Genomic DNA, 228,067 nt, shown 5'->3' on the forward strand with positions numbered 1-228,067 from the left:
CCGGTCAGCCTCGACAGGTCGATGCCCTGGCTGGCGGCGAGGCGCTTGGCGAGCGGGCTCGCCTTGATGCGGTCGCCGGATACGGCCGGTGCGGCTGGCGCCGGAGCTGCCGCAGGTGCAGGAGCGGCGGCGGGTGCCGGCGTGGGCGCTGGCGCCGGAGCGGCTGGAGCTTCCTCGGCCTTCGCAGCCGGCGCCGGAGCAGCCTTGGCGCTGCCCGCATCCTCACCCTCGCCTGCGATCACCGCGATTACGGTGCCAACCTTCACATTGTCGGTGCCCTCGGGAATCAAGATCTGCGCGATCACGCCGTCGTCGATCGCTTCATATTCCATCGTCGCCTTGTCGGTTTCGATTTCGGCGAGCAGGTCGCCCGACTGGACGGCGTCGCCCTCCTTGACCAGCCATTTGGCAAGAGTTCCTTCCTCCATGGTCGGCGAAAGGGCGGGCATTTTGAGTTCGATCGGCATGGTAAGGTTCTGTCCCTCGGAGTCTTGCAGGCGATGCCTGCCGCTACGGATTGTTCCTCGTCATAAGCATTGCTTTGGTCAAGGTCTATCCGGGCAAACTTGCCTTTCATACGAATGTGAAGCACTCTAACGCCAGCAAAGCACATGAGGGGTCGGGGCAATGCGGACATATCTGGTGGTGATCGACGACAGTCCGGAAGCGACGCTGGCGCTGCGCTTTGCCGCGCGGCGCGCGGCGCGGACCGGCGGCGGGGTGATGGTGCTGGCCATCGTCCCTCCGCAGGATTTCGTCGCGTTCGGCGGCGTCCAGGCAACGATCGAAGCCGAAGCGCGCGAACATGCCGAGGAGCTGGTGGCAGCGGCCGCCGACGCGGTGGCGCAGGAAGCCAATGTCACGCCTCAGATCATGGTCAAATCGGGCAAGCCCGCCGAGGTGGTGCGCGAAGTGATCGACGCCAATGAAGAAATTGCGGCGCTGGTGCTTGCCACTGCCGCAAGCGGCGCGCCCGGGCCGCTGGTCGCGCATTTTACCGGGCAGGACGCCGGAAGGCTGAACTGCCCGGTGATGCTGGTGCCCGGCGGAATCGATGTCGCCCGGCTCGACGAACTTAGCTGACGGCAATTACGCGGCCGACCGTTGCGGCGCCCCTGGCTTCGAGGAACGCGAAGACGAGGACCGCGAGCGCCTGTGCAATCACAAGCGCGATGCCGAGGCCGGTCATCTGGCCTGCAAAGGCGGCAAGAACCGCAAAGCTTGCGACGACCCAGCCGAGATTGCCCACTACAATCAGCTTGGTCAGCGCCGCACTCGGCGATTTTTGCGCCGCGACGAAGGCCATCAACGCTGCACTCGCGAGGCAGATCCAGCCAGCGAGCGTGACGACGATGACGGGAAGGCCGAGCGCCCCCGCGACAGGGACAGCAAGAAGCAGGCCGATCAGGAAAATCCCGGCGCAGGTTACGGCGTCGAGGGTGAGAATGGTCTTCAGGCTCTGGACAGACATGATGTTCTCCTTTCGAATGCCCGCCCCGTTTCCCTCGAAAAATGACGCCAGTCGATTACGCCTGAGGTAATGGGAATGCAGCAACGGCTCCGCTAGCCCGATCGTCGAAGGAGAGATACGATGCAGGTCACCCCGCTCGGTGAGCAACTCCGCGACTGGCGGTCGCGGCGGCGGATGAGCCAGATGGACCTCGCGCTTGAGACCGAGATTTCTACGCGGCATCTGAGCTTCATCGAAACGGGCCGCTCGAAGCCGAGCCCGCAGATGCTTGGGCGCATCGCCGACCGGCTCGACGTCCCGCACCGCGCGCGCAACGCGCTGTTGCTCGCGGCGGGCTATGCCCCCGATTATCAAGAGCGTCCGCTCGACAGCCCCGACATGGCGGCGATGCGTATGATCGTTGAGCATGTGCTGAAGGGGCATGAACCCTATCCGGCGCTCGCGGTCGATCGGCACTGGAACATGATCGCGGCAAATGCCGCAATCGCAATCTTGATCGAGCAGGTCGCCCCTGCCCTGCTGGTGCCGCCGGTGAATGTGCTGCGCATCGCCCTGCATCCCGACGGGCTGGCGCCGCAGATCGTCAATTGCAGCGAATGGCGCGATCATATTTTGCACCGGCTGGATTTGCAGATCGAGGCGAGCGCCGACGCCGGGCTGGTTGCGTTGCGCGAGGAGCTCGGGAGCTACGCGGTGGAAGCGAACGACAATCGCGGGGGCCACGCGAGCAGCATCGCGGTGCCCTTGGTTCTCGATACGGTTGCGGGGCGAATATCGTTCGTGTCGACGGTGACGATTTTCGGGACGCCGGTTGATATCACGCTGTCTGAGCTGGCGATCGAGGCCTTTTTTCCGGCGGACACCGAGAGTGCTGCGTTGTTGCAGCGGTTGGCCAGCAAGCACTGATCTTCATCACCCCCGCCTTCGCGGGGGTGATGATAACGGGGTTAGCGCCGCTTGCCCTTATGCTTGATATTCGCAGGCCGCCCGCGTTTGCCGACGAGATGCTTGCCAGCCTTGTCCTTCGTCCCGTCGCGACGCGGCGGCCGATTGCGGAAGCCGCCTTCGGGGGCATCGGGAAGTTCGAAGCGCAACGCGCCGCTAATCGGGTTGGCGTCCATCAGCCGCAGGTCGAGCCGCTGGCCGACCGTATAGCTGACTCGGCCACGCTCGCTGTCGAGGCTGCGCGCCGCCTCGTCATAGAAGAAGCGTTCGTTGCCAAGCGTCGACACCGGCACCAGCCCGTCGCCGCCGAGCCCGTCGACGGTCGCGAAGAAGCCGAAGGGTTGGACCCCGGTGATCCGCGCGGGGACGATCTCGCCCTTTTTGGTCGACAGCCAGGCGGCGACATAGCGGTCGACCGTTTCGCGTTCGGCCTCCATCGCGCGGCGTTCGAGCGCGCTGATCGCTTCGCCGATGCGCGATAGTCCCTTGGCGTCGGCTTCGCCCAGCCCGGTGCGTTCGGGCAATCCTTTGGGCTTGCCGGGCACTTCGAGCTTGTAGCTGTCGACGAGTGCGCGGTGGACGATCAGATCGGCGTAGCGGCGGATCGGCGAGGTAAAATGCGCGTAACTGCCGAGCGCGAGGCCGAAATGGCCCGCATTGGCGGGGCCATAATAGGCCTGCGTCTGACTGCGCAAAATCGCCTGCATGATTTCAGGCAACCGGTCGTCTTCGGAAAAACCATCGATCAGGCGGTTGAACACCGCAGGGGTGATCACCTGTCCGAGCGCGAAGCTTTGTTCGAAGGTTTCGAGGTAATCCTTGAGGCTGACGAGCTTTTCGCGGCTCGGCGGTTCGTGAATGCGGTACATCACCGGCGACTTCTTCGCCTCGAGCGCCTTGGCCGCCGCGACGTTGGCGGCGATCATATAATCCTCGATCAGCCGCATCGCATCAAGCCGCTCGCGAACGCGGATTTCGGCGATGCCGCCCTGTTCGTCGAGGATGACTTGTCGTTCAGGGAGGTCGAGGTCGAGCGGCGCACGCGCGGCCCGCGCCTTGGCGAGAAGCTTCCAGCAACCCCAGAGATTCTTGAGCGCGGGAAGGACGTCGGCGTCCCAACCTTCGTCGGGCGCGTCGGCGTCGTAAGCGGCCTGCGCGCGTTCATAGGCGATGTTCGCGTGCAGCCTGACGAGCGCGCGGGTGAAGCGCCATGACGTCACCTTGCCATGCTTGTCGATGACGAGGTGGCACGCCATTGCGGCGCGGTCCTGCCCCGCTTTTAGCGAGCAGACCCCCGCCGACAGCGTTTCGGGGAGCATCGGCACGACCTGGTCGGGGAAATAGACGCTGTTGCCACGACGCCGGGCATCGCGGTCGAGCGCGCCGTCGGGACGGACATAATAGCTGACGTCGGCGATCGCGACGATCGCGCGCCAGCCGCCCTTGTTGGCCGCATCCTCGTCGGGGATCGCCCAGACGGCGTCATCATGGTCGCGCGCGTCGACGGGATCGATCGCGAGGATCGGCAGGTCGCGCAAATCTTCGCGCCCCGCGGGAGTGAGCGGCAGCTTCGCTGCGATTTCGGCCTCGGCGATCGTTTCGGCGCCGAAGACATGCGGAATTTCATGCTTGGCAATCGCGATCATGCTGAGCGAACGCGGTGCGAAGGGATCGCCGATGCGGTCGATTACCTTCGCCTTGATCGCCGGGCCGCGCCCGGTCAGTTCGGCGCGGACGAGATCGCCGACATTGGCATCGCCCTTGTCGGCGACGGCAAAATCATAGCGCGCGCGCTTGTCGGCGGGGCGCAGCCACAGGATCGGTTTGCCGCCCGGCCCCATATCCTCGACGAGCACGCCAATGATCGTCTCGCCGCCTGCCTGCAATTTCTTCATCGGGTGCGCGATATGGCCGGCACCACGCTCTTCGGTACGCGCAAGGATACGGTCGCCAACGCCAAGCGCCCCTTTGCGGCCCTTCTCCATGACGCGGACCTGCGGCGGCGGGGTCGTCGCCTCCCAGCGGTCGGGAACCGCCCAGACGGTGCTGCCGTCGATCGACGCGACACGCAGCACGGTAACGCGCGGCAGACCACCATGTTTGTGAAAAGCCCTGCCCGCGGCCAGATCGACGAGCCCCTCGTCGGTCATGTCCTTGAGCAGCGCCTTCAGAGCGATTTTCTCGGCGCCGTGGAGCCCGAAATATTTCGCTATTTCGCGCTTGCCGACGGCGTCCTGGCTCGTTTCGATGAAACGAAGAATTTGGTCCGGCGTCGGCAAGCCGGCGGGTTTTTGTGCTTTCGCCAATTAATAGGTCCGACCGATGAGCACGCGTTCGGTCGCGGGCTCGCCGGTGAAGAAGCAGGCGCCATCGGTGGGCGCGGCGTCGAGCGGGGTGTTGCGCATCGTGAGCTTCAACGCTTTGAGCTGCTCGACGATCCCTTCGAGGACGGCGCCGGTCGGACGCGACCATTGCACTTCAACCCAGCCGACGAATTTATCGTCGCCAGCGAAATGCGTTTTCAGATCGGTGACATCGCGGCGGATATTGCTGTCGAGGCGCGCCTTGGCTTCGGTGAAGAGATTGTCCTGAATCTCGCCGAGCGTCGCGACCGCAGCGGCAACGAAATCAGCCTTCGACACGAATGCTGTGTTGAGCTTACCGTCGTCCTTGTAGAGCCGGTCGCGGCGGATTACCGCAACATTGCCGCCGGCGACGTCGCGCGGACCGATTTCGAGGATGATCGGCGCGCCCTTTTTGACCCAGCCCCAGCGCTTGGTCTGGGCCTTGTTCGCACCGGCGTCGAGATGGACGCGGACAGGTTCGCGAAACGCGTCGAGCGCCTTCAGATCGGCCTGGAGCGCCGCGCAATAATCGAGGATTGCCTGATCCTCTTCATTGTCGCGCAGCATCGGCACGATCACGATCTGGTGCGGCGCGATGCGCGGCGGGCAGCGCAGCCCGTCGTCGTCGCCATGGGTCATGATGACGCCGCCGATCATGCGGGTCGAGGTACCCCAGCTGGTGGTGTGGCACAGGCTGTGGCCGCCATCCTTGTCCTGGTAGCGAATATTCGCGGCCTCGGCGAAGCCGGTGCCCAGATAATGCGAAGTGCCGGCCTGCAGCGCCTTGCCGTCCTGCATCATCGCTTCGATCGAATAGGTCGCGACGGCACCCGGGAAGCGTTCATGCTCGGGCTTTTCGCCCGCGACAACGGGCATCGCCAGCGCGGTCTCGGCAAAGTTGCGGTACATTTCGAGCGCGCGCAACGTCTCGACCATCGCGTCGGCACGGTCGGCGTGCGCGGTATGGCCTTCCTGCCAAAGGAATTCACTGGTGCGCAGGAACATGCGCGTGCGCATTTCCCAGCGCACGACATTGGCCCATTGGTTGACCTTCAGCGGCAGGTCGCGCCAGCTTTGCACCCAGCGGCTCATCGCCGAGCCGATCACGGTTTCGGACGTCGGGCGGACGATCAGCGGTTCCTCGAGCTTTGCCTCGGGATCGGGAATGAGCTTTCCCTTGCCGTCCTGGATCAGACGATGGTGGGTGACGACCGCCATTTCCTTGGCGAAACCATCGACATGGTCGGCTTCCTTCTCAAAGAAGCTCAAGGGAATGAACAGCGGGAAATAGCAATTCTGGACTCCCGCATCCTTGATCGCGGCGTCCATCACCTTCTGGATGCGTTCCCAGATGCCATAACCCCATGGCTTGATGACCATGCAGCCGCGCACACCCGATTCCTCGGCGAGGTCGGCTTCGGCAATGACATCCTGATACCAGGCCGCGAAATCGGCCTGCCGGGTTACGCTGAGCGCATGTTTTACCATGAAATTTCCGTTTGCTTTCGTTGAGGGCGATTGGCCCGCTATTATTTCTTCTTGGCGAGTTCGGCCTTGAGTTCGGCGACTTCCGCCTTGAGCGCTGCGATTTCGGCATCCTTGCCTTTGCCGCCGCCGACGGCCGGAATGAAGGCGCCCGCCGCCTGCTGGAACATTTCCATATTCCGCCGCGCCAGTTCGGCGAGCGGGTTCGCACCGAGCGCGCCTTCAAGCGCCGAACGCACATCCTGCTGGTTCTTGCGAAACGCCGTCATCGAGGCTTCCAGATATTGCGGCACCATCGACTGCATCTTGTCGCCATACATGCCGATCAGGTGGCGCAGAAACGGAACGGGCAGCAAGGTTTCGCCGCGCGTTTCGGTGTCCATGATGATCTGGGTCAGGACATTGTGCGTGATATCTTCGCCGCTCTTGGCATCAACGACGCGAAATTCGCGGCCGTCACGGACCATCGCACCCAAGTCGTCCAGCGTGATGTAGCAACTGCGTTCGGTATCATAGAGGCGCCGGTTGGCGTACTTCTTGATCGTGACGACACCATCGTCCCCGACCGCCTTGGACTTCGCCATTGTGACCTGCGCTCCCTTAGTAACTCATGCCAAAGGCGATTCCGCCACGCCGGGCCGATGAGTGTGCAGTCTTTGCATTAGCACCAAAATATGATGCGCCGCAACATGGGTGCGTTGCCGCAACACCCGCGGCGACCATCAAAGCCCCCATGCCCGCTCCGCTTCATCATTTGTTGGTAAATTTCTTCTACACCCAAGGCGCCCCGCACATTTTATGTGAACGACAGTCCTTGGAGTATCGAATGAACAAGCCGCGCCTCTTGCTGAGTGCTGCAACCCTCGTCGTGGCGATCGCCGCCAGCCCTGTCGCGTCAGCGCAGGACAGCACAGCTGCGTGTAGCGATGAATCGGCGTGCGATGGCGATACCATCATTGTCACCGGATCGCGCATCGCGCGTCCGCGTTTCGAAACCGTCGAGCCCGCAATCGTCATCGGCGCCGCGGAAATCGACGCCCGTGGCCTTGAAACGCTGGGTCAGGTGCTGAATGACCAGCCAGCGTTCGGCGTGCCCGGTGCGTCTCCGGTCGGCGCGCAATCGCCGCTGGCGCAGGGGCAGGCCTTTGCCAATTTCCTTGGCCTCGGCTCGCAGCGCACATTGACTTTGGTCGGTGGTCGCCGTTTCGTATCGTCGAACACCGCATCGATCTTTGGCCCGACCGGCGCGGGCAGTCAGGTCGACCTGAACATCATCCCGACCAAGCTGGTCGACCGGGTCGAAACGATCGCGGTCGGCGGCGCGCCCATCTATGGCGCCGACGCCATCGCGGGCACCGTCAATATTATCCTGAAGCGCGATTTTCAGGGCTTCGAGATCGATGGCCAATATGGGCTGTCGAGCCGCGGCGACGCCGCCAACTACCGCTTCCGCGCGCTTGCGGGGCATAATTTCGCCGACGGGCGCGGCAACATCACGATCGCCGCCGAATATAACAAGGCCGAAGGCCTCGTCGGGTCCGACCGGTCACTGTTTGCGCGCGATCTGTTCTTTGGCAACGCCAGCGACCCGGCCTCGCCCTTTCTGCAACAGCTTTACGCCGATCGGCGCCTGCCCGCCCTGTCGGAAGCGGGCATTCCGATCGTCGGCGACGGCATTCCGCTCAGCCCCGAACAACAGCTGGCCTTCTTCGGTTTCGCAGGCCCCAATTTCGGCGTGACCGATGGCAGCGGCAACCAGCTGCGCTTCGATGCCAACGGCAATCTGACGCCGATCAAGTTCGGCCAATATGCAGGCGCGCCCGGATCGTTCGGGGTCGATTTTGCGGGCGGTAACGGCTTCAGCGCGGTGCCGACAACCAATCTTCTCGCCTCGACGCGCCGCTACAGCGGTGTCGCCACCGCCGATTATGAGCTGTCGGACAGCATCCGCTTCTTCGGCGAAGCCTGGTATTCGAACAGCAAGGGCCGCAATTTGCGCACCCAGCCGGTGTTCAACACCGGCCTTGCCGGCCCCGCCGGATCACCCGACGGCAATATCCTGGTCAGCATCGACAATCCCTTTCTGTCGGATGCGGCGCGCGCCGCGATCCTTACCGCGATCGCCAACAACCCGATGTCCGATCAGAATATGGGCGGATTCCCGCAGGATTATTTCTACCTCGCGCGCGCGAACAGCGATCTGACGACCGGCAATTCGACGGGTGAGGTCGAGGTGATGCGGTTCGTCGCCGGCTTTGACGGCCAGTTTGACCTGTTCGCGGGCCAGTGGAATTGGGAAGTCGCGGGCAATTACGGCCGCTCGAAGACCAAAAGCATCTCGCGCGAACTGGTGCAGCAGAATTTCCTCAACGCAGTCGACGCCATCAAGGATGGCAGCGGCAACATCGTCTGCCGTCCGGGTGTGATCAATTCGCCGATCACGACGCCGAACAGCCAGTGCACGCCGATCAATCTGTTCGGCACGGGCCGCAATTCGCAGGCAGCGCTCGACTATGTCACCGCGATCGCCACGCCGGTCTCGCTCAACAAGCAGAAGCAGTTTACCGCTTCGCTCACCGGCCCGCTGTTCAAGCTGCCCGGCGGCGATTTCTCGGTCGCTCTGGGTTATGAGCATCGCATTGAATCGCAGGACTTCGACCCGGGCGCCTTCTTCCATGGCGCCGCCGATCCCGATCCGCTGACCGACAGCAATGGCGACGGCGATCCGGCGAACGACCGCATGAGCTATGGTCGCGGCACTCCGGTGCTGCCCGTCTATGGCAAATATAACACGAACGAATTTTCGGCCGAATTCCTTGCGCCGATCATCTCCTCGTCGAGTGGCGCGCCGATCGACCTGCTCGAGGTGAAGGGCGCGGTCCGCTACGTCGATCATTCGATCGCCGGCGGCGACTGGACCTGGACGCTCGGTGGCCGTCTGGGAGTCATCCCCGATGTCGTGGTTCGCGGCAATTTCACCCGCGCGATCCGTGCCCCGGCAATCACCGAGCTGTTCAACCCGTCGAGCAGCTATTTCGGCTTTGCCAGCGATCCGTGCGACGCGGTCAATCGCGGTAACGGCCCCGATCCGGCAACCCGCCAGGCCAATTGCGCCGCCGCCGGGCTGCCTGCCAACTTCGCCTCGCTGTCGAGCAGTCGCACGTTCCTGCAAGCGATCGAGGGCAATCCGGTGCTCCGCAACGAAAAGGCCGACAGCTGGACCGTTGGCATCGTCGTCGAACCGCGCTTCGCGCCGCGGCTGCGCGCGAGCGTCGATTATGTCGACATTCACCTGAAGGACGCGATCACCAATGGCGGCGCGAGCAGCATTGTCGCCAATTGCTACGACTCGTCCGATTTCGCGAACGCGCCCGATTGCGCACGCTTCACGCGCGGCCCCGACAATCAGATCAATTTCATCGAAGTTCAGTACCTCAACCTCGCCGACCAGCGTTACAAGGGCTATCTGGCCGCACTCGACTATCGCGTCCCGGCATTCGGTGCCTCGGGTTCGATCGGCCTCAACCTGTCTTATCAGTATCTCGACGAACTCAGCACCCGCGCGGATGCGGCTTCGGCACGGACGAAGCAGAATGGCGCAATCGGCTATTCGAAGCATCAGGGGGTGCTGACGCTCGATTATCGCGATGCCGATTTTGGCCTGTTCACGCAGCTCAACTATACCGGCAAGGCGAAGATCGACCCGCAGGCGGCGCCGAACTTCTACCCCGACGGCCTCGGCGACCTGCCCAGCGTGCTGTTCGTCAACATGGGCGCCAGCGTCCGCGTCGGCGAACGTTTCGGCCTTCGCCTGACGGTCGACAACATCTTCGACAAGCAGCCGCCCTACCCCTATCCGGCGACGGGCGGGACGATCACCTATTTCAGCGGGGTGATGGGACGCTATTTCCGGCTGGGCGCCAGCGCCAGCTTCTGATCCGGGATCGGCGGCGCGCTAGACCCAAGTGCGATCGAAGCGTGCCCCGAGGCCCGTGAGCAGCTCATATTGCGACAAGCCGCTCGATCGCGAAACGGCAGGCAGGTCATAGTCGATGGCCAGCCAATCGCCTTCGTTCAGCCCCGTCGCGGCAGTGGCGTCAAACGCAATCAGGTCCATCGACACACGGCCGATCAGCGGCAACGGCTTGCCGTTCCAAGTCGCGCCACCCGACCCGGCGTGGCAGCGTAGATAGCCGTCGGCATAACCCATGTTGACGACCGCAATGCGGCTGTCGGCGGGCGCGGTCCACGTCGCGCCATAGCCGACAGTTTCGCCCGCGAGCACACTGCGCATCTGCAACACCCGCGCTTCGGGGAAAACGACCTGGCGAAGTTGGCCTTCGGATTCCGGGCGCGGAATTCCGCCGTAAAGGGCGATGCCGGGACGCGTCAGATCGAAAGCATAGTCGGTGCCAAGGCAGATACCGGCGCTGTTAGCGAGGCTGTAGCGGCGCGCGGAAACTTTCTCGCGGATCACACGGAAAGCCGCAAGTTGCCGCACATTTTGCGGGCTGTCCTCGTCGGCGGACGCGAGGTGGCTGAGCAGGGTATGGATAGCGAGCCCGCCGAGCGCACCGCCCAGCACCTCCTCGACGCGCAGGCCCAGCCGGTTCATCCCGGTGTCGACCATGACATCGCACGGTCGCCCTTCCCCCGCTTCGCGCCAACGCCGGGCCTGCTCGGCGCTGTTGAGGACGGGACGGACGGGCAAGCTGCGCGCGGCGACCATGTCAGTGGAGCCGACGCCGTGGAGAACCGAAAGCGATACGCCTGCAGGAAGCGGCATCAGCGCCGCCGCCTCGCCCCAAGTCGCGACGAAAAAATCGCGGCAGCCCGCCTTCGCCAGACGCCGCATCACGTCGCGCGCGCCGAGGCCATAGCCGTTGGCCTTGATCGCCGCGCCACACACCGCCGCGCCGCTCTGCGCGGCGAGCCAGCGCCAGTTGGCAACGAGGGCGGCGGAATCGAGGCGGAGCCGGAGCGGCGACGGAATGGCAATCATGCCTCCGCCACTAAACATGTTTGGCGATAGCGCCAATGGGCCGTTCAGCCCTTTTGCGCCTTGTCCCATTGCCCCTCAACCGGATCCTTGAGCATGAAGATGGTGACGAGGAAAGCGACGAGAACGACACCCCAAGTGTACCAGAGCCCGGCATAGGCATCGCCGGTCTTGGCGATGATGAAGCTCGCAATCAGAGGCAGGAAGCCGCCGAAATAGCCGGTCCCCAGATGATAGGGGATCGACAGCGACGAATAGCGGACGTGAGGCGGGAACATTTCGGACAAAAGCGCCGCGACCGGGCCATAGGTAAAGCCCGACAAGGCACAGAGGCCTAGCAGCGCGGCGAGGATGACCGCGATGCCCAAGGCCCCGGGGACCTGCTTTTCGAAATTATAGCCCATCGCCTCAAGTGCGGGCGTGAGTATCGCGGGGTCTTCGCCCGCAACTTCGCGGTTGCCGATCATGACCTTGACGCTGTCGAAATTGCTGGCCGTCGTGACGATGGTGTACGGAACGCCAAGTTTGGTCAGCTCGCCAAGCGTCTTGCCACACGCTGTCGTCTGTTTCTGGGCAAAGGGATCGAAGCTGCACTGCGAGCCTGTGACCGTGACCGGTGCCTTTTCCGCCGCGGCGGTCAACGCCGGATTGCCGACGCTGCCCATCAGCCAGAAGAGCGGAAAGAGCAACACAAGCGTCGCGGCATAGCCCCAGACGATCGGTTTTTTGCGCCCGATACGGTCGGACAGATGCCCTGCCCAGAGGAAGAAACCTATCCCGATCGCCGCCGCGATACCGACGATGATTTCCGCCGCTGTGTCATCGAGCTTCATCGGCCCCTTGAGGAAGGAAAGGCCCGAGAACATCGCGGTGTACCAGATCACCGTCAGACCGGCAGCGATGCCGAACAGCGCGATGAAGATGCGGCGCGGATTGCCGGGATAGGTGAAGCTTTCTTTCAGCGGGTTCTTCGCGAGCTCGCCCTGCGCCTTCATCGCCTGAAACACGGGGCTTTCGGATAGTTTGAGACGCATCCACAGCGAGATGGCGAGTAGGATGAGCGAAAGCAGGAAGGGCACGCGCCAGCCCCAGCTTTCCCATACGGCGTCGGACATCAGCGCCTTGCACCCCAGAACCACGATCAGGCTGAGCACAAAGCCACCGACGACGCTTGCCTGGATGAAGCTGGTGTAGAAGCCGCGTTTTCCGGGCGGGGAATGTTCGGCGACATAAATCGCCGCACCGCCATATTCACCGCCGAGCGCCAGTCCCTGCAAAATGCGCAGGCCTATGACGATGATCGGCGCGACGATGCCGATCGACGCCGCCGACGGGATCATGCCCACCCCCGCGGTCGCGATGCCCATCAGGGTGACGGTGACGAGGAAGGTATATTTGCGCCCCAGCCGGTCACCCAGATAGCCGAACAGCACCGCACCCAAGGGCCGGAACCCGAAACCGACGGCGAAGCCCGCCCAGACGAGCAGCACTTCCAGCGTCGCATTGTCGCTGGGGAAGAAAGCCTTGCCGATGATCGCCGCCAGCGTTCCGTAGATGAAGAAATCATACCATTCGAATACGGTCCCCGCCGATGATGCGGCGATGACCATGCGAATTTCCTTCGCGGTCGGCTGATAATCGGCGCCAGAACTGGCGACGGCGGCGCTGTCGGTCATATGCTCTCCCCTGCCCCTCTGTACGGGGCTTTGCCGCATCTCTACCGGGCAAGCGGCGCCGCGCAAGTCTTCTTGGCGACCGCCGCCAATGATGGCAGACTGCGCCCCATGCAGTTCATCGACCTTTCGATCCCGATCACCAACGATGTCATATCCGACCCGCCGGTGATGCGCCCGCAGATCACCTATATGACCCACGAAAATACGTGGGAACAAATTGCAATGTTCTTCCCGGGGCTGACGAAGGAAGACCTGCCCGACGGCGAAGGCTGGGCGGTCGAGAGCCTGACGCTCTCCACACACAATGGCACCCATATGGACGCGCCGTGGCATTTCCACTCGACGACCGACAGCGGTGCCAGCGCGGCGCCGAGCATCGATGAAGCGCCGCTCGACCTTTTCTTCCGTCCCGGGGTGAAGCTCGATTTTTCGGATCGTCCGGCGGGGCATGTCGTGAGCGGCGCCGAAGTCGAAGCCGAACTGACGCGGATCCGCCATACCCTCCAGCCGCTCGATATCGTGCTCGTCCAGTCGGGCGCGGTGTATGGCACCGACAATTTTACCGATCAGGGTTGCGGCATGGGCGCCGAGGCGACGCTCTATCTCACCCAACGCGGCGTGAAGGTCGTCGGCACCGATGCGTGGAGCTGGGACGCGCCATTCAGCCACACCGCGCGGCGCTGGGCCGAAACGCACGACCCGTCGATCATTTGGGAAGGGCATAAGGCCGGACGGATCAGGCCTTATTACCAGATCGAGAAGTTGACGAATTTGGCCGCGCTACCACCAACGGGTTGGACGCTGAGCTGCTTTCCGGTGAAGATCGAGCGCGCGAGCGCGGGATGGATCCGGGCGGTGGCGCTCATCGGCTGAGCCTCATCCTCTTCGTCATGCCGGACTTGATCCGGCATCCATGACCGCGTGGCCCCCGGATCAAGTCCGGGGTGACGAAAACGGGTTGAGCGGCCCGCTACAAATTCACCGTCGCCAGCATCCACAACGTCCATCCGCTCAGCAGCAACAAACTCGCCCACGTCGCCATCACGCCGATCTGGCGCGGCACCGGTGGTTTGCCGCTGATCGGCGCATAAAGGCCTATGATGTGCGCGACGCGGCCGATCAGGAAGATCGCGCCGATCGCCATCAGCGCCATATGGTTTGCCTCGACGGTTTCGAGCAGGCCGATCAGGATGATGACAATCGGCGCGTGTTCGGCGAGGTTGGCGTGGCTGCGGATCGCGCTGACCAGCCGGTCGTCGCCGCCGTCGCCGAACGCGACGCGAAGCCGCAATCGTTGGCGCACGGTATCGACCGCGGTGAACAGCAGCAGCAGCGCGCAAATCGCCGCAACGAAGGCAGTTACCGGCAGGCTCATCTTGTATCTCCCCCTATTTCCCCGGTCCGCAGCCTAACCCGTTGTCCGGCGATTGCTACTGGTCAATTGCCCGGCGTCGGTTCGATCTTTTTGTTGCCGATATGCGCCTCGAGAAACGTCAATATCCGCGTCTCGACCGGCATGCGACTGACGTCATCGCCCAGACTGACGGCGCCCATCGGATAGAAATGCCCGAAGCCCGGCACCCATGCCGTTTCGACCGCGATCCTTTTGGCTCCCAAAGCCTTGGCCGCGAAGCGCGTCCCCGACTGGATACCGTCGAGGTCATTCTGCGCGACGAAGAGCAGCGCAGGCGGCATGCCCGGCCGGGCGGTCTCGAACAGATTATAGCCGCTGAGCGCACCCGAGAGCGCGAAGACCGCCTTGACCGGGACACCGATGCCATAGGCGGTGTTGAGCGCTGTGATCGCCCCCGACGAAAAGCCGCCCAAGGCGATGCGGTCGGCATCGACGCCATATTTTCCGGCATGGCCCCGGACATAGTCGGTCGCCATCGCCATATCCTCGGCGGCGGCGAGAATCGCGTGCCAATATTGCTCGCGCGTCCGGTCGTCGAGCGGCGGCAGTCCCATGCGTTCACGGACAATCTCGATCCGCGCGAGCGCCGCGGGCGCGAGGTTCGCGGACTTGGGCACGAGTCGCTTTTCATCGACGGGTTTCACCACGCCGGGATCCTCGGGGGTCAGGCGATAATCGATCGCGAAACAGACATAGCCATCGCGCGCGAAGCGGCGGCAATAGTCGGCCATCGAACTGTCCTGCGCGCCATCCTCGGTATAGCGCTCCTCGCCCTTGTTGCCGCGATGAAAGGCGCCGCCAAAGGCCATGATGACCGCAGGGCGGTTCGCGAGCGGCTTGCCATCGGCGACGGGGCGATAGACGTCGACGAGCAGGTCGCGGGTGGGGGGGCGTTCTTGCGAGACGTTGATCGGCGCGCGGCCGTAAACGAGATTACGGGTGAGCTGGACGTCATAATCGCGGTTGGGATCGGCTTCGGCGGCGGCCGATAGTGGCAGCAGCAATGCGCAGATTGCCGCTGCAAAGGCGGTCGCTCGCCGGATCATGTCACTCTCCCCGTTGCTTCTTGCCTTCAGGCTAGCCGCAATCGGGAGCGAGAAACAGATCAGAAGAGCCGTGATCCGTTCGGTACCGGCTGGTCGGGCGCAAAGAGGATCACGGCGCCCGCCTCGTCGGCGAAACCCAGCGCCAGCACTTCGGACATATATTTGCCGATCTGGCGCGGCGGGAAGTTGACGACTGCCGCGACCTGACGCCCCGGAAGCGCGTCGATGGCGTAACGATCGACGATCTGGGCACTGCTCTTCTTCGTCCCGATCGTGGGGCCGAAGTCGATGACGAGCTTAAATGCCGGCTTGCGCGCTTCGGGGAAAGGCTCGGCACTCAGGATCGTGCCGATGCGGATGTCGACGCGGAGGAAATCGTCGAAAGCAATTTCCTCCGCCGCCGGCGCATCGGGCGTATGCGACATATGCACTTGAGGTCACTCCATCTCCAGGATGATGGCGTCGACCGCGAGGCTGTCGCCCTGCGCAGCGTTGACGGTCTTCACGACGCCCGTCTTTTCGGCGCGAAGGATATTCTCCATCTTCATCGCCTCGACCGTCGCGAGCGGCTGGCCGGCCTCGACCTTGTCACCCTCACCGACATGCAGCGCGACGAGCAGGCCGGGCATAGGGCAGATCAGGAAACGCGAGAGATCGGGCGGGATTTTTTCGATCATATGCGCCGACAGCGGCGCGATATGCCAGGGCAGGACCTGCACATTGTGGATGCGACCGCGTGTCGTCATGCGCCAGCCGGCGCGCGTCTTCGCAACCTTGACCGCGAGTTCATCGCCATCAATCTCGGCGACCACCAGCCGGTCGCCGGGGGTATATTCGAGCGCGATGTCGACCTTGTCGCCATCGACCTTGATATGCTTGTGGCCGATCTTGACCTTATGCGCCGCGCCGCCGACGCTGACCTGCCATTTCGCGGGCGGTTCGAGCCGGTCGCCGAGCTGGCCGTCGGTGCGGCGTGCACGGTCGGCCTCGGCGCTTGCCATGAAGCCCGCGATCGCCGCGAGCGCGCGGACGACATCATCTTCAGCGTCGGCACCCGAAAAGCCCTCTGGATATTCTTCGGCGATGAAGCCGGTGGTCAGCTCACCCGCGCGGAAACGCGGATGCTGCATGATCGCCGAAAGGAAATCGATATTGTGGCCAAGCCCTTCGAGCTCGAAGCGGTCGAGCGCCGCAACCTGCAAATCGGCGGCTTCGTCGCGGGTCTTGCCCCAGGTGATCAGCTTGGCGATCATCGGATCGTAGAAGATCGACACTTCGCCGCCTTCCTCGACACCCGCGTCGACGCGCACGCCATCCTCGCCGCGCTCGTCGCCCGCCCATGCGGGAACGGGGGTGCGATAGCGCACGAGACGGCCCGTCGAGGGCAGGAAGCCGCGATAGGGGTCTTCGGCATAGACGCGGTTCTCGATCGCCCAGCCATCGATCTTGATATCGTCCTGCGTCAGTTCGAGCTTTTCGCCCGCGGCGACACGGATCATCTGTTCGACCAGATCGATGCCGGTGATCGCCTCTGTCACCGGATGCTCGACCTGAAGCCGCGTGTTCATTTCGAGGAAGTAGAAGCTCTCGCCCGTCGGGTCGGCGCCGCTGACGATCAGTTCGACCGTACCCGCGCTATAATAGCCGACCGCGCGCGCGAGTGCGACGCACTGTTCGCCCATCGCCTTGCGCATCTTTTCAGTCACGAACGGCGACGGCGCTTCCTCGACCACCTTCTGGTGGCGGCGCTGGATGCTGCATTCGCGCTCGTTCAGATAGAGGATGTTGCCGTGCTGGTCGCCGAGGATCTGGATCTCGATGTGGCGCGGGTTGAGGATGAATTTCTCGATAAACACGCGGTCGTCGCCGAAGCTGTTGAGGCCTTCGCGCTTGGTCGCCTCGAAGCCCTCGCGGACGTCCTTTTCGTCATAGGCAAGGCGCATGCCCTTGCCGCCGCCGCCGGCGGACGCCTTCATCATCACCGGATAGCCGATCTCGTTGGCGATGCGGACGGCATGTTCGGTGTCGTCGATTTCGCCGACGAAACCGGGGACGACATTGACGCCGGCTTCGAGCGCGAGCTTCTTCGATTCAATCTTGTCGCCCATCGCGGCGATCGCGTTCACCGGCGGGCCGACGAAGGCGATACCTTCCTTGGCCAGCGCTTCGGCAAAGCTGGTGCGTTCGGACAGGAAACCATAGCCCGGATGCACCGCATCGGCGCCGGTTTCCTTGCACGCCGCGATGATCTTGTCGGCGATCAGATAGGATTCGGACGCGGGCGACGCGCCGATATGCACGGCCTCGTCAGCCATCTGGACGAAGGGTGCGCGTGCGTCGGCATCGGAATAGACAGCAACGGTCGCGATGCCCATGCGGCGCGCGGTCTTGATGACGCGACAGGCAATTTCGCCGCGGTTGGCGATCAATATCTTCTTAAACATCGTCTCAATATTCCTCGATGAGGGCTTTTAAGTCTTTGGTGCGTTGTTCGGTGAGCGTCCTCATGCAGCCGCTGATCATCATCGGTTCCGCCGAGCCGCCACGCATCGTGTATCCCTCGCTGGCGCAATGCTTGTCGCGATAGGTCAACCACGCGCGCTGCGCGGCCAGAAGCGTGTCGTAATAGCCGGGGCGGTTGTCCTGGGTCCGGTCGAACTCGCGGTCCCGCACCTTCATCGCTGCGGCCGTCAGCTTCCATTGGGCGTTGAGCGCCGCGTCGGCGCGCTCATATTCCTGATAGGCGCAGGCGTTCAGTTCAAACTGCGCCATGGCATTGTCGCAATCGACCGCAGGCTCGGCGGCCATCGCGGACAAGAGCAGCATGGATGCGATGATCATTCGGTCGTCTCCGTCGGTGCCGGCTCCGCGGCAGGTTTGCGATACAGGCGGCTGATCTGCCGCGCCCAATAGAGGATCAGCGCGAGCGCACCGATCCACAGCAGATTTTCAACCCACAGCGGGCCGCCCTCGCCGGGCGCCCTGCCCAGCCGCACGCCCTGCATATCGCCCGCCACCACGCCGAGCGCGCAGGACGCGGGCAGCAGGAGCAGCGAGATCAGCAGGGCGAGGAGCGGCTTGCGGGTCACTCGGCCGCAACCTCCATCTCGGCATTCTGGCGCATCGGCTCTTCGCTCTCCATCGGCTTGAGGCCGAGTTTCGCGAACAAGGCCGCATCCTTGCTGTCACCGGCGTTCGCGGTCGTCAGCAGCTTGTCGCCGGTGAAGATGCTGTTAGCGCCCGCCATGAAGCAAAGCGCCTGCGTCGCATCCGACATACTTTCGCGGCCCGCCGACAGGCGGATCATGCTCATCGGCATGGTAACGCGCGCGACGGCGACGGTGCGGACGAATTCGATATCGTCGATCGCGGCAAGCGGGGTGTCCGCCAGCATGTCGCCGAGCACGGTGCCCTTGACCGGGACCAGCGCGTTGATCGGCACGCTGCCCGGATGTTCGGGAAGCGTCGCGAGCGCGTGGATGAAGCCGACGCGGTCGGCGCGGTTTTCACCCATCCCGAGGATGCCGCCGCTGCACACGTTGATGCCCGCGCTGCGTACTTCTTCCAGCGTGTCGAGGCGTTCCTGGAAGGTCCGCGTCGTGATGACATTGGCGTAATTTTCGGGGCTGGTGTCGATATTATGGTTATAATAGTCGAGGCCCGCGACCGCGAGCGTCTGCGCCTGCTCCTTGCTGAGCATCCCCAGCGTCATGCAGGTTTCCATGCCCATCTGGCGCACGCCCTCGATCATCTCGACGATCGCGGGCATGTCGCGCTCCTTGGGGTTGCGCCATGCGGCACCCATACAGAAGCGCTGCGAACCCGAATCCTTCGCCTGCGCCGCCGCCTGCAGCACCGCGCGCACGTCCATCAGCTTGGTCGCCTTGAGCCCGCTGTCGGCGCTCTTCGACTGCGAGCAATAGCCGCAATCCTCGACGCAGCCGCCGGTCTTGATGCTGAGCAGCGTGCAAAGCTGCACCTCGCCGCGCGCATGATGGCGGCGGTGAACGCCCTGCGCCTCCCACATCAGCTCGTCGAACGGAAGGTCGAACAACGCAGCGATTTCCTCGCGCGTCCAGTCGGTGCGGGTGATGTCTTGGGTCATGCGATTTTCTCCAGCGCCTGTGCGAGGTCGGCGATGATGTCTTCGATATTTTCAATGCCCACCGACACGCGCACGACGTCGGGGCCGGCGCCTGCCTGCACCAGTTCGTCTTCGGACAACTGGCTGTGGGTGGTCGATGCGGGGTGGATGATCAGCGAGCGGGTGTCGCCCAGATTGGCAAGGTGGCTGAACAGTTCGACCGACGAGACGAGCTTGACCCCGGCATCATATCCGCCCTTGAGGCCGAAGGTGAACACCGACCCGCCGCGTCCGCCCAGATATTTCTGGGCGAGTTCATTGTACGGGCTGTCGGGAAGGCCAGCATAGGACACCCAGCTGATCTTCGGATGCGCCTTCAGCCATTTGGCGAGTTCGACCGCATTGCTGCAATGCCGGTCCATCCGCAGCGCCAGCGTTTCCATGCCGGTAAGCGCGAGAAAGGCATTCATCGGCGCGAGCGCCGGGCCGAGATCGCGCAGGCCGAGCGTCCGCGTCGCGAGGATGAAGGCGAGATTGCCGAACGCCTCGGTGAATTTCAGCCCGTGATAGGAGGCATTGGGTTCGCTCAGCGTCGGATATTTGCCGCCCTTCGCCCAGTCGAAGCTGCCCGCATCGATGATGACGCCGCCGATCGCATTGCCATGACCGTTGAGGAATTTGGTGGTCGAATGGACAACGATATCGGCGCCATGTTCGATCGGGCGGCACAGCATCGGGGTCGCCATCGTATTGTCGACGATCAGCGGCACGCCGGCATCATGCGCAACCTTGGCAATCGCTTCGATATCCTGAACGACGCCGCCGGGGTTGGCGAGGCTTTCGATGAACACCGCACGGGTCTTGTCATTGATCGCGGCGGCGACATTGTCCGCATTGTCAGCGTCGACGAAATGTGTGTTCCACGCCATTTTGCGGAAGCTGTGGCCGAGCTGATTGAGTGAGCCGCCATAGAGTTTCTTCGCCGCAACGATTTCGCAGCCCGGTTCCATGAGCGTGTGAAAGGCCAGGAACTGTGCAGCATGGCCCGATGCCACGGCGAGCGCCCCGACACCGCCCTCGAGCGCGGCAATCTTGCCTTCGAGCGCGCCGTTGGTCGGGTTCATGATCCGGGTATAGATATTCCCGAATTCCTGAAGATTGAACAGGCGCGAGGCATGTTCGACATCATCGAAGACATAGGATGCGGTCTGATAGATGGGCGTGATCCGCGCCTTGGTCGTCGGGTCGGGCGCGGTTCCGGCATGGACCGCCATCGTTTCGGGTTTATGGGTCACGGCTTCAACATCTCCATCACAGGATTAGGTTCAGGCGGCCTGATCCGCATCGAGCGGCGGCATATTATGCCCAAGCAACCTCAGCACGTCGGCGGCACATTCGACGACATTGCTGCCGGGTCCATAGATGCCCTGCACCCCGGCGTCGCGCAGATATTGATAGTCCTGTGGCGGAATGACCCCACCGGCGATGACCTTGATATCGTTCCGCCCCGCCTCTTTCAGCTTGTTGATCAGTTCCGGGATCAGCGTCTTGTGGCCCGCCGCGAGGCTCGACGCGCCGACGACATCGACGCCGCTGTCGAGCGCAAGCACGACGGTTTCATCGGGGGTCTGGAACAAGGGCCCCGACACGACGTCGAAACCCATGTCGCCGAATGCCGATGCGATGACATTAGCACCGCGATCGTGGCCGTCCTGCCCCATCTTTGCGACGAGCAATTTGGGTTTACGCCCCATACGGCGTTCGACCGCCTTCACGCCGTCGAGCACCTGTTGCCAGCGCGCATCGCCTTCATAAGGCGCGCCATAGACGCCCTTCACCGGGGTCGGCTGGGTGCCATAGCGGTCGAAACTTTCTTCCATCGCCGACGAAATTTCACCGAGCGTCGCGCGGGCACGCGCAGCCTCAACCGCGAGCGCGAGCAGGTTATTCTCGATGCTCGACTCCCCCGCCGCGCCGTCGCGCAGCGCCTTCAGCGCGGCCTGGCACGCCGCTTCGTCGCGGTTCGCCTTGGTCTTGTTGATGCGCGCAATCTGGCCTTCGCGCACCTTGGCGTTATCGACCTCGAGCGTTTCGAGCAGGTCTTCATCCTTCAGGCGATATTTGTTCACGCCAACGATAACATCATCGCCGCGATCGACCCGCGCCTGACGGGCGGCGGCGGCGGTTTCGATCATCGCCTTGGGCCAGCCCGCCGCGACGGCCTTTGCCATCCCGCCTTCGGACTGGACGCGATCGATGATCTCCTGCGCCGCATCGACGAGTTGCTGGGTCAGCGCCTCGACATAATAGCTGCCACCCAAGGGATCGACGACCTTGGTCATCCCCGTCTCTTCCTGAATGACGATCTGCGTGTTGCGCGCGATGCGGGCCGAGAAATCGGTGGGCAGCGCAATCGCTTCGTCGAGCGCGTTGGTGTGCAGACTCTGCGTACCGCCCAGCATCGCCGCCATCGCCTCGATCGTCGTGCGCATGACGTTGTTGTAGGGATCCTGCTCGGTGAGCGAAACGCCCGAGGTCTGGCAGTGGGTGCGCAGCATCTTCGAGCGCTCGTCCTGTGCCCCGAGTGTGGTCATCGCACGGTGCCACAGCACACGCGCCGCGCGCAGTTTGGCAATTTCCATGAAGAAGTTCATGCCGATCGCGAAGAAGAAGCTCAGCCGCCCGGCGAATTTGTCGATGTCGAGACCCGACGCGACGCCATATTTCACATATTCCATGCCGTCGGCGATGGTGAAGGCCAGCTCCTGCACCTGCGTCGCGCCGGCTTCCTGCATATGATAGCCCGAAATCGAGATGCTGTTGAACTTGGGCATCTCGCGCGACGTGTAGCCGAAGATGTCGCTGATGATCCGCATGCTCGGTTCGGGCGGGTAGATATAGGTGTTGCGGACCATGAACTCCTTGAGGATGTCATTCTGGATCGTCCCGTCGAGCAATTTGCGGTCGACGCCCTGCTCTTCGCCCGCGACGATGAAGAAGGCGAGGATCGGGATCACCGCACCGTTCATCGTCATCGACACCGACATCTGGTCGAGCGGGATACCGTCGAACAGGATTTTCATATCCTCGACGCTGTCGATTGCGACCCCCGCCTTGCCAACGTCGCCGGTGACACGCGGATGGTCGCTGTCATAGCCGCGGTGGGTCGCGAGATCGAAGGCGACCGACAGACCCTTCTGCCCCGCCGCGAGGTTGCGCCGATAGAAGGCGTTTGATTCCTCGGCGGTCGAGAAACCCGCATATTGCCGGATCGTCCACGGGCGACCGGCATACATCGACGCACGGACACCGCGCGTGAAGGGCGCGAAACCGGGCAAGCCGGGATCGGTTGTGACATCCTCCGCCGTATAGAGCGGCTTGACGTCGATCCCTTCCGCCGTGTGCCAGGTGAGGTCCTTGCCCTTCACTTCTTTCGTAGCGGCGGCGGCCCATTGGTCGATGGTCGGCTTGTCGGTCATATTCAGTCTCTACTCTCTTTTCGTCATGCCGGACTTGATCCGGCATCCCGCTCTGCGTCGTCGAATAGCGGGACCCCGGATCAAGTCCGGGGTGACGATGAAATGAAGGTCAATGATCGCCCTTTGGCGTTTCCATAATCTCGGTCAGCACCCCACCCATGTCGCGCGGGTGGACGAAGAAAATCAGCGTTCCATGCGCCCCGATCCGCGGCTCGCCGAGGACGCGCTTGCCCAGCGCTTCGAACTCGGCCTTGGCGGCGTGAATGTCCGGGACTTCGTAGCACATATGATGCTGCCCGCCCGCCGGGTTCTTCTCAAGAAACCCCGCGATCGAGGTGTTACCGGGCAGCGGCTCGACCAGCTCGATCTGGGTGCCGTTCAGCGCGCCATCGGCGCCGGGGGTGTCGACGAAACACACCTTCACCCCCTGTTCGGGCAGGTCGAACGGCTCGTGAATCCGGGTCGCCCCCAGCACATCGCGATAAAAGACGATGCTGTCGGCGATCGACGGCGTCGCGACGCCGATATGATTGAGGCGACCCAGTTTCATTTCATTCTCCTCAGCAACCCGGAATCTGGTCCTTGCCGACCAGTTCATATTTGCCGTTCTTCAACAGATATTGCTGCTTGAAAGCCCGCGTGCCGGTGTAGGCGACGGTGAAGCTCTTGTCGGGAACTGCGGCGACGATCTTCCCGTCATATTGCTCTTCCTTCTGGCCGATCCCGGCGCCCGAGCTCATCCCGTCAGTGAAGCCCGCACGATCGACCGGGCCGTCCGGCGCCAGTTCGGTCAGCGTCGCGGTGCTGATCGCGCAGCCTTGCCACACCCCGCCGCCCGCGGTGACCAGATAGGGGTTCTTCCCGATCGCATCGCTGAACGCCCAGCTTGTCGCAGCATTGCCGACGGTGCCGACCGCACCGAGGTTCAGCCACTCGCCCTTGCGCTGCCAACCCGACGGGCCGCCCTGCAGATAATGGATCGCGTTGATCCCGCCCTCGCTATGCCCCGCATCGTCGAGGCTGCCGAGGCTCAGCAGCACGCCGACATTGTTGGGCAGCAGATGAATCGCCGCGGGACGGAACTGATAGGTTTGCCCGTCAATCTCGCGCACCGCCGTCGCTTCGGCGCCCTTGGCGAGGCCGAAAGCCGCGCGGAACGCGAGGCCGATCGTTTCACTTTCCTCGCTGCCGAGCGTGATCGGAAAGGCGGGTGCAGGCTCGCCGACCGGCGTGTCGGGATCGAACGCCGACGCCGCCTGCGAAGCCAGCAGGGCGGGAGCAAGCAAAGTCGCGAGAAGGAAATTACGCATCTTCAAACCTCTTTCGGAATCAAGGACATGGCGGCTCAACCTAGCCGTTTCCTGCCCTTGCCTCCAGCCCGGCGTCCGCGATGTGCCGGTCGTCACACATGGCGATCAAATCCGGATCAGATGATTACAGCGGGATATTGTCGTGCTTCTTCCACGGATTCTCGATGCTCTTGTTGCGCAGCTTGCGCAGCCCCAGCGCGATCCGCTTGCGCGTGTTGTGCGGGTGGATGACCTCGTCGATATAGCCGCGCGATGCCGCGACGAACGGGTTGGCGAAACGGTCTTCATATTCCTTGGTGCGCTCGGCAATCTTCGCGGGATCGCCGATGTCGCTGCGGAAGATGATTTCCACCGCGCCCTTCGCGCCCATCACCGCGATCTCGGCGGTCGGCCACGCATAGTTCAGATCGCCGCGCAGATGCTTTGACGCCATCACGTCATAGGCGCCGCCATAGGCCTTGCGCGTGATCACCGTGATCTTGGGCACCGTCGCCTCGGCATAGGCGAAGAGCAATTTCGCGCCATGCTTGATGATGCCATTATATTCCTGCGCGGTGCCAGGCAGGAAGCCCGGAACATCGACGAAGGTGATGATCGGGATTTCGAACGCGTCGCAGAAGCGCACGAAGCGCGCGGCCTTCTTCGACGAATTGATATCGAGCACGCCCGCCAGAACGAGCGGCTGGTTCGCGACGATGCCGATCGTGCGACCTTCGATGCGACCGAAACCGCAGATGATGTTCGCGGCGTGCGCCGGCTGCACCTCGAAGAAATCGCCTTCGTCGACGGTCTTCCGGATCAACTCATGCATGTCATAGGGCTGGTTCGCCGACGGCGGGATCAGTGTGTCGAGACTGGGGTCGGCGCGATCCCACGGATCATTCGTCGGGCGCACGGGAACGCCGCTGCGGTTATTCTCGGGCAGATAGTCAAAGAAGTCGCGCGCCGCGAGCAGGGCCTCGATGTCATTTTCGAACGCGAGATCGGCGACAGAGCTTTTGGTCGTGTGGGTAATCGCGCCGCCCAGCTCTTCCTGCGTAACGACTTCGTTGGTTACCGTCTTCACCACGTCGGGGCCGGTGACGAACATGTAGGACGAGTCCTTCACCATGAAGATGAAGTCGGTCATCGCGGGCGAATAGACCGCGCCGCCCGCGCATGGGCCCATGATGAGGCTGATTTGCGGCACGACGCCCGATGCGAGCACGTTGCGCTGGAACACTTCGGCATAGCCGCCGAGGCTTGCAACGCCCTCCTGGATGCGCGCGCCGCCGCTGTCGTTCAGGCCGATGACCGGCGCGCCGACCTTCAGCGCATTGTCCATCACCTTCATGATCTTCTCGGCATGACGCTCCGAAAGCGAGCCGCCGAAGACCGTGAAGTCCTGGCTGAAGACGTAAACGAGGCGGCCGTTGATCGTGCCCGACCCGGTAACGACGCCGTCGCCGGGGACGATCTGATCCTGCATGCCGAAATCGGTGCAATTATGCTCGACATAGGTGTCGAGCTCTTCGAACGAGCCCTCGTCGAGCAGCACGTCGAGCCGCTCGCGCGCGGTCAGCTTGCCCTTGCTGTGCTGCGCGTCGATGCGCTTTTGCCCGCCGCCCAGCGCGGCGGCGGCACGGCGGCGTTCCATTTCGGCGATATTGGCGGACACATGGCTCTCCATCAAATTCGGATCATTTCCCCTGCTCTCTTTGCGGACCCGGTGCAAATGTGAATTTGCAAAGTTGCAAAGTGATAGTTTGCAAACTATTCCTCCCCATGAAGGAGGATCTGCTTGTCCCGCCAACGCATCTTTGCCGGAAGCCGCCTCAAGGCGCTCCGCACCGAACGCGCGATCAAGCAGGCCGAGTTTGCCGACACGCTCGGCATCTCGACCTCCTATCTCAGCCAGATCGAACATGACGACCGCCCGCTGACCCCGGCGCTGCTCGACCGGCTGCAACGGCTGTTCCCGCTCGAATGGGAGGAAGTGACCACCGACGCCGACGATCGCCGGCAGGGCGCGCTGCGCGAGGCCGCCGCCGATCCGCTGTTCGCCGCAGCACCGCTCGCTCCTGACCAGCTCGAACGCGCGGCATTGCAACAGCCTCAACTCGCCGACCAGTTTGTCGCGCTCCACGCCGCCTATCGCCGCGCGGGGCAGCGATTGCAGATCATCGACGAGGCGCTGACCGGCGGCACCGCCGAAGGCAGCCGCCTGCCGTGGGAAGAGGTGCGCGACTGGTTTCACGATGCGGGCAACTATGTCGACAGCATCGACCGCGCTGCCGAAGCGCTGGCAGGCCAATTGCGCGGAAAAGAGTCCTCGCCCGCGATCGAGACAATCGAACGGCGGCTCCGCGACGCGCTCGGCATTTCGATTGTCTATCAACAGACCCAGACGCTACGCGATTTCGACGCAACGATGCGTCATCTGGTGATCGATCCGTCGCAGCCAGCCGAAACCCGCCGCTTCCAGCTTGCACATCAGCTTGCCGCGCTGGCACTGGCGGGCGAGATTGCGGCGGTGGTCGAGGCTTCGCCGCTGCGCACCGCGGCGGCGCGGCAATTGCTCCATGTCGGGCTCGCCAATTATGCCGCGGGCGCGGTGCTGATGCCCTACTCGCCGTTCCGCGCCAGCGCGCGCGCCGTGCGGCACGATATCGACCGGCTGCGGCTCGAATATGGGGTGAGTTTCGAGCAGGCGTGCCACCGCCTCTCGACCCTCCAGCGCCCCGGCGCGCGCGGCATCCCGATGTTCTTCTGCCGCGTCGACATGGCGGGCAATATCACCAAGCGCCACAGCGCGACGCGGCTGCAGTTCGCACGCTTCGGCGGCGCCTGTCCCTTGTGGGTGGTGCACGAGGCCGCGGCGATCCCCGACCGCATATTGTTCCAGCTCGCCGAGACCCCCGATGGTCTGCGCTATGTATCGATGGCGAAGGGGCTGGTGAAACCATCGGGCAGCTATGCGCGATCCCCCCGCCGTTACGCCGTCGCGCTGGGGTGCGAAGCGCAATATGCGGGCGAGTTTGTCTATGCCGACGGGGTCGATGTCGCCGCGCCACAGGCGTCAACGCGGATCGGCCCGTCGTGCCGCATCTGCCCGCGCGACGATTGCGACCAGCGCGCCTTTCCGCCGAGCGACCGGCCGATTCTGGTCGATCCCGACCGGCGCGACGTCGTGCCGTACCGGATCGGCTAACCCTCGATCACCAGTTCCTTATCGAGGAAATCGAGAAAGGCGCGGATGCGCGCCGCCGCGCGGTCTTCGGGCGCGTAGAGCGCATGGATATCCTCGCTATCGCCGGAATTATGGTCGGGCAGCACCTCAATGAGACGCCCTGCCCTCAGATCCTGCGCGACGTGGAAGCGCCCGTGCCGTGCAATCCCGCCGCCCGCGACTGCCATTTGGCGGACGACCTCGCCCGAATTGCCGAAGAAGCTGCCGTGCACCGGCCGATGGACGATCTTTCCATCGATACGGAACGGCCAGCTATCGACCGAGCGGCGAAAGCTGAAACGCAGGCAGTCGTGCCCCTCCAGATCGTCAGGCGTTTCTGGCGTTCCGCGGCGCGCAAGATAGCCGGGGCTGGCGACAAGCATCACCCCGCTATGCCCCAGCTTCTTGGCGCGGAGCCGCGTATCGCGTAGCGGACCGATGCGGATCGCAATGTCGGCGCGCTCCTCGACCAGATCGATGATCGTATCGGACAGCGCGAGATCGATCGTGACATCGGGATAGCGCGCGGTGAAACGCGGCAGGATCGGCAGCAGGCCCATCGTTCCGATCGATGGCGAGGCGTTGATGCGCAGCAGCCCGCGTGGCCCCTGCTGTTCGTGGCCGAGTCCGTTCTCGACACTCTCCAGCTCGGCAAGCAGCACGCTCATCCGGTCGCGATAAGCGAGCCCCTCGGTGGTCAGCGCGAGCGACCGCGTCGTTCGGCGCATCAGCGCAACGCCGAGCCGCGCCTCGAGCCGGGCAATACTGCGGCTCACAGCGGATGGCGTAAGACGAAGCGCCTTCGCCGCGGCCGCGAAGCTGCCGCCGTTCGCTACCGCCAGAAACGTTTCGATATCGCCGAACCTGTTGTCCATCACATTCCTGATTTCAGATCATCATTGAAATGATGAAGATCATTCTAATCAACAATGGCGCGCGGCGCTATCTTTGCATCATCAAATCGCACCAAGAATGGAGCCCCTCATGGACCTGAAACTCAACGGCAAGACAGCCCTCGTCACCGGATCGACCGCCGGCATCGGTTTTGCGATTGCCAAACGCCTCGCCGGGGAAGGCGTCGATGTCGTCATCACCGGGCGCAATCAGGAAAAGCTCGACGCCGCGGCGGCCGAGCTGGCCGCGGTCGGCACGATCCGCGCCGTCCTCGCCGACCCCGCAACCGCTGAAGGCGCCGAAACGCTGACCGCCGCGATTCCTGCGGTCGATATCCTCGTCAACAATCTCGGCATCTATGAAGCCAAACCCTTTGCCGAGATCAGCGACGCCGACTGGCATCATATTTTCGAGGTCAATGTCGTGAGCGGCGCGCGTCTGGCCCGGCATTATTTCCCGAAGATGCTGGAAAACAACTGGGGCCGCGTGATCTTCATTGCGAGCGAAAGCGGGCTGCTGCCGCCCGCCGAGATGATCCATTACGGCATGACCAAGACTGCCCAGCTGACCATCGCGCGCGGGCTTGCCGAGCAGACCAGGGGCAGCGGTGTGACCGTTAACACCGTGCTGCCGGGGCCCACCCGATCGGAGGGCATCGCCGATTTCATCCGCTCGGTCGTGTCGAACCCTGACGCCCCTGAGGCCGAGCGCGAAAAAGCGTTCTTCGACGAACTGCGCCCGCTGTCACTGATCCGCCGCCTGATCGAGGCCGACGAAATCGGGTCAATGGTGACGTATCTCGCGAGCCCGCTTGCGGCGGTGACCAATGGCGCGGCGATCCGGGCAGAAGGCGGGATCATTCCGACGATTGCCTGAAACCTCTCCCCTCTCGCGGTCGGGAGGGGATCATCGTTCAGACCTTCACAATCCCCCGCTCGATCAGGCTATGCGCCGTCGCGAGGATCGCCTCCTCCGGCGGGCGCATCGTCCAGCCGAGCGTCTTCACCGCATGACGGCTGTCACCACCGCGAATATTGCCGACTTCGGTGACAAGCTGCTGCAGCTCGGGCCGGACCAGCGCGAACAGCTTGAGCAGCCAGTCGGGCATCTTCTTCGCGGGCACCTTGCGCGCCTGCGGCCCCAAATTCGCGCGCAAGATATCGGCGACGTCGATCATCTTCAGGAACGGGCCCGAACAGACATAGCGCTCATCGCGGATGCCCGGCGCGGTCAAGGCGCGATAGTGGAGATCGGCGACGTCGCGAACGTCGATGATCCCGAAACCGACGTCCGGGCACATCGGCACCTTGCCCTCGAGCAATTGCTTCACAAATTCGATCGAGGTCGACAGATCGTCCGACAGCAAAGGCCCGAACACCGCCGCCGGATTGACCGAGGCGAACTCCATGTCGCCGCCCTCGACCGCCACCCAGTCGCGCGCGGCGCGCTCGGCGACAGTCTTTGACCGGACATAGGGCATGACCCCCGGGTCATCGAGATTGGTCCAGTCGGCCTCTGTGTTCATCCGCGCACCTTTGCCATGCCCATAGGCGATCGCCGCCATCGACGAGGTGAGGACGAAACGCCGGATCCCCGCAGCGCGCGCAAAGCGCAGCGCCCGCAACGCGCCTTCGCGTGCCGGGACGACCAACTCATCGGCGTCTTTGGGGACGCTTATCGGAAAGGGTGAGGCGACATGCGCGACGCGGGAGCAGTCCGCGATCGCTTCGGCCCAGCCCGCGTCATGCTCGAGGTCGGCGGCGAAGAATTTCAGTCGGTCGTTGTCGACGTCCAGCCAGCCCCGCACCTCGGGCTCGCGCTTCAGATTGCGCACCGTTGCGTGGACGGTCCAGCCGTTCTCGATCAGCTGCCGGATCAGGAAGCCCGCGATATATCCGCTGCCTCCGGTGACCAATGCCGTGCCCGTCATGCGACGTCTCCTGCCGGTTTCCGGGGAGAGACTAGCAGGTGCCGCACCCCGGCGAAAGTCGGGCTGTCAGGCGCCCGTCACTCCGGCCTTCGCGCCGGCGATGGCCCCCGCGATTGCGCCACGCGACTGCGGGCTGTTGCGCCAGCAGCTTGCGCCGAGAAGCAGGCTCACGCGCGTGCAAATATCATCGGCGTCCCGGGTCGCGAGATCGGCCAGCGAGGCGATACCGATTTCTTCGAGCCGCGCCACGACGGTCGGGCCGACGCCCTTCACCGCCAGCAATAGCGCGCGCTCTTCTGGAGAAAAACCGGCCTGCGCGGTCATTTCAGCAGTACCAGCTCCTCTGCCATGCTTGGGTGGAGCGCAACGGTGGCGTCGAAATCGGCCTTGGTCAGCCCGGCCTTCACCGCAACTGCGGCCGCTTGCAGGATTTCCGGCGCGTCGGGACCGATCATGTGGAGCCCGACGACCTGATCAGTCGCTGCGTTGACGATCATCTTGTACAATGCGCGTTCGTTGCGGCCGGCGAGGACATTCTTCATCGCGCGGAAATCGCTGGTATAGGTACGGATGCTGCCCAGCTTGTTGCGCGCTTCGGCCTCGGTCATGCCCACAGCGCCGATCGGCGGGTGGCTGAACACCGCGCTCGGGACATTGGCATAATCGACCACGGTTGGCTTGCCGCCGAAGACGCTGTCAGCAAAGGCCTGCCCTTCGCGGATCGCCACCGGGGTCAACTGGATGCGATTGGTGACGTCGCCGACGGCATAGATGCTCGGCACCGACGACTGGTTGGTCTCATCGACCTTGATCGCGCCCTGCGCGTCGAGTTCGACCCCTGCCTCTTCGAGCCCCAGCCCCTTGACGTTGGGGACGCGGCCCGCGGCGACGAGTATCGTGTCGGCGTCGATCGGGTCGCAGCCGCCCAGATGGACGGTGAAGGTTCCGTCCTCCTTCTTCTCGATCTTCTCGAAGGGCGCGTTGAAGCGGAATTCGATGCCCTTGGTCATCGAAATCTGGAGCAGCCGGTCGCGGATCTGTTCGTCATAGCCGCGCAGGATGGTGTCGCCGCGGTTGACGATCGTCACCTTGCTGCCGAATTCGTTGAAGATGCCGGCAAATTCATTGGCGATATAGCCGCCGCCCGCGATCACGATGCGCTTCGGCAGCTTCTCCAGATGAAACACCTCGTTCGAAGTAATCGCATGCTCGCTGCCCGGAAATTCGGGGACAAAGGGCCAGCCGCCGGTCGCGATCAGGATGCGTTCGGCTGTGAGCTCCTGTCCATCGGCGAGCCGCACCTTCTGCGGGCCCACGACGGTCGCGCGGGTCTTGAACAGCGTAACCTTGTGATTGTCGAGCGTCTGGCCATACAGCCCCTCGAGCCGCGTGACCTCGGCCAGGACATTGTCGCGCAGCCGGTCCCAGTCGAATTTGCAGTCGGGAACGTCCCAGCCGAAATGGCGAGCGTCCTTCAGATCCTCGGCAAAATGGGCGCCATAGACGAGCAGTTTCTTGGGCACGCAGCCGCGGATGACACAAGTGCCGCCGACGCGATGCTCTTCGGCCACCGCAACGCGCGCGCCATGCGAAGCGGCGACGCGCGAGGCGCGCACCCCGCCCGACCCGGCGCCGATGACAAACAGGTCGAAGTCGAATTTGCTCATTAGGGGACCCCTGATTTTCCGATGGGACAGGTTTCGGATCAGCGGCCTATGTGGTTATGCGCGCCCGACTTGCCAATCGAAATTTGCGGTCAGTGTAACGAGCGCAGCCTCACTCGCCCAATGCCGCCGCCATCAGCGCCTGCGTTGCGGGGTCAAATTCGACCGTGCCTTCAGCGAGCCCTTTGGCCATTTCCTTGCCCAGTTCGACCCCGAACTGATCGAACGGATTGATCCCCAGCAACACCGCGCCCGCAAACACGCGATGCTCGTAAAAGGCGATCAGCGCACCCAGGCTGCGCGGGGTCACCTGATCGAGCAGGATCGTCGTCGACGGGCGGTTGCCCGGATAGTTGCGCGCACCATCCTCGCTCGCGCGGCCGGTCATCAGCGCCGCACCCTGCGCGATGCAATTGGCGACGAGCGTTTCGTGATGCGCCTCGTCGAGCAGATGGTCGGGCTCACGCGCGACGACGAACTCGACGGGGATGAGATGCGTTCCCTGATGGAGCAGCTGGAACACCGCATGCTGGGCATCGGTACCGACCCCGCCCCAGGTAACCGGCGCGCTGTGACGGCCCAGCGGCTGGCCGTCGAGCGTCACCGCTTTGCCGTTCGATTCCATTTCGAGCTGTTGCAGATAGTCGGGAAGCAGGCGCAATCGCTCGTCATAGGCGAACACCGCGCGCGTCTGACAGCCGAGGCGATTGGCATAGATTTGATCGACGAAGGCGGCGAGCAGGCAGACATTGTCGGCGCCGTTGGCGAGGCGGAAATGGCGGTCCATTTCGGCCGCCCCTTCGAGCATGTCTGCAAAAGCATCCCATCCAAGCGCAAGCGCGGCCGGAAAGCCGATCGACGACCAGAGCGAATAGCGCCCGCCGACGGTCTCGGCGAACGGCAGGATGCGCGTTTCGTCGACGCCCCACTCGATCGCGCGTTCGGGCATCGCGGTCAGCGCGATGACGCGGCCGATCGGATCGTCAACCCCGCCTTCCTCCAGCCATTGCAGCGCCGAAGCGGCGTTGAGCAGGGTTTCGGTGGTGGTGAAGGTTTTCGACGCGACCGCGACCAGGGTGTGCGCGGGATCGAATTTGGCGAACGCCTCGTCGAGCGCCGCGCCATCGACATTGGAGACGACCGCGACGTCGATGCGCGATCCCTGACGGCCCAGAGCATCGATCAGCAAATCGGGGCCCAGCGCGGATCCGCCAATGCCGATGTGGAGCAGGTGGCGGATTTCGCCGAACGCCCCCGCCTCGATCGCATCGACCAGCATCCGCATCCGCTGGTGCAGCATCTGCGCGCGATGCACGGACTCCGGCGCGCCATCGCCGCGTTCGGCGCTATGCTCGGCGGCACGGCCCTCGGTCGGATTCGCGATGCCGCCCGAAAACAACGTTTTACGGCGTCCGTCGAAGTCCTGCACCTCGGCAAGGCCCGACAGGATCGCGACCACCGCGCCGTCGAGATGCGTCTTGGCGAAATCGAAGCGGATGTCGGCGACGTTGCGCACCAGCACCTGGAGCCGCGCTTCGGGATCGGCGGCAACAAGCCCGGTCAGCGGCTGCGGCTGCCAGTCGGAAAGGGCCTGCCATGCGTGATCGGCTGTCGTCATCAAATCGCTTCCCAAATTGCCCCGCCTGTGTCGTACGGGATCCAAAGACAGGCAGATTCATAGGCCCGGGGCCGCCCGCGCGCCAGTGTCGTCCACCGATATTTGCTTGACGCGCAGACCTATTCATAGCCAATGCCGCGCCATGAACGACGCCAGTCTTGCCGCCACGACGCCGCCCGCATCCGACCCTACCCCGTCCGCCCCGAACCCGACACCGGTTTCGGCGAAGGAAGAGGCCGTCGACACCGCCCGTTTCCTCGTCCTGCTGGCGATCGCGGTGCTGGTTTTCCGCAGTTTTTTCCTGTCGCCCTTCAACATCCCGTCTGAATCGATGCAGCCGCGGCTGTTGATTGGCGACTATCTGCTCGTCAACAAAATGGCCTATGGCTATTCGAAGCACAGCCTGCCGTTCAGCGTTCCGCTGATCCCGGGCCGGATTTTCGCACGGACGCCCGACCGCGGCGACGTCGTCGTGTTCAAGGCACCGCCCGTTGCCGACAATGATTATATCAAGCGCGTCATCGGCGTTGGCGGCGACAGCGTACAGGTGAAGGACGGCATCGTCTGGCTGAACGGCAAGCCGCTCAAGCGCGAGGCGATGGAAGATTTCGTCATCCCGGTGACTCCGAACATGATCGAAGCATCGCAGATGACGGGCACCCTGCCCTGCTACTCGATGGAGTTTGAAGAGGTCAGCGAGAGCGGCCAGCGCCAGTGCCGTTACAAGCAGTTTCGCGAGACGATGCCGAGCGGCAAAAGCTATGCGATCCTCGACATCACGACGATCGCCGAGGACAATACTCCGCTCGTCGTCGTTCCCGAGGGCCATTTGTTCCTGATGGGCGACAACCGCGACCGCAGCGCCGACAGCCGTTTCCCGGCAGTCGAAGGCGGCGGCATCGGCATTGTTCCCGAAGAAAACCTCGTCGGCCACGCGCTGGTCGGAATGTTCTCGACCGACGGATCGGCAAGCTGGTTCAACCCGATCAGCTGGTTCACCGCCGCGCGCTGGAGCCGCATCGGGGAAGGCTTTTGAGCGATCCGCTCGACGCCGGGGCTCTCGCCGGGATTATCGGCTGCACCCCGGACGACCTGGCACTTTACGATCAGGCGCTGACCCATGGCAGCACCGGGCGCCCCGACTATCAGCGGCTGGAATTTCTGGGTGACCGTGTACTCGGCCTCGTCATTGCATCCGAACTCTACACGCGCTTTCCGCGCGCCAGCGAGGGCGAGATGTCGTCGCGACTGCACGTCCTCGCGTCGGGGGCGACCTGTGCAACAATCGCCCAGCGCATGAACCTGACCGCGCTCGTCCGCTTCGGCGCGCAGGCGCGGAGCGACGGCGGACGCTACAGCGACAATATCGCCGCCGATGCGATCGAGGCGCTGATTGGCGCTATTTACCTCGATCAGGGTGCCGACACCGCACGCGCCTTCATTCTTGCCCATTGGGGTGATATGATCGACGGGCAACAAGCGGCGCCCAAACATCCAAAGGCGGCGTTGCAGGAATGGGCGCTGGCGCGCGGTCGTCGTCCACCTGAATATGAAATTATCGCGCGCGAGGGTCCCGACCACGCCCCGCGCTTTCGCGTCGCGGTCAGCATTGGCAAGCTCGCCCGTGCGGAAGCCGAAGGCGCAAGCAAACAGGCGGCCGAAAAAGCCGCCGCGACGGCACTGATCGCCGAACTCGAAGGACTAGGTAAATGACCCACCGCTGCGGATTTGTCGCCGTCGTCGGCGCGCCCAATGCGGGCAAATCGACCATCGTCAACGCCCTCGTCGGCCAGAAGGTCGCGATCGTCAGCCCAAAGGCGCAGACGACGCGCACCCGGTTGATGGGCGTCGCGATGGACGGCGAGACCCAGATCATCCTCATCGACACCCCGGGCATCTTTGCCCCGACGCGCCGGCTCGACCGCGCGATGGTCGCCACCGCGTGGAACAGCCTCGATCAGGCCGAGGCCATCCTGGTGATGATCGACGCCGCGGCAAAGCTCGGCGAGCGCGCCGAACGCGTGCTGCAGGGGGTCGAGGGGCGGCCCGAGAAGAAATTCCTGATCCTCAACAAGGTCGACCTGACCCGCAAGGACAAGCTGCTGACGACCGCGACCACGCTCAACGAGCGGGTGAAGTTCGACGAAACCTTCTTCGTCTCGGCCAGCACCGGCGACGGCATTCCCGAACTCAAGGCGACGCTGGCGGCGCTGATGCCCGAAGGCCATTGGCACTTCCCAGAGGATGAGGTAAGCGACGCCCCCGAACGGATACTCGCCGCCGAAATAACCCGCGAGCAGCTTTACCGCCAGCTCCACGAGGAACTGCCGTACCAGTCGACCGTCGAGACCGAGAAGTTCACGACACGCCCCGATGGCAGCGCCGAAATCCACCAGCAGATCCTGGTCGCGCGCGATAACCAGCGCGCGATCATCCTTGGCCACAAGGGCGAGCGGATCAAGGAAATCGGCAGCAAATCGCGCGCCGAGCTCGCCGAATTGCTGGGCCGCAAGGTGCATCTGTTCCTGCACGTAAAGGTCAAGGCGAACTGGGACGAAGACCGCGGCGTGTACCGCGACATGGGGCTTGATTGGGTTGATTGAGAACGGCGCCCTAAGGCGCCGCAATCACCATCAGCTCGTCGTTTCGCGCTCCAGCACAATTCGCACCGTCCCGTCGGGTGACTTCATGCGCAACCGATTGCCATCGATCGAATAGCGCACGCGCAGATTTCCTTCGGGAATATAGATTTCGCGCTCGTTGATTTGGAACTCCTGGCTGAGCTCATCGTCGCCACGCAGCGGTCGTTGGAAATAGGTGATGAACTCATCGTCGTCGGTGAACTCGACGACGTCGCCCCGCGACAGGTCGTCGACCCCGCCCAGCGCCACCACCCGCCATTTGCCGAGCACGCGCATCGGCTGCATATCCTTGGGAAGCTCGCCGCCATAACCGGCATAGAACGCCGCTTTGCCGCGCATCGTGTCGACCAGTTCGCGTTCATCCTTGATGTCGGCATAATCGACCCCCGCCATGCGCGTATTGAGACCGTCGAGCAATGCAAAGGCCCGCTTCGGATCGCCATCGCTGTGAAAAGCGCGGGTTGCGGCGTCCATCACCAGATACTGATCAACCAGTGTCTGCGCGAGACGAAGATTCCCCGCGGGTTGTGCCGTCGGTGCAGCAATGCTCAATCGGTCGCCATGCTTGCTGCCGTCTTGCGCGCTCACATAGCTCAGGGAAACGTCCATCAAAGACGCACCGTCGGCAAGTGACGCTGCGGGCAGATGCGCACGACCTTCATTCTTGCCGAGCGATGCATAGATGCCGCCGCCATTTGACGACAGGAACGCGGTTGGGACGGTAATCGCGATCGCGCCATCCTTCCCTTCGGTCATCAGCCCGTCAGGGACACCGAACACGCCGCTGATCCGGTACCCGGCATGCGGCGTCAGCGTCATCACCAGATCATGCGCGACCTCGCTCACCATATTACGGAACTCCTTCCGCATCAGGGCGCCACCCTTGTCCGAATCCGCAACGAAGAAGACGTTCCCGCCGCGCACGCTCGCGATCTTGGTAGCGAGCGCCCCGTCATATTGCACACCGACGCCGATGGTGGTGAGGCCAACACCGCGCTTCGAGGCTTCTTCGGCCATCGCCATGAAGCTGCCTGCGTCGGTGCTGTCGGTGTTCGGCTGCTCGTCGGTGAACAACATCATGCGTGTCTTGCCACCGAACCTCTCGGCCTCGGCAAAGGCGGTGTCGTAGCCAAGCCTCAGTCCCGCTTCCATGGAGGTCGACCCGTCGATAGCGATCGCGTCGATCGCGGCATGCATTGCATCCTTATTGCCCCGCACTGCCGCCGGCTGAAGATGCACGTTCGAAGTGGTCCCATAGATAACGATACCCAGCCGGTCCTTCGGCCCGAGTTCGTTGACCATCTGATGCAGCGCCGCCTTCACATTGGCGATCGGCGGCCCGTCCATCGACCCCGAACGATCGACGACCGCCATGATGCTGAGCGGTTCGCGTTTCCAGCTTTCAGCATCGATATTGCTGTCGAACGCCATCCCGACGAACAACAAATCGTCGGGCCGCGTCGGCAGGTTCGCCGTCATCGCCTGAACGTTGAGGCAGAAGAGTTGTGCGCACGCCTTTCCGGCAGGTAATGTCAGATCATGCTCGCCAAGCAAACCCTCGACGGTCAGCGATTCAGGGCGCGGCAGCGTTGATGCGCTGAGCGCCGTCGCACGGAAATGCTGGATGTCCTGCGCCCCGCCCTGACGAATGCGCGCGCCGGTGACGATAATGTTGCCGAGATCGTCGTCGTCATCCTGTTGCTGCGCAAGGCTGGGCATGGGTGCGATCGCGGCCAACAGCGCCAACGACATCAACGGTGCGTGAAACATTCCCCGGCTCGACATAACGCTCTCCCCAAAACGCATCTCTCCGAAACCGAAGCTATCATAGACGCTTCGGCTAATGAAATGGCAAATTCAACGCGGTCGCAGGCCCGGTATCAGAGCCCCCGGCAGTCATCCGGCACCGCCTGTCCATCGAACCGCGCACCGATCCACGCCAACGTCTCCGTCGCACTATCGCGCGCGGTGTGGGCGTGGTCGCCGCCTGGTAGCTCGATCCAGCGGACCGCCGTGCGTCGCTTGCACATCTTCTTCGCAAAATTCCGCGTCACTGCCGACGCGACGAGCGGGTCCTTGATGCTCTGCGCGATCAACAGCGGCCCCGGGACGCTCGCAGGATCGACACTGTTGGCGTGCATCGTCGCCGCCCACGGCTCGATCCGCCCCATATCTTTGTTCCGCAGCGCCCCGCGAACCGACACAATGCCCAGGATCGTGCCGAGTTTCGGCGTGCTGCCGATGGTGATGCAATTATTCTGCGCCAGCCGCTTGACCACGCCCTGGTTCGCCCGGTTCACCACCCCGTCCAGCGAATAGCCGAAACGTTCGGACCAGCTGTACAGCGTGAAGGCCATCATCATCGCACGGATATTAGGTTCGCTCGCCTTGCGCATGTTTTCGGCGAGGTCGGTCGCCGGGGCAGCAGCAGCCGTCGCGACAAGCGTCAGGTCAGGCGCGTAAGATCGCGCCGCGATCGCGGTCCACAACGCGGCATGACCGCCCTGCGATTCCCCCCACACGGCAAACTGGCCGCCCGCCGCCGCGCCCGGGATCGACCGTGCCGCACGCACCGCGTCGAGCACCGAGTGCGCGGTATCGCCGCCGACCAGATAGGGATGCGGCATCGGCGTGCCGAGCCCCGGATAGTCGGGCGCGACGACGACATAGCCCTCGCGGATCGCCTGCTCGAGACCGGGCGTCGCCTGAAAGAAAAGCGGATGGGTCGACAGCGCGCATTTTTGGGCAACGCCCGACGTACCGTGCGCCCAGGCGATCACGCGCCGCGGACGCGTCGGCACGGCTTCACGCGGCGCGACGACGGCGCCGGTGACCTCTTGTCGCACCCCGTCCTGACTGGTGGTCCAGTAACGCACCTGCCACGCCTGCATCCCCGCCGGGGTGTCGCGCATCGGTTCGGCCGATATCAGCGTGCCCGCCTGCTGCGCCGCCGCGGGCGATGCGAGGACCGACAGGCTGAGGGACAGGGTTGCAAGCAGGTGGCGCATGGACTTTCTCCCGATGCGCCACCCTATCATGGCTCTGCCGCCGCGAAAGCGCTGATTGCGAGCGTGGTTATTCGGCGGCGTCTTCCGTAGCTGCCGCCTTCTTCTTTGCGGGGGCCTTTTTCGCGGGCGCTTTTTTTGCCGGCGCTTTCTTGGCCGCGGCCTTTTTCGGCGCCGCCTTTTTCGCGGGCGCCTTCTTCTTGCCCTTCGCTGGCCCCTTGGCAGCGCGCGCGTCGATCAGCGCGATCGCTTCCTCTTCGGTCAGCGCGTCGGGCTCCATCGATTTGGGCAAGGTCGCATTGGTCGTTCCGTCGGTGACATAGGGCCCGAAGCGCCCGGCCATCAGCTTCATGTCGCCGCCGCTGGTCGGATGCGCACCAAAGGTCTTCAAAGGCTCGACCTTGGCGCGCCCGCGACCGCCACCCGCCGCCGCTTCGGCGATGCGGACCACAGCAGCGTTCATGCCGATTTCGAAGATTTCGGCGGTGCCGGTCAGCTTGGCATATTTGCCGTCATGGAGCAGATAAGGACCATAACGCCCCAGCCCAGCCATGATGACCTTGCCGCTTTCGGGATGCGTCCCGACCTCGCGCGGCAGGCTGAGCAGCCGCAGCGCATAGTCGAGGTCGAAATCCTCGACCGGGATATCCTTGGGGATCGACGAACGCTTCGCCTCCTTGCCGTCGCCGAGCTGGATATAGGGACCGAAGCGCCCGCTGCGCTTGGTGACCTCCAGCCCGCTCTCGGGGTCGGTGCCCATCGTTTCGGGACCGGTGTCGGCACCATCGCTGCCGCCCGGCTGCGCGAACTTGCGCGTGAACTTGCAGTCGGGATAATTGCTGCACGCGATGAACGGGCCGAACTTGCCGCCGCGCAGCGCCAGCTTGCCGGTACCGCAATTGGGACAGATGCGCGGATCGCTGCCGTCGCCCTTGTCGGGGAAGAGATAGGGGCCGAGGAATTCGTCGAGCGCCGCGGTGATCTCCGACGGCTTCTGCTCCATCACCTCACCGGTGCGCGGCTTGAAATCGCGCCAGAAACGGTCGAGCACCGCCTGCCACTGCGCGCGGCCGCCCGACACGTCGTCGAGCTCTTCCTCAAGCCCGGCGGTGAAATCATACTGGACATAGCGTTCGAAGAAACGCTCGAGGAACGCGGTCAGCAAACGCCCGCTTTCCTCAGGCATGAAGCGGTTCTTCTCGACCGTCACATAGGCACGGTCCTTGAGCACCTGGAGGATCGCGGCATAGGTCGACGGACGTCCGATGCCGAGCTCTTCCATCTTCTTGACGAGGCTCGCTTCCGAATAGCGCGGCGGCGGCTGGGTCTCGTGCTTTTCAACTTCGACGCCGGTCTTCGCAGGCGCGTCGCCCTTCGCCATCGCGGGGAGCAGGCGCGCGTCATCGTCGTCATTATTGTCGTCGCGACTTTCATCATAAAGCGCGAGGAAGCCCGGGAATTTGATGACCTGCCCGGTCGCGCGCATCATCGTCTTGCCGGTGCCGTCGGTCAGGTCGATGCTCGTGCGTTCGAGCCGCGCCGACGCCATCTGGCTCGCCATCGCGCGCTTCCAGATCAGCTCGTAAAGCCGGCCATGGTCGCCGCTGCCGGCCTTGTCCTTCGAAAAATCGGTCGGGCGGATCGCTTCGTGGGCTTCCTGCGCATTCTTCGCCTTGGTCTGATACTGACGCGGCTGGTCGGGGACATAGCCGCCGTCATAGCGGTTCGCGATGGCTTTCCGCGCCGCGCTGATCGCGCTGCCGTCCATCTGGACGCCGTCGGTACGCATGTAAGTGATCGCGCCGTCCTCATAGAGGCCTTGCGCGATCCGCATCGTGTGACTGGCCGAGAAGCCAAGCTTGCGCGCGGCTTCCTGTTGCAGCGTCGAGGTCGTGAACGGCGGCGGCGGGTTGCGCGTCAGCGGCTTGGTCTCGACCAGATCGACGGTGAAATGGCCCGCCTTCACATCGGCTTCGGCGGCGCGCGCGTCGGCTTCGCTGGTGATCGTCAGCCGCTCGATCTTGTCGCCGCGCCAGCGCGCGAGGCGCGCCTTGAACGGCGTGCCCGACATTTCGAACAGGCCGGTGATCGACCAATATTGCTGCGCAACAAAGGCTTCGATCTCGCGCTCGCGTTCGACGATCATGCGCAGCGTAACCGACTGGACGCGGCCTGCCGATTTGGCGCCGGGCAGCTTGCGCCACAGGATCGGCGACAGGGTGAAACCGACCAGATAGTCGAGCGCGCGGCGGGCGCGATAGGCATCGATCAGATCGTCGTCGAGCGCGCGCGGGTTCGCCATCGCGGTCAGCACCGCATCCTTGGTGATCGCGTTGAAGGTCACGCGGTCGACCTCGCCCGGCAGCGCCTTTTTGCTGCGCAGCAATTCCTGCACATGCCAGCTGATCGCCTCACCTTCGCGGTCAGGGTCAGTCGCGAGAATCAATCGGTCGGCGGATTTCGCGGCGTCCTGGATTTCCTTCATCCGCTTCGCCTTGTCGGGATAAAGCTGCCACTCCATTGCAAAGCCGTCGTCGGGGTCGACCGAGCCGTCCTTCGGCGGCAGGTCGCGAACATGGCCATAGGACGCCAATACCTTGAAATCGCGGCCCAGATATTTCTCGATTGTCTTCGCCTTGGCCGGCGATTCAACGATTACCAATTGCATTCAAAACTATCCCCGTTACCGGCTCTCACATGTACGCGCGAGGGTGGCGGGGATAGCTTGATTCCGTCAAGCCGGATTTTTCGCGATCAACTCTGCCATTTGAAGTCGGCGGGCAGGACGCATTTGCCAGCGTCGTAATTGCCGACGCTGCGAATGACCTCCTGATCCTCGGGCTCGATGCGGCGACCGCTGATCTGGCTGTCGACCACGCGACGGACGAGCGCGTCGAGGCGGGTGACGAGATAGCAGTCGATGGCTGGCGCTGCGTGCGCGTTGCCGACCCCGCTGTCGTCGGTCAGGAACAAATAGCGCGACTGGGTCGCCGCCGCCATCGCGCGCATCGCATATTCGGCCTCGTCGGCGACGCCCGACGCGGCCACCGGGGTTATATGGATGCGCTTGGCCCGCGCGGCTTCGGCCGCCGCCCAGGTCTGCCCGAACTTGTCATTGTGGGGCGGCGCGTCGGCGACGAGCAGCAGCGACTTGACCGCATCGGGGCGCCATTCCTGCCCCACCGCACGGATCAGCGCCTGATCCATCGCCTCGGGATAATCGCCGCCGCCGTTCGCCGATTGCCGCGCCAGCATGCCCTGCGCCTTGCCGATATCGCGGTCGAAGGCAAAGCTGCGGGTGACATATTCGTCGCCGATATCGCGGTAAAAGACGAAGCCGATGCGGATATCAAGGTCGCGGTGCTTCGCGGTGATCGCGCCGATGATCGAGCGGAGTTCCGCCTGCAAGAAGCTGATCTCGTCGCCCATGCTGCCCGTGGTGTCGATCACCAGCATCAAGTCGAGCTTGGTCGCCTTGGTCGCCATCTGGTTTGCGGTCAGCCCGACCGACTGCCCGCCCGGTGCATTGGCGACCAGCACGGGTCGCGCATCGGCGATCGCGCGCCCGGCCTTTTTCGCCGAAACGGTGATCCGCTCACTCAGGCGGTCGAGGCCCGGAAAGAAGACCGCGCTGCCATCGGCCTGCGTCGCCATGGTGATGCTGTTACCGTCCGAACAGGTGACGACGACGTCGGCGAAGGGGATCGGCTGGCCGTTGCGGTCGTTCACCTTCACCGTGACGACGCGCATCGTATCGACGCGCGGCAGCGCGCGAATATCCTGCCCCAGATCGCTGCGATTGACATAAGCGGCATAGAGTTCGGGGTTGAGCAGGTCGTCATGCTCGCCCGCAGTCAAAATCCCCGCCTGGGGTTGCGGCTGCGGCCAGGGGCGTGGCGGCACGATCGGCGGGCTGGTCCGATAGTCGCCCGGGGAACCTGCAACGGGCGCCGCCGGTTCAGCGCTGCTCGCTTCGTCGGCGCGGGCCGACGCGCGGGATTCGCTGACTACCGGAGAGGCACTGTCGACATAGGCCGACGGCGGCGGAGGTGGCGGCGGAGCAGGTGGCGGCGGGGGCGATGTCATCGCGACCTTCTCGCGATGCTTTCCGCCAACACCATAGCCCGTCTGCAGCTGGTTTTGCTCAACTTCGGCGGCGAGGCGCGGCAGCGGATCGGCGGTGCGGCAAAAACCCTGCTTCGCCGGCACTGTCCGGGCCTGCGCGAGCGGGATCGGCGCGGATGCCGACGCCAGTATCGCCATCATCGTCACGCTCGTCAGCAATCGGCTGCGCATCGTCAAACTCCCGCCGTGTAACACAATATCATCAGGTTGTCGGTCAGCCGCTGAACCGTGACTGAACCGCGATGAACGGCTAGATGCGTCGGAGCTTCGCCGCAGTGCGCCCGGTCACATCAGCGAAATTCGTGCCCCGGCATGGCGCTCGATACGCCCCGCCAGCTCGAGTTCGAGCAGCACGAGCTGGACCGCCGCGGCGGGCTGCCCCGACTGGCGCACCAGCTCGTCGATCGCGACCGGCGTAGGCCCGAGCAGTTCGGCGATCGCGCGCCGGTCGCCCTCGCCCGCCTCGCCCGGCGCAGGCGTCGCCGCCGCCGCATAGGGCCGTGCCGGTTCGCGCAGCATCCGCGCGTCGATCGGCCCGACGGCTTCCAGCACATCGTCGACATTCTGGATCAGCGTCGCACCTTCGCGGATCAGCAGGTTGCAGCCTTGCGCGCGCGGGTCGAGCGGCGATCCCGGCACCGCCATCACCTCGCGCCCATAGTCGCCAGCGCGGCGTGCGGTAATCAACGATCCCGATTTGGGTGCCGCCTCGATCACCACTGCCCCCTGCGCCAGCCCCGCGATGATGCGGTTGCGCGACGGAAAATGGCGCGCGAGTGGTTCGGTACCCGGCGGCTGTTCGGCGATCAACAACTGGTCGGCCGCAATCTTTTCCTGAAGCTGCGCATTTTCGGGGGGAAAGGCGACATCGATCCCGCTCGCGATCACCGCGGCGGTTGCGCCGCCGAGTGCGCCAACATGCGCGGCGGTATCGACCCCGCGCGCGAGCCCGCTGACCACGGTGACATTGCGCGCGGCAAGATCGACCGCGAGTTGGCGCGCAAAGCGGCATGCGGCGGCCGAGGCATTGCGCGCGCCAACGATCGCGACGCATGGCCGCTGCAACATCGCGGTGTCGCCGCGAACGATGATGACCGGCGGAGCGCCCTCGACCTCGCGGAGCAGCGGAGAATATTCCGCCTCGTCGCTGAAGATGTGCCGTGCACCAAGTTCGGCGACGCGATCAAGCTCGCGCAGCGCAACCTCGGCGGGAGCGATTCGCGCCTTCCCTGCTCCGCCGCGCAACACAAGATGGGGCAGAGCCTCAAGCGCCGCCTCGCCCGAACCGAAGCGCATCATCAGCTGATGCCAGCTCACCGGGCCGACGTGCGGCGTGCGGATCAACCGCAGCCGCGCCAGCCGCTCGGCGCGGGTCATTCGGCGACCTTCTTGCCGCCGCCGACGCGCGGCTCGGTCCCGGCGCGCAGCCGGGCGATATTCTCGCGGTGGCGCCACAGCACGATCACCGCGAGACCGGCGAGACCGACCGCATAGGTCGAATGGCCGAGCGCGAGCGCGGCGACCGGCGCGGCGACCGCACCCAACATCCCGCCCAGCGACGAAATGCGCAGCAGCAGCACGGCGGCAAGCCACACGGCGGCAAAAACCAGCCCGATCGGCCAAGCGAGCGCGAGCGACAGGCCGAGCAAAGTTGCAACCCCCTTGCCGCCCTTGAAGCGCAGCCAGACGGGGTAGCAATGACCGATCATCGCCGCCGCGCCCGCGATCATCGCGCCATCGTCGCCGAGCTCGGGAACGAAATGGCGCGCGAGCAGCACCGCGACGGCGCCCTTCGCGCCATCGAGGATCAGAGTCGCCGCCGCCAGCCCCTTGCGCCCGGTGCGCAGCACATTGGTCGCACCGATATTGCCCGAGCCGATCTGGCGCAGATCGCCCGCACCAAAGGCGCGCGTGATCAGGACGCCAAAGGGTATCGAGCCGAGGAAATAAGCCGCAGCGATCAGCAAATATATCGTCATGTCATTCCCCACTCGTTCGCCGCCAGTGTGCCGATTTTGAACGGTGCAATCAACGGATTCGATGACGTTGGCCGCCAGAATGGACAAGACGGCCGTCTTCGCGGGGAGACGAGATTGGATTGAGCGCAATGGAGCCGCCTGCTACGCGGCACCCATGCCCTCCCCTGCACCCGACGCCCCCATCCTTTTTTTCGACAGCGGCCTTGGCGGGTTGAGCGTCCTCGCGCCGACCCGCGCGCTGCTGCCGACCGCGCCGATCGTCTATGCCGCCGACTATGCGGGACTGCCCTATGGCAAGAAAAGCGAAGCCGAACTGGCGGCGCGCGTTCCGGCACTGCTCGGGCGGCTCGTCGAACGCTATCAGCCGCGGCTCGTCGTCGTCGCGTGCAACACCGCCTCGACCATCGCGCTCACCCATATCCGCGCCGCGCTCGACCTGCCGATCGTCGGCACGGTTCCCGCGATCAAGCCCGCAGCGGAAATCACCAGAAGCGGCGTCATCGGGGTGCTCGGCACCGAAGCAACGGTGCGCCAGCCCTATGTCGATGATCTCAGCGCGAAATTCGCTAGCGGCAAAACCGTGCTGCGCCACGGCAGCCCCGGGCTCGTCACCGGCGCCGAGGCCAAGCTCAACGGCGGAAGCATCGACCCCGCCGTCGTTGCGCGGGCCATCGCGGGGCTTCGCGATCAGCCGGGGGGCGAAGCGATGGACGTCATCGTCCTCGCCTGCACCCATTTCCCGCTGCTGCTCGACGAATTGCAGGCCGCCGCCGGCCCCCATGTCCGCCTGATCGACGGCGCCGAGGGCATTGCGCGCCGGACCGCAGCGCTGACCGAGGGCCAAGCCTGGCCCGCCGCGGCGACGCCCGGCATCGCAGTCTTCACGCGCAGCGACGACCGTCCGCCGCCGCCGCTCGCCACGCTGGCGCCCTATGGCATCGACCGGATCGAGCTGATCTGAAGCGGATCTATTCGGCGCCGTTGACGCACGACGCCAGCCACGCACGTTCGGCCGCCTCGGGTGCCTGATCGCCCAGACTGCGGACCTTGGGCAGTCCGGCCTGACGGTTCACCTTCGCGCAACTCGGCGCCTCGCCATCCGACGTGCCGTGAAGGCGTCCGCCGCACACCAGCAAGGTTTCGTCGGACGTGCCCCAGCCGACTTTCTCGGCGCCAGACGGCGCCTGGCCCGCACAATAGGTGTCGGTCTCCGACCCCGGGTCGCCGCAAATCTTGTCGATGCGCGCCACATTGGCCTTCGCGGTTGCAACGAATCTCTGCCGATACTCACTATTGGTCGCAAAATAGCTCTGAATGCCGCAGACCCGGTCACCGCGCTGGGCGAGCAGATTATAGTCGCAGATGCGCGCCCCCTGATAGTCCTCGCAGATCATCCACGCGCCGTTGAACGGTGCCGGCGTCGGCGCCGGTTTCGTGCCCGAAACACCCGTCCCGAGCGCCGCAACAGACAGGATCGCGACCGTGAACAAACGCATATTAGGCAACTCCTTCATAAACCTCGATTTCCGTTTCACGATACGTCGCACAGGTCAACAATGCCGTGCGATCGATCACAGTCATCGAACCAATGACTTGCGAATCGTTCGCACTGGATTTCGGCCAGTTTCGGCGTTATTGGCTCCCCGCATCGGCAGTCACCAGACGGGCGACGCCGGCAACAGACCAGGCGGGGCTGACCTTGAACTATAACGATATCTTCGCTCGCGCGATCGACCGGCTGCACGAAGAAGGACGCTATCGCGTCTTCATCGACATTTTGCGCAACCGGGGTTCGTTCCCCAACGCACGCTGCTTTGCCGGCCACAATGGCCCGAAGCCGATCACGGTCTGGTGCTCGAACGACTATCTTGCGATGGGCCAGCACCCCAAGGTTGTCGAAGCGATGGAAGAGGCGCTGCACGACGTCGGCGCCGGCTCGGGCGGCACCCGCAACATCGGTGGCAACACCCATTATCACATCGACCTCGAGCATGAACTTGCCGACCTGCACGGCAAGGACGGCGCGCTGCTCTTCACCTCGGGCTATATCTCGAACGAAGCGACGCTCGGCACGCTCGGCAAGCTGCTGCCGAATTGCATCATCTATTCGGACGAACTCAACCACGCCTCGATGATCGCGGGCATCCGCAACTCGGGCTGCGAAAAGCGCGTGTGGCGCCACAATGACCTCGCGCATCTCGAGGAACTGCTCGCTGCCGACGATCCCGACGCGGCGAAGCTGATCGCGTTCGAGAGCGTCTATTCGATGGACGGCGACGTGGGCCCGATCCACGCGATCTGCGATCTCGCCGAGAAATATAATGCGCTGACCTATTGCGACGAAGTCCATGCCGTTGGCATGTACGGCCCGCGCGGCGGCGGCATCAGCGACCGCGACGAAGCGGCGCACCGCATCACGATCATCGAGGGCACCCTCGGCAAGGCATTCGGCGTGATGGGCGGCTATATCGCCGCCGACAAAAACATCATCGATGTGATCCGCAGCTATGCGCCGGGTTTCATCTTCACCACCAGCCTGTCGCCGGTTCTCGTCGCTGGCGTCCTCGCCAGCGTCCGTCATCTCAAGGCGTCGAGCGTCGAGCGCGACGCGCAGCAGGCAGCGGCCGCTTATCTCAAGCAGAGTTTCCGCGACGCCGGCCTGCCGGTGATGGATTCGACAACCCACATCGTCCCGCTGATGGTTGGCGATCCGGTGCGCGCAAAGAAGATCAGCGACATTTTGCTTGCCGAATATGGCGTCTATGTTCAGCCGATCAATTTCCCGACCGTGCCGCGCGGCACCGAGCGCCTGCGCTTCACCCCGGGTCCGGCGCATGACGAAGCGATGATGCGCGAACTGACGGTGGCACTGACCGAAATCTGGGGCCGGCTGGATCTGGAACTCAAGAAAGCCGCGTGAGCGATTCCGGCATTTTCCCAACGGACGATTGGGCTATAGCGAGAGGAACGGGTCCGCATGGCCCCATCTTGTCCCGCTATCGAAACGGGATGCCATCGAGCGCAGACCGGGCACTATTTTCGAACCTTGTCATCATCCGTTGGCAATATGCCGATGCAAATGCCGGTAGTTTTCCCGACGACGACACGCTCGACCGGATGACCGAGTTCGAGGACGCGGTTCTGGAAGCGGCCGACCACGAAAAATACTGGGGCTCCGGGGTGGCCGTCCTGACCGAAAACGGCGTTCGGGAATGGCGCTTCTACACGCCCGACACCTCCGAATTCATGGACAATTTCAATCGCGTCCTCGCCGATATGGACGCTTTCCCGCTCGAGTTCCAAGTGTTTGACGACCCGGAATGGATCGCCCTCGCCGAGCTTCAGTCGGCCCCCAGTGACGATGACAATGACGATGAAGACATTTGACGAAATCGTCGTCGGACGCCGCTCGATCCGCGGCTTCCTCGACAAGCCTGTGCCCAAGGCGCTCGTCGCCGAAGTGATCGAGGTCGCGATGCGCGCGCCCTCTTCCTTCAACAACCAGTGCTGGAATTTCTCGGTCGTCACCGGAGCGCCGCTCGAGGCGATCCGTCGGGGCAACACCGAAGGCATCCTCGGCGGGAAGCCCGACAGCCGCGAATTTCGCCGTTTCGATGGCATCGCCGACGACCACCGCGCCCGGCAGATCGAAATCGCCAAGCAATTGTTCGGCGCCATGGGCATCGAACGCGAAGACAAGGACGCGCGGCAGGACTGGGTCCTTCGCGGTTTCCGCCAGTTCGATGCGCCGGTCAGCATTGTCGTGACCTATGACCGCATCTTGCTGGGCAGCGACATCGCGCCCTTCGACTGCGGCGCGGTCACCAATGCGCTGGTCAACGCCGCCTGGTCGCGCGGGCTCGGCTGCGTCATCAACAGCCAGGGCATCATGCAAAGCCCCGTCGTGCGCGAACATGCGCGCATCCCCGACGATCAGGTGATCATGATCTGCGTCGCGATGGGCTGGCCCGACGAAGAGTTTCCGGCCAATGCGGTGGTGTCGAACCGCAAGAGCGTTGACGACGCGGTGCGGTTCGTCGGGTTCGACGACTAACGCTCAGCCTGCCGGCCGCGTCATCCCCCAGAAATGCGGGCCGCCGCCCGGAACATCCCATTCGACCTGCGTGACAAAGCCCAGCCGCTCGTAAAGCGGCACATTTTCCGGCGTCGCTGTTTCGAGCCAGCACGGCAGGCCTTCGGCGTCGGCGACCGCTGTCTGCGCGCGGATGATCCGGCCGCCATGGCCCTTGCCCTGATGCTCGGGGCGCACACCGACATAATGGAGATACCAGAAGCGCCCCTTGGGCCGGTGCGCGTCGATGCCGGCCTGCGTCTTCAACCCGCGTGGCAATGCGGTACCGAAGGTCGCGACGAGCGGGATCATGGTGCGGAGAAACTCCAGCGTCCCGCCATGCGCCTGCCCCGGCGCACGCCACAACGCGCCTGCCTCGTCACCGCGTGCGCGGAGCGCCACGCCGGCGCGGGCGTCAGTGGGGACGAGGGTACGGAACAGGCTGCGCAGCGCGCGGGCGCGATGCCCGGCATCGGGCAATATCCATGACAAGGCAGGATCGGTCTGAAACGCCTGCGCCAGCGTTTCGACCAGCGCCGCGTGATCGGCTTTACCCGCCGGCATGATTTCGTTCATCTCGCCCCCTCGTCATTCCCGCCTTCGCGGGAATGACGAGGAGTGGCTGTTAAATTCAATCGCGGCAATAGCCTTCGCCGTCCTTGACCTTCAGGCATTCCTTCTTTCCGGCCAGATATTTCAGCCCGGTTTCATCGCCACTCGCACGCGTGAGCGACAGTTTCTCGGCGCCGCGCGCGAACTGGATGCCATGCTCGCTGTCGCTACCGTCATACGTCCCCTTGGTGTCGAGGTCCGACTGCATTTCCAGCTTGTATTTGCCGGGCTCGGCAGTGGTGACGGTGACATACATGCCCTCCGGCCCCGTCCATTTGCCCGCCCAGTCCGCAAAACGGTGCGGCGCGCTTGCGGCGTCTTCCTGAGGCGTTGTTTCGGACGGCATCGTTTCGACCGGAACCTCGGTCATCGTCGTATCGGCAGGCGCTGGCGCTTCGGCCTTCTCGCACCCGGTCAGCAGCGCCATCGCGGCTGCCCCCGTCAGGATCATGCTCGCTTTCATCATGCTTCTCCTTCCCCGTCCAAACGCGCCGCGGCGCATAAGTATCCGCAGCCTATCCCGCCAAAATCTCTGCATAGAGCGCCGGGTCGACATTGCCGCCCGACAGCGTGACCAAGGTCGCGTCGCTAACCTCGACCTTCCCCGCCAGCACCGCCGCGAGCGCCGCCGCGCCGCCTGGCTCGACCACCAGATGCAACTTCTCGAACGCGACGCGCATCGCATGGCGCACCTCTTCGCGCGTCACCACGACGCCGCGCACGCCGCGCGCCTGCAACACCGCGAAGTTGATCGGCCAGGTTTGCGGTGTCTGAAGTGCATCGCATTCGGTCGGCCAGGCCAAATCCTCTACCGGCAGGATTTCGCCCGCGACCAGACTGCGCGTCACATCGTCCCAACCCTCGGGCTCGACCGCGAAAACCTCGGCATCGGGGCATGCGAGCGCGAGTCCCGCCGACAGCCCGCCGCCACCGCAACAGGCGACAATGCGATCGGGGCCAGCGACGCCGCGTGCTTTCATCTGCACGCGCGCCTCGATCCCCATGCTCCCCTGCCCCTCAATGATCCACGGATCGCCATAGGCATGTACCAGCGTTCCGCCGCTTTCCTCGAGCAACGCCGCCGCGACCGCATCGCGCGATTCGGTCAGGCGGTCGTACAGCACGACCTCCGCACCCAGCGCGCGCGTCGCCGCAAGCTTCATCTGCGGCGCATTGCTTGGCATCACGATCGTCGCCGCGATCCCCAGCCGCTTCGCCGCCCAGGCGACGCCCTGCGCATGATTGCCGCTCGACACGCCGACGACCCCCGCCGCCACCTGTTCCGGGGTCAGGTCGGTCAGCCGGTGCCAGGCGCCGCGAATCTTGAACGCACCGACGGGTTGCAGGCATTCGGCCTTGCACCAGATCGTCCGTCCATCGACCTCCAGCGGCAGCAACGGCGTCTGCGGCAGCAATGCAGCGACTTTCGCCGCCGCGCGTTCGACACCCGCCAGCGTGGGCGCACGATTGGGGTTGAGGAGGGGATCGGGGCTTTGCTGTGTCATGGCTTCGTCCTATAGGGCCGTTCATACAAGACAAGGCGGCAAAGGTCCGCACAGGAGATTTTTCATGAGCAAGGTTCTGGTGATCGGCGCAGGCGGCGTCGGTTCGGTCGCGGTGCACAAGATGGCGATGAACGCCGACATCTTCCCCGACATCACGCTAGCCAGCCGTCGCAAGTTCAAGTGCGATGCGATTGCGGAGTCGGTCAAGACCCGCACCGGCGTCACGATCAAGACCGCCGAGGTCGATGCCGACAATATCGAAGCCACTGCGGCGCTGATCCGTGAAATCGGTGCGACGCATGTCGTCAACCTTGCGCTCCCCTATCAGGATCTTACGATCATGGAGGCGTGCCTGTCGACCGGCGCGCATTATATGGACACCGCCAACTACGAGCCGCGCGACGAGGCGAAGTTCGAATATCACTGGCAGTGGGCGTATCAGGACCGCTTCAAGGACGCCGGCCTGATGGCGCTGCTCGGCTCGGGCTTTGACCCCGGTGTGACCAGCGTCTTCACGACCTGGCTCCGCAAGCATCATTTCGACCGCATCGACACGCTCGACATTCTCGACTGCAACGGCGGCGACCATGGCCAGCATTTCGCGACCAACTTCAATCCCGAAATCAACATCCGCGAAGTCACCGCGATCGCGCGCCACTGGGAAAATGGCGACTGGGTCGAGACCCCGCCGATGTCGGTAAAGCAGCAGTTCGATTTCGAAGCCGTCGGCCCGAAAACGATGTACCTCATGTATCATGAGGAAATCGAAAGCCTGAAAACCCACCTGCCCGAAATTCAGCGCATCCGTTTCTGGATGACCTTCGGCGAAGCTTACATCACCCACCTCAACGTGCTTCAGAATGTCGGCATGACGCGGATCGACCCGGTCATGTATGAAGGCCGCGAGATCGTGCCGTTGCAGTTCCTCAAAGCCGTTCTCCCCGAACCCTCGAGCCTCGGTGAGACGACCAAGGGCAAGACCAACATCGGGGTGATCGCGACCGGCCTCGGCAAGGATGGCAAGGAAAAGACGCTCTACCTCTATAACATCTGCGATCATGAGGACGCCTATGCCGAAACCGGCAATCAGGCGGTCAGCTACACCACCGGCGTCCCCGCGATGATCGGCGCCGCGATGATGGTCACCGGCACGTGGAACGGCGATGGCGTGTTCAACATGGAACAGATGGACCCCGATCCTTTCATGGACATGCTCAACAAGCATGGCCTGCCCTGGCAGGTGAAGGAACTCGACGGTCCGCTCACCTTCTGACAACTTACCCCGCGCCGGGCGCCCTCCGGGCGTTCCGGCGCCGGTAGGCATAACCGCCTGCCCAGAACAGCGCATAAAGCCCCACGACGGCATAGATGGCCGGCAATGGATCATCGAGCGAACTGATCGACCCGGCCCAGGCCGCGATCGCCGCATAGGGCAGCGTCGCCAACAGATAGAAGAAGGCAAATTTCGCGAACGGCATACCGTTTGCACCCGCCATGCACGACGTGACTTCGGGCAGGATCGGCGCCGCGCGGGCGAACAGGATCATCGCTGCGCCGTGCCGACCAAAGGCCTCTTCCATCCGTATCCGCTCTGCGGGGTCCTTTGCGATACGCTCGATGATCCGGACGCCGAACCGTGCGCCAAGGCCATAGCCCACGACGGCGGCGAGGCAGGAACCCGCGAGCGCGGCGGCAAGCCCCGGCAGAAAGCCGAGGAAATATCCACCAAGGATCATCACGGTTAAAGTCGGCACCGCCACGAACAGGTCGAGGAAGAGCAGCGCGACCACGACCGCCGCCACCGCTGGTCCCGACAGATCGCTCGCGGCATCGAGCCAGCTTCGCACATTGTCGACGGTGAGAATGCCGAGCATTCGGGCGATGACAAAAGTCGAGGCGAAGATGGCGGCAAGCCCGGCCATCATCTTGATCAGGCTTTTCACTGGCCGTGCCCCTGCATCACGCGCGCCGCGAGCGCGGGCGAAAGACGCCGTAACGCCCGGAGCAGCGAAACCTTGCCGATATCATTGTCGGCAATTCCGCGCTCGATCCCCCGCAATATGGCCCGCGCCGCCGAAGCTGCCGACATCTTGTCGCTGCCACGCCCCTCGGTCATCGGTGTGTCGACGACTGGCAGGAACGCCTGCATCACCCGGATATGCGTATCAGCCAGTTGCCCGCGCAAGCTTTGCGAGAAATTGTCGAGCGCCGCCTTGCTCGCACAATAGACCGCCGATCGCGCCTTGGGCACAAGACCCAGTCCCGAATTGATGTTGAGGATGAAGGGCGCTTCGGCTCGCCGCATCGTCTCCAGCAGCCCCGCGATCAGCAGAACCGGGCCAACGAAGTTCACCGTAACTTCGCGCGCGACTCCAGCCGGGTCGAAGTCGGGATCGACAAGCCGCGGCGTGAACTGCACCGCAGCGCAGTTGATCAGCCCATCGACCGGCGAGCCCTCCGCCGCAAGCACGACCGCCGCGATCCGTACCGCCTCTGGATCGGCGAGGTCGGCTTCGACAAAGCGATGGGCCCCCGCGGCGGAAGCTTCCAGCGCCGGCGGGGGGCGCCGTCCGATCATCGTCAACCGGTTCACCGGCGCAAGCATGGTTGCAATTTCGCGGCCGATGCCGGAAGTGGCTCCGGTCAGCACAATATGGCGGTCGGTCAGTTTCATGGCGGCCTTCATCATGGATCGAATCGGAAACAGAGGATGTGGGCGCAGCGGCGCGCCTCGTAATTACCCGAGGGCAATTTGACCGGATTACAGTCCTTTATCGATCAGCATGGCGAGCGGACGAGCGTCGCCGAGGGGCGGCATTTATTCCGTCAGGGCGACCGCGACCCGCGACTTTTTCTGATCAGCTCAGGCCTGCTCAAGGCCTATTATGTGCGGCCCGACGGCCGCGAGCATATCAAATCCTTCGTGCCAAAGGGCGCGGTCATCGGCAGCATGGTCGCGATGGACGGCGATGCGTCCTGCACCTTCAGCCTCGTTGCGCTCCTCCCCTCGGCCACGATCAGCCTGCCCTTCGCCCTGCTCGAAAGCGCCGCGCGAGCCGACCCCGCGCTGGCGAACGCCGTCATCGGCTTTCTGTCGGCCTATGCCCGCCGCAAGGAGCAGCGCGAATATGAACTGCTCTGCCTGTCAGCCGAAGCCCGCTACCGCACCGCACTCGATGCGCTGGGCGATATCGCTGACACGGTCAGCCAGGCCGATCTCGCCGCCTATATCGGCATCACCCCGCCCGCGCTCAGCCGGTTGAAGCGCAGGACCATGCCGCGGTCACTTGCGCGTCGCCAGGCACCGCCGGTAAAAGCCGCTAGCCGAGAAATGCCGACCGCCGGGAAAGACAATCGATGACCGCTTATCTCGCCCCGATCGGGCTGCTCATCATTTCGAACATCTTCATGACCTTCGCCTGGTATGGGCATCTGGGCGATATGTCGCGGCCGATGTGGCTGGCGATCCTGATCGCGTGGGGCATCGCTTTCTTCGAATATTGCCTTGCCGTTCCCGCGAACCGCATCGGCTATGGCGTTTACAGCGCCGCCGAACTCAAGACCTTGCAAGAGGTCATCACCCTTCTCATCTTTGCCGGCTTCGCAGTCTTCTGGCTCGGCGAGAAACTGACCGTGAACCACCTCGTCGGCTTCGGCCTGATCGCTACGGGCGCTTTCTTCATCTTCAAGGGGCCGATTGCGGCCTGACAATGAAAGTGCCCAGCCGATGCCAAAGCCGCCTCGGCGCAGGTCGCGACAGGCAAGCGCGCTGCCATGCCCCGCCTTCCCCCTTCCCCCTTCTCCCTTCTCCCTTCTCCCTTCTCCCTTCTCCCTTCTCCCTTCTCCCTTCTCCCAATCTATCGCTCAACCAACCCCGATGCACGCTAGCATCGGCTCGCCGATTATTTTATCACGCGAGAAACTAACGAAGAAATGTGCAGCAGGAGGCGCCAAATGATCAAAAGACGCAAGGTCGGGGCGATTGCCAAGCGGACGTGCTTGATGGCCGGAGTTGCGATGTCCGCAATCTTGTCCGGTTGCGGCGGCGGATCCGACTCCTCGACAACTCCGCCAGTAGTCGTCGTGCCAACGCCCACCCCGACACCAACACCGACTCCTACCCCGACACCCACGCCGACGCCGACGCCGACGCCCACGCCGACACCAGTCAGCGCTGTCACGCAGACGGTTGTGACGACCCTCCGCTACCCCTCGGCGCTGTTCTTCCTCGAAAGCGGCCGGATGCTGGTTGCCGAACGGGAAGGAACGATGCGGATCGTGGCCCCCTCCGGAACATCCACCCTTCTTGCGAATGTTCCGACAGTCGACTTTACGGGGCAAGGCGGATTGCTGGATATCATTCCGGATCCGTTTATTATCGGGTCGGGCCGTATGTATTTCAGCTATGTCGAGGCCGGAACGGGAGGCAGCAGCCTTGTCGTCGCGCGCGCGCGGCTAAACGATTCGAGCACGCCCCGCCTCGAGGACGTCACGGTCCTGTGGCGACAAAGCCAGCGACTGACCTCATCCGAAAATTTTGGCGGCGCCCTTGCCATCTTCAACGACAAGCTGTTCGTCGGGGTCGGCGACCGGGGGCAGACGGCTTCGGCGCAGGATCTGGGCAGCACGCTCGGCAAGATCATCCGCATCAACACCGACGGCACGATCCCGACCGACGGTCCCTTTGTTGGCGCAGCAGGTGCAAGGCCGGAAATCTGGACGCTGGGGCATCGAAACCCTCTTGGACTGGCATTCGGAAACTCGATCAGCGACTTATACGCCAGCGAGACAGGACCGAATGGCGGAGACGAACTCAACCTGATCGAACGCGGACGGAACTATGGCTGGCCGGTCTCCGGTGGAAGCGATATCGCTACGCCGGTCCTCAGCTGGATGCCGGCCATCGCTGCGACCGGCCTGATCCGGTGTAGAAGTGTCACGTTCCGATGCGGGACCGATCAGTACATCATCGCCGGGCTCAATGCCCAGAGCCTGATCTTCGTCAGCGCCTCCAGTACCGGGGCAGCCGAACTGTCGCGCATCCCGCTCGGTTTCCGGGTGCGATCATTGAAGGTGGGTGGCCACGGCGCTGTACCGACGGACTCGATCTGGGCGCTCGAAGACGGACCAACGGGGCGCCTGATCCGGCTCGATCCAAACTGACCAGGGGAGCGCCGTACGGAGCCTGTCACCGCGCCGCACCTGTCCGGCTCTTTTGGCCGAAGGCGGATCGCGAGCCTTTCATTCGGGGCCGATAGCCACTAAATGCCCCTCCATGGAAACCAGAGCCGGCGATCCCGGAGCCTTCGCGCGCTTCGACCTCACTCACGTCCCCTCCCCCGCCTTTGTCGTCGATGCGGCCAAGGTGCGCGCGAACCTGTCGGTGCTGCGTCACATCGGTGACGCATCCGGCGCACGCGTGCTCGCGGCGCTCAAGGCCTTCTCCATGTGGTCGCTTGGATCGACCGTGACCGAATATCTCGACGGTGTCTGCGCCTCGGGCCTGTATGAAGCCAGGCTCGGCCGCGAGGAATATGGCGGCGAGGTTGCGACCTATTGCGCGGGCTACAAGGAAGCCGACCTTCCCGAGATCGCGCGCCTGTCCGACCATCTGATCTTCAACTCGCCCGGACAGATCGCGCGCTTCCGCCCGCTGCTCGACGAACTGCGCGCTGCGGGGGAAACCTTCGACATCGGCCTGCGCATCAACCCGCAGCACAGCGAGGGCGAGGTCGCCAAATATGACCCCGCCGCACCGTGCAGCCGCTTGGGCTTCCCGGTCAGTCAGTTGCTCCCCGAACATATGGAGGGCATCGACGGCATCCATATGCACAGCCTGTGCGAACAGGATTTCCCCCCACTCGCGCGGACCTGGGCCGCGATCCACCCGATGCTGCGCCCCTTCTTCGGGCAGCTCAAATGGATCAATTTCGGCGGCGGCCATCATGTCACCCGCGCCGATTATCAGGTCGATGATCTGATCGCCTTCCTCAAGCAAGTCCGCGCCGAGACCAATTGCGACGTGATGATCGAACCCGGCGAAGCGATCGCGCTCGACGCCGGCATCCTCATCGGCGAAGTCCTCGACCTGTTCGATAATGGCATGCCGATCGGTATCACCGACATTTCGGCGACCTGCCACATGCCCGACGTGATCGAGGCGCCCTATCGCCCCGCGATGCTCGGCGAAGCCGCCGACGGCGCGCCGACCCGGCTCGGCGGCCCCTCGTGCCTCGCGGGCGACGTGATCGGCGATTACCGCCTCCCGGGCGGCGCGCGGATCGGCCAGCGCTTCGCTTTCCTCGACCAGGCGCATTATTCGATGGTGAAGACCAACACCTTCAACGGCGTGCCGCTGCCCTCGATCTGGCTGTGGGACAGCGCAAGCGACGAATTGAAGCTCATCCGCGAATTCGGCTATGAGGATTTCAAGACACGTCTCGGCTAGGCGGGCAGGCGCGCGCGGCAAGGGAGATGGCCGTTGGACCGACGAGATTTTCTGGGCGCCAGTGCCGGCGCAGCGCTATCCTCCTCGCTTTGGGGCTGCTCTGATGTGGGGAACAGCATGGCCAACACCGCCGCACATTATGAAATGCCGCTGGAATCCGGCCCGCATGAACGGACGATCATGCAATGGCCCGTCAATCTGGACATTTATGACAGGGCGTCGCTTCGGCGTGTCCAGCGTGCGATTGCGCGAATTGCCAATTGCATCGTCGGCTATGAGCCCGTTGCGATGCTGGTCGCAGACAGCGATGCGGCCAGCGCACGCGCCTTGCTGTCGGATGCGGTCGAGCTTTGGGATATTCCGACCGACGATCTTTGGTGCCGCGATTCCGGGCCGACGTTCGTCCACGACACCGCGGGCAAGCTCGCCATCGCCCATATTCGCTTCAATGGCTGGGGCAACAAGCAGCCGCATGCGCAGGACGCGCGCGTTGCGGAACGCGTCGCCGCACGGCTCGGGATACCGTTGATCGAAACGAGGCTTGTCGGCGAACAGGGCGGGGTCGAGCATGACGGGGCGGGAACGCTGCTGGCGCATGCAAGCTGCTGGGTGAACCCCAATCGCAACCGGATGAGCGAGCAGGAGGTCGGCGAGAAGCTGCTGCGGGCGCTCAGCGGCAGGAAAATGATCTGGGCGCCCGGGATCGCGGGCAAGGACATCACCGATTATCATATCGACGCGCTGGCCCGCTTCGTCGGCCCCGGCAAGCTGCTGATCCAGCTCGGCGACACCATCGATCCCGAAGACCCCTGGTCGGTGTCGGGGCATGAGACGCTGAAAATTCTGCAGCAATCGACCGATGCGCGGGGGCAAAAACTCGAGATTCTTCGCCTGCCCGATCCGGTCGACATCCGGTCCTTCGAACCCGATTTCGTCGCCAGCTATGTCAATTATTATGTCTGCAACGGCGCCGTCATCGCCGCCCAGTTCGGTGACAAGGCAGCGGATGGCCACGCCCGCGAAATGCTCCGGTCACTCTATCCGGAGCGGACGATCGAAATGCTCGACATCGATGCGATCGGCGAGTCGGGCGGCGGCATCCACTGCGCGACGCAGCAGCAGCCGAAAATCCTGTAATCAGGCCTTCACGGTCCCGCTGCACCAATCTCCGCCAGCGCCTGATGAATGTCGCTAACCACCACCGATCCCTCGCCGACCGATGACGCGACGCGTTTCACCGATCCCTTGCGCACGTCGCCAATGGCGTAAATGCGCGGCCAGCTGGTTTCGTACCGGCTGGGCATGCGGTCGAGCGACCAGCCCGCCTTGACCAGCTCCACCGGCGCGATGTCGACGCCGGTCTTCACGAAGCCGCGCTCGTCGCACACCATTTCCTTCGGCAGCCAGCCGGTGTTGGGGCTTGCGCCAAGGAAGAGGAACAGGAAGCTGCAACCGCAGCCACTCTCTGCACCGCTCTCGCGGCAGCGATAGGTCAGGCCATCGAGCCGCTCCTCGCCGTGCAGCCCCACGACGTCGGTCGAAGCATGCAGCTCGATATTCGGATGCTCCTCCAGTCGCTTGACCAGATATTCGGACATGGTTTCGCGCAGGCTGCCACGGCGAAAAACGACATGAACCTTGCGCGCGCTATTGGCGAGATAGATGGCGCCCTGCCCCGCCGAATTGCCCGCGCCGACGACGGTGACCTCGGCATTGCCGCACAGCTGCGCCTCCATCGGCGTTGCGCCATAAAAGATGCCACGCCCTTCATAATGTTCGATGCCGTCGATCGGCAGGCGCTGATATTGCGCACCGCTCGCGATCACCACCGCGCGCGACCGCAGCCTCCGGCCGTCGGCTAGGCTCAGGCAATAAGCGTCGCCGTCGCGGTCGATCGCCGACCCGCGGACCGGCGCAACGATCCGCGCGCCGAACTTCTGCGCCTGCACCGTCGCGCGCCGCGCCAGTTCATTGCCCGAAATGCCGGTCGGAAAGCCCAGATAATTCTCGATCTTCGACGACGTCCCTGCCTGACCGCCCGGCGCCAGCGAATCGATCGCGATCACCGTCAGCCCCTCCGACGCGGCATAGACCGCCGCCGCGAGCCCGCCGGGGCCGCTGCCAACGACGATGACGTCGGCTGTCGCCCCATCGGGGAGCAGGTCGAGCCCGAGTCCCGCGGCCAGCTGTTCGGGAGTAGGCTGAGCCAGCACATCTGCCGCGCCCAATATAACGACCGGCAGCTGGTCTTCGGTCAGTCCGCGCTCGGCCATCAGATGCGCCGCGACCGGCCCTTCGGCGGGGTCGAACCAGCGGTGCGCGACGCCATGCTTGGCCAGCAGGTCGCGCAGCGCATAGACGCTGCGGTCCATCGCCGCGCCGATCACGATCACCACCGCAAAGCCGCGGTGGTTGCTGAACTCGCGCCGCGCCGACAGGACGCGGACGAAGATGTCCGAATAATGCGAATTGGCCGCGATCAGCCGCTGGAAATCGGCGTGGGCGATGCGCAGTATCTCGCCATCGACGCCCATCTCGACCCGCGACAAATGCCGCTGGCCGGTGAGTACCGACAGATCGCCGGCAAATTGCCCCCGCTCCATCCAGCCGACGCGCTTTCGCCCTTCGTCGGTCGACGCGAAGATGTCAGTCTGCCCCGACAGGGTGACGATGCAGTCGGGCGCCATCGTGCCTTCGGCGACGAGCAGATCGCCCGCCTTGTGCGACTCGACCATGCCATAAACCGCCAGTTCGGCGAGCTCCGCGTCGGTGAAATCATGATTGACGTCGGCGCGCGATACCATCGATTTTCCTTTGGCTGTGCCACTCGCATAGCGCGAAAGGCCCGGAATAGCTTATTATCGCTTCGCATCGGCGACATAAAGTGTCTCGTCCGCGACCGGATGCAAGCATAGGGTCTTTACAGGGGGGACCCCCCACCATATATGCGCCTCCGCTGCCCCAGGGGGACTTCCAATAACCGCAAGGCAGCCTCGGATGTTTAAACTTATTTTTGGGGGTCCCTTGAGTTGCACCAGCATCATAGCGCCCACGGGCTGATTCAGGCACTTTCGCCGGTCGAACCTGTTACGCTTGTCCGCCCGCACGCCGCGCGGCGCGCAGCGCGTTTCTTCATCGACCGCTTTCCCGGCACGACCCTTTATGCGGTCAAGGCGAATCCCTCGCCTGACTTGCTGCGCGTGCTGTGGGATTCGGGTGTCACCCATTACGACGTCGCCTCGATCGCCGAGGTGCGGCTCGTCGCGCGCACCCTGCCGCAGGCGACGCTCTGCTTTATGCATCCGGTAAAGGCCGAGGAAGCGATTTCCGAAGCCTATTGGAAGCATGGCGTGCGGACCTTCTCGCTCGACACGCTCGACGAGCTCGAAAAGATCGTCCGTGCGACGGAAGGCGCGGCTGACCTGAACCTGCTCGTGCGGCTGCGCGTCTCGTCCGACCATTCGAAGCTCAGCCTCGCCGCCAAGTTCGGCGCCGAAGCCGACGAGGTTGCCGAACTGCTGATGGCGACCCGCCAGGCCGCCGATGCCCTCGGCATCTGCTTCCATGTCGGCAGCCAGGCGATGACCCCGCATGCCTATGCGCAGGCGATGGAACGCGTCCGCGCCGCGATCGTCGCGGCGTCGGTCACCGTCGACATTATCGATGTCGGTGGCGGCTTTCCGTCGTCCTACCCCGGCATGGAGCCCCCGCCGCTGGGCGCCTATTTCGACACAATCCATCGCAGCTTCGAAAGCCTGCCGATCAGCTATTCGGCGGAACTGTGGTGCGAACCCGGCCGCGCGCTGTCGGCGGAGTATAGCTCGCTGGTCGTGCGCGTCGAAAAGCGCCGCGGCGACGAGCTCTATATCAACGACGGCGCTTATGGCGCGCTGTTCGACGCCGCGCATGTGAACTGGCGCTTTCCGGTCAATTTGCAGCGCGACGTCCGCAGCGAGGCCGACTTGGTCGCATTCAGCTTCTATGGCCCGACGTGCGACGACCTCGACCATATGGCAGGGCCCTTCTTCCTGCCGGCGGACATCAAGGCGGGCGATTTCATCGAAATCGGCATGCTCGGCGCCTATGGCTGCGCGATGCGGACCAAGTTCAACGGCTTTGGCGCCGAGGAAATCCACGTCGTCAGCGACGAGCCGATGGCAAGCCTCTACACCGGCGAAGTCGAACAGGAACGCCGCAGCGCGACGGTGACCAAGCTGTTCTGAGCGGCATCATATAATCGAGACACAAGGGGCTGGCGCAGCGATGCGACCAGCCCCTTCTTTATCCACTATGCCCGCCGGCCTCAGCCGCAGTCGATCTCACCGCGCATCACCGGAACACACATACCGCGCAGCGTCGCGCGAATGCCGTCGGGCGTCCGCCGCGCGGTGACGTCGAGCAGGCTCGGTCGCCCCATTTCAACACCCTGATGAATTTCGAACCGCGCTTCCTGGGTATCGGGCTCGAGCGACAGGAGCAGTCCCGCAAGCGGCGCATTCGCGCTACCCGTCGCCGGATCCTCCCATGTTCCCGCCAGCGGCGCGAACATGCGCGCGCGCAGTGTGCGGCCCTGCTTGCAATAGACATGGACCGACAGCCGCGTGCCGAACCGCGGGCGCGCCGCCAACGCCTCGCGGAACGCCGTCAGGTCGGGGACGCAGCGCGCCAGCGCCGTCGCGCTCACTTCGGCGATGACATAAGGATTGCCGACCGTCGCGACGATCGGCGGATGTGAAGCCATGATGATGTCACCGGGCGCAAGCCCCAACATGCCGGCGACGACCTCTGGCGCCACCGTCTCGCCGATGCCAAGCGGCTGCGGCGCCTCGACCGTTGCGCCAACGGGCGCGCCCTCGGCATTCCGCGCGATCTCGATTTCGACGATCCCGGCAGTAATTTCGAACGTCGCAGCGGCTAAGGCGGGGTCGGCCGCCGCCAACACATAGGCCGTCCCCACCATCGGATGCCCGGCGAACGCCATTTCCTCGCTACGGTTGAAGATGCGGACCCGCGCCGTGTGCGCAGGGTCCGCCGGCGGCAGGATAAAGGTCGTCTCGCTCAAGTTGAACTCGGCCGCGACCGCCTGCATCCTCGCATCCGAAAGCCCCTCCCCGCCGGTCACCACCGCGAGCGGATTGCCGCCAAAGCGGGTCCGGGTGAACACATCGACGGTCGAAAAGGGCAGCAAGGGCATGGATATACTCCGTTTGATTCGCCGCGAAAGTTGACACATAGTTCGTTGATTGGCAAATTATCGACATGACCGATGCCGACCTGTTTCGCGCGCTGGGAAACGCGCGCCGCCTGCAAATCCTCGCGTGGTTGAAAGATCCGCGCGCGCATTTCCGGCCGCAGGTCGACGGCGATCTGGTCGACGATGGCGTGTGCGGGCAGTTGATCGCCGAAAAGCTCGGTATCAATGCGTCGACCCTTAGCGAACATATGCGTGTCCTGCAGGGCAGCGACCTCGTGACGGCGAAACGCATCAAGCAATGGACCTTCTACCGCCGCAACGACGAAAGGCTGCGCACGCTCGCGGCGTTGATCGGGGCGATCTAGGCGGGAGTAGCCCAAAAGGAAGCCCGCCGGTCAAAAACCGACGGGCCTAAAAGAAACAGGATGGTCTTTTGGACCATCCTGCCCTCGGGTCGCATCCGATCAATGACCCATTTGAAGCGCAGTTTCGCTACCCACTCGGGTAGCGGAATGAACTTTTTATACGCCTTCCGCGTTGTGCCTTGGTATATTGTGTCGATTGGACCAAATTTCGTCGCGGCCAATCATCTCAACGGGGGGATGCGCGTGTCGATTGATCATGCTCCGGTCCTTGCGCGGGGTCATAATGAACCCGCCGAATGGGAAACTCTGAACGCGCTGATCGGGCGCATTTACGATTCGGTGCTCCATCCCGAATGCTGGAATGAAACCCTCGCCCGGATAACCGGGGCCTTATGCCCCTTGAGCTGGGAAGCGGCCTTCATTCTCTGGGAAAGCACCACCCCACCCCAGGCGCATTTTGTCGCGGCCTCCGGGCTCGCTGCCGGCGTCCAGGAGATTTATTCGGCGGTTTATGCCGGAAACCACCCATGGTCGCGAAAATTGATGCGCTACGGTAACGGCAGCGTCATCGACAGCAACGACATCATGACCCGCGAGGAGTTTTCGGAATCGGCCTTTTTCCGCAATTTCCTGGCACCGTGGGGAATCGATCGGCTGATATGCGTCATGCTCGACCGACGCGGAAACGAGCGTTTGGGATTGATGCTGCCTGGCCCGGGAGACCGCGATGTCGAGACCCTCAAGCGCGGCCTCCGCGTTCTTGCCCCGCATATCCAGCGCGCCATGCGGATCAGTGATCGCATCGCGACACTGGAACTCGCCGCAGGCGCCGCGCGCGCGGCAGCCAATTTTGCGCCATTCGCCATTTTCAGCCTCGACGATCAGCTGAACATCCTCGCCGCCAACAGCCGCGCCGCTCAATATGCCGAGGCCGGTTTCATCCGCCTCGCGCAGGATCGCTTTGCCTTCGCCCACCCCGCGAATCAGAAAAAGCTGATCGATCTCGTCAAAAGCCCCAACCCGGCGGGGCTCGCCTTTCAGACGGTCACCGCGTCGGGCGCCGAATGTCCCGTACTCGTCGCCCGCATAACACAGCAATCGGCGCGGCAGATCGGCGGGTTCAGCGCGGGCGCGTCGCTGATCGTCACCCTGGGGAGCGCGCCCGGCGAAACGCCCGTCGTCGAGATCGACCGGGTCGCGCAATGGTTCGCATTGACCCCGGCCGAGGCGCGACTGGCCGTCGCACTCGCCGCCGGCCATAGTTTACAGGACTATGCGGCTCAGCGCGCGGTCAGCCTGAATGCCGTCCGCTTTCTCCTGAAGGGGATCTTCAGAAAGACCGGTGCGGCGAGTCAGGCAAAACTGGTGGCGATGCTTGCGCGATTGCCCGCGTCCGGAGGGCAGTGAAGCCGGTCGGTGAATCCGGGGGCTCCGTTCGCCTCTCGAGCGGAGCGCTCGATTTGATTTTCCTCCCGGTTATGAACGGCTTGCGTTTCGGAATTCCAGACCCGATCATCGCGCCCCGCTACCATGACCGGAGGCTCTGACATGCAACCTCGCAATCGCTGGCTTGTGCTCGCCATCGCCTCCAGCGCGCTACTGTTGATCACCATCGACATGACCGTGCTCTACACGGCATTGCCGACCCTGACCCACGCGTTGGACGCTTCGGCTACCGAGAAACTCTGGATCGTCAACGCCTATGCGCTGGTCGTGGCGGGCCTGCTACCGGGCTTCGGCGCGCTGGGTGACCGCTTCGGTCCCAAGGCGATGCTGCTCTTTGGCCTGCTGGTCTTCGGCATCGCGTCGCTAGTCGCCGCCTTTGCGCTATCGCCGATAATCCTCATCGGTGCGCGCGTCCTGCTCGCGGTGGGCGCGGCATCGATGATGCCCGCGACGCTGTCGATCATCCGCCATGTCTTCGAGGATGAACAGGAGCGTTCGGTCGCGATCGGGATTTGGGCTTCGGTATCGGCGGGTGGCGCCGCGTTCGGTCCGGTCCTTGGCGGCTTGCTGCTGGAATATTTCTGGTGGGGGTCGGTATTTCTGATCAACGCGCCGATCGTCATCGTCGCGTTTTTTGCCGGCCTGATCCTGATCCCGAAACCCGGCACGACCCCCAGCCACCCGGTAGACATATTGGGCTCGCTTCAGATTATGATCGGACTGGTCGGCGTCGTCTTCGCGGTCAAGGAACTGGCGAAGCGCGACCCCTCGTGGCCGCTCGCGATCGCCACGCTGGCGATCGGCGCCGTCTTCATCCTGATCTTCGTTCGCCGGCAAATCCGCATGACAGCGCCGATGATCGATTTTTCACTGTTCCGCAGCGCCAGCTTCACCTCGGCGGTCGTGGTCGCCATGATATCGCTCGCGGCGCTGGTCGGGCTGGAACTGGTGCTCAGCCAGCGATTGCAACTTGTCGTCGGGCTCTCTCCGCTCGAGGCCGGCATTTTCATCCTCCCGATCCCCGTCGCGGCCTTCTTCGCCGGCCCGATGGTCGGCGCGAGCATGCCGCGTTTCGGCGCACAGCGGATTCTCTGGTCCGGACTGCTGCTCGCGGGCCTCGGCATGGCGCTACACCTTGCGACCTATTCCGCCGGTACGGCGGTACAGATCATCAGCTTCGTCATGCTCGGCTTTGGCATCGGGTCAGCGATGACCGGGGCATCGAGCGCGATCATGCTCAACGCACCCGTCGAGCAATCGGGCATGGCGGCCTCGATCGAGGAAGTCTCGTTCGAACTCGGCGGAGCGCTTGGTGTCGCCATTCTCGGCAGCGTGATGAACGCCGCCTATACGCATTACATCATGCTTCCCGCTGACCTCGACGCCCCCGCGAATATCCACGACAGCCTCGACCAGGCCCTGATCGCCGCTCAGACGATGGATGCCGGATCGGCGGCGAGCCTCGTCGAACTCGCCCGCCATGCGTTCGATCGGTCGTTCGAGGCGGTGCTGTCGGTCGCAGTCGCCATGCTGATCGTCACCGCAATTGGCGTTCTGCTCTTTGGCCGGAACGACGCGGAACAGCCCGCTCCATAGTGCGGCTTTTCGCGGATCGAGCCGCACATCTTTTCGATACCCGCCGGCCATGCTAGCATTTCGGCAGGGCGACATCGAATTGCGCCATAAAGATTGCGTGTAATGAAGCCCTTCCATCACCTTCTCGTCAATAATCTGGTCGCTAATGTCGCCAATTTCACGGTGTGGTTTGCGCTGACCTTCTGGATTTTTCTTGAAACGCGGTCGGTCTTCGCGACGGGGATGATCGCGGGTATTTATCTGGTGATCACCGCGACGCTCGGCATCTGGTTCGGCAGCCTTGTCGACCATCATCGCAAGCGCAACATGATGATCGCCTCCAGCATCATGTCGACGATCTTCTATGCCGCAGCGCTCGGCGCCTATGCGTTCGATGCCGATATTCGTGCTGCGAATACATCCAGCATCACGCTGTGGCTATTCATCCTGCTCACCATGGCCGGGGTCATCGTCGGCAATATTCGCATGATCGCGCTGCCCACATTGGTCACGATCCTCGTCCCCGAGGACCGGCGCGACAAGGCGAACGGGCTCGTCGGCATGGTATCGGGCATCGGTTTTCTCACCACCTCGGCGATCAGCGGTTTTCTGGTCGCATGGGGCGGGATGGTCGCGACGCTGGGCTTTGCGATGATCTTCGCGCTCTGCGTCGCGCTTCACCTGCTGTTCGTTACTGTCGACGAGCCCCGCAGCTCAAGCGAGCATGACGCGCCGAACCGGATCGATCTCGCCGGGACATTTCGCCTCGTCACCGGCATTTCGGGGCTGTTCGCGCTGATCCTCTTTTCATCGTTCAACAATTTGCTTGGCGGCGTCTTCATGGCGTTGATGGACGCTTATGGCCTGTCACTGATGGCGGTCGAGCAATGGGGGCTGCTCTGGGCCTTCGTCTCCTGCGCCTTCATCCTAAGCGGCGCGATGATCGCCCGCACCGGCCTCGGCGCCAATCCGATCCGCACCTTGCTCTTCGTCTGTATGATCGAATGGGTGGTCGCCGCCGTCTTCACCCTCCAGTCATCGATCCCGCTGCTCGCGATCGGCTGTTTCATCTGGCTCTTCGTCGGCCCCTACGCCGAAGCCGCCGAACAAACCGCGTTGCAAAAGGTCGTGCCGTTCGAGCGACAGGGCCGCGTCTTCGGCTTCGCCCAGTCGATCGAACAGGCCGCCTCGCCGCTCACCGCCTTTCTCATCGCCCCGCTCGCCCAGTTCGTCTTCGTGCCGCTGATGACCGATGGCGCAGGCGCCGAAGCAATCGGCGACTGGTATGGGCGCGGGCCCGAACGCGGTATCGCGCTCGTCTTCACGATCACCGGCCTGCTCGGCATCATTGTCACCATCGCGGCGCTCCGGTCGAAATCCTATCGCCAGATTTCCGCCACCTATGCGAACGCCGGCACCGACAGCGCCGAACCCGTTCCGGCGCAATGATCCGCGTCAGGGGATGATGATGCTCGTGTCGGCCTTGACCCGGTCGAGCGCGATCAGCGAGCGATAGCTTTCGATATAGTCATTTTCTGCGAACAGACGGCGGGTCAGCGCCTCATAAGCGCGCACGTCCGACGTCACGATGACGAGCACAAAGCTGATCCCGCCGGTGACATAATAGCATTGCTGAACTTCAGGAGTTTCCCGGAACAGCGCTTTCGCAGCGTCGACGGTCGCGGTTCGCTCGTCATGCAGCCGCACCTCGACGATCGAGGTGATCGTCAGGGGAATGGCATAGGGATCGACGAGCGCGACATTGCGCAAAATCACCCCCGCGCTCTCCATCGCGGCGACGCGCCGCTGCACCGCGGCGGCCGACAGATTCACCGCCTCGGCAATCTGGCGCTGCGGCGTCTTGTTGTCCTTTTGCAGGATGCGAAGGATCGCGCGATCGAACGAATCGATCTTGCGCGCGGAGCTGTCGACGGGCCGGGACATGATTGCCCGAGTATTTGTTGCATTTCGGACTTCAATCAAGAGCGCATTAATCGCCGTGCCGATGATATGCCCCGCTTCGTTCGGAATGGAGCACAAGTGAGAAGATGATGAGAGACCGCGAATCGACGCTGATCGGCATTGCCTGCGGGACTGGCGCGGGCGCGCTCTGGGGCCTCGTCTTCCTTGCGCCCGAACTCGCCCGCGCGTTCAGCCCGCTCGAGCTGACGATCGGCCGCTACCTTGCTTATGGCGCGATCTCGGCGCTGCTCATCGCGCCGCGGTGGCGGGCACTGACCGCGCGGCTGGGGCGGCGCGAATGGCTCGCGCTCGGCTGGCTCGCGCTCGCGGGCAACACCATCTACTTCATCCTCCTGGCGAGCGCGGTTCAGATGGGCGGCATCGCGATGACCTCGCTCGTCATCGCCTTTCTGCCGGTCGCGGTGACGATCATCGGCAGCCGCGATCATAAAGCCGTTCCACTGGCGAAGCTTATCCCCTCGCTGCTGCTCTGCGCCGCCGGCGCGGTGTGCATCGGCTGGCAGGCGATCGTCACCCTCGCCGCCAGCACCAGTTTCGCCCCGATCGTCGGGCTGCTGTGCGCGATCGGCGCGCTGGTGTTATGGACGATCTTTGCCGTGGGCAACGCCCGTTGGCTCGCGCGGCTCGACGGCATTTCGGGGCATGACTGGAACCTGCTCACAGGGATCGTCACCGGCATGCAGAGCGTGCTGCTTATCCCGGTCGCGCTAATCATCGGCACCCGCGCGCATGACGGGCCCGACTGGGCGCAGTTCGCCGCGGTGTCGATCGGCGTCGCGCTGCTCGCCTCGATCGCCGGCAACGCGCTGTGGAACCGGATGAGCCGCTTGCTGCCGCTTACCCTCGTCGGTCAGATGATCCTGTTCGAAACGCTCTTTGCGCTCATCTATGGCTTTGCCTGGGAACAGCGCGGGCCGACGATCCTCGAAGCCTCGGCCTTCCTCCTGATCAGCGGCAGCGTGATCTCGTGCGTCGCGGCACACCGCAGGACAGCGACCGCTCCGCATTAAAAGCCCTTGGCCGATTGCCTCTTCGGTTTTCTTCTGCAACCATATTGCGAAACAGAGACAGGAGAGACGCTATATGGGCCGTGTGGACTTTGCAACGATCTGCCCCTCCCCCACTTCCCCGCGAGCCATCCGCGCATGACGATGCTCTCCGGTATCCGCATCATCGACCTGACGACGGTGATCTTCGGCCCCTATGCGACCCAGATGCTCGCCGACCTCGGCGCCGAAATCATCAAGGTCGAGGCCCCCGGCCTCGGCGATGTCTCGCGCTATCTCGGCAACGGCATTCCCGATCCCACCATGGGGTCGATCCATCTGACCGTGAACCGCGGCAAACGCTCGATCGCGCTCGACCTCAAAAAACCCGAGGATGCGGCGGTGCTGCGCGACCTGATCGCCACTGCCGATGTCTTTTTCCACAATGTCCGTGGGCGCGCGATCGCGCGGCTCGGCTTCGACTATGCCGGCTGTCAGGCGATCAAACCCGACATCATCTATGTCCATGGCACCGGCTTCGGACAGGACGGTCCTTACGCGGACCTCCAAGCCTATGACGATGTCATCCAGGCCGCGACGGGGACCACCAGCCTGTTGCCGCGCGTCGACGGCGACCCGCGCCCGCGCTACCTGCCCTCGCTGATCGCCGACAAGGTCGCGGGACATTATGGCGCGCAGGCGATCCTCGCCGCGCTCGTCCACAAATTGCGCACCGGCGAGGGACAGGCGGTCGAGGTGCCGATGTTCGAATGCTTCGCCTCGTTCATGCTCACCGAACATCTGTGCGACGCGACGCTCGATCCGCCAATCGGACCCGCAGGCTATCCGCGCCAGCTCGACGCGACGCGCCAGCCCTTCCCCACCGCTGACGGCTATCTCGCGATCGTCCCCTACACCCCTGACTCGACCGCGCGGCTGATGACGCTGCTCGGCAGCGCCGACCTGCTCGAGACCGCAGAGTTTGAGGCCGCAAAGGCCGCGAGACAGCATATGCCGATCATCTATAGCGAGATCGCACGCAAGACCCCGGCGCGGACGACCGCCGAATGGCTGGAGCTGTTCGCCGCGAATGACATTCCCGCGATGGCGGTGCGCGATTTGCAGGATATCAAGGGCGACCCGCACCTCGCTGCCACAGGTTTTTTCCGCCGCCGCGCGCATCCCGATGTTGGCGCCTATGACGAGATGCAACCGCCGGTGAAATATGGCGCGGCGCCAGCCCGCGACCTTGGTTTCGCGCCGCGCGTCGATGGCGACGGCGCGTCGATCCGCGCCGAAATAGCGGGCGGCAAGGCCTGAATATCGGCCGTTGCATATCGGGCCGCGCGCCCTAGCATCGCGCACAATCAAAAGAGGGGGAAATCACTATGCCTGCCAGTCTATTAGCACCCGGTGCGGTGCTCGTTCTGTGGACGCTCGTCATGCTCGGCTGGGTCCTTGTGTCGCGCTTTTCGGCGCTGGCGAAGACCGGAATCGACCTGAAAGCCGCACCGCCGGGTGGTCGCGGCGCCAACCTCGAGGGGATCTTGCCGCCACTCGCCAACTGGAAATCGCATAATTACTCCCATTTGCTCGAACAGCCGACGCTCTTCTACGCGGTGATCATCTTCCTGCATCTCTCGGGCGGCAGCACCGACCTGACCCGCGGCCTCGCCTGGGCCTATGTTGTACTGCGCATCGCCCACAGCCTGTGGCAGGCGACGGTCAACCGCATCCCGGTGCGCCTCGCCCTTTTCGCCCTGTCGAGCCTGTGTCTGATCGCGCTGGCCCTGCTCGCCGTCATCGCCACTTTGGGCTGAGAGGAAACTATCATGGAAACCAACGCAATTCTTGGTCCCGTTGCGACCCTCGCGCTGTGGTCGATGGTCATGTGGCTGTGGATGTACGCGACGCGCATCCCGGCGATGCAGCGCGCCAAGATCGACGCCAAAACCATGGTCGGCGGCACCGGCAAGGGGCTCGACGACCTGCTTCCCGCCGAAGTCCAGTGGAAGGCGCACAATTACAATCATCTGATGGAACAGCCGACGGTCTTCTACGCCGTCGCGCTGGCGCTCGCGATCGGCGGCATGGGCGGCGGATTGAACGCGCAGATCGCCTGGGCCTATGTGGGCCTTCGCATCCTCCACAGCCTGATCCAGGTGACGGTCAACCGCGTGATGTGGCGCTTTGGCGTCTTCGCCCTCGCCAGCCTCGCACTGCTCGCGCTGTGCGTGCATGCATTCATCGGGTTCGTGGTGCACTAAAATAGTCGTCGCCCCCGCCTTCGCGGGGGCGACGCTTCATTTCGAAAAGCGCGCCGCCAGTTCGACATGGGTCGACCAACGGAACTGCCCCACCGGCTGCACCCAATCGAGCGTATAGCCACCCTCGATCAACGTCTTGGCATCACGAGCGAAACTCGCCGGATTGCAGCTAACATAAGCGATCACCGGCGTTGCCGATGCCGCCAGCTGCGCCACCTGCTCCTCGGCCCCCGCGCGCGGGGGATCGATGACGACCGCGCCAAAACGATCGAGCTCGGTGGGGATCAGCGGGCGACGAAACAGGTCGCGATGTTCGGTGGCGACCAGCGCCCGGGCGCGGTTGGCGGCGGCAGTCAGCGCCGCGACGGCATCACGCGCGCCCTCGGCAGCATAGACTTTGCGCCCCGCCTGCACCGATAGCGCGAAGGTGCCTACCCCGGCGAACAGGTCGGCAACTGCAGGAGCATCGCCAATCGCGCGGCGCACAGCATCGACAAGCGCCGTCTGCCCAGCCGCGGTGGGCTGCAGGAAAGAAAAAGCCGGCACTTCGACCAATATGTCCCCGAAACGCATCGTCGGCGGCTCCGGCTGCCAGACGGTTTCCAGCCCGTCGCCCTGATCGATCGCGAGGCGCGCCAGCTTGTGCGCGCCGGCAAAATCCTGCAGCCCCATAGCGGCATCAAGCCCCTCGGCCTTCACGCCCTCCAAAATCACTTCGACACCCTGATCAAGCATCTGCAACTTGACCTTCACCGGGCGTTTCTGCGGCGCGATCACCGCCAGCAGCGTACGCAGCGGCGCGATCAGCGCGAAGAGTTCGGGGAGCAGCAGCGGACATTCGCGCATGTCGACAATCTGGTTGGTCTGCGCGGCGTTGAAACCGATCGAAACCTGCTTGCCCATTTTCAGCGCAGTGAGAACCGCACGGCGGCGGCTCTGCGGCGGCGACAGCAGCGCGGGCAGCACCATATCGCTGGGCATGTCTTGTCCTGCAAGCCCGCCCGCGACGCGATCATGGACGAAATCGGCCAGTGCCTGTTCGGCAACATGCTGAAGCTGGCAGCCACCGCATTTGCCGAAATGGCGGCAGGCCGGCGCAGCACGGTTCGGTCCGGGAATCAGCGCGCCATCATCGCCGACGCGATCGCCGGGGACGCCGCCCGCAACATGGCGGCCATCGGCCGTCACGCCATCGCCGCGCGCGGCAATGCGCTCGATCAGCGCTGCTTCAGTCATTTCATTCCCTAACCAGATCGTCGGCGACAAGGCGGGGGCCTATACGCGTCGCCCGTGCGATATGCCAGCCCACCGCCGCGACCGCCGCATCAAAGGCATCGCCACCGCGCGCCAGCATGGCGCCGCAAGCTCCCGCGAGCACATCGCCGGTTCCCGCCGTCGCCAGCCACGGGCTTCCCGGCCATGCCGCGACGACACGGCCGTCAGGCGCGGCAACGATGGTGTCGGCCCCCTTGTAGACCACCACCGCTCCCGCCATCGCTGCTGCAGCCAGCGCGCGGTCAATCTTGCTGCCCGAAAGATCGGAAAAGGCTCGCGCAAACTCGCCCTCATGCGGGGTCAATATCGCGGGAACAGCACCACCCAGCTGACGGAGGCGCGCCAATGCGGCTCCGATCGCGGCCGCATCGAGCACGACGGGCCTGCCCGCGTCGAGCGCCGTCATGACGTCATGGTCGAGCGCATGGCCCGCCGGATATCCCGCTCCCACAACCACCGCGCCGATGCGCCTGTCGCCCAGACGGTTCGCATAGTCCGCGCCATTCTCGGCGATGATCGCGGAAAAAGGTGCATGGCCCGCCCCGCTCAGTACGACATATCCCGCCCCGGCTCGCAACGCCGCGGCCGAGGCCAGCCCCGCGGCGCCGGCCATCGGGCCAGCGCGCACAAGGACCATGCCACGGCTAAACTTGTGCGCGACGGCATCGGGCTTGGTTGATCGGGCAGGCGGCAGCGTTCGCATCGCTCCTTCCGCCTGTATGCCGATGGGTGCCAGCAGCACCTTGCCGCAATGTTGCGCGGCGGGCACCAGGACATGCGCCGGCTTGAGCGCGCCAATCGCCACCGTGACATCGGCACACAGCGGTGGCGACCAGTGCTGCACACCGTCGCTATCGACCCCGCTCGGCACATCGACAGCCAGCACACGCCGCCCGCCAAGGCTTTGCAAAATATCAACAAGACCATCGGTCAACGGCCGCGACAGACCGACACCAAACAGTGCATCAACGATCAGCGGCGCCGGCTCCAGACCGGAAACCAATGGCTCGACCGGCCCGCTCCACCGCGCGCGCGCCGCACGGGCAAGCTCGGTCGCAGGGTCGACCAGCGCCGCAACGCGCACCTCCGCGCCGCGCTCGGCCAGCAATCGCGCCGCGACATAGCCGTCGCCGCCATTGTTGCCTGGCCCGCACAGGATCAGGGTCGGTGATCCCGCCGCCATACGCCATGCGATATCGGTCACCGCCGCGCCTGCGCGGTCCATCAGTTCGGAAAGCGACACGCCCGAAGCCGCGCACGCCATCTCGGCAGCGCGCATCGCTTTGCTGGTCAGGATCGGGGCGTCGGCGGGAACGGACATGCCTTCAATCTAGCACGACCGCCGCAAAAATCGCGCTACTTCGCGCGGCCGGTATTCGCGGGCAAGCGATAGCGATCGCCTGCTACGGCAACCTCGATCAGCCCGTCGCCGACAATCGTTACCTTCGCAGGCTCCGCGCCGTCGGCAGACATCAGCCCGCGTCCGTCGGTGGCAATCAGCAAGCGGCGATAGCCGACATCGCCACGCCCGACGACCAGCACGCTGCCGTCGGCACTCGCCATTTCCTCGATCGTGCAGCTGCGATCATAGGTTTTCGCACCCTCAAGCGCACAGGCAACGCGGCCATCACTGGCCGCCGCACTCGCAGCCTTCGCATCGGCAGCGACCGGCGTGTCGGACTTTGGCGCTTCACGGCATCCGGCGATCAACAGCAAGGACAGCATAACAACGCCCCCGACTCTGGCCTTTTCCGCTCGCTCCATTCCTTGCCCCCGGCCCTATTTCAACTGCGACAGGTCGCGCACCGCGCCTCGCGCAGCACTCGTCGTCATCGCGGCATAGGCCTGAAGTGCTACCGAAACCTTGCGCGGGCGGGCCTTTTCGGGCTGCCAGGCAGTCGCACCGCGGGCGTCCATCGCCGCCCGGCGCTTCGCCAACTCGCCTTCGGGCAGCGCCAGCTCGATCGTGCGGTTCGGAATATCAATCTCGATCCGGTCGCCATTTTCGACGAGGCCGATCGTTCCGCCCTCAGCCGCCTCGGGCGAGACATGGCCGATCGACAGCCCCGACGTACCGCCCGAAAAACGCCCGTCGGTGATCAGCGCGCAGGCGGCGCCCAGCCCCTTCGATTTCAGATAGCTGGTCGGATACAGCATTTCCTGCATCCCCGGCCCGCCCTTCGGCCCTTCGTAGCGGATGACGATGACATCGCCCTCGACGACCTGCCCGGTCAAAATCCCCGCGACCGCAGCATCCTGGCTCTCATAGACTTTGGCAGGGCCGGCGAATTTCAGGATCGATTCATCAACCCCGGCGGTCTTCACGATGCAGCCGTCGAGCGCGATATTGCCCGACAGCACCGCCAGCCCGCCATCCTTGCTGAACGCATGTTCGGCCGAGCGGATCACGCCATTTTCGCGATCGAGGTCGAGCGCATCCCAGCGCCGCTCCTGACTGAATGCCACCTGCGTCGGCACCCCGCCCGGCGCCGCCATGAAAAATTTCTGCACAGCGGGGTCGTTGGTCCGCGAGATATCCCATTTGTTCAGCGCATCGCCTAGCGTTGCGCTGTGCACCGTCGGCAGATGCGCATGGAGCAGACCCGCACGTTCCAACTGGCCGAGGATCGCCATGATCCCGCCGGCACGGTGGACGTCCTCCATATGGACGTCGCTTTTCGCCGGGGCGACCTTCGACAGGCAGGGCACGCGGCGCGACAGCCGGTCGATATCGGCCATGGTGAAATCGACACCGCCTTCGAACGCTGCGGCGAGCAGATGAAGCACGGTGTTGGTCGACCCGCCCATGGCAATGTCGAGGCTCATGGCATTTTCAAACGCCTCGAAGGTCGCGATACTGCGCGGCAGGACGCTCTCGTCGTCCTGCTCATAATAGCGCTTGCACATTTCAACCGCGATGCGGCCTGCGCGCAGGAACAATTCCTTGCGGTCGGCGTGCGTTGCGAGCGTCGAGCCATTGCCCGGCAGCGACAGGCCGAGCGCTTCGGTCAGACAGTTCATCGAATTGGCGGTGAACATGCCCGAGCAGGACCCGCACGTCGGGCACGCCGCGCGCTCGATCTCGTCCACTTCCTCGTCGGTATATTTCTCGTCGGCGGCGGCAACCATCGCATCGACCAGATCGAGCGCGACCTCCTTGCCCTTCAGGATCACCTTGCCGGCTTCCATCGGTCCGCCCGACACGAACACGACCGGAATATTGATCCGCAGCGCCGCCATCAGCATGCCCGGAGTGATCTTGTCGCAGTTGGAAATGCACACCATCGCGTCGGCGCAATGCGCGTTGACCATATATTCCACCGAATCCGCGATCAGGTCGCGCGACGGCAGGCTATAGAGCATCCCGTCATGACCCATCGCGATGCCATCATCGACCGCGATGGTGTTGAATTCCTTGGCAACCCCGCCCGACGCCTCGATCTCGCGCGCGACCATCTGTCCAAGGTCCTTGAGGTGGACGTGACCCGGAACAAATTGCGTGAAGCTGTTGACGACCGCGATGATCGGCTTGCCGAAATCGCTGTCCTTCATCCCCGTCGCCCGCCACAGGCCGCGCGCGCCGGCCATATTGCGGCCGTGGGTGGTGGTACGCGAACGATAAGAAGGCATTTTACAGGCTCCGAGAAATATTATTTCATGAAATTGCGATTAGGAGCGCGTCTACACGCCTATTCGCCGATGTTCAACGCCACTTTCGTACACATGCGCGCGAGGCGGTCGGCGAACAGCCGCTGGCCTGCGGCATCGCCGACCAAATCCTGCCGCATCTCGATCCCGACATAGGGGATATGGTTAGCCTCGGCGTGGCGGTTCATCGTCGCATTGAGCAATTTGCCCGAATAGGGCTGCTGGTCCCCGACATTCAGCCCCTCGGCCTCCAGCGCGGCGATGGTGGCGGGCGCCAGCCGGTCATCCTCATTGTAGAGCACCCCGACATGCCATGGCCGCGCCTGATAGGGATGCGCCGCGAGCGCCGGCGTGAAACTGTGCAGCGACAGGATCATCGCCGGGCGATGGGCGGCAATCGTCGCGGCGATATGCGCATGATAGGGCCGGAAAAAGCGCGCGAGCCTTGCTTCGCGCGCCGCATCGTCGAGCGCGTTGCCCGGAACGGCATGACCATCGCTGGCGATCGGCAGCACCCCCGGCGCGTCCTCATCACGGTTGCAGTCAGCGACGAGGCGCGACACGCCGCCGAGGATCGCGGCATCGACCGCGCCGTCTTCGATCAGCAGCGCCGCGACTTCGGCGACGCCGATATCGATGGCGATATGGTTGGCGAACAGCGCCGGGTCGATCCCCAGATCAATGTCATCGGGCACATAGGCCGAAGCATGATCGGCGATCAGCAAGATACCACCCGAGCACGGCTCACCCAACTGGCGCCACGCCTCACTCATCGCAATACTCCCGTCATCTGCCACCAGTGCGGGTGGCTCGCGGCCAGCCGCTCCGCCGCCACATCGCGCTCGCCCGCCGCATCGAACAGTGCGAAACAGGTCGCGCCCGACCCCGACATGCGCGCCAGCCATGGCCGCAGTTCGCCCAGCGCGGTCAGCACATCGGTGATCGCCGGACAGCCCGCAATTGCCGGTCGCTGCAAATCATTGCGCGACGCGAACAGTTGAGCGCGAAGGTCGGCGCCGGTGAACAAAGGCCCGCGATCAACACCATCCCACGCCGCGAAGATCGGCCCCGTCGCCACCGCTTCGCGCGGATTGACGAGCAACACCGGCGTCCCCGCCAGCGCCAGTTCGGGCACCCGGCTCAACTCTGCCCCCACGCCGACGCCAAGACAGGTCGCGCTGGCAACACAGGCGGCGATATCGGCGCCAAGCGGCCCAACGAGCCGCGCCAGTGCCGCATCGCCAATTTCGGGCAGGAAATGCCGCCGCACCAGCCGCGCCATCGCCGCGGCATCGGCCGACCCGCCGCCGATCCCCGCCGCAACCGGCAGCCGCTTGGTCAGCGTCACAGCGAGCGGCGGTACCCGGTCGGCGCCATAGCGCCCGCGCAGCAACGCCAGCACCTGCGACACCAGATTGTCCGCGCCGGTGCTCAATGCCCCAGCAAATTCGCCGTCGATCGTCAGGCTGTCGACTTCGGCAACCTTGGCCTGCAAATCATCACCACTGTCGACAAAGGCGAACAACGTCTCGATCTCATGATAGCCATCGGGCCGCCGCGCGCGGACGTGAAGCGCGAGGTTGATCTTCGCCCAACCGGTTTCCTGCATCGCCGCGGTCATTCCGGACTCACGGCGCCGTCGTCGCAGGCGTCAGCCCGTCGCGCAATTTCGCTTCCAGCCGCGTCGCCATATCCTCCTCGGCGAGAAGCGTCGCGGCGCGCCAGGTATAGCGCGCCTGAAACTTCCGCCCGACGTGCCAATAGGCATCGCCCAGGTGCTCGACGATCACAGCATTGCCGGGTTCACCGCTCTGCGCCTTTTCGAGCAAGGGCACCGCCTCGTCGGCGCGGCCGGTGAGGAAATAGGCCCATCCGAGCGAATCCGTGATGCCCGGGCTTTGCGGCTCTGCGTTCCACGCCGTCTCGATCCGCGCGAGCGATTGTTTGACGTCTTTGCGTCGCTCGATCGCCGAATAGCCCGCGAAGTTGAGCACCGACGCATCATTCGGTCGCAAGGCAACGGCTTTTTCGATCAGCGGTTGGGCGGCGTCCCAATCGCCAGACTGGAGCAACAGTTCGGCGCGCGCGATCAACAGGGTCCCGCGCAGCGCCTCTTCCCCATCACCCAACGTCGCCTCCATCCGGGCATAGGCGCGTGCCGCTGCGGCCTTGTCGTCCGATTTTCGCGCAATGTCGGCGAAACGGACCAGCAGGCTGCGCGCCGGCGCATCTCCGGCCACTGCCGCCTCGGCAAGTTTCCCGGCGCCCGCCAGATCGCCAGCGTCGGCCATCAGTTCGGCCCGCCGCATCTGAAGCACCGCCGGCAACGGCGCGCCTTTGCTTGCAAGCAAAGCCCCCGCTGCGGAGGCTTGGCCGTCGCGGTCAAGCGTTTCGACCAGCGCGCTCCGTGCCATCCAGTCCCCGTCGTTGAGCCAATAAGCCGCGCGCGCGAACAGCATCGGTATCTTGGGGCTGCTGTTCGGTATCCGGGCGAAACCATCGGCGAGCATGCCAAGCCAATGCGCGGCGCCCTCGCGCGGCGTCGCGACAGCTTGATCGGGCAGCAATAGCGACGGATCTTCGCGCTCTCCCGACGCCAGGACGATCCGCCCGCGCAGCCGCTTTGCGGCATCCGCTTGCCCCGCTTTGTCGAGCGTCGCCGCGAGCCGCAGCGCAGTGAGCTGGCTCGTGCGGTCGGTCAGGATAATGTCATCTGTCAGCGCAACGGCGTCGGCCGGGCGCTTGGTCACCAGTTGAACGATTGCCGCTTCCAGCGCCAGCGCCGGTTCGGGCCGCCCTCGGGCATTCGCGATCAGCAAATACCGCTCAGGCGTTTTCTCGCGCAATCCAACGTCGATCCAGGCATGGATTGACGGCTGGATCAACCGCGACATGGGGTCGCCGCCGGTCTTGTCCGCGCGACCGCCAATATATTCGCGCGCGGCTTTCCAGTCCGACCGGCGCATCGCATCGACCAGCAGCACCAGCTGCGCATCGAACCGTCGTTCACCAGCCTGCCATAATTGCGTCGCAGCGCCACGCGCAGCTACCAGATCGCCCGCTTCGATCGCCTGTTCCAGCATCCGCCCGCGCACCCCCGGAAGCCCCGGCGCAGTGCTGGCCAGCGTCGTCAACGCCGACAACGCCGTCGCAGGCTGCCCGGCCTCCTCGGCGAGCCGTGCCTTGACCATCGCGTTCAGCGCCGCGCCGCTTTGGTCAGCGGCCTGCGCCAGCGACGAAAGCGCAAAAGCGCTTCCCGCCAGCAGCAGGGCGGATACGGACTTACATATTGGGGTAATTGGGGCCTCCGCCGCCTTCGGGAGTGACCCAGTTGATATTCTGGGTCGGATCCTTGATGTCACACGTCTTGCAATGGACGCAGTTCTGCGCGTTGATCACGAACTTCGGATCGCCCTCGGCCTGACCGACAATCTCGTAGACGCCGGCCGGGCAATAACGCTGCGCAGGCTCGTCATAGAGCGGCAGATTATATTCGACCGGGATCGTCGGATCTTTCAACTGAAGATGGACCGGCTGGTCTTCCTCATGGTTGGTGTTCGAAAGGAACACCGACGACAGACGGTCGAAGGTCAGGACGCCATCGGGCTTCGGATAGTCGGGCTTGGGCATCATGTCGGCGCGGTACAGCGTTGTATTGTCGGGATGATGCTTCATCGTGAAGGGGACTTTGATCTTCAGCGTCTCAAGCCACATGGTGATCCCCGACAGGAGCGTCCCCGCCAGATCGCCATATTTCTCGACGAGCGGCAGGACGTTGCGGACGACGCTCAGTTCCTTCTTCACCCAGCTGTCGTCATAGGCATCCTGATAGGCGCTCAGCGTATCGCTACCACGCCCGGCGCCCACCGCAGCAAACGCCGCTTCGGCCGCCATCATGCCCGTCTTCATCGCGGTGTGGGTGCCCTTGATGCGCGGCACGTTCAGGAAACCGGCGCTATCACCGATCAACGCGCCGCCCGGGAAGGCCAGTTTCGGCACCGACTGATAGCCGCCATCGCTGATCGCGCGCGCGCCATAGGAAACGCGCTTGCCGCCCTTGAGAATTTTCGCGATCTCGGGGTGCGTCTTCCACTTCTGCATTTCCTGGAAGGGCGAGGTGTGCGGATTGCGATAATTGAGCCAGGTCACAAAACCGAGCGCGACCTGTCCGTTTGCCTGATGGTACAGGAAACCGCCGCCGTTCGAATTGCCGTCGAGCGGCCAGCCCTGCGTGTGGATCACGCGGCCTTCGGCGTGATTTTCCGGCTTGATGTCCCAGAGTTCCTTGACGCCAAGGCCGTAGACCTGCGGCTCGCAATCAGCGTCGAGGCCGAATTGCGGCTTGATCATCTTGGTCAGATGGCCGCGTACGCCTTCGCCGAAGAAGGTATATTTCGCGTGGAGTTCAAGCCCCGGTGCATAGTCGCCCTTGTGGCTGCCGTCGCGCGCAATGCCCATGTCGCCGGTCGCGACGCCTTTGACCGAGCCATCCTCATTGTAGAGGATTTCGGCGGCCGGAAAGCCGGGGAAGATTTCGACACCCAGGCCTTCGGCCTGCTCGGCGAGCCAGCGGCACAAATTGCCAAGGCTGCCCGTATAAGTGCCCTTATTGTGCATGAAGCCCGGCGAGATAAATTCGGGAAGCCCGAATTTCCTGTTCCTGGTCAGCACCCAATGCTGGTTGTCGTTGACCGGAACTTCGGCAAGCGGACAGCCCTGGTCGCGCCATTCGGGAAGCAGTTCGTCGAGCGACTTGGGGTCGATGACCGCGCCCGACAGGATATGCGCGCCGACTTCGGACCCTTTTTCAAGGATACAAACCGACAACTCGCTGCCCGCTTCATTGGCCAATTGCTTGAGCCGAATTGCCGCCGAAAGCCCCGCCGGACCTGCCCCGACGATAACCACGTCATAAGGCATCGATTCCCGTTCGCTCACCAGACTCACCCTTTCTGCCATCCCGGCGCCGACATTCATCGTAAGCGGCGCTCATTCTGTCACGAATTGCGATGCCCGCCAATTGACGTATCCGTCAACAGCCTGTTTGAACAAAAACATGGGTGGGCAAAAATCGGCCTTACTGGCGGAAAGCTATTGCGACTGGTGGTCGTTGGCAGGCGTCGACATGCTGGTTGGCGAGACGCCGACGGGCTGGCTGGACCTGCCCGCGGCAAATGACGTTGCGGCCGACAGGCCAAAACCGACCTCGAAACGGACAATCGAAGCCGAACCGCCCCCGCCGCTACCCGCCGCGCTGCAGCGCCAGGAAGTGGTCGAAGCACCCGTCGCCAGAGGTCCGGTCGAAATTCCGGCCGAATGGAATGAGTTCCAGCTCTGGCTCGCCGAGCACCCCGATGTGCCTGGCAGCCAGTGGGACGCCCGCCGCGTCCTGCCGGTCGGCCAGCCCGAAGCGCCGCTGATGCTTCTTACCGCCTGGCCCGAAATCGACGACCAGCGCGAAGCGACGCTGTTCACCGGTGCCGCCGGCACCTTGCTCGATGCGATGCTCCGCGCAGTCGGCACGACCCGCGCCGACTGCTATTGCGCCAGCCTCGCGGTCACACGCCCCCCCGGCGGGCGCTGCGACGAAGAAGAGGCCGCCGACCTCGACCGGCTGCTCTGGCACCATCTGCGCCTCGCGCGGCCCGGCCGCTTGCTGCTGATCGGCAGCGACATCGTCCGCATGGCGGCGGCGCTGCCGCTCGCCGATGCGCGCGGAAGGTTACTCAATATTAACCAAGATGGCGGCAATATGGAGGCGGTGGCGGTCGCGCACCCCGCGATGCTGCTGGCCCGGCCGGCCCAGAAAGCCGCCGCCTGGGATAGCCTTAAACTGCTCAACCGGGGACGGTGACAGACGATGAAAACGACCAGAATCCTTCTTTCCTGCGCCATGGCCGCTGCGGCGGTTGGTGCAACGCCCGCAATGGCCGCCGATGCCGGCGACTTTACATCCGCGCCGCAGACGGTACCCGAGGTACTCTCATCAAAGCAGAAACTGCTCTATTCGCAGGTTCTGACCGCGATCCGCGGCCAGCGCTGGGCCGATGCAAGGGCGTTGCTCGACGGCGCTGACAGCGGTCCGCTAGGCGACTTCCTGCGCGCCGAACTATTGACCGCGGCGAACAGCCCGCGCGCCGAAGTCGCCGACATCATGCCCATCCTGTCGCGCTCGCCGCAGCTTCCGCAGGCCGAGCAGCTCGGCCGGCTCGCGGCCAAACGCGGCGCAACCGACCTTCCCGGCTTTCCCGCGCAAATGCAGCTGAGCTGGGCCGGCAGCGCACCGCGACGGCTGGGTGCGGATTCGGTCAGCGGCGATCCGGCGGCCGCCAGCCTCGCCGCCACGATTCCCGAACGTATCAAAAATGACGACCCCGCCGGCGCCGAAGCGTTGCTCAATGCCGTCATCGACCGCCTCACCCCCGATTCGCGCGACGAATGGCGTCAGAAGATCGCCTGGTCCTATTATATCGAGAATGACGACAATAATGCGCTGCGTCTCGCGCTCGCCTGCACCGAGGGCCGCAGTGCCTGGGCCACGCAGGGCGCATGGGTGCAAGGCCTCGCCGCATGGCGCCTGCACGATTATCCCACCGCACTCGTGGCCTTCGACCGCGTCTCGAGGGAAGGACCCGACAGCGAGCTGCGCGCCGCCGCTTATTATTGGGCCGCGCGCGCCGCGATCGCCGCTGGCCAGCCCGCGTCTGTGCAGCCGCGTCTCCGCGCCGCCGCCGCCAATGAGGAAACCTTCTACGGCCTGCTCGCCGCCGAAACGCTCGGGCAGGAAGTAAACAGCCAGCGCGAGAATGTCCGGGCCGACCGGCGCGCGTGGCGCGCGCTCGAGGATCTTCCGAATGTCCGCGTCGCGATGGCACTCGCCGAAATCGGTGAAGACAAATATGCCGACGCGGTCCTGCGCCACCAGGCCCGCATCGGTCGTCCCGACCAGCATGCCCAGCTGATCGGCATGGCCGGCGCGCTCAACCTGCCCGAAACCCAACTCTATCTCGCGCACAACACACCGCAGGGCCGCAAGCTCGGCGCGCAGACCCGCTATCCGCAACCCAAATGGGAACCCAATGGCGGGTGGAAGGTCGATCCGGCACTCGTCTTCGCCCATACGCTCCAGGAATCGCGTTTCCAGCGCACCGTGGTCAGCCCGGCGGGCGCCTTTGGCCTGATGCAGGTACGCCCCGGAACCGCACGCGACGTCGCGCGCTGGCGCGGCGACAGCGGCACGGGCGATCTGCGCATCCCTGCGGTCAATATGGATTTCGGCCAAAGCTATCTGCAATATCTCAGCCGCGACCCGTCGACCGGCGGCCAGCTGCCCAAGGTTATCGCCGCCTATAACGCCGGCCCCGCCCCGGTCGCACGCTGGCAGACCGAGATCCGCGATGGCGGCGACCCGCTTCTCTACATGGAATCGATCCCCTATTGGGAAACGCGCGGCTATGTCGGCATCGTCCTGCGCAATTACTGGATGTACGAAGCACAGCAGGGCAAACCCTCGGTCAGCCGCGCCGCGCTGGCGCAGGGCAAATGGCCACGCTTCCCCGACGGCAAGGACCGGACGCGCCTGAGCTATGCCGGCGGCCTCACCAATGCCGATTGACGAAGGTCTTGCGTTCAAGCCCGTCCGCATCGCGATACTGACGATTTCGGACAGCCGCAGCGCGGCAGAGGACAAGTCGGGTGACAAGCTCGAGCAATTGCTGACCGATGCTGGCCATATCCTCGCCGCGCGCGCGATTATCCGCGACGAGGCCGACCTGATCGTCTCGCGCCTCCACAACTGGATCGACGACCCGCAAGTCGACGCCGTGATCACCACCGGCGGCACCGGCCTGACCGGCCGCGACGTGACTCCCGAGGCGCTGCGCCGCCTCGACGGCAAGGATATCCCCGGTTTCGGCGAGTTGTTCCGCTGGCTCAGCTATCAGACGATCGGCACCTCGACGATCCAGTCGCGCGCCTGCGCGGTGGTCGCGCGCGGCACCTATATCTTCGCGCTCCCCGGGTCGACCGGCGCGGTCAAGGACGCATGGGAAGGCATTTTGTCGACCCAGCTCGACAGCCGGCACCGACCCTGCAATTTCGTCGAACTGATGCCGCGCTTGATGGAGACATAAAGGTCACCTCCGTACAGTTGTACGCCGAATATGTTCTTTATTTGTTCTCATTGGTGCGATATCCTGCACCGATGGAATCGCCCAAGCCCCTGCCCCCGATTTCCGGCCGCGGCGCACCGACAAATCTGCGCCCGACCCGCACCGGTTCGGCCGAACGCGTCGCCGACGGCGACTGGCTCGATGCAGCCGGGGAGATCGACGGCACCGCAAACCCGCTGCGCACCACGGTTACGGTCGAGCACCCCAAGACGATCATATCGCGCAACAAATCCCCCGATCTCAGCTTCGACCGCTCGATCAATCCCTATCGCGGCTGCGAACATGGCTGCATTTATTGCTTCGCGCGCCCGACCCACGCCTTTCACGACCTGTCGCCGGGGCTGGATTTCGAAAGCAAATTATTCGCCAAGCCCGACGCGGCCAAGCTGCTGCGCGCCGAACTGGCGAAACGCGGCTATACCGCCGCCCCCCTCGCAATCGGCACCAATACCGACGGATACCAGCCGATCGAGCGCGAATGGGGCATCACCCGGTCGGTGATCGAAGTCCTCGCCGAAACGCGCCATCCGCTGATTGTCACCACCAAATCCGACCGGGTCTTGCGCGATATCGATCTGCTCGCCGACATGGCGCGTGACAATCTGGTCGGCGTCGCCGTCTCGGTCACCACCCTCGATCCCGCGGTCGCGCGAACCCTTGAACCCCGCGCCCCGCACCCGCGCCGCCGCCTTGCCGCGATCCGCAAGCTGATCGACGCCGGGGTACCCACACAGGTCAATATCTCGCCGATCATCCCCGCGATCACCGATCACGAGATTGAAGCGATCATGGCCGCCGCGGCCGGAGCCGGCGCGATCCGCGCCTCCTACATCTTGATGCGGCTGCCGCACGAAGTCGCCCCGCTTTTCCGTGCGTGGCTTGCCGCCCACTATCCCGACCGCGCCGACAAGGTGATGCACATGGTCCAGGACATCAGAGGCGGCCGCGACAATGATCCCGATTTCTTCTCGCGCATGAAGGGCCACGGCGTCTGGGCGCAACTGATCCGCACCCGCGTCAAACGCGCGGCGCGCGAGCATGGCATGGATCGAAGCTTTCCACCGATCCGCAGCGACCTGTTCAAGCCGCCGGAGCGCGACGGCCAGATGGAGTTGTTCTGAAACACGCCACCCCCGCCTTCGCGGGGGCGACGTGCAAGCCTCAAGCCTCCGCCAGCGACCGCAGCTGATAATCCTTATACTCGTCGCGCAGCTGACGTTTCAAAATCTTGCCCGTCGCGGTGTGCGGCAAACCGTCGACGAATATGACCTCATCGGGCAGCCACCATTTGGCGACCTTGTCTTTCAGATAGTCGATGATCGCGGCCTCGCTGGCATCGGCGTCGGGCTTGCGGACGATCAGCAGCACCGGCCGTTCGTCCCATTTGGGGTGATAAACCCCCACCGCCGCCGCTTCCTGTACTCCCGGTGCGCCGACCGCGGCGTTTTCGAGCTCGATCGAGCTGATCCATTCACCGCCCGACTTGATCACATCCTTCGCGCGGTCGGTGATCTGCATGACCCCGTTGGGATGGATCACCGCGACGTCGCCCGTGTCGAACCAGTTGTCGGCATCGGTCGCGTCGGCATCGGCCTTGAAATAGCGCTGGATGATCCACGGCCCGCGGCATTGCAGCCGCCCGCTCGTCACGCCATCGCGGGGCAGGACATTATCCTCATCATCGACGATCCGCAGCTCGACGCCAAAGGGCGGGCAGCCCTGGCGGCAAACGACATCGACCTGTTCGTCGAAGCTCAGCGCATCCCAGTTCCACGGGCGCTTGCCCATCGTTCCGATCGGGCTGGTCTCGGTCATCCCCCACGCATGACCGACCGCGATCCCCGCTTTCATGAAACGCTCGATCATCGCACGCGGCGCTGCCGATCCGCCGATGATCACGCGCTCCAGCTTGCCATAACCGATACCCGTCGCGTCCATGTGCGCGAACATCGCGATCCACACTGTGGGGACGCCCGCGCTGTGGGTCACATCTTCCTGTTGCATCAGGTCGCACAATACCTGCGCTTCGTTGGTCGCCGAAAAGACCAGTTTGGCGCCGACCGTCGCCGCCGCAAAGGGTACGCCCCAGCTGTTCGCATGAAACATCGGCACGATCGGCAGGATGACGCTGCGGTTCGACATGCCGAACACGTCGGGCTGAATTTCGGTGATCGCATGAATGACGTTCGAGCGATGCTCGTACAACACGCCCTTGGGATTACCCGTCGTCCCGCTGGTATAGCAAAGCCCGACAGGATCGCGCTCATCGAGTTCGACCCACTGAAAACTGCCATCCTCGGCATCGATCAGGTCGCGATAGGACAAATAATCCGCGCGCGCCGGGGCGTCGAACAGGACAAAATGCTCGACCGTCGGCAATTGGTCGCGCAGCCGCTCGATGATCGTTACAAAGGCGGCGTCAAGGAACAGCACGCGATCCTCGGCATGATTGACGATATAGACGAGCTGCTCGTCGAACAGCCGCGGGTTCACCGTATGGAGGACTCCGCCCATCCCGGCGCTGCCATACCAGCTGACCAGATGATGGCTGTGGTTCATCGCCAGCGTCGCAATCCGGTCGCCCTTCACCATCCCCAGCCGGGTCAGTGCAGCGGCGAAGCGGCGTGCGTCATGACCGATCCCGCCCCAGGTCGTGCGCGTCTGACTGCCATCAGCCCAGCGCGACACAATTTCGCGGTCATTATGCTCGCGCGCCGCATGATCAATCAGGCTCGTCACGAGCAGCGGCTGGCCTTGCATTCCCGACATTTGGCATCCCTCTTCTTTGTTTCCCTTGGGAATAGGATCGGGAACGTATCAAGCGCAAGACCAAACAGGGGCAGGCTCATGGAACAAGCCTGGTGTCAGCCTGGAAGACCGTCTATTCGCGGAACATTGTCCAGATCGGCGTCCCACTCCGCGCGGGCTTCACAGCAGATATGCGCCGTCGGCCGGATGTCGATCGCGGTATCGAGGCTCCCTGCCGGCACGACCAGCAGCGTACCGTCCATTTGCAGGCCCGGAAGTGCCGACCCGCATTCCCTGCAAAAACTTCTTTCGTGACGCGTATCCGGAAGCCGATAAGACTGAACCCGGTCCTGCCCGGCCAGCCATGTGATGCTTGCCGTCGTCGAGAACAGGTTCGACGCGTGTGCCGACCCGCTGTCCTTCCTGCAGCGCGAACAATGACAGAGGAAAAATGCCTCGAACGCGCCCGAAATCCCGAACTGGACGGCACCGCACAAACAGGAACCACTAATCTTCGCGGACATCGATTCAGCGGACCCGGAATTCGCGCGGCTGCGACAGCGACAGAGTGACTTCGGTAATGCCAGCAATCATTTCGAGCCGGGAGACCGCGTCGGGGCCAAGCGCAAAGCCGCGCCCGAGGTTCAGGACGATATCCTCTTCGGTCATCGGATCGCCGGTGATGATGAATACCCGCCCGCGTGCATCGTCGCGCCGTTCGAGCAGGCGCTGCATATCTTCGATCGCACCCGGCAGTTCGACGCGGCAACGAAGTTCGAGCAGCGCGGTTGCGGCAATTTCCGCTAATGGCTGCGCGCCGCGCACTGTGACGCGCGGGGTTTCCTCGCCCTCCAGCAAGTCGAGTTCGACGGCGAGGATCGCGCAGCCACCATCGACCGCCAGCATTTCAAGCGTCTTGCCCGCCGTCTCGTCGAAACAGCTCGACTGGAACTGCCCGCTGCGGTCGGACAGCGTCAGGTTGAGGAAGCGGTTGCCACGCTGCGACACGCGCGGCCGCGCGCTTTCGACCATCGCCGCCATCGTCATCGGGATCCGCGTTCCCGGCGTCATTTCGACGCTGGTGCAAATCTCGCCATAGCTTCGCGCCCCGCGCGCCGCGACGATCGCCTCATATTGCTCGACCGGATGCGACGAAAAGTAGAAGCCGAACGCATCCTTCTCGCGCGTCATCCGCTCGGCGAGCGTCCATGGCTCGGCAGCGGGCAATTGCAGCACCGGCGCGACATCGACATCGCCGCCAAACAGTCCGCCCTGCCCCGTCGAACGTTCGCGCGCCGAAGAGTTGGCGCAGGCTAGCAGGCTTTCGGCCCCCGAAAAGGCGCGCGGCCGGTCGGGCTCGATCCCGTCGAACGCGCCTGCTCCTGCCAGCGCCTCGATCTGCCGCCGGTTGAGCTGTTTGGGATCGATGCGATTGGCAAAATCGTCGAGGCTTTTGAAATCGCCCTTCGCATTGCGTTCGGCAACCAGCGCTTCCATCGCCTTTTCACCGACGCCTTTCAGCGCACCGAGCGCGAAACGCACCGCAAGCTCTTCCCCCGTCTGCCCGACCGAGAAATCGGCTTCACTCTCGTTGATCGATGGCGGCGCAACCTCAATCCCCAGACGGCGCATATCGTCGATGAAGATCGACAATTTATCGGTCTGATGGCTGTCGAACGACATCGATGCCGCGAAAAATTCGTGCGGATAATGCGCCTTCAGCCACGCGGTCTGGTACGACAGCAACGCATAAGCAGCGGCATGGCTCTTGTTGAAGCCATAGCCCGCGAATTTGTCGATCAAGTCGAACAGCTCGTTCGCCGCCTTGGGGCTGATCTGATTATGCTCGCCGCAGCCCTTCACAAAGGTCTCGCGCTGCGCATCCATCTCGGCCTGGACCTTCTTGCCCATCGCACGGCGCAGCAAGTCGGCGCCGCCAAGGCTGTAGCCAGCGAGAATCTGCGCCGCCTGCATCACCTGTTCCTGATAGACGAAAATGCCATAGGTTTCGGCGAGAATGCCCTCGAGCAGCGGATGCGGATAGGCGATCGCCTCGCGGCCGTTCTTGCGCGCGCCGAACAGCGGAATATTGTCCATCGGCCCCGGACGATAGAGCGCGACGAGCGCGATGATATCGCCGAAATTGGTCGGTTTCACCGCCGACAGCGTCCGCCGCATCCCCTCGGATTCCAGCTGGAACACCCCGACCGTCTCGCCGCGCTGGAGCAGTTCGTAAACCCCTGTATCGTCCCACGCCAGCGTATCGAGATCGACGTCGATCCCGCGCAGCGCGAGCAGGCGGCGCGTTTCGCGCAGCACCGACAGCGTCTTGAGCCCCAGAAAGTCGAACTTCACCAGCCCCGCGCTCTCGACATATTTCATGTCGAATTGCGTCACCGGCATATCCGAACGCGGATCGCGGTACAGCGGGACGAGTTGATCAAGCGGGCGGTCGCCGATCACCACGCCCGCGGCGTGGGTCGAGCTGTGGCGCGGCAGGCCTTCGAGTTGCTTCGCCATATCGAACAGGCGCCGCACCCCGTCGTCCTGCTTGTACTCGGCCATCAGCTCGGCGACGCCGTTCAGCGCGCGGTCGAGCGTCCACGGATCGGTCGGGTGGTTCGGCACCAGCTTCGCCAGCCGGTCAACCTGGCCATAACTCATCTGGAGTACGCGCCCGGTGTCCTTCAGCACAGCCCGCGCCTTCAATTTTCCGAAGGTGATAATCTGCGCGACGGTATCGCGGCCGTATTTTTCCTGAACGTAGCGGATCACTTCGCCGCGCCGCGTTTCGCAGAAGTCGATGTCAAAGTCGGGCATCGACACGCGTTCGGGGTTGAGGAAGCGTTCGAACAGCAGGCCGAGCTTGAGCGGATCGAGGTCGGTGATCGTCAGCGCCCAGGCGACGACGCTGCCCGCGCCCGAACCACGTCCCGGACCCACCGGAATATCGTGATTCTTCGCCCATTTGATGAAGTCGGCAACGATCAGGAAGTAACCGGGAAAGCCCATCTGGACGATCACGCCGACCTCGAAATCGAGCCGTTCGATATAGGCTAGCCGCTGTTCGTCGCTCAGATCGACATAGTGCGCAAGCCGCGCGTCCAGCCCCGCGCGCGCATCCTGCGCCAGCTGCATCGCCTCGCCCTCGCGGTCGCCGGCAAGGCTGGGCAGGATCGGCGCGCGTTTCGGCGCCATGAAGGCGCAGCGCTGCGCGACGACCAGCGTGTTGCGCATCGCCTCGGGCAGGTCCGAAAACGCATCCTCCATCGCCTCGGCGGGCTTCAGCCAGGCTTCGGGGCTGCTGACGCGCCGGTCCTCGCTTTCGACATAGGCCGATTGCGCGATGCACAGCATCGCATCATGCGCCGCGTGGAATTGCGGCTCGACAAAGCTCGCCGGGTTGGTCGCGACGATCGGCAGCGCGCGCGCATAGGCGAGGTCGATCAGCGCCTTTTCGGCCGCGACCTCGGCCGCATCGCCGCGCCGCGACAATTCGATATAGAGCCGCCCGCCGAACAGCGCCTCCAACTGCTCGACATAATCATTCGCCGCGGTCGCCTGTTCGCCCGCGAGCAACCGCGCGAGCGCGCCTTCGCCGCCGCCGGTCAGGCAGATCAGGCCATCGGTCTTCCCAGCGAGATCAGACAGCGTGACATGCGGATCCTGCTCGATCGGGCGGTCGAGATGCGCCGCCGAGACGAGCGCGCAGAGGTTGTTGTAGCCGTCCTCATCCTGCGCATAGAGCGCCAGCCAGTCGATGAGCGGTGCGCCGCTCGCCAGCCGCTGTCCGGGCCGCGCGACGCTGAGCAATGTGCCGACGATCGGCTGGATCCCCGCCACCTTGCACGCGTCGCCAAAGGCCATCGCGCCGTAAAGCCCGTTGCGATCGCAGACCGCGATCGCCGGAAAACCCCGGTCGCGCGCTGCTTTCGCAACGGCTTTCGGTTCGATCGCCCCCTCCAGCATGGTGAAACTGGAAAAGACGCGAAGGGGGACAAAGGGGCTGTAGGCCATCGGGTGACGCTAGGCATATGTGACGATTCGGGGAAGGGCTCATCCGGGCCCAGCCCATCATTTAATCGCGTCCCGTTCCGCCCATTTCTTCACGATCAATGGCCCGAAGTAACCAGCCGCGAAAGCGACCGGAATAAGCGCAAACACCCCTATCCACCCGAAGCGATCCCGTACCAGCCCGGTAAGGAAGAGACCGACGCAGATGATCGCCACCTGCTTAATGAAGTTTCGCGTCGTTCGCTTCATCCCGGCCATGGCTCCGGCCTAACCCAGCAATTCCTCAATCTCTTTGCGCAGCTGCTCGGGCTTGGTCGTCGGCGCATGGCGCGACACGACCTTGCCGTCGCGATCGACCAGAAACTTCGTAAAATTCCACTTGATCCCGCTGCCGAGCAGCCCGGTCTTCTCGCCCTTCAGATGCTTGAAGATCGGGTCGGCATCGCTGCCGTTCACATCAATCTTCGCCATCACCGGAAAGCTGACATCATAGGTCAGCGAACAGAAATTCGCTATTTCGGCGGCATCGCCGGGCTCCTGCGCCCCGAACTGGTTGCACGGGAAGGCGAGAATCTCCAGCCCGCGATCCTTATAGTCGCGGTACAATTCCTCCAGCCCCTCATATTGCGGGGTGAAGCCACATTTCGACGCGGTGTTGACGATCAGCAGCACCTTGCCGCGATAATCGGCCATCGACTGCTGGCCGCCGCCGGGTAGCGGTGCCGAAAGATCGTAAAGCGCCATAAACTGTCCCCTCCACTGTTCGGGCGCAGCCTACGCCTCGATATGCCCGTCGTGCAAGCGCAGCACACGGTCCATCCGCGCCGCAAGCCGCTCGTTATGCGTCGCGACCAGCGCCGCCGAGCCGTGATCGCGCACAAGGCTCACGAACTGGTCGAACACGCGGTCGGCAGTCGCCTCGTCGAGATTGCCTGTCGGCTCGTCTGCGAGCACCAGCATGGGCCGATTCGCCAGCGCGCGCGCCACCGCGACGCGCTGCTGCTCGCCACCCGACAATTTGCTCGGCTTGTGATGCAGCCGCTCGCCCAGCCCCAGCCGCCCGAGCAGGTCGGCGGCGCGTTCCTCGGCCTCCGCTTGCCCCGCGCCGCGGATCAGCTGCGGCAACACGACATTCTCGATCGCGTTGAAATCGGGAAGCAGATGATGAAACTGATAGACGAAGCCGATCTTCTCGCGCCGCGTCCTGGTTCGCTCGCCCTGGTCATATCGGGTGACGTCGTGGCCATCGATCAGGATTTGGCCCTGAAAGCCGCCTTCGAGCAGGCCCACGGCCTGCAACATTGTCGACTTGCCCGACCCCGAAGGCCCGAGCAGCGCGACAATCTCGCCACGCTTCAGATGCGCATCGACCCCGCGCAGAACCTCGATCGTCACATCGGCCTGCTTGAAGCTGCGCTTCAGCGCGCGAAGCTCGAGAATATGGTCACTCATAACGCAGCACCTGCACCGGATCGGTATTCGCCGCCTTCAGCGCCGGATAGAGCGTCGCGAGAAAACTGAAAACGACCGCCATTACAGCGATCCCGGTAATTTCGAACGGATCGGGCTTCGACGGCAATTCGGTCAGAAAGCGGATGGACGGATCCCACAAGGGCTGACCGGTCAGAAACTCGACCCCGCGCAGGACCCCCTGCCGGAAATAGAGCAGGCCAAAACCGAACACCATGCCCATGATCGTGCCCGCAATCCCGATCGACAGGCCGATCGCCATGAAGATGCGCATCACCGAATCGCGCGGCGCGCCCATTGTACGCAGGATCGCCATGTCGCGCGTTTTGGCGCGCACCAGCATGATCAGCGACGACACGATGTTGAACGCCGCGACAAGGACGATCAGCGACAATATGACGAACATCGCGACGCGCTCGATCGACAGCGCCTCGAACAGGCTGGCGTTCATCGACCGCCAGTCGGAAATAACCGCCTGCGCCGCTACTTTTTCGGCCAGCGGCTTCAATATCTCGCCCACCTTGTCAGGATCGGTCACCTTGACCTCGATCATCCCGATCTGGTCGCCGGTGAGCAGGAGCAATTGCGCATCCTCCATCGGCATGACGACATAGGCCTTGTCGAAATCATAGACGCCGATCTCGAAAACCGCCGACACGCGATAGCTGATCTCGCGCGGAACCGTTCCGAACGGGGTCGATCGCCCCGCCGGATTGATGATCGTGATGTTCGACCCGACGCTTGCGCCGATATTGCGCGCCAGTTCGCTGCCGATCGCGACATTGCCCGAAAGAGAGGTCAGCGTGTCGAGACTGCCCTGCAACACCTTGCCGCCGAGCGTTTCATTCTTGCGAATGTCGGCCACGGTCATCCCGCGCACCAAAATCCCTTCGACGCGGCCATTGAATGTCGTGAGCAATGGCTGTTCGATCAGCGGCGTCGCCGACACCACATCCGGGGTCGCCTTCGCCTGCTTGAGCACATCCTGCCAGTCGTCGAGCCGGCCGCCAAAGCCTTGCACCACCGCATGCCCGTTCAACCCGACGATCTTGTCGAACAGATCGGCGCGCACCCCGTTCATCACGCTCATCACGATCACCAGCGCCGCGACGCCCAGCGTCACCGCGATAAAGCTGAACGCCGCCGCGACGAAGATGAAGCCTTCGCCGCGCTGGGGGAGCATATAGCGTTTGAAGATGGTGCGCTCATAGGGACGCAGGATCATGGAGCGGGCGGCCTTTGGGGCGCGATGCGCATTGCGGTCATGTCGCCGCTTTAGGGAGCCTGGGCAGTGCTGGCAATGGGGCGGACCCGCGACACCACTGCGAACGATTCGCAAAATCTGTTGCCTATCGGCCACAGCACCGCGCAAAAGGACAGGTGGACGCTTGCGGAAGGGTGACAAACTCCCATGGGCGTCCTAGCCCCCTGTCTTCTGGATCACGCGGCGAAAGGCCCGGTTTCAGGGAGTGCACGGCCATTCGCCTGGCCTGCGCAAAAGGGGGATGGCGAAGTTCGTCACAGGCGCCCGGGTCTCGAAAGAGGCCCGGGCGTTGTGATTCAGGTTAAGCGTCGCCAATCGGTCATTCCCGAATATCGTCACCCCGGACCTGATCCAGGGTCCAGGCAACAGGCTGGCGATGAATGCCGGATCAAGTCCGGCATGACGACGGTGGGGAGCAGCAACGCCTGCAATCGGCAGCTAACGGCCGCCCTATCCCTCGGATTCGCTGATATCCTCAAGCATATCGGTATCGAGCACGCGTACGCGTCCTTGCTCGAGCGAAATAACCCCCGATTCCTCCCAGCTCCTCAGCTGGCGGTTGATATGCTCGCGGCTCATCCCGGCAAAATTGCCGAGTTCGGTCTGCGAAAGCTCGACGCGATACGACGCCTCCACATCCTGACGGATCAGCCGCTTCAAATAGCGCGCAAGCCGCGGACCCGACGCATAGGCGCGGTCGCTTTCGATGGTCTGGTCAGCGGTGCGCAGCCGCCGCGCGAGTTGCTGCATCAGCGACCAGGCAAAATCGGGATGGCTCGCGGCAAAATCGCGGAGCGCATTGCGGCCGAGCTGGAGCGCTGCGCCCGCACTCGTTGCGACGACCGATGCGGTGCGCTCGCCGCCGTCGAGCAGCGCAATCTCGCCCAGCACCGCTCCGGGCTCGGCATAGGCCAGCACGATCTCGCGCCCATGGGGTGACAGCATCGACACGCGCGCGCTGCCCTCGGTCAGGATGAGCATCCCGTCGCCAGCCTCGCCCTGACTGAGCAACTCCTTGCCCTTGACGAAATTGACCTGCACCGCACGGCCCGCAAGGTCAGCCCAATCCTGAAGGCTAAGGCCGGAAAAGATGCTGTCGGGGCCCTGCAATGCAGCGAGTTTCGCGTGATCCATGCCCCTGTCCTTCCCTGTTGGCCGTCTCAGACGAGCCGGCTCTGCTTCACCGCCGCTTCGATGAACCCCGCAAACAAGGGGTGCGGATCGAACGGCTTGGACTTGAGTTCCGGATGGAACTGCACCCCGATAAACCACGGATGGTCCGGCCGCTCAACGATTTCCGGTAGCATGCCGTCGGGCGACATCCCCGAAAACACCAACCCGCCCTTTTCGAGGCTCTCGCGATAGGCGCCATTGACCTCGTAACGGTGGCGGTGGCGCTCGCTGATTTCGTTCGCGCCATAGACGGCGGCGACATGGCTGTTCGGCGACAGCTTGGCTTCATAAGCGCCCAGCCGCATCGTACCGCCCATGTCGGTGTTGGCACCACGCTTTTGCAGGCCTTCGGCGCTCATCCATTCGGTGATCAGACCGACGATCGGCTCGTCGGTCGGGCCGAATTCGGTGCTCGATGCCTTTTCGATCCCGCTGGTGTTCCGCGCTCCCTCGATGCACGCCATTTGCATGCCGAGGCAAATGCCAAAGAAAGGTACGCCGCGTTCGCGCGCGAAGCGCACGCTGGCGATCTTGCCTTCCGACCCGCGCTCGCCGAACCCGCCGGGCACAAGAATGCCGTGCATCGGTTCCAGATTCGCGGCGAGTTCATCTGCCTGCTCGAAGATTTCGGCGTCGAGCCAGCGAATATTGACCTTCACCCGGTGCGCCAGCCCGCCGTGGACCAGCGCCTCGTTCAGCGACTTATACGCATCGGGCAGCGACACATATTTGCCGACGACGCCGATCGTGACCTCACCCTCGGGGTGCTGCTTGCGATCCATGATGTCGTACCAGCGCGTCAGGTCGGGATCGGGCGCGTCGTGGATGCCAAAGGCGTGCAGCACTTCGGTATCGAGGCCTTCGCCATGATATTGGACCGGCACCGAATAAATGCTGTCGGCGTCGAGCGCCGGGATCACCGCTTCCTTGCGGACATTGCAGAATTGCGCGATTTTCGCGCGCTCGCTGTCGGGCAGCGGCTTTTCGCAGCGGCACAGCAAAATATCGGGCTGGACGCCCAGCGACGCGAGTTCGCGTACGCTATGCTGCGTCGGCTTGGTCTTCAACTCGCCCGCGGCCGCAATATAGGGCACCAGCGTGACATGAACCGACAGCGTCTTGTCGCGCCCTTCTTCGTTCCGCAGCTGGCGGATCGCTTCGATGAAGGGGAGTGATTCGATATCACCGACGGTTCCGCCGATTTCGCACAGCACGAAATCGAGATCCTCGATATCAGTGCGCGCAAAGGCCTTGATCGCGTCGGTGACGTGCGGAACGACCTGAACCGTCGCGCCCAGATAATCGCCGCGACGCTCCTTGGTGATGATCTGCTGATAGATGCGGCCCGAGGTGACATTGTCGCTCTGCCGCGCCGCAACGCCGGTAAAGCGTTCATAATGGCCCAGATCCAGATCGGTTTCGGCCCCGTCGTCGGTCACATAGACTTCGCCATGCTGATAGGGCGACATCGTGCCCGGATCGACGTTCAGATAGGGATCGAACTTCCGGATGCGGACGCGATAACCTCGCGCCTGCAACAGAGCCGCGAGGCTAGCCGCCATCAAACCTTTGCCAAGGGAGGAGACCACGCCGCCGGTGATAAAAATGAACCGCGCCATGGGAGGAAAGACTTACTCAACAGGAGGGGGACGGCGCAAGCCGTCGAATCGCAAACGGCGGAAAATAATTCCGCCGCCGCGCGGGTGAAGTCGGGTGGCCGAAGCCGCCGGTTTATTTCTTGGCCGGTGCGCCCTGCGCCGGAGCCTCGGGTGCCGCAGCTGCCGCGGCGGCTGCCGCCAGCGGATCATCGGTGGCCGGAGCGGCGGGTACCGCGCCCGGTGCGCCCTGCGGCGGACCGGTCAGCGACGACGGACCAGTCGCCGCGCCGCTCTGCTGCGCGGTTTTCGACAGCGTGGTGTCGATGCTCGATCCGCTACGACCGACCGAGGCCATCGCCGCAAGAAGGATCGACAGTCCGACGAACAGCGTCGCCAGGATCGTCGTTGCCCGGGTCATGAAATCCGCCGCGCCGCGCGCCGAAAGCAGGCCCGCAGGACTGCCGCCGACCCCCAAACCGCCACCTTCCGACTTTTGCATCAGAATGACGCCGATCATCACGGCCGCAACGAGGGCCTGAACGACGAGCACAAAGGTGAACAGATTGGACATCGAAATTTCCCGAACTTGCACGGCCTCACACGGACCATGCCCGCCGCGCACATAGAGACGAAGCCGCTTCGCTTCAACCCACAGCGTGTCGCGGGAGCTTCATCAAAACCGCTTCTACCTCCGTTCGTGTCGGGCGAAGTCGAGACACCCATCGGTTCAGCGCTTCACTGAGGGGCATCTCTGCTTCGCACGATGCGAACGAAAACAGGGTTGATCGCCTTAGTTCAGAGCCGCAGCCGCAGCCACGATCGGCACGAATTTGCCGGCCGTCAGGCTCGCCCCGCCAACCAGCGCGCCATCGACGTCGCCCGCGCCCAGCAGTTCGGCGGCATTCTCGCCATTGACCGAACCACCATAAAGGATGCGCATATCCTGCGCCGCCGCCGCGCCGGCCTGCTCCGTCAGCCTGGCGCGGATCGCGCCATGCATCGCCGCGACATCCCCGACGGTCGGAACCAGCCCGGTGCCAATCGCCCAGATCGGCTCATAAGCGATCGCCAGCCGCGCCGCATCGAAATCGCCGGGCAACGAGCCCGCAATCTGTGCCAGCACATAGGCGATGGCATCACCCGATTCGCGAACTTCGCGCGGTTCGCCGACGCACAGGATCACCGAAAGACCCGCGGCGAGTGCCGAGACCGCCTTCGCCTGCACATCCGCGTCGCTTTCACCGCAACCTTCACGCCGTTCGCTATGTCCCACGATGACCAGCGTCGCGCCGGCATCGACGAGCATGGCCGCCGCAACTGATCCGGTGAAGGCGCCAGAGGTAGCGCTATGGCAATCCTGCCCGCCGACCGCCGCGCCCGGCGCCGCCGAAACCATCGCGCCAATCAGCGTGAAGGGCGGGCATAGCGCAACATCGACCGCCGCATGCCCCTTTGCCGCGGCGAAAATCGCCTGCGCTTCGCCGATCGCATCCGACAGGCCGTTCATCTTCCAGTTGCCGACCACATATTTGCGCCGTGCCATTGTCCTGTTTCTCCTGTTCGCGATGTCGATGCCCGCCGCCCTAGCGGCGCGCGGGGCGAATAGGCAAGCCGGGTACGCGTTCCCGCGATCACGATACTTCCATTTCGCCGGGACAGACTCTAAAGCATCGCGCAACCGCGCTTTGACAAGCGCCTTCGCCGAAAGAATGCTCGCTCCATGATCACCGCCCTTCGCCGCCTCTTCGGATCCACGATCGGCAAGGTCGTTGCCCTCGGCTTCGTCGTCCTCGTCGGCCTGGCCTTCGCGCTTGGCGACGTCACCGGCAACGCCAATTTTGGCGGCGTCGGAGGCGCCAATGCGGCCAAGGTAGGCAACACCGACATCGGGATCGGCGAGCTACGCGACCGGGTGAAACAGTCCTATGATCAGGCACGGCAACAACAGCCCACACTGACCATGGCGGCGTTCGTCGAATCGGGCGGACTCGACCGGGTACTCGATCAGCTTGTCGAGGGCGCCGCCTTCGATCAATTCGCCACGGACCTCGGCTTTGGTGTCAGCAAACGGCTGATCGACGGCCGCATTGCCGACTTGCCCGTCTTTGCCGGCGTGTCCGGGAAATTCGACCAGACGCGCTTCGAAACCTTCCTGCGCCAGAACGGCATCAGCGAGGCGCAGCTGCGCCGCGACATCCGCCAGCAGTTGCTGGCCGAACAGCTCGCCAATCCGGTGGGCATGATGCCCGCGATCGCACGGGCAATGGCACAGCCCTATGCCGCGCTGCTGATGGAACAGCGTCGCGGTCAGGCAACCTTCATCCCCGCCAGTCCCTTTGCTCCCTCCGCCGATCCCGGCGACGCGGCGCTGAAGAAATTTCTGTCGCAGCATGTGGCCCAGTTTACCGTCCCCGAGCGCCGCGTGATCCAATACGCCCTGTTCGATCGCGCTGCGGTTCCGGTCCCTGCCGTCACCGACGCCGAAATCGCCAAGGTGTACAAGGACAATGCCGCCCAGTTCGCGGCCAGCGAGACGCGCCGTTTTGCGCAGGTCATCGCCCCCGATCAGGCGACCGCCAATGCGATCGCGACCAAGGTTCGCGCCGGAACTCCGCTCGCCGCCGCTGCACAGTCCGCGGGCCTTTCCGCCGCAACCACCGGTGACCTGACCCAGTCGGCCTATGCCGCAACGACCAGCGCCGCCGTCGCCAAGACCGCCTTTGCCGCCAGGAACGGCGACGTGCTCGGGCCGACGCAGACCGGCCTCGGCTGGGCAATCGCGCGGGTCGAAAATGTCACGCCCAAGCCGGCGCGCAGCCTCGCCGATACCAGCGACGAAATCCGCACCGAAATCGCCAAGAACAAGGCGAATGAGGCGATCGTCGATTATTACAACACACTTCAGGATGCCGTGAACGGCGGCGCCTCGATCCAGGAAGTCACGGCCGATCGCAAGCTCGTGCTCGCCGAAACGCCCGCGCTGCTGGCCAATGGTCAGGCGCCGGGTCAGCCGGGCTTTGCCCTGCCCCCCGAACTCGCTCCGATGGTCGCGCAGGCGTTCCAGTCCGATGGCGAAGGCGACGGCCATCTCGCAACGCTGGTCGAGAATGAAAAATTCGCCATCTACTCGGTCAAGACGATCGTCGCAGCGGCTCCGCCGCCCTTCGCCCAGATCCGCTCCAATCTGCTCGCCGAATGGCGCTTTGCCGAGGGGCAGAAGGTCGCCCGCGACAACGCGCGCGCCATCGTGAAAACGGTCGAAAGCGGCAAGAGCCTTGCCGACGCCGTGCGCGCCGCAGGCCCGAACATCGGCGGCGTCCAGCCAATCGGCGGCACCCGCGCCGAACTGGGCCAGAATGGCCAGCCCGTCCCGCCCGAACTCGCCCTTCTCTTCTCGATGGCGCAAGGCAGCGTGAAGACGCTGGAAATCCCGGGCAACCGCGGCTGGATGGTCATTGCCCTCGACGAAGTGCGACGCCCCGATCCCAAGAGCATCGAGGCCGGACGTGTTGCCGCGATCGCCCGCCCGCTCGCATCGGCCTTTGGCAACGAGCTGGTCGAACAGCTCGCGGGCGAGGCAAAGCGCCGCGCGAATGTGAAGATCAACAAGGATCTGGTCGAACAGCTGCGCCGCGAACTCACCGGCACCACACAAGCGGCCGAATAGACCCGGTCGTGACACTGGAAGGTAGAGCTGCCGCGCTCGAGGCGTTGGCACAGGGCCGCGGCGCGGTTGTCTGGCAGCGGCTGATCGCCGACATCGAAACCCCGGTTTCGGCGGCGCTCAAACTGATTCAGCCGGGGCGCGGCGACTGGGTGCTCGAATCGGTCGAAAGCGGCGAAACCCGCGGGCGCTACAGCCTGATCGGGCTCGACCCCGACCTGATGTTCGAAGTCACCGGCGACGCCGCGCGGATCAACCGCGACTGGCGCCGTGACCGCGAAGCCTTTGAGCCCGTCGCCGCTCCCGCACTTCAGGCGCTGCGCGACCTCGTCGCCGAATGCCGCTTCGACGTTCCCGAGGGTCTGCCCAAGGCGCTCGCGACGCTCGTCGGCTTCTTCGCCTATGAAACCATCGGCCTCGTCGAGCGCATCCCGCGCGCGCCGGGCACGGGGCTTGGCCTGCCCGACATGGTCTTCGTCCGCCCGACGACGATCCTCGTCTTCGATCGCCTCGCCGACGAACTCTTCCTGATCGCGCCGATCTGGCCCGACGCCAACGCACCGATCGACCGGATGATCGACGCGGCGCAGGACCGGCTCGAGGACATCGCCGCGCGCCTGTCGCGCGTCAGCGCCCATCCCGAGCGCGCCACGACCGATGCGCTGCCCGCCGACATCACGGCAAATCCCGCGACAACTCCCGAACGCTTCGCCGACATGGTCGCCACGGCGAAGGAATATATCGCCGCGGGCGATATTTTTCAGGTCGTCCTGTCGCAGCGTTTCTCGACCCCCTTCGACCTGCCGCCATTCGATCTGTATCGCGCGCTGCGGCGGATCAACCCTTCACCCTTCCTCTATTTCCTCGATCTGCCCGGCTTTGCGCTGATCGGCTCGTCACCCGAAATCCTCGTCCGCGTCCGCGACGGCGAAATCACCATCCGCCCGATCGCCGGCACCCGTCCGCGTGGGCGAACCAGCGCCGAGGATGTCCAGAACCGCGAATCCCTGCTCGCCGACCCCAAGGAACGCGCCGAGCATCTTATGCTGCTCGACCTCGGCCGCAACGACGTCGGCCGCGCGGCAATGGGCGGCACCGTGACCGTCACCGACAGCTATACCGTCGAATTTTACAGCCATGTCATGCACATCGTGTCGAACGTGATCGGCCGCATCGCCCCCGACAAGGATGCGATCGACGCCTTGTTCGCAGGCTTCCCGGCGGGAACGGTCAGCGGCGCCCCCAAGGTCCGCGCCTGCCAGATCATCGCCGAGCTGGAGGCCGACGCGCGCGGCGCCTATGCCGGCGGGGTCGGCTATTTCGCCCCCGACGGCAATATGGACAGCTGCATCGTGCTGCGCACCGCGATCGTCAAGGACGGCGAAATGCACGTCCAGGCGGGCGCCGGCATCGTCGCCGACAGCGAAGCCGCCTATGAACAGCGCGAGTGCGAGGCGAAAGCCGGCGCCCTCTTCGCCGCAGCGCGCGAAGCCGTGCGGCTTGCCGTCACCCCCGGTTATGGGCAGTGATGCAACAGCTCCCCATATCCGCCGAACAGATCCGCCGCGTCACTTTCTTCAAGCGCGACGAGGTGATCACCGACCTCATTTGCTGCGAAATTGCTTCCGATGACCGCCATTGGTTGTTCCATGAAGAGATGGACGGCTGGAAGCTGCTGCTGAACGAACTCGAAGTGCTTTCGAACTTTCGCATGGATTGGTATGCGGCGGCCAGCCAGCCTCCCTTCGCGCCTTCGCCCGTGATCGCTTACGACAGAATGACACCATGATCCTCGTCATCGACAATTACGACAGCTTCACCTTCAACCTCGTTCATTATCTGATCGAGCTGGGCGCCGAGGTGCGCGTCGAGCGCAACGACGCGCTGACCGCTGCCGAAGCGCTCGCGACCGGCGCCGACGCGATGCTGATCTCGCCCGGCCCCTGCACCCCGAACGAGGCAGGAATCAGCCTCGATCTCGTCGCCGCCTGCGCCGAAGCCGGGCGTCCGCTGCTCGGCGTTTGCCTCGGCCATCAGGCGATCGGCCAGCATTTCGGCGGCACCGTCCAGCGCGGCCATTTGATGCACGGCAAGACCTCGCCCGTCTGTCATGACGGCACCGGCCTCTTCACCGACCTCCCCTCGCCGCTCACCGCGACGCGCTATCACAGCCTCGAGGTCGTCGACATTCCCGCCTGCCTCGCGATCAACGCGACCAGCGATGACGGCGCGGTGATGGGCTTCCGCCACGTCGACCTCCCGATCCACAGTGTGCAATTCCACCCCGAAAGCATCGCCACCGAACATGGCCATGCGATGCTCGCCAACTTCCTCCGTATCGCAGGACTGCCGGTCAGCGCCCGGAAAGCGGCGTGAACGGACAGCTCGACCTTCAGGTCAGCGAAGCGGATCTGCTGACCGCCTATCGCGCCCATTACCCGCTTTTTCCCAAGAGCAAGGTCGCGCTTGGCGCGCTGATTGTCCTGCTTATGGCTGCCGGCCTCGCGCTTTGGGACAGCCCTCCCGACGCCCGCCATATCGCCATATTGGCGGGTGGCCTGCTATTCTCGCTGGTGTTCATGCTTGTTGCGATCCAGCTTGTCATGCGCCGCTGGTGGCTGCCGCGCTATACCAGACGCATCCATTCCCAGCAGGCGGACCTTCGCACATCCTGGGCGCTAAGCTGGGACGAAGACAGGCTGAGCATTGCCAATCCGGACAACAGCGGCAATGTCGCATGGGGCGATTTCCATCAATGGCTGCGCACCCGCGGCATGCTGCTGATCTATCGTTCGGAAGCGCTGTTCAACATCATTCCCTTGCACGACGCAGCGGCCGAACGCGCGGCCGATGCCATCACCGCCCTGCTTCAGCAAGCGGGTGTGCCCCAGAAGAGGTCTTCATGAGCCGTTTCGGCCCCTTTCCCGATCCGTCGAACCTGCTCGCCGATGACGAAGCCGCGGCGGCCTTCGCGACGATGCTCGACGGCGGAGCGAGCGACGAGCATATCGCCTTATTCCTCAGCGCGCTCTCCGATCGCGGCGAAACGATGGTCGAAATCGCCGCTGCAGCGCAGGCGATGCGCGACCGGCTGATCCCGATCAACGCCCCCGCGGGCGCGATCGACGTATGCGGCACCGGGGGCGACGGACATCATACGCTCAACGTTTCGACCGCCGTCGCCATCGTCGTCGCGGCATGCGAAGTTCCAGTCGCAAAGCACGGCAATCGTGCGGCTTCTTCCAAATCCGGCGCCGCCGACACCCTCGAAGTGCTTGGCCTCGACATGGAGCGCGCATCGCAGCTCGCCGAAGCCCAGCTCGCCGACCTCGGCATCTGCTTCCTCTTCGCCGCGCACCATCATCCGGCGATGAAGCGCATCATGCCGATCCGCAAGGCGCTCGGCCGCCGCACCATCTTCAACCTGATGGGCCCGCTTGCCAATCCGGCGCGTGTCACGCGTCAGCTGATCGGCATCGCGCGCCCCGCCTATGTCCCCGTCTATGCCGAAGCGCTGCACCGGCTCGGGACCGAACATTCGCGCGTGATTTCGGGCGACGAGGGCATCGACGAACTCTCGCTCGCGGGCGGCAACGAGGTTGCGGTCATCACCCCCGACGGTGTGCGGATGCAGCGCAGCCACGCCGCCGACGCCGGGCTTCCTACCCGCGCCATCGCCGAAATTCGCGGCGGCGACGCGGCCTATAACGCCAAAGCGCTCCGCGACCTTCTGCAGGGCGAAACCGGGGCCTATCGCGACGCCGTGCTCTATAACGCCGCCGAGGCGCTCGTTGTCGCGGGCACGGTCGACAATCTGGTCGCCGGAGTCGAAGAGGCCGCCGAGGCCATCGACAAGGGTCTCGCCAACGCGCTGCTCAATTGCTGGATCGCCTATAAATGAACAAGCTCACCCAAATCCTCGTCACCAAGGCCGAAGAAGTCGCCGAACGCCGCGCCTTGCGCTCGCTCGCACAGCTCGACGCCATCGACGCCGGCCCGGTGCGCGGCTTCGCCGCCGCCCTGCAGACCAGGATCGACGCGGGCGGCTTTGCCTTGATTGCTGAAATCAAGAAAGCTTCGCCATCCAAGGGATTGATAAGAGAAGATTTCAGCCCTGCAGACCACGCTCGTGCCTATGCTGCGGGCGGCGCTGCCTGCCTGTCGGTGCTCACCGATGCGCCATGGTTTCAGGGCCATGAGGATTTTCTGATCGCCGCGCGCGCCGCATGCGACCTGCCCGTCCTCCGCAAGGATTTCATGGTCGACCCGTGGCAGGTCGCCGAAGCCCGCGCGATCGGCGCCGACGCGATCCTGATCATCGTCGCCGCGCTCGAAGACGCCATGATGGCCGATATCGAGGCCGCCGCGATCGAACGCGGCATGGACGTCCTCGTCGAAGTCCATGACGAAGCCGAACTCGACCGCGCGCTGTCGCAGCTCAACTCGCGCCTGATCGGCGTCAACAACCGCGACCTGCGTAGCTTCGAAACCGACCTCGGCGTCACCGAACGGCTCGCCAAGCTCGTCCCGCCGGGCACGTTGCTCGTCGGCGAAAGCGGCATCGCGAACCACGCCGACTGCCAACGCCTCGCCCAAAGCGGCGTAAAAACCTTCCTCGTCGGCGAAAGCCTGATGCGTCAGGATGACGTCACGGCGGCAACCAGGGCGCTGCTAGAGGGCTGAAGCAGCAGCCGCGTCTGATTTTCCGCGTGGAATCGCACCGCCTGTGTCAGGCAAGATTCCGCTCCTCGTAAATCCGGCCGTTAACCTGCCTTGGCCCTGTCGAAGCCCCAGCGACGACGGGGAATGAAATGCCTTCTTCGGGGTTTTGCAGTGCACACGCCCTTCCCCCTTGCCTTTGCCCCCGCACATTGCTTCGCTCCACTGGCATGACAAACAGACCGACTCACCTCGACGAAAGCGGCGCCGCATCGATGGTCGATGTCGGCGCAAAAGCACCCACCCGGCGGCGCGCCGTCGCGGGCGGACGCATCACCATGTCGGCGGAGGCGCTGGAGGCGATCCGCAGCGGCAATGCACCGAAGGGCGATGTCCTCTCGACCGCGCGCATCGCGGGCATCATGGCGGCGAAGCGCACCGCCGACCTCATCCCGCTCTGTCACCCGATCGCGCTCTCCAATGTCGGCGTCGAGTTCGACTGGGAAGCGACCGGCATAGCGGTCCGCGCGACCGCCGCGACCACCGGCCCCACCGGGGTCGAGATGGAGGCGCTGACCGCGGCCTCCGTCGCGCTTCTCACCCTCTACGACATGGCCAAGGCGCTCGACCGCGCGATGATCCTCGGCGACATTCGCCTGCTCGAAAAGAGCGGCGGACGGTCGGGCGACTGGCGCGCCGAGTGAGTGACCTGCTGCCCGTCGCGGACGCGCAGGCGCGGCTCCTGGCGCTCTGTGATCCGCTGGCGTCAGAAAATATTGCCTTATCCGAAGTGCTTGACCGATATACTTCAGAAGATGTGAGAGCAAAACGTGACCAGCCAGCCGCGCCCTTGTCGGCGATGGATGGCTATGTGATCCGCTTCGCCGACCTGCCCGGCCCGTGGACCATCGTCGGCGACATCGCCGCCGGAACCACACCCCGGCGCACAATCGGTACACGCGAGGCCATGCGCATTTTCACCGGCGCCATGCTCCCCGCCGGTGCCGACACAATATTGATTCAGGAAGACGCCGTAACTGACGGAAACAAATTGATATTATCTGGAGAGAGCCCGGGCGAACCCGGCCGCCACGTCCGCGCACGCGCTACCGATTTCGCCAGCGGAACGCCACTGCTCGAGGCAGGAACACGCCTCACCCCCGGCGCCATCGCCGCCGCCGCAATGGGCGGTACAGGTGCGCTTTCGGTCGGCGGGCGACCGCGCGTCGCGATCCTGACCACCGGCGACGAACTTGTCCCGCCGGGCCGTCCGCTATCTCCCGGCCAGATTCCCGACAGCAATGGCGTCATGCTCGCTGCAATGCTCGCCGCCGAACCCGCACAGGTCAGCCTGCCGCTCCACGCCCGCGACGACCGGGGCCTTCTTTCCAACATTCTCAATGATCTGGCGCGCCATCATGACGTCATCGTCACTGTTGGCGGCGCCTCGGTCGGTGATCATGATCATGTCCGCGGTGCGCTCGAAGACACGGGCGGGAGCATCGATTTCTGGAAGATCGCGATGCGCCCCGGCAAGCCGCTGGTCGCGGGCACCATCGGCGATGCGATCCTGCTCGGTCTGCCCGGCAACCCCTCCTCGGCCTTCGTCACCGCGACGCTGTTCCTGCTCCCGCTCGTCCGCCACCTCGCTGGCGCGCGCGATCCGCTGCCGCCGGTCCATCAAGCCCCCCTCGCCGCGCCATTGGCTGCCGGGGATGGCCGCCGCGATTATCTACGCGCCCGACTCGACGCCGGGCGGCTCACTCCCTTCGCCGCGCAAGACAGCGGCCAGACTTTCCCGCTGATCGCCGCCAACGCGCTGATCCTCCGCGAAATCGGCGCGCCGCCGCGCAGCGCCGGGGATATGGCCGATTATATCGCCATCGCTTGACAAGTTCCGCTCTGTTCCACTATCGTTCTCCTTATGTCCGGTATTTGGCATCATGGAGAATGAACGATGTTGACGGCGAAGCAGCATGAACTGCTCCACTTCATCCAGGAACGGCTCGACACGAGTGGCATTTCGCCGTCGTTCGAGGAGATGAAGGAAGCGCTTGGTCTCAAGTCGAAATCCGGAATCCACAGACTTATCAGTGCATTGGAAGAACGCGGCTTCCTCCGCCGCCTCCCCAACCGCGCCCGCGCGCTCGAAGTGCTCAAGGTGCCGGAGGCCGCCAGGACGGCGAATACGCCTGTGCACAATGATCGCGACAATATCGTCCCGCTGCGCAAGCCGGCCCCCGCCCTGCGTCCGCTCGCCGCGAACGACATCATCGAAGTGCCGCTGCACGGCAAAATCGCCGCGGGCGTTCCGATCGAGGCGTTCGAGGATCACAACAATCTTGCGGTCCCCGCCGCGCTGCTCGGCGCGGGCGAGCATTATGCGCTCGAAGTCTCGGGGGACTCGATGGTCGAGGCCGGCATCTTCGATGGCGACTATGCGCTGATCCAGAAAGCCAGCACCGCGCGCGAGGGCGATATCGTCGTCGCGCTGGTCGATGGTCAGGACGCAACGCTCAAATATTTCCGCCGCGAAGGCCAGATGATCCGGCTCGACCCAGCGAACAGCGCCTATGAGCCCCAGCGCTACGCCGCCGATCGTGTCATCGTGCAGGGTCGGTTGTCGGGACTGCTTCGTCGTTACCACTGACCTGCGGCGGGCGGCGCCACGGATGTTCGTCGCCCGCGCGTAGCGTAGTGACGATGCGCGGGCCGTCACCAGTATAGATGGCAAGCCCGCCACTTTCGGCGAGGCTGTCGCGATCGACCGTCAACCAGCGCGCGACGCATTCGCGCGGCAACCAGCGGTCGCTGATCACGACATCGGCGGCGGCGCACGCCGCCGCCATATCGGCCCCCTCGATCCGGTCTCGGCCGCGCGAGACAAGGAAATGGCGCTGGTCGTCTCCTTCGCCCTGCCGCCAGCGGCAGAAGTCCGCGTTGCACTCGACGTGATTTAGGTCGGCCAGCGCAACGAGCGGAGCGTCGTGACCCGCAGCCTCCGCCATCGTATCGCGAACATAGTCGCCCGCACGGTCGCGAAGCAGCGCATAACCGCCCCCCGGCGCCGCGACTGCAATATGACGCCCGTCACTCGTCACCAGCACATCCGGCCGTGGCTGCACGAGCAAAGCCGCGATCCCCATCGCGAGCGGCGCGAAGCCCGCGCGGCGCCAGCGCGTCTGCCACAGCAACAGCCAAAGCCCGCCAAAAATCGCCAGGCCGAAGCCCCAGGCGGGAAAGCTCGGCAGCATCGCGACCGCCCCCGGAGCGGCGGCTACGCCGTGCGCAAGCGCGAGCAACAGATCCAGCGCCTGCCCTGTGACCCACCAGAAAGGCGCACCGAGCCCTACGCTGTCGAGCAGCAAGGCCAGCGCCTCGGCCGGCATGATGACGAAAGTGGTCAGCGGGATCGCGACAACATTGGCGAGCGCGCCGTAAAGTCCCGCTTTGTGGAAATGAAACAGCGCGATCGGCGCCAGCGCGACCTCAACCACCAGACCGGTGATCAGCAATCCGACAATGCCACGCCCCAGTCGAATGGCCCAAACTTCGGTGCGACGCGCAAGAAATGCCCGCATCGAACGGCTTTCGTGGAGCGCGATGATCGCGGTGACCGCCGCGAAGCTCAGCTGGAAACTCGGCCCCGCGAGCGACTCGGGGCGCCAGATCAGCACGATCAGCGCCCCTGCAGCGACGAGCCGCAAGGTCAGCGCCTCGCGCCCGAGCAGGAAGGCGAAAAGGACGAGCAGCGCGGCGATGAACGAGCGCAGCGTGGGCACCTCCGCACCCGCGAGCAATGTATAAGCCCCGCCCGCAATTGCCCCGGCAGCGGCGGCAAGCGGCAACACATAGCCCGCGAGCGCCAGCCGCCGATTCAGCGCCAGCAGCCGCATCGTCAACAACATCGCAAAGCCCACCGCGGCGGTCACATGCAGCCCGCTGATTGACAGAAGATGCGCAAGCCCGCTGCGCCGCATCGCCTCTTCATCGACCTCGGCGATCGCGCCGCGATCTCCGGTGACGAGCGCGGCGGCGATGCCGCCCGCCGATCCGTCGAGCTGGCCGTGGATATGCGCGCTGAGCCGCGCACGCAGCGGCGGCGCGCGTGCCCTTTGTCCCTCGACACGCGCAATCTCGCCAAGAATCGTCCCGACGGCGCCGATGCGATCGAACCACGCGCGCTGCGCAAAATCATAGCCGCCGGGCAAACTCGCGGCGGGTGGCGGCATCAGGCGCGCGCGAACGCCGATATCCTCACCGGGCATGATATCGCCCGCTCGCTCGCTATCCGCGGTAAGCCGCATGCGCGGCGGCAGGTCCGGCCGATCATGCGGCTGGACAATGAAACGCACCTGCCCACGCGCGGGCAAAGGCTCGACGCGCTCGACCGCCGCAGTAAATTCGGTTGTGATCGGCCGCGCGAGCACCGGCGCCGCAACCCACAGCGACCGCGCCCAGATCAACAATACTCCCGCTACCATCACGCCGCAGCCGATCGCAACCGCTCGCCCCATCCGGCTGTGCCAGCCGATCAGCAGGCCGCCGAGTGCGCCCGCAGCGAGCAACAACAGAAGCCCGATCCAATGCGCCTCAGCCGGAAGAATGAACCAGGCGGCAACCCCGGCACCGAGCGCAACGGGCAGCCAAAGCCCGATCCGCTCGCGTTCCGCCTCCAGCAGCGCTTCTATTGCGTCGGCCAGCCTGCGCCATCCCGCAACCCAGCGCGTACCAATGGGCGTTTGAAGCTGCCTTGTCGCCATGCTAGGGGCTCCCCCGACCCCCGTCCCCGCACCTGTATCCGGGGGCGACAGAGTGAGTGAAAGAGAACCTGGTGGCAACCGAAAATCAAGCAATTGCAGTCGAAGCGAACGGCGCCGATGTGGTGACGCGCTTTGCGCCCTCGCCGACCGGCTTCCTGCATATCGGCGGCGCCCGCACCGCGCTGTTCAACTGGCTGTTCGCGCGCCATCACGGCGGAAAATTCCTGCTCCGCATCGAGGACACCGATCGCGCGCGATCGACCGACGCGGCAATCGACGCAATTCTCGACGGGATGCGTTGGCTCGACCTCGACTGGGACGGCGAAACGGTGTTCCAGTTTGCACGCGCCGACCGCCATGCCGCCGTCGCCGATGAATTGCTGGCGAAGGGCGAAGCCTATCGCTGTTACCTGACGCAGGACGAACTCGCAGCGATGCGCGCCGAAGCACAGGAAAAACGCCTGCCTTTCCGCGTCCGCAGCCCGTGGCGCGACCGCAATGACGGTGACCCCGCCATCCCTCACGTCCTCCGCCTGCGCGCGCCGCAGGAAGGCGCGGTGACGATCAGCGACCGCGTTCAGGGCGATGTCACCGTCCAGAATGCCGAACTCGACGATTTCGTGCTGCTGCGCAGCGACCGCACCCCGACCTATATGCTCAGCGTCGTCGTTGACGATAACGACATGGGTGTGACGCATGTGATCCGCGGCGACGACCATCTGAACAACGCCTTCCGTCAGGTTGCGCTGCTGCGTTCGATGAACTGGCGCGAGCCCGTCTATGCGCATGTCCCGCTGATCCACGGCGCCGATGGCGCGAAGCTGTCGAAGCGCCATGGCGCGCTGGGCGTCGACGCCTATCGCGACGAAATGGGTTATTTGCCCGAAGCGGTGAACAATTATCTCCTCCGCCTCGGCTGGGGCCACGGCGACGACGAAATCATCAGCCGCGCGCAGGCGGTCGAATGGTTTGACCTTGGTCATGTCGGCCGCTCGCCGTCGCGCTTCGATTTCAAGAAGCTCGAAAATCTGAACGGCCATTATCTCCGCGAAGCCGATGACGCGCGCCTCGCCGCGCTGGTCGCTCCGATGACGGGCAAGCTGGTCGGCCGCGATCTGACCGCCGACGAGCAGACGTTGCTCACGAAAGCGATGGCGGCGCTGAAGCCGCGCGCCAAGACGCTCCACGAAATCGCCGATGGCGCGACCTTCCTGTTCGTGCCTGAACCGCTGACGTTCGACGAAAAGGCCGCGGCGGTGCTCAAAGACACCCCGGCTGGCATGCTGGCGTCGATCGCCGACCGCTTGCGCGCGCTGCCCGACTGGTCACAGGAATCGGTCGAGGCCGCCATTCGCGAAGAAAGCGAAGCCGCGGGTGTCGGACTCGGGAAACTGGCCCAGCCGCTGCGCGCCGCGCTGACCGGGCGGACAATATCGCCGGGAATTTTTGACGTACTCCTGCTGCTTGGCCGCGATACCAGCCTGGCGCGACTTGACGCAGCGCACAATTTTCCGGCAGGGGCGTAGCCGATCACCGTCTCAGCCCAATGAATAGGGGAAAGCCATGACCGACCAGACCGCGAAAATCACCCTGGGCGACAAGAATATCGAAAGCCCCGTGCTGTCCGGCACGGTCGGTCCGGATGTCGTGGATATCCGCAAATTCTACGCCCAGACCGGTGCCTTCACCTATGACCCGGGCTTCACGTCGACCGCGAGCTGCGAATCGCAGCTCACCTATATCGACGGCGACGAAGGCGTATTGCTTCACCGCGGCTATGCGATCGGCGACCTAGCCGAAAATTCCAGCTTCATGGAAACCTGCTACCTGCTGCTGAACGGCGAACTGCCGAACGCCGGTGAACTGACTTCGTTTGAAAACACAATCACGCGCCACACGATGCTGCACGAACAGCTCGCGACCTTCTATCGCGGCTTCCGCCGCGACGCGCACCCGATGGCGGTGATGTGCGGCGTCGTCGGCGCACTCAGCGCCTTCTACCCCGACTCGACCGAAATCCACGACCCGCGCCAGCGCATGATCGCCAGCCACCGGCTGATCGCGAAAATGCCGACGATCGCGGCGATGGCGTATAAATATTCGGTCGGCCAGCCCTTCGTCTATCCCGACAATTCGCTGAGCTACACCGGCAATTTCCTGCGCATGACCTTCGGCGTTCCCGCCGAGGAATATGTGGTCAATCCGGTCGTCGAGCGCGCGCTCGACCGTATTTTCATCCTCCACGCCGACCATGAGCAGAATGCGTCGACCTCGACCGTCCGCCTCGCGGGTTCGTCGGGCGCAAATCCCTTCGCATGCATAGCGGCGGGCATCGCCTGCCTGTGGGGCCCTGCGCATGGCGGCGCCAACGAAGCCGCGCTCAACATGCTGCGCGAAATCGGCACACCTGACCGCATCCCCGAATATATCGCCCGCGCGAAGGACAAGAATGATCCGTTCCGCCTGATGGGCTTTGGCCACCGCGTGTACAAAAACTACGATCCGCGCGCGACGGTGATGCAGAAGACCGTGCGCGAAGTCTTCGACGCACTGAAGGTCAGCGATCCCGTCTTCGAAGTCGCGCTGCAGCTCGAGGAAATGGCGCTCAACGATCCCTATTTCGTCGAGAAGAAGCTGTTCCCGAACGTCGATTTCTATTCAGGTGTCATCCTGTCGGCGATCGGTTTCCCGACGACGATGTTCACCGCGCTCTTCGCCCTCGCCCGCACCGTCGGCTGGGTCGCGCAGTGGAACGAAATGATTTCGGACCCCGCACAGAAGATCGGCCGTCCGCGCCAGCTCTACACCGGTCCGACGCATCGCCCGTACGTGCCGGTCGACAAGCGCTAAGCTTTCGATTTCAGACAGATTTCAAACGGCGGCGCAGGCAACTGCGCCGCCGTTTCGATTCAGACGTCGCGCGCCGGCAGGCTCAAGGTGAAGCGCGCGCCCTGTCCCGGCGCGCTGTTGACAGTCAGGTCACCATCCATCGCCCGCGCGAGGCGACGAGCGATATAGAGGCCAAGTCCCGATCCGCCGCTGTCCGTGCGGCCCAGCCGCTCGAATTTCTCGAACACGACCGCCTGTTGCCCGGAGTCGATCCCCTGACCCTGGTCGGCGACCGTCACCATCGCCCGGTTCCCCTCGCGATCGACACGTATCCAGATCAGCGAATTTTCTGGAGAATAGCGGATAGCATTCCCGAGCAGGTTGAGCAGAACCTGAAGTACGCGGCGGAATTCGCCGGTCGCGGGCATCTGGTCGTCGGTGCTCGGAGCATCGATGCGAATGCCCTTTTCCTCTGCCTTCATACCGAGCAGACCGACCGCTCGGCGCGCGAGGTCGCCAAGGTCGATTTCATCCTGCGCCGCCTTGAACCCCGGGCGTTCGATATTCTGGAGGTCAGCCAGGTCGTCGACCAGGCCGAGCAAATGGCGCCCGGCATGCGCGATATCACCCGCATAGCGCGCATAGTCGGCGCGGATCGGACCGTCGAACTGGCCGGAAATCGTCTCGGCCGTCGCGATGATGCGGCTGAGCGGCCCGCGCAGCGCGCCGTCGATCCTTCGTCCGAAAATCGGATCGGAAAGCGGCAGCGATCCGAAGGCCGGGTCGAGCGCCGCCTGCACTTGGGGCGGATGATCCGCCGCCGGCTCATCGGCGGGCGCGGCAATGCCACGAAAGCCGGTAAAGCGCCCCGTCGCATCGAATACAGCTTCGCCCGACAACGTCATCGACACCCGCGCGGTCTGTCCATCGGCGCGCACGCGTTGACTTTCGAACCGCATCTGCCGCGCCAGAGCACGCAGCACCGGAAAGCGGCCGTCCTCGTCGGGCTGCAGTTCGAACAATTCGGACAGCGAATGCCCTTCCCAGTCTTCAGGAATCGGTGGCGCGTCGGCTCCGGCACGTAATGCGACCATGCGCAATTGCTGATCGCATTCCCACGTCCAGCTTTGCGGCGTCATACTAGCCGCTACCATCGCCGGCATGAGCGGCTGAGCGACCGGACGCGTGCGCCAGTCGCTGATTTCGACGCTTGCGCCATCGGAATCGGGAATGATGCGGACGAGCGCATGAACGTCACTATGATCATCGGCCGCATAGAGCGGGCGATTGATGTCGGTTTGCAACCGCTGCGCCAGCGCGGCAAGCCGCGCCAGATGCGGCAGCGCCAGCGGCTTTCCGAGATCTGCGCCCGCGCGTTGTTGCAGGCGCAGCAAGGGTGCGTCGGCACCGATAAGCAAGCCCGCCCGGTCGATACGACCGTGGATGATGTGCTCGCTTCTCATTTTCCGTCACCTTGGCCCGCAACGGCCCGCGCCGACAGCATCGCAAGCGACGCCTCGAGCGGCGCCAGTGCGACCCGGTCGAGCCGCAACGGCCCGAGCAGCGACGGCAATGTAACGGCGCCCGCCGTCAGCAAGGCGAGCGCCATATCGCCATAGCTGCGGTGCCATGCGACGGCAGCCAGCGCGATCACCACTGGCCAGTCATGCCGGGTGATTGCGGTTGCAGCCGTGTCGGACAGCGCGCCGCGCGCCGCCAGCATATCATGATAGGCCTTGGCAGCGGCGTCGATGCCGCGCTCGTCCGCCTGCCGGTCCATTGCTGCCCGCACCGCATCGCCTAGCGCGGCGGCACGGCGATGGTCCTGACTGATCTGGCCGAGGCGCCACGCCGCAATGTCGTGAAGCAGCCCACGAAATATCAGGGGGTCGAGGTCGGCAACGCCCAGCGCCGGATGACCGAGCGCGTCGAAGCGGCGGCGGTCGGCAATTTGCAGCGCCAGATGGGCGCGATCGGTTGCTGACAAAGTTTCGCCGCAGGCCGGCTCTTCGTCGCTCACCCCGGCGGATTCGCGGGGAAGCATCTCGGGCGGGCCGCTCTGCTGCGCAGATTGTTCGCGCCAGCGATGTTCCTCGGCGCGCGCAAAGCAAGCTGCGGCAAAGCGTTCGGGACCAGGTAAGCCGCCGACCAGCCAATCGCGCCAGAGCACCTCCGCATCGATCGCCGAATCGAGCCGCGCCGCTACATCGGCGACGAGCCGGCGTGTGATGCCCAGCGAAAGCGCGCGCTGTTCTTCGGTCAGGCGCCCGGCTGCGGGCGCCGCCAGATAATCGGCAAGCTCGCGCAGGCGCGCCGAGAGCGTCGGCGACGGCAGGTCGATGCCGGGCAAGGAGGAGAATTCAGCCATGCGCATCCGCCAATAACAGCATGACGTTAATAGGCGCTAAACCTTGAAGTGCTTTGTTTTACCGTGGTTCCGGCCGCCGCGCGAGGCGCAGCCACAGCAGGATTTGCAACAGCGCGAGCAATGGCAGGATCGCAAACATCAAAGGCGCAAAGCCGAACAACAGCGCGGGCGCGAGCAATATCCATGCCTGATCGGCGTCGGGAAGCAGCCAGTGGAAGCGCCTCTTCTCTCCCGAATCCTCATAAAGCCAGCGCGCGAGCAGGATCGCCGCGGCCAGACAGGGCGCGAGCGCGGCCTCGGAAAAGGGCGGCATCTTGTGCGCAGGCCCAGCGAGCGACAACAGCCAGGGGAAAATAGCAAGCAGCACCCAGGCAAAGGTGCGGATCACCTCGCGTGCACGGTCCTGCGCTGCACTTTCGGCACGAAATGCAGAGAGGAAACGCATCGCGGTAAGACAGAGACCGCCGAAGATCGCGACCAGTGCCCCGGCAGCGGCAAGCCCGCTCGCCGCGAGCAGCGCGACGATGATCCACAAGAGCGCCGTAATATAAGGTAGATAGCGTGCGGTGTTCGGCGACTTTACGAGCAGCGGCCCGGCCAGCCGGATCAACGGCATCATGATCGCCGAGCGACCAAGCCCCATCCCGCCATATTCGACCTGCTGCAGGCTCGATTGCTCGATCAACGCCGCAGTCGGGCGGTCGGTGACGATCGCAATCTCGCCCTGTTCGAACAAGGCCGGCTCGCAATATAGCCGCCGCGCGCCCGCCTGCACCGCGAGGCGCAGCAGCGTCAACATCATGTCCCATTCGCCCGGCATCGCGGCGAGGTCGGCGACCATCTTGTCCGAAATGCAGGCGAGCCCGCCCCAGCGCCGCGTCGCATCGATCCGCTCGAACCCCTGCGTCAGCATCGTGTCGCCAGTGACGAGGATCGCGGGTGACCCGGGCCGTGCGATTGCCGCATAATGCGTACCGCTGGCGCGCAGCCCGTCGGCGACCAGAATGATCCGGTCGTCGTTTTCGACCATGTTCATAAGGTCAGCCGCGGCCCGAACCGACGTCACCCGCATGCCGCGCCGACGGATACGGTCGCACGTCGCCAGCAGCTCGGCCGGAACCGCACCGACAGCGACCGCAATATGGGTCACGCCAACGTCCGCCAATCGCGCCGCCTGACGCTCGATCAGCGTCTCCCCTGCCACGGTGACGAGCGCGCGCAAGCTGCCATCGGGCAGCGTTTCGCTGGCGCCGATCAGCGCGATCAGGGCCATCGACGGGCGCCGGACGAAAAAACGGTCATCACCGCCGACCTTTAGGGGCGAAGAGGCGATTGGCAAGCCGCGAAATTGCGACAGGGCGGCCCAAAAGCGCCACGATTTGCGGGCCCCGAAGCGCCCGGTTTCCAGCACGTTTCGGACAGGAAAAATCTGGCAGAAAATCGCGCGAATCGCTGGCCTTCGCTGCCCCCATCGGCTAGGAAAAAAACATCTCCCGAAAGAAGAAAAAAAGGCCGGGTCTTGACCGAAGAAAATGTGAATTTGCCGCCGTCGGAAGACGGCATTTCGTCGATCAACATCGTCGACGAAATGAAGACATCTTACCTCGATTACGCAATGAGCGTGATCGTCAGCCGTGCGCTGCCCGACGTGCGCGACGGCTTGAAGCCCGTCCACCGCCGCATCCTCTATTCGGCGCAGGAAGGCGGCTTCGTTCCCGGTCGGCCGTACAAGAAATCGGCGAAGATCGTCGGTGACGTCATGGGTAACTATCACCCGCACGGCGACAGCTCGATTTACGACGCGCTCGCGCGCATGACGCAAGACTGGTCGATGCGCGCGCCGTTGATCGACGGCCAGGGCAATTTCGGTTCGATGGATCCCGATCCGCCGGCCTCGATGCGTTACACGGAAGCGCGCCTCGCCAAGGTTGCGATGACCCTGCTCGGCGATCTCGACAAGGACACCGTCGACTTCCAGCCCAACTATGACGCCAGCCGCCAGGAGCCGCAGGTTTTGCCGGCGCGTTACCCGAACCTGCTCGTCAACGGCGCCGGCGGCATCGCGGTCGGCATGGCGACCAATATTCCACCGCACAATCTGGGCGAAGTGATCAACGCGACGCTCGCGACGATCGACAATCCCGAAATCACCCTCGACGAGCTGATGGCGATCGTCCCTGGCCCCGATTTCCCGACCGGCGCAATGATGCTGGGTCAGGGCGGCGCCCGCAACGCCTATGCCACCGGGCGCGGTTCGGTGATGGTGCGCGCGACGCATGTCATCGAAGAAGGGCGCAACGACCGTCAGTCGATCGTGCTGACGTCGATTCCCTTTCAGGTCGGCAAGTCGGGTCTGGTCGAGAAGATCGCCGAAGCCGCGCGCGACAAGCGGATCGAAGGCGTCGCGGACATCCGCGACGAAAGCAACCGCGAGGGTGTCCGCGTCGTCGTCGAACTGAAGCGCGACGCGACCGCGGAGGTCGTGCTCAACCAATTGTGGCGTCACACCCCGGCGCAGTCGTCCTTCCCCGCCAATATGCTGGCGATCCGCGGCGGACGCCCCGAAATGATGGGGCTGAAGACGATCCTCGAGGCGTTCATCACCTTCCGCGAGGAAGTGATTACCCGCCGCTGCAAGTTCGAACTCGCCAAGGCGCGCGACCGGGCGCACATCTTGCTCGGCCTCGTCGTCGCGGTGTCGAACCTCGACGAAGTCGTCCGCATCATCCGTGGCTCGTCGAGCCCGGCGGCGGCGCGTGACGCACTGCTCACCCGCGAATGGCCGGTCGGCGACATCGCCCCCTATATCCGCCTCGTCGAAGCGATCGAGGGCGAGATGGAGGACAGCGCCACCTATCGCCTGTCCGAAGCGCAGGTGAAGGCGATCCTCGATCTGCGCCTGCATCGTCTCACCGCCTTGGGCCGTGACGATATTGGCAAAGAACTCAAAGAGCTGGCGGACGAAATTGAGGAGCTGTTGAGCATCCTCGCCGACCGCAACAAGCTGGTCGCCGTGATGCGCGAAGAGCTGATCGCGGTGCGCGACGAATTCGCCACGCCGCGCCGTACTCTCCTCGCTCCCGCCGCCGACGGCATCGACGACGAGGATCTGATCGAGCGCGAGGAGATGGTCGTCACCGTCACCCTCGACGGCTATATCAAGCGCACCCCGCTCGACACTTTCCGCGCCCAGCGTCGCGGCGGCAAAGGCCGCGCCGGCATGGCGACGAAGGACGAGGATGTCGTCACCGAATTGTTCGTCACGTCGACGCACACCCCGGTGCTCTTCTTCTCGACCCTCGGCAAAGTCTATCGGATGAAGGTATGGCGCCTGCCCGAGGGCGGCCCCGCGACGCGCGGACGCCCGATGGTCAACCTGCTGCCGCTCGGCAAGGATGAGACGATCTCGACCGTCCTTCCCCTGCCCGAGGATGAGGCCGAATGGGGCAAGCTCCACGTCATGTTCGCCACCGCCAAGGGCAATGTGCGTCGTAACAGCATGGATTCGTTCACCAACGTCCCGACGAACGGCAAGATCGCCATGAAGTTCGAGGGCGAGGATGAGGATGATCGGCTGATCGGCGTCGCCTTGCTCGACGAAAGCGACGATGTGCTGCTCGCGACGCGTCAGGGCAAGGCAATCCGCTTCGCCGGCGACGATGTCCGCGAATTCCAGAGCCGCAATTCGACCGGCGTGCGCGGCATGCGGCTGAGCGATGGCGACGAGGTGATCTCGCTGTCGATCCTCCACCGCGTCGGCACAACCGGCGACGAGCGCGAAGCCTATCTGCGCGCCGCACCGTGGAAGGATAATGAGAATGAGCCGACGCTCGATGGCGAACGCATGGCCGAACTCGCCGCGCGCGAGCAGTTCATCCTGACCATCTGTTCCAACGGCTATGGCAAGCTATCGTCGGCCTATGAATATCGCCGCACCGGTCGCGGTGGCCAGGGGATCACCAATATCGACAATATCGGCCGCAACGGGCCGGTTGTGGCGAGCTTCCCCGCCACCAAGACGCATCAACTGATGCTGGTGACCGATCAGGCGAAACTGATCCGCATGGGGCTCGATTCGATGCGCGTCATCGGTCGCGGCTCGGCGGGCGTGCGCCTGTTCGACGTCTCCAAGGACGAACATGTCGTGTCGGCCGCGCTGATCGAGGAAAGCGATGAGGAAGAGGCGGAAACCGTCGAAACAGAAGTTGCGGACACTGAAACCGCAACGGACGGAACCGCCGAATGACCGCCTCGACGGCCTATAAGGTGCTGACCGCCCAGCAATGGGCCGATTTCGAGCGCGAGCGCGTCTTTCGCGGGGCGCCGGTGGATATCACCGATGGTTATATCCACCTGTCGACCGGTGAACAGCTCGACGCGACGCTGGCCAAGCATTTTGCGGGCCAGACCGGCCTGATGATCGCCGAGGTGGATCTGATCCTCCTCGGCGACGCGATCCGCTGGGAAGAGGCGCGCGGCGGAGCCCTCTTCCCGCACCTCTACGCCGAACTGCCAATCCACGCGGTGATCGGGTTGCAGAAGCGCGATTGACGGCCGAGGCGGAGGGCCTGCCGCTTCTATTTTCGTCACCCCGGACTTGATCCGGGGTCCAAACGACGAAAGCAGTCACCACAACGCGGAAAGAGGAAAATGATATGAGAGCCTTGTGCGTGGCCCCCCCCCTCCTCCTGTTTGCAGGCCCTGCGGCACCGCTGGCTGCCGAGGGCTATGCCCATTTCCCGACATATGAAGCCGACGGCTGGGCCATCACCGACAAGGGCGATGAGCGCTGCCATGCCGATTTCAGCCTCAATGGCGATACAGTGCTGGGCTTTATGGGCCCCTATTATTACCGCCCCGGCGAGCCCGCTTCGGGCAGCATCATTCACCTGACTGATGAGACCCGCTACACATTGCCCAAAGGCGACAAGCAAGGCGAATTCCCGGCCGAACTCATCGCGGACGCGGCGCGCTTCGCGGTCACGGGTTTCGCGACCGATCTTGGCGGCTCGCTCGTTGTCGATTCGGGAAATCTCCCGACCGTCGTCGACTTGCTCGCGGCGCTGCCCGACAGCGTCACCCTGACCGCGACGGTCAAGGGCAAGCAAGTTTACGCCATAGCGCTCACCGGCAATCACGGGGCCACCCGGGCGCTTAGGGACTGTACGGCGTTCATCACCGCACAAAAGCGACCGGGAACGAAAGACGGCCCCAAACTGGGGCCACCAAAAATGCCGATGCCCGAACCGCTTCCCGAGCGTACCCCCCTCCCCGAACCTCTGGTCGACACGCCGCCGATGGCGCTGCCTGAAGCGGGTCCGCCCAAAGCCTTGCTGCCGCCCGGATAAGCTGCGTCCGGCAACGCGAGGCAAGCGGTTAAAACATTCTGATGAATCGGCGGGACGGCTTTGCTATTGAGGCAGAATGTCTGACGCGCCAGCCGACCCCGCCCTGATTTCCGGCTGGCTTTCCGCACGGTCCATTGGCCGCGGCCTCCCCTTGCCCGTCGCCGACCGCGGCGGCTTCAGGGTGGACACCGATTTGCCCAACGAGACATGTCGCTGGGTCTTTTCCCGGCGCTGCGCCGGGTTGGATGAAATCGGGCGCAAGGTGGTGCTGCCACGGCATTTCATCAAATTATGCGGGACGGCTGCCGCCTTGAAGGCCGCACTACCAGCGACCTGGCATCTCGAACCCCAAAGCTATTTTATGACGGCGACCGCCGGCCCGGTGGCAGCAAGGCCGCTCCCCGAAGGCTATGCGCTGCAATGCGATCGCGACGGATTGACGACGATAGCCCGCATCATCGCGCCCGACGGAGGCCTCGCTGCCAGCGGATATGCCACCGAAGCGATGGACGTCTTCATTTACGACCGGATCGTGACCGCACCCGAACATCAGCGGAAAGGGTTGGGGAACGTCATCATGAACACGCTAAAAGCGCACCGCCGATCGCAGAACGCCCCCGAACTTCTCGTCGCGACCGAGGAGGGCCGGGGCCTTTACGCGACGATGGGGTGGAGCATTATTTCGCTATTCTCGACGGCATTCATACCCGGCTGAATGCTCCGCTTGCGGCTGGTTGACCTCGCCGTCCAAACCGCGCAGCATCGCGCCATGACGATCCACATCACCCCCAGCGGTCAGGCGTGCGGCGCGCGCGTGACCGGCGTCGACCTGACCCAGCCGCTCGATCCCGCCACTGTCGCCGCGATCCGCGCCGCCTGGCTCGACCATCATGTCCTCGCCTTTCCCGATCAGGCGATGAGCGACGACGATCTCGAACGCTTCACCGGCTATTTCGGCGGCTTCGGCGACGATCCGTTCATCGCGCCGATCGCGGGACGAAGCCATGTGATTGCAGTGAAACGCCGCGCCGACGAGACATCGCCGCTGTTCGCCGAAAACTGGCACAGCGACTGGAGTTTTCAGGCACGCCCACCCGCCGGCACCTGCCTGTTCGGCATCACCATCCCACCCGTCGGCGGCAACACCGATTTTGCGAACCAGCACGCCGCGCTCGATGCCATGCCGCCCGAATTGCGCGAGAAAATCGAGGGCCGAAACGCGATCCACAGCGCGCGCGGCGGCTATGCGCCAACGGGCATGTATGGCGCGAACGACAAAGACCGCAGCATGGACATTAAATCGGGCGAAACCGCGATGGCCACGCAAACCCACCCCTTCATCCGCAAGCACCCCGAAACCGGGCGCGAAGGGCTGTTCGGTTGCGCCGGCTATATCATCGGCATCGAGGGCATGGCCGACGAAGAAGCGCGGCCTTTGCTCTATGAGCTGATCCAATGGCAGGGGCGCGAGAAATTTCGCTACAGCCACGTATGGGAGCCAAATATGCTCATCATGTGGGACAATCGCTCGGTCCTCCACCGCGCGACCGGCGGCTATGACGGCCACGATCGCCTGCTCCACCGCACGACGATCGCCGCGTGGGACGGCTGAACTTCAGGTCAGCGACAGGCCGCCGTCGATATCGACCACCGTCCCGGTCATGAAGGGGTTCACCAGGCACGCCAATATCTGAATCGCAATTTCCATGGGGTCTGCAACCCGCGCGACGGGTTGCGGTGGCAGCGGGCTCGCTGGATCGCGCGCGGCACGCAGCATCGGCGTATCGACCAGCCCCGGCGCCACGCAATTGACGCGGGTCGGGGCGAATTCGGCCGCGAGAACCTTGGTCAACGCTTCCACCGCAGCACTCGCCGCAACGACGGGGCCTCGGCCCGCGCGCGGACGCCGCGCCGCCGCACCCGATGTCAGAACGATCGAACCATCGTCCGCGATGCGCGCATAGCGGGCGATCAGATACGAACCCCAGAATTTGGAATCAAAGGTCGCGCGCGCCGTCTCGACAGGCAGATCCCGCACCTTTCCCGATCGAAGCTGGGCCGCAGTGACGACGACGTGATCGAAAGGTTCGGCGCCTGCAAAAAAAGCAGAAACCGCACTCTCATCGGTCATCTCGAACGCCACTCCGGTCGCGCTTGCCCCGCACGAGGCGGCCGCCGCAACCGCTTTGTCGGCATCCCGTCCAGCAAGCGTCATCAGCGCGCCATGACGGGCGGCGCTCTGCGCCACCGCGAGGCCGATCCCCGAGCTTCCGCCGACGACCAATATCCGCTTGCCCACAAGCCCTTCGAAACCCGGAAAATTCATCATGACAGACTGCCCTGCAAGCCTCTGCCATAATGATTAGCATGCTATGCTTATCCTGTCATCGGCGGAGCAGGGTCGTCCCGCCCTCCGCCTCGCGCGATAGCGTACCAACCACACCCCATGCGATCAGCGCCTGCCCGCCGAAATAGAGCGGCCAGACCAGCCAGCGCGTGATGTCCTTCGACAAGGCCCCGCCCTCGCCCGCGAAAATGAACAGATCGCTGGCAAGGAACAGCATCGCGCCAATACCGGTGCGATAGCGCGGAAAGCGGCTGGTCCACGCCGCCGCCGCCATTGCCGCAACGATGGCGGTATAGCTGATCGCCGCGCTCACCAGCGACGGCTCCGCGCCGCGCGCCATCCCCCAGACGATGACCAGCGCCAGCGGTACGACCGCCACGGCGAGCATTTTCTGTGACACCGACAAACGCGGCCGACGGTTACGCCAGTACAGGAAGATCGCGATCAAATGCCCCATCGCAAAAGCCGCCGCGCCTTCGATCATCCCGATCGCGTCGAGCGCCCAGTCGCCGAGCGCACCGAACGCCATCACCAAGGCGATCAACCGGCCGCCGGCACCGCGCGCATTCGCCGCCGCCCATACCGCGAGCAAGCCGACGCCCGTCGCCTTCCAAAGGTGGATCGCCGGTCCATCCCAGCCTTGCCGCACCGCGAAGAAATAGCTGATCCCGCCGATCAATGCCGCGAACCACAGCCAGCGCGCGCGATCCCAATTCAGCCCACCGTTCATCAGCCACCCCTTTGCTTATCCCGCGCGACATGCCAGAGGCTGCCATCCCCTGTGCTCCGCGAGCCCAAGCCTTTGCTCGTCGCGGATCGCGCGTATGTCAACGGAAACGACAAATGACCGACTATCAAGTGCATATCATCGGCGGCGGCCTCGCCGGATCGGAAGCGGCATGGCAGCTTGCCGAGGCGGGCTACCGCGTCCGCCTGTCCGAAATGCGCGGCGGCGGCGATATGACCCCGGCGCATCAGGGCGACACGCTCGCCGAAATGGTGTGTTCGAACAGTTTTCGCAGCGACGACGGCGACAGCAACGCGGTCGGCCTGCTCCACCGCGAGATGCGGTCGCTCGGCTCGATCATCATGCGCGAGGCCGATGTCCACAAGGTGCCCGCCGGATCGGCGCTCGCGGTCGACCGCGACCTCTTCTCGGGCGGCGTCACGCGCGCGCTTTCGGAACACCCCAACATCAGCATCGTCCGCGAGCGCATCGACATACTGCCCACCGACGGGCTGACGGTCGTTGCCACCGGCCCGCTCACCGCCGCAGGCCTTGCGTCGAGCATCGGCGCCGCGACCGGTAAGGACGCGCTCGCTTTCTTCGACGCCATCGCCCCCATCGTCTATCGCGACAGCGTCGACATGGACATTGCGTGGATGGCCAGCCGCTGGGACAAGGTCGGCCCGATCGGTGACGGCAAGGATTATATCAACTGCCCGATGGACAAGGATCAATATCACGCCTTCGTTCAGGGACTGGTCGACGGCGAGAAGACCGAATTCAAGGAATGGGAGACGAACACCCCCTATTTCGAAGGCTGCATGCCGATCGAGGTCATGGCCGAACGCGGTCCCGAAACGCTACGCTTCGGCCCGATGAAGGGCGTCGGCCTCGACAATCCGCGCACCGGGCGCTGGCCCTATGCGGTCGTCCAGCTGCGACAGGATAATGCGCTCGGCACGCTGTGGAACATGGTCGGTTTCCAAACCAAGCTGAAGCATGCCGCGCAGGTCGAACTGTTCCGTACCATCCCGGGTCTCGAAAAGGCCGAATTCGCGCGGCTCGGCGGCCTCCACCGCAACAGCTTCATCCGCTCGCCTGAATTGCTCGACGCGCAGCTCCGCCTCAAATCGGCGCCGCACATCCGCTTCGCCGGGCAGATCACCGGCTGCGAGGGCTATGTCGAAAGCGCCGCCATCGGCCTGATCGCCGCGCGCTTTGCCGCCGCCGAACTTGGCGGACGCAACCTGCCGCCACCGCCGCCCGAAACTGCGCTGGGCGCACTGCTTGGCCATATCACCGGCGGCGCAGACGCAGCGAGCTACCAGCCGATGAACGTCAATTTCGGCCTCTTCCCGCCGCTGGCCGAGGATGTCCGCAAGAAGGATCGCAAACTGGGGTATACAGCACGCGCGGGTGCCTCGCTGGCGGAGTGGATGAAGACCACCACCGCGTAACAGCATGATCCTCCCTGTCGCGAAGCGATGGGGAGGGGGGCCGCCGCCGCAGGCGGTGGTGGAGGGGTGATAGGACCAACCCCTCCGTCAGCACTTCGTGCTGCCACCTCCCCATCGCTTCGCGACAGGGAGGATTCATCAGCAATTACACTTGGGCTTCGCCGCCGGTTTCGGCGCAGTCGTCGCAAATTCCGTACGCGTCAGATCGCCCGATTTGTCGCCGTCAGCCCCGGCAAAACGCTGCCCGGTCGCTGCCGCCCATTCCTCGAAGGTCAGCAAATTATTGCCGTCAGTGTCGAGCTTGCGGAAGGCCGCGGTGCGCGACGACATCAACTCGACGCGGCTGATCCGGTCATTGCGGTCGCGGTCGAAACGGTTGAACCGGCGCTCCTCGCGCGACGCCTCTTTCGCGGCGGGCAGCGCAGGCGGCGCCGGTCCGCGCCTCGGCGCGCCAGCTCCGGCAACCGGAATTGCGGCCATCGCGGGCGGCGGATCGGGCAGCACCTCTTCCTCGGCGATCTGGCTATGCCCCTTCCACAGAAAAAGCCCGCCGGTGAGCAGCAACGCGCTCGCTATGCCGCCGATCAGAAAACGGGAAACCGCCATAACATCCCCCTCGCCCCACTCTTCGCATGACTATCATGCCATTGCGGACGCCAACAAGAAGCCTCACCATTTCGGTCTCAAATTATAATCGACAAGAACATTCAAAATTGCCGCCGTCATTGCTATATTCGATCAATGCAAAACTATCTGCCTTCGCTCAAACAGATGCAATATCTGGTCGCGCTGCACGAACATGGCCATTTCGGGCGTGCTGCCGACGCATGCAACGTCACCCAATCGACGCTGTCGGCAGGGATTCGCGAGCTTGAAACCCTCCTCGGCCAGACATTGGTCGAACGGACGCGCCGCGTCGTGCGCTTCACCGCGCTTGGCAATGCCATCGTCGCGAAAGCCCACCGCGTGTTGCGCGAGGCCGAGGAACTGGCCGAAATGGCTGCTGCAGCTGCGGCGCCGCTGGTCGGCGAACTCCGGATGAGCGTCATCCCGACCATCGCCCCCTTCCTGCTCCCCAGCCTGCTCCCTCGGCTGCGCAAGGAACGCCCGGCGCTCAAGCTGTTCCTGCGCGAAGAACCGAGCGCGCAGGCGTGCGAGTCGCTGCATCACGGCACCGTCGATTGCGTGCTGCTCGCTCTCCCCTATGCCTGCGGCGACGTGGAGAGCGAAAACCTGTTCGACGACGCGCTGTTCGTCGCCTTCCCCGGAGAGCAATCCGAAAATCTGCCCGCGATGGTCAGCGCCGATCAGCTCGATCCTTCGCAAATGTTGATGCTCGAGGATGGCCATTGCCTGAAGGACCATGTGCTCGCGGCATGTAACCGCCCTGAACTCCGCGCGGGCGCGCGGATGATGGGAACCTCACTGCACACGCTGGTGCAGATGGTCGACAACGGCCTTGGCATCACCATGCTGCCGCAAATGGCGATCGATGCCGGGATCCTCGACCATACCGACATCGATACGCGCCCGCTCGATTCGGACCATGACTGGCGGACGATCGCGTTGGTGTGGCGCAAAGGCAGCCCACGTTCCGAGGAGTTTCAGATGCTCGCCGATATTTTCCGCAAGCATCAGGCGAGTTGACCGATCCCCCTTCGTCAACCCGGACTTGATCCGGGGCCTGCTCGTTCTGAAGAAAAAGGCGGGTGCAGGGTCAAGCCTCTCCTGAGCGCCTGCAAGGCAGTCGAGGGGCCCCGACCTGACGGGTCTGGTCAGTCCCAGCGCCCCGCACGCGCATGATCACCCTCGCGCGGCTCGACCCACTGCACCCGGCCATCGGCAAACGTCTCGCGCTTCCATAGCATCACGTCGGTCTTCAGCCGGTCGATCAGAAATTCGCACGCCGCCAGCGCCTCCGCGCGGTGGCGACTGCTCGCCAGGATGAGGACGATCGTCTCACCCGACGCGATCGCATCGACGCGGTGTATCAGCGTCAGCGCCGCCAACTGCCAGCGATCGGCCGCGACATGCGCGAGTTCGGCCAGACCCGCTTCAGTCATTGCCGGATGATGCTCGAGGAACAGCTCGATCAGGCCATCGTCGCCGCGCACCCGGCCGATGAAACTCGCGGTCGCGCCATGACCACCTGCATCATGAAGGTCGATTTCGGCGGGTACGTCGATCGCCCCGCTCTGGACCGCAACGCGGATCATCCGCCGGTGACCGGCGGGAACAATGCAACCTCGCCTGCGCCGGCTATCTTTGTTCCGGGCACCGCCATCATGCCATCAATCGCCGCGCGAATACGGTCGGGCTCGGCAAAGGCGCCGGCACCGCGTGCATCGCGCGCGGCAAGCCAGCGGATCAGATCGGCGATCGTCGCGACTTCGGCGGGCAATGCGACCCCCTCGCCAGCAACGCCCATCAATTCCCGGATCCAGGCGAAATAGGCAAGACGCAGCGTCATCGGCCGCTCAGTCCATATGCTTCAGGCCGACGCGCAAATAGTCCCATCCGGTGACCAGCGTCAGCGCCGCGGCGCCCCACAAAGAGGCAAGCCCGACGACCTTGATCCACTCCATATCAGGCAGCGCGCCCGCCAGAATCAGCGCGCCGAACGCAACGAGCTGAAAGGTCGTCTTCCATTTGGCGAGTTGGGTGACCGGCATCGACACCTGCAAAGTCGCCAAAAATTCGCGAAGCCCCGACACGATAATCTCGCGCAACAGGATCATCAGTGCCGCAACGACATGATATCCGGTGATGTCACGGGTGAAGACGAGCAGCAAAATCACCGCCGCAATCATGATTTTGTCGGCGATTGGATCGAGGAAGGCGCCCAGCCGCGACACGATACCGCGCGAGCGTGCAACATAGCCGTCAAAATAATCGGTAATGCCCATCAGGCAGTACAGGCCGAAAGCGAGCGCATAGTCGATCGGCTTGGGCTGATGCGATCCCTCGACCACCCCCGGCCACAGCAGGAAGAGCAAGATGGGCACCGCCAATATGCGCGACAGCGTCAAGATGTTCGGTAAGCTGAGCATGACCCCTGTTCCCCGCCGACACGGCGCCGCTGTTTCAAAATGGGCTTTGACCCTGCATCCCCTAACCGATAAGCCCCCCGCGCGACAACCAAATTGCCCGGCCGGGCATGGGTTGCGCATATGTTGGACGATCAGAATGGGCTTTGCATGACCGGTTCCTTTGCGCTGATGAAGCAACGCCGGTTCCTGCCCCTGTTCGCGACCCAATTTCTCAACGCCTTCAACGACAATTTCTACAAGATGGCGATGGTGATCCTCGTCACCTTCACCATCTACAAGGACCCCGAAACCGAAGCCTGGTTCAACGCGCTGGCGGGCGGACTCTTCATCCTTCCCTTCTTCCTCTTTTCCGCTCTCGCCGGGCAACTCGCCGACAGCACCGACAAAACCAGGATGATCCGCATCATCAAAACGGCGGAAATCGGCATCATGGTCGTCGGCGCGATTGGCATCTGGCTGCACAATGTGCCGCTGATGCTGCTCGCATTGTTCGCTATGGGCACGCACTCGACCTTCTTCGGTCCGATCAAATATGCGATCCTGCCCCAGCATTTGCAGGAAGATGAAGTTCTCGCCGGCACCGGTTGGGTCGAGGCAGGAACCTATATCGCGATCCTCGGCGGCACGATCGTCGGGGGACTGACCCCGCCGCATATCGCGATCCCCGGTATCATCATCGTAGCCGTCATCGGCCGACTGACCGCCAATTTCGTGCCCTCGGCGCCGCCCGAGAAAGAGGCCGAAGGGCTAGTCATCGACCATAATGTCTTTCGCTCGTCATGGCGGCTCGTCAATTCGACGATGCACATCCCGCGGCTGTTCCTCGCCATCGTCTCGATCAGCTTTTTCTGGGCGATCGGCGCAATTCTCGCGGCGCAGTTCCCGCCGCTCGTCAAAAATGCGCTCGGCGCCGACAACACCGTTGCGACCTTGTTCACCGCGATTTTCTCGGTCGGGGTCGCAATCGGCTCGATCATCGTCAACCGCATGCTGAAGGGCAAGGTTTCGGCGCGCTATTCGCCGGGATCGGTGATCGTCATGGGCCTGTTCGTTCTCGACCTCTGGTGGTCGGTGAAGGGCTGGGTCCACGCCGACGGCAGCCTGATGAACTGGCTTGAATTTCTGTCGCTGACCGCAGGCGATCGCATCATTGTCGCCCTGCTCGGCATTGCGATCGCCGGGGGCATGTTCGTCGTGCCGCTCTATGCCTTCCTCACCACCACCGTCGCCAAATCGCAGACCGCGCGCACGATCGCGGCGAACAATATCGTCAATTCGGGTTTCATGGTCGCTGCAACGCTGCTGCTCAGCGTGCTGATCGGCCTGGGGCTGACGATCGACGACACGCTGCTGATGGTCGCAGTGATGTGCCTTGTGTCCGCCTTCCTTGCATGGCGGCTTCACAAGGCCTGCGACTAAATCAGGAACATCATCGCCGCGGTGAAGAAGATCGCGAAGCTCTGCAGGAAAAGGCGCGCGTCGCCGCCCTGCGACCAGAAGCCGCGCTCGTCACGATGCGCCGCCAGCGCCCGGCGCAATTCGCCTTCCCAATCCGCCGGTGCGCTGAGCCGCGCAATCGTCAGTTGGCGAGAGCCATGCGCCCGAATACGGCCGCGAATGTCGATATGATCGTCCGAGTCCATGGCCCGCAGGCTAAGAGCATCTTAACCCCCCGGTAAGGTTAAAAGAGCGTTAATGCGCGGCTGTCTCGTCGCGGGACGCGTCGCGCCAAGCTTCCTAACGCCCCGGAATCGGTCGGACGCGCGCCGGCCGGTTATCACGCGCACCGGTCTGGAACGGCTTGCACCGCTGCGGCCGCATCCGCGGCCCAAGGCACAGCCGTACCTCGTTCAGCCACCCCTGTTTGTCGATCGCCACCGCAATCATCGGTTCAGACACCCCCGGATTGACCCGGGCAAAGGCACGGCGAATGCTCCCCGCCGTCTGCGGCTTGGCGGCGAGCACCGTCATGTCGGGGAAGCGTACCGCCCGGAACAATATCTCGGCCGAGCGGAAATAGGCGGCGGGGTTCGGACTCATGCATGTGCCATGCTTGGCCCATTCATGCTGGAGAAGCTGCGCCGACGGGGTCATGCACATATGCTTGCGCAGCACCGGCTGCGGCACGATTTTCGCGGGTCGGCACCATTGCGGATAGCCCGGCGTCGCCGCTTCGGGCCACAGGCCGTGGAGCACCCAGCCAAAGCGGCCATTCTCGCCCGAACATTGGAAGCGGTCGCGCGCGTCCTTCGGGTTGCGCACACCGGCGCAATGCTGCGGCGACCAGCTCATGCTCAGCAGATAGCCCGCGGTCTCAGGCTTGCGCACCGGTTCGCCGCGCCGTGGCTGTTCGACGCGCGGGACCGGGATGCGGTCAGGGATCTGGCACGCCAGCGCCTGCGCTCCGGCCGCTGTCGGCGCGAGCAACAGGCCGAGAGTCGCAAAGCTAGGCCAGCGCAAAATCGAGCCCGATGTCGGCGGCGGGCGCCGACTGGGTGAGGCGGCCGACCGAAACATAAGTGACGCCAGTCTCCGCAATCGCGCGGATCGTGTCGAGGCGCACCCCGCCCGACGCCTCGACCGGCACCCGGCCACCGACGATCGCGACCGATTCGCGCAAGGCAGCAAGGTCCATATTGTCGAGCAACAAATGCGTCGCCCCCGCGCCCAGCGCCCCCGTGACCTGATCGACGCGGTCGACCTCGACGATGATGTTCGCGATCCCGGCATCGACCGCACGGCGCACCGCTTCCTCGACCGATCCGGCGACCGCGACATGATTATCCTTGATCATCGCCGCGTCCCACAGACCCATGCGGTGATTGGTCGCGCCGCCCATGCGCGTTGCATATTTTTCGAGGACGCGAAGCCCCGGAATCGTTTTGCGCGTGTCGAGCAACACCGCGCCTGTCCCGGCGATCGCATCGACATATTGGCGCGTCATCGTCGCGATACCCGACAGATGCTGCACCGTGTTCAGAGCCGACCGCTCGGCGGTCAGCATCGCGCGCGCATTGCCCGACAGACGAACAAGGTCGGTGCCGGAGGTGACCTGCGCGCCCTCTTCGACCAGGATTTCGATATCCATGTCGGGCGCGAGCGCGCGAAAGAAATGTTCAGCGATCGGGAGGCCTGCGACGGTGATCGCATCGCGACTGTCCATCACGCCGTCGAATCGTGCGTCGGCGGGAATGACCGCCATCGACGTAACGTCGCCTCCCGCCCCCAAATCCTCGGCGAAAGTCGCACGAACGAAGGCATCGAGGTCGAAATCGGGGAGCGTGAAGTTTGTCATGACCTTCGCGATAAAGACTGGCGGGCGCAAATCAACTTGACGTTTACGTCAACTGGCGCTGACATGGGGGCAAATAACAAACTGGAGAGGTTCCCATGCAATCCCCGATCTGCGCGATGCTCGGCATCGAATTCCCGCTTCTTGCTTTCTCGCACTGCCGCGACGTCGTCGTCGCGGTCTCAAAGGCCGGCGGCATGGGCGTATTCGGCGCCGCCTCCCTGCCCGCCGAGCGGCTGGAGGAAGAGCTCGCGTGGATCGATGAACATATCGGCGGGCGCCCCTATGGCGTCGACCTGATCGTCCCCAACAGCTTCGCCGGCAAGGGTGACGCCCCGGCTGGACCGGCGCAGGTTCCCGAAACCCACCTGAGCTTCGCCGCCGGCCTGCTCGAACAGCATGGCGTCGACGCCGCGGGCCTCGCCGAGGCCATGTCCGGTCGGCAGAGCTTCGGCGACAATATGCACGCGGATGGCGCGGCGAAGCTCCTCGAGGTCGCCTTTCGCCACCCGATCGGCCTGATCGCCAACGCACTCGGCGTCCCGCCGCAACTGATGCTCGACCTCGGCAAACGCCACGGGGTTCCGGTCGCGGCGCTCGTCGGCACCCGCGATCATGCGCTGACGCAGGTCCGCGCCGGGGTCGACATCCTCGTCGTCGCGGGCGGCGAAGCCGGCGGCCATTGCGGCGAAGTCGCGACGATGGTGCTGGTTCCCGAAGTCGCCGCCGCCGTCGAAGCGGTCGGCGCCAACACCGCGATCCTCGCCGCGGGCGGCATCGTCACCGGGCGTCAGATGGCGGCGGCGATGGCGATGGGCGCGCATGGCGCGTGGACCGGATCGGTGTGGCTGACCACCGCCGAGGCTGAAACCAACCCGATCGTGAAGGAAAAAATGCTCGCGGCCTCGTCGCGCGACACGGTGCGGTCGAAGAGCCGCACCGGCAAGCCGTCACGCCAGCTGCGTTCGCCATGGACCGATGCGTGGGAGGCCGAAGGCGCGCCCAAGCCGCTGCCGATGCCGCTCCAGTCGCTGGTCAGCGAACCCGCGCTGCGCAAGATCGATAAATTGTCGGAAGGTGGCCATGAAGGCGCCAAGGCGCTCGCGACCTATTGGGTCGGGCAAGGCGTCGGCCTTATGAACGAGGCGATGGGCGCCGGTCAGGTCGTTCAGGAGTTCAAGGAAGACTGGATCGCCGCCTGCGAGCGACTGAACGGGTTTATCGGGGAATAAGAGATCGTCGCCCCCGCCTGCGCGGGGGCGACGATCCAAATCAGGCAACCGTCGCTTTGACGATCTTGCCGGGTTCGCGCGGCGGCTCGCCCTTCGGCAGCGCGTCGATGGCGTCCATGCCTTCAATCACTTCGCCCCAGACGGTGTACTGGTTGTCGAGGAAGCGCGCATCGTCGAAGCAGATGAAGAACTGGCTGTTCGCGCTGTTCGGGTTCTGCGCACGCGCCATCGAGCAAACGCCGCGGACATGCGGTTCCTTGCTGAATTCGGCGGGCAGATCGGGAAGCGGGCTGCCACCCATGCCGGTGCCGGTCGGATCGCCGCCCTGCGCCATGAAGCCGGGGATCACGCGGTGGAACACGACATCGTCGTAAAAGCCGTCGGCGGCGAGCTGCGTGATGCGCTCGACATGCTTCGGCGCCAGATCGGGGCGCAGGCGGATGACGACATCGCCGGTCGACAGCGAAAGGGTGAGGGTCTGGTCGGTCATGAAGGGCTCCTGTGGAAAAGTTTGGCGGTGCCATAGCGGGCGATGGCGGCAAAGCCACGCATAAATTGCCCCGCCCGCCCGCGCGGCGTTGCCATCGGGCGGCTGCGGCACTAGGGGAAGGCTCGACCCACCGGCAACCCGCGCCATATCAACAGGGAGGATAACGCGATGGACAAACGCGACGATTCCCTTCCCCCCGACGATATGCCCCTCACCGAAGATCGCGAAAGCATCCGCGATGCGGCGGCGCGCGAGGCCGAAAATGAGCTCGACGAGGATGACCGGCTAAAGCCCGAATTCGTCCGCGATGTCCTCGAACTCGCCGAGGCCGGAAAAGGCGAAGCCGCGCGCGAGCGCATCGGCCGCCTCCACCCCGCCGACATTGCCGATCTGTTCGAACTCGCGCGCACTGACGAGCGTCCGATGCTCGCCGCGGTGCTCGGCGACATGCTTTCCGCCGACGTGCTCGCGGAAATGAACGATTATGTGCGCGAAGAGCTCATCGATCTTCTCGCTCCCGAGCAAGTGGCAGAACTGGCCGCCGAACTCGATACCGATGATGCCGTTGCGATCATCGAGGACATGGAGGCCGACGAGCAGCAAGCGGTGCTCGACGCGATGGAGCCCGAAGATCGCGCCGCGATCGAGGACGCTCTCTCCTTCCCCGAGGAATCCGCCGGCCGTCTGATGCAGCGCGATCTCGTCGCGGTGCCCGAACATGTCACCGTCGGCGACGTCATCGACCGGCTGCGCGAAGACACCGAGTTGACCAGCGATTTCTGGGAAATTTACGTCGTCGATCCGATGCACCGCCCGGTCGGCACCTGTCAGCTCAGCTGGATCCTTCGCACCCCGCGCGACATCGCGATCAGCGACGTGATGAAGCGCGAACAGACTTTGATCCCGGTCGATATGGACCAGGAAGAGGTCGCGCTGCGCTTTCAGAAATATGCGCTGATTTCGGCCGCCGTCATCGACCGCGCCGGACGCCTTGTCGGCATGATCACGGTCGATGATGTCGTCCACATCATTCAGGAAGAGGCCGGCGAGGATATCTTGCGCCTGTCCGGCGCCGGCGACGGCGACATCAATGAACCGATCCGCGAAACCTATAGCGCGCGCGTGCGCTGGCTGATCGCCAACCTCGGCACCGCGCTCGTCGCTTCGTCGATTGTCGGCTTCTTCGGCGGCGCGATCGAACAGATGGTCGCGCTCGCGGCCTTGATGCCGATCGTCGCCGGGGTCGGCGGCAATGCCGGAACCCAGACGCTCGCGGTCACAGTCCGCGCCCTCGCGATGAACCAGCTCACCGATTCAAACAGCTGGCGTGCGATCTGGCGCGAAATGAAGATTGCGCTGCTCAACGGCGCGACAATCGCACTGATTGCCGGAACCGCCACCGCGCTCTGGTTCACCAATCCCCAGCTCGGTGCCGTGATCGCGGCGGCGATGGTCGTGAACATCTTCGTCGCCGGGGTTGCCGGGGTCGCAATCCCCTTGCTGCTCGACCGGCTCGATCAGGACCCGGCAGTCGCGAGTTCGATTTTCGTCACCATGACAACCGATTCCATGGGCTTTCTGGCATTTCTGGGGCTTGCTGTCGCAAGCGGCATCACCACGATGAGCTGACAAGTCGCTGGAATCCGGCCGCGATTCCGGCATTTCCGGATCGCTGAAAAAAAAATCGATGCTGTGATTTTTTTTGGGAACTTATCCGCCGCTTGGGTCGTTTCCCATTTGAGCAGCGATCATCGCCCCCCCGCAGCGCTGCTCAGCAACATTGGCCCGGCCCGCATTCCCTCCCCCCCCTCGAAAGCGTGCCGGGCCATTTTGCCCACTGGTCTACAACAAGGTGAAGAATGATGACGAGTTTTCGCGCAATCATCCTGGCATTGATGGCAAGCGTTCTGGTCGCTGGCTGCAATACCGTTAAGGGAGCAGGCCGCGACATCGAGTCAGTCGGTCAGGCTGGCAGCGATGCCATCCATTGACCGGGTTCTGACCCGCTTACCCTAAGCCTCTTCGAGAGGCTCGACAGGCGCCTCTTCGGCGCCTGTTTTGCGTCGGCGCTGGGTAAACCAGATCGCGAAGAGCGACATTTCGTACAGAAATACGAGCGGTATCGCGAGCAGAAGCTGGCTCAGGATATCCGGCGGCGTGAACACCGCCGCGATCGCAAAAGCGGCGACGATCATATAGCGCCGTGCCGACACCAGCTGTTCGCGCGTGACCAGCCCCGAACGCTCAAGCAGCATCAACAGGATCGGCAGCAGAAAGGCGATACCGAACGCCATGATGAACTGCATGATGAAGCTCAGATAATTGCCGACCGATGGCAGTGCTTCCTGCTGGATGCCGCCCATATCGCCCTGATAGCCGAGCAGAAATTTCAGCGCGATCGGGATGGTGATAAAATAGGCGAAGCTCGCGCCGGTCGTGAACAGCACCGGCGTCGCGAGGATGAAGGGCAACAATGCCCGCTTTTCCTTGCGGTACAAACCCGGCGCGACGAATTTCCAAAGCTGGTTGGCGATCACCGGAAAGGCGATCATCATTGCCGCAAACATCGCCACTTTGATCTCGACGAAAAACGCCTCGAACAACTGGGTATAGATCAGCTTGCCCTGCCCCGCGCGCACGAGCGGCTGGACGAGAACGCTGAAAATCGGTTTCGCGTAATATAGGCAGACGCCGAACGCCAAACCGATGGCGATCAGCGACTTGAGCAGCCGCGATCGCAGTTCGATCAGATGGTCGAGCAGCGGCATTTTGCCGCCAGCGCCTTCTTCCTCCGCCGTAACAGGAGCTTCGGCGGTCATGGCAGCGGCCCGTCCTTGGGCGGAACGGCATGCGTTTCGGGCTTGGTCGCGGCGGCCGCCTGATCGACATCTTCGACCGACTGCTCGCCGGGCTCGGGCGTGTCGGTGGTTGCGGGCTTCACCGGCGCGTTGATGTCATCGACGCGCGGAAATTCGCGCATGATCGCATCATTCTGCTCTCGCCACTGCTTTTCCAGCTCTTCCAGCTCGGCTTCGCGCATCATCGTGTCGAGTCCCGAACGGAAATGTCGCGCCATTCCGCGCGCCTTGCCCATCCATTTGCCGACAAAGCGCATCGCCTTGGGCAGGTCCTTGGGTCCAATGACAACCAAGGCCACCACCACGACGAGCATCAACTCGGTGGGCGCAACATCGAACATCGCTTAAAATATCCCCGCAGGCGGACGAGATCAGAGCTTGTCGTGCTCGGCCGTCGGCGTCGACATCGGGGTCGTATCGGGTGCGCGCTGGCCCTCGATATGCTTGGGCGGCACCGGAGCGTCATCCTCCGACATGCCTTTCTTGAAGCTTTTGATACCCTTGGCGACATCGCCCATCATGTCGGAAAAGCGCCCCTTGCCGAACAACAGCAAGACGAGGATGCCGACAACCAGCCAATGCCAAATGCTGAAGCTACCCATCTTATAATCTCCTTGAGCTTTTCATCTAAGCCTCTTCGCCGTCTTTTACTAGGTCCAGCTCGCCGATAGCTTCTTCAAATGCCAGATCGACGGGATCGAGCAATCCCGCCGCGCGCAGATCCTCGATTCCCGGCAAATCCTTGCGGCTGGTGAGGCCGAAATGTTGCAGGAACGCGTCAGTGGTCTTGTAAATCAGCGGTCGCCCCGGAACCTCGCGGCGCCCGGCGGGGGCAATCCATTCGGCCTCCATCAGCACATCCAGCGTCCCCTTGGATGTCTGGACCCCGCGGATCGCTTCGATCTCCGCGCGACTGACAGGCTCGTGATAGGCAACGATCGCCAGCACTTCAGACGCGGCGCGCGACAATTTGCGCGGGTCGTCGCGTTCGCGGCGCAACAGATGGGCAAGGTCGGCCGGGGTCTGGAAATGCCAATGCCCACCGCGCTCGACCAGTTCGATGCCGCTTCCCGCATGGCGCGCCGCGATCCTCTGAATAACCGCGCGCACTTCACCCGGCGTCATCTCGTCGCCCAGCCGTCCAGCGACCTGCCGCGCGTCGAGCGGCTCGTCGCTGGCAAAGAGCATCGCTTCTATTGCGCGTTCGCGGTCGTCGATCGGGTTCATGCTTCCGCTGCCTTCAAATAAAGGGGCTCGAACGCGCCTTCCTGTCGCAGCGCGATGCGCCCCTGCCGCGCCAGTTCCAGCGCCGCTACAAAGCTCGACGCGATCGCCGAACGGCGCAAAGGCCCATCATAATCGGCGGGCAGGAATTCGGACAATTCGGCCCAGTCCAGCTTCACCCCGATCAGCCGCCGCAAATGCTGCAGCGCGGCATCGAGCGTCACAACCGGTCGCCGCGAAACCATATGGACGACGGGTTCGGTGCGCAGCTTGACCTGCCCATAGGCTGACAGCAGATCATAAAGGCTGGCGTCCCAGCGCCGGACCTTCACGTCGCGCAGCCCCTCGGGCTTCGATCGCAGAAACACATCGCGGCCGACGCAATCGCGCGCGAGCAGCCGCGCTGCGGCCTCGCGCATCGCCGCCAGCCGTTGCAGCCGCAATTGCAGGCGCAGCGCCAGCTCGTCGGGCGACGGCTCTTCCAGCGGATCCTTGGGCAAAAGCAGCGCCGATTTGAGATAAGCGAGCCACGCCGCCATCACCAGATAATCGGCGGCGACCTCCAGCTTCAGCGCGCGCGCCTCGTTGATGAAGTGCAGATATTGCTCGACCAGCGCGAGGATCGAAATCTGCCGGAGGTCGACTTTTTGCCCGCGCGCCAGCGTCAGCAGCAGGTCGAGCGGCCCCTCCCAGCTTTCGAAGTTGAGCTGCAGCGCATCCTCGCGCTCTGCCGTCGGAGTCGGTCCGAAATCGAGCTCCACCGCGCCCCCCGGCCCGCTTAGGCCGCAGCCAGCAGCGCGTCGCGCTGATCAACCAGCACCGCAAACTCGCGCGGATCGGGCGCCCCGGCAATCCGATCCATCGCTCCCTCGAGCCGCGCCAGCGATATGGTGCGGATCGGATCGAGCGCATTGGCGATGCCGATCATGTCGTCCATCTTGCCCCAGCAATTGAGTGCAATGTCGCACCCCGCGGCAATCGCGTCGGCTGCGCGCGAGGGAACATCGCCCGACAGCGCGTTCATATCAAGGTCGTCGGTCATCAACAGGCCGTGAAAGCCGATGCGCTGGCGGATCACGCTGTCGATGATAATCGGCGACAGTGTCGCCGGACGATCGGGATCCCATACATCGAAGACGACATGGCACGTCATCGCCATCGCCGCGTCACGCAGCGCGGCGAAGGGCGCGAGGTCGGTCTGCAGATCATGGTCAGACGCCGCAACGCGCGGCAGTTCCTTGTGCGAATCGAGCAAAGCGCGACCGTGGCCGGGGATATGCTTGACGATGCCGATCACTCCGCCCGCCTGCAATCCACCAAGAATCGCGCGGCCGAGCGCCGCGACGCGCATCGGTTCGCTGCCCAGTGCACGGTCGCCGATCACGTCGCTCGCACCGGGCTGGCGCACGTCGAGCAGCGGCAGGCAATCAACGGTGATGCCAACCTCTGCCAGCATCGCCGCAAGCGCCATCGCGTTGAGTCGCGCTGCCTCGATCGCGCTGGCCGGCGCACGCTCATACAGCGCGTCGAAAGTCGATCCGCTGGGAAACAGCGGCCATTCGGGCGACTTCATCCGCGCGACGCGTCCACCCTCCTGGTCGATCAGGATCGGCAGATTGTCCCGCCCGTCGAGGCTGCGCAGATCGTCGGTTAACCGCCGCAATTGCTCGCGATTCTCGATGTTGCGACCAAAGATGATGTAGCCAGCCGGATCGCTGTCGCGAAAGAAAGCGCGCTCGTCATCGGTCATGGTCAGGCCCGACAGGCCGAAAATGGCGGGTATCATCGTGCGTCAACCTCCATCGGTTGGCACCCCCTCATGCGGCAACCTGAATTGGCAACATGGCACAGCGGCAGGGCCGCACCAACGGATTCTGCGGCCAAGCGGGCCGATTCAGCGAACGACGACGCAATTTTCGCCCGCCACACGCAATTTCCCGCACAAATTCGCCGCATTGGCAGCCGTCCCGGTAGAAACACGTAGACGATACACCGTCCCGCCTTCCACCTTCGCCGGCGAAACCGATTTGTTGAGGTCCGCCAGATAGGCAAAGCGCTTCGACAAATTGGTCCACGCCTTGGTCGCGGCGCCTTCGCTGCTGAACGCCCCGAGCTGGATCATCGCCGATCCCGATGCCGCCGGAACGGTCGGCACGACCTTGGGCGCCACCTCGGCGGCCTTGACCGGCGCCACGGCGGGCTTGTCCTTGCTCTTGGCGGCTGCAGCCTTGTCCGCCGCGGCTTTCTTCGCAGCCTTCGCCGCATCTTCGCGTTCCTGCGGGGTAACTGCGGGCTCTTCGGGCATCCGGGTCGGATCGACCTTGCCCGCCGGCTCGGCGCCCTCACTCGCGGCAAAGCTCGAATCGCCTTCGCCCTCGAAGGTCTTGGACGCATCGTTTTTCGGTGCGAATTTATAGTCACCGGGCTGCGCGGCGATCAGCTCGCCTGCCCCGCGGGCGCCACCATTCTGCATCCACCACAGGCCACCCAGCACCGTGCCGATCAACAGCAATCCGCCCAGCACCATCACAAGCAGGCGGACGGGCGAAACCTCGCCATCATTTTCATAAGCATCGGCAGCTTCCAGCCAGGGCAGGCGATCTTCGCCTTCCAGTGCCAGCCCCGCGTCCCCCCTGTCGTCGGCCATCAGACCATCTCCTCGAGCGCCTCTACCCCCATCAGGTACAGCCCGTTGCGGATAACCTGCCCGATTCCATCGGCCAGATAAAGGCGCGTCGCGGTCAACTCGGGATCATCGGCGAGGATGACGCGCGCCTCAGGGCGATCATTGCCCATATTCCACCACGCGTGGAAGCCGGCGGCGACCTCGGCCAGATAGAAAGCGATGCGGTGCGGCTCGCGCGCAGAGGCCGCCGATTCGACGATCCGCGGGAATTGCGCGAGCAGCTTCACGATCGCCAGTTCGTGCTGGTCGAGCCGCGCGGGCGCCGGCGCGGCGGGCGCGATGCCCGCATCGACCAGCTTGCGCTTCAGCGACGCGATCCGCGCATGGGCATATTGAACATAGAAAACGGGATTGTCGCGCGACGCCTCGACCACCTTGGCAAAGTCGAAATCCATCTGCGCGTCGGCTTTGCGGGTCAGCATGGTGAAGCGCACCGCATCTTTGCCGACCTCATCGACGACATCGGCGAGCGTCACGAAATTGCCCGCGCGCTTCGACATCTTGAACGGCTCGCCGTTTTTGAGCAGGCGCACCATCTGCACCAGCTTGACGTCAAACTTCTTCGTCCCGCCGGTCATCGCGGCAACCGCGGCCTTGATCCGCTTCACCGTGCCGGCATGGTCGGCGCCCCAAATGTCGATCAGCTCGTCGGCGTCCTGCGCCTTTTGGTAATGATAGGCGAGGTCGGCGCCGAAATAAGTCCAGCTACCGTCCGACTTTTTGATCGGCCGGTCCTGATCATCGCCAAATTGCGTCGAGCGGAACAACGGCAGCTCGACGGGTTCCCAATCCTCGGGCGTCTCGCCCTTCGGTGCTTCGAGCACACCGTCATAGACGAGTCCCTGTTCGCGCAGCCATTTCTCGGCCTCATCGGGCTTGCCCGCGGCCTGCAATTCGGCTTCCGACGAGAAGAGATTGTGATGAATGCCCAGCTTGGCGAGATCGGCACGGATCATGTCCATCATCGCGCTGATCGCTTCGGCCCTGAACAGGACGAGCCACGCACTGTCGGGCGCGCCAACGAAACGGTCGCCATATTCGGCCGCCAGCTTCGCCGCGACGGGCTTCAAATAATCGCCCGGATAGAGGCCCTCGGGGATCACGCCGATATCCTCACCCAGCGCCTCGCGATAGCGCATGTGCACCGACCGTGCGAGGACATCGACCTGCGCGCCCGCGTCGTTGACATAATATTCGCGGACAACATCGTGCCCGGCATATTCGAGTAGCGTCGCCAGCGCGTCGCCAACCACAGCGCCGCGGCAATGTCCGACGTGCATCGGACCCGTCGGGTTCGCGGAGACATATTCGACATTGACGCGCCGCCCCTGCCCCATCGTCGAACGGCCATATTCCAGGGCTTCTGCATGGATCAGCGCCAGTTCGTCGCGCCAGCTCTCATCGACGAGGCGCAGATTGATAAAGCCCGGCCCGGCGACGCTCGCCTCGGTCACTTCGTCCAGCGCGCCCAGTTCGGCAACGAGCAGATCGGCGAGCGCACGCGGGTTCATCCCGGCGGGCTTGGCCAGCACCATCGCCGCGTTGGTCGCAACATCGCCATGCGCGGGATCGCGCGGCGGCTCGACGCTGATCGCACCGCGATCGAGCCCGGCAGGCAGAGCATTTTTTGCGGCGAGCACATCGAGTGCGGCGCCAATATGGTCGGAAAAACGGCTGAACAGGGTCACGGACAAAGCCTATCTGGGATCAAGAGGGTCTGGCGCGCCCTACCGCAGCTTGGGCAACGCGAAAAGCCCTGCGCCGCCAAATGGCGCCGCAGGGCAAAGGCAAGGCGAACGGCGCATCGGCGCGCCGCCGCAAATTCTATCGTCGGACGTTATATTCCAGCTGATCCTGCGTCAGCTGAAAGCCAACGAGCAGTTCGAAACTGGCGCGCTGAACAGCAACGCGAACCTCGGGAATGCTCAGCGGATCGACCGCGGCATCCTGATCGCCCGCCTTGCGCTTGCGGGTGATGCGTTCCTGAATGTCGGCGGGAAGCGTCGCGGCGGCGCGATCGACATAGGCCGACGCCTGGCCGTGGCCCGTGCCGCGCACCTGTCCTTCGGGGAAGCTGATGGTCACATTGCCCAGCCGCTTGGCAACGACAGCGGTGCCGCCCTGAACGACGGTGGAGAAATAGGGCAATGTCAGCGTGCGCGCCGGGCCTGCATCGCGCCGCGTCGCGACGATGTCGAAATTCGCAACCTGATAGACTTTTTCGCCGGTGTCGTTGCACTGTGGGGTCAGGTTGGTGATCGACGCAACGACGTCGATCGCGCGCGCATCACGGCTGGTTGCCGGGTCGAACAAAGTGATGTCGCCGGTGTACAACGGCACCGCGACCGCGGGGCAGGTGTTGCGGATCGACGTGATGCCGACGCCCGACGACACATCAATATCATTGTTCTTTGCACAGCCAGCCGCCGTCGCCATCGCCGCCGTGCCGCACAGCACTGCCAGAAACTTACGGGGCGAAGACGAAATGGGCATCATGATGAACGGGCTTTCCAAACAGGCGCGAGTGCGTCGGGACGGTTGATCCCGCTTCATGCGCGCCGCTTCTTATCGGTGCGATGAACGCGGCGCAACTCGGACGAAGCCGCTTTACCGCTTATACCCTGCTGCGCTAGAGCGCCCACACCATGAATGCACCCCATCCCATGACGCCCACGACCGGCAACGAAGCGACAGAACTCAAGGTTTTGGTGGCCGCACCGCGCGGCTTTTGCGCCGGGGTCGACCGGGCGATCCGCATCGTCGAACTCGCGCTCGAACGCTTTGGCGCGCCGGTCTATGTCCGGCACGAAATCGTTCACAATCGCTATGTCGTTGAATCGCTGAAGGCCAAGGGCGCGATTTTCGTCGAATCGCTCGATCAGGTCCCCGACGACATCCCGGTGGTGTTCAGTGCCCATGGCGTGCCCAAGGCGGTGCCGGCAAAGGCCGAAGCACGCGGGCTCGACTTTATCGACGCGACCTGCCCGCTGGTGTCGAAGGTCCACCGCATGGCCGAACGCCATCATGATGCCGGACGGCACATCCTCTTCATCGGCCATGCCGGCCACCCCGAAGTCATTGGCACGCTGGGCCAATTGCCCGATGGCGCGATGACCCTGGTCGAATCGGTCGACGATGTCGCCGCGCTCTCGCCGCCCGATCCCGAAAAACTGGCTTTCCTGACCCAAACAACCCTGTCTGTGGACGACACGCGCGATATCGTCGCGGCGCTACGCCATCGCTTCCCAAGCATCGCCGGACCGCGAAGCGAGGATATTTGCTATGCGACCTCGAACCGCCAGGACGCGGTAAAGGCCATCGCCGGCCGGTGCGACCGCGTGATCGTGATCGGCGCACCCAATAGTTCGAACAGCCTGCGCTTGGTCGAGGTCGCCGAACGACTGGGCGTTCCCGCGCATCTGGTCCAGCGCGGGACCGACATCGACCCCGATTGGCTGCAAGGTATCGCGACGCTCGGCATCACCGCAGGCGCGAGCGCGCCCGAAACTCTGGTTCGCGAAGTGATCGACGCGGTGGCGGCGTACCGGCCGATCATCGAGGATGTCGTTGTGACCGCCGAGGAAAATATGGTGTTCAAGCTGCCCCGCGGGCTCGAACCGGAAACGGAATAGGACCCCTGTCATGGCCGTTTACACCGCCGTCGATCCCGACGATCTCGCCGCGCTTGTCGCCCGCTATGATATGGGCACCGTCCTGTCGTGCAAAGGCATTGCCGAAGGCGTCGAGAACAGCAATTTCCTGCTCGAAACCACGGGCGGCCGCTTCATCCTGACGCTCTACGAAAAGCGCGTACAGGAAGGCGACCTGCCCTTTTTTGTCGATCTTCTGGCGCATCTCGCCGCCAGCCATTGCCCCGTCCCCGCGATGATCCGCGACCGAGATGGCGTCGCGATCCAGCAAATTTCGGGCCGCGCAGCGTGCATCATCCAGTTTCTCTCGGGCATTTCGCTGACCCATCCGACCGTTGGCCAAGCCGAAGCGACCGGCGCTGCGCTCGGCGCCATGCACCGCGCGCTCGAAAACTATGGCAGCGCGCGCGAAAACAGCATGGGCCATCCCTGGTGGCGCGGCGTCGCCACGGCGACGGGCAACCTCGACGCGGTGGTGCCGGGCCTGCAAGCGATCGTCGATGACGAGCTCGCCTGGCTCGACGCCCATTGGCCCGCCGACCTTCCGGCGCATGTCATCCACGCCGATCTGTTCCCCGACAATGTGCTGATGCTCGGCGACGACGTCACCGGCCTGATCGATTTCTACTTCGCGGCGACCGATTTCCGCGCCTATGACGTCGCGATCACCCACGCCGCGTGGACCTTTTCGGACGATGGCAGTGCCTGCGACGCCGACCTGGCCCGGGCACTGATGCGCGGCTATGCGAGCGAAGTTTCGCTGTCCGACGCCGAAATCGCCGCGCTCCCTCTGCTCGCTCGCGGGGCATCGCTGCGCTTTCTGCTGACGCGCGCGCACGACTGGGTACATACCCCCGCCGACGCACTCGTCACGCGCAAGGACCCGCTCCCCTTCCTCAACCGTCTGCGCCGTTATCAGGCCGCCGACGCCGCCAGCCTGTTCGCAATCGCATGACCGAAGAACAAGCAAAGACGGTGATCGTCGCGACCGACGGTGCGTGCAAAGGCAATCCCGGCCCCGGCGGCTGGGGCGCGGTGCTGCGTTGGGGCGATGTGGTCAAGAAATTGTCCGGCGGCGAGCCCGACACGACGAACAACCGCATGGAGCTGATGGCAGCGATCGAGGCGCTGGCGGTGCTCAAGCGCGGCTGCAACGTCGAGCTATCGACTGACAGCGTCTATGTGCGCGACGGCATCACAAAATGGGTCTTCGGCTGGCAGAAAAATGGATGGAAGACTGCGGCGAAAAAGCCGGTCGCCAACGCCGACCTGTGGCAGCGGCTCGTCACCGAGGCGAAACGACACAAGATCGAATGGTTGTGGGTCAAAGGCCATGCCGGACACGGCGACAATGAAATCGCCGACCAGCTCGCGAGCGACGCCGCGATCGAAGTGATGCGCGCCATGCGGAAAAAATGATGTACGCGGCGCGAGTGTGCTGAACACCCGCGCCGCCGGCCGCTATTCGGCTTCGCGCGTTTCGGCGTCCGGGCCGTTCTTCTTGATCGATTCGATGGCGTTCTTGGCCGAAGCCTTGCTCGAATAGCCTTCGGTCCAGAAGATGGTTTCGCTATTATATTTGAAATAGGCGACAAACTCGCCGGCCTTGTTCTTCTTGATCTCGAAATAATGGGCCATCGGGTCCTCCTTGATCGGGCCGCTTCGAGGCTGAAGCGGCAACCCCATGCTAATACGCCGATTTTCAGGCGCAAGCGACTAGATGGAGGCGAAGCGTGACGGTGCGAAAGGCGCCGGATCGACGCGCCCGATCGCCCCTTCGGTGGGCGGTGCGCCCAGTTCTGCGGCAAGCAACCCCGCGATCGCGGGCGCGGTCTGGATACCAAATCCACCCTGCCCCGCGCACCAGGCAAAGCCCGGCACATGGGGATCCATACCGAATACCGGCGCGCGATCGGGCGCGAAGCTGCGCAGTCCTGCCCATTTTCGTTCGACCGCGGCGATCGGCCAGTCGACCACCGACTGCAAGCGGTCGATCGCCAGCGCGACGTCCATCTCTTCGGGCGCGGCGTCGCAGGGATCGGACGGGGTCTCGTCATGCGGGGTCAGCCAAATGCGCCCCTCGCTCGCACCCTTGAAGTAAAATTGCCCGCCGACATGGACGACCAGCGGCAGTTCCGCCGGCACGGGCACGCCAAGGCGCAGTTGCAGGACGGTCCGCCGATAGGGCTGGATGCCCACCGGCGGCGCGCCGCACGCCGCCGCCACGCCATCGGCCCATGCCCCCGCCGCATTGACGATCAGCGACGCACGGATCGTTTCGCCGCCAGCCATCACCTCCCAGCCATCGTCGACCCGCCGCGCGGTCTTCAACGGCGCGCGCGTCACCAATTTTGCCCCGCCGCGCTTCGCCGCGCGCAAATAGGCCGCGTGAAGCCGGCCGACATCAATGTCGCTGCACGCTGGCTCATAAGCCGCTTCACTCCAGTCGGGACGGACGCCGGGGATCCTGCGCGCGATTTCGGCTCGCGCCATCCGCGTCACATCGACGCCTTTCGCAGCGAATTCGGCACAGAAATCATCAACCGCAGCCGCCTCTTCGCGGCGTCCGATCGTCAGCGCGGTGCGCGGGAACAAAAAACCGCGGCTGGCGAAGTCGGCCGGCGGATCGGATAGCGTCGCAAAAGATGCCGCCGACAGCGGCTGCACCTCAGCCCCGCCATAGCTTTCGTGCCAGAAAGCCGCCGATCGTCCCGTGGCATGATAGCCGGGCATGTCCTCTGCCTCGATCAGCATCACGCGGCGATACGGCGCCAGCGCTGCGGCCAGGCTGGCCCCGGCGATCCCGGCGCCGACAATCAGAACATCGGTGGCGGAAGGAGCGGCAGCGGTCATGCCCCGCCGCATATCGGCTGGCGACAGGAATGCAAGCCGCCGGGCCCGCAACATGGTTACTCTTTGGTAAGCCATGCTGGCTAGAGCAACGCCGATGGACAAAGGCTCGATCACCTTGTGCCTCGTGGCATTGCTCGCGATATTGATGGTTGCGGCGGCGATCAGCGACCTTCGCTCGCGCACCATCTCGAACCGCCTCAATTCTGCAATCGCACTGTTCGCTATCCCCTTCTGGTTGGTGAGCGGGCTCGCGCTATGGCCCGACGTGCCGATCCAGTTCGGCGCTGCGCTGGCGGTCTTCCTCGTCTTTGTCGGCCTGTTCGCGGTCGGCGCGATGGGCGGCGGTGACGTGAAAATGATCGGCGCGGTGATGCTGTGGATCCCGCTACCGCTCTTTATGCCAACCTTGACCGTCATGGCGATCGCGGGCGGCATCCTGTCAGCGATCATGCTCGTCCGTATCAAGATGCGACCGTCCGACACGCCGGTCGAGGTTCCCTATGGAGTCGCCATCGCCGCTGCGGGGGTTTGGGCACTTCACCAACAATATTTTAACCAGTTTCAGGCTATCGGTTCGACCTGAGGGCAAGCACCGCCGTTTCCGGTTGGTGTTAGGAGGCGAAAAATCGTCATGGATACGCGAAAGATAATGCTGATCGTCGGCGCGCTGGTGATTGCCATTGGCGCTGCATTCGGGGTCAACCAGATAATGCGTGGGGCATCGACACCGGAGGCCCGCGCTGCGGCAGCCCCTGACATCACTGGTCCGCTGATCCTCGTTGCGACACGGCCGCTGCCGGTCGGCACGATCATCGGCCCCGACAGCTTCCGCTATCAACCCTGGCCCAAGGAACTGGTCGAGAACGCCTACTTCCTGAAAGACAAATCCGACGCCCAGACCCTGGTCGGGACCGTCGTGCGCCATCCGATCACCGCAGGCCAGCCGCTGACGCAAGGCGCGCTCGTGCATCCCAATGATCGCGGTTTCCTCGCCGCGGCGCTCGGCGCCGGCATGCGCGCCGTGACCGTCAAGGTTTCTCAGGAGCAAGGCGTCGCCGGCTTCGTCTTTCCGGGCGACCGGGTTGATGTGGTGCTGTCGCAGACGATCGAGGTCAAGGAAGGCGGCGCCTATCCCGACGACCAGCTTTTCACCGCCGAAACGATCGTCCGCAATGTTCGCGTGCTCGCCACCGACCAGCGTTTCAATGCCGAGGATGAAACCGGTAAAACTCCGGTGAACACCTTCAGTTCGGTCACGCTCGAAGCGACGCCCGAGATCGCCGAGCGGATCGCAGTCGGCCAGAACATGGGGAAATTGTCGTTGGCACTACGTCCGCTGGCCGAAAGCACCGGCGATCTCGACGCCGCTATCGCATCGGGTGACGTGAATGTTCCTGCGAAAGGCGGCACCGCTGCCGAACGCAAGATGCTGGCCGATGTCACCAACCGACCGACTGCGGGCCGCTCGTCGGCAACCACCGGCGGGGACGTTTCGCGCTTCTGGGTTCCGGTCAGCGGCCGGGGACCGCTTACCCGGCCCACGCTGTTGCAGCAGCCGTCGGGTGGCGGGAGCGCCGTGCCGGCCGTCCGCAGCGGACCCGTCGTTCGCGTGACACGCGGCGAAAAGGTGACCGAAGTTCCGGTGGGGGGCAAGTAAGATGAACAGCAAACCCGATTTCAAGGCCGCCGCGCTCGCGCGCACCCTGGCCATCGGCCTGATGGCCGCCACCCTGGCTTGGGCCCCCTCGGGGCCCGCTTCGGCCCAGGCCGTCCAGAACGCCAGCAGCAGCATCGAATTATCGGTCGGCCGCGGCCGCCTGATCAGCCTTCCCGCGTCGATGAGCGACGTCTTCGTCGCGAACGACGCGGTGGCCGATGTGCAAATTCGTTCGAGCCGCCAGCTTTACATCTTTGGCAAGACGCCGGGTGAAACCAGCATCTACGCCACTGATGCCAGCGGCCGGGTCGTCTATTCGACCGTCGCGCGGGTCGGCAACAATATCGAGACGATCGACCAGATGCTGTCGCTGGCGATGCCGGATGCCAGCATCGCATCGAACGCAATGAACGGTTTCATCCTGCTAACCGGGACCGTTCAATCGCCCGACGACGCGGCCGAGGCGGAGCGCCTTGTCCAGGCGTTCGTCGGCGAACAGACCAAAGTCCTGTCGCGCCTGCGCACCGCCACGCCCCTACAGGTCAACCTGCAGGTCCGCATCGCCGAAGTGAACCGCACTTTGGTCAAGGAAATCAGCGGCAATGTGGCATCGCGCGACCGCGACGGCCCGTTTGGCAACGGCTTCCTCGGCAACATCGTTCGCGGCCGCCCTGCCGGCACGATCACTTATGGCGCCGATGGCAGCACCAGCTATAATATCACCACGCCCACGGGTACGAACAGCCTCGCCGCCGCCGGACGCCTGTTCGGGCTCGACCTGATCGCATCGCTCGACATTGGCGAGCGTTCGGGGATGGTCGTCACCCTCGCTCAGCCGAACCTGACCGCGATTTCGGGTGAGACCGCCGACTTCCTGGCCGGCGGCGAATTCCCGATCCCGATCCCCGGCAACTTCGCCGGCACGACGATTGAATATCGTCAATATGGCGTCAGCCTGGCCTATACGCCGACAGTCTTGTCGAACGGCCGTATCAGCCTGCGCGTCCGTCCCGAAGTGTCGGAACTGTCGACCGAAGGCGCGATCCAGATGCAGGGATACCAGATCCCGGCCCTCACCGTTCGCCGGGCCGAGACGACCGTCGAACTCGGCTCGGGCGAAAGCTTCATGATCGCCGGCCTGATGAACAACCGTTCGATCGGCGCCATCGACAAGATCCCCGGCCTTGGCGACGTGCCCATCCTTGGCATGTTGTTCAAGTCGGACAGCTTCCGTCGCGGTGAAACCGAGCTGGTGATTGTCGTGACCCCCTATCTGGTGCAGCCGGTGTCGGCAAACGACATCAAACTTCCGACCGACGCCTTCCAGGTCGCGAACGACGCCGACCGGCTTCTGGGCAGCCAGGAAAGCGACGGCGTCACCGGCGGCGACCGCCCGAAGCCACGGCTCGACACGTCACCCGGCGATGCCGACCGACTGCGCAGCGGCACCGATGTGTCGCCGGGTTTCAGCATCAAAAAATGACGCGCTGGTTTCGAGGAGCAAAGTGATGAACAAAATCGCAACCTGGACAATATTGGCGCTGGCAACCTCGCTTGCCGGATGTGCCAACGGCACAGCCACCAGCAATCGCAGCCTGGATTCGGTCCATCAACCGATCGTGCGTAACGCCACCTATCAGTTCGACGTTGCCGCTGGCGACGGCGACCTCGCACCGAGCGAACAGGCCCGTTTGCAAGACTGGCTCAATGCCATGGGCGCGCGTTACGGCGACCGTATCGCGATCGAGGATCCCGCAACCTATGGCGCCAGTGCGGCGCAGGCGACGGTTCGGCAGATGGTCGAGCGGCGCGGCCTGCTTTTGAGCCGGGATGTCCCCGTCACCACCGGCGCGGTCCCCTCAGGTCATTTGCGCGTGATCATCACCCGCGCATCGGCCCACGTACCGGGATGCCCCGACTGGTCGAGCTCATCGTCGATCAATCTCGCCAATGCGACCTCGGCCAATTTTGGCTGCGCGGCGAACAGCAACCTCGCGGCGATGGTTGCCGACGCCAATGACCTGATCAAGGGCGCACGCAACGAAACCTATGACCCGTCCGCTGCGACCCGGCCGATCAAGACCTATCGTGAAAAGCCCCAGACCGGGGCGAGTCAGTTGAAGGTCGAAGAAACCAATGGAGGCGGCAAGTGAACGCTCCTTTTAAAACCGCGGGGCTGCGCGATCCGTTCAACGCCTTTGTGTGCGACGAAGACACGCTGGAGCTGATGCGCGTCGCGGCCGCCGACATGGGATGGCCGACCGAAAAATGTAACAAGGGCGGACTGCGCAATGCCGTCCAGTCGCTGTCGGTTTCGGCGAGCCCGAACATCCTGTTCGTCGACATGTCTGAATCGGGTGATCCGATTAACGATATCAACGCCCTCGCCGAAGTTTGCGAACCCGGCACCGTCGTCATCGCGGCGGGACAGGTCAACGACGTCCGGCTGTACCGCGACCTCCTGTCGAGCGGTATCCAGGACTATCTTCTGAAGCCACTGTCGCTCGACCAGGTCCGCGAATCGCTGACCATGGCGCAAGCGATGCTCACGGCGCCGAAACATGCCGATATGCACGACGACAAGCCGCACCATATGATGGCGGTCGTCGGCGTGCGAGGCGGGGTCGGGGCATCGCTCGTCTCGACGTCGCTGGCCTGGGCGATGAGTGAACAGGCGGGTCGGCAGACCGCGCTGCTCGATCTCGACGTTCATTTCGGGACCGGTGCATTGACGCTCGACCTCGAACCGGGGCGCGGACTGATCGACGCGATCGACAACCCCAGCCGTATCGACGGCCTGTTCATTGAACGCGCGATGGTGCGGGCATCTGACAAGCTCAGCCTGTTATCGGCCGAAGCCCCAATCCACCAACCGGTGATGACCGATGGTTCGGCATTTTTCCAGCTCGAGGAAGAATTGCGCAACGCGTTCGAGATGACGATCGTCGATATCCCGCGTCAGGTGCTGATCCCCTTCCCTCATCTGGCCTCGGAAGCGGGCACGATCATGCTGGTTACCGATGTAACGCTCGCCGCAGCGCGCGATACGATCCGCCTGCTGTCCTGGTTCAAGCAAAATGTGCCGGGCGCCCGCGTCGTGCTGGTTGCAAACAAATTCCAGAACAGCATCGGCGAACTGTCGCGCAAGGAATTTGAATCGTCGATCGAGCGCCAGATCGACATCGTCATTCCCTTCGACCCGAAAATGGTCAGCCAGGCGGCAAAGCTCGGCAAATCCTATGCCGAAATCTGCAAGGGCACAAAGTCCGGTCAAGTGTGGACCAACTTGATGCGGATCGTCCTCGACGGCGCCGATATTGAAGCCGAAGCGGCGCCGGTCACGGCCAAGCGCAAATCGGGCGGATCCTTGCTCGGCAAGCTGGGCGGTATCGGCGGCATGATGGCGAAAAAAGGCGTGAAGCAAGGGTGATAGTTCGGCCGGAACCGTCCGGCCGGAACCTCTTTGCCCAACCCAAGCGGGACAAATGGCGACCATGAACCTGTCAGTGATCCTTATCATCAGCGCCGCCTTTTTGGCGTTTTCGCTGCTCGTGATTCTCCTCGGCGGGCCGTCGGTGGGCAAGGCCAAGGCACGGCGACTCTCCATGCTCAAGGATCGGCATGCGGCGTCCACCGAGGCCGTCGTCGCGGCCCAGATGCGCAAGACCATCCAATCCGCCGGAAACGCGGGCAACAGCCAGATTTCCAGTCTGATGCCGCGCCGCGATTTGATGGAATTGCGATTGCGGCGAACCGGCAAGAGCTGGACCGTTAGCCAGTATATGTTCGGCGCGATGGGGCTGTTCGTCCTTGTCACCGGCGGGTTACTCGTGTCGCGCGCACCCGTGATGCTCGCCGGCATGCTCGGTCTGCTCGCGGGGGTTGGGCTGCCCCATGTCGTCGTCAGCCAGCTGATCAAAAAACGCGTCGCGCGGTTCAACACCCGCTTTCCCGATGCAATCGACCTTCTGGTCCGCGGCTTGCGGTCGGGTCTGCCGGTCACCGAAACCTTTCAGGTCGTGAGCCAGGAAATGCCCGGCCCCGTCGGCGAGGAATTCAAGGGTGTCGTCGAGCGCATCCGTATCGGCAACACGATGGAAGCCGCACTGCAGGAAACGGCTGCCATGCTGGCCACGCCAGAATTCCAGTTCTTCTGCATCACGATTGCGATCCAGCGCGAAACGGGCGGGAACCTGGCCGAAACGCTCGCCAATCTGTCGGACGTCCTCCGCAAACGCGCGCAGATGAAATTGAAAATCCGGGCCATGTCATCAGAAGCCAAAGCGTCGGCCTATATCGTCGGCTCGCTTCCCTTCTTCGTGTTCGCGATGGTGTGGATGATGAACCCGGTTTATCTGGCAGGCTTCTTCTCCGAAGAGCGGCTGATGATCGCCGGCGCCGGCGGGCTGGTGTGGATGAGCATAGGCGTGTTCATCATGTCGCGCATGATCAGCTTCGAAATCTGAAGGCAGCAAACCCATGAACAGCAGCCTCCTTTTCGCCGCCTTTACGGGAACCAAGGCCGGCCCGACGATCTTCGGCATCGACATCATCTGGATAGGCACCATGATGGCCGCGGTCGGCGTGTTCGCCGTGCTTGTCGCCATCTATGGCGCATTGACCGTCCGCAACCCGATGACAAAAAGGGTCAAGGCGCTGAATGAACGTCGCGAACAGCTGAAAGCCGGGATCACCGCCTCCACTGCAAAGCGACGTGCCAAGCTGGTCCGGAAAAATCAGACCGCCGACAAGATGCGTACCGTCCTTGGCCGATTGCAGGTCCTGCAGGACAGCCAGATCAAGGAGGTCCAGCAAAAGCTGGCGCAGGCCGGCATCCGGTCAAAAGATCTGGCGGTTGCCGTGATTTTTGGCCGGATGGTGCTGCCGATCCTGTTTGGCTGCACCGTCGCCTTTCTGATTTACGGCGTTGAAATGTGGCCCGACCTGTCGCCCATCAAGCGTTCGGGTGCAACGATGGCGGCGCTCATCCTCGGCTATAAAGCGCCCGACCTGTTTGTTGAGAACAAGCGCACCAAGCGCACCGACGCGATTCGCAAGGGCCTTCCCGATGCACTCGATCTGCTCGTCATCTGCGCCGAGGCCGGCCTGACCGTCGATGCCGCCTTCAGCCGTGTCGCCAAGGAACTGGGCCGCGCCTATCCCGAACTGGGCGAGGAATTCGCGCTCTCATCGATCGAGCTGGGTTTTCTGACCGAACGGCGACAGGCGTTTGAAAACCTCGCCTATCGCGTCAATCTGGAATCAGTGAAGGGCGTTGTCACGACGCTGATCCAGACCGAAAAATACGGCACCCCACTGGCCTCGGCCTTGCGCGTGCTGTCGGCCGAATTCCGCAACGAACGCATGATGCGCGCCGAAGAAAAGGCCGCACGTCTGCCCGCCATCATGACGGTGCCTCTGATCCTGTTCATCCTGCCGGTGCTGTTCATCGTCATTCTTGGCCCCGCGGCCTGCACGCTCAGCGATGCGATGTCCTCGGGTGCGATGTCGGGCGGCAAGGGTTGATCAAGGCGGGCAGGTTTTAGCCCGCCCGCCCTGACATCATTCTACCTGCTGCTCGATCGCGCCGAAAATGCTGTGGTGGCGGTCATCATCCATCCAGATACGGACCCGGTCGCCCTTTTGCATGAAGGGCGTTTTCGCCTCGCCGTTCCGGATGGTTTCAACCGTACGCACTTCGGCGAGACAGCAATAACCCAGTCCGCCTTCGCTGATCGGCTTGCCCGGACCGCCGTCCGCGTCGCGGTTCGACACCGTGCCCGACCCGATGATCGTTCCCGCCCCCAGACTGCGCGTCTTCGCCGCATGGGCGACAAGCGCGCCGAAGTCGAACGTCATATCGACCCCCGCGTCGGCGCGGCCCAGCGGTTCGCCATTCAGGTCAACGCACAGGGCGCCGTGCAGCTTGCCATCCTTCCACCGGTCGCCAAGCGCATCGGGGGTGACGAACACCGGCGACATCGCGCTCGACGGCTTCGACTGGAAAAAACCGAAACCCTTTGCCAGTTCGCCCGGGATCAGCCCCCGCAGCGATACGTCGTTGGTCAAGCCGACGAGCAGGATATGGTCGCGCGCCGCGACCGCATCAATACCGGCAGGTACATCGCCGGTCACGACGACGACCTCGGCCTCCATGTCACAGCCCCACGCGGGGTCGGCGAGCGGGATCGGATCGCGCGGCGCCAGAAAGGCATCGCTGCCGCCCTGATACATCAGCGGATCGTGCCAGAAACTGTCGGGCATGTCGGCACCCCGCGCCCGCCGTACCAGTGCGACATGATTCACATAGGCGCTGCCGTCGGCCCATTGATAGGCGCGCGGCAGCGGCGACGCGGCGTCACGCTCATGGAAACGATCCTTGGGAATCGCATCATGATTAAGATCTTCGGCAAGTACGGCGAGTCGCGGTGCAGCATAAGCCCAATTGTCGAGCGCGGCCTGCAGGGTCGGACTGATATGCGTGGCATCGGCGCACCAGGCAAGATCATCCGAAACGACAACAAGCCGACCGTCGCGGCTCTGCTTCAGTGAAGCTAGTTTCACACATTGTCCTTTGTCTGCGATGCGGTCGACGCCATCATCACCAGAGAAGGAAGCGATGATCAGCGCGGCATCTGGATCGATGCGAAACAGGTAAAGCCGCTCTGCCCCGCCTGCAAGCGCCGTATATATTGCAGATAGGCCTGCGACTGCTTGTAGGAGGTGCCGGGCAACGTCTGCCCGCGAAACGCAAGTTTTACTTCCTCGCCAGTAAATGGCCGCGACGCGCCCGGAAACGCACCCTTTGTCCCCGGCGGAACCAGTTTGCCATTGGTGTCGATAAACTTGCCCGCGCCCGTCGGGCCGGGAACCGGAATCTGGCAGTTCATCACCGACACGGCCGCCTGCGCAAATGCCGGACGGATCGTCAGCGCCGCTGATACCCCAACCGCGCCCAATGCGAGCATTGCGCGGCGCGAGGGAATGGCTTCGCTATTTTCCGGGTCGTTTTCGACCGGGATGTCACTGTTTTCCATGGATGGCGCATAACCCAATGAAGCGAACAGGAAAAGCAAAAGACCATCACCGCCGTGCGCCATCCCGCCTTGGGACATTCGCCAGCCACTTGTTAACCGCAGCAAACCGCCTTGCGGTTACCGGCGCTTCGTGCGAGGCCGAACGCGATGTTCGATCGTCTATCCAGCCTGGTCATCGCGCTGACGCTGGTCGCTGTCGCGGCCATTTTTGCCGCACTTGCCGGCGGTGACGCGCTGACGATCGCCATATTGACCGTTGCTGGTACCGCGGCGGCCGCGATTGTCCATGCCGCCCTGCCCACCTCGCTCCCCGAGCCGGGCGGAGAGCCCCCGTATCCACCGGCCGAGCCACAGCAACTGTCGCTGCTGCGCCATCCCGATTTCGCTCGCTGGGCCGACCAGGAAAAGGAACCGCTGCTCGGCACCGCGGACAATATCGTGACCATCGCCAATGATGCTGCGATCAAGCTGCTCGGCCGCCATATCGTCGGCGCCGACATTCGCACCGCGATCCGTCACCCCGCCGCAACCGGGTCGCTGTTACAGGCCGACGCGACGACGCCGATGCGGACAATCGACCTCATCGATTATCCGCGCCCCGGTCAGCGCTGGACGATGCGGATCGCTGCACTATCGGGAACCGAGCGAATCATCTTCCTGACCGATCGCTCGGTGATCGATGCCTCCGACCGGATGCGTTCAGACTTCGTTGCCAATGCCAGCCACGAACTGCGCACCCCGCTCGCTGCGATATTGGGCTATGTAGAGACGCTGCAGGACATGAATGCCGAGGCTGACGCCCCCGTTCGCCACCGCTTCCTGTCGATCATCGAGCGCGAGGCCGGACGGATGCAACAGCTCGTCCTCGACTTGCTATCTATCTCGCGCGTCGAGGCCGACCGCTTCCGGCGCCCGACTACTCCCGTCGATCTGGGGACAATCGTGCGGCACACGATCGGACAGTTGCGTGACAGCGAACATCCGCGCGCCAAGGACATCGCACCGAGACTAAGCGATGGCCCCTATCCGATGCTGGGTGACGAGGCGCAGTTGGGACAACTCACGCACAATATCATTTCGAACGCGATGAAATATGGCCGCGCGGACACCCCGGTGACCGTCGAACTGGTCCGCGAAGGCCACCGTGCGCGCCTGTGTGTCATCGACGAAGGCGACGGCATCGCCCCCGATCACATCCCGCGCCTGACCGAGCGCTTCTATCGCGTCGATGAGGCGCGGAGCCGTTCGGTCGGGGGCACCGGCCTCGGCCTCGCGATCGTGAAGCATATCAGCGAGCGCCACCAGGGGCAGCTCGATATAGAAAGCGAATTGGCCAAGGGGACGCGGGTGTCGGTGACCTTTCCGATCACCTGCGAAGCCTAAGACGCCCCTTATCCTTGGCGCTTTGCGCGGCGACGGCGCGCGTAAATCAACCCGCCGACACCCAGTGCGAACAGCCCGAACATGCCCGGTTCAGGGATAGGCGTCGCGCCGCCCGAACTCGAACCACTGCCACCCGACGAAGAACCGCCGCCCGGCGGCCGGATATCGCCGCCGTTATAGGTGCCGATGTGCATCTCGCCATTCTGCTTCAGATTGCCGAACACCGCCGAGCCCTGGATATAATTGCCCGTCTGCGCATCGGCGTGCGGCGCCAGCACCGATCCGCCCCACGCCGTCGTCAGCTTCAACTCTTCGGCATCGGGGAAGTTCCAGATGACATTCTCACCCAGATTGTTGGTGCCGCCGAGAAAATTGTCGTTCAGGGTGATCTTCTGACCCGTGACATTGACGATCGCAGTTTTCGCGCCGTTGAGGTTGAACTGGATCTCGCCGATCTTGTCGAGGTCGGCCGCGGTGATGTTGAACACTGCCATCCCGTCGCTATTGGGCTGGGCGTTGAAAACACCGCGATTGCCCTGCGTCACGAACTTGCTGTTCGACGTCAGCGTGCCCATGTCGAAGGACAGGCTCGCCATGCTGCTGCTCAATTGGCTCTTTTGCTGTTGCAGCCCGACGGTGAAACTGGGGTCGCTTTTACCGAGCCCCGATACGACCGTATTTTGATTGACGTTGGTGTTGCGAATGTCGCCGCCGACCTTCACCGTCTGCGTCGAGCCATTGAGATTGAAGCCGCTGTTCACGTTGCCGCCGACGATCGCACCCGAACCATTGTTGAGATTTTTGTGTCCGCCATTGACGTTCCCGACCACGGTCAGCCCGGGGGTGCCGTTCGGCGACACAGGCAGTGGGCGGATACTATAGTTGGACGAATTGCCGGTCAGGTTTCCACCGACAAAAGTGCGCCCTTCAACCTCGGACGACGACTCCAGATTTCCCAGAACCACAAGATTCCATTCGCGCAGCGCATCGATGCCGATGATCGGGGCTCCCGACTGTGCAAGCGCGGGCAAGGACACCGCCGACAACGCAAGAGCGGCGACCGGGGCAAACGAACGAAGAGCAAAAGACACTGTGATACGCCTGTAATTAATGGGAAAAGCCATCATAGCTGGACCGCGCCCATAGCCGATTGCGCCCCGTTTGGCCACGGCCACCGCGTCCCGTTTTGAAACAGAGGATATTCAGGCGATCGTATCGAGCAACTCGCCAAGCTTCCCGAACATCTCGTCGATCTCAGCCTTTTCGACGATCAGCGGCGGCGACAGCGCGATGATGTCGCCGGTCGCGCGGACGAGCAGGCCGTTGTCGAAACAGGCGTGGAACAGCTCCATCGCGCGCGCTGTCGGAGCGTCGGGACGCGGCGCAAGCTCGATTCCCGCGACCAGTCCGATTGTACGGATATCGATGACATGGCGCTGCCCCTTCAGGCTGTGCGCGGCATCCTCCCAATAGGCGGCAAGCCCATTTGCCCGGTCGAACAGGCCGTCGCGCGCATAAAGGTCGAGCGTCGCGATCCCGGCAGCGCTCGCCAGCGGATGCCCCGAATAGGTATAGCCGTGAAACAGCTCGATCCCGCCTGGCATGCTTTCGACCACCGCGTCGTGCAGTTCGCGCTTCACCGCCACCGCGCCCATCGGCACCGCAGCGTTGGTCAGCCCCTTCGCCATCGTAATGATATCGGGCGTCACGCCCCACTGCCCCGCCGCAGTCGCGCCGCCGACGCGGCCAAAGGCGGTGATCACCTCGTCGAAGATCAGAATGATGCCGTGGCGATCGCAAATCTCGCGCAAGCGGCGAAGATAGCCGACTGGCGGCACGAGCACACCGGTTGATCCCGCCATCGGCTCGACGATCACCGCCGCGATCGTGTCGGCGCCGTGCAGGTCGACGAGGCGCTGGAGGTCATCGGCCAGCTCGGCACCATGCTGCGGGAAGCTGCGCGAAAAGGCGTTGCGCGCAATATCATGGGTGTGCCGCATATGATCGGCACCGGGCAGTCCGCCGCCAAAGGTCCGCCGATTGGTGACGATCCCGCCGACGCTGATCCCGCCAAAGCCCGTGCCATGATAGCCGCGCTCCCGCCCGATCAACCGGGTACGCGTCCCCTGCCCCTTGGCACGCTGAACAGCAATCGCAATTTTCAGCGCCGTATCAACCGATTCGGAGCCGCTGTTGGTGAAGAAAATCCGGTCGAGCCCCTCGGGCATCAGTCCTGCGAGCCGTTGCGCAAGCTCAAACGGCAGCGGATGGCCAAGCTGGAAGGTCGGCGCGAAGTCGAGCGTGCCAGCCGCCCTGGCAATCGCCTCGGTGATTTCGGGGCGGCAATGGCCCGCGTTGCTGCACCAAAGTCCCGACGTACCGTCGAGGATCGTTCGTCCGTCGCTGCTTTGATAATGCATCCCGCTCGCCGACACGAGTTGGCGCGGATTCGCCTTGTACGAACGGTTGGCGGTAAAGGGCATCCAAAAAGACGCCAGCGGATCATTTTCACCCTTCACCACAGTCTCTCCCAATCGGCCCGATCCCGCATAGTGACGGGCCACCAACGCGCTGACAATGGCGAAAATGGCCGAAACTTGCCCCTCTGGCGCTTCCCTTCACTTCACGATAGGCTGCGTCATCCACAACAGGGCCGGATCCCCGGCCCAATCGGGGGCGCATGTCAGTCAATCTGGAACAATGGATCAGCGAACATAATATCGACGAGGTCGAATGCATCGTCCCCGACATCAACGGGGTCCAACGCGGCAAGGTGCTGCCCGCCAAGAAGTTCCTGTCCTCGGTAAAGGACAAGTCGCTACGCATCCCGGGCAGCGTCTTCATCTGCACGATCGACGGCCATTATCCCGAAGATATCGACGATATCTGGGACAAGGACCCCGACAAGATTTTGATCGCCGACCCTAGCACCATCTGCGTCGCGCCGGGCTTCAAATCGCCGACCGCCTTCGTCATCGCTGACGTCCTAAATCGCGATGGCAGCGAGGTCGATATCGCGCCGCGCACGATCCTGAAAAAAGTGCTGGCGCTCTATGCCGACAAAGGCTGGCGCCCCATCATCGCGCCTGAGGTCGAATTCTACCTCGTGTCGCAGAACACCGACCCGGATTTCCCGCTGACCCCGCCGACCGGCGAGTCCGGGCGCAGCGAGAGCGCGAGCCAGCCCTATGGGCTGGAGGCGATGAACGAATATGAGGACATTATTGACCATATCTACGACGATTGCGAGCTGATGGGGCTCGACATCGACACGATGATCCATGAAATGGGCGCCGCACAACTAGAGGTGAACTTCATCCACGGCGACCCGCTACGCCTCGCCGACGAGGTATTCCTGTTCAAGCGCGCGGTGCGCAACGTCGCCAAGCAGCACGATGTCTATGCGACCTTCATGGCAAACCCGATGGCGGGCCAGCCCGGCAGCGCGATGCACATCCACCAGTCGGTTGTCGATGCCGACACTGGCCGCAACCTCTTCGCGACCGCCAACGGCCGCGATAGCGCGCTGTTCCGCAGCTATGTCGCCGGCCTCATCCGCTTTATGCCACAAATCTCGCCGATGTGGGCGCCCAATGTGAACAGCTTTCGCCGCATGCGCCCCGACAGCGCCGCGCCGATCAACGTTCAGTGGGGCGAGGATAACCGCTCGTGCGGCTTTCGCATCCCGATCGCCGACCGCAATAATCGCCGCGTCGAAAACCGCCTGCCCGGTGCTGACAGCAACCCCTATCTCGCGATCGCTGCCTCGCTGGTGTGCGGCTACATCGGCATGGTTGACCGCATGGTACCGCCAAAGCCGATTACCGGTAGCGCCTACAACCGCGCGCGCACCCTGCCGCGCACCCTCGAAGCCGCGCTCGACCGCTTCAGTTCGTGCAAGAAAGTCCGCAACCTGCTCGGCGATGATTTCTTCGAAATCTTCTTCGCGGTGAAGGATTATGAGCTGTTCAATTACCAGTCGGTCGTGTCGAGCTGGGAACGCGAACATCTGTTGATGCGGGTCTGAGCGCCTCGCGCCATGACCGATCCGCTTGCTAACAGCTACTATGCGGCGACCGCACATCCGTGGACGGTGCCCGCGGGCATAGAGGCGGAGTATGCATGCGATGTTGTTGTCATTGGTGGCGGCTTCACCGGCTTGTCGGCCGCTCTTGCCTGTGCGGAGCGGGGCTTTTCGGTAATTCTGGTCGAGGCGGAAAAGGTCGGCTTCGGCGCATCGGGACGCAACGGCGGGCAAATGATTCCCGGTCTTCGCTGGTCAGCTTCCGAGCTCGAAACCGAATTCGGTGAAGAGCGTGCAACCGCTCTGTTCGATCTCTGCTGGCGCGACAATCCCGTTAAAGCCCGGATCGCGAAACATGGCATCGACTGTGATTTCAAGATCGGACATCTGGAAGCCGCGTGGACGCCGAAGGACTTTAACGGCCTACGGCGCGAAGCTGATTACCTGGCGAAGCGCTACGGCTATGAAACCGATGTGATCACAAGGGCCGGAATGGGCACTCATATCGCAAGCCCGCTTTATCACGGCGGCATCCACGACACGCACGGCGGCCATTTTCATCCTCTCAACTACGCTATTGGTTTGGCTAAAGCAGCCGAAGCGTCCGGTGTACGAATCCTTCAGGGACAGCGAGCAAACTGGATCCTCGACGGAGACCCGGGCGAATTGTTCCTCGGCGATGCGACAATTGAAGCACGTTATTTCATAGACGCCACCGACAGCTGGATCGGCGACCTTGAACCCGACCTCGGCCGCTACACCGTCCCGATCATGAACTACAATATTGCAACCGCGCCGTTGCCCGATGCCGACGACCTGCTCCCGAGCGATGCCGCAGTCGCCGATAGCCGTTTCGTCCTCAACTATTTCCGCCTGTCGGCCGACAAGCGACTGATCTTCGGCGGCGGCGAACGCTATTCGCAAACCCCTCCGCGCGACATTGCCGCCTTCGTCCGGCCGTTCATGACACAAGTCTTCCCGCAGATTGCCGACGTCAAGATCGACTACGGCTGGGGCGGGACGGTGGCGGTGACGATGAACCGACTGCCCCATATCGGGCGGCGCGGTAACATCTTTTTCGCACACGGCTTTTCAGGGCATGGCGCACTGACAACAACGCTCGCAGGCGAAGTGATCGCCGAGGCGATGGTGGGCACTGCCAAGCGTTTCGATGTCCTCGCGAACCTTCCCTCGCGTCCATTTCCCGGCGGACCATGGTTCAGACGGCCCCTCGCTACGCTGGGGCTGCTCTGGTATGCGCTTCGCGATCGGCTCGGTTGACCGGGATTTCAGGAGTATTTCGCATGTCGAAGTCATCGGGCATGATCGCCCCGCGTTCGGAGGCCGAGGCCTTTTTCAAAGCCAATCCCGACGTCGATTCGATCGAGATGATCTACACCGACTTTGGCGGCGTCCCGCGCGGCAAGCGGCTGCGCCAGCATGAAGTGCTCGCGGTATATGAAACCGGCCGCATGTTCCCCGGCTCGATCACCGTCGTCGATATCACCGGACAGGACACGATCGAAACCGGCCTCGTTTGGGAGGATGGCGACGCCGATCGCTCGATGAAACCGATCCCCGGAACGCTCGTCCGCACGCCATGGGGCGGCGATCATGCCGCACAATTCCTCGTCAGCTTCTACGAACTCGACGGCACACCGCACGACCTTGACCCGCGCCATGTGCTCGGCGGCGTCATCGACCGCTTCACCGCCGACGGGCTGACCCCGGTGCTCGCTGTCGAACTCGAATTCTACCTCGTCGATCCCCGTCGCGCCCGCGACGGATCGATCCGCCCCGCCCGCCCCGGCTACAACCGCGATACGCCGCGCAATGTCGAAGTCTATGGCCTGCGCGAACTTGACGACTTCCGCCCCTTCTTCGACGCGCTCTACGCCGCGACCGACGTGCAGGACCTGCCGCTTGAAAGCGCGATTTCAGAATTCGCTCCCGGCCAGTTCGAACTCACCTTGCGCCACAAACCCGACGCTTTGCGCGCCTGCGACGATGCGATCATGTACAAAAAGCTCGTGAAGGCGATCGCCCAGCAGCATGGGCTCGAGGCGACCTTCATGGCCAAGCCCTTCGCCGAACAGGCGGGCAGCGGCATGCACATCCATGTCTCGGTCAACGATGGCACGGGCAGCAATATCTTCGCGAGCGACGATCCCGAGGGCACCATCGCGCTGCGCCACGCGATCGGCGGGATGATCGGCAGCGTCGGCGACGGCTTCGCGCTCTTCGCGCCGCACGCGAACAGCTATCGCCGCTTCAAGGCGAACAGCTACGCCCCCGTCGCGCCGACCTGGGGCGTCAACAACCGTACCGTATCCTTCCGCATTCCGGCCGGCCCGCCCCCGAGCCGCCATGTCGAGCATCGCGCCTGCGGCGCCGACGCCAATCCCTATCTCGCGGTCGCGGCGGTGCTCGCGGGGATGCACAACGGCATGACCGGCGCGATCGATCCGGGTCCGGCGGTAGTCGGCAACGGCTATGACCGCGACGCCTCCGGCGACGACAAGCCGCCGTCGAACTGGTTCGCTGCGGTGAATCGTTTCCATGACTCTCGCCTGATGCGCGATTATCTGGGGGAGCGGTTCGTCGATATGTTCAGCATCGTGAAGCGGGTCGAACAGGATCGCTATTTCAGCGTCGTACCGACGCTCGATTACGACTGGTATCTGCGCAACGCATGAAAAGTACAAAGATTCGTGTTGCGGTGCAAAATAACCTCTTTCCAAGTCGCCTTTATTGAGTCAGCTTGACGTCATCATCAGGGAGACCGTCATGGATCTGAACGAACTGCTCGCGCAAGGCCGGAACCGCCGCTCGCTGCTTCAGTCCATGGGGGTGGCCGCAATCGGGATCAGCTTCGGCGGCCTCGCCGCCTGCAGCAAGGGCGAAGGCAAGAAACTCGCCAATGGTGAAGAAGCCAAGCTGAACTTCTACAATTGGGACACCTATATCGGCGAGACGACGCTCGACGATTTCAAGGGCGCAACCGGCGTCGAAGTCAAGATGGACCTGTTCGACAGCAACGACGTGCTGTTCGCCAAGTTCAAGGCCGGCAACCCTGGCTATGACGTCATTGTCCCGTCGAACGACTTTGTCGAACGCATGGCGCGCGCCGACATGCTCCAGACACTCGACCATGCGCAAATCCCGAACATCAAGAATATCGACCCGACCTTCATCGACGTCGATTATGACAAGGGGCGCAAATTTTCGATGCCCTACACCTGGCTGTCGCTGGGGATCGGCTATCGCAAGTCGAAGGTGAAGACGAAACCCGACAGCTGGAAAGTCCTGTTCGACAGCCCCGAATATGCCGGACGCATCTCTTGGCTGTCCGAAGCCGGCGACATGTTCCGCCTCTATGGGAAATATCTGGGCAAGTCGGTCAACGCACTGACCTCCGCCGACATCGCGACGATCGAAGCGATGATGATCAAGCAAAAGCCGCATGTGAAGAATTTCCACGTCGACGACGGTCAGGACCTGTTGCTGAAGGGCGATGTCGATCTGGTCCTCGAATATAATGGCGACATCGCGCAGGCGATGACCGAGGACGACGATATCGACTTCATCGTCCCCAAGGAGGGCAGCCAGCTCAATTCGGACAATCTGTGCATCCCGAAGGGCGCGCCGCATCCGAAAAATGCCCACGCCTTTATCAACTATATGCTCGATGCCGAGGTCGACAAGAAGATCACCGAAACGATCCTCTTCCCGACCCCCAATGCCGCGGCCAAGGCGCTGATGCCCGACAGTTACAAAAACAACCCGGTGATCTTCCCGCCCGCCGACGTGCTGGCGAAATGCGAATATGCGAAGTTCAATCCCGAATTGCAGCGCCTGTTCGAAGAGGCTTTCACCCGCGTCCGGGCGGCGTAGCGACCGGAAGGAGGGAGGCATCGGGGGGTGGCCGAACAGGACTGGAAAACCAGCAAGCGAACCTTCGCCGCAGTGTCGATACCGACGCTGTTCTGGGTCATCGTCTTTTTCCTCGTCCCGATGGCCATCGTCTGGCTCTATAGCTTCGGCGAGAACCGCGGACTGACCGACATCACAATCTCGGGCACGCTCGACAATTACAAGCGCGCGACCGAGTGGCTCTACATCACCATCTTCGCCAAGAGTTTCGCGGTCGCGGCGCTCGTCACGCTGATCTGCCTGATTATCGGTTTCCCGGTCGCGATGGCGATCACCTTCGCCAGCGAGAAGTGGCGACCGTGGCTGCTGCTCGGCATCATGCTGCCCTTCTGGACCAATTTGCTCATCCGCACCTATGCGCTGATGATGCTGCTCGGCACGCAAGGCTATGCGAACAAGGGTCTCGGCGCCTTGTGGGAAGGGACGAGCTGGCTCAAGACATTGGTCGGGCTGCAACCGCTGCCGACGTGGGAGCCGATGCAGCTGCTCTTCAACAATTTCGCGGTGGTGTTCGGGCTCGTCTATGTCCACCTGCCCTTCATGGTGCTGCCGCTCTACGCGGCGCTCGACCGGCTTGACCGCAGCCTGATCGAGGCAAGCCTTGATCTGGGTGCCGGGCATTTCCGCACGATCATGCGCATCGTCGTCCCGCTCGCTGCGCCGGGGATCATCGCCGGGGTGATGATCACCCTCATCCCCGCGCTCGGCGCCTATCTCACCCCCGATCTGATGGGCGGGACCGACAGCCAGATGATCGCCAATGTGATCGAGCGCCAGTTCAAGAAGGCGAATGACTGGCCGTTCGGCGCCGCGCTCTCCTTCCTGCTCATCTATGCGATGTTCATCCTGATCGCGCTGCAATCGATGCGCCGAAAAGTCCCGGAGGTGAACTGATGGCACTGTTCGCCCGTACCCCGCGCGCGCCGCTCGAATATAGCCGCACCCTGTGGATGCGCCTCTGGGTCGGCGTGGTGATGCTGTTTCTCTACGCGCCACTGTTCGTGCTGATGATTTTCAGCTTCAACGACAGCAAGCGCAACGTCGTGTGGCGCGGCTTCACGACCAAATATTATGAAAAAGCGTTCGCCAACGATCAGCTGGTCGAGGCGCTGGTCAACTCGCTGACCATCGCCGCGCTCGCGACGGTTGCGAGCCTCGTCCTCGGCGCGGTAGCCGCGGTGATGCTGTGGCGCTTTCGCTTTCCGTTCAAGGGCGCGATCGACGGCGCGATCTCGCTGCCGATCATCGTCCCCGAAATCTGCCTTGGCGTCGCTTTCCTGATGTTCTTCTCGGCGATCGACTGGCCGACAGACCTCGTCTGGCCGTTCAACCTCGGCGCGATCACCATCGCGCACATCACCTTCTGCTTCCCCTTTGTGACGATGGTCGTGCGATCGCGGCTCGCGACCTTCAACCGCGAGCAGGAGGAGGCAGCAAAGGATCTGGGTGCGAATGAGTGGCAGGTATTCCGCGACGTACTGATTCCGCACATCAAGCCGGCGCTGGTCGCCGGGGCGCTGTTGTCCTTCACGCTCAGCCTCGACGATTTCGTCATTACCTATTTCACCAGCGGTCCCGACACGATCACCTTCCCGGTCAAAGTCTATTCGATGGTCCGTTTCTCGGTAACGCCCGAGGTGAACGCCGCCTCGACCATCCTGATCATCCTGACCGTCATCCTGACCGCCGCCGCGCTGAAGTTTCAGGGCGTGAAGGCCATTGCAGAAACCCATTGACCATGACCGACACCGCGCGCCCGATCATCCAGATCCAGAATGTCTCCAAACGCTTTGGCAAGGTGACTGCGGTCGATGATGTCAGCCTCGACATTCTGGCGGGCGAATTTTTCGTCCTCCTCGGCCCCTCGGGCTGCGGCAAGACGACCCTGCTGCGGATGATCGCGGGATTCGAGCTGCCATCCGAAGGCAAAATCCTGATCGACGGACAGGATATGGCGGGGATTCCGCCGAACAAGCGGCCCGTGAACATGGTGTTCCAAAGCTATGCGGTGTTTCCGCATATGAGCGTCGCCGACAATGTCGCTTACGGCCTGAAAATTGCGGGTGTGAAAGGCGGCGAGGCAAAGGATCGCGTCGCCGAGGCGCTCGAGCTGGTCAAGCTCGGTGGCTTCGAAACGCGCATGCCCGACCAGATGTCGGGCGGCCAGCGCCAGCGCGTTGCACTCGCGCGCAGCCTGGTGATGCGGCCCAAGGTGCTGCTGCTCGACGAACCGCTGTCGGCGCTCGATGCGAAACTCCGCGCGCAGATGCAGTTCGAGCTGTCGGAATTGCAGGAGAAAGTCGGCATCACCTTCGTCACTGTCACCCATGATCAGGACGAGGCGCTATCTATGGCGTGCCGCATCGCCGTCATCAACAAGGGTGACGTGGCGCAGCTCGCGACCCCATCGGATCTCTACGAATATCCCGCCAACCGCTTCGTTGCCGATTTCGTCGGGTCGGTGAATATCTTCGAGGGCAAGCTGACCCTCGACGATCCCGACAAGGCGGCGGTCGATTGTCCGGGGCTGGGCAAAGTCTATCTCAACCACGGCGTCACCGGCCCGCACGGCGCCGATGTGTGGATCGCGCTGCGCCCCGAGAAAATCTATCTCCACGTTCCGGGCGAAGGCAAAGCAGTCAGGGCGGCGGCGCTGGACGCCCCCGACGGCTATAATTTCGCGCGCGGCAAGATCAAAGGGATGAGCTATCTCGGCGACATCACCTTGTTCGAGATCGAGCTGGAATCGGGCGCGCGCATCCGCGTGTCACGCCCCAACCTGTCGCGCCACGACCAGGAGGATTTCACCTGGGACGACAAGGTCAGCATGCACTGGCGTGCCGATAGCCCGGTGGTTTTGCTGGGGTAGCTTCGTGCAATCGCTGGATTTAACTGCACCAGAAATACTGGTCACGCGGGTCGAATTCGGCGCGCGCGACCCCGACACCCTGCCCGACGCGGTGCTTCGGTTCTGTAATTGGTGCCTCGAAGAAGCGCGGCTGGTCCGGGAAGACGTCCAGCCGGACGCATGGTTAATCTATCACGCCAGCTTCTACATCGGACAGGTCAAAAACGGGGGCCACGGCCAGTTCGCCGGCAATTCAGAAATGAAGCCGGACGTGTTGAACGATATCGAAGCCGGACTCGACAAGCTCGAACTCAAAAACCTGCTCGCCATCTTTCGACGGTTCAGGAACAGGTTAGACAGAGACCCAGACTTGGCGAGGGTAGTCATCGATGGCGCTGGCTTTGGCGATATTCCGGACACGATCAGTGAATTGGACGATGCGTTCCATAACTCATCGGACCCCGACCGCTTTTCCCGGCAGGCAACGAACTGGTTGAGACAGGCATCCACTGTGCTTGCATTGACTCCGCGGGCGCTTCGGGCGCGTCAAAAGGCGATCATGGCCGGCAACGCATTGCCGAACCGGCAACGCATGACCAGAACCCCACAATCGCCGTGGATGCGGCTGACCAATTTTGCAGCCCGTCTTCGGGAAAAGGCCGCCGCGCCACGTCCCGACGAAACGATCTTCGATCAAAAACTGCGCAGCATTGCGGCGGATCGGCCCCGGGAGTGGCAAATCAGCGATATACAGGGGGCTCTGATTCTGGATGTCTATCCGGCTGTCGCCGATGAAGACCATGAACGGATCGATAAGATATTCGCCGGGTTTCGCGACCTCCATGCTCACTACCGGATCAGTTCGACTGAACGCTGGCCCGACACCATCCGGATGTACGCGTCCAAGCTGCTCTATGCCGGCGAACGGCTGGGCCGACCCGACCTGCTTGAGCAAGCGGCAGACGCCTTCGGACAAACCATCGCGACAGGCGCAATCTACAAATATGACGCCGGCTTCGATTGGCGCTCTCTCGGCCAGTCGCTCGTCCAGCTTGGGCGACTTTGCGAAAGTCACCTGCCGGGCGTGCGGGAGGCCGTGGATGCGTTTACTAACGCCTTGGCGGCGGACGCCTCTCGACCCGATCTTTACGGCTGTCGGGTGCGCAGCATCCTTGGCCGCGCGGAGGCACATCTCGTCCTCGCAGCGAACGGCGGCGGCGCGGAACAACTCGACGCAGCACGCGATGCGCTGTTGGAAGGTCGGCCACTCCTTCGACCTGACGACCGGAATCGTTGGGGCGTGGTCAATGCCGAACGGCTATCCCTGTTGCCGCCCGCCAAAGTTCCCGCGCGGGAGCGCGCGAGCGCCGTACGCCAATTGGATATCGCAATCACTTGGGAAACAGAGAATGATGGCGGCGATCAGGCGAACCCTCTTCGCCTGCAGCGTCTTCGACGGCTATTGATCCTGCTGGAAAGAGAGCAGCCGGGCATCGTGAACGCCTAAGTACGAGCGTCAGCCCGCAAACTTTCGCGGGGTCAGTGTGCCGCCTTTTTGCCCGGCAGCAGGTGCAGCACAGCAACAACAATGCCGCCGAGCGCCAACCCGAACACCCCCGCGCCACCAGCGTTGATCAACCATTCCCACACGCCAGCGCCGGGCAAATTGCCCGCGACGGCATGCGCGAAATCATGGAGGCCGTGGCCGATGTTGCCGATGCGATATTCGTCGAGGCCGTGGATGAAGATCTGGCCGCCAACCCACAACATCGCCGCAGTGCCGATCACCGCGAGCGCCGCCAGCAGCTTGGGCATGAAATCGACAAGCCCGCGCCCGATCGCGCGCCGCGCGCGATTGCCTTCCTTCGCCATATGCAGGCCGATATCGTCCATCTTCACAATCAGCCCGACAACGCCATAGACCGCGATGGTGATCGCAACCGCGACCACTGCGAGCGTTGCGGCGCGCATCGCGAAATGTTCGTCGATGACTTCGTTGAGCGCGATCACCATGATTTCGGCCGAGAGGATGAAATCGGTCCGCACCGCGCCCTTCACCATCGCCTCCTCATGATCCTGGTCGGCGACGATTGCAGCGTCCTCGGCGAGGGTCGTCTTGTCCTTTTGCAACGAATGCAGCACCTTTTCGGCACCCTCGAAGCACAGATAGGCGCCGCCGATCATCAACAGCGGAGTGATCGCCCAAGGCACGAAGGTCGACAGCAGCAGCAGCGCCGGCAGGATCAGCACCAGCTTGTTGAAAATCGACCCCTTGGTGATCCGCCAGATGATCGGCAGCTCGCGGTCGGGGTTGAAGCCGGTGACATAGCGCGGGGTGACCGCCGTATCGTCGACCACGACCCCCGCAGCCTTCACCCCCGCCTTCGACGCGGCGGCGCCAATATCGTCGATGCTCGCCGCCGCGACCTTGGCAATCGTCGCGATATCATCGAGCAAGGCAAAAAGGCCTGAAGGCATAGGGGGTTGAGCTTTCCTGTTTAGAGTGCGCGGAGGCGCGGCAGCACCTCATCGAGCGATTTGCGGATGATGGCAACCATATCGTCAATCTGTTCGGTCGAAATCACCAGCGGCGGGCACATCACCAGACTGTCGCGGATACCGCGGACCATCAGGCCATTCGCGATGCAGGCATCGCGCGCCATCGGCCCCGCGGTCCCTTCGGCCCCGCCGAAACGGGCGCGCGTTTCCTTGTCGGCGACGATCTCGACCGCACCGAGCAGGCCGATCGAGCGCGCTTCGCCAACGAGCGGATGGTCGTTCAGCGTCGCAAGCGCCTTCGCGAGATGCGGCCCGGTGACGCTGCCGGTGCGCTCGACCAGCCCCTCGCGTTCGATGATCTCGATATTCCTGAGTGCGACCGCCGCACAAACCGGATGGCCCGAATAGGTAAAGCCGTGGACGAAATCGCCGCCGGTCTTGAGCACCTCGACGACATGCGCCGCGACCGCGGTCGCCGAAATCGGCAAATAACCCGACGACAGCCCCTTCGCCATCGGCATCAGGTCGGGGGTGAAGCCCATCGCCTCATGTCCCCACATTTTGCCGGTGCGCCCGAAACCGCAGATGACCTCGTCAGCGACGAGCAACAGGCCATATTTGCGCACCACCGCCTCGACCTTCGGCCAATAGCCCTTGGGCGGGATGATCACCCCGCCCGCGCCCTGTACGGGTTCGCCGATGAAGGCAGCGCAATTTTCCGGCCCGACCTCGAGAATCTTGTCCTCGATCGCCTGAACGCAGGCGTCACAAAACTCCTCCTCGGTCATCCCTTGCCCTTCGCCATAGGCATAGGGCTGGCGGACATGTTCGACACCGGCGATCGGCAGGTCGCCCTGCGCATGCATCGCCTTCATCCCGCCGAGCGAGACCCCGGCGACGGTCGAACCATGATAGGCGTTCCAGCGGCTGATGAAGACGGTGCGGTTGGGCTCGCCCTTCAGCTTCCAGTAATGGCGCACCATGCGGAAGACCGTGTCGTTCGCCTCGCTGCCCGAGGCGTTGAAGAAGATGTGCGGCAGACGGTTGCCGGTGAGGCTCGCGATTTTCGCCGCGAGGGTCACCGTCGGCGGCGTCGCGGTCTTGAAGAAGGTGTTGTAGAAGGGCAGCTCGCGCATCTGCGCCGCCGCCGCCTCGACGAGCTCCTCGCGGCCATAGCCGACATTGACGCACCACAGGCCCGCCATCCCGTCGAGGATGCGGTGGCCGTCGCCGTCGTGGATATAGCAACCCTCGGCATGGGTGATAATGCGGCTGCCACCCATCTGTTCGATCTCTGCCCAGTCGGCTTGGGCAGGCAGATGGTGAGCGACGTCGAGGCGGCGCAGTTCGGCAATGTCATGATTGCGGGGCATGGAAAACTCCTGAATTTTAAAGACCGTTCGTATCGAGCGAAGAAACGAGTTTTGTCTTCAATCAGGGCGAAAAACCGAGCCGCGCGAGATAGCGGTTATAGCGGGTGATGCGCCGGTTCATAACGCGCCCCGCAAAGCCTGGCCGAGCAGGCGGAAATAGGCCTGGCTCTGTTCATTGACGTCGGTCGCCCATTCGGGATGCCATTGCACCGCGAGCAGCGGCGCGCCGTTGGGACGGGCGCTATAAGCTTCGACAAGACCGTCGGGCGCCTGCGCTTCGACGGTCAGACCGTCGGCGAGTTTTCCGACCCCTTGGTAATGGACCGAATTCACCTCGATCGACGGCGCATCATAGGCCGTAGCGAGAATCCCGCCCTCGACCAGTTCGACTTTGTGCCGATGGTCGAACATCGCGTCGAAATCGACGCCGTCGGGTGCGTGATGATGGAGCAGTTCGTCGCTCGCCGACGTGTCGCGGCGCAAGGTACCGCCAAGCGCGACGTTGATTTCCTGAAACCCGCGGCAAATGCCGAACAGCGGCCGCTGCGCCGCGATCACCGCTTCCACCAGCTCAATCATCATCCGGTCGCGGTCGGGATCGAACGGCCCCTCCCCTGCGGTCGTATCGCCATAGCGCGCGGGTTCGACGTTAGACGGCGTTCCCGTCAGCAGCACGCCGTCGAGACGCCCGACGACTTCGCGCGCGTGCATCAGGTCGGGCAGCGACGGGATGATCAGCGCCGCGCAATCGGCATGGCGCATCGCCGCGGTCGCATAGCGATTGACCACCGCCTGCGCGACCTCGGTCCCCACCATGCGGTTACAGGCAATGATACCAAGGACGGGGCGCTCTGACATACCGCCAAGCTGCCGCTTTTAACGCAGCAGCGCCAGCAGAATCTTAAGCATATTGGCGCGCGAACGCCGCCGCCGCGCCGAACAGGCCCGGCTGCGGATGGGTGATCAGCTTGACCGGAAGCGCCGCCATGAACCCCTCGAACCGCCCTTTTTCGATGAAGCGTTCGGGGAAACCCGACACGACCAGACTGTCGCGGATGCGCAGCCCCAGCCCGCCGGCGATCACCACCCCGCTCGCGCCCTGCGCCAGCGCAAGATCGCCCGCGACGCTGCCCAGCGACAGGCAGAAGCGGTCGACCGCCGCCGCGGCAAGGCTGTCCTCGCCGCCAAGCGCATTGGTCCAGATCGCCTTGTCGTCGAGCGGGGTCACCGCACGCCCTTCGAGCCCGGCCAGCGTCTCGTAAATATCGACGATGCCCGGCCCCGACACGACACGCTCGATCGAAACGCGGCGGTGCCGCTTGCGAAGCCGTGCGAGGATCGCATCCTCGATGGTGTCGAGCGGCGCAAAGTCGATATGCCCCCCCTCGGTCGCCTGAACGCGATAATCGGCACCATCGCGCCAGATATGCGCGACGCCAAGGCCCGTCCCCGGACCGATGATCGTGATCGTGCCCGTGGCGGGAAGCGGTTCGTCGGGGCCGGTCAGCCGCTGAAAATAGCTTTCGTCGGCCTGCGCAACGGCATGGCCGACCGCCTCAAAATCATTGACCAGCACATGGCGATCGACGTTCAGCTTCTCGCCGACCAGCGCCGGGCGGATAATCCACGGATTGTTGGTGAAGCGAATAATCTCGCCGCGCGTCGGCCCGGCGATGGCGATCGCGACGGCGCGCGGCAATGTTCCGCCTTGCTGGCGTCCGAAATCCTGCCACGCCCGCTGAAAGCTGGCATGATCCCTGGTGTGCAGTGTCGTTGCCTCACCGAGCGAGATCACACGGCCTCCCGCGACCTCGGCAATTGCAAATCGCGCATGGGTGCCGCCGATATCGACCGTGACGATGGCTTCGCTCATAATTCTCCCTAGCCGATCCACGGCGTCCCTTTGCCCGAGGGATGTCGCATGGCCTCGCCCGATGCAAGACGCTATAGCTATGCACCGCCTTGTTCTTTGAGCGAATAAAGCATAATTGCGAATCATTCGCATCAACAAGGAAGCCGCGTCATGACAATCGCCCAAAAAACGCCAACCCACGACTGGGACGGAAACAGCGGCGACAATTGGGTCACACACCAGTTGCGGCTCGACCTGATGCTCGAGGCGTTTGGCGACGCGGCGATGGACGCCGCAGCCGCAAAGCCCGGCGAGCATATTCTCGACATCGGCTGCGGCGCCGGCGTGACCAGCTTTGCCCTGGCAGAGCGCGTCGGCCCCGGCGGTCATGTCCTTGGCGCCGACATATCGCCGCAACTGATCGCGCGCGCCCGCGCAGATTCCTCCGGGCAAGCACCGGTCGACTTCCAGCTTGCCGACGCCGCGGCCGCGCCCTTCCCGCAGGGCGCCTTCGACCTGCTCTTTTCGCGGTTCGGCGTGATGTTCTTCGACGATCCCGTCGCCGCCTTTGCCCATATGCGGCGCGGCCTGAAGACCGGCGGACGGCTGGCCTTCGTCTGCTGGCGCAGCGCCCAGGAAAATGACTGGGTCCGCCTGCCGATGGCGGCGATCCGCGACATCGTGCCGCCCGTTCCCGCCGATCCGATGGCGCCGGGCCCCTTTGCCTTCGCCGATCCGGCGCGCATTTCAGGCATATTGGCCGACGCCGGCTTTGACGAGATCGCAATCGCTCCGTTCGACGCCACCATCCCCTATGGCCATGGCGCGACACGGGACGAAGCGATCGACGATGCTCTGGAGCTGGCCTTCGCCGTCGGCCCGCTGTCACGCGCGCTCGCGGGTCAGCCCGACGATGTGCGGGCGCGGGCCGCCGCAGCCGTCCGGACGGCCTTTGCCGCACGGCCCGGCGAGACATCGGTGCTGATCGATGGTGCGGCGTGGATCGTCACAGCGCGCAATCCCGGCGCATAACACGGCGGCGGCGTTGCGCAGCGGGCTCGCGCATTCTATCCGCCAGCCATGCCGATCGAGATCAAATCGCTTCTGTCGATAACCGAAGAGGAAGGCGCGGCGCTCGCCGCTCCGCTGCTGGCGTATAACCGGGCGGCCTTCCCCGACATGGACGCACAAGCCGTCTCGCTGATCCTGGAATCGGATGGCGCTCGAATCGAAGGCGGGTTGTGGGGTGAAATTCTCTATGACTGGCTGCGCATCGACATCGTCGCGGTGCCCGAAGAATTGCGCGGCACAGGCATCGGAACCCGACTGATCGCCGAAGCGGAAGCGGCGGCGATGAAAGCGGGATGCGAGGGGATGTGGCTCGACACATTCTCGTTTCAGGCGCGCGCCTTTTACGAGAAACTGGGCTTCGAAATCGCGGGAGAAATTCCGAACCATCCCCGGGGAGAAAGCCGGTACTTCATGCGGAAGCAATTGCTCCGCTGAGGGCTTTTCCATCGTCAGACGACAGCTTGGCGCAGGCTGTAAAGCCTGCCTTTCGGCCATTTTTCATACTATGAAGGAAAATGGTGCACCCGGAGCGATTCGAACGCCCGACCCTCAGATTCGTAGTCTGATGCTCTATCCAGCTGAGCTACGGGTGCGTGGTGAGGGGCCTTTACGGGGTGAGTTGCAGGGGCGCAACCCCCTATTTCAGCTTTGTGACCGTCGCGCAGAAAGATTGTCGCCGCGCCGCGTCGAGCTGACCGATTTCCGACGGATTTTTCAGCAAAAGACGGATGAGCGCGATACCGCGATCATGGTTCGTACGAACGACTTCGGACCCCGCGGGAACCGTCTGCCCGTCACGCGCGACGATGATTCGATAGGGCTTGCCCCCTGCCTCGACATCGTTGCGGACAAAGATGACGTCGGTTGCGGCGTCGAAGATGCTGAGCGAGCTGTAGCGGCCCGGCACCGGGGTCACATCGATCGCCAGCGGCCCCGCCGACAGATCGTAGGGGCAGCTCGAATAAGCGAGGTCAGGACTGGGCCGCACCACCGGCTGACGGTCGGGGGTCGCAAGATTGCCATAGGCCATGCGGTTCGTGCCACCCTGCCCCAGACGGTCAATCGCGACGTTCATCAAGCCATAGGGAATGGCGGCAATCGCGGCACAAGCCGTGGCGACCGCAACGATCAGGCCAAACAGGAGGGGGCCAAGCCAGCTACGCATCTCAGCAGCCCTCCTTCACGATTTTGGGCAACGCCGCCTTGGCGGGATCGGCACGAAAGCCGTCGCCCGGATTATACATGCGCAAGGTCAGGTGAAAGGGCTGCCCCTTGGTGCCGGGGAGCCAGGCCCCGGCTGCAGGCTTGTCGGGCGATATCGTGACCCGCCACCCACCCTTTTCATCCAGCGAGACATTGGCGCCGTTGACCGACCAGATTTTGGCGTCGTTGGCGACCAGATAGCCCGCCGCATCATAGAGGGTAACGCTCCACCAGCGCGCATCGAGCGGCTTGCCCGACAGGCTGTAGCGGCAATTGCCGTCGAGCGGCGCGCCCGCGGCGTCATTCTTCGCCGACCAATAGACGGTTTCTTTTGCCGGCAATGCGAGCAGCCCTGCCCGCGCCACGGCGGCGCGGGTGACGGGATCGGTCGCCTTCGTGCCGTAGCCGAGTGAGGTAGTCCAAGGACCGTTGGCGATCTGACCGTCCGAAAGTCCGCGGCCGGTGATCGCCCAAGCGGCGCCGAGCCCCACCGCCAAGCCGCCCACCAGAGTGATCGCATAGCGGTGCCAGCTCTTCATGCGCCCCATCCCCTCTTTCGCGAGGTGAGCGGGCTATTCCCGTCATCCCGGCTTTACCGGGATGACGGGAATAGAAAACTACCTCGTCTTCAGTGCCGCCTGTGCTGCTGCCAGACGTGCGATGGGCACACGGTAAGGCGAGGCACTGACATAGTCGAGACCCGTTTTTTCGCAGAAATGGATGCTCGGCGCGTCGCCGCCATGCTCGCCGCAAATGCCAAGCTTGACGTCCGGGCGCGTCTTGCGGCCGCGATCGGCGGCAATCTCGATGAGCTGGCCGACCCCCTCGACATCGAGGCTGACGAACGGGTCGGTCAGGAAAATGCCCTTGTCGACATATTGCGTCAGGAAGCGGCCCGCGTCGTCGCGGCTGATGCCAATCGTCGTCTGCGTCAGATCGTTGGTGCCGAAGCTGAAGAATTCAGCGGTTTCAGCGATTTCGCCCGCCATCAGCGCGGCGCGCGGCAGTTCGATCATCGTGCCGACGAGATAAGCGATCTCGCGCCCCTTTTCGGCGAACACGGCCTTGGCCTGTGCGTCGACGACCGCCTTCATCAGATCGAACTCGCGGCGCGTCGCGACGAGCGGTATCATCACCTCGGGGATCGGCGCGGCGCCGGTTTCAGCGGCAACGTCGCACGCCGCCTCGAAAATCGCGCGCGCCTGCATCTCATAGATTTCGGGATAGGTGACACCGAGACGGCAGCCGCGATGGCCGAGCATCGGGTTGAATTCGTGAAGCTCGTTCGCGCGTGCCTTGAGCGCCTCGATCCCGACCCCTGCGGCGGCGGCGACATCGGCGAAATCTTCCTCACGCGTCGGCAGGAATTCGTGGAGCGGCGGGTCGAGCAGGCGGATGGTTACGGGAAGCCCCGCCATCACCTGAAAAATCCCGGCGAAGTCGCCGCGCTGCTCGGGGAGCAGTTTGGCGAGCGCTACGCGGCGGCCGTCCTCATTTTCGGCAAGGATCATCTCGCGCACCGCAGTGATCCGCGCGGCGTCGAAGAACATATGTTCGGTGCGGCAAAGTCCGATACCCTCGGCGCCGAAGTCGCGCGCGACCTGTGCATCCTGCGGGGTTTCGGCGTTGGCGCGCACCTTCATGCGGCGGACCTTGTCGGCCCACACCATCAGCGTGCCGAAATCGCCGACGAGTTCGGGGAGCAGGGTCGGAACCTCGCCCGCCATCACTTCACCGGTCGAACCGTCGAGGGTGAGGATGTCGCCCTCGCGAAGCTCACGCCCCGCGACGCGCAGCACGCGCGCATTGCCGTCGATCGACAGCCCGCCGGCGCCCGAGACGCAGGGACGCCCCATGCCGCGGGCGACGACCGCCGCGTGGCTGGTCATGCCGCCGCGCGCGGTGAGGATGCCCTTGGCCGCGTGCATGCCGTGAATGTCTTCGGGCGACGTTTCGACACGGACGAGGATCACCGCCTCGCCCATCGCCGCGGCCTTTTCGGCGCTGTCAGCGTCGAACATGATCTTGCCCGATGCGGCGCCGGGGCTGGCGGGCAGCCCCTTGGTCAGCACATCGCGCGGCGCCTTCGGATCGAGCGTCGGGTGGAGCAGCTGGTCGAGTGCGCCGGGATCGACACGGCCGACGGCTTCCTCTTCGGTGATCAGCCCTTCGGCCGCCATATCGACCGCGATCTTCAGCGCCGCCTTGGCGGTGCGCTTGCCCGAGCGGGTCTGCAGCATCCACAATTTGCCGCGCTCGACGGTGAACTCAATGTCCTGCATGTCGCGATAATGGCCCTCGAGCCGGTCGAAGACCTGACCGAGTTCGACGAAGGTGTCGGGCATCGCCTCTTCCATCGACAGCGGCTTGGCGCCCGCCTTTTCACGCGCGGCTTTGGTCAGATACTGCGGGGTGCGGATGCCGGCGACGACGTCCTCGCCCTGCGCATTGATCAGCCATTCGCCGTACCAGGCGCGCTCGCCGGTCGCGGGATCGCGCGTGAAGGCGACGCCGGTGGCCGACGTGTCGCCCATATTGCCGAACACCATCGCCTGCACATTGACCGCGGTGCCCCATTCGGCGGGGATCGAGTTCAGGCGACGATAGACTTTCGCGCGGTCGCTTTCCCAGCTGGCGAAAACGGCGCCGACGGCGCCCCACAGCTGGTCCTTCGGCTCCTGCGGGAACGGCGCGCCGGTTTCGCGTTCGACGATCGCCTGATATTCGGCGACCAGCGCCTGCCAATCCTCGGCCGACATGTCGGTGTCGAGGTAGAAGCCGCGGTCTTCCTTGGCGATTTCCAGCGCTTCTTCAAACTCGGCATGGTCGAGGCCCATGACGACGTCGGCGTACATCTGAACGAAGCGGCGATAGCTGTCCCACGCAAAGCGGGCGTCGCCCGATGCTTCGGCAAGGCCGACGACGGTGCGGTCGTTGAGCCCGAGGTTGAGGACGGTGTCCATCATCCCCGGCATCGACACGCGCGCGCCCGAACGGACCGAAACGAGCAGCGGATCGGCGGCGTCGCCGAAAATCTTGCCGGTGATGCCCTCGATATGCGCGATGCCCGCGGTGACGTCTTCGACCAGGCCCGCCGGGAACTGCTCGCCATTGACATAATAAGCGGTGCAGACGTCGGTGGTGATCGTAAAGCCCGGGGGCACCGGCAGGCCGATCGAGGCCATTTCGGCGAGGTTAGACCCCTTGCCGCCCAGCAATTCCTTCGAGCGTTCGGCGGTCGTCGCGTCGCCGCCGAACAAATGCACCATCTTGGAAACGTCAGGCGTCGTCATTTCATGCTCCTGTTGCCCCGGGGAGGAGGTTGCGCGGGGAATAGGGTGGAGAAGGCTTATCGTCGATTCAGTTTTACTTCGTGCGGTATAAAGAGAGGCAGATAGCCGTAGCGTCAGCCCTCGATCTTCGAGAAATCGGCAACGCCGTGCACCGCGCCGGTAAATCGGGCGAGCAGGCCGAGGCGCCAGGCGCGGACCGCTTCGTCGGGGTCGTTGACCATCACGCCTTCGAAGAAAGCGTCGATCGGGGCGCGGAGCGATGCGAGCGCCGCCATGGCGTCGGTGAAGCGTTCTTCGGCGACGGCGGCCGAGGCGGCGGGTTCGGCGGTGTCGAGAGCCTTGAGCAAGGTCGCGTCGGCATCGGTCGGCGGGGTTGCGGCAGCGGTGCCGCTGACCTCTCCCGCCTGCTTCAGGATGTTCGCGGCGCGCTTGTAGCCTGCGAGCAGGTTGGCCCCGTCGTCAGTCGCCATGAAGGCTTGGAGTGCTTTCACCCGGGCGAGCAGGCGGACGAGATCATCCTCGCCGCCGAGCGCGAACACCGCGTCGATCAGGTCGTGGCGGACGCCGGCTTCGCGTTGCTGGACCTTGAGGCGGTCGGCGAAGAAGTCGAGCAGATCATACGCGAAGGTTGAATGCGATTCATTCAGCGGCGCGAGTTGATTGCCCCTTGGCAGAGTGCTGTCGTAATCGCTGACGCCATCCAGCCAAAGTTTGCGGTAGAAATTGCCGCAAATCTCGTTTGCTTTGTCTGCCACAGCCAGCAAGCGCAATCGCAGACCGCCTGAAAGGATCAGCGAGACGTTTGCCAAAGTGGCCCGACGAAGCGCGAAGGGATCCTTTGACCCCGTAGGCCGCTCTCTTGCGGCGAAAAAGGCGAACAAAATATCCAGCTTGTCCGCCAGCGCTACAGCCACCGTCACCGGGGCGGTCGGGACATCATCACCCTGCCCGACCGGCTTGTAATGATCGCGGATTGCGTCGGCGACGGCATCGGGCAGACTTTCGGCGCGGGCGTAGTAGCCGCCCATCAGGCCTTGCAGTTCAGGGAATTCGCCGACCATTTCGGTGACGAGATCGGCCTTGCACAGTTCGGCTGCCTGCCGCGCCAGCTTCGGGTCGCAGTTCGGGACGATGCCTTCGCTCGCCAGCCATTCGGCCAGCTTTGCGACGCGCTCGACCTTGTCGGCGACGGTGCCCAGCTTTTCGTGGAAAGTGATGTTCGCGAGCTTTTCGGCGTGCTGCGCGAGCGGCTTTTTCTGGTCCTGTTCCCAGAAGAAGCGTGCATCGGACAGACGCGCCGCCAGCACCTTCTGGTTGCCCGCGACGATTTCCGCGCCACCGTCGATCGCGGCGATATTCGCGGTGCAGACGAAGCCGTTGGCGAGCTTGCCTTCGGCGTCGCTCACGACAAAATATTTCTGGTTCACGCGCGCGGTGAGCTGGATGACCTCGGGCGGCACTTCGAGGAACGCTTCGTCGAAGCGGCCGAGCAGCGGCACTGGCCATTCGGTAAGGCCCGCATTCTCGATCACCAGACCTTCGTCGGCGACGAGCGCCAGCCCGGCGTCGGCGGCGGCCTTGGCGGCGCCGTCGCGGATGATCGACTGGCGTTCCTCATGGTCGACGATGACGTGGCAGGCGCGCAGCTTTTCGGCATAGTCGGAAGCCGATCCGATCGTGATCTCGCCCGGGCAGTGGAAACGATGGCCGCGCGTCGCGAAACCGGCCGAAATCCCGCCAACTTCACACGCGATCAGCTCTTCGCCGAAGATCGCGACGATGCCCGATAGAGGGCGGACCCAGCGCTGGCTTTCGCTGCTCGCGCTGTCCTTGCCCCAGCGCATCGACTTGGACCACGAAAAGCCACGGGCGATTGCGGGGATCGCTTCGGCCAGAACCTCGGCAGTCGCGCGACCGGGCTTGTCGATGACGGCGAACCATGTGCCGTCGCGGTCCTGAAGCTGATCCTGCGTCAACCCGGTCTTGCGGAGAAAACCCTCGAGCGCCTGCGGCGGCGCGCTGCTGCGCGGGCCTTTGAGTTCTTCGCTGACGGCGGCGGTGCCTTCGGGAAGCCCCTTGGCGATCAGCGCGAGGCGGCGCGGGGTCGACCAGATGGTGAGGTCCCCGGTCTCGATGCCCGCGGCGGCCATTTGGGCGCGGAACAGCTTTTCGAGTTCGGCGCGCGCGCCGGCCTGCATACGGGCGGGGATTTCTTCCGAGCGCAGTTCGAGCAGAAAATTAGTCACAGCGTCCACCCCGGATATTTTGCGGTCCAGCTTTCGGACTGGCTGTCGATCCACGCTTTGCAGCTGCCCTTCGCAAGGTCGCGGACGCGCGCCATGTAGTTGGCGCGTTCCTGAACGCTGATCACGCCGCGCGCCTGAAGCAGGTTGAAGAGGTGGCTCGCCTCGATCGCCTGATCATAGGCGGCGAGCGGGACGTTCGCGGCGATCGCGCGCTGGCATTCGGCCTCGGCGGCCTTGAAGCCCGCGAACAAGGTGTCGGTGTCGGCGACCTCGAAATTCCATTTCGAGAATTGCTTTTCATTCTCGTGGAAGACGTCGCCATAGCTGAGCCCCGGCACGTCGCCGACCGCGTCGGAAAAGCGCAGGTCGTAGATGCTGTCGACATTCTGGATATACATGGCGAGGCGTTCGAGCCCGTAGGTGAGTTCGCCCGCGACGGGCTTGCAGTCGAAGCCACCCATCTGCTGGAAGTAAGTGAACTGGGTGACTTCCATCCCGTCGCACCAGACTTCCCAGCCCAGCCCCCATGCGCCGAGCGTCGGCGATTCCCAGTCATCCTCGACGAAGCGGATGTCGTGAAGTAGCGGATCGATGCCGATCGCGGCGAGCGAGCCCAGATATTGTTCCTGGAGGTCGGCGGGCGACGGCTTCAGGATGACCTGATATTGGTAATAATGCTGGAGCCGGTTCGGGTTCTCGCCATAGCGGCCGTCGGTGGGCCGACGGCACGGCTGGACATAGGCAACATTCCACGGTTCGGGACCAAGGCTGCGCAGCGTCGTAGCGGGGTGGAAGGTCCCTGCCCCGACGCGCATGTCATAAGGCTGGAGAATCGCGCAACCGCGCGCAGCCCAATAGGCGTGGAGCGTCAGGATCATATCCTGAAAGCTGAGGCTTTTCTTCGCTTCGGCGTCGGCCACGGCCGCAATTCCTTCGCAGGTGCAACAATCGCCGCCGCCTTGGCGCAGCGGGGCCACAGGGTCAAGAGGACAGCGGATTTCGATGCAGACCCATGTCATGGTCACAGAACATTTTGTCAGCTGTTGTTGACATGGTCAGCGACTCATGTCATTTAGTCAATAACACCTGACATAGTGTCAGGGTCGAGTGACCAAGGCTCATGGGATGAACAACCAGCTGAAAGTCCTGCGTGCGATGCGGAACTGGAGTCAGGCCGAGCTGGCCGACCGGCTCGACGTGTCGCGGCAGGCGGTGAATGCGATCGAGACGGGGAAATACGACCCGTCCCTACCCCTCGCCTTCAAACTTGCGCGGCTGTTCGACATGCCGATCGAGGAGATTTTCGACGATGGCTTTGAAGGATCAAACCATGACTGACGCCGGCAAAGCCGCAAAACGCCCGATGTCGCCACGCCGCAAACGCTATCTGATCGCCATTGGCTTTTCCGTGGCGATCGGCGGGATCATCGGCATATGGAGCCGTACCGTCGGTCCCGGCGGCCCCGACACGACACTTCTCTTTCTGGGCAATCCCGCCCTGACCGCCAGCTTTGCTGTCGGCGCATCCCTTCTGTGGGCGATCGGCATGGCGATCGGCATCCCCCTCTTCCACCGCGCGGTCGACGATCATGAGGAACGTGCGCTGCTCTGGTCCGGCCTCGCCGCATGGTATGCCTTTGCCTTCGCAGCGCCCGTCTGGTGGCTTCTTCACCGCGCCAATCTGGTCCCGCCGGTCGATGCGATGCTGCTGTTTGCCGGGTCGACGATCGTCAACGCCATCGTCTGGCTGTGGTTCAAATTTCGCTGACCGGGCGCCTTCGCCCTTCCCTCTTTGCAATCCCGGGCTACATTCCGGAAAAAGAAAGACATCTCCCATGAACAGGTTTTTCCGAACCCTTGCCGCCAGCTGCGCAGTCATTTCCTTTGCCGGCTTCGCTGCGAGCCCGGCCCACGCCGCGCCCACCGCGGCCGCAACGACGACAGACGCCGACCCCGCGCTGTGGGTGATGAAGGACGACGACACGACCATCTATTTGTTCGGTACCGTCCATGTGCTGAAGCCCGGCCTCAGCTGGTTCGACGAAGCGGTCAAGGATGCCTTCGACAAATCCGATCAACTGATGCTCGAAATGGTGATGCCCGAGGATCAGGCCGTGATGGCGAACACCACCATGGCGCTCGCGGTCGACCAGAGCGGCAAGACGCTGTCGTCGCGGCTCGATGCCGATCAGCTCAAAGCCTATCAGGCGGCGCTCGTGGGCCTTGGCCTGAAGCCGACGCAGCTCGACATGTTCGAACCCTGGTTCGCGGCGGCCACGCTGTCGATGCTGCCGCTGGGCAAACTCGGCTATGACCCCGAACAGGGCGCCGAAAAGCTGCTGACCCGTTTCGCCAAGGAAAGCGGCAAGCCCATTGCGGGCTTTGAAACCCTGGCCGAACAGCTGGGCTTTCTCGATACGTTGCCCGAAACGGTGCAGGTCGGCTATCTGAACAGCGTGGTCAAGGACATCGACAAGGCGGGGCCGATGCTCGACACGCTGGTCATGCAATGGAGCAAAGGCGAGCCCGAGGCGCTGGCGGCAACGTTGAACGAGAGCATCGCCGACACGCCGGAAATCGCAAAAGTGCTCCTTTGGGATCGCAACCGGCGCTGGGCCGACACGCTAAAGGCGCGGATGGACCAGCCGGGTACGGTCTTCGTCGCGGTCGGTGCAGGCCACCTGGCGGGGGAGAAGAGCGTGCAGGATTATCTGAAAGAACGCGGCCTGACCGTGACGCGGGTCGCATATTGACGAACAGGACATTCCTTTCCGGGCATCGGGGTCGCCGCATTGCGGCGGCCCTTTTGCCGTTGCTGCTGGCCGCGTGCAGCGCGGCCGAACCCGGCCCGCCCGCCCGCCCCGCGATGTGGCTGGTCGAGGATGACGACACGCGGATCTATATGCTCGGCACGATGCACGCGCTGCCGCGCGGCACCGACTGGGACGACGGCAAGGTTGCGGGCGCAATTGCGGCGGCCGACGAGCTGGTGCTGGAACTGCCGCCCGAAGAGCTCGCTGCGGCAGGCGCGACATTTCAGGCGCTCGCGCCGCGCAGCGCGCCGCTGGCGATGGAAAAGCGGCTGCCGGCAGCCGCACTGGCACGCTATCGCGCGCTGGAGGCGAGCGGGCGCTATTTTGGCGGCGATCAGCTCGACGATTGGGCAGTGGTCGTCCTGATGGGGCAGCGGGTCACACAAAATGCCGCGCTAATGCCGTCGCTGGGCGTCGAATCCGGCCTCACCGCGACGTTCGAGGCAGCGGGCAAACCGGTCGGCGGGCTCGAAACCGCAAAGGAGCAGCTGATGCTGTTCGAAACGCTCGACCCGCAGACGCAGCGCCTCCTGCTGACGCGCTCGGCAGCGAAGGCTGGCACCGCGGTGCAGGACGTCAAAGCCCTCACCGCGGCATGGGCGCGCGGCGATATCGTCGCGCTGGAGAAAGTGATCAACGAGGATGTCGATGTGGTGCCGGCGGCGCGCAAGGCAATCATCACCGACCGCAACCGGCGCTGGACCGCATGGGTGGCGGAGCGGATGGAGAGGCCGGGCACGGTCCTGATGGCGGTCGGCGCGGGACATCTGGTTGGAAGCGACGGCGTGCCGGCAATGCTGCAAGCCGAAGGAATGAAGGTGACGCGGGTGCAGTGACGGGGCGATTGCGATCCGGTTTGCGGAGCCTGCCCAGGGCTGGTTAGCGGACAGGCAGCTTCGGCAATGCGGCCGTCGAAAGAAGATGACGCTCGGCAATTTTGAAATTAGAGTATTCGCAAGGGGCAACTCATGACGTTTACCGCACCTCAGCGAACATTGATTGCCGCAGGCGCGATCCTGTTCCTGCTTGGATTGCTCCAAGGGGCAGCCATTCAGAGCTTTATAAATCCACGAATGGCGCTCTCGGCTCACCTTACCGCCGTTCAAAGTGGCATGGCCCTGATGATCGCGGGGATTGCATGGCCGGCAACCAGCCTTGCCCAAGCTGTTGCAAGTGTAGCCAAATGGGCGGTTATCGCCGGAATGTTCGGACTATGGATCGGCTTGACGATGTCGGCGGCTACAGGGGCAAGCAACGATCTCCCGATCGCCGGCGCGGGTCACGGCGCCAGCCTTGCTACTGAAACTTTAGTTTCAATCGCTGTGTTTGGGAGCAGTATTGTCATGACGGTCGGGTGGTCGCTTTTTGTCATAGGGCTCATTCGGGCAAAGCGCTGAGTTCTGTCCGCTTTCGAGCTGCTCTTCAGATTGCAGCGAACGGCTGAAAATGGTCGCTTCCAGCCGAGGAATGACAAGGCATCTTTTGGCCGTCGGCCGCTATACAGAAGCCCAACATCGCACCGGCGCTTGCATTTTCGCCGCTTCCTCGCTAAGCGCCGCGGCTTCCGTCCATGGTCATCCCTGGAGGCGTGGCGGACTGTGTAATCTATACTCGGAGAAAAATGATGAGCGACCAGCTGGTGCTGTCGGCCGAGACGCGTGATCGGGGAGGCAAGGGAGCCTCGCGTGAACTGCGTCGTAGTGGCCGCGTCCCCGCCGTTGTCTATGGCGGCAAAGAAGAACCCCTGATGATCCACGTCGAAGAAAAGCTGCTGATGAAGCAGCTGATGACGGGTCACTTCATGAACTCGGTCGTCATGATCGAAGTTGGCGGCAAGCAGGTTCGCACGCTGCCCAAGGACGTCGCTTTCCATCCGGTCAAGGATCGTCCGATCCACGTCGACTTCCTGCGCATCTCGAAGGATGCCAAGGTCCATGTGTCGGTGCCGGTCGTGTTCGAAAACGAAGAAGCCTCGCCGGGCCTGAAGCGCGGCGGCGTGCTGAACATCGTTCGTCACGAACTGGAACTGGTGTGCGACGCGGCCAACATCCCCGACGACATCGCGATCGACGTCACCGGCTTTGAAGTCGGCGATTCGATCCACATCAGCAACGTCAAGCTGCCCAAGGGCAGCGAAAGCGCGATCACCGATCGCGACTTCACCATCGCAACGATCGTTGCCCCGTCGGCGCTCAAGTCGACCGCTGGCGACACGACCGTCGATGAAGGCGAAGCCGCCGCAGGCGACGCCTAAACGAAACCGGACCCGCCCCTCCCCCTTTGTGCGGGGAGGGGCGATCCGTTTGCGGCCCCGCGAAAGGCGACGCCATGCAACTATGGGTCGGCCTCGGCAATCCCGGGCCCCAATATGCGATGCACCGTCACAATGTCGGCTTCATGGCCGCGGACGTCATCGCCGATGTTTACGGCTTTCCCGCGCCCGCGAAGAAATTTCAGGGCTGGATTCAGGACGGCCGCATCGGAAACCAGCGCATCCTGCTGCTGAAACCCGGAACCTTCATGAACGAAAGCGGCCGCAGCGTGCGCGCCGCGATGGATTTCTACAAGCTGACATCGCAGGACGTCACCGCATTCTATGACGAGCTCGACCTCGTGCCGATGAAGGTGAAGGTCAAGCAGGGCGGCGGCGCGGCGGGCCACAATGGCATCCGCAGCATGATCCAGCATATCGGCGAGGATTTCCGCCGGGTTCGCATCGGCATCGGGCATCCGGGACACAAGGACCGCGTGACCGGCCATGTACTGGGCAATTATCACAAGAGCGAAATGGAGCCACTGATCGACCTGCTCGGTGCGATCGCAGCCGAAGCGAAGTGGCTTGCCGAGGGTGACGAGGTGCGGTTTCAGAGCGATCTCGCGCTGCGGTTGCAGGGATGACCGGCTTGCGGGCGGCGACGGAAAGCGACGCCGACGCGGTGATCGCAATCTGGCGGGCCTGCGATCTGACACGCCCGTGGAACGATCCTCGCGCCGATTTTTTGCGCGCACTCGGTCATTCGGCGTCAACCGTCGTCGTTGCCGAACGGGGCGGCGACATTGTCGGCACCGCCATGACCGGATTCGATGGTCACCGCGGGTGGATATATTATCTGGGGGTCACCCCCGGCCATCGCGGCCAGGGCATAGCGCGGCAATTGCTCGACAGCGCCTGCGACTGGCTGAAGCTTCGCGGTTGTCCGAAGGTCGAACTGATGCTGCGCGAAGGAAACCCCGCAGCCGCGCTGTATGAGCATCTCGATTGGGAGTTTCAGCCGGTGCGCGTCTTCGCCCGGTGGCTGGCCTGATATTGGCCGTCTCGACCGCCGCGGTCACAAGCCCGTCATAAAAATCCATTCTTCCCGACATGTTCAAGCAATCACGCTGACATCTCTCTCTGCAATCGGGGGCCACCTGATCGGGACATCGAGTCCCGGGGCCAACCGATAACAGGGGTACTGCATGTCACATCTTACCGACGAAGCGCGCGCACCATTTCGCCGCGACACCGACGACCTTGGCGGCGCGGATAGTCTGGAGGCGATCGTCGCCCAAAATCCGACGCGCCGCACGCTGCTCCGCAATGGCCTGTTCGGACTGTCGGTAATCCCCGTCGCCGCGCTCGCCGCCTGCGGTGACGAAGGCGGCACGCCCCCGGTGACCGTCACGCCGACGCCCACCCCGACGCCCACCCCGACCCCCACTCCCACCCCCAGCTATGCGATCAGCTTTACCGCGGTCGCCGCGAACCAGAATGACACTGTCACCGTGCCCGCAGGTTACAGTGTCGATGTGCTGCTCAAGGCAGGCGATTCGGTTGAGTCCGGCACGCCTTACTCGGGCAGTTTCCCGGCCAGTCCCGCGGTCGCCGAGAAATGGGCCGGCGGCAATCATGACGGGATGGAATATTTCGCCCTGCCCGGCGTCGATGCCAATGTCAGCGGGCTGCTCGCGATGAATTATGAATATCCCGATTTCAATATCCTGATGGCGGGCAGTTATAACGCCGCCACCGCGACGGCGGACCAGAAGGCGATCGCATTGTCGGCGGTCGGGATCGGCGTCGTCGAGATTGCCAAAGGCAGCGACGGCAAATGGGCGGTCAAGGCCGGGTCGACCTACAACCGGCGCTACACCGGCAACAGCAGCTATCGCGCCGGGGGCCCCGCCGCGGGCCTGCTGTCGGGATCGATCAAGGGCATGCTGAACAATTGTTCGAGCGGGCGCACCCCATGGGACACCTATCTGACCTGCGAGGAAACCACCGACAATTATCTCGATCCGACGCAACCCGCGCGCGATTACGGGTGGGTGGTCGAAATCGACCCGCTGCGCGAATTGGCGGCACCGACCAAGCGCACCGCGATGGGCCGCTTCAGCCACGAGAATGTCGCTTTCATGACGAACAGCGATCGCCGCGTCGCTTTCTATATGGGCGACGATTCGACCCCGGGCTGCATCTACAAATTCATCCCCGACCGCGCGTTTAGCGCCACCAACCGCGCCGCGAACACCGATCTTCTCGACTATGGTACGCTCTATGTCGCGCGCTTCAACGGCGACGGAACCGGCGAATGGCGCGCGCTGGTTGTGGGACAAAACGGCCTGACTGCCGGTGCTTCCGATCCCGGCAATATCAGTCAGAGCGTGACTCCGCCCGCGCCCACCATCGTCAATTTCAACAATCAGGCCGATGTGCTCATCAACTGCGCCTCGGCGGCACGCGTCGCCGGCGGCACCGTGATGGACCGTCCCGAATGGCTGACCGTTGCGCCCGACAACAAGGCGGTGTTCGTAACACTGACCAACAACAGCGGTCGCAAGGTCACCGATCCGATGAACCCGCGCGTCACCAACCTCCACGGACATATCATCAAGTTCCGCGAGGAAGGCGATTCGCCGCTGGCGACCAAATTCAGCTGGGAAGTCTTCCTGCTGGCAGGCAGCCCGACGCTTGCGGCGGGCGGCAGCAATTTGACCGGCAATATCAACGGCGACACTTTCTCCAGCCCCGACGGGCTGCGCATCGATCCGAAGGGGCGCCTGTGGGTGCAGACCGATCACAGCGTTCCGGGCAATTCGGGCGTTGCGGGAACCACGATCGACGGCGCGTTCGGACATAATGCGATGTTCTATGTCGATCAGGTGAGCAAGCTGTCGAAACGCTTCCTCGTCGGGCCGGTGGGCTGCGAGATCACGGGGCTGGCCTATACGCCCGACCTCAAGACCTTCTTCGTCAACATCCAGCATCCGACAGGCAATTGGCCGGTCGCGGGCCAACAGCCGCGCTCGTCTACCGTCGTCGTGCGCCGGACGGACAGCCAGCCGGTCGGCAACTGATTGTGGTGTCGGACACGTCCGGCGCCACACGAAGCGGCCAGCCTCCGTCCCCCGGGGCTGGCCGTTTCCAAATCGGGATTTAATTCGGCCTGGCGCCGGGGCGCGTCGGCGGTGGCGGGGGCGATCCGCCGGCGGTTTCGGAGAGCATGATCACGCACATGGTACGGTGAACCGGATGTCGGCCACACGCGGCACCGGCATAGCGATAGCGCGCCTCGAGCACCGCAAAACGATGACCGCGCCCCGGAACCCCATCGTCGATCAACAGTTGGTCGATCACCGATGTGGGGTCGCTATGGCCATAGGTGATCACTTCGCCGACATAGCGGCCCCCGCCGCGGGCGACCGCGCGTTCGCCCGGCCCGCGACCGCGCGAACGGTGTCCGACCTCGCCCGAGCGCGATTGCGCCGCGACATGATCGGCCGCCGCCCGCGCCAGCACGTCGCTATACTCCAGCGTCGCGACCGGGCGCGCGGCGCGCAGCGCGGTCACAGCCTCATCGAGTGCGCCGACGCCCTCGTGCGTTTGAATATCCATCTCGTCCTCATATCGTCCGAGCAGGAGATTGCCGTCATAGCGATCGCGCGTTTCGGCCAGTTCGCGTCCATAGGCGCGCGGATCGGCGCGCAGCGCATTGAGTTCGCCCAGCACACCGGCCTCAAAATCGCCCGGCGCCGCAGTTACGGCGACGGCGGCGGCCGCGGCGACCACCGAGCCGGCCAAGGCAACAGATTTCCATCGCATATTATCGCGCCCTTTTTGCCCCCCGGCGTCGGGCGATAGCCTGCCCTTTCTGAACGATCGGCAACGAAGCCGCGCGGTCTGGGCTGGCAAAAAGCGCGCGAACCGGCTAGCGGGCCTGCAAATATCGCGTCCGTGCGGCGCCAGCACAATCGAAAGACCAAAACCATGGGTTTCAAATGCGGGATCGTCGGCCTTCCCAACGTCGGAAAGTCCACCCTGTTCAACGCGCTGACCGAAACGGCGGCGGCGCAGGCGGCGAATTATCCTTTCTGCACGATCGAGCCCAATATCGGCAATGTCGCAGTCCCCGACGCGCGGCTGGAAAAGCTGGCGGCGATTGCGGGCAGCAAAAAAATCATCGCGACCCAACTCGCCTTCGTCGACATCGCTGGCCTCGTGCGCGGTGCGTCGAAGGGCGAAGGTCTGGGCAACCAGTTCCTCGGCAACATTCGCGAGGTTGATGCGATCGTCCATGTGCTACGCTGCTTCGAGGATGACGACATTCAGCATGTCGAGAATCGCGTCGATCCTGTCGCCGATGCCGAGACGGTCGAAACCGAATTGCTGCTCTCCGACCTCGAAAGCCTCGAAAAGCGCGTTCCCGCCTTCGTGAAAAAGGCGGCACAGGGCGACAAGGAATCGAAAATCGCCGCATCGGTGCTCGGCCAGGCGCTCGAACTGCTGCGCGAAGGCAAGCCTGCACGACTGACCCAGCCGCGCGACGAAGAGGAAGAGCGCGTCCTGCGCACTGCACAACTTCTGACGTCGAAGCCCGTCCTCTATGTCTGCAACGTCGACGAGGGCAGCGCCGCCAACGGCAACGCCTTCTCCGAAAAGGTTTTCGCCAAGGCCGCCTCCGAAGGCGCGCAGGCCGTGGTCGTGTCAGCGGCGATCGAGAGCGAACTGGTGACGATGGACATGGCCGACCGGATGGAATTCCTGTCCGAAATGGGTCTCACCGAAACCGGCCTGGCGCGCGTCATCCGCGCCGGTTACGAACTGCTCCACCTGATCACCTTCTTCACCGTCGGCCCGCAGGAAGCGCGCGCGTGGACAGTCCACACCGGTGCGACCGCTCCCGAAGCCGCAGGCGAGATCCACAGCGATTTCCAGAAGGGCTTCATCCGCGCCGAAACCATCGCCTATGACGATTATGTCGCGCTGGGCGGCGAAGCGCGGGCGCGCGAAGCGGGCAAGCTGCGCGCCGAAGGCAAGGCCTATGTCGTGCACGACGGCGACGTCATGCACTTCCTGCACAGCTAATCCCTACGCCCCTCCCGCTTGCGGGAGGGGGCTTGGCGATCAATGCACGTGGACGCGATCGCGTCCGCCGCGCTTGGCTTCGTACAGCGCGCTGTCGGCATTGTTGATCAGATATTCATAGTCCGGATGGCCTTCAAAGGCCGCAACCCCGATCGAAACGGTCAGGTTCAGCGCATCATGATCGCGGACCGGCAGCGGCTGCTGCGCCAATGTCGCGCGCAGGCGTTCGGCCATGCCCGCCGCGGTTTTGCGATCCGTTTCGGTAAAGACCAGCAGGAATTCCTCCCCGCCATAGCGGAACACGAAATCGCTCGCCCGGACCGCACCCATCAGCAGGTCGGCGACATGCCCCAGCGCCACGTCGCCGGTCGCGTGCCCGAAATCATCGTTGATCCGCTTGAAATGATCGACGTCGACCAGCGCCACCGAAAGCGGGGTGCCGTGCAACTTGGCCAGCGCGATCTCGCGCCCCAGCACCGAAGGCAGAAAGCGCCGGTTGAGCGCGCGGGTCAGCGGGTCGCGGCCATGTTCGAGAGCCGCCGCCGCCTGAAACATGTCGTTGAGCAGATAGTCGATCTCGTCGATCCGCTCCTTCAGCCGGGCGAGCGCCTCTGTGCCGCCGCGATTGTCGGCGACTGCAGGCAGGCACTCGTCGTCGACCACCGCCATGACCCGCTCGATCCCGCCAAGCGATGGCGAATCCTGAAACAGGACGCCCGCACGGTGGCGCATCCACAGGCCGAAAGACGATGCCCCCAGCTTCTTCGGCTCCTCGCCCTCGCCGGCACCGAAAAGATTGAACAGCGCCTCCTGGCTCCATCCCATCAGAGCCGCACGCTGCGTCTCGCGCTCCAGATTAATGTCCTGCCCCAGCGCGAAATGGCGAAAGGCCTCGTCGACCTGCGCGCGCTCGCGCGCATCGGACAAATAGGCCTTGCTCATCGCACAGATAGCAAAATCGACCAGTTCGTCGATCATCACCAAGGTCGGGGCCATATCCGCCTCGTCGTTCCGATCGGCGAGCAGATGCGACGCCATCCGGCTCTTGAGCAGGCTCGCCCCCTGATGGACGAGATGATCGGGCACTTTCATGCGGGCGTGGATCGCACCGATCTGCATCTGCACCGCGACAAATTCAACCAGATCGCCCAACGGATCGGTCGCGGCCAGGCGACGAAGCCAGCCCGCCATCGAATGGCTCAACCGTTGCTGAACGACGGAATTCTTCAGGAAAACGCGCCCTTCCTCCTGCGTCAGAAAGGCATCGTAAAAGGTCGTGACCAGATCTTCCGAATGCACCCCGACAACATGCGCAAGACGCTCGCGGGCCATGGCCCGCATCTCGTCACTGGCCGATTTCCAGAACCCCAACCCCGCATAATCATCGATATTCAAACAAAATCTCCGTGCGGAACCGACCGCGTGGCGGCGCCCATAGGCGACCGTCGCGGGGCCGTCGAGGTCACGACCCGCCTATCCCCATGAAATCGAATGCGTTAATTGGTGATCCCTGTCCCTGATCCGGCGCAAAGACGGCTACCGCGCGCGGTGCGTCCAATGAGCGCCTAGCGCGGTGCAGGCGCAGTCGTTTCGAACGCCTGCAAGATCGGACACGGCCCCTTCTCGCTCGCCGCACATTGCGTGGCGAGACGCGCCAGCGCGGCGCGGGCTTCGGTCATTTGTCCGATTTTCGCATCGAGCACCTCGATGCGCTGGCGGGCAAGATCGCGCACGCGCGCGCGGTCGTCGCTCGCTTCCAGCGCCAGCAATTCGCCGATTTCCTCCAGCGTGAACCCCGCCGCCTGCGCCGAGCGGATGAACTTCAGCCGCCGCACATCATCCTCGTCATAGCGCCGGATGCCCCCACCCCAGCCGTCACCCCCGCTGCGCGCAGGGGTGCCGATTAGCCCGCGACGCTGATAATAGCGGATGGTTTCGACTCCGACGTCACCCGCCGCCGCCAATTTTCCGATGGTGAGTTGCATCGCTTGACTCCGTACTATGGTACAGAGGTTATATGGGGTGCATGACAAAGCAAGCAACACTCCATCGCATGGTCATGCCGGGGCACACCTGCCCCTATGGCCTCAAGGCAAAATATCTTCTCGAAAGAAAGGGCTATACCGTTGACGACCGGTGGCTGACGACGCGCGAGGAAACCGACGCGTTCAAGGCCGAGCATGACGTAAAAACGACGCCGCAGACCTTCATCGATGGCGTCCGGATCGGCGGTTATGACGATCTGCGCCGCCATTTCGGGCTGAAGGTCGCCGATCCCGAGGCGACCAGTTACCGGCCGGTGATCGCCTTGTTCGTCATGACCGCGCTGATGGCGGCCGCAACCTCTTACTCTGTCTATGGCGACGCCTTCACCCTGCGCGCCGCCGAATGGTTCATCTCGTTCAGCATGATCGTCCTCGCGCTGCTCAAGCTGCAGGACATCGACAAATTCGCGACGATGTTTCTCAATTATGACCTGCTCGCCAAGCGCTGGGTTCCCTATGGCCTGATCTATCCTTTTGCCGAGGGGCTCGCGGGTGTGTTGATGACCGCCCATGCGCTGCCATGGCTGTCGATCCCGGTCGCGCTGTTCATCGGCGGCATCGGCGCGGCTTCGGTGTTCAAGGCGGTCTATATCGACAAGCGTGAACTCAAATGCGCGTGCGTCGGCGGCAGCAGCAAGGTGCCGCTCGGATTCATCTCGCTAACCGAAAATCTGGCGATGATCGGTATGGCGATCTGGATGATCTGGATGCTGGTGTGAAGCCCGCGACCGTCAGTTTCGGTCATTGAAGTCCCACATGGCTGGTCTATCGAGGGTCGCATGATTCGCGCCCCAGGGGAAACCAGCCATGTATAACCGCCGCCATTTCCTCGCCGGAGCGACCCTCGCCGGTCTTGCCGCGCCGGCGATCGTCCGTGCGCAGGGTATTTTTCGTGATTTCCCCTTCAGCCTCGGCGTCGCGGCGGGCGATCCGGCGAGCGACGGTTTCGTCATCTGGACGCGTCTCGCCCCCGAGCCGATGGCGCCGCACGGCGGGATGCCGCTGACCAATGTTCCGGTCGAGTGGGAGGTCGCGAGCGACGGCGGCTTTCGCAACATCACGGCGAAGGGCACGACGCTGGCGCGCCCAGAACTGGCGCACAGCGTCCATGTCGAGGTCGAAGGACTCCAGCCCGACCGCCCCTATTATTACCGCTTCACCGTCGGCGGCGAGCGCAGCCTGCGCGGCCGTGCGCGCACCCTGCCCGCCCCCGGCGCGCGCGCCGATGCGCTGAAATTCGGGGTCGCCGGGTGCCAGCATTTCGAGGCGGGTTTCTTTGGCGCCTATCGCCACCTCGCGCGCGAAGACCTTGCTTTCGTTTATCATTATGGTGACTTCATTTACGAATATAGCGAGGAATATTTGTTCAACACCGGGTTGCCGACGCGACCGGTGCGCAAACATGCGTTCCGCGCGCTCGTCGATCTGGAGGATTTCCGGACCGCCTATTCGCAGCAGCTCGGCGATATCGATTTGCAGGCGGCGCGATCGGTCCATGCCTTCCTGTCCAGCTTCGACGATCATGAGATCCGTAACGACTGGGTCGGCGACATCGACAATTGGAAAATGGGGCTCGACGGCAACGACCCTGACGCTGCGCCGCCCGAAGTCTTCATGCTGAAAAAGCAGGCGGCGATGCAGGCCTGGTATGAGCATATGCCGGTGCGCCGCGGCTTGCTGCCGCGCGGCGGGATGGTCGCGCTCAATCGCGAGCTGCGCTACGGCGATTTGATGGCGATGCAGTTGCTCGACACCCGCCAGTATCGCGATGATCAGCCATGCGAAGACGGGTTCAAGCCCGCCTGCCCGGGAGTGTTCGACAAAAATGCGCAGGTACTGGGCAAGGCGCAGGAGGACTGGCTGAACCGCAATCTGGGTCAGGGCGGCGCGACGTGGAACGCGCTGGCGCAACAGATCACGATGATGTCGCTCGACCGGCGGCGCAAGCCCGATGAACCGAAGAAGGTGCTGAACCTCGACAGCTGGGCCGGCTATGAAGCGCCGCGCGAGCGGGTGCTGTCGCGCATGGGCGGGCTCAAAAACTGCGTCGTGCTGACCGGCGACGAACATCAGAATTTCTGCGGCGATCTGGTGCTTAAGGACAAGATCGTCGGCGCCGAGTTCGTCGGCACTTCGATTTCTAGCGGCGGCGACGGCAGCGACAAACGGAATGGCACCGATGAATGGCTGGCGCTGAATCCCGAACTCAAATTCGCCAATGACCAGCGCGGCTATCTGGTGTGCGACGTCAATCGCGAGGCGTGGCAGACGCATTTCATGGTCGTCGACAAGGTGACGACCCCCGTCAACACGCTGTCGAAGCGCGCGACGGGCGTGGTCGAGAATGGCGTCGCCGGGATTAAAATGGCATGACGTCGACGAACGCCGACATGCTCTATTTCGAGGATTTGGAGATCGGGTCGCGGCAGCGCTTCGGGCACTATCCGGTGACGCGCGATGAGGTGATCGAATTCGCTGGCAAATACGACCCGCAGCCCTTCCATCTCGACGATGATGCCGCCGCACGAACCTATTTCGGGCGACTGTCGGCCAGTGGGTGGCACACCGGTTCGATGGCGATGCGGATGGTCGTCGAGAATATGAAAGCGAACCGGCAAGCCGGGTTGGGGTCGCCCGGGATCGACGAGCTGCGCTGGCTGAAACCCGTCTACCCCGGCGACATATTGCGCTGCGAAACCGAGCTGCTCGAAAAACGCCAGTCGACGAGCAAGCCCGAAATGGGCAGTTTCAAATCGCGGCTGACCGTGTTCAATCAGGATGATGTGCCGGTGATGACGATGGTGAGCATCGGCCTGATCCGCGTACGCGATGCGGGCGCCCCAACCTAGACGTTATTCGGGCTGGATTACCATCGCACCGATCGTTGCGCGCGGGGCGTTGGCGATTTGAAGCACATAGAGACCGGGCTCGACGTCGAACGCGACGATCTTGCGGATGCCTGAGCAGGACGGGCCATGGCCGTGTTCGACTGACGCGACGACCGAACCGGCCCGCACCAAGTCGATCCACGCCCCCTCGCCGAGCGCGACCTGCAATCGGCCCGCCTTTGCGACATCGATCCGGATCATCCCGCCATAACGGTCCGACTGCGCTGCCTTGCCCGGCGCGGCCTGAAATTCGACGCGGTTCATCAAAACGAGCGACACGGTGGTCCGGTTTCCGGCAAGCGACGCTGATGCGGCCAATACGGCGGGATCAGCGCGGTCTATCGCTTTCAATTCCGCCGAACGCCCCCACCCCGCCAGCGCCACTGGTAAGACAGGCGCCGCAGCGCAATCGACGGGCGGTTCGCCGGCCTGCACCATCGGCGCAAACAGCGCAGCAGTGAGCGCCAGCAGGACCAATCTCATCCTATTTTCTCCCGAACAGTTTTTCGACATCGTCCATCGCCAGCTTCACCCACGTCGGCCGCCCATGATTGCACTGGCCGCTGTGCGGCGTGACTTCCATCTGGCGGAGGAGCGCGTTCATTTCGGGGACGTTCAGCGTCCGGCCGGCGCGGACCGAGCCGTGGCATGCCATGGTCGCCGCGACCAGTTCCAGTTTTTCGCTGAGCCCCAGCGCGGCGTCATAGCCTGCGAGGTCGTCGGCGATGTCAGTGACGAGTTTCTGGCAGTCGATGTTGCCGAGCATCGCCGGGGTCGCGCGGACCATCACCGCAGCGGGGCCGAAGCGTTCGATTTCGACCCCGAGCGCGGCAAGTTGCGGCGATGCGGCCTCGAGCCGGTCGCATGCGGGCTCGTCGAGTTCGACGACTTCGGGAAGCAGCAGCCCCTGCGACGGCACCGCCTGCCCGCTCATCCCGCGGCGCAACTGTTCGAGCACGAGCCGTTCGTGCGCGGCGTGCTGGTCGACGATGACAAGGCCATCCTCGGCCTCGGCGACGATGTAGGTGCGCGCGATCTGACCGCGCGCGATACCGAGCGGGTGGGCTTCGGCCTGCGGAACCGGCGCGGCGGCGACTTCGGCGCGGCCCGCGATCGGCGCAGCGGATGCGAAGGGCGTGAGTCGGTCATAGACGCGCGCGACATCGCCGGCCTGCGGTGCATAACCAGTGCCGAACGAATAGGTAGCGGCAGCGGGCGCCGGTGCGGCCGTTGTCTGGCCGAACAGAAAACCCGCCGTCGGTTGCGGCGCGACGGGCTCCTGCTGCCACGCGGCGAGCGCCGCTTCGGCGGGGCGCTGGACGCTGCGGAAGCCATGTTCGTCGAGCGCGCGGCGAAGGCCGCCGACGATCATCCCGCGCACCAGCTGCGGGTCACGAAAGCGCACTTCGGTCTTCGCCGGGTGCACGTTCACATCGACCTCGCTGGTCGGTACGTCGAGAAACAGCGCGACGACCGGATGACGATCGCGCGCGAGCAGGTCGGCATAGGCACCGCGCAGCGCGCCGACGAGCAGCCGGTCCTTCACCGGGCGGCCGTTTACGAACAGATATTGATGGTCGGCGATACCGCGATTGTACGTCGGCAGGCTGATCACGCCGCCCAGATGCACATCGCCGCGATCGAGATCGACCCCGATGCTGTTGGCGGCGAGATCGCGGTGGGTCAGCGCGGCGACGCGCGCCAGCCGGTCCTGATCGCCCTGGACGTCGAGCACACGGCGGCCATCATGTTCGACGGTGAAGCCAATGTCGGGCCGCGCCATCGCGAGTCGCTTCACGACATCCATGCACGCGGCATATTCGCTACGCCCGCTGCGCAGGAATTTGCGGCGCGCGGGGACGCGCGCGAACAAACCCTCAACCATCACGCGGGTGCCCTTGGCGAGCGCCGCCGGACCTTCGGCGACCACCGCGCCATTGTCGACGACGCGCCGCCAGCCATCGCCGCCCGCAACCCGGCTTTCGAGCGTCAGCCGCGCGACGCTGGCGATCGAGGGCAGCGCCTCACCGCGGAAACCCAGCGTCGTGACATCCTCGATCGCGTCGTCGGGAAGCTTCGACGTCGCATGGCGTTCGAGCGCGAGCGCCATGTCGGCCGCGGTCATTCCGCAACCGTCATCCTCGACTTCAAGGCGCGATATTCCGCCCTCGGCGATTCGCACCGAAATGCGAGTCGAACCCGCATCGATGGCGTTTTCAACCAGTTCTTTCAGCGCTGCGGCGGGTCTTTCGACCACTTCACCGGCTGCGATCCGATTTACGAGCTTTTCAGGTAGGCGACGTATTGACATGGGGCCTCTCGTAGCGCAGTCGAACGCAAATCGCGACCCACCCGCACAGCCTGATCGTTTTGTCCAGCCAGCCCTTAACGGACGAGCCGGAACCTCCCCCTGATTAGTCCTGTTCCCGGCCGGGCACGCGGGTATAATCACGACAGGGGCGCATCCATCATGGGTGCGGCTTCGATGACAGGAAGCAGTATCGATGTCCTTCTTTTCCCGCTGGTTCAAATTCAATTCGCAAGACATGGCCATCGACCTCGGCACCGCCAACACGGTTGTCTATGTGCGCGGCAAAGGCATCGTGCTCAACGAACCCTCGGTCGTCGCGGTCGAGACGCTGAACGGCATCAAGCGGGTCAAGGCAGTCGGCGACGACGCCAAGCTGATGATGGGCAAGACCCCCGACAGCATCGAGGCGATCCGCCCGCTGCGTGACGGCGTGATCGCCGACATCGATGTCGCCGAACAGATGATCAAGCATTTCATCACCAAGGTGCATGGCGGCAAGCCCAACGCGTTCCGCAGCCCCGAAATCGTGATCTGCGTCCCCTCGGGCTCGACCAGCGTCGAACGCCGCGCGATCCGCGACGCCGCGTCGAACGCCGGCGCCAGCGAAGTGTGGCTGATCGAAGAACCGATGGCCGCCGCGATCGGCGCCGACATGCCCGTCACCGAACCGATCGGCTCGATGGTCGTCGACATCGGCGGCGGCACGACCGAAGTCGCTGTGCTTTCGCTGCGCGGTCTCGCCTACACCACCTCGGTCCGCGCGGGCGGCGACAAGATGGACGAAGCGATCGTCTCCTATGTCCGCCGACACCATAATCTGCTGATCGGCGAAGCGACCGCCGAGCGGATCAAGAAGGATTTCGGGATCGCGCGCATCCCCGCCGACGGCGTGGGCCTGACGATCCACATCAAGGGCCGTGATCTTGTGAACGGCGTGCCCAAGGAAATCTCGATCAACCAGGCCCAGATCGCCGAAGCCCTGTCCGAACCGATCGGCACGATCGTCGAGGGCGTCCGCATCGCGCTGGAAAACACCGCCCCCGAACTCGCGGCCGATATCGTCGACCAAGGCATTGTCCTGACCGGCGGTGGCGCACTGATCGCCGAACTTGACGAACTGCTCAAGGAAGCGACCGGCCTGCCCGTGACGGTGGCGGACGATCCGCTGACCTGCGTGGCGATCGGCACCGGCCGCGCGATGGAAGACCCCGCTTTCCGCGGCGTGCTTCAACAGGCCTGATCACGGACTGATCTGAACTATGGCACGCCCGGCACATCGACGTCCGGGACAATCCCGAAAGGCCCAGTACAGCCTGTTCGTTGCCTATGTCATTGCGGTGACCGGGGCAGTGGCCGGGCTGTTGCTGGCAGTCCTGTCGGTCGTTGATCCCATCGGCTTCGCCCAATTGCGGGTGGCGAGCCAGGAAATTGCCGCGCCCATCGCGCGCATCACGCGATCGGTCACGGGCTCCATCTCGGGCATCGACGACCGCGTCGGCGCCTATGTCAACGCCGGGTCGCAGAACCGTCGCCTGCGCAACGAGCTGGCCGATACGCGGCGCCAGCTCGTTGCAACGAGCCCGCTGCAGGAAGAAAATCGCCAGCTCAAAGCGTTGCTCAAGCTGCAGGAAACCGACAAGACCGCGATCGCCAACGGCTATCTCCTCACCTCGACCTCGACGAGCAGCAAGCGCATCGCCCTGCTCAGCATCGGTCGCAATCTGGGCGTCGCGGCCGGACAGCCTGTACGCGCCGCCGACGGACTGATCGGCCGGGTGCTGAGCAGCGGGCCGTCGGTGTCGCAGGTGCTGTTGCTGACCGATGTCGACAATATCGTTCCTGTCCGCCGTGCGCGCGACGGTCTGCCCGCGCTCGCCTATGGCCGCGGCAACGGCGATCTGGATATTCGCACCCTCAATATCGCCAACAATCCGTTCAAGCCGGGCGATATCCTGCTGACCTCTGGCACCGGTGGGCTCTATCCGCCGAATATCCCTGTCGCGATCGTGGCGCGCCGCCAGGACGACGGCGCGCTCGCACGCCCGCTCGCCGACCCCGGCAAGGTCGATGCGGTATCGGTGCTGCGTCCCTATACCCCCGACAATATCGAGGCTTCACCAGCGCCCGCGCCTGCCCCCGCCAGCGCGCCATGACCAGCGTGATGAGCAAGAAAGGCCCGCGCCTGGGCGAACCCGCATCGCTGGTGCGGATGCGGGTTGTACCTATCGCGAGCGTGATGTTTGCCTCGGCATTGCCGATGATGTTGCCGATGATTGCCAATTCGCCGGTGCTACCGCCGCTCGGCCTGCTGTTCTTCCTGTGCTGGCAATTGCTGCGCTCCGAAATGTGGCCGGTGTGGATCGGCCTGCCGCTCGGATTATGGGACGATATGTTCAGCGGCATGCCATTCGGCACCGCAGCGGGACTGTGGACGCTCGCCAGCATCGCGATCGATTATAGTTCGCAGCGCATCTATTGGCGCGGATTTTTCCACGACTGGGCGATCGCCGCCTTGCTCGTCGCGATCATCCAGTCGCTCGCTGCGCTGATCGCCCACCCGCATGCGCCGACTGGCCGCGTACTGGGACTGATCGTGCCCCAGATCGTCATTTCCGCGCTGCTGGTGCCGCTGTTCATGCGGCTGACGGGCAAGTTTGACAATTTCCGCCTGAAACGCCGATAATCCTCCATGGTTCGCAAAAGTCCGCCCATTACCGAAGCCTGGAGGGGAATCACCTTCACACGCCGCGCGCTGCTGGTCGGTGGTGGCCAAATGGTCGTCGGCGCCGCGCTGGCGGCGCGCATGGGCTATATTTCGATTATCGACAATGATCGCTATGTCCTTGAATCGGAAAGCAACCGTGTCAATCTGACGCTGGTTCCGCCGCGGCGCGGCTGGATCGTCGACCGCCATGGCAAGGCGCTCGCGAACAACCGCGTGTCGCTGCGCATCGATATCATCCCCGATCGCCTGCACAGCAAGGAGCTGGTGCTGGGGCAGTTGAAGACGCTTCTTCGCCTCGACGGCGATGCAATGGAACGCATCGAACGCGACCTCAAGGCCGCATCGGGGTTTCAACCCGTAGCGGTGGCGGAGGATGTCAGCGAAGGCGATTATGCCTCGATCCTCGTCCGCCTGCCCGACCTGTCGGGCGTCGCGCCGCAGCGCGGCTTTGCCCGCAACTATCCGACCGGCGCGGCCGTGGGCCATTTGATCGGCTATGTCGGCGCGCCGACCGCTGAGGAATATCAGGCCGTCAAGGATCCGCTCTACATCACCCCCGGCTTCAAGACCGGCAAGGATGGGCTGGAGAAATATTTCCAGCCGATGTTGCGCGGCGAACCCGGTGCCAAGCGCGTCGAGGTAACGGCGCGCGGCAAGGTGGTGCGCGAATTGGGGGTCAAGCCCGATATGCAGGGCAAGACCGTCCATCTGACAATCGACGCCGACCTGCAGGAATATGTCGCACGGCGCATGGGACGCGAGTCGGGGGCGGCGGTCGTGATCGACTGCCACAATGGCGACATCCTGTCCTTCGTCTCGATGCCCAGTTTCGATCCGAACAGCTTTTCGGACGGCATCAGCAATTCGGAATATAGCTGGCTGCGCGGCGACGATCATCAACCGCTGATCAACAAGGCCACCCGCGGGCTGTATCCGCCGGGATCGACGCTGAAGCCGATGGCGGCGATCGCCGCGATCGACCATGGCGTCGACCCCAGTGAGCGCCACACCTGCATCGGCGGATATCGCCTCGGCAGCCGCTTCTTCCGCTGCCTGGGCACCCACGGCAGCCTCGACATGCCGTCGGCGATCATGAAAAGCTGCAACAGCTACTTCTACTGGCTCGCGCACCGGCTCGGCTATGATGCGATGGCGCCTACCGCGAAGCTGCTCGGACTGGGCGAGGAGTTTCAGCTCGCGGGTAGCAACCAGCGCTTTGGCACGATTCCCGACAGCGCATGGAAGATGAAGAAATACGGCCAGGAGTGGTCGGCCTCGGACTCGCTCAACGCGGTCATCGGCCAGGGCTATGTCAGCGTGAACCCGCTCCAGCTCGCGGTCATGGCGTCGCGCATCGCCTCGGGCCGCCGGCTTTATCCGCGGCTGATCAACCGCGAATTCAAAAACGAGCCCCTGCCCTTTTCCGCCGATGCTCTCGCAACCGCGCGCCATGGCATGGACCTTGTGGTCAACGGGCCGGGGGGAACTGCCGGGCGCAGCCGCCTGCCACTCGACGGCATCACGATGGCGGGCAAGACCGGCACCGCGCAGGTGCGCGGACTCGGCACGGGCAACGGCAAAAGCGGCACCTGGAAATTTCGCGACCACGGCCTGTTCATCGGCTTCGCGCCGGTCGTCAATCCGCGCTATGCGACCGCCGTCGTGATCGAGCACGGCATGGGCGGGTCGCGCGCCGCGGCACCGGTCGCCAAGGATTTCATGACCTTCCTCTTCGACCGCGAGAAGGCGATGACGGCGCTCGAGACGTTCGAGGCCGGCTGGGGCGGGACGATCAAGGAACGCATGGACCGCGACTATGCCGCGTGGAAAGCGGGCGCCTCGATGGGGCCAGCCCCCGGGACGCAGCCATGATCCCCGTTCCGCCAGCCATCCAGCGCTTCCCGTGGAAGCTGATGGCCTTGCTGTCGGCGATCACCGGCTTTGGCCTGCTCGTCCTCTATTCGGCTGCAGGCGGCAGCTTTGCCCCCTGGGCGTTACAGCAAGGGGTGCGCTTTCTCGTCTTCCTCGCGCTCGCGCTGGTCATCGGCCGCTTCCCCTTACGCATTTTCGAGGATTTCGCCTATCTCGGCTATATCGCGGTGGCGGTGTTGCTCGTCGCGGTCGAACTGCTCGGCTTCGTCGGCGGGGGCAGCCAACGCTGGCTCAACCTCGGTTTCATGAACCTTCAGCCGTCGGAGCTGATGAAGGTTGCAATCGTGCTGGCACTCGCGCGCTTCTATGCGCAATTGCCGCCGGGTGAAACCCGGGGCTGGACCGCGCTGTGGCCGGCGCTGGTGATCATCGGCATTCCGGCGGCGCTCGTCATGCTGCAACCCGACCTCGGCACCGCGCTCGCGATCTGCGCGAGCGGGGTGATCGTGATGTTCGTTGCCGGCCTGCCCTTCTGGTGGTTCGGCAGCGCAGCGGCGGCCGGCGCTGCGGCGCTGCCCGTGCTCTTCTCCTTCCTGCACGATTACCAGCAAAAGCGCGTACTGATCTTCCTCGACCCCGAAAGCGACCCCTTGGGCGCCGGCTATCATATCAGCCAGTCGAAGATCGCGATCGGGTCGGGCGGCATCGGCGGCAAAGGCTTTCTCAACGGATCGCAAAGTCACCTCGATTATCTGCCCGAGGGGCATACCGACTTCATCTTCGCCACCATGGCGGAGGAGTGGGGGCTGATCGGCGGGCTCGCGCTCCTGTTCGGCTTCTTCCTGCTGCTGCGCTGGTCAACGCGCGTCGCACTGAAGGCGCGCACCCGCTTTGGCCAGCTGGTCGCCGCGGGCCTCACCATGACGATCTTCTTCTATATCGCGATCAACCTGATGATGGTGATGGGCCTGGCGCCGGTGGTGGGGATTCCCCTGCCCCTCTTTTCCTATGGCGGGTCGTCGATGCTGACGATCATGACCTGTGTCGGAATTATTCTTGCCATCGAAAATGACAGCAAAACGGGGACACGGCGCTTTCATTGAGAAAAAACTTCGGGATAGGCATTGCCAACCCCGAAAGGCCATGATAGCGGGCCGCTCTCTTCGCAGCAAAGAGCATCTCTCTTCGCTGCAAAGCAGGCCGGAAACGGCGGTGGACGCATAGCTCAGTTGGTAGAGCAGCTGACTCTTAATCAGCGGGTCCTAGGTTCGAGCCCTAGTGCGTCCACCATAACTTTTCCGCCAGTTTTGACCGATCAAGCACCACCCCTCAGGGGCAGGTTTCGGCGTCACGTAGTCGCCACGTAATCGGCCGGCGCGGTTTCGCTGCTTTTGGCGGGCAAACTAGCCGCTCCAGTCTCTTATCGAGCCTTCCAATCAAATCGCGCGCGACTACCCGTTCGTCACGCGATGTCGATCATTGGCATCTGTCGTCGGACCATTAATGCCTTCGACGCGCCGGATCTGGCGACAGCGAACCTGGGTTGTGACCCTGTTCGCCGTCGCCACGACAAGAGCAGTATGTTCAGCATGAACTTCGCTCGCAATTTTTCTGCCCTTGTCTCTCACCGATAAAGTGATGAAGCTTACGACTCTACTCGCCGATCATATTCCGCGGTCAGGTTGCGATGCTCCCCCAGCTTCGAAGAAACGCGAGGATCGCATTGATAGTGGCGATTTCGGTTCCTCCGACCGCATTAGGGATAGCCAACCCCCGTGCCCCGACGACTTTGTTCCCGCTGTGCATATAATCACCGGCAAGCATGTCGATGCCTGTGTTTAGCCACCGGAAGATATCGATCGGGCTATCACCGGGACGCTTAGCCCTAGCGACACCCATACCGCCGGTTCCTACACCAGAAGAGCGGCTTTGGAGCTGAGCGAACAAGTCTCCAGCCCCATAGAGATCGAGTGTCGAGGCTGTCGCGCCGTAGATCGACAGCCGCTCCATAAATGCAAACTGATCCGGCATCATATTTGCGTTTGATCCAATTACCATGTTGCCGGATCCATTGTCAGTCAGCCCCGACGAAACAACATTCGATCGATTCCATGCGTAGACGTTGCGCGTGGTGCCTGACGCGAAGAGATCGAGATTTCCACCAGCCTCGCTGTATGGCCCCACGAAAATATGACCCTGAGCGCCGTCATCTAGGTGAATATTGCGGCCGACCGATTCTTGAATGCTCACGCCGAAGAACTTGTCGTCAATGGCGTTGCCGATTTTAATTCCGTCTCCACCACTGCGGATGATATCTGCACCGAAAACGGATCCGGCATTTATGTCGGGCCGCCCCTGCGGGAACGACCCATCCACTATGCCGCCAGTATGATGAATGAATAGCCCGTGCCGACCCGATGCGTAAGAGCGGATGTTGAACATCTGCCACCCGTTGCCGTTCAACACTTGGCTGTCCGCGCCGACGCGGAAATTGTCCCGTCCGGCATTACGCGATGAAACATTCTGCAAAGTTGCACGAAACCCGACGACCTGAACGTTATCGCCGGTTCCTTGGCTGTCACCATCAAAATCGACATCCCGGACACTGGTATAGGGGCCAACGATAAAAAGGGGCGCCGAGCCGGTGAATGCGCGAACAATACAGGAAGCCCCACGCACATCATCGACGGCCGAGGATCCTTCACCAATTAGGATGGCGCCCGCAGGCATTGTAACGGTTTGATCCAAGGGAAGATCGCCGCGAAACGAAACTGCTTGTCCCGTCGCGAATGCATCTTCGAGCGCCATGCGCCACGCGGCGGCTCCATTGGAGGCATCGTAATATTCAAGAACCGAAACTGGCGTTGCCGCGCGCACCCATGCCAGCTGACTCTGTGACGCCCCAAGCGCATCAATCGCTTGGCTTGTCCGAAGAGGCGTCATGGACTTATCATTGACGACGCCAGCCTCAGCTTCGGCTTGGGTCGCGATGGGAAGGCAGGTCATAAATTCTCCTTTGCAAATCGGCCGACGAACAGCCTGGAACAAATAGAGAACATCTAAAATCCTACATCGCAACCTATATCGCGTCCTATTTCGTACCCTTGGATTCTCGGCGCTGTTCCAAACTAGCCCCAGTCGGCTCGGTCAATTCGCCCCGGCACATAAATGACCGGAAACGACCAATTGCGGACATTCTGCTTCTTGGATTTTCATGCTACTTGCGAGGTATGTCTAGCGTCGTGTCAGCCAGCCGCACCAGAACGGGGAGCGCTCTCAAGAAGGCGCGCTCTCACCAGTTAGTACCGAAAGTGGACGGAGGCCTGGATCATGTCGGTGATCCGATTGCCCAGAGCAGATCTGCCAAGCAGGCGGCAATTGAAAGGTTCAGAAACGCAGCGAAGCTCAAAAATAAGGCAGAGTAGCTTCGGGCTTTGCTAGAAACGCGCCGTGGCAGGAACCGACCGATTGTGGACGTTCGACTTTGAAGCTACATCTATCCGATGGGGACAAAACCGGAGTGGTTTCAAACGCACGGCATAGTCGGCGGCCTGACCGTTCAGTTTGCCGAAGGGCGGTGGGATGACGTAGTCGGGGCGGGGATAGCTCTCAACGAAAACGCATTCGATCTGATCGAACCGGTTCTAGCAGCCTCGTGTGCCGAATGGACGCCAATGCATCGTTATGGAACGCTGGAACTGTCGCCGTCGTGTCGCAAGGTCATGGTCGATATATTGCGGCAGCAAAACGCTCCCGATCACGAGACAATAAACCAACAAAGGGAACTTCGTTCCGGCCTCGCGGATTGGCTGGTCGACCGGCTTGATGTCCGGCAGGTTGTTTCATTCCTTGGTATTTGAACGGCAGCTTCCTACCCCATATTGGTCGTTACCCAGTTGGCCACAGGAAAGAGTCAATCTTTTCGCGATTGCTACTCCGCCAGCGATATTACCCTCGCCGTCACCTGCCTGTAACAATCCTCCTGCTTAGGAGCGCCAACCTGTCTTGCAGTCCCTTGCGGACGGGCCCTTTTTTCTGACACCCTCCTCCTTGCTCCGCCCTTACCGGCGGGGCTTTTTCTTGTCGCGGCCACCCACCTCCAACCCGCGCTTTTCATTGCGCCGCTAAAATGATAGTCAGAACTATCTAAACTCGCCTGTCTGATGTAATTTATCAGTTGCGGGGGAGAGCCCGCGCACTTCTTGTCTATATAAGGATGTGTGCAATGAAGAATGATTTTCCAAAAATCTTACTGGCAATGTCGGCGCTGAGCATGACGCCTATTCCAGCCGCTGCCGCCACGATTACGGCGCCCGCGAACGGGACTCCAATCACAGCCACTGGAAATTACAGGTTGGAGTATGCCGGCATTGGTGGCGGGTTTTGCTCAATTAGCATGTCTGGGTATGTTGAGTCTGGAACGTCCAATCGCCTGGTGTTTACCTCGGGGACAGCGGCTTGCGGAAATTTGGTCGTTCCAATGGATCTCGACGTCATCTCTCCTACTCATGTATCAGTTACTATTAGGCCAATTGTTCCATCACACTTGCCTCAATGCTCATCTTTCAACGCTTCGTTGAATTTGACGAGCTCACTGAGTAGCTCAACGACAGCACTTTCGGCGCCTGCATTCTCAGGATGGTGCCAATTGAAAAGTTTCAACCTGACGATCACTCCGGCAATTACGATCATCTGACGGCATGTCGCGGCATGGCTGTCCCCAGCCATGCATGCCCATTCTTCGGGAAGATATTATCATGGAGATTTTTATGAAAACGGCAATTGCCGCTGCAATTTTCGCCGCGATTTCGATCGCTCCTGCGCAGGCTCAAACTTGGACCAATTCGACCACCGGCCTAGCATTGCCGATAGGCCAAACCATAACCATCGCCGGAACAATAGAGACGAGTTCCTTCCGATATCTTCGAAATTTGACTTGCAACGTGTCTATAGACGGAATCGTCACCGCATTCGACACTATCAATTTCTATCAGGCCACCCCTGGCTTTACATCAAACTGTAACGATCCCTATAATATCGGAACGATCAGTTTTCCCTTCGATGCGAAGGCGCAATTCTCGGGAGCCTCGCCAACCGGTGAACGGGCCGTCGTCAACCTCACTTTCAACAACCCGGTAGGCATTTGTAACGGCGTGGCGATACCGTTTGACTGGTATGATGCTTCAATTTCCGAAGCACGACTTGCGAGCAATTACACGGTCTCTCTGTGCACAATGCATGCAGGGTCCAAGATGCGAGTAGTGGCGCCTGGCTCTTTGGTTGGCAATGTCGACATCCGCTGATTGGCACCATCGGGGCGGCGCGACAGCCCAGGCAGTGCCGCCCTTCATAGCTAATTCACCCAAACGGCGGTGGCAGCTGTGATTGCCGCAGCAGTGTCATTCCCCCCGCTCAGGCGCAGACACGGACCAATTCTTCCGGCGCTGCGCTACCGCTCGGCACGTCGATAACGGTGTCCGGCCCACTGGATATTAGCGTCTTCGGCTGGATGGGCCGGAAAACCTGCAACATATCGGCTGATGGCACCGTCACATCTTCGAGTACAATCGCTTTCACGCAGGGGACTCCGGGGTTCATATCGAATTGCACGGTCGAGAACGAAGGTGAAGTCGAGCTACCAATAGTCGTTAATGCAGAGGAATATATGCTCTCTCCGACCGGAAAGAGGGCGCTTTCATACGCCGCAAACTTTCAAACCCCGATGTCACCGTGCCACTTTTCGACCGTTTGGTTCAGTTGGTATGACGCTCCAGCTTTGGAAGCGGTACTTCCGGCCGACGTCATGGGCACCTCATGCAAGATTTACGCAGGCTCAAAATTGCGTGTGACCAGTGGCTACGTAAGCATAAACTGATGCGGTATGCTTTGGCCAAGACCTCACAGGATGAAGGGATCCCGCTCAATGGCGGGGCCTTTGGACATAAAGCGCTGTGGCGCTGATGTGACGGTCTCCGGTTCGGCATAAGTCCATACGGGCTGTTCGTCAGGCTCGATCGGACTGACGAACGCCTGCGTCGGTTGTTCCTGCTTCTTCTGCTCAGGGTCGTCGCCGGTTATCTTACCGATCGCGAACGCGACCAGCGCAATTACTGCAATCGTTCCAGCGTTGCTGTTGGCCCTCTCCCCCATGGCCGCAAATTGTCACGAAGGATGCGAAGAGTCGAATCAGCGCCCCATTGCCGGCATTCGTGTTTCTGCCAGTACCGATCCCGGCGAGCGGCATATTCATCGCGGACCATCGCGCACGAAATATCACCTGAGTACAAAACGCCGCTGTGCGATTGCCGCCAGTGCTGCCGGCAGATCGGCAACGCATCGTCGGACCCGCGCAGAATATCCTCCCGGAGAAACAATTCCCGACTGTCGGTCCAGCAGCGATCTACCGTCCTCTGATTGATGGTTGTCGTAGGCATCGCTTCATCCTCCGTAATTACCGCGCAATAACTCGAGAGAAACGCGGCTCGGAGGCTGTGCCTCCGCCTCTGGTGACGATCGCTAACGCGGGCTTGAGGCCTTGTGCAGAATGCTTTGAAGATTTCCGCCCGACTCTGTACGGGCACCGGATTGGTTGCCTCCATCGCCTCGCGCTCGGCTTCCGCGCCCAGCCATTCGTATAAAGGCAGATCGCCAGGATTTTGAATTACAATGAATTATCGCCATTCTTTCCATGCTGGCAACAGCGCCGATGTTGTAAAGCACAGCCTGCTGATCGCCCTCGTACGGGCCTTGCAGCAAAAACAGGGCGCGCTGACCCTGATCGACACCCATGCCGGTTGCGGGCTGTACGACCTTGGCGGCGAGGAGGCGAGGCGCACCGGCGAGGCCACACAGGGCGTGCTGCGGGCCTTCGCCGACCCGAACCCCTTGCTGGACGACTACCGCGCCGCCGTACAGGCGGTGAATGCCGGGGCCGAGCCTCGCTTCTACCCCGGATCGCCGCGATTTCTGGCGCAGCTTCTGCGTCCGCATGATTTTCTGATCCTGAACGAGAAACATCCCGACGACGCCTATGCCCTGCGCGGCGCGATGCGCGATACATCCGCCGCCGTGCATCAGCGCGACGCCTACGAGCTTTGGCTGGCGATGCTTCCGCCCCGCACCGCGCGCGGCGTGGTGGTGGTCGACCCGCCGTACGAGCAGACCGATGAACGCGCACGTATCACCGCCACCCTCGCAGCCGCCCGCCGCAAATGGGCGCATGGCGTGACGGTGGTCTGGTATCCGCTGAAAGACCGCGCCACGCATGTCCGGTGGAAGGCGCAGCTACGTAAGCTCGATATCCCGAAGTTTCTGGTGGTCGAGCATTGGTTGTACGATAGCGATCAGCCAGACATCTATAACGGCGCGGGCCTCTTTATCGTCAACCCGCCCTACGCCTTCACGCAGGCGCTGCCGCCTCTGCTGGAAGCTCTGCGCGCCGCGCTGGCGCCGGAGGGGCATCGGGGAGAGATCACAGCCGATTGGTTGGGCGATTAAAATAGACACTCAGCTTCCCCTTCTCCCAAAGGAGGAATTGCCGCGCTTCAGGTTGTAAACAAATTTGGTCACGCTGAATTTAAAACACGGTTTTCGCGCTGGACGCCAGTGCTCCAGACGATTGCGCTTAGTCGCCGTTGGCATCAACCATGAAGACCGTCGGCTTGCCGCGAGAAGCCGGGTCCCATCCTGCCGACAATGCCGCTCGCACTCCTCGCGAGGCTATCGCGTCGTTGATGTGCGAACGCCCTTTCGGCAATCCTTTCAACAGGCGCTTTGGCGTCGGAAATTCCAGCACGGCTTCGCGTGGCATATCTCTCTGGCGCAAGGCGACCGTCATGCCCCTCCAGCCATCGGAAGAGGACAGTTGGGGCTCGCTCAGGAGTTCCCAGTCATATTTGACACCATCGATTTGGACGGTGCCGCCGCGGCCGTGCATGTGAAGCATAGGATGCCCTTAGCATGTTAGGCGCGGCGCTCCAGTCAGTTCACATCAAAGATCGGCTACCGGAACGTTTAGCTGCCAAGACAGCCGCTCCGCGGCGACGAGCAGAATCGACGCCGTTGGTGGTGGGGCGGCGGCGGCTTGCTCGCCAGGTCCCTCCTGTGGGCGGCACTTCCCGGCTGCGCGGCGCGCATCTTGCCGAGGAGCTGGCATCGATTGACCGCTTGCCGGCTGTCCGCTCCTTGAGTGTCGCAGACGAAACCAGACAGGTTGCGCAGCGTGAGATAATGGCCGTACGCCCCGCGTTCATCAGACGCGGAACCAGAGAGCAGTGCCGGCACGGCCTCGGCGCAAAGATAGAATTATTCTGTTCAAGGAAGATCATATGAGCGACGAAGTCGAATGGTGGGAATATGATGACGCGGCTGAGATGGCGGGGGCCGTAGCGGGTGATATCGCCTTCATCATCGAAAGCGCGATCGAGGCGCGCGGTGCCGCGGTGATCGCACTCGCTGGCGGAAAGACGCCAATCCCGATTTACGAAAAGCTCTCGTCCGCGAAGCTGGAGTGGAAGCGCGTGACGATTATCCCCGGGGATGAACGCATCGTGCCGCTGGGCGACCCGCTCAGCAACGTAACGGTGCTCGCCAGATATTTCTTGCCCAAGGGCGCACGCGTCATGCCGATCGTTCCGAATGCAATCCCGGACTACAAAGCGGCTGGACGTTCTGCTGATGCCCTGATGCGAGATCTGCATTGGCCGCTCGATCTATGCCTGCTCGGGGTAGGAAGTGACGGACATACGGCCTCGATTTTCGCGGGACCCGATTTCGATGAAGCCGTAAATGGCCCAAAAGATGTCCGAGCTCTGGGCGTAATGCCGGATCCGATGCCGGGCGATGCGCCGGTTCCACGCGTCACCCTCAGCCTTGCTGCGATCACCGCAGCGCGCGCGCTGGTGATCGCCGTGACAGGCAAAGAGAAGCGCGCTCTGATCGAGACCGCCATCAAACAGGGACGGACCTCGGCCTATCCCATAGGACGCGCATTGGCGGGCACAGAGTTGCCAGTCGACATCCATTGGGCGCCAGCGTGAAAGACTGATGAAGCGGTAACGGCGAGGGCGAACCATAACCGAGAGCGGTCCCGCCGCTCTCCGGGGAATTGACTGCGAAAAAGGACATTCGCCTCCCGCCTCCCCATCTCACTGACGCGTCCTGCCAGCACATGACGGCAGGACAGGTACGGACCACCAGCGCGTCGAACGACTATCATCGGGTTTCACGCTGGCGCGAGCGATGACCCGTCCGCCACGCTCCGCTAGTTTACGCCGCGATCTGTGCCCAATGTTCCGGCGACGGACTCCCCCTCGCCCCTGGCCGGCGATTTTGCTTTAAAGGGTTGGGGCCCCATCTTCGTCACTCCGACGGGACCCCAATCCTCCATAAATCACAACCCAAATCTGTGCGACAGGCGCTATCGCACCCCTTCGACGGCACCACGACGGCGCTGGTCAAGCATCACATAATGCCCGTCGAAGGAGGACGTTCAGAAGCGCAAGCGCACCCCGACCGTGCCGCCAATGTCGTGGTTGTCGCCACCGTTATCGAACGACCGGCTATAAGTCGCCTGGCCATAGACGAGCGCGCTGCTGCTCAGAGCCAAGGATCCGCCCAAACCAAACTCGCCCCAGGTCCGTTGGTCACGCATGGCCAACTTCTTGCCCTGTGCAATGGCTTCGTGCCGCGGCGAGAGGTTTTGCACGACATTGGCGATCGCGTAGAACATCGTACCGTCCGCATCCGGGCCGGCCAGGTTCGTGCCGTTGAGGTGGTATTCATAGGCCAAGCCAAAGCGCGCCAGGGTGGTGTCGTGATCACCCAGATCGACCTTCACGCCCTTGCTGTCCGTGAAGACATCGGAGCTCAGCTCGCTCCAGCTCACCTGCACCTGCGGCACCAGCACGCTCTTGCCTTCAGCCCCAAGCACGAAGCGCTTGCCGGTTTCCATGCTGATGGACTTCGATACCACATCCAAATCTTCGATAGTGTTCCCGAGGCTCGTCGTGCCCATACGGGCGGACGCCCAGTTATACTGGCCCTGAATGTCGATATATTCGCCACGCACGCCATTCCACGAGAAGTTCACGCCGACACCGCTGCCATCGGCGCTGATCTTGCCGTTGTCAGCGTTCCCCGGCCTGCGGATCGTGGCGTTCATATCCTTATACTGGCCCGTGATACCTGCGGTCAGAAAACCGTGTTCACTGCGGGCGAGCGTGAAGTCGGCTCCAACCTGCACACCCCATGAGTTGTTGCGCGTCGAGAAATCGACGGCGCTGCTCTTGGGTGTCTTGGTCGTCCGGTCGCCCGTCATACGAACCCACAGGCCGCCAAACGCACCATCATCGCTTCCGGCCAGCCACTGCCGCTGTCCGACGCGCTGCTCCATGGTCGGAAGTTCGCCAAAGGCGTCCGCCAGGGCACCCGCCGCTCCGCTGTACAGGGCACCAAGGGAGTTCAGGCTACCGCGCAGCACGACAGTCTTCGCTTCGGTGCCGTTTGCCAGGCCATAGTCCCAGATGCCCTTAACGATCGGGCCACCGACGAGACTGAAGTTCGAGGCATCCGCGCTGCCGCCAGCCTTCGCGACGAGCACGTCCTGGCCGGTCGCATCTGCGACCGCCGGGGTGACATCTTTCACCTTCAAATTCGTAACGCCGGTGATCGAGCCGCCCACCCGGAGTTCGTCCGCCGTGTTCGCCGCAAAATCGGCGTCGATCAGCAGCGTATTTCCTGAACCGGTGGCTCCGTAGTTGCCGGAGACGTTGAACTTGTCGCCGGTCGCGCCATCCTGCAGGTCAATCGCCCCCGTATTAAGACCCAGGTTACCGTTGATAGTGAAGCCGTTGCGGGCCACGATCGTCGATGTGTTCAGGTTGACCTGCCCCGCGGTCAGCGAATCGCCGCCGCTGACCGTCAGCGTCGAGCTGTTCGCGTTGACGGTATCCCAGTTCACCAGATTGTTCTGCGGCGAAATCAGCGTCTGATTGACGCTGTTCAGGTTCAGGATATTCCCCTGCCCTGCCGCGCCACCGTCGAGCTTGGTGTTGCCCAGCGTGAAGGTCGCACCCGCGACGTTCAGCGTATCCGCACCGGCGCCGGCATTGACGCCGCCCGCCACCGTACCGCTGGTGAGGTTGATGATGTCGTTTCCGGCACCGCTGTTGATGCCGCCACTGATCGTGGCACCTGCCAGCGTGATGGTATCGACACCCGCTCCCGCCGAAACACTACCCGCCGTTCCGGCGCTCAGCGTAACGATGTTGTTGCCCTCGCCAGCGTCGATTGCACCGCTGACTTTGGCACCGCTCAGGCTGATATTGTCGTCACCGGCACCACCGGCCACGCTGGCCACGGTGCCCAGCATCAGGGCAATCGTGTCATTGCCTGCGCCGCCGTCGATCGCGCCGCCAATAACGGCCGTAGCACCGTTCAGAACGATCGAGTCGTTGCCGTTACCGCCAGCGACCTTGCCGTTCACATGCGCGCCGCCGAGCACCCAGATCTGGTTGTTGCCATCCGTTGCCGTGCCGTCGCCGCCAAGCACGTCACCACGCACGGTCACAGCATCGGTAGCCGGCACGCTCCCGTCGGGAAGGGCGCCCAGGCCACCGATCCGGATCTGGTTGCTGCCCTCATTGCCCTCGACATTCCCCGTGACGGTGCTGCCGCCCACGACAAAGATCGTGTCATTGCCCAGGTTGCCCTGGACGCCACCGACCGATCCCGTCGTGTTGATGACAATCAGGTCTGCGCCGTCCAGCGGCGCGCTGGAGTCCGCGCCGACCTGTCCGCCGGCAACGATACCGCCCACCGACGCGCCACCCGCGACCGTGAGGACATCCATGCCGCCAGCGCCTTCGAAATTGCCGACAACGATTTCCGTGCCATTCAGCGTGAGCTTGTCGTCGGTCTTGCAACCCAGCGAGGTGCCGTTGGTCTCATCCAGTCCGCCCGCCGGGCAGGGCTGCAGCGTCAGGAACCAGTCCTTGGCATTGCCGCCCGCCGAGTCACCCTGCTGCAACTGATAGGCGCGCCCGCCCATCACCGCTGGACCATTTGCCAGCACGAAGGCGTCGCCCGGCGACGACGCGCCCTTCACGTCCACCACCGCGATATCCATCTGATCAGACGCGGCGCCCGATGGCGTCAGATTATTCACGGCCAGGCCCGTCACACCGCTGACGTTGCCGTCTACGACCAGCTTGTCGGATGTGTGCGTGGACGCATCGACGTCGAGCAGGATGCTGCCACCGGCGCCGACGAAGTTGCCGCTCGTGGCCGTGAGGGCGCCGATGGTCAACGTGTCACCTACAGTACCCGCCCCAATGGCCAGAACCGCAGGATTGCCCGCAGCGTCCTTGCCCAGGGTGAAGGTGCCGGCCGTCATCGTTCCGACCAGATCGGCCGTGCCGCCGTTCAGGTTCACCTCCCGCCAGTTCTGGATTTCCTGACCCACGGTATCGAGGTTGCGCGTCAGGTTGCTCACGGCGTTCAGGTTCAGAACATCGATTGCATCGTCGACGCCGCCATCCAGCGTCCCGACATTCGTCATGTCGGTGCCGTTGAAGGTCAGTACGTCCGCACCGGTCCCCAGACGGAAGCCGCCGGTCACCGTAGCCGCGCCCACGGTGATCACCGAGTCGCCGCCGTTGTCGGTCATCGCGAAACCGGTTCGGCCCGCCGCTTGAACCGTGGAGCCGTCGTTGATGTTGACCGTCGTTGTTCCGGGCGTGCCCCACGTCCAGATGACGCCATCGCTCCCGCCCGTCAGTGCCGTTGACTTCAGCGTGCCGTCGACGTTGATCGTCGTCCCCGCAGTGCCGCTGTTGGTCAGCTCCATCGTGTTGTTGTAGGAGGTAATGGCGCTGCCCGCGGCGATGTTGACGACCAGCGGACCTTCACGTTCTGTCACCCGCATGCCATCGCCGGCGATGACACTTGCGGCCGACGTATTGATGGCGCCGTTCGTGGTGATCGTCGTTCCCTTGACCGCATTGGAGTCCACATTGATCGCCGTGTTGTTCGGCGTATCAATGTTGTTGACCGTGATGAGGGTCTGGCTGTCGGGCGCAGGCGAGTAGAACGTCGCGGAATCATTCGTCAGATTGACGCCGATGCCGTTCGACTTGATCGTCCCGGTTGCGTTGATCGTCGCAGCCCCCCGACCGCTGTGGATGATGTCAATGCCATCGCCGCCGGACGTGATGTTGCCGACGTTGATGGTGGTAATGTTGGCGAGATCGTTGCTGCCCTGGGTGTCGCCGGTGATGCCTTTCCCTGCGGCGGTGATGTTGCCGGTATTGATGATCAGGTCATCCTTGACGTTGTTGGTGCCGTACTGGATGCCATTACCCGTCGTCGCGGTGATGTCGCCGGTCGTGAGGCTGACCTTACCGGTGCCATTGCGGTTGTAGACAACGCCGGTACCGGCCCGGATGTTGCCGGCCGTCACCGTCACGTTGCCGTTGCCGCCATTCGCGATCGTGCCGAGCCCGATGCCCGTTCCTGCGAAGTCGCCGGTTGCACGATTCGTGACGGTGATATCGCCGGTCTTGAGATTCCAGTCGGATCCACCCGGTCCCGCTGTGGTGGCCCCGTGCGGATCGCTGTCGAGCCGGACGCCATAACCGCCGGCATTCTGAAAGCCGTTAACCCCTCCAGCGGCCATTCCGGCATTGACATCGCCGGTTTCAACCGAGATGCTGCCCGTTCCCGACTGGTTCACGGTGATGCCTGTGCTGCCGGTGGTCACGGTGCCGGTCTTGACGTTGATCGCATAATTGTGGGCATTGTCGTTCGACTCGATAACGACGCCTGCGCCACCCGCCGTGATGTTCCCGGTGGTGACATTGGTTTCGCCATCAACCATGTTGATAGCGAACCCCAGATTGACGCCCGTTCCAGCGACGTCGATGTTGCCGGTGGTAATGTTGGTGGGCTGCATGCCCGCCTGACCGACCCGACCCACCAACTGGATGCCGTCGCCACCGTTGGAGACGAAGGTATCCCCGGCACTGGCGCGGGTGCCGGCCACGATATCCTTGACGTCGATGGTGAGCGGACCACCCAGATTGCCGTCACTATTCCCGTCGACGCCGTTGATCCGGATGGCATGCCCCGCAGTGTTCGTCACCGTGCCGGTTGCCGTCACCGTCGTCGACCCGCCGGCGCTGGCATTGCCGATATCGAGCGCAGCGCCCAAACCGCCGACGCTCGCCGTCACCTCATTGACGTTCACGGCGACATCGAAGCCTGCTTCGCTACCGTCGCGAAGGACGCGAACGCCGCTATCGGAGCTGCCGGTAATGGTCCCCGTGGACGAGACGGTGACATTCCCGCTGCCGGTGTGCGTTATGTTGATACCCTTCCGGGCTCCCGTCACATCGCCATCCGAAGTGACGGCCACATCGCCCGTGCCGTCCGTGGTGACGAATATCGCGCCCAGCGTTCCCGCAGTCGTGTTGACGTCGTGGACGTTCACCGTGATCGATTTTGAATTCACATTCGTCTGGATATCAATCGGCGAGTAGGCCGCATCGCTTCCATTCGTGATCAGGCCGGTCGATGTGACCGTCACATTATCCACACCCGGGGATCGAACGACGACCGGAGCATTCGATGCCGGCTCGGTCACGACAACATCGGCCGCCCATGCAGGCTGGGAAATCGCCAACCCGGCAGCCAGACCGACCTTCACGAAGCTGCCACCACGCAAAAGCTCTGCACGCAGGCGGGCGATACGTCCGTGCTCAGCCGCACGCGAGGTTTGACCGCTTGATTCGATGTTCATTGAAGACGCTCCCTGTAGAAATTCATGGTCGAATTGGTGCGCCCGGAAACCAGCTACTGCGATCGCCAACTCCATGGAGATCCGATTGAGCTGCTGCCGGTTTCGTGGGCACCAAGATTAAGATGTTTGTGGAACTGGAGGGTATGAATGCAGCGATGGGCCAACTGGCCCAAGCCGCCCGCTTTCAATCCTGACGGAGAGTTCGAGACCGACAGTTTCGGGAACGCAGCAATCCGTACAACGGACCACCGTTTCCAATTCAATCGAAGGACACACCGCCGCTTCCTTCCAGCGAAAAATCAAAGCCAAGAACAATTTTCAAAATTCAGAGATCATCAATTATCGATATCCCCCATCTTGTCCGCGGATTTTCTATTTATTCCAGTTCCTTGTTACAACCTCACAAACTGTCACTTTCATTCACATTCTTTCAATGAATGAGTATTTTAATTTTCGTTCCCATATCGCTTGACCGACCTTTGAACCCGTCACGGCCCGGGCACGAGATGCGGAAGCAATTGCCCGGAAGCGCCGGCCCCTGGACATCATCGGCCAACCATCTGCACGAGGCAGATATCGCACCAACCCAAGGCCGGCCCGTTGCAGGCGAACAGCAGCGCATCTGCGTTGCGGGGTGAAGCTACCCAGGTTGCCCCGGAAAATGCGTCATCATGCCGAACGATGCCGAACCCCGTTGCCCGACAATTGGCGCGACGAAAGGGCGCCGGGCATGAGACGCACGGCATATAAAAATGAGACGACGGGATGGGGCATCGGACGCTTCGATCGCGTAGCTAGGGCCGCGCCTATCATCTCGTAGGTACTTGGGCATTTCCGGATAATACGCTCGATGAAGCGGCGTGATCGACGATGTATTTGGATAGGACAAGTTCGTAAACTTAATCGCGGTCCACTTTAGAATATAAGGTGAATATTTTTTCTTAATTCTATTACCATGACTCGCCTCGGAACTTTTTCATTTCATCGAAACTGACGCACCGAACTGCAATTCATACACCCGCCACTTGAAACGAACACGCCCCGAATGCATCGGCACACATCAATGAACGACAGCGATTTCGAGACCGATGATATCAAGGCGACACCCCTCGTTTATCTCGTGGACGATGACGAAGATTTCCGGGAGGAAATGGTCCTGGGCCTGTCCAGACTGGGGCTGGACGTCCATGGATTCGACGGCGCCGCTCCCCTCTACCGGGCCTACGCCGCGCGGCCGTCCGACGTCGTCATTCTCGACGTCGGCCTGGATGGAGAAGAAGATGGCTTGTCGATAGCCGCCCATTTGCGCGCTTCGCAATCAGTGGGCATTGTCCTGGCGACAGCCCGCGGCTCTGTAGACGATCGGATCGACGGACTGAGGACAGGAGCCGATGCCTATCTCGTCAAACCCATCGACGTTCGGGAACTGGCTGCCACGGTCGAGGCGCTTGGCAGGCGTTTGAACAGGCGCAGCATTGCGGCGCCGCCCCCCTCCCCCCAATGGACGCTGATCGAAGGCGGCTGGGTACTCACCGACGGCCTAGGCCACCGCCTTCGCTTGACCACCTCGGAGAAGCGCTTTTTGGAACTTCTGCTCAGGGAGCGCGGCAAGACCGTCGAGCGGCGGGCGCTCGTCGAAGCCATGGGCGCGGACGCCTATGACTTCAACTACGGGCATCTGGATACGATCGTGAGCCGGTTGCGGCGGAAAGCCAAACAGTCTGACATGCCTCTTCCGCTGCATGTCATCCGCGGATTGGGCTTCACCTTCGCCGACTAGGTCGCGGCGCCGCCACTTCGGGGCAGCCCTCATCCGGTTGATGGAAAATATCCGGCGCCAGCGCGTCGCTTATTCCCTCACCCGCTTTCGGAACTCCAGGAAATGCGCCTGCAGATCGGAGGAAAGCTGGCGAGAAGGCCTTTCCCGCCGCGCTTCGCCGGGCGTTTGACCAAAACGTGCCCGGAAACGACGCAAGAAGTGAGTGGGATCCGCAAAACCATGCGCAAAAGCGATCTCTGCAATAGATCGCGCGGCGATATCGGTTCGCGTCAACTCAAGAAATGCTGCGTCCAGCCGTCGATCCCGGATTACGCTTGAGATGCCACCATCTCCTGCAAACGCTCGATAAAGATGCGCCCGGGAGACATGGAAGCGCCGAAGAATAAAGTCCGGACCAAGGTCATGATTGTGGATGTTGCTGTCAATGAAGTCCAGAACCCGTTGCCGCAAAGCCGCACTCAACGGCCGGAGATCTCCCGCATCATCGGGCCGCTCCCCTCGCAGCGTCGCAGCGAGTATTGTTACCAGCGCTTCCTGCACGGCGGCGGCTTCGTCGTCCGACGGCTGACTCCCGAGATCGCTTAAACCCCCAAGATAGGCTGTGAGCAGCTTCGTCATCGGCAAATGCGCCTTGAGAACCAGCCCATGCAGATTTGCATGCCCCGTTGCCTTTGCCAGGGCTTGGCGCGGAATGAGGGTCGAGAACATGCCACCGGCGGCCACGTCGCCTTGAAGTACCTGCGTCAAATCCAGGATGCAAATATCTCCGGACCGGGCCGTGGCACTGGTGCCGGCGAAGTCACCGGACATGCCTCCCTCTGCAACAACTGCTACAAGATACTGGTCAAGGTCACTTGATGCGATGATGCGTCGATCGCGATTATATCGTTGCGCATTGAATGTGATGGAACCGAACCACAGCCCGGCCACCTGTCGCGACCGTATCGCGCCTTCAAGCTGCGGGCCCTCGCTTCCGACCAACGGCGTGGTTTCGTAGAAGGGGCGCGTGACCTCTCGCCAGAAGTCGCTCCTGAGGCGATCGTCGACCAGGTCGGTCGAAACCAAAACCTCGTCAATCGGGTTCATTTCGCTGCGATTGCCCTCAATCGACATCTGTCGCCCTTATCGTTCGAGCCATTGGCTTTCTCCCCCACCGCGCATGCCGGTTGGTTTGTTAGTTGATTAAGGTCATGAAGCATTTGTGGATGGCGATCCGGACCTGACGTCATTTTCCGCCCTGAATCCATGCCGCATGCCGACTTCCTTCCAGCAACTTTTTGAAGTCAGGCCGAGCCTTGTCCGGCCCGACCTCGCAAAGTTGCCGAGAAAAGGCGCCAGCGCCCTTCGGTTCACTATTAATCTCTCCGAAAACAAGCCCTTCCAGTCAGCGCTGCTCTGCTGGAAAATGCCACCCTCGTCGATCCAAAATCCTCATTATGCCGTTGTCATATAGGCATAAAATATACCAGAATTGCGTCGACCTCTGAAAACCCCTGACCGGCTGAAGCCATGAAAAGCTCCGACCAGAACGGAGGAAGCCACCCGCAGTTCCGAGCTCATTCTGCCCCAATTTTTCAGGACCGCCGCTGTTCCTGACCACCGTGATTTTCACTGACCGCCCCTTGAAAACACTGCAAGTGCAGCGTTCCGGATTGCAAGAAGCGTTCCGTCGCTTCGCAGTTATATGTTCACTGAAGGGAAACGAGCAAATTCACATAATGTCACTTGCTGACACTTTCTGTCACTTACTACGTACAAACCATAATCACCGCATAACATTCATATTTATTCTCATGAATGCTGTAGCTATAGAGCCACGTCCGAACAGGGCGAGGCCAACTATATCTTAATCGGTAAAGGCAAAACCTGTTCCGCGAATAGCATGGAGGGGAAGCATCATGCCCGATTTTTCAGCCCGCCGACGCAGGCGACTCACAATGGTGTCCAGATGGGCGTAATTATAATCATAGATGTCTTCGCCCAGCGCTTCTACGAGCGCGCGCCGCTCGACGGCCGCGCCACGCCTCGCGAACAAACGCCCCAGCAAACATTGTTCCGCGGTGGTTAAGCGGAGACGCTGCCCCCTTCCGTCGGTCAGCACCCAGCCGCCTTCCAACAGCGCCCATCCGGCAACTGGAGGGAGCGAAGGGGCATGAGATCGGCCGAGGCGGCTATCGAGCGCTATCACCATAGCGGCCAGTTCCCGCACGGCGATGGGTTTGACAAGGTAGGCGTCCGCTCCACTCCTGAGGCCGTCGATCCGGTCATCGATGGAGCCGCGGGCCGTTGCCATGATGATTCCAACCGATTGAGAGGCTCGCAAATGGGCAGCTATCGACAAGCCGTCTTCTCCGTCCAGGCCGATATCAAGGACGACGATGTCCGACGGTTTTGCGGAATAGGCTCGATAGAGAGACGCGGCGCAGGCGAATCCTTGTACGTTCAAGCCCAAAGTGGACAGGCCCAGGACCAGCTCTTCGCGGAAGTCCTCATCATCATCGACAAAATAAACGAGGGGCGCGGTTTCAGCCCCACCTTCCTTGGCCCCCTCTGCGATCATCCACGAGTCCCCCATGCATTTTCTTAGTGTCCGATCTCATTTAATCATCGCCTTGTCGATCCTGTTCGGTTGCCTTGCACCGCAAACGTCATGGGCCATTGCATTGAAACCGACAGACGGCATTGCTTCTCCGGTTTCACTTGGCGGACACCTCGCTGTCTTTCACGATCCGACCGGCGCGCTCACGATTGATGACATTGCTTCCGGGCGCTCCGACGTCCGGTTCAAGGCCATCCCTTCCATGCTCACACAAGGCTATCGGAAGGGCGCAATCTGGGTCCGTTTCTCGCTGTCGGTCCCGACGGTTCCTGACCGGTGGCTGCTTCAGATAGAGCGCCCCCTGATCGAAAATGTCACATTCTATGTTCCTGACGGAGCAAGGCATTTCGCAGTCGCGCCTCCGATTGGCCTGTTCGGAGAAAGAGACGATGCCCTCGCTTATCCAAATCTCTTTCCAATCGACGCGTCGTCGGGCGAGGCCAAATATTACCTGAGACTTCAGTCGTCCACTTCAATAACAACCGCATTGAGGGTCTGGCAGGAGAACGGGTACGAAAGGTACCGGCGTTCTGACCTGTGGATCATGGGCATGGTGCTCGGCGCCATCGGCGCAATGATACTCGCCAACTTGCTCTATGCTTTCCTGCTCAGGGAATCGCTTTATCTTCTATATGTTGTGGTTCTTGCAGAATCCGCGCTAACATCGACATTTCACATGGGTTACGCCGGCGAAATATTGCAGATATTGAGCCCGACGCAAATAAATTACAGTTGGGGCGTGATAGTTTGTCTGTACAGCATCATCCTGGTGTATTTCATGGGACGGTTGTTCGATTTCCGTCACCACTGGATTTGGGGTTGGCGCACCATCCAGGGCATTGTGTTTCTCAACGGCATCGCCCTCATATTCGCGATCGCGGGTCGTTACGGCGACGTCGGGTTTTTCGTATCGCGCTTGCAGCAACTGTCCCATCTCTTCATCGGCGCATATGTATTCTATTTGATCATTCTGCAGCGACAATATCAGCACATGTTGGGAGCGCTGGCCTTTTCGGTTATGATCTTCACCCTTTTTGTGATGCAAAGCCAGTATACCGGTTCTCCTCTGTTTGCGATCGACAGTTCGCTGGCCCGGTTGCTGGCCGCAGGGACCTTGACTCATCTGGTGTTGCTGAGCGCTGCGGTCGCTCAACGTGCCCAGCTCGCGGAGCGCAGCCTGAGCGAGGAAAAGGACCGCGCGATCGCTGTCTCCCGGGCCGCCGAACGCGATCTGACGGTCAAGGTACGCGAGAGAACCGCAGAACTGGTGGAACGAAACGCCTTGCTCAAGGCCGAGATGGATCGACGTCGCCTGCTCGAGAAAAAGCTCAGACAATCACTCGACTCCGTCAACGACGCTTTGGCGCAGCAACGGAACTTTGTGGCTGTAGTGTCGCACGAGTTCCGGGGCCCGTTGGCCGTGATCGCGGCGGCCGCGGAAAATCTCCTGTCTGCTGCGGTTGACGGCCCCGAGAGTATCAAGTCGCGCATCGCCAAGATTGGCCGCACCGTTAAAAGAATGTCGATGCTGATCGAAAATGTGCTCGCCGGCGACCGGCTCAATGCCGGACAAGCGCCATTCGAAAAAGCAGAGGCATTCGATCTGAATGAGACATTGCATACGACCAAAGCGGGACTCGATGAGGATGCGGCCAAGCGCGTCAGCTTCATTCACGGCGACAGAGTAATGGTAAAAGGCGACCGCATTTTGCTGGAGATTGTGGTACAAAACCTGATCCAGAACGCTCTGAAATACTCGGCCGCAACAGCCCCCATCACCGTAGAGATTTCGTCCAACCAATATGCGGTATTTTTGGACGTAACGGACCAGGGTACGGGTGTTGCGCCCAGCGATCATGAACTGATTTTCATGAAATACTATCGCGCTGCCGGCCAAAGCGCGAATGGATCCGGCCTGGGCCTCTACATCTCACGAGAGATATCCCGGCAGAATGGCGGCGATCTCGTATTGGCTGCGAGCGACATCACCGGCTCGACATTCCGCCTCTCGTTGCCCACCGAAGCTCTACTTCTGGGGTCGTGTTAAAAAGGGACAAACGCCAGCATCGCGGTCAACGAGCGGGCAACGGAGCATTGGTTGCTCACCGACCGGCGGTGGATCATACGACTCATCATATGTGACGGCACGCTGCTCGGCGGGCCCGGTGCTGCCTGGACGCAGAGCATCGACACCGGCGCTTGCGGCACCGCCAGTTTTCCTCATAATATCAACCCCAAGACGAGGCTCGCGCTCCGCTAATTTACGCCGCGAACTATGCCAGAACATTCTGACGACGGACAATATCCATGTCGATGCAAAGCGCCCCCTCATCAACCCCGCCGAAGGCCCGATTCAACCCGCGCCGCTTCCTCTTTCTGGCCGCGCTGTGGATGACGATAGGAGCATTTGTCGGCTTTATCGTCGCCGGTGCGAACGGCGTGGCGCCCGATTCATGGATACCGTTCGTGGTGATCGGATTCATCGCGGCGAGCTTCCTGTTCACCGGCGTGTTCGTGACGAGCATATCGCGCAATCTGAAACCCATGCTCGAGTCCGCACAGGGCGGCATCGCGAGCCGGATTCTCGAATCGGCCGAGGGCGTAATTTCGCCTGACAGGCGCGTGTTGGCGCGTGTTGGCAAGCTTGAAGAGGCGGGGCTGACGGTTTCGAACTTCAATCATATGTTCATTTTCACACTGACGGTGTTTCCGGAACATGGCGCCCCCTACGAAACGGTGATCCGCCAGTTCATCACCATGGGCGAGTTGCCCAATTTCTACACCGGACGCTTTGTCGTGTTCGTCGAAGATCCGGAGGCCCCCGGCTACGGGCTCATCGACAAGGACCCGCCCGACGATTGGCAGCAGAAGGCCGCAGAGCCGCCCCTCGCCTGCAAGACGCAAAAAGCCGAGACATCCTATCCCGACAAAGGCACGCGGTTGTTCGGCGGCGAGCTGCGTCTATCCGCCCGGATGTCCCCGGTGCGGTTAACCGCCAATTTGATCGCGACTTTGGTCTTCCTTGTACTTGGCTTCCTGGCCCCCTTCGCCCTCGTGACGGGCGGAATCGAGACGGTGACGACATTCGTGCAGGATTTGCCGAAAACAATCACCGGGCGGGGCGAAGGAAATTTCGACAAGGAGAAGCTCCGCAAGGCATATGATCGTGCAACAGCCTTTGCGAGCAACCGGCAAATCTATCGCATGAATATCTACAAGGGGTATGTGAAGCTAACGATCGAAAATCCAGCTCGGGAAAATGCTTATGACGACGTAACCATGCGCGGCGCAGTCGTTGATTCCCGACCGAACGGGACAAGTGCTGCGATCAAGCCCGAAGAGACTTTCCGCGTCGCCGATACGAATTTCAGGGCGCTCGAACAAGCGCTGGGCGATGCGCTGATGCACGGCGACAAAAATCAGCTTTCCTACATCGGGTTCCGCAATCGATCGGAAATCTCGACAATAAGGATCAACAGCACGTCAGGCATTACGATAGACGAGAGGAAATTCATTGTTGTCACAGTTGGGTTTAACAGCGATTATGGATCGACTTCCCGAACATATGATGCCGCGACCGGACAGTTTTTGAACTAAATCCGACGGTCCTTGTGCCCTCGAAGGCGATCTGGCGCGGAGCCAGAAACCGCTATCACAGATCTTCAGAAAAACTGATCGCCGATGATCCACTCCTGCTGAGCATTCGGTGGGGTTCGATCAGACAACAACCCGAGATCTCCCGGCCAATAGCGGCTCTTGATGGCTAGCGGACCGGCTGCTTTTGAACTCGCATGTCAGGAAGCAGACGTCGTGGGCAGAGTAGCAATTCACATCCTCCGCCAATTGCATAGCCTGTTGTCATGGATGCATCTGATCTTTGCGGTCGCCATCAATCAGCTTCCTTCCTAATCGCTGGAATGACCAATTTTCCGGAGACAGCGCCCATGACCTTCCGCAAGCCTCGCCAGTTCGTCCTCGCGCTTTGCCTTGGCCTCGCTGCGCCGGGCATTGCTTCTGCGCACGAACCGGAATCGCCGGATCCACGCGGCGAGACGCTCTATCACGTCTCGATCGGTGCACCGGGCGACGTGCCGCTTGTCGCCGTAAACGGCGGGCCCGGCTTCGATCACAGCTATCTCGTCAATGCGCCCGTCTGGAAGGAAATGTCCGCCCGTCGTCAAATCATCTTCTACGACCAGCGTGGCACTGGCAAATCGCCGGCGACGAGAGGCCCCGAAGACATGACCGTCGACGGTATGGTCCGCGATTTGGAAGCGCTTCGGCGGCATCTGAAGGTCGAACGCATCGATCTGCTCGGGCACAGCTGGGGCGGCATTCTCTCTATGGCTTATGCGGTGCGCTATCCCCAGCATGTCCGACACCTCGTGCTCGTAGGATCGGGCGCGCCGAAGCCCGCCGAACATGAATTTCTTTTCGACAAGCTATATCCGGAAATTGTGGCGACCATTCCGCCAGATACGACACCGGCGGGGCAAATGGGATGCATCGCGATCGACGCATATGACCGGATGTCCTACTACGACCAGCGCAATCTGGCAGCGGGCGGCGGCGACGTTGGCACCTTCTCGCAGACGGTCTGCACCGAGGTCATGCTCGATGCGATGAAGCTCGATCTTTATCCCGCCCTCGCCAAACTCGACGTTCCGACACTCATCATCAACGGACGCTTCGATGCGAATGTCTCACCTACGGTCGCGTACAAGATCAGCCGGACCATCCCGGGCGCACGGCTAGTTTATTTCGAGCGGAGCGGACATTCGCCTCAGGTCGAGGAGCCCGATAAATTCGCGCTCGAAGTCGAACGCTTCCTTTCGGGCAGCATCAGGAAATAGCCGGAGCTTCCGGCGGTTGCGGATGCACCAGCACCTCAATCACCGCCTCGATCACCGCTTCGCAGGCGTCGGCGCGGTGGACGACGTAGAAGGCGTGCCCGGAGGTCATCGACCGGGTCGCGAGGCGTACGAGCTGGCCGGTTTCGAGATAGGGATCGACGATACCGCGCCAGCCGAGCACGACGCCGCGTCCCGCCAGCGCTTCCTGCAGCATCGGCGTATAGGCGCTGAACATCGGGCCGTGCGGCGACGGCGCGATGCCGAGATCGCCGAACCAGTCGAGCCAGTCGACGCGGCCCTGGGCATCGGGCGCAAAATGCAGCAAGGGCGCTTGCTCCCACGCCTCTGGACTATCCTCGGCCAGCCCCGGAAACTGCGCCAGCATCGCCGGCGCGCAAACGGGGAAAACTTCCTCTTCCAGAAGTTTGCGGTGCCTGAGCCCCGGCCAGTCGGATGGCTCGCCATAGCGGATCGACAAATCCACTTCGTCCGCATCGAAGCTTTGATAGGTGTCGGATGTGATCAAGCGGAGCTGCGCCTTGGGTAGCACCGCGCGCAGCATCCCGAACCGCGGCATCAACCAGTCATGCGCCATCGCATAGGTGCAGGCGATGGTGAAGCTGTCGGCTTCGCCGCGCCGACGGCGAATGGCATCGACGCTGTCACGAATGCGGCCAAGCCCGGACAGGATCGCGTCGGCCAGCGTTTCCCCTGCCCCGGTGAGCGCAAGCCGGTTGCCGCTCCGCATGAAGAGCGTGACCCCCAGGTCCGCTTCGAGGTTCGATACGTGACGGCTGACCGCCGACTGCGCGATATTGAGTTCGGCGGCCGCGCGCGTGAAGCTGCGATGCCGCGCCGCCGCTTCAAATACCGCGAGCGCGTTGAGCGGTGGCAGGGACTGGCGCAGGCTTCTCATCGCCCTTGCATATCGAAAAGGCATCGAGTGTCCACATTTCTCTTGTTACGGGTCAGCCCCGCCACGCCTAGGCT

The 228,067-nt window shown here is 63.3% G+C and carries 212 protein-coding genes and 2 tRNA genes (1 of these 214 only partly in view); 104 read left to right on the forward strand and 110 right to left on the reverse strand.

Going from position 1 to position 228,067, the window contains the following annotated elements; all coding sequences use genetic code 11:
- A protein-coding gene (locus AC1RRJ_RS07905; RefSeq protein ID WP_493121200.1) for a pyruvate dehydrogenase complex dihydrolipoamide acetyltransferase crosses the window boundary here: on the reverse strand, positions 1 to 467 show its 5' portion. 832 nt of this gene lie to the left of the window's left edge; the window shows 467 of its 1,299 coding nt (coding positions 1-467); the start codon lies at positions 465 to 467; the stop codon falls past the left edge of the window.
- Positions 468 to 627: 160 nt separating this feature from the next.
- Here AC1RRJ_RS07905 and AC1RRJ_RS07910 point away from each other — a divergent pair, with 160 nt between their 5' ends.
- Positions 628 to 1,083, forward strand: coding sequence for a universal stress protein (locus AC1RRJ_RS07910; protein ID WP_493121201.1), 456 nt, complete (start codon positions 628 to 630; stop codon positions 1,081 to 1,083).
- Here the strand turns inward: AC1RRJ_RS07910 and AC1RRJ_RS07915 are convergent.
- Complete coding sequence (locus tag AC1RRJ_RS07915; protein WP_493121202.1) at positions 1,076 to 1,471, reverse strand: hypothetical protein; 396 nt, start codon at positions 1,469 to 1,471, stop codon at positions 1,076 to 1,078. The two genes, AC1RRJ_RS07910 and AC1RRJ_RS07915, sit on opposite strands and share 8 nt — an antisense overlap.
- Positions 1,472 to 1,591: 120 nt before the next feature.
- Here AC1RRJ_RS07915 and AC1RRJ_RS07920 point away from each other — a divergent pair, with 120 nt between their 5' ends.
- Positions 1,592 to 2,377 (forward strand): helix-turn-helix domain-containing protein, encoded by a 786-nt coding sequence (locus AC1RRJ_RS07920; RefSeq protein ID WP_493121203.1) that lies wholly within the window; start codon positions 1,592 to 1,594, stop codon positions 2,375 to 2,377.
- A gap of 41 nt (positions 2,378 to 2,418) precedes the next feature.
- On the opposite strand, the gene AC1RRJ_RS07925 is transcribed toward AC1RRJ_RS07920, so the two are convergent.
- The 3 genes from AC1RRJ_RS07925 to phaR are packed head-to-tail and all read right to left on the reverse strand — an operon-like array spanning position 2,419 to position 6,830.
- Positions 2,419 to 4,722 carry a ribonuclease R family protein gene (locus AC1RRJ_RS07925; protein WP_493121204.1) on the reverse strand — a complete coding sequence of 768 codons (2,304 nt, stop codon included), beginning with the start codon at positions 4,720 to 4,722 and terminating at the stop codon, positions 2,419 to 2,421.
- Complete coding sequence (gene proS, locus AC1RRJ_RS07930; RefSeq protein WP_493121205.1) at positions 4,723 to 6,249, reverse strand: proline--tRNA ligase; 1,527 nt, start codon at positions 6,247 to 6,249, stop codon at positions 4,723 to 4,725.
- 41 nt (positions 6,250 to 6,290) lie between these two features.
- Positions 6,291 to 6,830 carry a polyhydroxyalkanoate synthesis repressor PhaR gene (gene phaR / locus AC1RRJ_RS07935; protein ID WP_493121206.1) on the reverse strand — a complete coding sequence of 180 codons (540 nt, stop codon included), beginning with the start codon at positions 6,828 to 6,830 and terminating at the stop codon, positions 6,291 to 6,293.
- Between the two features lie 242 nt (positions 6,831 to 7,072).
- Here phaR and AC1RRJ_RS07940 point away from each other — a divergent pair, with 242 nt between their 5' ends.
- Positions 7,073 to 10,183, forward strand: a complete 3,111-nt coding sequence (locus AC1RRJ_RS07940) for a TonB-dependent receptor domain-containing protein (RefSeq protein WP_493121207.1) — start codon at positions 7,073 to 7,075, stop codon at positions 10,181 to 10,183.
- 18 nt (positions 10,184 to 10,201) lie between these two features.
- Here AC1RRJ_RS07940 and alr read toward each other — a convergent pair whose 3' ends face one another.
- On the reverse strand, positions 10,202 to 11,248 hold the full coding sequence (gene alr / locus AC1RRJ_RS07945; RefSeq protein WP_493121208.1) for an alanine racemase: 1,047 nt from the start codon (positions 11,246 to 11,248) through the stop codon (positions 10,202 to 10,204).
- Between the two features lie 44 nt (positions 11,249 to 11,292).
- Positions 11,293 to 12,921, reverse strand: coding sequence for an MFS transporter (locus AC1RRJ_RS07950; RefSeq protein ID WP_493121210.1), 1,629 nt, complete (start codon positions 12,919 to 12,921; stop codon positions 11,293 to 11,295).
- 108 nt (positions 12,922 to 13,029) lie between these two features.
- Between AC1RRJ_RS07950 and AC1RRJ_RS07955 the strand changes: the two genes are divergently transcribed.
- Positions 13,030 to 13,794, forward strand: a complete 765-nt coding sequence (locus tag AC1RRJ_RS07955) for a cyclase family protein (RefSeq protein WP_493121212.1) — start codon at positions 13,030 to 13,032, stop codon at positions 13,792 to 13,794.
- 97 nt (positions 13,795 to 13,891) lie between these two features.
- Here the strand turns inward: AC1RRJ_RS07955 and AC1RRJ_RS07960 are convergent, their stop codons facing one another.
- The 12 genes from AC1RRJ_RS07960 to AC1RRJ_RS08015 all read right to left on the reverse strand — a co-directional run bounded on the left by AC1RRJ_RS07960 (position 13,892) and on the right by AC1RRJ_RS08015 (position 25,911).
- The gene (locus AC1RRJ_RS07960; RefSeq protein WP_493121214.1) at positions 13,892 to 14,296 is read right to left on the reverse strand and encodes an MAPEG family protein; all 405 of its coding nucleotides are present in this window, start codon (positions 14,294 to 14,296) and stop codon (positions 13,892 to 13,894) included.
- 62 nt (positions 14,297 to 14,358) lie between these two features.
- Positions 14,359 to 15,381, reverse strand: a complete 1,023-nt coding sequence (locus tag AC1RRJ_RS07965; protein ID WP_493121216.1) for an alpha/beta hydrolase — start codon at positions 15,379 to 15,381, stop codon at positions 14,359 to 14,361.
- Between the two features lie 59 nt (positions 15,382 to 15,440).
- Complete coding sequence (locus AC1RRJ_RS07970) at positions 15,441 to 15,812, reverse strand: tRNA-binding protein (RefSeq protein WP_493121218.1); 372 nt, start codon at positions 15,810 to 15,812, stop codon at positions 15,441 to 15,443.
- 6 nt (positions 15,813 to 15,818) lie between these two features.
- Positions 15,819 to 17,825 (reverse strand): ATP-binding protein, encoded by a 2,007-nt coding sequence (locus tag AC1RRJ_RS07975; protein ID WP_493121220.1) that lies wholly within the window; start codon positions 17,823 to 17,825, stop codon positions 15,819 to 15,821.
- 4 nt (positions 17,826 to 17,829) lie between these two features.
- Positions 17,830 to 18,189, reverse strand: coding sequence for a lysozyme inhibitor LprI family protein (locus AC1RRJ_RS07980; RefSeq protein ID WP_493121222.1), 360 nt, complete (start codon positions 18,187 to 18,189; stop codon positions 17,830 to 17,832).
- A gap of 29 nt (positions 18,190 to 18,218) precedes the next feature.
- Positions 18,219 to 18,470 carry a hypothetical protein gene (locus AC1RRJ_RS07985; RefSeq protein ID WP_088471224.1) on the reverse strand — a complete coding sequence of 84 codons (252 nt, stop codon included), beginning with the start codon at positions 18,468 to 18,470 and terminating at the stop codon, positions 18,219 to 18,221.
- Positions 18,467 to 19,486, reverse strand: a complete 1,020-nt coding sequence (gene bioB / locus AC1RRJ_RS07990; RefSeq protein ID WP_493121225.1) for a biotin synthase BioB — start codon at positions 19,484 to 19,486, stop codon at positions 18,467 to 18,469. The genes AC1RRJ_RS07985 and bioB overlap by 4 nt, the downstream gene beginning before the upstream one ends.
- On the reverse strand, positions 19,483 to 20,739 hold the full coding sequence (locus tag AC1RRJ_RS07995) for an O-acetylhomoserine aminocarboxypropyltransferase (protein ID WP_493121811.1): 1,257 nt from the start codon (positions 20,737 to 20,739) through the stop codon (positions 19,483 to 19,485). Before AC1RRJ_RS07995 ends, bioB begins: the two co-directional genes overlap by 4 nt.
- 51 nt (positions 20,740 to 20,790) lie before the next feature.
- Positions 20,791 to 22,944: a methylmalonyl-CoA mutase gene (gene scpA, locus AC1RRJ_RS08000; RefSeq protein ID WP_493121227.1), complete on the reverse strand. Its 2,154-nt coding sequence runs from the start codon at positions 22,942 to 22,944 to the stop codon at positions 20,791 to 20,793.
- 109 nt (positions 22,945 to 23,053) lie between these two features.
- On the reverse strand, positions 23,054 to 23,494 hold the full coding sequence (gene mce / locus AC1RRJ_RS08005) for a methylmalonyl-CoA epimerase (RefSeq protein WP_493121229.1): 441 nt from the start codon (positions 23,492 to 23,494) through the stop codon (positions 23,054 to 23,056).
- 10 nt (positions 23,495 to 23,504) lie between these two features.
- A complete protein-coding gene (locus AC1RRJ_RS08010; RefSeq protein ID WP_493121232.1) occupies positions 23,505 to 24,254 on the reverse strand; it encodes a hypothetical protein in 750 nt (249 codons plus the stop codon).
- 124 nt (positions 24,255 to 24,378) lie between these two features.
- Positions 24,379 to 25,911, reverse strand: a complete 1,533-nt coding sequence (locus AC1RRJ_RS08015; protein WP_088471232.1) for an acyl-CoA carboxylase subunit beta — start codon at positions 25,909 to 25,911, stop codon at positions 24,379 to 24,381.
- 123 nt (positions 25,912 to 26,034) lie between these two features.
- Between AC1RRJ_RS08015 and AC1RRJ_RS08020 the strand changes: the two genes are divergently transcribed.
- On the forward strand, positions 26,035 to 27,444 hold the full coding sequence (locus tag AC1RRJ_RS08020) for a helix-turn-helix domain-containing protein (RefSeq protein ID WP_493121234.1): 1,410 nt from the start codon (positions 26,035 to 26,037) through the stop codon (positions 27,442 to 27,444).
- Here the strand turns inward: AC1RRJ_RS08020 and AC1RRJ_RS08025 are convergent.
- Positions 27,441 to 28,337 (reverse strand): LysR family transcriptional regulator, encoded by an 897-nt coding sequence (locus AC1RRJ_RS08025; protein WP_493121236.1) that lies wholly within the window; start codon positions 28,335 to 28,337, stop codon positions 27,441 to 27,443. The two genes, AC1RRJ_RS08020 and AC1RRJ_RS08025, sit on opposite strands and share 4 nt — an antisense overlap.
- Before the next feature lie 109 nt (positions 28,338 to 28,446).
- Here AC1RRJ_RS08025 and AC1RRJ_RS08030 point away from each other — a divergent pair, with 109 nt between their 5' ends.
- Positions 28,447 to 29,232, forward strand: coding sequence for an SDR family NAD(P)-dependent oxidoreductase (locus tag AC1RRJ_RS08030; protein WP_493121238.1), 786 nt, complete (start codon positions 28,447 to 28,449; stop codon positions 29,230 to 29,232).
- Between the two features lie 37 nt (positions 29,233 to 29,269).
- On the opposite strand, the gene AC1RRJ_RS08035 is transcribed toward AC1RRJ_RS08030, so the two are convergent.
- The 4 genes from AC1RRJ_RS08035 to pgi form a co-directional block, all read right to left on the reverse strand.
- Positions 29,270 to 30,286 (reverse strand): NAD-dependent epimerase/dehydratase family protein, encoded by a 1,017-nt coding sequence (locus tag AC1RRJ_RS08035; protein WP_493121240.1) that lies wholly within the window; start codon positions 30,284 to 30,286, stop codon positions 29,270 to 29,272.
- A gap of 66 nt (positions 30,287 to 30,352) precedes the next feature.
- Positions 30,353 to 30,610 carry a helix-hairpin-helix domain-containing protein gene (locus AC1RRJ_RS08040; protein ID WP_493121242.1) on the reverse strand — a complete coding sequence of 86 codons (258 nt, stop codon included), beginning with the start codon at positions 30,608 to 30,610 and terminating at the stop codon, positions 30,353 to 30,355.
- Positions 30,607 to 31,953 carry a glutathione-disulfide reductase gene (gor, locus tag AC1RRJ_RS08045; protein WP_493121244.1) on the reverse strand — a complete coding sequence of 449 codons (1,347 nt, stop codon included), beginning with the start codon at positions 31,951 to 31,953 and terminating at the stop codon, positions 30,607 to 30,609. The genes AC1RRJ_RS08040 and gor overlap by 4 nt, the downstream gene beginning before the upstream one ends.
- Before the next feature lie 109 nt (positions 31,954 to 32,062).
- Entirely contained in the window at positions 32,063 to 33,568 is a 1,506-nt protein-coding gene (gene pgi, locus AC1RRJ_RS08050) for a glucose-6-phosphate isomerase (RefSeq protein ID WP_493121246.1), read from the reverse strand.
- A gap of 142 nt (positions 33,569 to 33,710) precedes the next feature.
- Between pgi and lepB the strand changes: the two genes are divergently transcribed.
- Genes lepB through era form a run of 3 tightly spaced genes read left to right on the forward strand, consistent with a single transcriptional unit; the run spans position 33,711 to position 36,171 of the window.
- The gene (lepB, locus tag AC1RRJ_RS08055; protein WP_493121248.1) at positions 33,711 to 34,604 is read left to right on the forward strand and encodes a signal peptidase I; all 894 of its coding nucleotides are present in this window, start codon (positions 33,711 to 33,713) and stop codon (positions 34,602 to 34,604) included.
- Positions 34,601 to 35,281 carry a ribonuclease III gene (gene rnc / locus AC1RRJ_RS08060; protein WP_493121250.1) on the forward strand — a complete coding sequence of 227 codons (681 nt, stop codon included), beginning with the start codon at positions 34,601 to 34,603 and terminating at the stop codon, positions 35,279 to 35,281. The genes lepB and rnc overlap by 4 nt, the downstream gene beginning before the upstream one ends.
- Positions 35,278 to 36,171, forward strand: a complete 894-nt coding sequence (era, locus tag AC1RRJ_RS08065) for a GTPase Era (protein WP_493121252.1) — start codon at positions 35,278 to 35,280, stop codon at positions 36,169 to 36,171. Before rnc ends, era begins: the two co-directional genes overlap by 4 nt.
- 30 nt (positions 36,172 to 36,201) lie before the next feature.
- On the opposite strand, the gene AC1RRJ_RS08070 is transcribed toward era, so the two are convergent.
- The 6 genes from AC1RRJ_RS08070 to plsY form a co-directional block, all read right to left on the reverse strand.
- Complete coding sequence (locus tag AC1RRJ_RS08070; RefSeq protein ID WP_493121254.1) at positions 36,202 to 37,995, reverse strand: vWA domain-containing protein; 1,794 nt, start codon at positions 37,993 to 37,995, stop codon at positions 36,202 to 36,204.
- Between the two features lie 95 nt (positions 37,996 to 38,090).
- Entirely contained in the window at positions 38,091 to 39,218 is a 1,128-nt protein-coding gene (locus AC1RRJ_RS08075) for an alpha/beta fold hydrolase (RefSeq protein ID WP_493121256.1), read from the reverse strand.
- Positions 39,219 to 39,285: 67 nt separating this feature from the next.
- Entirely contained in the window at positions 39,286 to 41,883 is a 2,598-nt protein-coding gene (gene topA, locus AC1RRJ_RS08080; protein ID WP_493121258.1) for a type I DNA topoisomerase, read from the reverse strand.
- Positions 41,884 to 41,969: 86 nt separating this feature from the next.
- Positions 41,970 to 43,511 carry a VWA domain-containing protein gene (locus tag AC1RRJ_RS08085; RefSeq protein WP_493121260.1) on the reverse strand — a complete coding sequence of 514 codons (1,542 nt, stop codon included), beginning with the start codon at positions 43,509 to 43,511 and terminating at the stop codon, positions 41,970 to 41,972.
- A 114-nt stretch (positions 43,512 to 43,625) separates the two neighbouring features.
- A complete protein-coding gene (gene dprA, locus AC1RRJ_RS08090; protein WP_493121262.1) occupies positions 43,626 to 44,717 on the reverse strand; it encodes a DNA-processing protein DprA in 1,092 nt (363 codons plus the stop codon).
- Positions 44,714 to 45,319, reverse strand: a complete 606-nt coding sequence (gene plsY / locus AC1RRJ_RS08095; RefSeq protein ID WP_493121264.1) for a glycerol-3-phosphate 1-O-acyltransferase PlsY — start codon at positions 45,317 to 45,319, stop codon at positions 44,714 to 44,716. Before plsY ends, dprA begins: the two co-directional genes overlap by 4 nt.
- Before the next feature lie 154 nt (positions 45,320 to 45,473).
- Between plsY and murI the strand changes: the two genes are divergently transcribed.
- Positions 45,474 to 46,280, forward strand: a complete 807-nt coding sequence (murI, locus tag AC1RRJ_RS08100; protein ID WP_493121266.1) for a glutamate racemase — start codon at positions 45,474 to 45,476, stop codon at positions 46,278 to 46,280.
- A gap of 7 nt (positions 46,281 to 46,287) precedes the next feature.
- Here the strand turns inward: murI and AC1RRJ_RS08105 are convergent, their stop codons facing one another.
- Positions 46,288 to 46,815, reverse strand: a complete 528-nt coding sequence (locus AC1RRJ_RS08105) for a hypothetical protein (RefSeq protein ID WP_493121268.1) — start codon at positions 46,813 to 46,815, stop codon at positions 46,288 to 46,290.
- 203 nt (positions 46,816 to 47,018) lie between these two features.
- Between AC1RRJ_RS08105 and hemA the strand changes: the two genes are divergently transcribed.
- The 3 genes from hemA to AC1RRJ_RS08120 are packed head-to-tail and all read left to right on the forward strand — an operon-like array spanning position 47,019 to position 49,373.
- A complete protein-coding gene (gene hemA / locus AC1RRJ_RS08110; protein ID WP_088471247.1) occupies positions 47,019 to 48,239 on the forward strand; it encodes a 5-aminolevulinate synthase in 1,221 nt (406 codons plus the stop codon).
- Positions 48,236 to 48,706, forward strand: a complete 471-nt coding sequence (locus tag AC1RRJ_RS08115) for a DUF695 domain-containing protein (RefSeq protein WP_493121270.1) — start codon at positions 48,236 to 48,238, stop codon at positions 48,704 to 48,706. Before hemA ends, AC1RRJ_RS08115 begins: the two co-directional genes overlap by 4 nt.
- Entirely contained in the window at positions 48,681 to 49,373 is a 693-nt protein-coding gene (locus AC1RRJ_RS08120) for a nitroreductase family protein (protein WP_493121272.1), read from the forward strand. Before AC1RRJ_RS08115 ends, AC1RRJ_RS08120 begins: the two co-directional genes overlap by 26 nt.
- A 3-nt stretch (positions 49,374 to 49,376) precedes the next feature.
- Here the strand turns inward: AC1RRJ_RS08120 and AC1RRJ_RS08125 are convergent, their stop codons facing one another.
- From AC1RRJ_RS08125 to AC1RRJ_RS08135, 3 genes are read right to left on the reverse strand one after another with little or no spacing between them, the layout of a single operon-like run.
- On the reverse strand, positions 49,377 to 49,967 hold the full coding sequence (locus tag AC1RRJ_RS08125; RefSeq protein ID WP_493121274.1) for a GNAT family N-acetyltransferase: 591 nt from the start codon (positions 49,965 to 49,967) through the stop codon (positions 49,377 to 49,379).
- A gap of 55 nt (positions 49,968 to 50,022) precedes the next feature.
- Positions 50,023 to 50,469, reverse strand: coding sequence for a hypothetical protein (locus tag AC1RRJ_RS08130; RefSeq protein ID WP_493121276.1), 447 nt, complete (start codon positions 50,467 to 50,469; stop codon positions 50,023 to 50,025).
- A gap of 49 nt (positions 50,470 to 50,518) precedes the next feature.
- Complete coding sequence (locus tag AC1RRJ_RS08135) at positions 50,519 to 51,508, reverse strand: threonine ammonia-lyase (protein WP_493121278.1); 990 nt, start codon at positions 51,506 to 51,508, stop codon at positions 50,519 to 50,521.
- Between the two features lie 64 nt (positions 51,509 to 51,572).
- On the opposite strand from AC1RRJ_RS08135, the gene AC1RRJ_RS08140 reads away from it, so the two are divergent.
- Complete coding sequence (locus AC1RRJ_RS08140) at positions 51,573 to 52,781, forward strand: saccharopine dehydrogenase family protein (RefSeq protein WP_493121280.1); 1,209 nt, start codon at positions 51,573 to 51,575, stop codon at positions 52,779 to 52,781.
- 4 nt (positions 52,782 to 52,785) lie between these two features.
- Here the strand turns inward: AC1RRJ_RS08140 and AC1RRJ_RS08145 are convergent, their stop codons facing one another.
- Entirely contained in the window at positions 52,786 to 53,451 is a 666-nt protein-coding gene (locus AC1RRJ_RS08145) for a TVP38/TMEM64 family protein (protein WP_493121283.1), read from the reverse strand.
- Positions 53,448 to 54,182, reverse strand: coding sequence for an SDR family NAD(P)-dependent oxidoreductase (locus AC1RRJ_RS08150; protein WP_493121285.1), 735 nt, complete (start codon positions 54,180 to 54,182; stop codon positions 53,448 to 53,450). The genes AC1RRJ_RS08145 and AC1RRJ_RS08150 overlap by 4 nt, the downstream gene beginning before the upstream one ends.
- A 78-nt stretch (positions 54,183 to 54,260) precedes the next feature.
- Between AC1RRJ_RS08150 and AC1RRJ_RS08155 the strand changes: the two genes are divergently transcribed.
- The 5 genes from AC1RRJ_RS08155 to AC1RRJ_RS08175 all read left to right on the forward strand — a co-directional run bounded on the left by AC1RRJ_RS08155 (position 54,261) and on the right by AC1RRJ_RS08175 (position 59,093).
- Complete coding sequence (locus tag AC1RRJ_RS08155) at positions 54,261 to 54,869, forward strand: Crp/Fnr family transcriptional regulator (protein WP_493121287.1); 609 nt, start codon at positions 54,261 to 54,263, stop codon at positions 54,867 to 54,869.
- On the forward strand, positions 54,866 to 55,216 hold the full coding sequence (locus AC1RRJ_RS08160) for a DMT family protein (protein ID WP_493121289.1): 351 nt from the start codon (positions 54,866 to 54,868) through the stop codon (positions 55,214 to 55,216). The genes AC1RRJ_RS08155 and AC1RRJ_RS08160 overlap by 4 nt, the downstream gene beginning before the upstream one ends.
- A 294-nt stretch (positions 55,217 to 55,510) precedes the next feature.
- Complete coding sequence (locus AC1RRJ_RS08165) at positions 55,511 to 56,671, forward strand: PQQ-dependent sugar dehydrogenase (RefSeq protein WP_493121291.1); 1,161 nt, start codon at positions 55,511 to 55,513, stop codon at positions 56,669 to 56,671.
- Between the two features lie 112 nt (positions 56,672 to 56,783).
- Complete coding sequence (locus AC1RRJ_RS08170) at positions 56,784 to 57,956, forward strand: carboxynorspermidine decarboxylase (protein WP_493121293.1); 1,173 nt, start codon at positions 56,784 to 56,786, stop codon at positions 57,954 to 57,956.
- 117 nt (positions 57,957 to 58,073) lie between these two features.
- Positions 58,074 to 59,093: an agmatine deiminase family protein gene (locus AC1RRJ_RS08175; protein ID WP_493121295.1), complete on the forward strand. Its 1,020-nt coding sequence runs from the start codon at positions 58,074 to 58,076 to the stop codon at positions 59,091 to 59,093.
- An 8-nt stretch (positions 59,094 to 59,101) separates the two neighbouring features.
- On the opposite strand, the gene AC1RRJ_RS08180 is transcribed toward AC1RRJ_RS08175, so the two are convergent.
- Complete coding sequence (locus AC1RRJ_RS08180; RefSeq protein ID WP_493121297.1) at positions 59,102 to 60,760, reverse strand: FAD-dependent oxidoreductase; 1,659 nt, start codon at positions 60,758 to 60,760, stop codon at positions 59,102 to 59,104.
- A gap of 225 nt (positions 60,761 to 60,985) precedes the next feature.
- Between AC1RRJ_RS08180 and AC1RRJ_RS08185 the strand changes: the two genes are divergently transcribed.
- Positions 60,986 to 62,179, forward strand: coding sequence for a type III PLP-dependent enzyme (locus tag AC1RRJ_RS08185; protein ID WP_493121299.1), 1,194 nt, complete (start codon positions 60,986 to 60,988; stop codon positions 62,177 to 62,179).
- Between the two features lie 80 nt (positions 62,180 to 62,259).
- Here AC1RRJ_RS08185 and AC1RRJ_RS08190 read toward each other — a convergent pair whose 3' ends face one another.
- Positions 62,260 to 63,150, reverse strand: coding sequence for a PhzF family phenazine biosynthesis protein (locus AC1RRJ_RS08190; protein WP_493121301.1), 891 nt, complete (start codon positions 63,148 to 63,150; stop codon positions 62,260 to 62,262).
- 65 nt (positions 63,151 to 63,215) lie between these two features.
- On the opposite strand from AC1RRJ_RS08190, the gene AC1RRJ_RS08195 reads away from it, so the two are divergent.
- From AC1RRJ_RS08195 to AC1RRJ_RS08210, 4 genes are all read left to right on the forward strand, one after another.
- On the forward strand, positions 63,216 to 63,515 hold the full coding sequence (locus AC1RRJ_RS08195) for an ArsR/SmtB family transcription factor (RefSeq protein WP_493121303.1): 300 nt from the start codon (positions 63,216 to 63,218) through the stop codon (positions 63,513 to 63,515).
- 189 nt (positions 63,516 to 63,704) lie between these two features.
- Positions 63,705 to 64,922 (forward strand): helix-turn-helix transcriptional regulator, encoded by a 1,218-nt coding sequence (locus AC1RRJ_RS08200; RefSeq protein WP_493121305.1) that lies wholly within the window; start codon positions 63,705 to 63,707, stop codon positions 64,920 to 64,922.
- 141 nt (positions 64,923 to 65,063) lie between these two features.
- The gene (locus tag AC1RRJ_RS08205) at positions 65,064 to 66,557 is read left to right on the forward strand and encodes an MFS transporter (RefSeq protein ID WP_493121307.1); all 1,494 of its coding nucleotides are present in this window, start codon (positions 65,064 to 65,066) and stop codon (positions 66,555 to 66,557) included.
- Between the two features lie 102 nt (positions 66,558 to 66,659).
- Positions 66,660 to 67,985 carry an MFS transporter gene (locus AC1RRJ_RS08210; RefSeq protein WP_493121309.1) on the forward strand — a complete coding sequence of 442 codons (1,326 nt, stop codon included), beginning with the start codon at positions 66,660 to 66,662 and terminating at the stop codon, positions 67,983 to 67,985.
- A gap of 6 nt (positions 67,986 to 67,991) precedes the next feature.
- On the opposite strand, the gene AC1RRJ_RS08215 is transcribed toward AC1RRJ_RS08210, so the two are convergent.
- Positions 67,992 to 68,480, reverse strand: a complete 489-nt coding sequence (locus tag AC1RRJ_RS08215; RefSeq protein WP_493121311.1) for an Lrp/AsnC family transcriptional regulator — start codon at positions 68,478 to 68,480, stop codon at positions 67,992 to 67,994.
- A gap of 104 nt (positions 68,481 to 68,584) precedes the next feature.
- Here AC1RRJ_RS08215 and AC1RRJ_RS08220 point away from each other — a divergent pair, with 104 nt between their 5' ends.
- The 4 genes from AC1RRJ_RS08220 to AC1RRJ_RS08235 all read left to right on the forward strand — a co-directional run bounded on the left by AC1RRJ_RS08220 (position 68,585) and on the right by AC1RRJ_RS08235 (position 71,772).
- A complete protein-coding gene (locus AC1RRJ_RS08220; protein WP_493121313.1) occupies positions 68,585 to 69,529 on the forward strand; it encodes a DMT family transporter in 945 nt (314 codons plus the stop codon).
- Positions 69,530 to 69,664: 135 nt separating this feature from the next.
- Positions 69,665 to 70,825 carry a CaiB/BaiF CoA transferase family protein gene (locus AC1RRJ_RS08225; RefSeq protein WP_493121315.1) on the forward strand — a complete coding sequence of 387 codons (1,161 nt, stop codon included), beginning with the start codon at positions 69,665 to 69,667 and terminating at the stop codon, positions 70,823 to 70,825.
- A gap of 68 nt (positions 70,826 to 70,893) precedes the next feature.
- Complete coding sequence (locus AC1RRJ_RS08230; RefSeq protein WP_493121318.1) at positions 70,894 to 71,325, forward strand: MAPEG family protein; 432 nt, start codon at positions 70,894 to 70,896, stop codon at positions 71,323 to 71,325.
- 12 nt (positions 71,326 to 71,337) lie between these two features.
- Entirely contained in the window at positions 71,338 to 71,772 is a 435-nt protein-coding gene (locus AC1RRJ_RS08235; protein ID WP_493121320.1) for an MAPEG family protein, read from the forward strand.
- Positions 71,773 to 71,808: 36 nt separating this feature from the next.
- Here AC1RRJ_RS08235 and AC1RRJ_RS08240 read toward each other — a convergent pair whose 3' ends face one another.
- From AC1RRJ_RS08240 to AC1RRJ_RS08275, 8 genes are all read right to left on the reverse strand, one after another.
- Positions 71,809 to 73,008 (reverse strand): class I SAM-dependent RNA methyltransferase, encoded by a 1,200-nt coding sequence (locus tag AC1RRJ_RS08240; protein WP_493121322.1) that lies wholly within the window; start codon positions 73,006 to 73,008, stop codon positions 71,809 to 71,811.
- 1 nt (position 73,009) lies between these two features.
- Positions 73,010 to 74,368 carry an NAD(P)H-hydrate epimerase gene (locus tag AC1RRJ_RS08245; RefSeq protein WP_493121324.1) on the reverse strand — a complete coding sequence of 453 codons (1,359 nt, stop codon included), beginning with the start codon at positions 74,366 to 74,368 and terminating at the stop codon, positions 73,010 to 73,012.
- Between the two features lie 35 nt (positions 74,369 to 74,403).
- Positions 74,404 to 74,772 (reverse strand): hypothetical protein, encoded by a 369-nt coding sequence (locus AC1RRJ_RS08250; protein WP_493121326.1) that lies wholly within the window; start codon positions 74,770 to 74,772, stop codon positions 74,404 to 74,406.
- A gap of 54 nt (positions 74,773 to 74,826) precedes the next feature.
- Positions 74,827 to 76,677, reverse strand: coding sequence for a dihydroxy-acid dehydratase (gene ilvD / locus AC1RRJ_RS08255; RefSeq protein ID WP_493121328.1), 1,851 nt, complete (start codon positions 76,675 to 76,677; stop codon positions 74,827 to 74,829).
- Positions 76,678 to 76,736: 59 nt separating this feature from the next.
- Entirely contained in the window at positions 76,737 to 77,468 is a 732-nt protein-coding gene (locus AC1RRJ_RS08260) for an N-formylglutamate amidohydrolase (RefSeq protein WP_493121330.1), read from the reverse strand.
- A complete protein-coding gene (locus AC1RRJ_RS08265; protein ID WP_493121333.1) occupies positions 77,465 to 78,316 on the reverse strand; it encodes a 4-(cytidine 5'-diphospho)-2-C-methyl-D-erythritol kinase in 852 nt (283 codons plus the stop codon). The genes AC1RRJ_RS08260 and AC1RRJ_RS08265 overlap by 4 nt, the downstream gene beginning before the upstream one ends.
- Before the next feature lie 7 nt (positions 78,317 to 78,323).
- Positions 78,324 to 79,886 (reverse strand): tetratricopeptide repeat protein, encoded by a 1,563-nt coding sequence (locus tag AC1RRJ_RS08270; protein ID WP_493121335.1) that lies wholly within the window; start codon positions 79,884 to 79,886, stop codon positions 78,324 to 78,326.
- Between the two features lie 91 nt (positions 79,887 to 79,977).
- Entirely contained in the window at positions 79,978 to 81,633 is a 1,656-nt protein-coding gene (locus tag AC1RRJ_RS08275) for an electron transfer flavoprotein-ubiquinone oxidoreductase (RefSeq protein ID WP_493121337.1), read from the reverse strand.
- 118 nt (positions 81,634 to 81,751) lie between these two features.
- On the opposite strand from AC1RRJ_RS08275, the gene AC1RRJ_RS08280 reads away from it, so the two are divergent.
- From AC1RRJ_RS08280 to AC1RRJ_RS08295, 4 genes are all read left to right on the forward strand, one after another.
- Positions 81,752 to 82,549, forward strand: a complete 798-nt coding sequence (locus AC1RRJ_RS08280) for a uracil-DNA glycosylase family protein (protein ID WP_493121339.1) — start codon at positions 81,752 to 81,754, stop codon at positions 82,547 to 82,549.
- A 6-nt stretch (positions 82,550 to 82,555) separates the two neighbouring features.
- The gene (locus AC1RRJ_RS08285) at positions 82,556 to 84,310 is read left to right on the forward strand and encodes a lytic transglycosylase domain-containing protein (protein ID WP_493121341.1); all 1,755 of its coding nucleotides are present in this window, start codon (positions 82,556 to 82,558) and stop codon (positions 84,308 to 84,310) included.
- The gene (gene moaB, locus AC1RRJ_RS08290) at positions 84,300 to 84,827 is read left to right on the forward strand and encodes a molybdenum cofactor biosynthesis protein B (protein ID WP_493121343.1); all 528 of its coding nucleotides are present in this window, start codon (positions 84,300 to 84,302) and stop codon (positions 84,825 to 84,827) included. The genes AC1RRJ_RS08285 and moaB overlap by 11 nt, the downstream gene beginning before the upstream one ends.
- 71 nt (positions 84,828 to 84,898) lie before the next feature.
- Positions 84,899 to 85,987 carry a PA0069 family radical SAM protein gene (locus AC1RRJ_RS08295; protein WP_493121345.1) on the forward strand — a complete coding sequence of 363 codons (1,089 nt, stop codon included), beginning with the start codon at positions 84,899 to 84,901 and terminating at the stop codon, positions 85,985 to 85,987.
- Positions 85,988 to 86,027: 40 nt separating this feature from the next.
- On the opposite strand, the gene AC1RRJ_RS08300 is transcribed toward AC1RRJ_RS08295, so the two are convergent.
- The 11 genes from AC1RRJ_RS08300 to tpiA form a co-directional block, all read right to left on the reverse strand.
- Positions 86,028 to 87,626, reverse strand: a complete 1,599-nt coding sequence (locus tag AC1RRJ_RS08300; protein WP_493121813.1) for a long-chain fatty acid--CoA ligase — start codon at positions 87,624 to 87,626, stop codon at positions 86,028 to 86,030.
- 104 nt (positions 87,627 to 87,730) lie between these two features.
- Positions 87,731 to 88,138, reverse strand: a complete 408-nt coding sequence (locus AC1RRJ_RS08305; RefSeq protein WP_493121346.1) for a GFA family protein — start codon at positions 88,136 to 88,138, stop codon at positions 87,731 to 87,733.
- Positions 88,139 to 88,142: 4 nt separating this feature from the next.
- Positions 88,143 to 91,631, reverse strand: coding sequence for a DNA polymerase III subunit alpha (gene dnaE, locus AC1RRJ_RS08310; RefSeq protein WP_493121348.1), 3,489 nt, complete (start codon positions 91,629 to 91,631; stop codon positions 88,143 to 88,145).
- Positions 91,632 to 91,688: 57 nt separating this feature from the next.
- The gene (locus AC1RRJ_RS08315; protein WP_493121350.1) at positions 91,689 to 91,886 is read right to left on the reverse strand and encodes a hypothetical protein; all 198 of its coding nucleotides are present in this window, start codon (positions 91,884 to 91,886) and stop codon (positions 91,689 to 91,691) included.
- A 9-nt stretch (positions 91,887 to 91,895) separates the two neighbouring features.
- Positions 91,896 to 92,372: a glutathione peroxidase gene (locus AC1RRJ_RS08320; RefSeq protein ID WP_493121352.1), complete on the reverse strand. Its 477-nt coding sequence runs from the start codon at positions 92,370 to 92,372 to the stop codon at positions 91,896 to 91,898.
- A gap of 30 nt (positions 92,373 to 92,402) precedes the next feature.
- On the reverse strand, positions 92,403 to 93,080 hold the full coding sequence (locus AC1RRJ_RS08325) for an ABC transporter ATP-binding protein (RefSeq protein WP_493121354.1): 678 nt from the start codon (positions 93,078 to 93,080) through the stop codon (positions 92,403 to 92,405).
- Positions 93,073 to 94,323, reverse strand: a complete 1,251-nt coding sequence (locus tag AC1RRJ_RS08330) for a lipoprotein-releasing ABC transporter permease subunit (RefSeq protein WP_493121356.1) — start codon at positions 94,321 to 94,323, stop codon at positions 93,073 to 93,075. The genes AC1RRJ_RS08325 and AC1RRJ_RS08330 overlap by 8 nt, the downstream gene beginning before the upstream one ends.
- 489 nt (positions 94,324 to 94,812) lie before the next feature.
- Entirely contained in the window at positions 94,813 to 95,496 is a 684-nt protein-coding gene (locus AC1RRJ_RS08335; protein WP_493121358.1) for a Crp/Fnr family transcriptional regulator, read from the reverse strand.
- Between the two features lie 26 nt (positions 95,497 to 95,522).
- A complete protein-coding gene (pyrG, locus tag AC1RRJ_RS08340) occupies positions 95,523 to 97,154 on the reverse strand; it encodes a CTP synthase (RefSeq protein ID WP_493121360.1) in 1,632 nt (543 codons plus the stop codon).
- Positions 97,155 to 97,266: 112 nt separating this feature from the next.
- The gene (secG, locus tag AC1RRJ_RS08345) at positions 97,267 to 97,704 is read right to left on the reverse strand and encodes a preprotein translocase subunit SecG (protein ID WP_493121362.1); all 438 of its coding nucleotides are present in this window, start codon (positions 97,702 to 97,704) and stop codon (positions 97,267 to 97,269) included.
- Between the two features lie 219 nt (positions 97,705 to 97,923).
- On the reverse strand, positions 97,924 to 98,676 hold the full coding sequence (gene tpiA, locus AC1RRJ_RS08350; RefSeq protein ID WP_493121364.1) for a triose-phosphate isomerase: 753 nt from the start codon (positions 98,674 to 98,676) through the stop codon (positions 97,924 to 97,926).
- 177 nt (positions 98,677 to 98,853) lie between these two features.
- Between tpiA and AC1RRJ_RS08355 the strand changes: the two genes are divergently transcribed.
- The 10 genes from AC1RRJ_RS08355 to lexA all read left to right on the forward strand — a co-directional run bounded on the left by AC1RRJ_RS08355 (position 98,854) and on the right by lexA (position 108,106).
- Positions 98,854 to 100,800, forward strand: a complete 1,947-nt coding sequence (locus AC1RRJ_RS08355) for a peptidylprolyl isomerase (protein ID WP_493121366.1) — start codon at positions 98,854 to 98,856, stop codon at positions 100,798 to 100,800.
- 8 nt (positions 100,801 to 100,808) lie between these two features.
- The gene (trpE, locus tag AC1RRJ_RS08360) at positions 100,809 to 102,326 is read left to right on the forward strand and encodes an anthranilate synthase component I (protein WP_493121368.1); all 1,518 of its coding nucleotides are present in this window, start codon (positions 100,809 to 100,811) and stop codon (positions 102,324 to 102,326) included.
- The gene (locus AC1RRJ_RS08365) at positions 102,326 to 102,586 is read left to right on the forward strand and encodes a hypothetical protein (RefSeq protein WP_493121370.1); all 261 of its coding nucleotides are present in this window, start codon (positions 102,326 to 102,328) and stop codon (positions 102,584 to 102,586) included. The genes trpE and AC1RRJ_RS08365 overlap by 1 nt, the downstream gene beginning before the upstream one ends.
- The gene (locus tag AC1RRJ_RS08370; protein WP_493121372.1) at positions 102,583 to 103,173 is read left to right on the forward strand and encodes an anthranilate synthase component II; all 591 of its coding nucleotides are present in this window, start codon (positions 102,583 to 102,585) and stop codon (positions 103,171 to 103,173) included. The genes AC1RRJ_RS08365 and AC1RRJ_RS08370 overlap by 4 nt, the downstream gene beginning before the upstream one ends.
- Positions 103,170 to 103,703 (forward strand): YcxB family protein, encoded by a 534-nt coding sequence (locus tag AC1RRJ_RS08375; RefSeq protein WP_493121374.1) that lies wholly within the window; start codon positions 103,170 to 103,172, stop codon positions 103,701 to 103,703. Before AC1RRJ_RS08370 ends, AC1RRJ_RS08375 begins: the two co-directional genes overlap by 4 nt.
- Positions 103,700 to 104,698 (forward strand): anthranilate phosphoribosyltransferase, encoded by a 999-nt coding sequence (trpD, locus tag AC1RRJ_RS08380; protein WP_493121376.1) that lies wholly within the window; start codon positions 103,700 to 103,702, stop codon positions 104,696 to 104,698. Before AC1RRJ_RS08375 ends, trpD begins: the two co-directional genes overlap by 4 nt.
- Positions 104,695 to 105,480, forward strand: a complete 786-nt coding sequence (gene trpC, locus AC1RRJ_RS08385; protein ID WP_493121378.1) for an indole-3-glycerol phosphate synthase TrpC — start codon at positions 104,695 to 104,697, stop codon at positions 105,478 to 105,480. The genes trpD and trpC overlap by 4 nt, the downstream gene beginning before the upstream one ends.
- Before the next feature lie 206 nt (positions 105,481 to 105,686).
- Entirely contained in the window at positions 105,687 to 106,160 is a 474-nt protein-coding gene (gene moaC, locus AC1RRJ_RS08390; RefSeq protein WP_493121380.1) for a cyclic pyranopterin monophosphate synthase MoaC, read from the forward strand.
- Positions 106,157 to 107,347, forward strand: a complete 1,191-nt coding sequence (locus AC1RRJ_RS08395; RefSeq protein ID WP_493121382.1) for a molybdopterin molybdotransferase MoeA — start codon at positions 106,157 to 106,159, stop codon at positions 107,345 to 107,347. The genes moaC and AC1RRJ_RS08395 overlap by 4 nt, the downstream gene beginning before the upstream one ends.
- A gap of 66 nt (positions 107,348 to 107,413) precedes the next feature.
- Positions 107,414 to 108,106 (forward strand): transcriptional repressor LexA, encoded by a 693-nt coding sequence (gene lexA / locus AC1RRJ_RS08400; RefSeq protein WP_493121384.1) that lies wholly within the window; start codon positions 107,414 to 107,416, stop codon positions 108,104 to 108,106.
- On the opposite strand, the gene AC1RRJ_RS08405 is transcribed toward lexA, so the two are convergent.
- Positions 108,060 to 110,219 carry a ComEC/Rec2 family competence protein gene (locus tag AC1RRJ_RS08405; RefSeq protein ID WP_493121386.1) on the reverse strand — a complete coding sequence of 720 codons (2,160 nt, stop codon included), beginning with the start codon at positions 110,217 to 110,219 and terminating at the stop codon, positions 108,060 to 108,062. The two genes, lexA and AC1RRJ_RS08405, sit on opposite strands and share 47 nt — an antisense overlap.
- A gap of 71 nt (positions 110,220 to 110,290) precedes the next feature.
- Here AC1RRJ_RS08405 and gltX point away from each other — a divergent pair, with 71 nt between their 5' ends.
- Both gltX and AC1RRJ_RS08415 read left to right on the forward strand, forming a co-directional pair.
- The gene (gltX, locus tag AC1RRJ_RS08410) at positions 110,291 to 111,745 is read left to right on the forward strand and encodes a glutamate--tRNA ligase (protein WP_493121388.1); all 1,455 of its coding nucleotides are present in this window, start codon (positions 110,291 to 110,293) and stop codon (positions 111,743 to 111,745) included.
- A gap of 37 nt (positions 111,746 to 111,782) precedes the next feature.
- On the forward strand, positions 111,783 to 113,069 hold the full coding sequence (locus tag AC1RRJ_RS08415; RefSeq protein ID WP_493121390.1) for a citrate synthase: 1,287 nt from the start codon (positions 111,783 to 111,785) through the stop codon (positions 113,067 to 113,069).
- 59 nt (positions 113,070 to 113,128) lie between these two features.
- Here the strand turns inward: AC1RRJ_RS08415 and AC1RRJ_RS08420 are convergent, their stop codons facing one another.
- From AC1RRJ_RS08420 to AC1RRJ_RS08430, 3 genes are read right to left on the reverse strand one after another with little or no spacing between them, the layout of a single operon-like run.
- On the reverse strand, positions 113,129 to 114,511 hold the full coding sequence (locus AC1RRJ_RS08420) for a PAS domain-containing sensor histidine kinase (RefSeq protein WP_493121392.1): 1,383 nt from the start codon (positions 114,509 to 114,511) through the stop codon (positions 113,129 to 113,131).
- Positions 114,508 to 115,416 (reverse strand): hypothetical protein, encoded by a 909-nt coding sequence (locus AC1RRJ_RS08425; protein ID WP_493121394.1) that lies wholly within the window; start codon positions 115,414 to 115,416, stop codon positions 114,508 to 114,510. Before AC1RRJ_RS08425 ends, AC1RRJ_RS08420 begins: the two co-directional genes overlap by 4 nt.
- Before the next feature lie 58 nt (positions 115,417 to 115,474).
- Entirely contained in the window at positions 115,475 to 116,689 is a 1,215-nt protein-coding gene (locus AC1RRJ_RS08430; protein WP_493121397.1) for a hypothetical protein, read from the reverse strand.
- A 315-nt stretch (positions 116,690 to 117,004) separates the two neighbouring features.
- On the opposite strand from AC1RRJ_RS08430, the gene gyrA reads away from it, so the two are divergent.
- The 5 genes from gyrA (at position 117,005) to AC1RRJ_RS08455 (ending at position 122,376) form a co-directional block, all read left to right on the forward strand.
- The gene (gene gyrA, locus AC1RRJ_RS08435; protein ID WP_493121815.1) at positions 117,005 to 119,662 is read left to right on the forward strand and encodes a DNA gyrase subunit A; all 2,658 of its coding nucleotides are present in this window, start codon (positions 117,005 to 117,007) and stop codon (positions 119,660 to 119,662) included.
- A complete protein-coding gene (locus AC1RRJ_RS08440) occupies positions 119,659 to 119,967 on the forward strand; it encodes a DUF952 domain-containing protein (RefSeq protein ID WP_493121399.1) in 309 nt (102 codons plus the stop codon). Before gyrA ends, AC1RRJ_RS08440 begins: the two co-directional genes overlap by 4 nt.
- 119 nt (positions 119,968 to 120,086) lie before the next feature.
- The gene (locus AC1RRJ_RS08445) at positions 120,087 to 120,764 is read left to right on the forward strand and encodes a hypothetical protein (protein WP_493121401.1); all 678 of its coding nucleotides are present in this window, start codon (positions 120,087 to 120,089) and stop codon (positions 120,762 to 120,764) included.
- Positions 120,765 to 120,840: 76 nt separating this feature from the next.
- Positions 120,841 to 121,479 carry a GNAT family N-acetyltransferase gene (locus tag AC1RRJ_RS08450; protein WP_493121404.1) on the forward strand — a complete coding sequence of 213 codons (639 nt, stop codon included), beginning with the start codon at positions 120,841 to 120,843 and terminating at the stop codon, positions 121,477 to 121,479.
- A complete protein-coding gene (locus tag AC1RRJ_RS08455) occupies positions 121,480 to 122,376 on the forward strand; it encodes a TauD/TfdA dioxygenase family protein (protein ID WP_493121407.1) in 897 nt (298 codons plus the stop codon). It begins immediately after the preceding gene.
- Between the two features lie 3 nt (positions 122,377 to 122,379).
- Here AC1RRJ_RS08455 and AC1RRJ_RS08460 read toward each other — a convergent pair whose 3' ends face one another.
- Positions 122,380 to 123,093, reverse strand: a complete 714-nt coding sequence (locus AC1RRJ_RS08460) for an SDR family oxidoreductase (protein ID WP_493121409.1) — start codon at positions 123,091 to 123,093, stop codon at positions 122,380 to 122,382.
- A 55-nt stretch (positions 123,094 to 123,148) separates the two neighbouring features.
- The gene (locus tag AC1RRJ_RS08465) at positions 123,149 to 123,841 is read right to left on the reverse strand and encodes a lysoplasmalogenase (protein ID WP_493121411.1); all 693 of its coding nucleotides are present in this window, start codon (positions 123,839 to 123,841) and stop codon (positions 123,149 to 123,151) included.
- Positions 123,842 to 123,954: 113 nt separating this feature from the next.
- Here AC1RRJ_RS08465 and trmFO point away from each other — a divergent pair, with 113 nt between their 5' ends.
- On the forward strand, positions 123,955 to 125,295 hold the full coding sequence (gene trmFO / locus AC1RRJ_RS08470; protein WP_493121413.1) for a methylenetetrahydrofolate--tRNA-(uracil(54)-C(5))-methyltransferase (FADH(2)-oxidizing) TrmFO: 1,341 nt from the start codon (positions 123,955 to 123,957) through the stop codon (positions 125,293 to 125,295).
- Between the two features lie 138 nt (positions 125,296 to 125,433).
- Here the strand turns inward: trmFO and AC1RRJ_RS08475 are convergent, their stop codons facing one another.
- A complete protein-coding gene (locus AC1RRJ_RS08475; RefSeq protein WP_493121415.1) occupies positions 125,434 to 125,901 on the reverse strand; it encodes an EF-hand domain-containing protein in 468 nt (155 codons plus the stop codon).
- 135 nt (positions 125,902 to 126,036) lie between these two features.
- Between AC1RRJ_RS08475 and AC1RRJ_RS08480 the strand changes: the two genes are divergently transcribed.
- Complete coding sequence (locus AC1RRJ_RS08480; protein WP_493121417.1) at positions 126,037 to 126,942, forward strand: hydrogen peroxide-inducible genes activator; 906 nt, start codon at positions 126,037 to 126,039, stop codon at positions 126,940 to 126,942.
- Positions 126,943 to 127,070: 128 nt separating this feature from the next.
- On the opposite strand, the gene AC1RRJ_RS08485 is transcribed toward AC1RRJ_RS08480, so the two are convergent.
- From AC1RRJ_RS08485 to pgsA, 3 genes are read right to left on the reverse strand one after another with little or no spacing between them, the layout of a single operon-like run.
- Complete coding sequence (locus AC1RRJ_RS08485) at positions 127,071 to 127,511, reverse strand: molybdenum cofactor biosynthesis protein MoaE (protein ID WP_493121419.1); 441 nt, start codon at positions 127,509 to 127,511, stop codon at positions 127,071 to 127,073.
- Entirely contained in the window at positions 127,508 to 127,765 is a 258-nt protein-coding gene (locus tag AC1RRJ_RS08490) for a MoaD/ThiS family protein (protein ID WP_493121421.1), read from the reverse strand. The genes AC1RRJ_RS08485 and AC1RRJ_RS08490 overlap by 4 nt, the downstream gene beginning before the upstream one ends.
- Positions 127,766 to 127,772: 7 nt before the next feature.
- Complete coding sequence (gene pgsA / locus AC1RRJ_RS08495; RefSeq protein ID WP_493121423.1) at positions 127,773 to 128,345, reverse strand: CDP-diacylglycerol--glycerol-3-phosphate 3-phosphatidyltransferase; 573 nt, start codon at positions 128,343 to 128,345, stop codon at positions 127,773 to 127,775.
- A 147-nt stretch (positions 128,346 to 128,492) separates the two neighbouring features.
- Between pgsA and AC1RRJ_RS08500 the strand changes: the two genes are divergently transcribed.
- Positions 128,493 to 129,764, forward strand: coding sequence for an MFS transporter (locus AC1RRJ_RS08500; protein ID WP_493121426.1), 1,272 nt, complete (start codon positions 128,493 to 128,495; stop codon positions 129,762 to 129,764).
- Here AC1RRJ_RS08500 and AC1RRJ_RS08505 read toward each other — a convergent pair.
- The 3 genes from AC1RRJ_RS08505 to nadC all read right to left on the reverse strand — a co-directional run bounded on the left by AC1RRJ_RS08505 (position 129,761) and on the right by nadC (position 131,640).
- Positions 129,761 to 129,988, reverse strand: coding sequence for a hypothetical protein (locus AC1RRJ_RS08505; RefSeq protein ID WP_493121428.1), 228 nt, complete (start codon positions 129,986 to 129,988; stop codon positions 129,761 to 129,763). The genes AC1RRJ_RS08500 and AC1RRJ_RS08505 overlap by 4 nt on opposite strands.
- A gap of 94 nt (positions 129,989 to 130,082) precedes the next feature.
- Positions 130,083 to 130,772, reverse strand: a complete 690-nt coding sequence (locus tag AC1RRJ_RS08510) for a ribonuclease T2 family protein (protein WP_493121430.1) — start codon at positions 130,770 to 130,772, stop codon at positions 130,083 to 130,085.
- Between the two features lie 19 nt (positions 130,773 to 130,791).
- Positions 130,792 to 131,640 (reverse strand): carboxylating nicotinate-nucleotide diphosphorylase, encoded by an 849-nt coding sequence (nadC, locus tag AC1RRJ_RS08515; RefSeq protein WP_493121432.1) that lies wholly within the window; start codon positions 131,638 to 131,640, stop codon positions 130,792 to 130,794.
- Positions 131,641 to 131,735: 95 nt separating this feature from the next.
- On the opposite strand from nadC, the gene AC1RRJ_RS08520 reads away from it, so the two are divergent.
- Positions 131,736 to 132,869, forward strand: coding sequence for an NAD(P)H-dependent flavin oxidoreductase (locus AC1RRJ_RS08520; protein WP_493121434.1), 1,134 nt, complete (start codon positions 131,736 to 131,738; stop codon positions 132,867 to 132,869).
- Positions 132,870 to 132,909: 40 nt separating this feature from the next.
- Here the strand turns inward: AC1RRJ_RS08520 and AC1RRJ_RS08525 are convergent, their stop codons facing one another.
- Complete coding sequence (locus AC1RRJ_RS08525; RefSeq protein ID WP_088471313.1) at positions 132,910 to 133,359, reverse strand: peptidylprolyl isomerase; 450 nt, start codon at positions 133,357 to 133,359, stop codon at positions 132,910 to 132,912.
- 204 nt (positions 133,360 to 133,563) lie between these two features.
- Between AC1RRJ_RS08525 and mgtE the strand changes: the two genes are divergently transcribed.
- Both mgtE and AC1RRJ_RS08535 read left to right on the forward strand, forming a co-directional pair.
- Positions 133,564 to 134,988, forward strand: coding sequence for a magnesium transporter (mgtE, locus tag AC1RRJ_RS08530; protein ID WP_493121437.1), 1,425 nt, complete (start codon positions 133,564 to 133,566; stop codon positions 134,986 to 134,988).
- Positions 134,989 to 135,254: 266 nt separating this feature from the next.
- Complete coding sequence (locus tag AC1RRJ_RS08535; RefSeq protein ID WP_493121818.1) at positions 135,255 to 135,350, forward strand: entericidin A/B family lipoprotein; 96 nt, start codon at positions 135,255 to 135,257, stop codon at positions 135,348 to 135,350.
- Between the two features lie 21 nt (positions 135,351 to 135,371).
- On the opposite strand, the gene tatC is transcribed toward AC1RRJ_RS08535, so the two are convergent.
- The 9 genes from tatC to AC1RRJ_RS08580 all read right to left on the reverse strand — a co-directional run bounded on the left by tatC (position 135,372) and on the right by AC1RRJ_RS08580 (position 142,623).
- Positions 135,372 to 136,178, reverse strand: coding sequence for a twin-arginine translocase subunit TatC (gene tatC, locus AC1RRJ_RS08540; RefSeq protein WP_493121439.1), 807 nt, complete (start codon positions 136,176 to 136,178; stop codon positions 135,372 to 135,374).
- Entirely contained in the window at positions 136,175 to 136,558 is a 384-nt protein-coding gene (gene tatB, locus AC1RRJ_RS08545) for a Sec-independent protein translocase protein TatB (RefSeq protein WP_493121442.1), read from the reverse strand. The genes tatC and tatB overlap by 4 nt, the downstream gene beginning before the upstream one ends.
- A gap of 30 nt (positions 136,559 to 136,588) precedes the next feature.
- A complete protein-coding gene (locus tag AC1RRJ_RS08550; protein WP_088471317.1) occupies positions 136,589 to 136,819 on the reverse strand; it encodes a twin-arginine translocase TatA/TatE family subunit in 231 nt (76 codons plus the stop codon).
- Between the two features lie 25 nt (positions 136,820 to 136,844).
- Positions 136,845 to 137,444, reverse strand: coding sequence for an SMC-Scp complex subunit ScpB (scpB, locus tag AC1RRJ_RS08555; protein WP_493121445.1), 600 nt, complete (start codon positions 137,442 to 137,444; stop codon positions 136,845 to 136,847).
- The gene (locus tag AC1RRJ_RS08560; RefSeq protein WP_493121447.1) at positions 137,441 to 138,202 is read right to left on the reverse strand and encodes a segregation and condensation protein A; all 762 of its coding nucleotides are present in this window, start codon (positions 138,200 to 138,202) and stop codon (positions 137,441 to 137,443) included. Before AC1RRJ_RS08560 ends, scpB begins: the two co-directional genes overlap by 4 nt.
- A 17-nt stretch (positions 138,203 to 138,219) precedes the next feature.
- Positions 138,220 to 139,227 (reverse strand): beta-N-acetylhexosaminidase, encoded by a 1,008-nt coding sequence (gene nagZ, locus AC1RRJ_RS08565; protein ID WP_493121449.1) that lies wholly within the window; start codon positions 139,225 to 139,227, stop codon positions 138,220 to 138,222.
- Between the two features lie 108 nt (positions 139,228 to 139,335).
- Positions 139,336 to 140,088 carry an SPOR domain-containing protein gene (locus AC1RRJ_RS08570; RefSeq protein WP_493121452.1) on the reverse strand — a complete coding sequence of 251 codons (753 nt, stop codon included), beginning with the start codon at positions 140,086 to 140,088 and terminating at the stop codon, positions 139,336 to 139,338.
- A complete protein-coding gene (argS, locus tag AC1RRJ_RS08575; RefSeq protein ID WP_493121454.1) occupies positions 140,088 to 141,815 on the reverse strand; it encodes an arginine--tRNA ligase in 1,728 nt (575 codons plus the stop codon). Before argS ends, AC1RRJ_RS08570 begins: the two co-directional genes overlap by 1 nt.
- A 136-nt stretch (positions 141,816 to 141,951) precedes the next feature.
- Positions 141,952 to 142,623 carry a hypothetical protein gene (locus tag AC1RRJ_RS08580; RefSeq protein ID WP_493121456.1) on the reverse strand — a complete coding sequence of 224 codons (672 nt, stop codon included), beginning with the start codon at positions 142,621 to 142,623 and terminating at the stop codon, positions 141,952 to 141,954.
- 167 nt (positions 142,624 to 142,790) lie between these two features.
- Between AC1RRJ_RS08580 and ispH the strand changes: the two genes are divergently transcribed.
- Genes ispH through rnhA form a run of 3 tightly spaced genes read left to right on the forward strand, consistent with a single transcriptional unit; the run spans position 142,791 to position 145,196 of the window.
- Complete coding sequence (gene ispH, locus AC1RRJ_RS08585; RefSeq protein WP_493121459.1) at positions 142,791 to 143,759, forward strand: 4-hydroxy-3-methylbut-2-enyl diphosphate reductase; 969 nt, start codon at positions 142,791 to 142,793, stop codon at positions 143,757 to 143,759.
- A 10-nt stretch (positions 143,760 to 143,769) separates the two neighbouring features.
- Positions 143,770 to 144,732: a homoserine kinase gene (thrB, locus tag AC1RRJ_RS08590; RefSeq protein ID WP_493121461.1), complete on the forward strand. Its 963-nt coding sequence runs from the start codon at positions 143,770 to 143,772 to the stop codon at positions 144,730 to 144,732.
- Positions 144,729 to 145,196 carry a ribonuclease HI gene (rnhA, locus tag AC1RRJ_RS08595; protein WP_493121464.1) on the forward strand — a complete coding sequence of 156 codons (468 nt, stop codon included), beginning with the start codon at positions 144,729 to 144,731 and terminating at the stop codon, positions 145,194 to 145,196. The genes thrB and rnhA overlap by 4 nt, the downstream gene beginning before the upstream one ends.
- A gap of 42 nt (positions 145,197 to 145,238) precedes the next feature.
- Here rnhA and AC1RRJ_RS08600 read toward each other — a convergent pair whose 3' ends face one another.
- On the reverse strand, positions 145,239 to 145,415 hold the full coding sequence (locus AC1RRJ_RS08600) for a YegP family protein (protein WP_493121466.1): 177 nt from the start codon (positions 145,413 to 145,415) through the stop codon (positions 145,239 to 145,241).
- A gap of 78 nt (positions 145,416 to 145,493) precedes the next feature.
- On the reverse strand, positions 145,494 to 146,630 hold the full coding sequence (locus AC1RRJ_RS08605; protein WP_493121468.1) for an NAD(P)/FAD-dependent oxidoreductase: 1,137 nt from the start codon (positions 146,628 to 146,630) through the stop codon (positions 145,494 to 145,496).
- A 94-nt stretch (positions 146,631 to 146,724) separates the two neighbouring features.
- On the opposite strand from AC1RRJ_RS08605, the gene AC1RRJ_RS08610 reads away from it, so the two are divergent.
- The 7 genes from AC1RRJ_RS08610 (at position 146,725) to AC1RRJ_RS08640 (ending at position 153,813) form a co-directional block, all read left to right on the forward strand.
- Positions 146,725 to 147,213 carry an A24 family peptidase gene (locus AC1RRJ_RS08610; RefSeq protein WP_493121471.1) on the forward strand — a complete coding sequence of 163 codons (489 nt, stop codon included), beginning with the start codon at positions 146,725 to 146,727 and terminating at the stop codon, positions 147,211 to 147,213.
- A gap of 48 nt (positions 147,214 to 147,261) precedes the next feature.
- Positions 147,262 to 148,287: a Flp pilus assembly protein CpaB gene (gene cpaB / locus AC1RRJ_RS08615; RefSeq protein ID WP_493121473.1), complete on the forward strand. Its 1,026-nt coding sequence runs from the start codon at positions 147,262 to 147,264 to the stop codon at positions 148,285 to 148,287.
- Between the two features lies 1 nt (position 148,288).
- On the forward strand, positions 148,289 to 149,770 hold the full coding sequence (locus AC1RRJ_RS08620; protein ID WP_493121476.1) for a type II and III secretion system protein family protein: 1,482 nt from the start codon (positions 148,289 to 148,291) through the stop codon (positions 149,768 to 149,770).
- A 25-nt stretch (positions 149,771 to 149,795) separates the two neighbouring features.
- Entirely contained in the window at positions 149,796 to 150,440 is a 645-nt protein-coding gene (locus AC1RRJ_RS08625; protein WP_493121478.1) for a CpaD family pilus assembly protein, read from the forward strand.
- Positions 150,437 to 151,717, forward strand: coding sequence for a CpaE/TadZ family protein (locus AC1RRJ_RS08630; RefSeq protein WP_493121480.1), 1,281 nt, complete (start codon positions 150,437 to 150,439; stop codon positions 151,715 to 151,717). Before AC1RRJ_RS08625 ends, AC1RRJ_RS08630 begins: the two co-directional genes overlap by 4 nt.
- Before the next feature lie 64 nt (positions 151,718 to 151,781).
- Entirely contained in the window at positions 151,782 to 152,753 is a 972-nt protein-coding gene (locus AC1RRJ_RS08635; RefSeq protein WP_493121820.1) for a type II secretion system F family protein, read from the forward strand.
- A gap of 13 nt (positions 152,754 to 152,766) precedes the next feature.
- Positions 152,767 to 153,813: a type II secretion system F family protein gene (locus AC1RRJ_RS08640; protein WP_493121483.1), complete on the forward strand. Its 1,047-nt coding sequence runs from the start codon at positions 152,767 to 152,769 to the stop codon at positions 153,811 to 153,813.
- 36 nt (positions 153,814 to 153,849) lie between these two features.
- On the opposite strand, the gene AC1RRJ_RS08645 is transcribed toward AC1RRJ_RS08640, so the two are convergent.
- On the reverse strand, positions 153,850 to 154,851 hold the full coding sequence (locus tag AC1RRJ_RS08645) for a fumarylacetoacetate hydrolase family protein (protein ID WP_493121486.1): 1,002 nt from the start codon (positions 154,849 to 154,851) through the stop codon (positions 153,850 to 153,852).
- A 59-nt stretch (positions 154,852 to 154,910) separates the two neighbouring features.
- A complete protein-coding gene (locus AC1RRJ_RS08650; RefSeq protein WP_493121489.1) occupies positions 154,911 to 155,324 on the reverse strand; it encodes a hypothetical protein in 414 nt (137 codons plus the stop codon).
- 147 nt (positions 155,325 to 155,471) lie between these two features.
- On the opposite strand from AC1RRJ_RS08650, the gene AC1RRJ_RS08655 reads away from it, so the two are divergent.
- Positions 155,472 to 156,707: an ATP-binding protein gene (locus AC1RRJ_RS08655; RefSeq protein WP_493121491.1), complete on the forward strand. Its 1,236-nt coding sequence runs from the start codon at positions 155,472 to 155,474 to the stop codon at positions 156,705 to 156,707.
- An 8-nt stretch (positions 156,708 to 156,715) separates the two neighbouring features.
- Here AC1RRJ_RS08655 and AC1RRJ_RS08660 read toward each other — a convergent pair whose 3' ends face one another.
- Together AC1RRJ_RS08660 and aptA are read right to left on the reverse strand one after the other, a co-directional pair.
- Positions 156,716 to 157,831, reverse strand: a complete 1,116-nt coding sequence (locus AC1RRJ_RS08660) for a choice-of-anchor A family protein (protein WP_493121822.1) — start codon at positions 157,829 to 157,831, stop codon at positions 156,716 to 156,718.
- Positions 157,832 to 157,909: 78 nt separating this feature from the next.
- A complete protein-coding gene (aptA, locus tag AC1RRJ_RS08665; RefSeq protein WP_493121494.1) occupies positions 157,910 to 159,271 on the reverse strand; it encodes an omega-aminotransferase AptA in 1,362 nt (453 codons plus the stop codon).
- Positions 159,272 to 159,387: 116 nt separating this feature from the next.
- On the opposite strand from aptA, the gene AC1RRJ_RS08670 reads away from it, so the two are divergent.
- The 8 genes from AC1RRJ_RS08670 (at position 159,388) to AC1RRJ_RS08705 (ending at position 169,019) form a co-directional block, all read left to right on the forward strand.
- Positions 159,388 to 160,734 carry a glutamine synthetase family protein gene (locus tag AC1RRJ_RS08670; protein ID WP_493121496.1) on the forward strand — a complete coding sequence of 449 codons (1,347 nt, stop codon included), beginning with the start codon at positions 159,388 to 159,390 and terminating at the stop codon, positions 160,732 to 160,734.
- Positions 160,735 to 160,746: 12 nt separating this feature from the next.
- On the forward strand, positions 160,747 to 162,012 hold the full coding sequence (locus tag AC1RRJ_RS08675) for an NAD(P)/FAD-dependent oxidoreductase (RefSeq protein WP_493121498.1): 1,266 nt from the start codon (positions 160,747 to 160,749) through the stop codon (positions 162,010 to 162,012).
- Positions 162,013 to 162,035: 23 nt separating this feature from the next.
- Positions 162,036 to 163,427, forward strand: coding sequence for a glutamine synthetase family protein (locus AC1RRJ_RS08680; RefSeq protein ID WP_493121501.1), 1,392 nt, complete (start codon positions 162,036 to 162,038; stop codon positions 163,425 to 163,427).
- Positions 163,428 to 163,518: 91 nt separating this feature from the next.
- On the forward strand, positions 163,519 to 164,625 hold the full coding sequence (locus tag AC1RRJ_RS08685) for an ABC transporter substrate-binding protein (protein WP_493121504.1): 1,107 nt from the start codon (positions 163,519 to 163,521) through the stop codon (positions 164,623 to 164,625).
- 27 nt (positions 164,626 to 164,652) lie between these two features.
- Entirely contained in the window at positions 164,653 to 165,558 is a 906-nt protein-coding gene (locus AC1RRJ_RS08690) for an ABC transporter permease (RefSeq protein ID WP_493121506.1), read from the forward strand.
- The gene (locus AC1RRJ_RS08695) at positions 165,558 to 166,400 is read left to right on the forward strand and encodes an ABC transporter permease (protein WP_493121509.1); all 843 of its coding nucleotides are present in this window, start codon (positions 165,558 to 165,560) and stop codon (positions 166,398 to 166,400) included. Before AC1RRJ_RS08690 ends, AC1RRJ_RS08695 begins: the two co-directional genes overlap by 1 nt.
- A gap of 2 nt (positions 166,401 to 166,402) precedes the next feature.
- On the forward strand, positions 166,403 to 167,533 hold the full coding sequence (locus AC1RRJ_RS08700) for an ABC transporter ATP-binding protein (RefSeq protein ID WP_493121512.1): 1,131 nt from the start codon (positions 166,403 to 166,405) through the stop codon (positions 167,531 to 167,533).
- Between the two features lie 4 nt (positions 167,534 to 167,537).
- Positions 167,538 to 169,019, forward strand: coding sequence for a DMP19 family protein (locus AC1RRJ_RS08705; RefSeq protein WP_493121515.1), 1,482 nt, complete (start codon positions 167,538 to 167,540; stop codon positions 169,017 to 169,019).
- Between the two features lie 32 nt (positions 169,020 to 169,051).
- Here the strand turns inward: AC1RRJ_RS08705 and AC1RRJ_RS08710 are convergent, their stop codons facing one another.
- From AC1RRJ_RS08710 to AC1RRJ_RS08725, 4 genes are all read right to left on the reverse strand, one after another.
- Positions 169,052 to 169,990, reverse strand: a complete 939-nt coding sequence (locus AC1RRJ_RS08710) for a DUF808 domain-containing protein (protein WP_493121517.1) — start codon at positions 169,988 to 169,990, stop codon at positions 169,052 to 169,054.
- 20 nt (positions 169,991 to 170,010) lie between these two features.
- Positions 170,011 to 171,384: an aspartate aminotransferase family protein gene (locus AC1RRJ_RS08715; RefSeq protein WP_493121520.1), complete on the reverse strand. Its 1,374-nt coding sequence runs from the start codon at positions 171,382 to 171,384 to the stop codon at positions 170,011 to 170,013.
- 117 nt (positions 171,385 to 171,501) lie between these two features.
- Positions 171,502 to 172,242, reverse strand: a complete 741-nt coding sequence (locus tag AC1RRJ_RS08720; protein WP_493121523.1) for a gamma-glutamyl-gamma-aminobutyrate hydrolase family protein — start codon at positions 172,240 to 172,242, stop codon at positions 171,502 to 171,504.
- A gap of 43 nt (positions 172,243 to 172,285) precedes the next feature.
- Positions 172,286 to 173,257: a glucokinase gene (locus AC1RRJ_RS08725; RefSeq protein WP_493121526.1), complete on the reverse strand. Its 972-nt coding sequence runs from the start codon at positions 173,255 to 173,257 to the stop codon at positions 172,286 to 172,288.
- A 150-nt stretch (positions 173,258 to 173,407) separates the two neighbouring features.
- Between AC1RRJ_RS08725 and AC1RRJ_RS08730 the strand changes: the two genes are divergently transcribed.
- Together AC1RRJ_RS08730 and AC1RRJ_RS08735 are read left to right on the forward strand one after the other, a co-directional pair.
- Positions 173,408 to 174,268: a class I SAM-dependent methyltransferase gene (locus AC1RRJ_RS08730; protein ID WP_493121528.1), complete on the forward strand. Its 861-nt coding sequence runs from the start codon at positions 173,408 to 173,410 to the stop codon at positions 174,266 to 174,268.
- 48 nt (positions 174,269 to 174,316) lie between these two features.
- The gene (locus AC1RRJ_RS08735) at positions 174,317 to 174,742 is read left to right on the forward strand and encodes a GNAT family N-acetyltransferase (protein ID WP_493121531.1); all 426 of its coding nucleotides are present in this window, start codon (positions 174,317 to 174,319) and stop codon (positions 174,740 to 174,742) included.
- Positions 174,743 to 174,823: 81 nt separating this feature from the next.
- Here the strand turns inward: AC1RRJ_RS08735 and AC1RRJ_RS08740 are convergent.
- The 6 genes from AC1RRJ_RS08740 to AC1RRJ_RS08765 all read right to left on the reverse strand — a co-directional run bounded on the left by AC1RRJ_RS08740 (position 174,824) and on the right by AC1RRJ_RS08765 (position 181,927).
- A tRNA-Arg gene (locus tag AC1RRJ_RS08740) sits at positions 174,824 to 174,900 on the reverse strand.
- 44 nt (positions 174,901 to 174,944) lie between these two features.
- Positions 174,945 to 175,472 carry a DUF1254 domain-containing protein gene (locus tag AC1RRJ_RS08745; protein WP_493121534.1) on the reverse strand — a complete coding sequence of 176 codons (528 nt, stop codon included), beginning with the start codon at positions 175,470 to 175,472 and terminating at the stop codon, positions 174,945 to 174,947.
- Between the two features lies 1 nt (position 175,473).
- Positions 175,474 to 176,049 (reverse strand): DUF1214 domain-containing protein, encoded by a 576-nt coding sequence (locus tag AC1RRJ_RS08750; RefSeq protein ID WP_493121536.1) that lies wholly within the window; start codon positions 176,047 to 176,049, stop codon positions 175,474 to 175,476.
- A 78-nt stretch (positions 176,050 to 176,127) separates the two neighbouring features.
- Complete coding sequence (gene ppdK / locus AC1RRJ_RS08755) at positions 176,128 to 178,779, reverse strand: pyruvate, phosphate dikinase (protein WP_493121824.1); 2,652 nt, start codon at positions 178,777 to 178,779, stop codon at positions 176,128 to 176,130.
- Between the two features lie 137 nt (positions 178,780 to 178,916).
- Positions 178,917 to 181,049 carry a glycine--tRNA ligase subunit beta gene (gene glyS, locus AC1RRJ_RS08760; RefSeq protein ID WP_493121539.1) on the reverse strand — a complete coding sequence of 711 codons (2,133 nt, stop codon included), beginning with the start codon at positions 181,047 to 181,049 and terminating at the stop codon, positions 178,917 to 178,919.
- Positions 181,046 to 181,927, reverse strand: a complete 882-nt coding sequence (locus AC1RRJ_RS08765; protein WP_493121826.1) for a glycine--tRNA ligase subunit alpha — start codon at positions 181,925 to 181,927, stop codon at positions 181,046 to 181,048. The genes glyS and AC1RRJ_RS08765 overlap by 4 nt, the downstream gene beginning before the upstream one ends.
- A 247-nt stretch (positions 181,928 to 182,174) precedes the next feature.
- Here AC1RRJ_RS08765 and AC1RRJ_RS08770 point away from each other — a divergent pair, with 247 nt between their 5' ends.
- The 9 genes from AC1RRJ_RS08770 (at position 182,175) to AC1RRJ_RS08810 (ending at position 189,199) form a co-directional block, all read left to right on the forward strand.
- The gene (locus AC1RRJ_RS08770; protein WP_493121828.1) at positions 182,175 to 182,387 is read left to right on the forward strand and encodes a helix-turn-helix transcriptional regulator; all 213 of its coding nucleotides are present in this window, start codon (positions 182,175 to 182,177) and stop codon (positions 182,385 to 182,387) included.
- Entirely contained in the window at positions 182,380 to 182,817 is a 438-nt protein-coding gene (locus AC1RRJ_RS08775) for a hypothetical protein (protein ID WP_493121542.1), read from the forward strand. The genes AC1RRJ_RS08770 and AC1RRJ_RS08775 overlap by 8 nt, the downstream gene beginning before the upstream one ends.
- A 67-nt stretch (positions 182,818 to 182,884) precedes the next feature.
- Positions 182,885 to 183,802, forward strand: a complete 918-nt coding sequence (locus tag AC1RRJ_RS08780) for a TraB/GumN family protein (protein WP_493121545.1) — start codon at positions 182,885 to 182,887, stop codon at positions 183,800 to 183,802.
- 53 nt (positions 183,803 to 183,855) lie between these two features.
- The gene (locus AC1RRJ_RS08785; RefSeq protein WP_493121547.1) at positions 183,856 to 184,698 is read left to right on the forward strand and encodes a TraB/GumN family protein; all 843 of its coding nucleotides are present in this window, start codon (positions 183,856 to 183,858) and stop codon (positions 184,696 to 184,698) included.
- Positions 184,699 to 184,830: 132 nt separating this feature from the next.
- Entirely contained in the window at positions 184,831 to 185,259 is a 429-nt protein-coding gene (locus AC1RRJ_RS08790) for a styrene oxide isomerase (protein WP_493121550.1), read from the forward strand.
- Between the two features lie 227 nt (positions 185,260 to 185,486).
- Positions 185,487 to 186,116, forward strand: a complete 630-nt coding sequence (locus AC1RRJ_RS08795) for a 50S ribosomal protein L25/general stress protein Ctc (protein WP_493121830.1) — start codon at positions 185,487 to 185,489, stop codon at positions 186,114 to 186,116.
- 74 nt (positions 186,117 to 186,190) lie between these two features.
- Positions 186,191 to 186,760, forward strand: a complete 570-nt coding sequence (gene pth, locus AC1RRJ_RS08800; protein WP_088471351.1) for an aminoacyl-tRNA hydrolase — start codon at positions 186,191 to 186,193, stop codon at positions 186,758 to 186,760.
- The gene (locus AC1RRJ_RS08805; RefSeq protein WP_493121554.1) at positions 186,757 to 187,167 is read left to right on the forward strand and encodes a GNAT family acetyltransferase; all 411 of its coding nucleotides are present in this window, start codon (positions 186,757 to 186,759) and stop codon (positions 187,165 to 187,167) included. Before pth ends, AC1RRJ_RS08805 begins: the two co-directional genes overlap by 4 nt.
- A 154-nt stretch (positions 187,168 to 187,321) precedes the next feature.
- Complete coding sequence (locus AC1RRJ_RS08810) at positions 187,322 to 189,199, forward strand: PhoX family protein (protein ID WP_493121557.1); 1,878 nt, start codon at positions 187,322 to 187,324, stop codon at positions 189,197 to 189,199.
- 79 nt (positions 189,200 to 189,278) lie between these two features.
- Here AC1RRJ_RS08810 and AC1RRJ_RS08815 read toward each other — a convergent pair whose 3' ends face one another.
- A complete protein-coding gene (locus AC1RRJ_RS08815; RefSeq protein WP_493121560.1) occupies positions 189,279 to 189,944 on the reverse strand; it encodes a CAP domain-containing protein in 666 nt (221 codons plus the stop codon).
- A gap of 165 nt (positions 189,945 to 190,109) precedes the next feature.
- Between AC1RRJ_RS08815 and ychF the strand changes: the two genes are divergently transcribed.
- Positions 190,110 to 191,207 carry a redox-regulated ATPase YchF gene (gene ychF, locus AC1RRJ_RS08820; RefSeq protein WP_493121563.1) on the forward strand — a complete coding sequence of 366 codons (1,098 nt, stop codon included), beginning with the start codon at positions 190,110 to 190,112 and terminating at the stop codon, positions 191,205 to 191,207.
- A gap of 39 nt (positions 191,208 to 191,246) precedes the next feature.
- On the opposite strand, the gene AC1RRJ_RS08825 is transcribed toward ychF, so the two are convergent.
- Entirely contained in the window at positions 191,247 to 192,602 is a 1,356-nt protein-coding gene (locus AC1RRJ_RS08825) for a GGDEF domain-containing protein (protein ID WP_493121567.1), read from the reverse strand.
- A 170-nt stretch (positions 192,603 to 192,772) separates the two neighbouring features.
- Positions 192,773 to 193,192, reverse strand: coding sequence for a MerR family DNA-binding protein (locus tag AC1RRJ_RS08830; protein WP_493121570.1), 420 nt, complete (start codon positions 193,190 to 193,192; stop codon positions 192,773 to 192,775).
- Positions 193,193 to 193,224: 32 nt separating this feature from the next.
- On the opposite strand from AC1RRJ_RS08830, the gene AC1RRJ_RS08835 reads away from it, so the two are divergent.
- The 3 genes from AC1RRJ_RS08835 (at position 193,225) to AC1RRJ_RS08845 (ending at position 196,101) form a co-directional block, all read left to right on the forward strand.
- Complete coding sequence (locus AC1RRJ_RS08835) at positions 193,225 to 193,971, forward strand: MauE/DoxX family redox-associated membrane protein (RefSeq protein WP_493121572.1); 747 nt, start codon at positions 193,225 to 193,227, stop codon at positions 193,969 to 193,971.
- Positions 193,972 to 194,059: 88 nt separating this feature from the next.
- Positions 194,060 to 195,625 (forward strand): alkaline phosphatase D family protein, encoded by a 1,566-nt coding sequence (locus tag AC1RRJ_RS08840; protein WP_493121575.1) that lies wholly within the window; start codon positions 194,060 to 194,062, stop codon positions 195,623 to 195,625.
- Positions 195,626 to 195,642: 17 nt separating this feature from the next.
- Complete coding sequence (locus AC1RRJ_RS08845; RefSeq protein ID WP_493121832.1) at positions 195,643 to 196,101, forward strand: MaoC family dehydratase; 459 nt, start codon at positions 195,643 to 195,645, stop codon at positions 196,099 to 196,101.
- A gap of 3 nt (positions 196,102 to 196,104) precedes the next feature.
- Here the strand turns inward: AC1RRJ_RS08845 and AC1RRJ_RS08850 are convergent, their stop codons facing one another.
- Positions 196,105 to 196,623: a hypothetical protein gene (locus AC1RRJ_RS08850; RefSeq protein WP_493121579.1), complete on the reverse strand. Its 519-nt coding sequence runs from the start codon at positions 196,621 to 196,623 to the stop codon at positions 196,105 to 196,107.
- A 1-nt stretch (position 196,624) separates the two neighbouring features.
- Positions 196,625 to 198,451 carry a DNA mismatch repair endonuclease MutL gene (mutL, locus tag AC1RRJ_RS08855; RefSeq protein ID WP_493121582.1) on the reverse strand — a complete coding sequence of 609 codons (1,827 nt, stop codon included), beginning with the start codon at positions 198,449 to 198,451 and terminating at the stop codon, positions 196,625 to 196,627.
- Between the two features lie 193 nt (positions 198,452 to 198,644).
- On the opposite strand from mutL, the gene AC1RRJ_RS08860 reads away from it, so the two are divergent.
- From AC1RRJ_RS08860 to AC1RRJ_RS08885, 6 genes are all read left to right on the forward strand, one after another.
- Entirely contained in the window at positions 198,645 to 199,691 is a 1,047-nt protein-coding gene (locus AC1RRJ_RS08860) for a rod shape-determining protein (protein WP_248454594.1), read from the forward strand.
- 19 nt (positions 199,692 to 199,710) lie between these two features.
- Positions 199,711 to 200,604: a rod shape-determining protein MreC gene (mreC, locus tag AC1RRJ_RS08865; protein WP_493121585.1), complete on the forward strand. Its 894-nt coding sequence runs from the start codon at positions 199,711 to 199,713 to the stop codon at positions 200,602 to 200,604.
- A complete protein-coding gene (locus AC1RRJ_RS08870; protein ID WP_493121588.1) occupies positions 200,601 to 201,134 on the forward strand; it encodes a rod shape-determining protein MreD in 534 nt (177 codons plus the stop codon). Before mreC ends, AC1RRJ_RS08870 begins: the two co-directional genes overlap by 4 nt.
- A 6-nt stretch (positions 201,135 to 201,140) precedes the next feature.
- Entirely contained in the window at positions 201,141 to 203,048 is a 1,908-nt protein-coding gene (gene mrdA, locus AC1RRJ_RS08875; RefSeq protein WP_493121591.1) for a penicillin-binding protein 2, read from the forward strand.
- A complete protein-coding gene (gene rodA / locus AC1RRJ_RS08880; RefSeq protein ID WP_493121594.1) occupies positions 203,045 to 204,151 on the forward strand; it encodes a rod shape-determining protein RodA in 1,107 nt (368 codons plus the stop codon). The genes mrdA and rodA overlap by 4 nt, the downstream gene beginning before the upstream one ends.
- Positions 204,152 to 204,262: 111 nt before the next feature.
- Positions 204,263 to 204,338 (forward strand) — tRNA-Lys (locus tag AC1RRJ_RS08885).
- A gap of 387 nt (positions 204,339 to 204,725) precedes the next feature.
- On the opposite strand, the gene AC1RRJ_RS08890 is transcribed toward AC1RRJ_RS08885, so the two are convergent.
- Positions 204,726 to 206,054: a hypothetical protein gene (locus tag AC1RRJ_RS08890; RefSeq protein ID WP_493121597.1), complete on the reverse strand. Its 1,329-nt coding sequence runs from the start codon at positions 206,052 to 206,054 to the stop codon at positions 204,726 to 204,728.
- A gap of 497 nt (positions 206,055 to 206,551) precedes the next feature.
- Here AC1RRJ_RS08890 and AC1RRJ_RS08895 point away from each other — a divergent pair, with 497 nt between their 5' ends.
- The 3 genes from AC1RRJ_RS08895 (at position 206,552) to AC1RRJ_RS08905 (ending at position 208,351) form a co-directional block, all read left to right on the forward strand.
- Entirely contained in the window at positions 206,552 to 206,908 is a 357-nt protein-coding gene (locus AC1RRJ_RS08895; RefSeq protein WP_493121599.1) for a hypothetical protein, read from the forward strand.
- Positions 206,909 to 207,273: 365 nt separating this feature from the next.
- The gene (locus tag AC1RRJ_RS08900; protein WP_493121602.1) at positions 207,274 to 207,744 is read left to right on the forward strand and encodes a PraA/PraB family alkane oxidation protein activator; all 471 of its coding nucleotides are present in this window, start codon (positions 207,274 to 207,276) and stop codon (positions 207,742 to 207,744) included.
- Between the two features lie 73 nt (positions 207,745 to 207,817).
- Positions 207,818 to 208,351, forward strand: coding sequence for a hypothetical protein (locus tag AC1RRJ_RS08905; protein WP_493121604.1), 534 nt, complete (start codon positions 207,818 to 207,820; stop codon positions 208,349 to 208,351).
- Between the two features lie 595 nt (positions 208,352 to 208,946).
- Here AC1RRJ_RS08905 and AC1RRJ_RS08910 read toward each other — a convergent pair.
- A complete protein-coding gene (locus tag AC1RRJ_RS08910) occupies positions 208,947 to 209,198 on the reverse strand; it encodes a hypothetical protein (protein ID WP_493121607.1) in 252 nt (83 codons plus the stop codon).
- Positions 209,199 to 209,714: 516 nt separating this feature from the next.
- On the opposite strand from AC1RRJ_RS08910, the gene AC1RRJ_RS08915 reads away from it, so the two are divergent.
- On the forward strand, positions 209,715 to 210,545 hold the full coding sequence (locus AC1RRJ_RS08915; RefSeq protein ID WP_493121610.1) for a 23S rRNA (adenine(2030)-N(6))-methyltransferase RlmJ: 831 nt from the start codon (positions 209,715 to 209,717) through the stop codon (positions 210,543 to 210,545).
- A gap of 127 nt (positions 210,546 to 210,672) precedes the next feature.
- On the opposite strand, the gene AC1RRJ_RS08920 is transcribed toward AC1RRJ_RS08915, so the two are convergent.
- Positions 210,673 to 210,993, reverse strand: a complete 321-nt coding sequence (locus tag AC1RRJ_RS08920; RefSeq protein ID WP_493121613.1) for a hypothetical protein — start codon at positions 210,991 to 210,993, stop codon at positions 210,673 to 210,675.
- Positions 210,994 to 211,375: 382 nt separating this feature from the next.
- Here AC1RRJ_RS08920 and pgl point away from each other — a divergent pair, with 382 nt between their 5' ends.
- On the forward strand, positions 211,376 to 212,086 hold the full coding sequence (gene pgl / locus AC1RRJ_RS08925; protein WP_493121616.1) for a 6-phosphogluconolactonase: 711 nt from the start codon (positions 211,376 to 211,378) through the stop codon (positions 212,084 to 212,086).
- 452 nt (positions 212,087 to 212,538) lie between these two features.
- Here the strand turns inward: pgl and AC1RRJ_RS08930 are convergent, their stop codons facing one another.
- Positions 212,539 to 217,845, reverse strand: a complete 5,307-nt coding sequence (locus AC1RRJ_RS08930) for an autotransporter outer membrane beta-barrel domain-containing protein (RefSeq protein WP_493121618.1) — start codon at positions 217,843 to 217,845, stop codon at positions 212,539 to 212,541.
- 1,063 nt (positions 217,846 to 218,908) lie between these two features.
- On the opposite strand from AC1RRJ_RS08930, the gene AC1RRJ_RS08935 reads away from it, so the two are divergent.
- Positions 218,909 to 219,625, forward strand: coding sequence for a response regulator transcription factor (locus AC1RRJ_RS08935; protein WP_493121621.1), 717 nt, complete (start codon positions 218,909 to 218,911; stop codon positions 219,623 to 219,625).
- 69 nt (positions 219,626 to 219,694) lie between these two features.
- Here AC1RRJ_RS08935 and AC1RRJ_RS08940 read toward each other — a convergent pair whose 3' ends face one another.
- Together AC1RRJ_RS08940 and AC1RRJ_RS08945 are read right to left on the reverse strand one after the other, a co-directional pair.
- Complete coding sequence (locus AC1RRJ_RS08940; RefSeq protein ID WP_493121625.1) at positions 219,695 to 220,738, reverse strand: helix-turn-helix domain-containing protein; 1,044 nt, start codon at positions 220,736 to 220,738, stop codon at positions 219,695 to 219,697.
- Between the two features lie 733 nt (positions 220,739 to 221,471).
- Positions 221,472 to 222,185: a response regulator transcription factor gene (locus tag AC1RRJ_RS08945; RefSeq protein ID WP_493121628.1), complete on the reverse strand. Its 714-nt coding sequence runs from the start codon at positions 222,183 to 222,185 to the stop codon at positions 221,472 to 221,474.
- 52 nt (positions 222,186 to 222,237) lie between these two features.
- Here AC1RRJ_RS08945 and AC1RRJ_RS08950 point away from each other — a divergent pair, with 52 nt between their 5' ends.
- Complete coding sequence (locus AC1RRJ_RS08950; protein WP_493121631.1) at positions 222,238 to 224,271, forward strand: sensor histidine kinase; 2,034 nt, start codon at positions 222,238 to 222,240, stop codon at positions 224,269 to 224,271.
- Positions 224,272 to 224,497: 226 nt separating this feature from the next.
- On the opposite strand, the gene AC1RRJ_RS08955 is transcribed toward AC1RRJ_RS08950, so the two are convergent.
- A complete protein-coding gene (locus tag AC1RRJ_RS08955; protein WP_493121634.1) occupies positions 224,498 to 224,902 on the reverse strand; it encodes a hypothetical protein in 405 nt (134 codons plus the stop codon).
- 58 nt (positions 224,903 to 224,960) lie between these two features.
- Here AC1RRJ_RS08955 and AC1RRJ_RS08960 point away from each other — a divergent pair, with 58 nt between their 5' ends.
- Both AC1RRJ_RS08960 and AC1RRJ_RS08965 read left to right on the forward strand, forming a co-directional pair.
- Positions 224,961 to 225,821: a hypothetical protein gene (locus tag AC1RRJ_RS08960; RefSeq protein WP_493121636.1), complete on the forward strand. Its 861-nt coding sequence runs from the start codon at positions 224,961 to 224,963 to the stop codon at positions 225,819 to 225,821.
- 347 nt (positions 225,822 to 226,168) lie between these two features.
- Positions 226,169 to 227,077 carry an alpha/beta fold hydrolase gene (locus tag AC1RRJ_RS08965; protein WP_493121640.1) on the forward strand — a complete coding sequence of 303 codons (909 nt, stop codon included), beginning with the start codon at positions 226,169 to 226,171 and terminating at the stop codon, positions 227,075 to 227,077.
- Here the strand turns inward: AC1RRJ_RS08965 and AC1RRJ_RS08970 are convergent.
- The gene (locus AC1RRJ_RS08970; protein ID WP_493121644.1) at positions 227,067 to 227,993 is read right to left on the reverse strand and encodes a LysR substrate-binding domain-containing protein; all 927 of its coding nucleotides are present in this window, start codon (positions 227,991 to 227,993) and stop codon (positions 227,067 to 227,069) included. The two genes, AC1RRJ_RS08965 and AC1RRJ_RS08970, sit on opposite strands and share 11 nt — an antisense overlap.
- Positions 227,994 to 228,067 lie beyond the last annotated feature (74 nt).

Source organism: Sphingopyxis sp. GW821-FHT12C06 (assembly GCF_058807415.1).

Coding starts and splice junctions, on each gene's coding strand:
- AC1RRJ_RS07910 (WP_493121201.1), top strand. CDS start 628: ATGCGGACATATCTGGTGGTGATCGACGACAGTCCGGAAGCGACGCTG.
- AC1RRJ_RS07915 (WP_493121202.1), bottom strand. CDS start 1,471: ATGTCTGTCCAGAGCCTGAAGACCATTCTCACCCTCGACGCCGTAACC.
- AC1RRJ_RS07920 (WP_493121203.1), top strand. CDS start 1,592: ATGCAGGTCACCCCGCTCGGTGAGCAACTCCGCGACTGGCGGTCGCGG.
- proS (WP_493121205.1), bottom strand. CDS start 6,249: ATGGTAAAACATGCGCTCAGCGTAACCCGGCAGGCCGATTTCGCGGCC.
- phaR (WP_493121206.1), bottom strand. CDS start 6,830: ATGGCGAAGTCCAAGGCGGTCGGGGACGATGGTGTCGTCACGATCAAG.
- AC1RRJ_RS07940 (WP_493121207.1), top strand. CDS start 7,073: ATGAACAAGCCGCGCCTCTTGCTGAGTGCTGCAACCCTCGTCGTGGCG.
- alr (WP_493121208.1), bottom strand. CDS start 11,248: ATGATTGCCATTCCGTCGCCGCTCCGGCTCCGCCTCGATTCCGCCGCC.
- AC1RRJ_RS07950 (WP_493121210.1), bottom strand. CDS start 12,921: ATGACCGACAGCGCCGCCGTCGCCAGTTCTGGCGCCGATTATCAGCCG.
- AC1RRJ_RS07955 (WP_493121212.1), top strand. CDS start 13,030: ATGCAGTTCATCGACCTTTCGATCCCGATCACCAACGATGTCATATCC.
- AC1RRJ_RS07960 (WP_493121214.1), bottom strand. CDS start 14,296: ATGAGCCTGCCGGTAACTGCCTTCGTTGCGGCGATTTGCGCGCTGCTG.
- AC1RRJ_RS07965 (WP_493121216.1), bottom strand. CDS start 15,381: ATGATCCGGCGAGCGACCGCCTTTGCAGCGGCAATCTGCGCATTGCTG.
- AC1RRJ_RS07975 (WP_493121220.1), bottom strand. CDS start 17,825: ATGTTTAAGAAGATATTGATCGCCAACCGCGGCGAAATTGCCTGTCGC.
- AC1RRJ_RS07980 (WP_493121222.1), bottom strand. CDS start 18,189: ATGGCCGCCGAGCCTGCGGTCGATTGCGACAATGCCATGGCGCAGTTT.
- bioB (WP_493121225.1), bottom strand. CDS start 19,486: ATGACCCAAGACATCACCCGCACCGACTGGACGCGCGAGGAAATCGCT.
- AC1RRJ_RS07995 (WP_493121811.1), bottom strand. CDS start 20,739: ATGGCGGTCCATGCCGGAACCGCGCCCGACCCGACGACCAAGGCGCGG.
- scpA (WP_493121227.1), bottom strand. CDS start 22,944: ATGACCGACAAGCCGACCATCGACCAATGGGCCGCCGCCGCTACGAAA.
- mce (WP_493121229.1), bottom strand. CDS start 23,494: ATGAAACTGGGTCGCCTCAATCATATCGGCGTCGCGACGCCGTCGATC.
- AC1RRJ_RS08010 (WP_493121232.1), bottom strand. CDS start 24,254: ATGCGTAATTTCCTTCTCGCGACTTTGCTTGCTCCCGCCCTGCTGGCT.
- AC1RRJ_RS08025 (WP_493121236.1), bottom strand. CDS start 28,337: ATGGACAACAGGTTCGGCGATATCGAAACGTTTCTGGCGGTAGCGAAC.
- AC1RRJ_RS08030 (WP_493121238.1), top strand. CDS start 28,447: ATGGACCTGAAACTCAACGGCAAGACAGCCCTCGTCACCGGATCGACC.
- AC1RRJ_RS08035 (WP_493121240.1), bottom strand. CDS start 30,286: ATGACGGGCACGGCATTGGTCACCGGAGGCAGCGGATATATCGCGGGC.
- AC1RRJ_RS08040 (WP_493121242.1), bottom strand. CDS start 30,610: ATGACCGCGCAGGCCGGTTTTTCTCCAGAAGAGCGCGCGCTATTGCTG.
- gor (WP_493121244.1), bottom strand. CDS start 31,953: ATGAGCAAATTCGACTTCGACCTGTTTGTCATCGGCGCCGGGTCGGGC.
- pgi (WP_493121246.1), bottom strand. CDS start 33,568: ATGACGACAGCCGATCACGCATGGCAGGCCCTTTCCGACTGGCAGCCG.
- lepB (WP_493121248.1), top strand. CDS start 33,711: ATGAACGACGCCAGTCTTGCCGCCACGACGCCGCCCGCATCCGACCCT.
- era (WP_493121252.1), top strand. CDS start 35,278: ATGACCCACCGCTGCGGATTTGTCGCCGTCGTCGGCGCGCCCAATGCG.
- AC1RRJ_RS08070 (WP_493121254.1), bottom strand. CDS start 37,995: ATGTCGAGCCGGGGAATGTTTCACGCACCGTTGATGTCGTTGGCGCTG.
- AC1RRJ_RS08075 (WP_493121256.1), bottom strand. CDS start 39,218: ATGCGCCACCTGCTTGCAACCCTGTCCCTCAGCCTGTCGGTCCTCGCA.
- topA (WP_493121258.1), bottom strand. CDS start 41,883: ATGCAATTGGTAATCGTTGAATCGCCGGCCAAGGCGAAGACAATCGAG.
- AC1RRJ_RS08085 (WP_493121260.1), bottom strand. CDS start 43,511: ATGCGCAGCCGATTGCTGACGAGCGTGACGATGATGGCGATACTGGCG.
- dprA (WP_493121262.1), bottom strand. CDS start 44,717: ATGACCCGCGCCGAGCGGCTGGCGCGGCTGCGGTTGATCCGCACGCCG.
- plsY (WP_493121264.1), bottom strand. CDS start 45,319: ATGACGATATATTTGCTGATCGCTGCGGCTTATTTCCTCGGCTCGATA.
- murI (WP_493121266.1), top strand. CDS start 45,474: ATGCCCTCCCCTGCACCCGACGCCCCCATCCTTTTTTTCGACAGCGGC.
- AC1RRJ_RS08105 (WP_493121268.1), bottom strand. CDS start 46,815: ATGCGTTTGTTCACGGTCGCGATCCTGTCTGTTGCGGCGCTCGGGACG.
- AC1RRJ_RS08120 (WP_493121272.1), top strand. CDS start 48,681: ATGACAATGACGATGAAGACATTTGACGAAATCGTCGTCGGACGCCGC.
- AC1RRJ_RS08125 (WP_493121274.1), bottom strand. CDS start 49,967: ATGAACGAAATCATGCCGGCGGGTAAAGCCGATCACGCGGCGCTGGTC.
- AC1RRJ_RS08130 (WP_493121276.1), bottom strand. CDS start 50,469: ATGATGAAAGCGAGCATGATCCTGACGGGGGCAGCCGCGATGGCGCTG.
- AC1RRJ_RS08135 (WP_493121278.1), bottom strand. CDS start 51,508: ATGACACAGCAAAGCCCCGATCCCCTCCTCAACCCCAATCGTGCGCCC.
- AC1RRJ_RS08140 (WP_493121280.1), top strand. CDS start 51,573: ATGAGCAAGGTTCTGGTGATCGGCGCAGGCGGCGTCGGTTCGGTCGCG.
- AC1RRJ_RS08150 (WP_493121285.1), bottom strand. CDS start 54,182: ATGAAACTGACCGACCGCCATATTGTGCTGACCGGAGCCACTTCCGGC.
- AC1RRJ_RS08160 (WP_493121289.1), top strand. CDS start 54,866: ATGACCGCTTATCTCGCCCCGATCGGGCTGCTCATCATTTCGAACATC.
- AC1RRJ_RS08165 (WP_493121291.1), top strand. CDS start 55,511: ATGGCCGGAGTTGCGATGTCCGCAATCTTGTCCGGTTGCGGCGGCGGA.
- AC1RRJ_RS08170 (WP_493121293.1), top strand. CDS start 56,784: ATGGAAACCAGAGCCGGCGATCCCGGAGCCTTCGCGCGCTTCGACCTC.
- AC1RRJ_RS08175 (WP_493121295.1), top strand. CDS start 58,074: ATGGCCAACACCGCCGCACATTATGAAATGCCGCTGGAATCCGGCCCG.
- AC1RRJ_RS08180 (WP_493121297.1), bottom strand. CDS start 60,760: ATGGTATCGCGCGCCGACGTCAATCATGATTTCACCGACGCGGAGCTC.
- AC1RRJ_RS08190 (WP_493121301.1), bottom strand. CDS start 63,150: ATGCCCTTGCTGCCCTTTTCGACCGTCGATGTGTTCACCCGGACCCGC.
- AC1RRJ_RS08195 (WP_493121303.1), top strand. CDS start 63,216: ATGACCGATGCCGACCTGTTTCGCGCGCTGGGAAACGCGCGCCGCCTG.
- AC1RRJ_RS08205 (WP_493121307.1), top strand. CDS start 65,064: ATGCAACCTCGCAATCGCTGGCTTGTGCTCGCCATCGCCTCCAGCGCG.
- AC1RRJ_RS08210 (WP_493121309.1), top strand. CDS start 66,660: ATGAAGCCCTTCCATCACCTTCTCGTCAATAATCTGGTCGCTAATGTC.
- AC1RRJ_RS08215 (WP_493121311.1), bottom strand. CDS start 68,480: ATGTCCCGGCCCGTCGACAGCTCCGCGCGCAAGATCGATTCGTTCGAT.
- AC1RRJ_RS08220 (WP_493121313.1), top strand. CDS start 68,585: ATGATGAGAGACCGCGAATCGACGCTGATCGGCATTGCCTGCGGGACT.
- AC1RRJ_RS08225 (WP_493121315.1), top strand. CDS start 69,665: ATGACGATGCTCTCCGGTATCCGCATCATCGACCTGACGACGGTGATC.
- AC1RRJ_RS08230 (WP_493121318.1), top strand. CDS start 70,894: ATGCCTGCCAGTCTATTAGCACCCGGTGCGGTGCTCGTTCTGTGGACG.
- AC1RRJ_RS08235 (WP_493121320.1), top strand. CDS start 71,338: ATGGAAACCAACGCAATTCTTGGTCCCGTTGCGACCCTCGCGCTGTGG.
- AC1RRJ_RS08240 (WP_493121322.1), bottom strand. CDS start 73,008: ATGACTGAAGCAGCGCTGATCGAGCGCATTGCCGCGCGCGGCGATGGC.
- AC1RRJ_RS08245 (WP_493121324.1), bottom strand. CDS start 74,368: ATGTCCGTTCCCGCCGACGCCCCGATCCTGACCAGCAAAGCGATGCGC.
- AC1RRJ_RS08250 (WP_493121326.1), bottom strand. CDS start 74,772: ATGCTGTCCTTGCTGTTGATCGCCGGATGCCGTGAAGCGCCAAAGTCC.
- ilvD (WP_493121328.1), bottom strand. CDS start 76,677: ATGCCTTCTTATCGTTCGCGTACCACCACCCACGGCCGCAATATGGCC.
- AC1RRJ_RS08260 (WP_493121330.1), bottom strand. CDS start 77,468: ATGAGTGAGGCGTGGCGCCAGTTGGGTGAGCCGTGCTCGGGTGGTATC.
- AC1RRJ_RS08265 (WP_493121333.1), bottom strand. CDS start 78,316: ATGACCGCGGCGATGCAGGAAACCGGTTGGGCGAAGATCAACCTCGCG.
- AC1RRJ_RS08270 (WP_493121335.1), bottom strand. CDS start 79,886: ATGGTCAAGGCACGGCTCGCCGAGGAGGCCGGGCAGCCTGCGACGGCG.
- AC1RRJ_RS08280 (WP_493121339.1), top strand. CDS start 81,752: ATGGGTGGGCAAAAATCGGCCTTACTGGCGGAAAGCTATTGCGACTGG.
- AC1RRJ_RS08285 (WP_493121341.1), top strand. CDS start 82,556: ATGAAAACGACCAGAATCCTTCTTTCCTGCGCCATGGCCGCTGCGGCG.
- moaB (WP_493121343.1), top strand. CDS start 84,300: ATGCCGATTGACGAAGGTCTTGCGTTCAAGCCCGTCCGCATCGCGATA.
- AC1RRJ_RS08295 (WP_493121345.1), top strand. CDS start 84,899: ATGGAATCGCCCAAGCCCCTGCCCCCGATTTCCGGCCGCGGCGCACCG.
- AC1RRJ_RS08300 (WP_493121813.1), bottom strand. CDS start 87,626: ATGCAAGGCCAGCCGCTGCTCGTGACGAGCCTGATTGATCATGCGGCG.
- AC1RRJ_RS08305 (WP_493121346.1), bottom strand. CDS start 88,138: ATGTCCGCGAAGATTAGTGGTTCCTGTTTGTGCGGTGCCGTCCAGTTC.
- dnaE (WP_493121348.1), bottom strand. CDS start 91,631: ATGGCCTACAGCCCCTTTGTCCCCCTTCGCGTCTTTTCCAGTTTCACC.
- AC1RRJ_RS08315 (WP_493121350.1), bottom strand. CDS start 91,886: ATGGCCGGGATGAAGCGAACGACGCGAAACTTCATTAAGCAGGTGGCG.
- AC1RRJ_RS08320 (WP_493121352.1), bottom strand. CDS start 92,372: ATGGCGCTTTACGATCTTTCGGCACCGCTACCCGGCGGCGGCCAGCAG.
- AC1RRJ_RS08325 (WP_493121354.1), bottom strand. CDS start 93,080: ATGAGTGACCATATTCTCGAGCTTCGCGCGCTGAAGCGCAGCTTCAAG.
- AC1RRJ_RS08330 (WP_493121356.1), bottom strand. CDS start 94,323: ATGATCCTGCGTCCCTATGAGCGCACCATCTTCAAACGCTATATGCTC.
- AC1RRJ_RS08335 (WP_493121358.1), bottom strand. CDS start 95,496: ATGGATCACGCGAAACTCGCTGCATTGCAGGGCCCCGACAGCATCTTT.
- pyrG (WP_493121360.1), bottom strand. CDS start 97,154: ATGGCGCGGTTCATTTTTATCACCGGCGGCGTGGTCTCCTCCCTTGGC.
- secG (WP_493121362.1), bottom strand. CDS start 97,704: ATGTCCAATCTGTTCACCTTTGTGCTCGTCGTTCAGGCCCTCGTTGCG.
- tpiA (WP_493121364.1), bottom strand. CDS start 98,676: ATGGCACGGCGCAAATATGTGGTCGGCAACTGGAAGATGAACGGCCTG.
- AC1RRJ_RS08355 (WP_493121366.1), top strand. CDS start 98,854: ATGATCACCGCCCTTCGCCGCCTCTTCGGATCCACGATCGGCAAGGTC.
- AC1RRJ_RS08365 (WP_493121370.1), top strand. CDS start 102,326: ATGCAACAGCTCCCCATATCCGCCGAACAGATCCGCCGCGTCACTTTC.
- AC1RRJ_RS08370 (WP_493121372.1), top strand. CDS start 102,583: ATGATCCTCGTCATCGACAATTACGACAGCTTCACCTTCAACCTCGTT.
- trpD (WP_493121376.1), top strand. CDS start 103,700: ATGAGCCGTTTCGGCCCCTTTCCCGATCCGTCGAACCTGCTCGCCGAT.
- trpC (WP_493121378.1), top strand. CDS start 104,695: ATGAACAAGCTCACCCAAATCCTCGTCACCAAGGCCGAAGAAGTCGCC.
- moaC (WP_493121380.1), top strand. CDS start 105,687: ATGACAAACAGACCGACTCACCTCGACGAAAGCGGCGCCGCATCGATG.
- lexA (WP_493121384.1), top strand. CDS start 107,414: ATGTTGACGGCGAAGCAGCATGAACTGCTCCACTTCATCCAGGAACGG.
- AC1RRJ_RS08405 (WP_493121386.1), bottom strand. CDS start 110,219: ATGGCGACAAGGCAGCTTCAAACGCCCATTGGTACGCGCTGGGTTGCG.
- AC1RRJ_RS08415 (WP_493121390.1), top strand. CDS start 111,783: ATGACCGACCAGACCGCGAAAATCACCCTGGGCGACAAGAATATCGAA.
- AC1RRJ_RS08420 (WP_493121392.1), bottom strand. CDS start 114,511: ATGAGAAGCGAGCACATCATCCACGGTCGTATCGACCGGGCGGGCTTG.
- AC1RRJ_RS08425 (WP_493121394.1), bottom strand. CDS start 115,416: ATGGCTGAATTCTCCTCCTTGCCCGGCATCGACCTGCCGTCGCCGACG.
- AC1RRJ_RS08430 (WP_493121397.1), bottom strand. CDS start 116,689: ATGGCCCTGATCGCGCTGATCGGCGCCAGCGAAACGCTGCCCGATGGC.
- gyrA (WP_493121815.1), top strand. CDS start 117,005: ATGAAGACATCTTACCTCGATTACGCAATGAGCGTGATCGTCAGCCGT.
- AC1RRJ_RS08440 (WP_493121399.1), top strand. CDS start 119,659: ATGACCGCCTCGACGGCCTATAAGGTGCTGACCGCCCAGCAATGGGCC.
- AC1RRJ_RS08450 (WP_493121404.1), top strand. CDS start 120,841: ATGTCTGACGCGCCAGCCGACCCCGCCCTGATTTCCGGCTGGCTTTCC.
- AC1RRJ_RS08455 (WP_493121407.1), top strand. CDS start 121,480: ATGCTCCGCTTGCGGCTGGTTGACCTCGCCGTCCAAACCGCGCAGCAT.
- AC1RRJ_RS08460 (WP_493121409.1), bottom strand. CDS start 123,093: ATGATGAATTTTCCGGGTTTCGAAGGGCTTGTGGGCAAGCGGATATTG.
- AC1RRJ_RS08465 (WP_493121411.1), bottom strand. CDS start 123,841: ATGAACGGTGGGCTGAATTGGGATCGCGCGCGCTGGCTGTGGTTCGCG.
- trmFO (WP_493121413.1), top strand. CDS start 123,955: ATGACCGACTATCAAGTGCATATCATCGGCGGCGGCCTCGCCGGATCG.
- AC1RRJ_RS08475 (WP_493121415.1), bottom strand. CDS start 125,901: ATGGCGGTTTCCCGTTTTCTGATCGGCGGCATAGCGAGCGCGTTGCTG.
- AC1RRJ_RS08480 (WP_493121417.1), top strand. CDS start 126,037: ATGCAAAACTATCTGCCTTCGCTCAAACAGATGCAATATCTGGTCGCG.
- AC1RRJ_RS08485 (WP_493121419.1), bottom strand. CDS start 127,511: ATGATCCGCGTTGCGGTCCAGAGCGGGGCGATCGACGTACCCGCCGAA.
- AC1RRJ_RS08490 (WP_493121421.1), bottom strand. CDS start 127,765: ATGACGCTGCGTCTTGCCTATTTCGCCTGGATCCGGGAATTGATGGGC.
- pgsA (WP_493121423.1), bottom strand. CDS start 128,345: ATGCTCAGCTTACCGAACATCTTGACGCTGTCGCGCATATTGGCGGTG.
- AC1RRJ_RS08500 (WP_493121426.1), top strand. CDS start 128,493: ATGACCGGTTCCTTTGCGCTGATGAAGCAACGCCGGTTCCTGCCCCTG.
- AC1RRJ_RS08505 (WP_493121428.1), bottom strand. CDS start 129,988: ATGGACTCGGACGATCATATCGACATTCGCGGCCGTATTCGGGCGCAT.
- nadC (WP_493121432.1), bottom strand. CDS start 131,640: ATGACAAACTTCACGCTCCCCGATTTCGACCTCGATGCCTTCGTTCGT.
- AC1RRJ_RS08520 (WP_493121434.1), top strand. CDS start 131,736: ATGCAATCCCCGATCTGCGCGATGCTCGGCATCGAATTCCCGCTTCTT.
- AC1RRJ_RS08525 (WP_088471313.1), bottom strand. CDS start 133,359: ATGACCGACCAGACCCTCACCCTTTCGCTGTCGACCGGCGATGTCGTC.
- mgtE (WP_493121437.1), top strand. CDS start 133,564: ATGCCCCTCACCGAAGATCGCGAAAGCATCCGCGATGCGGCGGCGCGC.
- AC1RRJ_RS08535 (WP_493121818.1), top strand. CDS start 135,255: ATGGCAAGCGTTCTGGTCGCTGGCTGCAATACCGTTAAGGGAGCAGGC.
- tatC (WP_493121439.1), bottom strand. CDS start 136,178: ATGACCGCCGAAGCTCCTGTTACGGCGGAGGAAGAAGGCGCTGGCGGC.
- tatB (WP_493121442.1), bottom strand. CDS start 136,558: ATGTTCGATGTTGCGCCCACCGAGTTGATGCTCGTCGTGGTGGTGGCC.
- AC1RRJ_RS08550 (WP_088471317.1), bottom strand. CDS start 136,819: ATGGGTAGCTTCAGCATTTGGCATTGGCTGGTTGTCGGCATCCTCGTC.
- scpB (WP_493121445.1), bottom strand. CDS start 137,444: ATGAACCCGATCGACGACCGCGAACGCGCAATAGAAGCGATGCTCTTT.
- nagZ (WP_493121449.1), bottom strand. CDS start 139,227: ATGATACCCGCCATTTTCGGCCTGTCGGGCCTGACCATGACCGATGAC.
- AC1RRJ_RS08570 (WP_493121452.1), bottom strand. CDS start 140,088: ATGGCCGACGACAGGGGGGACGCGGGGCTGGCACTGGAAGGCGAAGAT.
- AC1RRJ_RS08580 (WP_493121456.1), bottom strand. CDS start 142,623: ATGATGCCCATTTCGTCTTCGCCCCGTAAGTTTCTGGCAGTGCTGTGC.
- ispH (WP_493121459.1), top strand. CDS start 142,791: ATGACGCCCACGACCGGCAACGAAGCGACAGAACTCAAGGTTTTGGTG.
- thrB (WP_493121461.1), top strand. CDS start 143,770: ATGGCCGTTTACACCGCCGTCGATCCCGACGATCTCGCCGCGCTTGTC.
- rnhA (WP_493121464.1), top strand. CDS start 144,729: ATGACCGAAGAACAAGCAAAGACGGTGATCGTCGCGACCGACGGTGCG.
- AC1RRJ_RS08600 (WP_493121466.1), bottom strand. CDS start 145,415: ATGGCCCATTATTTCGAGATCAAGAAGAACAAGGCCGGCGAGTTTGTC.
- AC1RRJ_RS08605 (WP_493121468.1), bottom strand. CDS start 146,630: ATGACCGCTGCCGCTCCTTCCGCCACCGATGTTCTGATTGTCGGCGCC.
- AC1RRJ_RS08610 (WP_493121471.1), top strand. CDS start 146,725: ATGGACAAAGGCTCGATCACCTTGTGCCTCGTGGCATTGCTCGCGATA.
- cpaB (WP_493121473.1), top strand. CDS start 147,262: ATGGATACGCGAAAGATAATGCTGATCGTCGGCGCGCTGGTGATTGCC.
- AC1RRJ_RS08620 (WP_493121476.1), top strand. CDS start 148,289: ATGAACAGCAAACCCGATTTCAAGGCCGCCGCGCTCGCGCGCACCCTG.
- AC1RRJ_RS08625 (WP_493121478.1), top strand. CDS start 149,796: ATGAACAAAATCGCAACCTGGACAATATTGGCGCTGGCAACCTCGCTT.
- AC1RRJ_RS08635 (WP_493121820.1), top strand. CDS start 151,782: ATGAACCTGTCAGTGATCCTTATCATCAGCGCCGCCTTTTTGGCGTTT.
- AC1RRJ_RS08640 (WP_493121483.1), top strand. CDS start 152,767: ATGAACAGCAGCCTCCTTTTCGCCGCCTTTACGGGAACCAAGGCCGGC.
- AC1RRJ_RS08650 (WP_493121489.1), bottom strand. CDS start 155,324: ATGGAAAACAGTGACATCCCGGTCGAAAACGACCCGGAAAATAGCGAA.
- AC1RRJ_RS08655 (WP_493121491.1), top strand. CDS start 155,472: ATGTTCGATCGTCTATCCAGCCTGGTCATCGCGCTGACGCTGGTCGCT.
- AC1RRJ_RS08660 (WP_493121822.1), bottom strand. CDS start 157,831: ATGGCTTTTCCCATTAATTACAGGCGTATCACAGTGTCTTTTGCTCTT.
- AC1RRJ_RS08670 (WP_493121496.1), top strand. CDS start 159,388: ATGTCAGTCAATCTGGAACAATGGATCAGCGAACATAATATCGACGAG.
- AC1RRJ_RS08675 (WP_493121498.1), top strand. CDS start 160,747: ATGACCGATCCGCTTGCTAACAGCTACTATGCGGCGACCGCACATCCG.
- AC1RRJ_RS08680 (WP_493121501.1), top strand. CDS start 162,036: ATGTCGAAGTCATCGGGCATGATCGCCCCGCGTTCGGAGGCCGAGGCC.
- AC1RRJ_RS08685 (WP_493121504.1), top strand. CDS start 163,519: ATGGATCTGAACGAACTGCTCGCGCAAGGCCGGAACCGCCGCTCGCTG.
- AC1RRJ_RS08695 (WP_493121509.1), top strand. CDS start 165,558: ATGGCACTGTTCGCCCGTACCCCGCGCGCGCCGCTCGAATATAGCCGC.
- AC1RRJ_RS08700 (WP_493121512.1), top strand. CDS start 166,403: ATGACCGACACCGCGCGCCCGATCATCCAGATCCAGAATGTCTCCAAA.
- AC1RRJ_RS08710 (WP_493121517.1), bottom strand. CDS start 169,990: ATGCCTTCAGGCCTTTTTGCCTTGCTCGATGATATCGCGACGATTGCC.
- AC1RRJ_RS08715 (WP_493121520.1), bottom strand. CDS start 171,384: ATGCCCCGCAATCATGACATTGCCGAACTGCGCCGCCTCGACGTCGCT.
- AC1RRJ_RS08720 (WP_493121523.1), bottom strand. CDS start 172,242: ATGTCAGAGCGCCCCGTCCTTGGTATCATTGCCTGTAACCGCATGGTG.
- AC1RRJ_RS08725 (WP_493121526.1), bottom strand. CDS start 173,257: ATGAGCGAAGCCATCGTCACGGTCGATATCGGCGGCACCCATGCGCGA.
- AC1RRJ_RS08730 (WP_493121528.1), top strand. CDS start 173,408: ATGACAATCGCCCAAAAAACGCCAACCCACGACTGGGACGGAAACAGC.
- AC1RRJ_RS08735 (WP_493121531.1), top strand. CDS start 174,317: ATGCCGATCGAGATCAAATCGCTTCTGTCGATAACCGAAGAGGAAGGC.
- AC1RRJ_RS08745 (WP_493121534.1), bottom strand. CDS start 175,472: ATGCGTAGCTGGCTTGGCCCCCTCCTGTTTGGCCTGATCGTTGCGGTC.
- AC1RRJ_RS08750 (WP_493121536.1), bottom strand. CDS start 176,049: ATGAAGAGCTGGCACCGCTATGCGATCACTCTGGTGGGCGGCTTGGCG.
- ppdK (WP_493121824.1), bottom strand. CDS start 178,779: ATGGTGCATTTGTTCGGCGGCGACGCGACGACCGCCGAACGCTCGAAG.
- AC1RRJ_RS08765 (WP_493121826.1), bottom strand. CDS start 181,927: ATGATCCTGACGCTCCACGCCTATTGGGCTGCGCGCGGTTGCGCGATT.
- AC1RRJ_RS08770 (WP_493121828.1), top strand. CDS start 182,175: ATGAACAACCAGCTGAAAGTCCTGCGTGCGATGCGGAACTGGAGTCAG.
- AC1RRJ_RS08775 (WP_493121542.1), top strand. CDS start 182,380: ATGACTGACGCCGGCAAAGCCGCAAAACGCCCGATGTCGCCACGCCGC.
- AC1RRJ_RS08780 (WP_493121545.1), top strand. CDS start 182,885: ATGAACAGGTTTTTCCGAACCCTTGCCGCCAGCTGCGCAGTCATTTCC.
- AC1RRJ_RS08790 (WP_493121550.1), top strand. CDS start 184,831: ATGACGTTTACCGCACCTCAGCGAACATTGATTGCCGCAGGCGCGATC.
- AC1RRJ_RS08795 (WP_493121830.1), top strand. CDS start 185,487: ATGAGCGACCAGCTGGTGCTGTCGGCCGAGACGCGTGATCGGGGAGGC.
- pth (WP_088471351.1), top strand. CDS start 186,191: ATGCAACTATGGGTCGGCCTCGGCAATCCCGGGCCCCAATATGCGATG.
- AC1RRJ_RS08805 (WP_493121554.1), top strand. CDS start 186,757: ATGACCGGCTTGCGGGCGGCGACGGAAAGCGACGCCGACGCGGTGATC.
- AC1RRJ_RS08810 (WP_493121557.1), top strand. CDS start 187,322: ATGTCACATCTTACCGACGAAGCGCGCGCACCATTTCGCCGCGACACC.
- AC1RRJ_RS08815 (WP_493121560.1), bottom strand. CDS start 189,944: ATGCGATGGAAATCTGTTGCCTTGGCCGGCTCGGTGGTCGCCGCGGCC.
- ychF (WP_493121563.1), top strand. CDS start 190,110: ATGGGTTTCAAATGCGGGATCGTCGGCCTTCCCAACGTCGGAAAGTCC.
- AC1RRJ_RS08830 (WP_493121570.1), bottom strand. CDS start 193,192: ATGCAACTCACCATCGGAAAATTGGCGGCGGCGGGTGACGTCGGAGTC.
- AC1RRJ_RS08835 (WP_493121572.1), top strand. CDS start 193,225: ATGGGGTGCATGACAAAGCAAGCAACACTCCATCGCATGGTCATGCCG.
- AC1RRJ_RS08840 (WP_493121575.1), top strand. CDS start 194,060: ATGTATAACCGCCGCCATTTCCTCGCCGGAGCGACCCTCGCCGGTCTT.
- AC1RRJ_RS08845 (WP_493121832.1), top strand. CDS start 195,643: ATGCTCTATTTCGAGGATTTGGAGATCGGGTCGCGGCAGCGCTTCGGG.
- AC1RRJ_RS08850 (WP_493121579.1), bottom strand. CDS start 196,623: ATGAGATTGGTCCTGCTGGCGCTCACTGCTGCGCTGTTTGCGCCGATG.
- mutL (WP_493121582.1), bottom strand. CDS start 198,451: ATGTCAATACGTCGCCTACCTGAAAAGCTCGTAAATCGGATCGCAGCC.
- AC1RRJ_RS08860 (WP_248454594.1), top strand. CDS start 198,645: ATGTCCTTCTTTTCCCGCTGGTTCAAATTCAATTCGCAAGACATGGCC.
- mreC (WP_493121585.1), top strand. CDS start 199,711: ATGGCACGCCCGGCACATCGACGTCCGGGACAATCCCGAAAGGCCCAG.
- AC1RRJ_RS08870 (WP_493121588.1), top strand. CDS start 200,601: ATGACCAGCGTGATGAGCAAGAAAGGCCCGCGCCTGGGCGAACCCGCA.
- mrdA (WP_493121591.1), top strand. CDS start 201,141: ATGGTTCGCAAAAGTCCGCCCATTACCGAAGCCTGGAGGGGAATCACC.
- rodA (WP_493121594.1), top strand. CDS start 203,045: ATGATCCCCGTTCCGCCAGCCATCCAGCGCTTCCCGTGGAAGCTGATG.
- AC1RRJ_RS08890 (WP_493121597.1), bottom strand. CDS start 206,054: ATGACCTGCCTTCCCATCGCGACCCAAGCCGAAGCTGAGGCTGGCGTC.
- AC1RRJ_RS08895 (WP_493121599.1), top strand. CDS start 206,552: ATGGGGACAAAACCGGAGTGGTTTCAAACGCACGGCATAGTCGGCGGC.
- AC1RRJ_RS08900 (WP_493121602.1), top strand. CDS start 207,274: ATGAAGAATGATTTTCCAAAAATCTTACTGGCAATGTCGGCGCTGAGC.
- AC1RRJ_RS08905 (WP_493121604.1), top strand. CDS start 207,818: ATGAAAACGGCAATTGCCGCTGCAATTTTCGCCGCGATTTCGATCGCT.
- AC1RRJ_RS08910 (WP_493121607.1), bottom strand. CDS start 209,198: ATGGGGGAGAGGGCCAACAGCAACGCTGGAACGATTGCAGTAATTGCG.
- AC1RRJ_RS08915 (WP_493121610.1), top strand. CDS start 209,715: ATGAATTATCGCCATTCTTTCCATGCTGGCAACAGCGCCGATGTTGTA.
- AC1RRJ_RS08920 (WP_493121613.1), bottom strand. CDS start 210,993: ATGCTTCACATGCACGGCCGCGGCGGCACCGTCCAAATCGATGGTGTC.
- pgl (WP_493121616.1), top strand. CDS start 211,376: ATGAGCGACGAAGTCGAATGGTGGGAATATGATGACGCGGCTGAGATG.
- AC1RRJ_RS08930 (WP_493121618.1), bottom strand. CDS start 217,845: ATGAACATCGAATCAAGCGGTCAAACCTCGCGTGCGGCTGAGCACGGA.
- AC1RRJ_RS08935 (WP_493121621.1), top strand. CDS start 218,909: ATGAACGACAGCGATTTCGAGACCGATGATATCAAGGCGACACCCCTC.
- AC1RRJ_RS08940 (WP_493121625.1), bottom strand. CDS start 220,738: ATGTCGATTGAGGGCAATCGCAGCGAAATGAACCCGATTGACGAGGTT.
- AC1RRJ_RS08945 (WP_493121628.1), bottom strand. CDS start 222,185: ATGATCGCAGAGGGGGCCAAGGAAGGTGGGGCTGAAACCGCGCCCCTC.
- AC1RRJ_RS08965 (WP_493121640.1), top strand. CDS start 226,169: ATGACCTTCCGCAAGCCTCGCCAGTTCGTCCTCGCGCTTTGCCTTGGC.
- AC1RRJ_RS08970 (WP_493121644.1), bottom strand. CDS start 227,993: ATGAGAAGCCTGCGCCAGTCCCTGCCACCGCTCAACGCGCTCGCGGTA.